General features: G+C 60.5%; 213 protein-coding genes, 2 tRNA genes and 2 riboswitches (2 of these 217 only partly in view). Of the genes, 104 read left to right on the top strand and 111 right to left on the bottom strand.

What is annotated here, in order from left to right:
- Positions 1-319 carry the 5' portion of a DUF6607 family protein gene (locus tag F550_RS16520; protein ID WP_018146731.1) on the bottom strand. The gene continues 734 nt to the left of window position 1, outside the view, so 319 of the gene's 1,053 nt are visible here — the first part of the coding sequence; the start codon lies at positions 317-319; the stop codon falls past the left edge of the window.
- Between the two features lie 140 nt (positions 320-459).
- On the opposite strand from F550_RS16520, the gene F550_RS0101375 reads away from it, so the two are divergent.
- The 3 genes from F550_RS0101375 (at position 460) to F550_RS0101360 (ending at position 7,883) form a co-directional block, all read left to right on the top strand.
- A complete protein-coding gene (locus F550_RS0101375) occupies positions 460-2,625 on the top strand; it encodes a TonB-dependent hemoglobin/transferrin/lactoferrin family receptor (RefSeq protein ID WP_018146730.1) in 2,166 nt (721 codons plus the stop codon).
- A 149-nt stretch (positions 2,626-2,774) separates the two neighbouring features.
- Positions 2,775-4,982, top strand: a complete 2,208-nt coding sequence (gene uvrB, locus F550_RS0101370) for an excinuclease ABC subunit UvrB (protein ID WP_018146729.1) — start codon at positions 2,775-2,777, stop codon at positions 4,980-4,982.
- An 837-nt stretch (positions 4,983-5,819) separates the two neighbouring features.
- Entirely contained in the window at positions 5,820-7,883 is a 2,064-nt protein-coding gene (locus F550_RS0101360) for an ATP-binding protein (RefSeq protein WP_018146727.1), read from the top strand.
- Between the two features lie 95 nt (positions 7,884-7,978).
- Here F550_RS0101360 and F550_RS18300 read toward each other — a convergent pair whose 3' ends face one another.
- Positions 7,979-8,446: a thermonuclease family protein gene (locus F550_RS18300; RefSeq protein ID WP_083910890.1), complete on the bottom strand. Its 468-nt coding sequence runs from the start codon at positions 8,444-8,446 to the stop codon at positions 7,979-7,981.
- Between the two features lie 246 nt (positions 8,447-8,692).
- Here F550_RS18300 and F550_RS0101350 point away from each other — a divergent pair, with 246 nt between their 5' ends.
- The 6 genes from F550_RS0101350 to F550_RS0101325 all read left to right on the top strand — a co-directional run bounded on the left by F550_RS0101350 (position 8,693) and on the right by F550_RS0101325 (position 16,053).
- Complete coding sequence (locus tag F550_RS0101350; RefSeq protein WP_018146725.1) at positions 8,693-9,100, top strand: GIY-YIG nuclease family protein; 408 nt, start codon at positions 8,693-8,695, stop codon at positions 9,098-9,100.
- A gap of 232 nt (positions 9,101-9,332) precedes the next feature.
- Entirely contained in the window at positions 9,333-9,965 is a 633-nt protein-coding gene (locus F550_RS0101345; protein WP_018146724.1) for a hypothetical protein, read from the top strand.
- Positions 9,966-10,232: 267 nt separating this feature from the next.
- Positions 10,233-10,535 (top strand): hypothetical protein, encoded by a 303-nt coding sequence (locus F550_RS0101340; RefSeq protein WP_018146723.1) that lies wholly within the window; start codon positions 10,233-10,235, stop codon positions 10,533-10,535.
- A gap of 131 nt (positions 10,536-10,666) precedes the next feature.
- The gene (locus tag F550_RS16510) at positions 10,667-11,311 is read left to right on the top strand and encodes a GNAT family N-acetyltransferase (RefSeq protein ID WP_018146722.1); all 645 of its coding nucleotides are present in this window, start codon (positions 10,667-10,669) and stop codon (positions 11,309-11,311) included.
- Between the two features lie 64 nt (positions 11,312-11,375).
- Positions 11,376-13,325: a coiled-coil domain-containing protein gene (locus F550_RS0101330; RefSeq protein ID WP_018146721.1), complete on the top strand. Its 1,950-nt coding sequence runs from the start codon at positions 11,376-11,378 to the stop codon at positions 13,323-13,325.
- Positions 13,326-13,497: 172 nt separating this feature from the next.
- A complete protein-coding gene (locus F550_RS0101325) occupies positions 13,498-16,053 on the top strand; it encodes a DUF3772 domain-containing protein (RefSeq protein ID WP_018146720.1) in 2,556 nt (851 codons plus the stop codon).
- Here the strand turns inward: F550_RS0101325 and F550_RS0101320 are convergent.
- A complete protein-coding gene (locus F550_RS0101320) occupies positions 16,050-17,651 on the bottom strand; it encodes a peptide chain release factor 3 (protein ID WP_018146719.1) in 1,602 nt (533 codons plus the stop codon). The two genes, F550_RS0101325 and F550_RS0101320, sit on opposite strands and share 4 nt — an antisense overlap.
- Before the next feature lie 150 nt (positions 17,652-17,801).
- On the opposite strand from F550_RS0101320, the gene F550_RS0101315 reads away from it, so the two are divergent.
- The gene (locus F550_RS0101315) at positions 17,802-19,403 is read left to right on the top strand and encodes an AbgT family transporter (RefSeq protein WP_026180485.1); all 1,602 of its coding nucleotides are present in this window, start codon (positions 17,802-17,804) and stop codon (positions 19,401-19,403) included.
- 84 nt (positions 19,404-19,487) lie between these two features.
- Here the strand turns inward: F550_RS0101315 and gcvA are convergent, their stop codons facing one another.
- Positions 19,488-20,423 carry a transcriptional regulator GcvA gene (gcvA, locus tag F550_RS0101310; protein WP_018146717.1) on the bottom strand — a complete coding sequence of 312 codons (936 nt, stop codon included), beginning with the start codon at positions 20,421-20,423 and terminating at the stop codon, positions 19,488-19,490.
- A 116-nt stretch (positions 20,424-20,539) separates the two neighbouring features.
- On the opposite strand from gcvA, the gene cysG reads away from it, so the two are divergent.
- The 7 genes from cysG (at position 20,540) to F550_RS16505 (ending at position 26,536) form a co-directional block, all read left to right on the top strand.
- Positions 20,540-21,943 carry a siroheme synthase CysG gene (gene cysG, locus F550_RS0101305; protein WP_018146716.1) on the top strand — a complete coding sequence of 468 codons (1,404 nt, stop codon included), beginning with the start codon at positions 20,540-20,542 and terminating at the stop codon, positions 21,941-21,943.
- A complete protein-coding gene (locus F550_RS0101300) occupies positions 21,940-22,254 on the top strand; it encodes a DUF2849 domain-containing protein (RefSeq protein ID WP_018146715.1) in 315 nt (104 codons plus the stop codon). Before cysG ends, F550_RS0101300 begins: the two co-directional genes overlap by 4 nt.
- Entirely contained in the window at positions 22,251-22,868 is a 618-nt protein-coding gene (locus tag F550_RS0101295; RefSeq protein ID WP_018146714.1) for a glutathione S-transferase family protein, read from the top strand. The genes F550_RS0101300 and F550_RS0101295 overlap by 4 nt, the downstream gene beginning before the upstream one ends.
- Positions 22,855-24,513, top strand: coding sequence for a nitrite/sulfite reductase (locus F550_RS0101290; protein WP_018146713.1), 1,659 nt, complete (start codon positions 22,855-22,857; stop codon positions 24,511-24,513). The genes F550_RS0101295 and F550_RS0101290 overlap by 14 nt, the downstream gene beginning before the upstream one ends.
- A 21-nt stretch (positions 24,514-24,534) precedes the next feature.
- The gene (locus F550_RS0101285; protein ID WP_018146712.1) at positions 24,535-25,026 is read left to right on the top strand and encodes a DUF934 domain-containing protein; all 492 of its coding nucleotides are present in this window, start codon (positions 24,535-24,537) and stop codon (positions 25,024-25,026) included.
- A gap of 10 nt (positions 25,027-25,036) precedes the next feature.
- Positions 25,037-25,780 carry a phosphoadenylyl-sulfate reductase gene (locus tag F550_RS0101280; RefSeq protein WP_018146711.1) on the top strand — a complete coding sequence of 248 codons (744 nt, stop codon included), beginning with the start codon at positions 25,037-25,039 and terminating at the stop codon, positions 25,778-25,780.
- 126 nt (positions 25,781-25,906) lie between these two features.
- Positions 25,907-26,536 carry a murein L,D-transpeptidase catalytic domain family protein gene (locus tag F550_RS16505; RefSeq protein WP_156807781.1) on the top strand — a complete coding sequence of 210 codons (630 nt, stop codon included), beginning with the start codon at positions 25,907-25,909 and terminating at the stop codon, positions 26,534-26,536.
- Here F550_RS16505 and panC read toward each other — a convergent pair.
- Complete coding sequence (gene panC / locus F550_RS0101270; protein WP_040500419.1) at positions 26,504-27,361, bottom strand: pantoate--beta-alanine ligase; 858 nt, start codon at positions 27,359-27,361, stop codon at positions 26,504-26,506. The genes F550_RS16505 and panC overlap by 33 nt on opposite strands.
- 88 nt (positions 27,362-27,449) lie before the next feature.
- On the opposite strand from panC, the gene F550_RS0101265 reads away from it, so the two are divergent.
- Together F550_RS0101265 and F550_RS0101260 are read left to right on the top strand one after the other, a co-directional pair.
- Complete coding sequence (locus F550_RS0101265; protein ID WP_018146708.1) at positions 27,450-27,866, top strand: hypothetical protein; 417 nt, start codon at positions 27,450-27,452, stop codon at positions 27,864-27,866.
- Between the two features lie 53 nt (positions 27,867-27,919).
- Entirely contained in the window at positions 27,920-28,816 is an 897-nt protein-coding gene (locus F550_RS0101260) for a division plane positioning ATPase MipZ (protein WP_018146707.1), read from the top strand.
- 76 nt (positions 28,817-28,892) lie between these two features.
- Here F550_RS0101260 and F550_RS0101255 read toward each other — a convergent pair whose 3' ends face one another.
- A complete protein-coding gene (locus tag F550_RS0101255) occupies positions 28,893-29,873 on the bottom strand; it encodes a D-alanyl-D-alanine carboxypeptidase family protein (protein WP_018146706.1) in 981 nt (326 codons plus the stop codon).
- A 214-nt stretch (positions 29,874-30,087) separates the two neighbouring features.
- Here F550_RS0101255 and F550_RS0101250 point away from each other — a divergent pair, with 214 nt between their 5' ends.
- From F550_RS0101250 to clpA, 4 genes are all read left to right on the top strand, one after another.
- The gene (locus F550_RS0101250) at positions 30,088-30,501 is read left to right on the top strand and encodes a phasin family protein (protein WP_018146705.1); all 414 of its coding nucleotides are present in this window, start codon (positions 30,088-30,090) and stop codon (positions 30,499-30,501) included.
- A 127-nt stretch (positions 30,502-30,628) separates the two neighbouring features.
- Positions 30,629-31,045: a DUF1499 domain-containing protein gene (locus F550_RS0101245; RefSeq protein ID WP_018146704.1), complete on the top strand. Its 417-nt coding sequence runs from the start codon at positions 30,629-30,631 to the stop codon at positions 31,043-31,045.
- Between the two features lie 52 nt (positions 31,046-31,097).
- On the top strand, positions 31,098-31,475 hold the full coding sequence (gene clpS / locus F550_RS0101240; RefSeq protein WP_018146703.1) for an ATP-dependent Clp protease adapter ClpS: 378 nt from the start codon (positions 31,098-31,100) through the stop codon (positions 31,473-31,475).
- 6 nt (positions 31,476-31,481) lie between these two features.
- On the top strand, positions 31,482-33,809 hold the full coding sequence (gene clpA / locus F550_RS0101235; protein ID WP_018146702.1) for an ATP-dependent Clp protease ATP-binding subunit ClpA: 2,328 nt from the start codon (positions 31,482-31,484) through the stop codon (positions 33,807-33,809).
- 295 nt (positions 33,810-34,104) lie between these two features.
- Here clpA and F550_RS0101230 read toward each other — a convergent pair whose 3' ends face one another.
- From F550_RS0101230 to F550_RS0101200, 7 genes are all read right to left on the bottom strand, one after another.
- Positions 34,105-34,521: a DUF1489 family protein gene (locus tag F550_RS0101230; protein WP_018146701.1), complete on the bottom strand. Its 417-nt coding sequence runs from the start codon at positions 34,519-34,521 to the stop codon at positions 34,105-34,107.
- Positions 34,522-34,590: 69 nt separating this feature from the next.
- On the bottom strand, positions 34,591-36,528 hold the full coding sequence (locus F550_RS0101225) for an acetyl/propionyl/methylcrotonyl-CoA carboxylase subunit alpha (protein WP_026180481.1): 1,938 nt from the start codon (positions 36,526-36,528) through the stop codon (positions 34,591-34,593).
- Positions 36,494-37,375 (bottom strand): DUF817 domain-containing protein, encoded by an 882-nt coding sequence (locus F550_RS16500; protein WP_018146699.1) that lies wholly within the window; start codon positions 37,373-37,375, stop codon positions 36,494-36,496. The genes F550_RS0101225 and F550_RS16500 overlap by 35 nt, the downstream gene beginning before the upstream one ends.
- Before the next feature lie 98 nt (positions 37,376-37,473).
- Entirely contained in the window at positions 37,474-38,265 is a 792-nt protein-coding gene (locus F550_RS0101215; protein WP_018146698.1) for an enoyl-CoA hydratase-related protein, read from the bottom strand.
- A gap of 60 nt (positions 38,266-38,325) precedes the next feature.
- Complete coding sequence (locus F550_RS0101210; protein ID WP_018146697.1) at positions 38,326-39,351, bottom strand: acyltransferase family protein; 1,026 nt, start codon at positions 39,349-39,351, stop codon at positions 38,326-38,328.
- Positions 39,352-39,491: 140 nt separating this feature from the next.
- Complete coding sequence (locus F550_RS16495) at positions 39,492-39,842, bottom strand: EF-hand domain-containing protein (protein WP_018146696.1); 351 nt, start codon at positions 39,840-39,842, stop codon at positions 39,492-39,494.
- 174 nt (positions 39,843-40,016) lie between these two features.
- Positions 40,017-41,624 (bottom strand): carboxyl transferase domain-containing protein, encoded by a 1,608-nt coding sequence (locus F550_RS0101200; protein WP_018146695.1) that lies wholly within the window; start codon positions 41,622-41,624, stop codon positions 40,017-40,019.
- A 150-nt stretch (positions 41,625-41,774) separates the two neighbouring features.
- On the opposite strand from F550_RS0101200, the gene F550_RS0101195 reads away from it, so the two are divergent.
- The gene (locus F550_RS0101195) at positions 41,775-43,601 is read left to right on the top strand and encodes a patatin-like phospholipase family protein (RefSeq protein WP_018146694.1); all 1,827 of its coding nucleotides are present in this window, start codon (positions 41,775-41,777) and stop codon (positions 43,599-43,601) included.
- 22 nt (positions 43,602-43,623) lie between these two features.
- On the opposite strand, the gene F550_RS0101190 is transcribed toward F550_RS0101195, so the two are convergent.
- The 5 genes from F550_RS0101190 to egtB all read right to left on the bottom strand — a co-directional run bounded on the left by F550_RS0101190 (position 43,624) and on the right by egtB (position 47,684).
- The gene (locus F550_RS0101190) at positions 43,624-44,457 is read right to left on the bottom strand and encodes an aldo/keto reductase (protein ID WP_018146693.1); all 834 of its coding nucleotides are present in this window, start codon (positions 44,455-44,457) and stop codon (positions 43,624-43,626) included.
- A gap of 80 nt (positions 44,458-44,537) precedes the next feature.
- On the bottom strand, positions 44,538-44,903 hold the full coding sequence (locus F550_RS0101185) for an MmcQ/YjbR family DNA-binding protein (RefSeq protein WP_018146692.1): 366 nt from the start codon (positions 44,901-44,903) through the stop codon (positions 44,538-44,540).
- Positions 44,900-45,457: an arsinothricin resistance N-acetyltransferase ArsN1 family B gene (locus F550_RS0101180; RefSeq protein ID WP_018146691.1), complete on the bottom strand. Its 558-nt coding sequence runs from the start codon at positions 45,455-45,457 to the stop codon at positions 44,900-44,902. The genes F550_RS0101185 and F550_RS0101180 overlap by 4 nt, the downstream gene beginning before the upstream one ends.
- A 20-nt stretch (positions 45,458-45,477) precedes the next feature.
- Positions 45,478-46,419 (bottom strand): L-histidine N(alpha)-methyltransferase, encoded by a 942-nt coding sequence (egtD, locus tag F550_RS0101175; protein ID WP_156807779.1) that lies wholly within the window; start codon positions 46,417-46,419, stop codon positions 45,478-45,480.
- Positions 46,416-47,684: an ergothioneine biosynthesis protein EgtB gene (gene egtB / locus F550_RS0101170; protein WP_018146689.1), complete on the bottom strand. Its 1,269-nt coding sequence runs from the start codon at positions 47,682-47,684 to the stop codon at positions 46,416-46,418. The genes egtD and egtB overlap by 4 nt, the downstream gene beginning before the upstream one ends.
- Positions 47,685-47,899: 215 nt before the next feature.
- Here egtB and F550_RS0101165 point away from each other — a divergent pair, with 215 nt between their 5' ends.
- Entirely contained in the window at positions 47,900-49,858 is a 1,959-nt protein-coding gene (locus F550_RS0101165; RefSeq protein WP_018146688.1) for a PAS domain-containing hybrid sensor histidine kinase/response regulator, read from the top strand.
- Between the two features lie 14 nt (positions 49,859-49,872).
- Here the strand turns inward: F550_RS0101165 and F550_RS0101160 are convergent, their stop codons facing one another.
- From F550_RS0101160 to F550_RS0101145, 4 genes are all read right to left on the bottom strand, one after another.
- On the bottom strand, positions 49,873-51,045 hold the full coding sequence (locus tag F550_RS0101160; RefSeq protein WP_018146687.1) for an isovaleryl-CoA dehydrogenase: 1,173 nt from the start codon (positions 51,043-51,045) through the stop codon (positions 49,873-49,875).
- A gap of 64 nt (positions 51,046-51,109) precedes the next feature.
- Positions 51,110-52,717, bottom strand: coding sequence for a lysozyme (locus tag F550_RS18295; RefSeq protein WP_018146686.1), 1,608 nt, complete (start codon positions 52,715-52,717; stop codon positions 51,110-51,112).
- A 76-nt stretch (positions 52,718-52,793) separates the two neighbouring features.
- Positions 52,794-54,185, bottom strand: coding sequence for a magnesium transporter (gene mgtE, locus F550_RS0101150; RefSeq protein WP_018146685.1), 1,392 nt, complete (start codon positions 54,183-54,185; stop codon positions 52,794-52,796).
- 56 nt (positions 54,186-54,241) lie between these two features.
- A tRNA-Leu gene (locus F550_RS0101145) sits at positions 54,242-54,326 on the bottom strand.
- An 82-nt stretch (positions 54,327-54,408) separates the two neighbouring features.
- On the opposite strand from F550_RS0101145, the gene lipB reads away from it, so the two are divergent.
- Entirely contained in the window at positions 54,409-55,107 is a 699-nt protein-coding gene (gene lipB, locus F550_RS0101140) for a lipoyl(octanoyl) transferase LipB (protein ID WP_026180480.1), read from the top strand.
- Here the strand turns inward: lipB and F550_RS0101135 are convergent.
- From F550_RS0101135 to F550_RS16485, 5 genes are all read right to left on the bottom strand, one after another.
- Complete coding sequence (locus F550_RS0101135) at positions 55,098-55,883, bottom strand: DUF805 domain-containing protein (protein WP_018146683.1); 786 nt, start codon at positions 55,881-55,883, stop codon at positions 55,098-55,100. The two genes, lipB and F550_RS0101135, sit on opposite strands and share 10 nt — an antisense overlap.
- Positions 55,884-55,961: 78 nt before the next feature.
- Entirely contained in the window at positions 55,962-56,498 is a 537-nt protein-coding gene (locus F550_RS0101130; protein WP_018146682.1) for a DUF805 domain-containing protein, read from the bottom strand.
- 40 nt (positions 56,499-56,538) lie between these two features.
- Entirely contained in the window at positions 56,539-58,536 is a 1,998-nt protein-coding gene (locus tag F550_RS0101125; protein WP_018146681.1) for an acetyl-CoA carboxylase biotin carboxylase subunit, read from the bottom strand.
- A gap of 137 nt (positions 58,537-58,673) precedes the next feature.
- The gene (locus tag F550_RS0101120) at positions 58,674-59,645 is read right to left on the bottom strand and encodes a hypothetical protein (protein ID WP_156807778.1); all 972 of its coding nucleotides are present in this window, start codon (positions 59,643-59,645) and stop codon (positions 58,674-58,676) included.
- An 89-nt stretch (positions 59,646-59,734) separates the two neighbouring features.
- The gene (locus F550_RS16485) at positions 59,735-60,145 is read right to left on the bottom strand and encodes a BLUF domain-containing protein (RefSeq protein WP_018146679.1); all 411 of its coding nucleotides are present in this window, start codon (positions 60,143-60,145) and stop codon (positions 59,735-59,737) included.
- 319 nt (positions 60,146-60,464) lie between these two features.
- Here F550_RS16485 and F550_RS0101110 point away from each other — a divergent pair, with 319 nt between their 5' ends.
- Complete coding sequence (locus F550_RS0101110; protein ID WP_018146678.1) at positions 60,465-61,115, top strand: carboxymuconolactone decarboxylase family protein; 651 nt, start codon at positions 60,465-60,467, stop codon at positions 61,113-61,115.
- A gap of 2 nt (positions 61,116-61,117) precedes the next feature.
- Positions 61,118-61,648: a VOC family protein gene (locus F550_RS0101105; RefSeq protein WP_018146677.1), complete on the top strand. Its 531-nt coding sequence runs from the start codon at positions 61,118-61,120 to the stop codon at positions 61,646-61,648.
- 19 nt (positions 61,649-61,667) lie between these two features.
- Here the strand turns inward: F550_RS0101105 and F550_RS0101100 are convergent, their stop codons facing one another.
- Positions 61,668-62,681, bottom strand: a complete 1,014-nt coding sequence (locus F550_RS0101100; RefSeq protein WP_018146676.1) for an SDR family NAD(P)-dependent oxidoreductase — start codon at positions 62,679-62,681, stop codon at positions 61,668-61,670.
- Positions 62,682-62,912: 231 nt separating this feature from the next.
- Between F550_RS0101100 and F550_RS16480 the strand changes: the two genes are divergently transcribed.
- The gene (locus F550_RS16480) at positions 62,913-63,515 is read left to right on the top strand and encodes an MlaC/ttg2D family ABC transporter substrate-binding protein (protein ID WP_018146675.1); all 603 of its coding nucleotides are present in this window, start codon (positions 62,913-62,915) and stop codon (positions 63,513-63,515) included.
- 118 nt (positions 63,516-63,633) lie between these two features.
- Here the strand turns inward: F550_RS16480 and F550_RS0101090 are convergent, their stop codons facing one another.
- Complete coding sequence (locus tag F550_RS0101090) at positions 63,634-65,832, bottom strand: M3 family metallopeptidase (protein ID WP_051076842.1); 2,199 nt, start codon at positions 65,830-65,832, stop codon at positions 63,634-63,636.
- A gap of 245 nt (positions 65,833-66,077) precedes the next feature.
- Here F550_RS0101090 and F550_RS0101085 point away from each other — a divergent pair, with 245 nt between their 5' ends.
- Entirely contained in the window at positions 66,078-66,407 is a 330-nt protein-coding gene (locus tag F550_RS0101085; RefSeq protein WP_026180479.1) for a DoxX family protein, read from the top strand.
- Here the strand turns inward: F550_RS0101085 and F550_RS0101080 are convergent.
- Positions 66,404-66,907, bottom strand: a complete 504-nt coding sequence (locus F550_RS0101080) for a DUF411 domain-containing protein (protein ID WP_233348971.1) — start codon at positions 66,905-66,907, stop codon at positions 66,404-66,406. The two genes, F550_RS0101085 and F550_RS0101080, sit on opposite strands and share 4 nt — an antisense overlap.
- Before the next feature lie 381 nt (positions 66,908-67,288).
- On the opposite strand from F550_RS0101080, the gene F550_RS0101075 reads away from it, so the two are divergent.
- Genes F550_RS0101075 through F550_RS0101065 form a run of 3 tightly spaced genes read left to right on the top strand, consistent with a single transcriptional unit; the run spans position 67,289 to position 69,874 of the window.
- Entirely contained in the window at positions 67,289-67,762 is a 474-nt protein-coding gene (locus F550_RS0101075; protein WP_040500413.1) for a hypothetical protein, read from the top strand.
- On the top strand, positions 67,759-69,144 hold the full coding sequence (locus tag F550_RS0101070) for a tetratricopeptide repeat protein (protein ID WP_018146671.1): 1,386 nt from the start codon (positions 67,759-67,761) through the stop codon (positions 69,142-69,144). The genes F550_RS0101075 and F550_RS0101070 overlap by 4 nt, the downstream gene beginning before the upstream one ends.
- Before the next feature lie 25 nt (positions 69,145-69,169).
- Positions 69,170-69,874, top strand: a complete 705-nt coding sequence (locus F550_RS0101065) for a YajG family lipoprotein (RefSeq protein ID WP_018146670.1) — start codon at positions 69,170-69,172, stop codon at positions 69,872-69,874.
- 75 nt (positions 69,875-69,949) lie between these two features.
- Here the strand turns inward: F550_RS0101065 and F550_RS0101060 are convergent, their stop codons facing one another.
- The 10 genes from F550_RS0101060 to F550_RS0101015 all read right to left on the bottom strand — a co-directional run bounded on the left by F550_RS0101060 (position 69,950) and on the right by F550_RS0101015 (position 79,154).
- Positions 69,950-70,324 carry a hypothetical protein gene (locus tag F550_RS0101060; RefSeq protein ID WP_018146669.1) on the bottom strand — a complete coding sequence of 125 codons (375 nt, stop codon included), beginning with the start codon at positions 70,322-70,324 and terminating at the stop codon, positions 69,950-69,952.
- An 855-nt stretch (positions 70,325-71,179) separates the two neighbouring features.
- Positions 71,180-72,670 carry a hypothetical protein gene (locus F550_RS0101055; RefSeq protein ID WP_018146668.1) on the bottom strand — a complete coding sequence of 497 codons (1,491 nt, stop codon included), beginning with the start codon at positions 72,668-72,670 and terminating at the stop codon, positions 71,180-71,182.
- Positions 72,671-72,680: 10 nt separating this feature from the next.
- A complete protein-coding gene (locus F550_RS0101050) occupies positions 72,681-74,213 on the bottom strand; it encodes an acyl-CoA carboxylase subunit beta (RefSeq protein ID WP_018146667.1) in 1,533 nt (510 codons plus the stop codon).
- A gap of 144 nt (positions 74,214-74,357) precedes the next feature.
- Positions 74,358-75,035 (bottom strand): hypothetical protein, encoded by a 678-nt coding sequence (locus F550_RS0101045; RefSeq protein ID WP_018146666.1) that lies wholly within the window; start codon positions 75,033-75,035, stop codon positions 74,358-74,360.
- Between the two features lie 256 nt (positions 75,036-75,291).
- Positions 75,292-76,020 (bottom strand): ATP12 family chaperone protein, encoded by a 729-nt coding sequence (locus F550_RS0101040; RefSeq protein WP_018146665.1) that lies wholly within the window; start codon positions 76,018-76,020, stop codon positions 75,292-75,294.
- Positions 76,021-76,070: 50 nt separating this feature from the next.
- On the bottom strand, positions 76,071-76,514 hold the full coding sequence (locus F550_RS0101035) for a hypothetical protein (RefSeq protein WP_018146664.1): 444 nt from the start codon (positions 76,512-76,514) through the stop codon (positions 76,071-76,073).
- A gap of 171 nt (positions 76,515-76,685) precedes the next feature.
- Positions 76,686-76,850 carry a hypothetical protein gene (locus F550_RS19265; RefSeq protein WP_018146663.1) on the bottom strand — a complete coding sequence of 55 codons (165 nt, stop codon included), beginning with the start codon at positions 76,848-76,850 and terminating at the stop codon, positions 76,686-76,688.
- A 60-nt stretch (positions 76,851-76,910) separates the two neighbouring features.
- Positions 76,911-77,588: an HAD-IA family hydrolase gene (locus F550_RS0101025; RefSeq protein ID WP_018146662.1), complete on the bottom strand. Its 678-nt coding sequence runs from the start codon at positions 77,586-77,588 to the stop codon at positions 76,911-76,913.
- A gap of 184 nt (positions 77,589-77,772) precedes the next feature.
- The gene (locus F550_RS0101020) at positions 77,773-78,768 is read right to left on the bottom strand and encodes an RluA family pseudouridine synthase (RefSeq protein WP_018146661.1); all 996 of its coding nucleotides are present in this window, start codon (positions 78,766-78,768) and stop codon (positions 77,773-77,775) included.
- On the bottom strand, positions 78,765-79,154 hold the full coding sequence (locus F550_RS0101015) for a fluoride efflux transporter FluC (protein ID WP_018146660.1): 390 nt from the start codon (positions 79,152-79,154) through the stop codon (positions 78,765-78,767). Before F550_RS0101015 ends, F550_RS0101020 begins: the two co-directional genes overlap by 4 nt.
- Positions 79,155-79,296: 142 nt before the next feature.
- On the opposite strand from F550_RS0101015, the gene F550_RS0101010 reads away from it, so the two are divergent.
- The 4 genes from F550_RS0101010 to F550_RS0100995 all read left to right on the top strand — a co-directional run bounded on the left by F550_RS0101010 (position 79,297) and on the right by F550_RS0100995 (position 83,246).
- Positions 79,297-80,526, top strand: a complete 1,230-nt coding sequence (locus F550_RS0101010) for an FAD-dependent oxidoreductase (RefSeq protein ID WP_040500627.1) — start codon at positions 79,297-79,299, stop codon at positions 80,524-80,526.
- 5 nt (positions 80,527-80,531) lie between these two features.
- A complete protein-coding gene (locus F550_RS0101005) occupies positions 80,532-80,897 on the top strand; it encodes a nuclear transport factor 2 family protein (protein ID WP_018146658.1) in 366 nt (121 codons plus the stop codon).
- A complete protein-coding gene (locus F550_RS16475; protein WP_018146657.1) occupies positions 80,890-81,960 on the top strand; it encodes a phosphotransferase in 1,071 nt (356 codons plus the stop codon). Before F550_RS0101005 ends, F550_RS16475 begins: the two co-directional genes overlap by 8 nt.
- Positions 81,961-82,037: 77 nt before the next feature.
- Positions 82,038-83,246: a PQQ-dependent sugar dehydrogenase gene (locus F550_RS0100995; RefSeq protein ID WP_018146656.1), complete on the top strand. Its 1,209-nt coding sequence runs from the start codon at positions 82,038-82,040 to the stop codon at positions 83,244-83,246.
- Positions 83,247-83,248: 2 nt separating this feature from the next.
- Here F550_RS0100995 and F550_RS0100990 read toward each other — a convergent pair whose 3' ends face one another.
- From F550_RS0100990 to F550_RS0100975, 4 genes are all read right to left on the bottom strand, one after another.
- Complete coding sequence (locus F550_RS0100990) at positions 83,249-83,986, bottom strand: RluA family pseudouridine synthase (protein WP_018146655.1); 738 nt, start codon at positions 83,984-83,986, stop codon at positions 83,249-83,251.
- A gap of 110 nt (positions 83,987-84,096) precedes the next feature.
- Positions 84,097-87,138: a TonB-dependent receptor domain-containing protein gene (locus tag F550_RS0100985; RefSeq protein WP_018146654.1), complete on the bottom strand. Its 3,042-nt coding sequence runs from the start codon at positions 87,136-87,138 to the stop codon at positions 84,097-84,099.
- Between the two features lie 200 nt (positions 87,139-87,338).
- A complete protein-coding gene (locus tag F550_RS0100980) occupies positions 87,339-88,391 on the bottom strand; it encodes a DUF3667 domain-containing protein (RefSeq protein WP_018146653.1) in 1,053 nt (350 codons plus the stop codon).
- Between the two features lie 22 nt (positions 88,392-88,413).
- The gene (locus F550_RS0100975; protein WP_018146652.1) at positions 88,414-90,093 is read right to left on the bottom strand and encodes a peptide ABC transporter substrate-binding protein; all 1,680 of its coding nucleotides are present in this window, start codon (positions 90,091-90,093) and stop codon (positions 88,414-88,416) included.
- A 137-nt stretch (positions 90,094-90,230) separates the two neighbouring features.
- On the opposite strand from F550_RS0100975, the gene F550_RS0100970 reads away from it, so the two are divergent.
- Complete coding sequence (locus tag F550_RS0100970) at positions 90,231-90,707, top strand: hypothetical protein (protein WP_156807776.1); 477 nt, start codon at positions 90,231-90,233, stop codon at positions 90,705-90,707.
- A 103-nt stretch (positions 90,708-90,810) separates the two neighbouring features.
- Here F550_RS0100970 and F550_RS0100965 read toward each other — a convergent pair whose 3' ends face one another.
- The 3 genes from F550_RS0100965 to F550_RS16470 all read right to left on the bottom strand — a co-directional run bounded on the left by F550_RS0100965 (position 90,811) and on the right by F550_RS16470 (position 94,636).
- Positions 90,811-91,461 (bottom strand): redoxin domain-containing protein, encoded by a 651-nt coding sequence (locus tag F550_RS0100965; protein WP_018146650.1) that lies wholly within the window; start codon positions 91,459-91,461, stop codon positions 90,811-90,813.
- Positions 91,462-91,493: 32 nt separating this feature from the next.
- A complete protein-coding gene (locus F550_RS0100960; RefSeq protein ID WP_018146649.1) occupies positions 91,494-93,635 on the bottom strand; it encodes a protein-disulfide reductase DsbD family protein in 2,142 nt (713 codons plus the stop codon).
- A 176-nt stretch (positions 93,636-93,811) separates the two neighbouring features.
- On the bottom strand, positions 93,812-94,636 hold the full coding sequence (locus F550_RS16470) for a SapC family protein (RefSeq protein WP_156807775.1): 825 nt from the start codon (positions 94,634-94,636) through the stop codon (positions 93,812-93,814).
- A 147-nt stretch (positions 94,637-94,783) separates the two neighbouring features.
- Between F550_RS16470 and F550_RS0100950 the strand changes: the two genes are divergently transcribed.
- The 7 genes from F550_RS0100950 (at position 94,784) to F550_RS0100920 (ending at position 102,276) form a co-directional block, all read left to right on the top strand.
- Positions 94,784-96,625: a DUF885 domain-containing protein gene (locus F550_RS0100950; protein ID WP_018146647.1), complete on the top strand. Its 1,842-nt coding sequence runs from the start codon at positions 94,784-94,786 to the stop codon at positions 96,623-96,625.
- Between the two features lie 224 nt (positions 96,626-96,849).
- Positions 96,850-97,998, top strand: a complete 1,149-nt coding sequence (gene nadA, locus F550_RS0100945) for a quinolinate synthase NadA (RefSeq protein ID WP_018146646.1) — start codon at positions 96,850-96,852, stop codon at positions 97,996-97,998.
- A 68-nt stretch (positions 97,999-98,066) separates the two neighbouring features.
- Positions 98,067-98,528 carry a hypothetical protein gene (locus F550_RS0100940; RefSeq protein ID WP_018146645.1) on the top strand — a complete coding sequence of 154 codons (462 nt, stop codon included), beginning with the start codon at positions 98,067-98,069 and terminating at the stop codon, positions 98,526-98,528.
- 35 nt (positions 98,529-98,563) lie between these two features.
- The gene (locus tag F550_RS0100935; protein WP_018146644.1) at positions 98,564-98,989 is read left to right on the top strand and encodes a hypothetical protein; all 426 of its coding nucleotides are present in this window, start codon (positions 98,564-98,566) and stop codon (positions 98,987-98,989) included.
- 20 nt (positions 98,990-99,009) lie between these two features.
- On the top strand, positions 99,010-100,554 hold the full coding sequence (locus F550_RS0100930; RefSeq protein WP_018146643.1) for an L-aspartate oxidase: 1,545 nt from the start codon (positions 99,010-99,012) through the stop codon (positions 100,552-100,554).
- Positions 100,554-101,405: a carboxylating nicotinate-nucleotide diphosphorylase gene (nadC, locus tag F550_RS0100925; RefSeq protein ID WP_018146642.1), complete on the top strand. Its 852-nt coding sequence runs from the start codon at positions 100,554-100,556 to the stop codon at positions 101,403-101,405. The genes F550_RS0100930 and nadC overlap by 1 nt, the downstream gene beginning before the upstream one ends.
- A gap of 61 nt (positions 101,406-101,466) precedes the next feature.
- Positions 101,467-102,276 (top strand): SDR family oxidoreductase, encoded by an 810-nt coding sequence (locus F550_RS0100920; RefSeq protein ID WP_018146641.1) that lies wholly within the window; start codon positions 101,467-101,469, stop codon positions 102,274-102,276.
- A gap of 9 nt (positions 102,277-102,285) precedes the next feature.
- Here the strand turns inward: F550_RS0100920 and F550_RS0100915 are convergent, their stop codons facing one another.
- From F550_RS0100915 to F550_RS0100865, 11 genes are all read right to left on the bottom strand, one after another.
- On the bottom strand, positions 102,286-102,945 hold the full coding sequence (locus F550_RS0100915; protein WP_018146640.1) for an O-methyltransferase: 660 nt from the start codon (positions 102,943-102,945) through the stop codon (positions 102,286-102,288).
- A gap of 9 nt (positions 102,946-102,954) precedes the next feature.
- Complete coding sequence (locus F550_RS0100910) at positions 102,955-103,947, bottom strand: cell wall hydrolase (protein WP_018146639.1); 993 nt, start codon at positions 103,945-103,947, stop codon at positions 102,955-102,957.
- A 354-nt stretch (positions 103,948-104,301) separates the two neighbouring features.
- Entirely contained in the window at positions 104,302-106,998 is a 2,697-nt protein-coding gene (gene ppdK / locus F550_RS0100905) for a pyruvate, phosphate dikinase (RefSeq protein WP_018146638.1), read from the bottom strand.
- Positions 106,991-107,398 (bottom strand): hypothetical protein, encoded by a 408-nt coding sequence (locus tag F550_RS0100900; RefSeq protein WP_018146637.1) that lies wholly within the window; start codon positions 107,396-107,398, stop codon positions 106,991-106,993. The genes ppdK and F550_RS0100900 overlap by 8 nt, the downstream gene beginning before the upstream one ends.
- Positions 107,399-107,424: 26 nt before the next feature.
- Entirely contained in the window at positions 107,425-109,758 is a 2,334-nt protein-coding gene (gene glyS / locus F550_RS0100895; protein ID WP_018146636.1) for a glycine--tRNA ligase subunit beta, read from the bottom strand.
- Between the two features lie 52 nt (positions 109,759-109,810).
- Positions 109,811-110,353 carry a hypothetical protein gene (locus F550_RS0100890; RefSeq protein WP_018146635.1) on the bottom strand — a complete coding sequence of 181 codons (543 nt, stop codon included), beginning with the start codon at positions 110,351-110,353 and terminating at the stop codon, positions 109,811-109,813.
- Positions 110,350-110,886, bottom strand: a complete 537-nt coding sequence (locus F550_RS0100885) for a hypothetical protein (protein ID WP_018146634.1) — start codon at positions 110,884-110,886, stop codon at positions 110,350-110,352. Before F550_RS0100885 ends, F550_RS0100890 begins: the two co-directional genes overlap by 4 nt.
- Complete coding sequence (locus F550_RS0100880) at positions 110,883-111,782, bottom strand: glycine--tRNA ligase subunit alpha (RefSeq protein WP_018146633.1); 900 nt, start codon at positions 111,780-111,782, stop codon at positions 110,883-110,885. The genes F550_RS0100885 and F550_RS0100880 overlap by 4 nt, the downstream gene beginning before the upstream one ends.
- A gap of 117 nt (positions 111,783-111,899) precedes the next feature.
- Positions 111,900-112,043 (bottom strand): hypothetical protein, encoded by a 144-nt coding sequence (locus tag F550_RS19050; RefSeq protein ID WP_018146632.1) that lies wholly within the window; start codon positions 112,041-112,043, stop codon positions 111,900-111,902.
- Between the two features lie 23 nt (positions 112,044-112,066).
- A complete protein-coding gene (locus F550_RS16465) occupies positions 112,067-112,822 on the bottom strand; it encodes a tRNA1(Val) (adenine(37)-N6)-methyltransferase (RefSeq protein ID WP_018146631.1) in 756 nt (251 codons plus the stop codon).
- Positions 112,815-113,024 carry a putative signal transducing protein gene (locus tag F550_RS0100865; RefSeq protein ID WP_018146630.1) on the bottom strand — a complete coding sequence of 70 codons (210 nt, stop codon included), beginning with the start codon at positions 113,022-113,024 and terminating at the stop codon, positions 112,815-112,817. The genes F550_RS16465 and F550_RS0100865 overlap by 8 nt, the downstream gene beginning before the upstream one ends.
- 101 nt (positions 113,025-113,125) lie before the next feature.
- Here F550_RS0100865 and F550_RS0100860 point away from each other — a divergent pair, with 101 nt between their 5' ends.
- From F550_RS0100860 to F550_RS0100840, 5 genes are all read left to right on the top strand, one after another.
- Entirely contained in the window at positions 113,126-114,139 is a 1,014-nt protein-coding gene (locus F550_RS0100860) for a polyprenyl synthetase family protein (protein WP_018146629.1), read from the top strand.
- Positions 114,140-114,268: 129 nt separating this feature from the next.
- On the top strand, positions 114,269-116,227 hold the full coding sequence (locus F550_RS0100855; RefSeq protein WP_018146628.1) for a tetratricopeptide repeat protein: 1,959 nt from the start codon (positions 114,269-114,271) through the stop codon (positions 116,225-116,227).
- Positions 116,228-116,331: 104 nt separating this feature from the next.
- Positions 116,332-118,098, top strand: a complete 1,767-nt coding sequence (locus F550_RS0100850) for a tetratricopeptide repeat protein (protein WP_083910884.1) — start codon at positions 116,332-116,334, stop codon at positions 118,096-118,098.
- A gap of 3 nt (positions 118,099-118,101) precedes the next feature.
- A complete protein-coding gene (locus F550_RS0100845) occupies positions 118,102-118,962 on the top strand; it encodes a 4-(cytidine 5'-diphospho)-2-C-methyl-D-erythritol kinase (RefSeq protein ID WP_018146626.1) in 861 nt (286 codons plus the stop codon).
- 9 nt (positions 118,963-118,971) lie between these two features.
- Entirely contained in the window at positions 118,972-120,021 is a 1,050-nt protein-coding gene (locus F550_RS0100840) for a glycosyltransferase family 4 protein (RefSeq protein WP_018146625.1), read from the top strand.
- On the opposite strand, the gene F550_RS0100835 is transcribed toward F550_RS0100840, so the two are convergent.
- Together F550_RS0100835 and F550_RS0100830 are read right to left on the bottom strand one after the other, a co-directional pair.
- A complete protein-coding gene (locus tag F550_RS0100835; RefSeq protein WP_018146624.1) occupies positions 119,926-120,531 on the bottom strand; it encodes a hypothetical protein in 606 nt (201 codons plus the stop codon). The two genes, F550_RS0100840 and F550_RS0100835, sit on opposite strands and share 96 nt — an antisense overlap.
- A 24-nt stretch (positions 120,532-120,555) precedes the next feature.
- Positions 120,556-122,238 carry an electron transfer flavoprotein-ubiquinone oxidoreductase gene (locus F550_RS0100830; protein ID WP_018146623.1) on the bottom strand — a complete coding sequence of 561 codons (1,683 nt, stop codon included), beginning with the start codon at positions 122,236-122,238 and terminating at the stop codon, positions 120,556-120,558.
- Between the two features lie 98 nt (positions 122,239-122,336).
- Here F550_RS0100830 and F550_RS0100825 point away from each other — a divergent pair, with 98 nt between their 5' ends.
- Positions 122,337-123,131 carry a uracil-DNA glycosylase gene (locus F550_RS0100825; RefSeq protein WP_018146622.1) on the top strand — a complete coding sequence of 265 codons (795 nt, stop codon included), beginning with the start codon at positions 122,337-122,339 and terminating at the stop codon, positions 123,129-123,131.
- Between the two features lie 185 nt (positions 123,132-123,316).
- Here the strand turns inward: F550_RS0100825 and F550_RS0100820 are convergent, their stop codons facing one another.
- A complete protein-coding gene (locus F550_RS0100820; protein WP_018146621.1) occupies positions 123,317-123,793 on the bottom strand; it encodes a hemerythrin domain-containing protein in 477 nt (158 codons plus the stop codon).
- Positions 123,794-123,907: 114 nt separating this feature from the next.
- On the opposite strand from F550_RS0100820, the gene F550_RS0100815 reads away from it, so the two are divergent.
- The 6 genes from F550_RS0100815 to F550_RS0100790 all read left to right on the top strand — a co-directional run bounded on the left by F550_RS0100815 (position 123,908) and on the right by F550_RS0100790 (position 130,048).
- On the top strand, positions 123,908-124,591 hold the full coding sequence (locus F550_RS0100815; protein WP_018146620.1) for a TIGR04283 family arsenosugar biosynthesis glycosyltransferase: 684 nt from the start codon (positions 123,908-123,910) through the stop codon (positions 124,589-124,591).
- A 21-nt stretch (positions 124,592-124,612) separates the two neighbouring features.
- On the top strand, positions 124,613-125,218 hold the full coding sequence (locus F550_RS0100810; protein ID WP_018146619.1) for a TIGR04282 family arsenosugar biosynthesis glycosyltransferase: 606 nt from the start codon (positions 124,613-124,615) through the stop codon (positions 125,216-125,218).
- Between the two features lie 82 nt (positions 125,219-125,300).
- Positions 125,301-125,714, top strand: coding sequence for a BLUF domain-containing protein (locus F550_RS18290; RefSeq protein WP_018146618.1), 414 nt, complete (start codon positions 125,301-125,303; stop codon positions 125,712-125,714).
- A gap of 89 nt (positions 125,715-125,803) precedes the next feature.
- The gene (locus F550_RS0100800; RefSeq protein ID WP_018146617.1) at positions 125,804-126,937 is read left to right on the top strand and encodes a PA0069 family radical SAM protein; all 1,134 of its coding nucleotides are present in this window, start codon (positions 125,804-125,806) and stop codon (positions 126,935-126,937) included.
- A gap of 199 nt (positions 126,938-127,136) precedes the next feature.
- Positions 127,137-128,222, top strand: a complete 1,086-nt coding sequence (locus tag F550_RS0100795) for a site-specific DNA-methyltransferase (RefSeq protein WP_018146616.1) — start codon at positions 127,137-127,139, stop codon at positions 128,220-128,222.
- A 77-nt stretch (positions 128,223-128,299) separates the two neighbouring features.
- Entirely contained in the window at positions 128,300-130,048 is a 1,749-nt protein-coding gene (locus F550_RS0100790; protein ID WP_018146615.1) for a cation:proton antiporter domain-containing protein, read from the top strand.
- Here the strand turns inward: F550_RS0100790 and F550_RS0100785 are convergent.
- Complete coding sequence (locus F550_RS0100785; RefSeq protein WP_018146614.1) at positions 130,043-131,104, bottom strand: A/G-specific adenine glycosylase; 1,062 nt, start codon at positions 131,102-131,104, stop codon at positions 130,043-130,045. The two genes, F550_RS0100790 and F550_RS0100785, sit on opposite strands and share 6 nt — an antisense overlap.
- On the opposite strand from F550_RS0100785, the gene F550_RS18285 reads away from it, so the two are divergent.
- The 8 genes from F550_RS18285 (at position 131,103) to F550_RS16440 (ending at position 138,890) form a co-directional block, all read left to right on the top strand.
- Complete coding sequence (locus F550_RS18285) at positions 131,103-131,690, top strand: DUF721 domain-containing protein (RefSeq protein ID WP_018146613.1); 588 nt, start codon at positions 131,103-131,105, stop codon at positions 131,688-131,690. The genes F550_RS0100785 and F550_RS18285 overlap by 2 nt on opposite strands.
- A 36-nt stretch (positions 131,691-131,726) precedes the next feature.
- The gene (locus F550_RS16450) at positions 131,727-132,506 is read left to right on the top strand and encodes a DsbA family protein (RefSeq protein ID WP_018146612.1); all 780 of its coding nucleotides are present in this window, start codon (positions 131,727-131,729) and stop codon (positions 132,504-132,506) included.
- 27 nt (positions 132,507-132,533) lie between these two features.
- Positions 132,534-135,995 carry a chromosome segregation protein SMC gene (gene smc / locus F550_RS0100770; RefSeq protein ID WP_018146611.1) on the top strand — a complete coding sequence of 1,154 codons (3,462 nt, stop codon included), beginning with the start codon at positions 132,534-132,536 and terminating at the stop codon, positions 135,993-135,995.
- 161 nt (positions 135,996-136,156) lie between these two features.
- The gene (locus F550_RS18280) at positions 136,157-136,516 is read left to right on the top strand and encodes an AtpZ/AtpI family protein (protein WP_018146610.1); all 360 of its coding nucleotides are present in this window, start codon (positions 136,157-136,159) and stop codon (positions 136,514-136,516) included.
- Entirely contained in the window at positions 136,516-137,295 is a 780-nt protein-coding gene (locus F550_RS0100760) for a F0F1 ATP synthase subunit A (protein ID WP_018146609.1), read from the top strand. The genes F550_RS18280 and F550_RS0100760 overlap by 1 nt, the downstream gene beginning before the upstream one ends.
- Before the next feature lie 112 nt (positions 137,296-137,407).
- Positions 137,408-137,644, top strand: a complete 237-nt coding sequence (locus tag F550_RS0100755) for a F0F1 ATP synthase subunit C (RefSeq protein WP_018146608.1) — start codon at positions 137,408-137,410, stop codon at positions 137,642-137,644.
- A gap of 88 nt (positions 137,645-137,732) precedes the next feature.
- Positions 137,733-138,281 carry a F0F1 ATP synthase subunit B family protein gene (locus tag F550_RS0100750; RefSeq protein WP_018146607.1) on the top strand — a complete coding sequence of 183 codons (549 nt, stop codon included), beginning with the start codon at positions 137,733-137,735 and terminating at the stop codon, positions 138,279-138,281.
- A gap of 6 nt (positions 138,282-138,287) precedes the next feature.
- A complete protein-coding gene (locus F550_RS16440) occupies positions 138,288-138,890 on the top strand; it encodes a F0F1 ATP synthase subunit B family protein (protein WP_083910882.1) in 603 nt (200 codons plus the stop codon).
- A gap of 86 nt (positions 138,891-138,976) precedes the next feature.
- Here F550_RS16440 and F550_RS0100740 read toward each other — a convergent pair whose 3' ends face one another.
- Positions 138,977-139,324 carry a hypothetical protein gene (locus F550_RS0100740; RefSeq protein ID WP_199285748.1) on the bottom strand — a complete coding sequence of 116 codons (348 nt, stop codon included), beginning with the start codon at positions 139,322-139,324 and terminating at the stop codon, positions 138,977-138,979.
- Between the two features lie 184 nt (positions 139,325-139,508).
- Here F550_RS0100740 and F550_RS16435 point away from each other — a divergent pair, with 184 nt between their 5' ends.
- Entirely contained in the window at positions 139,509-140,699 is a 1,191-nt protein-coding gene (locus F550_RS16435; RefSeq protein ID WP_156807773.1) for an acyltransferase family protein, read from the top strand.
- Positions 140,700-140,741: 42 nt separating this feature from the next.
- Here F550_RS16435 and gcvPB read toward each other — a convergent pair whose 3' ends face one another.
- From gcvPB to F550_RS0100700, 7 genes are all read right to left on the bottom strand, one after another.
- A complete protein-coding gene (gene gcvPB, locus F550_RS0100730) occupies positions 140,742-142,307 on the bottom strand; it encodes an aminomethyl-transferring glycine dehydrogenase subunit GcvPB (protein ID WP_018146603.1) in 1,566 nt (521 codons plus the stop codon).
- The gene (locus tag F550_RS0100725) at positions 142,304-142,615 is read right to left on the bottom strand and encodes a hypothetical protein (protein ID WP_018146602.1); all 312 of its coding nucleotides are present in this window, start codon (positions 142,613-142,615) and stop codon (positions 142,304-142,306) included. Before F550_RS0100725 ends, gcvPB begins: the two co-directional genes overlap by 4 nt.
- A complete protein-coding gene (gcvPA, locus tag F550_RS0100720; RefSeq protein WP_018146601.1) occupies positions 142,615-143,958 on the bottom strand; it encodes an aminomethyl-transferring glycine dehydrogenase subunit GcvPA in 1,344 nt (447 codons plus the stop codon). Before gcvPA ends, F550_RS0100725 begins: the two co-directional genes overlap by 1 nt.
- Before the next feature lie 2 nt (positions 143,959-143,960).
- Positions 143,961-144,350: a glycine cleavage system protein GcvH gene (gene gcvH, locus F550_RS0100715; protein WP_018146600.1), complete on the bottom strand. Its 390-nt coding sequence runs from the start codon at positions 144,348-144,350 to the stop codon at positions 143,961-143,963.
- 12 nt (positions 144,351-144,362) lie between these two features.
- The gene (gcvT, locus tag F550_RS0100710) at positions 144,363-145,517 is read right to left on the bottom strand and encodes a glycine cleavage system aminomethyltransferase GcvT (protein WP_026180473.1); all 1,155 of its coding nucleotides are present in this window, start codon (positions 145,515-145,517) and stop codon (positions 144,363-144,365) included.
- A 62-nt stretch (positions 145,518-145,579) separates the two neighbouring features.
- Positions 145,580-145,685, bottom strand: a riboswitch (glycine riboswitch).
- A gap of 3 nt (positions 145,686-145,688) precedes the next feature.
- A riboswitch (glycine riboswitch) is annotated at positions 145,689-145,781 on the bottom strand.
- Positions 145,782-145,868: 87 nt separating this feature from the next.
- On the bottom strand, positions 145,869-147,068 hold the full coding sequence (locus F550_RS0100705) for a vWA domain-containing protein (protein ID WP_018146598.1): 1,200 nt from the start codon (positions 147,066-147,068) through the stop codon (positions 145,869-145,871).
- A 95-nt stretch (positions 147,069-147,163) separates the two neighbouring features.
- Positions 147,164-148,474 carry an acyl-CoA dehydrogenase family protein gene (locus tag F550_RS0100700; RefSeq protein ID WP_018146597.1) on the bottom strand — a complete coding sequence of 437 codons (1,311 nt, stop codon included), beginning with the start codon at positions 148,472-148,474 and terminating at the stop codon, positions 147,164-147,166.
- Between the two features lie 253 nt (positions 148,475-148,727).
- Here F550_RS0100700 and F550_RS0100695 point away from each other — a divergent pair, with 253 nt between their 5' ends.
- Positions 148,728-149,030: a CC_3452 family protein gene (locus F550_RS0100695; protein ID WP_018146596.1), complete on the top strand. Its 303-nt coding sequence runs from the start codon at positions 148,728-148,730 to the stop codon at positions 149,028-149,030.
- Between the two features lie 93 nt (positions 149,031-149,123).
- Here the strand turns inward: F550_RS0100695 and F550_RS0100690 are convergent, their stop codons facing one another.
- From F550_RS0100690 to F550_RS0100680, 3 genes are all read right to left on the bottom strand, one after another.
- On the bottom strand, positions 149,124-149,519 hold the full coding sequence (locus tag F550_RS0100690) for a VOC family protein (RefSeq protein WP_018146595.1): 396 nt from the start codon (positions 149,517-149,519) through the stop codon (positions 149,124-149,126).
- A gap of 85 nt (positions 149,520-149,604) precedes the next feature.
- Positions 149,605-150,102 (bottom strand): DinB family protein, encoded by a 498-nt coding sequence (locus tag F550_RS0100685; RefSeq protein WP_018146594.1) that lies wholly within the window; start codon positions 150,100-150,102, stop codon positions 149,605-149,607.
- Between the two features lie 40 nt (positions 150,103-150,142).
- On the bottom strand, positions 150,143-150,514 hold the full coding sequence (locus tag F550_RS0100680) for a DUF4112 domain-containing protein (RefSeq protein WP_018146593.1): 372 nt from the start codon (positions 150,512-150,514) through the stop codon (positions 150,143-150,145).
- A gap of 169 nt (positions 150,515-150,683) precedes the next feature.
- On the opposite strand from F550_RS0100680, the gene F550_RS0100670 reads away from it, so the two are divergent.
- The 3 genes from F550_RS0100670 (at position 150,684) to F550_RS0100660 (ending at position 153,115) form a co-directional block, all read left to right on the top strand.
- Complete coding sequence (locus tag F550_RS0100670) at positions 150,684-151,892, top strand: acetyl-CoA C-acyltransferase (RefSeq protein ID WP_018146591.1); 1,209 nt, start codon at positions 150,684-150,686, stop codon at positions 151,890-151,892.
- 47 nt (positions 151,893-151,939) lie between these two features.
- Entirely contained in the window at positions 151,940-152,269 is a 330-nt protein-coding gene (locus tag F550_RS16430) for a hypothetical protein (RefSeq protein ID WP_018146590.1), read from the top strand.
- 111 nt (positions 152,270-152,380) lie between these two features.
- Positions 152,381-153,115, top strand: a complete 735-nt coding sequence (locus F550_RS0100660; protein ID WP_018146589.1) for a TlpA family protein disulfide reductase — start codon at positions 152,381-152,383, stop codon at positions 153,113-153,115.
- 29 nt (positions 153,116-153,144) lie between these two features.
- Here the strand turns inward: F550_RS0100660 and F550_RS0100655 are convergent, their stop codons facing one another.
- The gene (locus F550_RS0100655; protein ID WP_018146588.1) at positions 153,145-153,939 is read right to left on the bottom strand and encodes a sterol desaturase family protein; all 795 of its coding nucleotides are present in this window, start codon (positions 153,937-153,939) and stop codon (positions 153,145-153,147) included.
- Between the two features lie 191 nt (positions 153,940-154,130).
- Here F550_RS0100655 and F550_RS0100650 point away from each other — a divergent pair, with 191 nt between their 5' ends.
- Entirely contained in the window at positions 154,131-155,426 is a 1,296-nt protein-coding gene (locus tag F550_RS0100650; RefSeq protein WP_018146587.1) for a hypothetical protein, read from the top strand.
- A gap of 4 nt (positions 155,427-155,430) precedes the next feature.
- On the opposite strand, the gene pbpC is transcribed toward F550_RS0100650, so the two are convergent.
- Positions 155,431-157,494: a penicillin-binding protein 1C gene (pbpC, locus tag F550_RS0100645; RefSeq protein WP_018146586.1), complete on the bottom strand. Its 2,064-nt coding sequence runs from the start codon at positions 157,492-157,494 to the stop codon at positions 155,431-155,433.
- On the bottom strand, positions 157,491-162,452 hold the full coding sequence (locus F550_RS0100640) for an alpha-2-macroglobulin family protein (RefSeq protein ID WP_018146585.1): 4,962 nt from the start codon (positions 162,450-162,452) through the stop codon (positions 157,491-157,493). Before F550_RS0100640 ends, pbpC begins: the two co-directional genes overlap by 4 nt.
- Before the next feature lie 114 nt (positions 162,453-162,566).
- Here F550_RS0100640 and F550_RS0100635 point away from each other — a divergent pair, with 114 nt between their 5' ends.
- Positions 162,567-163,745, top strand: coding sequence for a BaiN/RdsA family NAD(P)/FAD-dependent oxidoreductase (locus tag F550_RS0100635; protein ID WP_051076810.1), 1,179 nt, complete (start codon positions 162,567-162,569; stop codon positions 163,743-163,745).
- 204 nt (positions 163,746-163,949) lie between these two features.
- Positions 163,950-164,309 carry a YbaN family protein gene (locus F550_RS0100630; RefSeq protein ID WP_018146583.1) on the top strand — a complete coding sequence of 120 codons (360 nt, stop codon included), beginning with the start codon at positions 163,950-163,952 and terminating at the stop codon, positions 164,307-164,309.
- On the opposite strand, the gene F550_RS18800 is transcribed toward F550_RS0100630, so the two are convergent.
- From F550_RS18800 to F550_RS0100605, 6 genes are all read right to left on the bottom strand, one after another.
- The gene (locus tag F550_RS18800) at positions 164,276-164,464 is read right to left on the bottom strand and encodes an HNH endonuclease (RefSeq protein ID WP_083911028.1); all 189 of its coding nucleotides are present in this window, start codon (positions 164,462-164,464) and stop codon (positions 164,276-164,278) included. The genes F550_RS0100630 and F550_RS18800 overlap by 34 nt on opposite strands.
- A gap of 90 nt (positions 164,465-164,554) precedes the next feature.
- Positions 164,555-164,728 carry a hypothetical protein gene (locus tag F550_RS19045; protein ID WP_018146582.1) on the bottom strand — a complete coding sequence of 58 codons (174 nt, stop codon included), beginning with the start codon at positions 164,726-164,728 and terminating at the stop codon, positions 164,555-164,557.
- Entirely contained in the window at positions 164,715-165,395 is a 681-nt protein-coding gene (locus F550_RS0100620; RefSeq protein ID WP_018146581.1) for a class I SAM-dependent methyltransferase, read from the bottom strand. The genes F550_RS19045 and F550_RS0100620 overlap by 14 nt, the downstream gene beginning before the upstream one ends.
- Positions 165,396-165,398: 3 nt before the next feature.
- Complete coding sequence (gene folD, locus F550_RS0100615; protein ID WP_018146580.1) at positions 165,399-166,283, bottom strand: bifunctional methylenetetrahydrofolate dehydrogenase/methenyltetrahydrofolate cyclohydrolase FolD; 885 nt, start codon at positions 166,281-166,283, stop codon at positions 165,399-165,401.
- Positions 166,276-166,563, bottom strand: coding sequence for a DUF167 family protein (locus F550_RS0100610; RefSeq protein ID WP_018146579.1), 288 nt, complete (start codon positions 166,561-166,563; stop codon positions 166,276-166,278). The genes folD and F550_RS0100610 overlap by 8 nt, the downstream gene beginning before the upstream one ends.
- Entirely contained in the window at positions 166,563-166,871 is a 309-nt protein-coding gene (locus F550_RS0100605) for a YggT family protein (protein ID WP_156807772.1), read from the bottom strand. The genes F550_RS0100610 and F550_RS0100605 overlap by 1 nt, the downstream gene beginning before the upstream one ends.
- A gap of 167 nt (positions 166,872-167,038) precedes the next feature.
- Here F550_RS0100605 and F550_RS0100600 point away from each other — a divergent pair, with 167 nt between their 5' ends.
- Positions 167,039-168,259 carry an MFS transporter gene (locus F550_RS0100600; RefSeq protein ID WP_156807771.1) on the top strand — a complete coding sequence of 407 codons (1,221 nt, stop codon included), beginning with the start codon at positions 167,039-167,041 and terminating at the stop codon, positions 168,257-168,259.
- Between the two features lie 89 nt (positions 168,260-168,348).
- Entirely contained in the window at positions 168,349-168,894 is a 546-nt protein-coding gene (locus F550_RS0100595; protein ID WP_018146576.1) for a hypothetical protein, read from the top strand.
- A 66-nt stretch (positions 168,895-168,960) separates the two neighbouring features.
- On the opposite strand, the gene F550_RS0100590 is transcribed toward F550_RS0100595, so the two are convergent.
- Together F550_RS0100590 and F550_RS0100585 are read right to left on the bottom strand one after the other, a co-directional pair.
- Positions 168,961-169,332, bottom strand: coding sequence for a VOC family protein (locus F550_RS0100590; RefSeq protein ID WP_018146575.1), 372 nt, complete (start codon positions 169,330-169,332; stop codon positions 168,961-168,963).
- A 90-nt stretch (positions 169,333-169,422) separates the two neighbouring features.
- Positions 169,423-170,196, bottom strand: coding sequence for an SDR family oxidoreductase (locus F550_RS0100585; protein WP_018146574.1), 774 nt, complete (start codon positions 170,194-170,196; stop codon positions 169,423-169,425).
- A 172-nt stretch (positions 170,197-170,368) separates the two neighbouring features.
- On the opposite strand from F550_RS0100585, the gene F550_RS16425 reads away from it, so the two are divergent.
- A complete protein-coding gene (locus F550_RS16425; protein WP_018146573.1) occupies positions 170,369-172,042 on the top strand; it encodes a response regulator in 1,674 nt (557 codons plus the stop codon).
- Between the two features lie 4 nt (positions 172,043-172,046).
- On the opposite strand, the gene F550_RS0100575 is transcribed toward F550_RS16425, so the two are convergent.
- The 3 genes from F550_RS0100575 to F550_RS0100565 are packed head-to-tail and all read right to left on the bottom strand — an operon-like array spanning position 172,047 to position 173,595.
- Positions 172,047-172,340, bottom strand: coding sequence for a 4a-hydroxytetrahydrobiopterin dehydratase (locus F550_RS0100575; protein ID WP_018146572.1), 294 nt, complete (start codon positions 172,338-172,340; stop codon positions 172,047-172,049).
- Positions 172,341-172,345: 5 nt separating this feature from the next.
- A complete protein-coding gene (locus F550_RS0100570; protein ID WP_018146571.1) occupies positions 172,346-172,960 on the bottom strand; it encodes a hypothetical protein in 615 nt (204 codons plus the stop codon).
- Entirely contained in the window at positions 172,942-173,595 is a 654-nt protein-coding gene (locus F550_RS0100565; RefSeq protein WP_018146570.1) for an HAD-IA family hydrolase, read from the bottom strand. Before F550_RS0100565 ends, F550_RS0100570 begins: the two co-directional genes overlap by 19 nt.
- A 162-nt stretch (positions 173,596-173,757) precedes the next feature.
- On the opposite strand from F550_RS0100565, the gene F550_RS0100560 reads away from it, so the two are divergent.
- The gene (locus F550_RS0100560) at positions 173,758-175,005 is read left to right on the top strand and encodes a sensor domain-containing phosphodiesterase (protein ID WP_018146569.1); all 1,248 of its coding nucleotides are present in this window, start codon (positions 173,758-173,760) and stop codon (positions 175,003-175,005) included.
- Between the two features lie 47 nt (positions 175,006-175,052).
- On the opposite strand, the gene F550_RS0100555 is transcribed toward F550_RS0100560, so the two are convergent.
- The 6 genes from F550_RS0100555 to ahcY form a co-directional block, all read right to left on the bottom strand.
- Complete coding sequence (locus F550_RS0100555; protein ID WP_018146568.1) at positions 175,053-177,497, bottom strand: PAS domain-containing sensor histidine kinase; 2,445 nt, start codon at positions 177,495-177,497, stop codon at positions 175,053-175,055.
- Between the two features lie 99 nt (positions 177,498-177,596).
- The gene (locus F550_RS18275) at positions 177,597-179,402 is read right to left on the bottom strand and encodes a DUF2785 domain-containing protein (protein WP_083910880.1); all 1,806 of its coding nucleotides are present in this window, start codon (positions 179,400-179,402) and stop codon (positions 177,597-177,599) included.
- Between the two features lie 77 nt (positions 179,403-179,479).
- Entirely contained in the window at positions 179,480-179,746 is a 267-nt protein-coding gene (locus F550_RS0100540) for a DksA/TraR family C4-type zinc finger protein (protein WP_018146566.1), read from the bottom strand.
- 102 nt (positions 179,747-179,848) lie between these two features.
- Positions 179,849-180,886, bottom strand: a complete 1,038-nt coding sequence (locus tag F550_RS0100535) for an SO2930 family diheme c-type cytochrome (RefSeq protein WP_018146565.1) — start codon at positions 180,884-180,886, stop codon at positions 179,849-179,851.
- Positions 180,883-182,145, bottom strand: coding sequence for a parallel beta-helix domain-containing protein (locus tag F550_RS0100530; RefSeq protein ID WP_018146564.1), 1,263 nt, complete (start codon positions 182,143-182,145; stop codon positions 180,883-180,885). Before F550_RS0100530 ends, F550_RS0100535 begins: the two co-directional genes overlap by 4 nt.
- Before the next feature lie 125 nt (positions 182,146-182,270).
- Positions 182,271-183,665 carry an adenosylhomocysteinase gene (gene ahcY, locus F550_RS0100525; RefSeq protein WP_018146563.1) on the bottom strand — a complete coding sequence of 465 codons (1,395 nt, stop codon included), beginning with the start codon at positions 183,663-183,665 and terminating at the stop codon, positions 182,271-182,273.
- 150 nt (positions 183,666-183,815) lie between these two features.
- Between ahcY and F550_RS16410 the strand changes: the two genes are divergently transcribed.
- A complete protein-coding gene (locus F550_RS16410; RefSeq protein WP_018146562.1) occupies positions 183,816-184,397 on the top strand; it encodes a hypothetical protein in 582 nt (193 codons plus the stop codon).
- Positions 184,398-184,448: 51 nt separating this feature from the next.
- Here F550_RS16410 and F550_RS0100515 read toward each other — a convergent pair whose 3' ends face one another.
- Positions 184,449-185,582 carry a histidine kinase dimerization/phosphoacceptor domain -containing protein gene (locus F550_RS0100515; protein ID WP_018146561.1) on the bottom strand — a complete coding sequence of 378 codons (1,134 nt, stop codon included), beginning with the start codon at positions 185,580-185,582 and terminating at the stop codon, positions 184,449-184,451.
- 172 nt (positions 185,583-185,754) lie between these two features.
- On the opposite strand from F550_RS0100515, the gene polA reads away from it, so the two are divergent.
- From polA to F550_RS16405, 3 genes are all read left to right on the top strand, one after another.
- A complete protein-coding gene (gene polA / locus F550_RS0100510; RefSeq protein WP_018146560.1) occupies positions 185,755-188,547 on the top strand; it encodes a DNA polymerase I in 2,793 nt (930 codons plus the stop codon).
- The gene (locus tag F550_RS0100505) at positions 188,548-188,937 is read left to right on the top strand and encodes a hypothetical protein (protein ID WP_156807769.1); all 390 of its coding nucleotides are present in this window, start codon (positions 188,548-188,550) and stop codon (positions 188,935-188,937) included.
- 1,118 nt (positions 188,938-190,055) lie between these two features.
- Positions 190,056-190,826, top strand: coding sequence for a GDSL-type esterase/lipase family protein (locus F550_RS16405; RefSeq protein ID WP_018146558.1), 771 nt, complete (start codon positions 190,056-190,058; stop codon positions 190,824-190,826).
- A gap of 27 nt (positions 190,827-190,853) precedes the next feature.
- Here F550_RS16405 and F550_RS0100490 read toward each other — a convergent pair whose 3' ends face one another.
- A complete protein-coding gene (locus F550_RS0100490; RefSeq protein ID WP_018146557.1) occupies positions 190,854-191,339 on the bottom strand; it encodes a c-type cytochrome in 486 nt (161 codons plus the stop codon).
- Between the two features lie 28 nt (positions 191,340-191,367).
- Here F550_RS0100490 and F550_RS0100485 point away from each other — a divergent pair, with 28 nt between their 5' ends.
- Together F550_RS0100485 and F550_RS19465 are read left to right on the top strand one after the other, a co-directional pair.
- A complete protein-coding gene (locus F550_RS0100485; protein WP_018146556.1) occupies positions 191,368-192,171 on the top strand; it encodes a DUF948 domain-containing protein in 804 nt (267 codons plus the stop codon).
- 278 nt (positions 192,172-192,449) lie between these two features.
- On the top strand, positions 192,450-192,575 hold the full coding sequence (locus tag F550_RS19465) for a hypothetical protein (RefSeq protein ID WP_018146555.1): 126 nt from the start codon (positions 192,450-192,452) through the stop codon (positions 192,573-192,575).
- 102 nt (positions 192,576-192,677) lie between these two features.
- Here the strand turns inward: F550_RS19465 and F550_RS16400 are convergent, their stop codons facing one another.
- On the bottom strand, positions 192,678-193,916 hold the full coding sequence (locus F550_RS16400) for a DUF917 domain-containing protein (RefSeq protein ID WP_018146554.1): 1,239 nt from the start codon (positions 193,914-193,916) through the stop codon (positions 192,678-192,680).
- A 140-nt stretch (positions 193,917-194,056) separates the two neighbouring features.
- Between F550_RS16400 and F550_RS0100470 the strand changes: the two genes are divergently transcribed.
- Genes F550_RS0100470 through F550_RS18265 form a run of 3 tightly spaced genes read left to right on the top strand, consistent with a single transcriptional unit; the run spans position 194,057 to position 195,952 of the window.
- On the top strand, positions 194,057-194,788 hold the full coding sequence (locus tag F550_RS0100470) for a hypothetical protein (protein WP_018146553.1): 732 nt from the start codon (positions 194,057-194,059) through the stop codon (positions 194,786-194,788).
- The gene (locus tag F550_RS18270) at positions 194,785-195,540 is read left to right on the top strand and encodes a VOC family protein (protein WP_018146552.1); all 756 of its coding nucleotides are present in this window, start codon (positions 194,785-194,787) and stop codon (positions 195,538-195,540) included. Before F550_RS0100470 ends, F550_RS18270 begins: the two co-directional genes overlap by 4 nt.
- A 40-nt stretch (positions 195,541-195,580) precedes the next feature.
- Positions 195,581-195,952, top strand: coding sequence for a hypothetical protein (locus F550_RS18265; RefSeq protein WP_018146551.1), 372 nt, complete (start codon positions 195,581-195,583; stop codon positions 195,950-195,952).
- Between the two features lie 12 nt (positions 195,953-195,964).
- On the opposite strand, the gene F550_RS16385 is transcribed toward F550_RS18265, so the two are convergent.
- Positions 195,965-196,732 (bottom strand): phosphatase PAP2 family protein, encoded by a 768-nt coding sequence (locus tag F550_RS16385; RefSeq protein ID WP_018146550.1) that lies wholly within the window; start codon positions 196,730-196,732, stop codon positions 195,965-195,967.
- A gap of 83 nt (positions 196,733-196,815) precedes the next feature.
- Entirely contained in the window at positions 196,816-198,483 is a 1,668-nt protein-coding gene (gene ettA, locus F550_RS0100450; RefSeq protein WP_026180467.1) for an energy-dependent translational throttle protein EttA, read from the bottom strand.
- Between the two features lie 380 nt (positions 198,484-198,863).
- Here ettA and F550_RS16380 point away from each other — a divergent pair, with 380 nt between their 5' ends.
- From F550_RS16380 to F550_RS0100410, 7 genes are all read left to right on the top strand, one after another.
- A complete protein-coding gene (locus F550_RS16380) occupies positions 198,864-201,032 on the top strand; it encodes a S9 family peptidase (protein ID WP_018146547.1) in 2,169 nt (722 codons plus the stop codon).
- A 113-nt stretch (positions 201,033-201,145) separates the two neighbouring features.
- Complete coding sequence (locus tag F550_RS0100435; protein WP_018146546.1) at positions 201,146-202,516, top strand: alpha,alpha-trehalose-phosphate synthase (UDP-forming); 1,371 nt, start codon at positions 201,146-201,148, stop codon at positions 202,514-202,516.
- On the top strand, positions 202,516-203,244 hold the full coding sequence (gene otsB, locus F550_RS16375) for a trehalose-phosphatase (protein ID WP_018146545.1): 729 nt from the start codon (positions 202,516-202,518) through the stop codon (positions 203,242-203,244). The genes F550_RS0100435 and otsB overlap by 1 nt, the downstream gene beginning before the upstream one ends.
- Positions 203,241-205,010, top strand: a complete 1,770-nt coding sequence (locus F550_RS0100425) for a glycoside hydrolase family 15 protein (protein ID WP_018146544.1) — start codon at positions 203,241-203,243, stop codon at positions 205,008-205,010. Before otsB ends, F550_RS0100425 begins: the two co-directional genes overlap by 4 nt.
- Positions 205,011-205,059: 49 nt before the next feature.
- Positions 205,060-205,473 carry a DUF1330 domain-containing protein gene (locus F550_RS16370; protein ID WP_018146543.1) on the top strand — a complete coding sequence of 138 codons (414 nt, stop codon included), beginning with the start codon at positions 205,060-205,062 and terminating at the stop codon, positions 205,471-205,473.
- Positions 205,474-205,522: 49 nt separating this feature from the next.
- The gene (locus F550_RS18260; RefSeq protein WP_018146542.1) at positions 205,523-206,251 is read left to right on the top strand and encodes an HAD family acid phosphatase; all 729 of its coding nucleotides are present in this window, start codon (positions 205,523-205,525) and stop codon (positions 206,249-206,251) included.
- Complete coding sequence (locus F550_RS0100410; protein WP_018146541.1) at positions 206,251-207,237, top strand: glutathione S-transferase family protein; 987 nt, start codon at positions 206,251-206,253, stop codon at positions 207,235-207,237. Before F550_RS18260 ends, F550_RS0100410 begins: the two co-directional genes overlap by 1 nt.
- 160 nt (positions 207,238-207,397) lie before the next feature.
- Here F550_RS0100410 and F550_RS0100405 read toward each other — a convergent pair whose 3' ends face one another.
- Complete coding sequence (locus F550_RS0100405; protein WP_018146540.1) at positions 207,398-207,865, bottom strand: GAF domain-containing protein; 468 nt, start codon at positions 207,863-207,865, stop codon at positions 207,398-207,400.
- A 147-nt stretch (positions 207,866-208,012) separates the two neighbouring features.
- Here F550_RS0100405 and F550_RS19350 point away from each other — a divergent pair, with 147 nt between their 5' ends.
- The 7 genes from F550_RS19350 to F550_RS0100370 all read left to right on the top strand — a co-directional run bounded on the left by F550_RS19350 (position 208,013) and on the right by F550_RS0100370 (position 215,093).
- A complete protein-coding gene (locus F550_RS19350) occupies positions 208,013-208,747 on the top strand; it encodes a DUF4129 domain-containing protein (protein WP_018146539.1) in 735 nt (244 codons plus the stop codon).
- Positions 208,744-209,952: a DUF4350 domain-containing protein gene (locus F550_RS0100395; RefSeq protein ID WP_018146538.1), complete on the top strand. Its 1,209-nt coding sequence runs from the start codon at positions 208,744-208,746 to the stop codon at positions 209,950-209,952. Before F550_RS19350 ends, F550_RS0100395 begins: the two co-directional genes overlap by 4 nt.
- Positions 209,942-210,898 carry an AAA family ATPase gene (locus F550_RS0100390; RefSeq protein WP_018146537.1) on the top strand — a complete coding sequence of 319 codons (957 nt, stop codon included), beginning with the start codon at positions 209,942-209,944 and terminating at the stop codon, positions 210,896-210,898. The genes F550_RS0100395 and F550_RS0100390 overlap by 11 nt, the downstream gene beginning before the upstream one ends.
- Before the next feature lie 58 nt (positions 210,899-210,956).
- Positions 210,957-212,270, top strand: a complete 1,314-nt coding sequence (locus F550_RS0100385) for a DUF58 domain-containing protein (RefSeq protein ID WP_018146536.1) — start codon at positions 210,957-210,959, stop codon at positions 212,268-212,270.
- Entirely contained in the window at positions 212,267-213,265 is a 999-nt protein-coding gene (locus F550_RS0100380; protein ID WP_018146535.1) for a stage II sporulation protein M, read from the top strand. The genes F550_RS0100385 and F550_RS0100380 overlap by 4 nt, the downstream gene beginning before the upstream one ends.
- Complete coding sequence (locus F550_RS0100375) at positions 213,265-214,215, top strand: RDD family protein (RefSeq protein ID WP_018146534.1); 951 nt, start codon at positions 213,265-213,267, stop codon at positions 214,213-214,215. The genes F550_RS0100380 and F550_RS0100375 overlap by 1 nt, the downstream gene beginning before the upstream one ends.
- A gap of 101 nt (positions 214,216-214,316) precedes the next feature.
- Positions 214,317-215,093: a Crp/Fnr family transcriptional regulator gene (locus tag F550_RS0100370; RefSeq protein ID WP_018146533.1), complete on the top strand. Its 777-nt coding sequence runs from the start codon at positions 214,317-214,319 to the stop codon at positions 215,091-215,093.
- Between the two features lie 2 nt (positions 215,094-215,095).
- Here the strand turns inward: F550_RS0100370 and F550_RS18250 are convergent, their stop codons facing one another.
- On the bottom strand, positions 215,096-215,425 hold the full coding sequence (locus F550_RS18250; RefSeq protein ID WP_018146532.1) for a hypothetical protein: 330 nt from the start codon (positions 215,423-215,425) through the stop codon (positions 215,096-215,098).
- Positions 215,426-215,491: 66 nt separating this feature from the next.
- Positions 215,492-215,568: transfer RNA gene (locus tag F550_RS0100360), tRNA-Ile, on the bottom strand.
- A gap of 116 nt (positions 215,569-215,684) precedes the next feature.
- Here F550_RS0100360 and F550_RS0100355 point away from each other — a divergent pair.
- Positions 215,685-216,467, top strand: coding sequence for an SIMPL domain-containing protein (locus F550_RS0100355; RefSeq protein ID WP_040500593.1), 783 nt, complete (start codon positions 215,685-215,687; stop codon positions 216,465-216,467).
- Between the two features lie 83 nt (positions 216,468-216,550).
- On the opposite strand, the gene panD is transcribed toward F550_RS0100355, so the two are convergent.
- A complete protein-coding gene (gene panD / locus F550_RS0100350; RefSeq protein WP_018146530.1) occupies positions 216,551-216,916 on the bottom strand; it encodes an aspartate 1-decarboxylase in 366 nt (121 codons plus the stop codon).
- A gap of 258 nt (positions 216,917-217,174) precedes the next feature.
- Here panD and F550_RS0100345 point away from each other — a divergent pair, with 258 nt between their 5' ends.
- Positions 217,175-218,941, top strand: coding sequence for an SLC13 family permease (locus tag F550_RS0100345; RefSeq protein ID WP_018146529.1), 1,767 nt, complete (start codon positions 217,175-217,177; stop codon positions 218,939-218,941).
- Between the two features lie 13 nt (positions 218,942-218,954).
- Here the strand turns inward: F550_RS0100345 and F550_RS0100340 are convergent, their stop codons facing one another.
- The 3 genes from F550_RS0100340 to F550_RS0100330 form a co-directional block, all read right to left on the bottom strand.
- Positions 218,955-219,962: a zinc-dependent alcohol dehydrogenase family protein gene (locus tag F550_RS0100340; protein WP_018146528.1), complete on the bottom strand. Its 1,008-nt coding sequence runs from the start codon at positions 219,960-219,962 to the stop codon at positions 218,955-218,957.
- A gap of 84 nt (positions 219,963-220,046) precedes the next feature.
- A complete protein-coding gene (locus F550_RS0100335) occupies positions 220,047-220,433 on the bottom strand; it encodes a VOC family protein (protein ID WP_018146527.1) in 387 nt (128 codons plus the stop codon).
- Between the two features lie 5 nt (positions 220,434-220,438).
- On the bottom strand, positions 220,439-220,861 hold the full coding sequence (locus tag F550_RS0100330; protein WP_018146526.1) for a secondary thiamine-phosphate synthase enzyme YjbQ: 423 nt from the start codon (positions 220,859-220,861) through the stop codon (positions 220,439-220,441).
- Between the two features lie 130 nt (positions 220,862-220,991).
- On the opposite strand from F550_RS0100330, the gene ypfJ reads away from it, so the two are divergent.
- On the top strand, positions 220,992-221,837 hold the full coding sequence (gene ypfJ / locus F550_RS0100325) for a KPN_02809 family neutral zinc metallopeptidase (RefSeq protein ID WP_018146525.1): 846 nt from the start codon (positions 220,992-220,994) through the stop codon (positions 221,835-221,837).
- A 24-nt stretch (positions 221,838-221,861) separates the two neighbouring features.
- Here the strand turns inward: ypfJ and F550_RS0100320 are convergent, their stop codons facing one another.
- Both F550_RS0100320 and F550_RS0100315 read right to left on the bottom strand, forming a co-directional pair.
- The gene (locus F550_RS0100320; protein ID WP_018146524.1) at positions 221,862-222,248 is read right to left on the bottom strand and encodes a hypothetical protein; all 387 of its coding nucleotides are present in this window, start codon (positions 222,246-222,248) and stop codon (positions 221,862-221,864) included.
- Positions 222,249-222,320: 72 nt separating this feature from the next.
- Complete coding sequence (locus F550_RS0100315; RefSeq protein ID WP_018146523.1) at positions 222,321-223,118, bottom strand: transglutaminase-like domain-containing protein; 798 nt, start codon at positions 223,116-223,118, stop codon at positions 222,321-222,323.
- Positions 223,119-223,425: 307 nt separating this feature from the next.
- Between F550_RS0100315 and F550_RS0100310 the strand changes: the two genes are divergently transcribed.
- A complete protein-coding gene (locus F550_RS0100310) occupies positions 223,426-224,712 on the top strand; it encodes an O-acetylhomoserine aminocarboxypropyltransferase/cysteine synthase family protein (RefSeq protein WP_018146522.1) in 1,287 nt (428 codons plus the stop codon).
- An 81-nt stretch (positions 224,713-224,793) separates the two neighbouring features.
- On the opposite strand, the gene F550_RS0100305 is transcribed toward F550_RS0100310, so the two are convergent.
- The 4 genes in view from F550_RS0100305 to dnaG are tightly spaced (at most 60 nt apart) and all read right to left on the bottom strand, a layout consistent with a single transcriptional unit that may run on beyond the window.
- Positions 224,794-225,543 (bottom strand): DUF72 domain-containing protein, encoded by a 750-nt coding sequence (locus F550_RS0100305; protein WP_018146521.1) that lies wholly within the window; start codon positions 225,541-225,543, stop codon positions 224,794-224,796.
- Between the two features lies 1 nt (position 225,544).
- Positions 225,545-226,000 carry a hypothetical protein gene (locus F550_RS0100300; RefSeq protein WP_018146520.1) on the bottom strand — a complete coding sequence of 152 codons (456 nt, stop codon included), beginning with the start codon at positions 225,998-226,000 and terminating at the stop codon, positions 225,545-225,547.
- A 10-nt stretch (positions 226,001-226,010) separates the two neighbouring features.
- The gene (gene rpoD, locus F550_RS0100295; protein ID WP_018146519.1) at positions 226,011-227,978 is read right to left on the bottom strand and encodes an RNA polymerase sigma factor RpoD; all 1,968 of its coding nucleotides are present in this window, start codon (positions 227,976-227,978) and stop codon (positions 226,011-226,013) included.
- Between the two features lie 60 nt (positions 227,979-228,038).
- Positions 228,039-229,400, bottom strand: partial view of a DNA primase gene (gene dnaG / locus F550_RS0100290; RefSeq protein ID WP_040500404.1) — the 3' portion only. The gene runs 456 nt beyond the window's last position; 1,362 of the gene's 1,818 nt are visible here — the last part of the coding sequence; its start codon lies off the right edge, out of view; it ends in the stop codon at positions 228,039-228,041.

Here is a 229,400-nt window from a genome sequence, read left to right as displayed (position 1 = left end):
CCACAAGAATGTGCTGCAGGCTGATGAAGTCGCCCGTGTCTTCGACCACCCGGACGATCTCATTGCCGCCTGACAGTTTGCGGTCCTTCAGCTCATAGCCCTCCACAAAGGGCACGGTCTCGATGAAATCGAATGTGACCTTGTAGTCCCCCGCCATCGCCAGAACCGATTGCCGGTCGCGCTCGAAACTGGCTGCCTCTTCTCCCGCAGACAACACCTCTGAAGAGCGGGTCTGGCCGGCAGCGGCACCGCTCGCTGCACAGGATGTCAGTAAGAAAGCTGCGCAGGCGAGCGCGCTGAATGAAGCCGAATTTCGCATAGTCTTATCCCTCTTGGCTGGCCCCACTGAAGAGCCTTAGCCCCCCTTTGATAATGATAGTGAGAATCATTTGCAATACTCGAAAGCCTATGCAATGAGAGCGACTGCAAATCATTCTCAAGTAATCATGAGGGGAAGTCATGAAGTTTACAAGCCACCATAGCCTGAGAGCCGGCCTGCTGATGGGCACAGCACTCGTCCTGTCGGCCCCTGCCTTGGCGCAGAGCCCGGACGTGTCCGACGACGAGGAACGCCGCGAGGAGACCGTGACCGTCTACGGCACCTCCAACCCCATCCCGGTCTTCGACTATCCCGGCCAGGTCAGCGTCATTACGCGCGATGACCTCGACACCTTCGCCCCCTCTACTGTCTCGGATGCCTTGCGCGATGTGCCGGGTTTGGACTTCGCAGGCGGCCCACGCCGGACGGGCGAGCTGCCCAGCATCCGCGGCCTCTCGGGTCAGAATGTCCTCATCCTCGTCGATGGTGCGCGCCAGAGCTTTACCTCGGCCCATGATGGCCGCTTCTTTCTCGACCCTGAACTGATCGGAAAGGCGGAAGTCGTCAAAGGCCCCGCCTCCGCGCTCTACGGGTCTGGCGCCGTCGGCGGCGTCCTCGCCTTCGAAAGTGTCGATGCAGCAGACTTCCTCGCAGAAGACCAGACCATGGGCGCCCGTATCCGGCTCGGCTATCAGAGCGTCAATGAAGAGACCCTCGCCACCCTCTCCGGCTTTACGCGCCAGGGCAAGTTCGACGGCGTCGCGAGCATTGGCCTGCGCCAGTCTGGCGATATCGAGCTTGGCTCGGGCGCGTCCCTGCCCTCCGATGACGATATCCAGTCCGCCCTCCTCAAGGGCAGCTACGCGCTGACCGACGCCCTCAACCTCGAAGCCTCATGGCAACGTTTCGACAATACAGCGATTGAACCGAACAACGGACAGGGCACCGCTGGCACCGGCGACACCGTACTCGACCGCGATGTCGAAAAGGACATCGTCACTGACACCTACCGCGCCGCCATCACCTTCAATCCCGCCAGCAATAACTGGATCGACACGACCCTGACGGCCTATCAGACTGACAGCAAGGTCGATGAGTTCGACCAGACTGTCCCGCGCACGATCTCGCGAGATATTGAAACGACGGGCTTCAGCGTCCGCAACGCGTCCCGCTTCACGCTTGGCCAGAGCGAGAACACCATCACCATCGGCGTAGACTGGTATGAAGACGAACAGGTCGGCACTGACGATCAAACCGTAACAGGCACGCGGAACGGCGTTCCGGACGGCATGAGCGAGTTTACTGGCGTCTTCGCACAGCTTGAATCCGTCATCGCCACACAGTTCGGTGAACTCCTCATCGTGCCCGGCGTGCGGTTCGATGAGTTCGAAAGCTCATCCTCTGTGTCGGTCGGCCAGACGAATTCTGACGATGCCGTTTCTCCGCGCTTCGCAGCCAGTTTCGAGCCGGCCGGCGCGACATGGTTTCGTGCGTTCGGCTCATATTCCGAAGGCTTCCGTGCACCGTCCGTGAACGAGCTTTATCTCGATGGTGTGCACTTCTCGGTGCCGCATCCCATCCTGTTCAACCCTGCTCGTGGTTCATTCGTCTTCGTGAACAACAATTTCATCCCGAACCCGGACCTCGTTCCGGAAAAGACCGAAACGGTAGAATTTGGCGCAGGGATCGATTTCCGCGATGTCTGGACCAGCCGCGACCGCCTTCAAGGCAAGCTCAGCTATTTCGAGACGGACGCGCAGGACCTCATCAACCTCTCGGTCGATTTCGCCTACGACCCGACCTGCTTTGCGCCGCCTGCCTTTCAGCCCTGCACAGCTGGCACGACCAATTCGGCCAATGTCGACTCTGCGCAGATCGAAGGCTGGGAAGGCGAACTTCGCTACGACTCAGAGCGCTTCTTCAGCCAGGCGACCCTCTCCATCATCGAAGGGACCGACAATTCTGACGGCTCCGACCTTGGCTCGCTGACGGCGGACAGGCTGGCGCTGAACTTTGGTGTGAAAATGCCGGAGTGGAACAGCCGCATCGGTTCCCGCATCCAGATCGCCGACGATTTCGAACGCCGCGAAGCCGATGGCGCGGGCGGCTTCACCATTGCCGAACAGCGAGACGGCTATGTCGTCGTCGACCTCTATGCCAGCTGGTCGCCCTCATTCGCCGAGAACGTCCGCCTGGACGTCGGTATCGATAACATCTTCGAGCACGACTATGACCGCGTCTTCGAGGGTGTGTCGGAGCCGGGCCGCAACTTCAAGGCCGCCCTTTCCTGGCAGTTCGGCGTATAAATTACGGCGCGGCGACACCCGCGCCCCTCTCATCTCGGACCAGGCGGACCAGCCCTCTCCAGCCATGGCGAGGGCCGGTTCATGCCGCCTGCACCCCACCGCACACATAGCCCTTTACGCGCCCCCCACCCTGCCCCATCTTCCCGTTCATGGCTCGTTCTCCTTCTTCCGGCGTCGCTGATGCAGGCGCAACCTTCAACTGGTCCGGTGCCGCGCGCGATGCGTCGGGGCAGCTCCCATCCGATAACTGGACCCCGCACCGTCCCGACAGGCGCTGGGAAAAGATCGAGGGCGGCAAGCGTTTCCGCGTCGCCTCCGACTATGAGCCCGCCGGCGACCAGCGCACCGCCATCCCCGAACTCGTCGAAGGCATCCAGCAGGGCGAGCGCGACCAGGTCCTTCTCGGCGCGACCGGCACGGGCAAGACCTTCACCATGGCCAAGGTCATCGAGGCGGTCCAGCGCCCCGCCCTCATCCTCGCGCCCAACAAGACGCTCGCGGCCCAGCTCTATGGCGAGATGAAATCCTTCTTCCCGGACAATGCGGTGGAGTATTTCGTCTCCTATTACGACTACTACCAGCCCGAAGCCTACGTCCCCCGCTCGGACCTCTATATCGAGAAGGAATCCTCCATCAACGAGGCGATCGACCGGATGCGCCACTCGGCCACCCGCGCCATCCTGGAGCGTGACGACGTCATCATCGTCGCCTCCGTCTCCTGCATCTACGGCATCGGCTCGGTCGAGACCTATTCCTCGATGACCTTCAAGCTCGAGGAGGGCCAGCAGATCGACCCGCGCGAGGTCGCCGAGAAACTCGTCGCCCTGCAATACACCCGCAACGACACCGCCTTCCAGCGCGGCAGTTTCCGCCTCAAGGGCGACGTGCTCGACATCTTCCCGGCCCACTATGACGATTGCGCCTGGAAGCTCTCCTTCTTCGGCGACGAGCTGGAAAGCATCGTCGAGTTCGACCCGCTGACCGGCAAGAAGACCGCCGACCTGCCCGCCATCAAGCTCTACGCCAACAGCCACTATGTGACGCCGCGCCCGACGCTCAACGGCGCCATCAGCGGCATCAAGAAAGAGCTGAAGGAAACGCTCGCCCATTTCGAGAAGCACAACAAGCTGCTCGAGGCCCAGCGCATCGAACAGCGCACCACCTATGACATGGAAATGATGGCCGCGACCGGCTCGTGCAACGGCATCGAGAACTATAGCCGCTACCTCACCGGCCGCCTGCCGGGCGAGCCGCCGCCAACCATGTTCGAATACCTGCCGGAAAACGCCCTCGTCTTCGTCGATGAGAGCCACCAGACCGTCCCGCAGATCGGCGCGATGTTCAAGGGCGACTTCAACCGCAAGTCGACCCTCGCCGAATATGGTTTCCGCCTGCCGTCCTGTATCGACAACCGCCCGCTCAAATTCCCCGAATGGGAGGCGATGCGCCCCCAGACCGTTCATGTCTCGGCCACCCCCGGCAAGTGGGAGATGGAGCAGACAGGCGGCATCTTCACCGAACAGATCATCCGCCCCACCGGCCTCATCGATCCGCCGGTCGAAGTCCGCCCCGTCACGGGCACAAAGGACAATGGCAATATCAACCAGGTCGACGACCTCCTCTCAGAGGTCAAGGACGTCGCCGCCAAGGGCTTCCGCTCCCTCGTCACCACTCTGACCAAGAAGATGGCCGAGGACCTCACCGAATACCTGCACGAACAGGGCGTGCGCGTGCGCTACATGCACTCCGACATCGACACGGTGGAGCGGATCGAGATCCTGCGTGACCTCCGCCTCGGAGAGTTCGACGTCCTCGTCGGCATCAACCTCCTGCGCGAGGGGCTCGATATCCCCGAATGCGCCTTTGTCGGCATTCTCGACGCCGACAAGGAAGGCTTCCTGCGCTCGGAAACATCCCTGGTCCAGACCATTGGCCGCGCCGCCCGGAACTCCGAAGCGCGCGTCGTCCTCTATGCCGACAGGATTACCGGCTCCATGGAACGCGCCATGGAAGAGACCCAGCGGCGCCGCGAGAAACAGATCGCCCATAATGAAGAACACGGCATCACGCCGACCACCATTGTCCGCGCCGTCGCCGACATCCTCGCCGACCTCGGCGAAAAGCCAGGCGGCAAGAGCCAGCAGCTTAAGGGCGGCAAATCCCGCCGCCTCCCAGCACGCGGCATGGCCGAAGACGCCGTCGCCAAACTCGAACCCGGCTCAGGCCACAACCTCAAATCCGTCATCGCCAGCATCGAGAAACAGATGCGCGAAGCAGCGGCCAATCTGGAGTTCGAAGAGGCGGCACGCTTGAGGGATGAGTTGAAAGCGCTGCGAGAGGAAGAGCTGGGGCTTTAGGCTGATCCTCATCCTTTGCCTGTCGAAAGATGGAGCATCGCGGCAAGTTCAGCGTCCTCGTTCATCGCGGAATGATCCCGACAAGCGCTTCAGACGCCAATCGTCGGCGAATGATCGACACCTCAACTACACATCGGAACAATCAGTACCAGACCCAAGAAAAATATCAGTACTACCGCACCTAACCAAGAACCGCTAATAGCCGACTTGGGCGTCGAGGGCGGCTTTTCAGCGGTTAGCGGGGTTTCGCGCTTTGCTTCCGCTTTGGCCAAAAAAACTTGGGTCAACTGAGGGTCCGCTACTATTTCACCCTCTTCATTTACTCGCGCATAAGGATGAACTGAAGCCCTAGCCGACTCATACAGACATCGCGCCGTGCATGCCAAACCATCATGTCCTCCATCGTGTAGGATTTTGTTGCACCATATGCATTTTGGCCAATCGTCGTCCAAGATCGCCCCTCCCCTCTGACACCGTCTTTTCAACCTCAATCAACTAAGTATCACCTTCTGCGCAACTAACCAATGCTCCCTATCGTTCAGGAAGAGCGCGGGACCCAGGCGAACTGGGTCCTGACTCTCCCTAAGATCGGCCGGGATGACGAAACTGAGACGTTGAACAAGCGGCCTACGTTGAAGGTAAAAAATCGATCAATAGGATCAATTTTAGGGACTGAGGCGCAGCTTTGGCACGTGCAATGTGCGATCAACCTAATGAACTGAGGTGACCGGGCGGCTCCGCCCCCGCTTCTTGAGGTTGAGCAAGGCTCCCAACTTAGGATTGTCTTTCAAAGACGTATTGGTTCATATTTGAAAATTAAGGGGAGAAAAAGTTCAAATGACCGAGTTAAAAAAGCCCGATATGGCAGCAGTTCTAGAGCGCACTAAAATCGGCTCTGAGCTCGATGACTTTCTAATCCCCATTTATGAGTGCATCTCGAACGCGTTGCACGCTATTGAAGATCGCGGTTTTAGCAATTCTGTGAAGGAGGGCAAAATCCGCATTAACGTCTCAACTGGTGACGACCCTTCAGATTTCGAGATATCAATAAGCGACAATGGAGTTGGCCTCGACGACGTCAATTACCAGCACTTTCTCACTCCCTACTCGGGCCACAAACTGACTCGCAAAGGCAAGGGGGTGGGTCGGTTTATGGCCTTTAAGTGCTTCCAAGACATTGGATACCAATCTCGCTTCCTTTCACCGGGAGTCGCTGGCTCTCGATCCTTCAAGTTCGATATTTATCGATCAGATGACGAAATTTACGACGAAGAAGACGTCACACCGGACATTGACGATATCGGCTGCCGCGTCGCTTATCGAGGCATCAAAGCCAAATTCGCTCACCTGCATAGCAAACTCGAAGGCGAGCTATTTTCGAGTCTTATCGTGTCCCAGTTCGTTTCCTACTTTTTGGAGAATAAAGCTCCCAGTATCGAAATCGATTTCGATGGAACCACTTATAGGGGACGTGACCTCTACACTAAGACATTTACGTTCTCCCAATCAGGTAAGATCAGTGTCGAACTAGGCGGAGAGAATGTAGAACTGGACTACAATATATCTCGTGTAACCAAAGGCCGACAGTTTAAGCATCATTCGCTATTCATGACGGCAGCCAATAGAATTGTAGGCTCTGCACGCAATATTACGGAAAAGGTAGGGGCTCCCCACTTCCAATCAGCAGACGGCTCGCCGTATGTGCTAATAGCTCAGGTTTCGGGGGAATATTTGGATGACCATGTCGATGATTCCCGGACAAAGCTAACTATTTCTCCAGAAGAAATTGGAAGTATTGTTAAAGCTATTGGCGAAGTCATTCTACAAAACGAACGGGACGAAGAAGCAAAGATAAGGGCTCGAAAAGCTCGGGCTGTAACGAGCATCATAAGCATCAACCCGATGCTTCGAATTGGTCTGCGCGGGCATTCAATTGCGGAGTATGTTTCCACCAAACCTAATGGGTGGGATGAAGTTAGATTCGTTGAAGATCTTTCTGTTTCTAAACACAGAGTGGAGAAAGGTTGGTACAAGAAAATAAATTCATTTATCGACAGCCATCAAATAGAAAACAAAGACTACGAGGCTATTTTTGATAACTTAGACGACATACGAAAAAATTCCTTAGCTCAGTATGTTCTACATCGGCAAAAAATCATTGAAGTGACTGATAAAATACGAGGTTTAGACGACGTCGGGAAATTTAAAAAGGAGGACGTAATGCATGAAATTATTATGCGACGTCACTCCGACACCACGGAATTGGGCGTATTAGATTTGAATCTCTGGCTGATAGATGACCGTCTGAGTTTTGTTTCTTATGTATCCAGCGACCGAGTAACTACTGGAAAAGGTCGGCCTAAAGGCAGCAAAATCGCAGATCTAGTGTTTTATGAAGACGGACTAGTGCTTGGCGAAAAATCAGGCTCTCACACACTAATTGTAGAGTTTAAGCGACCTGGTCGTGACGATTACGCGTTTGGGCGCAAAGGATTTGATCCCATACAGCAAGTCTTGGACACTGCTGAATTTATTCGCAACCAAGGTGAGATCGTAGACTTAGATGGAAAAAGCCACCAGCTTCGCGGAAATGCGCCGATCCATGCCTTTGTAATTGATGACCTAAAACCTTCCATGAAGGCTCTGCTCAAGAAGCACGATTTTAGTCATACATGGGATGAGACAGGCTTTTACAGGTATCAATCAGCCTATAACGTTTTCATCGAAGTAATTAGTTATGAGAAAATGATTTTTGACGCCAAGTTACGGAATGCCACTTTCTTTGAATTGTTGATGGGTGACCTTGTGTTACCTGAAACGCTGGGAAGCGAAGCTCACAGCGAAGCCGACAATGACGAAAGCAGCGGAGACTTAGCGGCCGGACGCCCGGTACGAGCTTGACAAAGCCAGTATTGCAAGATGAACTGGCCGAGTAAATTTTATTGTCTAAGTTTATGTTTCTATAGTAAAAATTCGACCACAGCTTTCGAGCATATCTAGAAACACCAGTCCACCTGCTGGCCCTCTTCCAACGGCCGGGCCAGTCCGTCGCGGGATAGCAGCCAGCCCACATGGTCGCCGTCGAGATAGACGTGGGCGCGTAGCCGCCCATAGCGGTCCTGGCCTTCCGGCAGGAACGTCACCTTGCTGCCCGCTTCGAACAGCTCGCGCGCCCGTGCCTCGGTCTTGCGGCCCAGCGCGTCTTCCTCTGGGCATCCGGCTGCATCCCCCGTCTCCGGACTGTCCCACCCGATGAGGCGGAGCCGCACCCGCTCTTCACGGCCGGAGCCCGAAAGCCGCCGCAGCTCGAACGTGTCGCCATCCACGGCGAGCAGGTCGCGCACCGACGCACTGACACACCGCGCCCCCTCGGTCTCGCAGAGATTGGCTGGCTTTTCATAATCCGCCGCGCCGCCGCACCCCGCCAGCAAGACGGCCCCCGCCCCCAGGACTAATCCTCTCATCACCCGGCCCTCTTTTTAAGCTCAGCACCGCAGGCGACACTGGCCGGCCCGGCGGAGCGGGGTCAAGCTTTCTGGTTTTCTGGGTCCCGGTCTTTCGCTTTGCGAAAACCGGGATGACGAAAGTGGAGAGCGACGGAAAAAGATTCCGTCATCCCGGAATTTGCGCCAGCAAATATCCGGGACCCAGATGAACTTTGTGCACTCTTTAAAAGCTGGGTCCCGGATAGCGCTTGAGGCGCTTCCGGGATGACGAAGATATTGGGGATATCGCTTGCGAAAGATACGCTGTTCCGCTTATGTTCCTATATGCGCAGCTCTTGGCTCTATATCGTGACGAACAAGCGGAACGGGACGCTCTATACGGGTGTGACCAGCGACCTCACGGCCCGGATCTGGCAGCATCGGAACGGCCACTATCCGGGCTTCAGCCGCAGATATGGATGCACGCGTCTGGTCTGGTTCGAAACGCATGATGACATCAGCGAGGCCATTGCCCGCGAGAAGCGCATCAAGCGCTGGCGACGAGACTGGAAGCTTGCCCTGATTGAGAAGGATAATCTTGACTGGGTCGATCTATTCGATGAACTGACGGGCTGGGTCCCGGATAGCCGCTTTGCGGCTTCCGGGATGACGAAGATCGGGAGCGACCGATAAAGTCGCCGTCATCCCAGTTATTTCAAGCCGTCATCCCGGAATTTGCGCCAGCAAATGTCCGGGACCCAGAGTGCCACTCGCCAACGTCGCAAACGTGGTCCCGGATAAGCCCTGTGGGCTTTCCGGGATGACGCGATAGGGGCGTCATAAAGCTGGACCCAGCGCACGCGAAACTGCCGGAAACATTCCATCCTTTCCCCTCCCGCCTCGTCCCGTCCCATACTGCGCGCCAATGATCGGACCGGGATTCATAGAGGCGGGGCTTGCCGCGCTGCGCGATGCGCTGGAGACGGCTGCCGAGACAGCGGGCCTGATCCTTCGCCGCTACAGGCTCACCCGCACCGCCGCCCGCGCCTTCCGCGCCAAAGTCCGCCAGCTCGAAACCGTGCTACGCCGCCTCGTCGTCCTGATGGCAGCGGACATCGAAATCGCCAACATCAACCCGCTCACCCCGGCGCAGGCCGGGGTCTCGTCCAGCCAAACCGCGCCCTCTCAGGACACGCGTGCTCATCCTGAGCCAAGTCGAAGGACGGGCCCCCGAGGCTTCATCCTCATCCCCAACAGCCAGTACGACCCCGAAAAATTCGAGGCCCTTCGCGCCCTGTCGCGCGGCGCGCCAGCGCTAGTCGACGAAACACCGCTGGTACACCGCTACGACACCCTCCGTGCACTCATCGAGAACCCGCACGCGCTCGCCCGCCGCATGGCCCGGCATCTTGCAAGGTGGAAAGCCGCCGGAGACTCCAGACCCCACTGCCCGGCCCAGCCAGGCCTCCACCGCCTCAGTGCAGAGCTCGGCGCCATCGCCAGCCTCCTGCCCCGCGCGGTGAATGACAGCCTGAAGGGCTGGTATGATAGCGGGTAGCGGCTTCACGGCTCGCCACACACGCCACCTCATCCTGAGCCTGTCGAAGGATGAAGCCAAGAAGCGCCGCGCTAGCATGCTTCGACAAGCTCAGCATGAGGGAGAGCCAAGCGAGAGGAGACGCTCATCCTGAGCGAAGTCGAAGGACGAGCGTCGTGAAACCTAGCCCACCCGCCCCTCAAAGGGCGGGACACACCCGCAGCTCTGGGGAACCGCGAGCCCCTCGCACGCATTGAATTTGTGTAATCACCACAAAGGATATGCCCCATGGCTGACGCCCCCGGAAAGAATGCCCCTCTCATCGCTGCCGCCGCCCTTGTCGGGACCGGCGTCCTCCTGCGCCAGTGGAAGCCGACCCTGCTCGATATGCCCGAGCCCAGGAAGAAGCGCCCGCACCTCGATAGCGGCATGAGCCGCAAGGTCCGCAAGGCGCGAGATGGCGTCGCGAAGTTCGCCCTGCCGTCCAATATGCTGAATTCGCTGGGCAATTCCCTGCTCGCCATTGGCGGCGGACTGGCGCTGCTTCGCCTCGTCGATGAGGTGGTCGATGACAAGGAACGGCTTTTCTAGGCTGGCGCCTCTACGCGGCAATCGTGCAACAGCTCCCGAATTAACACAGGTTATCCTTTTTCTTCCGCCCTAATCCCGGCTAGATACTTGCATGGCACGCGGGTGCCTGAAGTCGGAGGGCGAAGAAACCCATGTTCGAATTGGTTGTCCTGCATGAGTGCGACCCCAAAAGGGTGGCGCACTTCCTGACGATCAATCGGGAGCGTTTCAGACCCTATGCGCCGACCCGCAGCGACCATTATTACACCGCCTCGCACTGGCGCGCCGCGTGCAAGCGCTCCAAGCTGGAATGGCGTGAGGGGCGGGCCTACCGCTTTGTGATCATTCACAAAAACACCGAGGTCATCGGCAAGATCGACCTCGACCATATCCGCCGCGGGCCTTTCTCGACCGGCGATCTCGGCTACCTCCTCGACCGGCGCCATGAAGGCCAGTCGATCATGCGCCGGGCGATGGAAGAAGTGCTCTCCATGGCGTTTACCGACTTCAGGCTGCACCGGGTCCAGGCGGCGATCATGCCTGAAAACGCCCGGTCGGCTGGTCTGGTTCAGCGTCTAGGTTTCCGCAAGATCGGCCTCGCTGAGCGATATCTGAAGCTGAATGGCGACTGGCGCGATCATCTCCTGTTCGAAATGGTCTCGCGGAAGCCTGAAAAGGCCGAAAAGCCCAGGGAAGTCGCCGAGCCGGTAAAAACACCTCAGAAAACCGAGGCTGCCCCGCCGGCTGAAACCGCCGAAATATCGGTCCCGGAAAAGACAGATCAGGAAGCCTGCTGAAGCAGCTGATTCCACGTGCGAAATTGCACACGCTCCATTAACGCGGCATATAGTATCCGTAATCATGGCTGAGACACATTCCAATGACGGCGACGAGACGCATCTGCCGCGCCTGACCCAGATTTCACCGGCGGGCTCCCCCTCGGCTGAACTCGACGCACTGGACAATGCCAGCGGCGAGGGGAAAGTGTTTCTCTGGGGCGCGATCGCGGCGGCAGTTGCGTGGTGGCTCGCGGCCTATGTCGGCATGTTCGCGCTGCTCGGATCTGCCCGGCTGTCGACCCTGCCCGCCGCCACGATTTTTGCAGGCGTCGTTGCGCTTTTCATTCCAGGCCTGCTGATCCTCATGTCAGGATTTCTCGCCCGCGCCCATGCCAGGGCGTCGGCGGCGAATGCGGTGGTTCTGCAAGCGGCGGTACGGCTTCTTTCGCCTATCGAAACGAGCGGACGAGAAGCGCGCCTCTTCGCCGACCAGATGAAAGCGTCCGCCGGAGAGGTCGACCGGGCCATGGCACATGCGATCTCCTCTATGAAGGCGATGTCCGGCGAGATCTCTGAAGAACGCCAGCGGCTCGAAACCGTGTCGGGCGATGCCTCCAGACATGCCAAGGAGCTTTCCAGCCGCCTCGCAACCGAGCGTGAAGCGCTGCAATTGCTGGCCGATGAAATTCAGCGCCAGAGCGAGATGATGAGCGAGGCCATCCCGCGTCAGGCCGAAAAGATGCGCGATTCTGCGCGCCAGGCGGCAGCCGACATTGCGGAGGCCGATGAGGGGCTTGAAACCCGCCTTGGTGAGCTGCGCGAAGCCGGCACGACGCTCAGTGACCGCGTCGCTGCGCTGGATGAAATGTCCGTGGAGGCCACGAAACGAAGTGAATCGCTGGTCTTCGCGGTCTCGCGCATGGAAGAAAAACTAGACCAGTCACGAAAGATGGTCGACCAGGCTCTTCGCGCGAGCGAGATGGTTGCCGCGAGCGCCTCGACGACAGGCGACCGGATTACCGAGGCGGTATCTGCGGCAATGGAGAATGCCCGCAGCGCCTCGCGGGACATTCAGGCCGAAGCTCGCGAAGCGGCAGAGCGGGCCGCAGAATCTCTCGCAACGCTCAAGCGGGCTGGCGAAGAAGCTGCAGACGCCGTCCGCCGGGCCCGCACCGACGCGGATGCGCTTGCCAGTCTGCAATTTGGCCACACAGACCGTTCTCATTCCACCTCGCCCCAAGACACGGGCGGCCCTTCGAGATCGCATGGCCCATCAAGACCACGGCTCGAAGAGGACGATGTCTTCGAGGACGACCTGCCGCCGGTGGCGCCCATATCAAAGCCACAGACCCGCCCCGCCGCAGCAGACAGCGATCTTTTCGGGGCCGGCAGCGATAACAGGGGCGGCTATGAAGAAGACGACGACGGGCAGGATGAAGATACAGCCGGCGCGGACGAGACGCCTTTCGAGATGGAGCAGAACCCCGTCCGCCGTCGCTGGAAGGACAGGATCCCGCCCTATCTGAAACCGGTTGGCGGAAGTGAAGCCCTCGATCTTCGGAGTGAAGAGAACCCCGATGACGAGCCAAACCCCGAAGCCGAAGCAGAGCGCGAGCCCGCAGCGGAGAGCGGGCGCCGCGAGCGCTGGAGCAACATTCTTGCGGATGTGGAGCGCGAGGAGCGGCCGCACCTGCCGCGCGAGGAAAACGCCGAAGAGATGATCCATCGCCTGATGGATTCCGGTATCCGGCTGACCGATATTTTCAGGCCGCGCGACAAGAAGAAGATCGCTGCGGCTGCACGAAAAGGCGAAGGCCTCCGGCGCAAGGCCGTTGTGGACGCCGCCGCCCGGCAGGTCCAGCGGGTTCAGAAACGGCTCGACAGTGATGGCGACCTCATGATGATGGCGCGGGAGTTCCTGACGATCGAAGAAACGGACGCGCTGAGCGCCCTCGATAAAACGAGCAACTCGTCACGAAATGCGAGTGCCCGGCTCTCTGCCTTTCTTCTTATCGACGCGGCCCTCGGCTAATCTAACGCCGTCACGACCGAGGCACCCTGAAGACGGGGTCGGTTGACGATCAGAAATTTTAACGCGCGTGATAAGTCTCGGGCTAATGTCTTCCTGCAAACGTCTTTGACTTGGCGATGCAGACTTGTAGGACGACCGGCAGATCAGGATTGATAGGAGTTCGGTAGCGAAGATGAGGGCCAGCGCGCGCATTATTCTCGGCAGTGTTCTGTTCGCCCTTCTTCTTCTGTCGCCGCTTGCGCACGCACAGCAGTCCTCCAGCCAGAAAATCAGTGAAGATCTCGACGCGATCGAGGCAGACCTTCAGGCGATCAATTCCAGCATATCGCAGATATCGGGCGATTTTCAGGAGAGCGACGATCCCGGCGAGTTGAGCGATCACATCTCGCAGCTTTCCAGTCTGCGGAACCAGATTTCTTCGCTTCAGGATCGCGCCATCGCCATTCGCGCGGACTCAAAAGAAGCACTCGACGCTGTCGCCGACCTCATTCCGGCAGAAGACGAGGATGCTGGCGGGGCCAGCTCGGCCCAGTCTCCGGCGGCAGCAGCTGAAGATAGTGAGGAAACTGCCGCCGCCCGGCTGGAGGAAAGCGCACTTGCGGAGGTCACCGCGCCCTTCCGAAGCATCAACCGGCGCGCGAGTATCGCGGCGGCAAACGCCAGACTTGCCGACATCGACGCGCGAAGGCTGCTTGATGCGATATCGCGAAGCCGCGACAGCGTCTTTGTCTCTTCAGTCGCGGACCGCGGCATGTCGCCCTTACGCCCTGAGGTTTGGTCAGGGGCGGTGCAGAGTATCGACGATGTGTGGTCGGAACTCTCGCGGGAGATCACCACCTGGCGGGGCACGCAGATTGACCGTGGCACCCCATACCCGGTGGCCATTCTGCTCGGCATCTCGATTGTGTTGCTCGGGGGCCTGTTCTGGCTCTACAGGGTTTTTTACAAATGGGAGCTCAAGCGGAATACGGAGACCCGTCCAAGTCGCCAGACCGTCGCCTATCTGTCCATGGCGAGCTTCATAGGGCGATTTGCGGCAGCCTTCATTGTCGTGATGAGCATAATTGGCGTCGCCAAACTGCTTGGCATGGATTTGCTGGAAACCCAGGCCGGACGCCAGCTCGCCTTCATAACGGTCGCCGTGCTTTGCATGCGGGCGCTGGTTTCTTCGGTGATGGCACCCCGCACAACCGCGTTCAGGCTGATCGGTGTTGGCGATGAGGCAGCCAGTGCCATCAGCCTCTCCTTCGTGCTTCTGGTCCTCGCCTTTGCGATCGAGTCTGTCTTGACAGCCTCTGGCGCGCTCGCCTCTCCCGGCGAAGCGCTTATTGCGGTACGGACCTTCTCGCTTGCCGTTCTCACAGGCGGTTTGCTGATCTGGCTCGCCATCCGGACGAAAGCCAAGACAGAGCAAGGCAAGTCCACTTTGCGTGTTGTCATCCGCTGGCTGTTGGTTGCTGTGGCCGTCACGATCATCGCGACTTCGCTGTTCGGCTACCACTTTCTGTCGCGCTTTGTGGTGGAGCGGCTGATCCTGCTCGTAATCGTCTTCCTCATCGCGATCCTGGTGCGTGAGTTCATCCGCGCAATGTCTCTGAAATTTCTCTCGGGCGTCGTCGAGGAACGCAGATACGAATCCGCGCGCGACGATGATGATGGAGGCGAGCGCCCGGAGCTAAACTCGGAATTCTGGATCAGGATGAGCGTCGATACGCTCGTCTTTCTTTGCCTGCCACCATTCGTCCTGCTCGCGCTTGGCCTCCCGGCGACCGAGCTCTGGAATGAGATAAGATGGCTGCTCTCAGGCTTTGAGATCGGCGGCCAACGCATATCGCTCGGCAGTATTCTTTCCGCGATCCTGACTGTGATCGCCATCATGGTCGCAACCCGGCTCGTCCAGCGAACGCTTGAGCGGCAGATCCTGCCGAAGTCTCAGATCAGCAGAGGCGCAGCGAACTCGCTTGTGACCCTGCTTGGCTATGCCGGCGTCATTATCGCCTTCATCGCGGCGATTGGTGTGGTTGGCTTTGACCTTTCAAGCCTTGCGATCATCGCAGGTGCCCTGTCCGTCGGTATCGGTTTTGGCCTGCAGAGCATTGTCAGCAATTTCGTGGCAGGCCTCATCCTGTTGTTCGAGCGGCCATTCAAGATTGGCGACTGGATCGTGACACCATCTGGCGAAGGCACGGTGCAGAAAATCAATGTCCGAGCGACCGAGGTTCTGACCTTCGACAGGCGGTCGATCATCGTCCCGAACGCTGAACTGGTCAGCAATTCCTTCGGCAACTGGACCCACAAGAGCGATGTCATGCGCGTAGCGATTGATGTTGGGGTCAAATACGGAACGGATACCAGAAAGGTCGAAAAGGCGCTTCTGGATGTCGCGGAAAGCAATGAGTACTTCCGCAAGGACCCTCCGCCCTATGTGGTCTTCACCGAATTCGGCGACAGCTCGCTAAACTTCCAGCTGCGCGCCTATATCATTGCCGATCACATCGTCGTTGCGCCGTCAGAGGCCAAGCATGAGATCGCCGCCATGTTCGAAAGCGAAGATATCACCATTCCTTTCCCACAGCGCGATATTCATTTCGACTGGCCCGACGCGGCCAAATCGCTGCAGCCGAAAGACAAAGACGGCGGCGATGATGAAGATGACGGCAGCCAGAACGAAACGGGTTCAAAGAAAAATGAACAGCGCGCCGCCGATGAAAAGGAAGAGGCCGACTAGAGCATCCGTTCCTTGGTCGAGGTGAACTCAAGGTCGGGGTTCTTTTCCTTCACATAGCCGACATCCCAGCTATTCTTGCCAAGATAGACGGGCGCGCCGTCGAGATCCGTTCCGGTGCTGCCGCGGTTCTTTTCCATGAAGGCTTCGAGCTTGGCCGGATCCCTGGCCGAAACCCAGCGCGCGACATTGTACTGCGCTTCTTCGAAGACGACTTCGAGATTGTATTCAGCCGACATACGCTCTGCCATCACGTCAATCTGGAGCGAGCCGACCGCCCCAACGATCATGTCGGAGCCGAGTGCCGGTGTGAACAGCTGGGTCACCCCTTCCTCAGCCAGACTCTCAAGTGCCTTGCGCAAATGCTTGGATTTCATCGGGTCCTTGGGCCGGGCGCGGCGCAGGATTTCCGGGGCAAAGTTCGGAATGCCCTGGAACTTGACGTCACCGCTTTCCGACAGGCTGTCGCCAACGCGAAGCTGCCCGTGGTTCGGTACGCCGATGACGTCGCCCGCATAGGCAGTTTCTGCGATCTCGCGGTCCTGCGCCAAAAACATGAGCGGCGCGTGGATATTGATCTGCTTGTTCGATGTCGTCTTGAGGCGCATGCCGCGCTTGAACTCACCCGAACAGAGGCGGAGGAAAGCCACGCGGTCGCGGTGGTTGGGGTCCATGTTCGCCTGGATCTTGAAGACAAAACCGGTCACGGCCTTGTCGGACCGCTCGACGGTGATCGGCGCGTCTTTCTTCTCGGCTTTCTGGTCGCGTGGTCCGGGGGCAAACTCGGCCAGCGTGGAGAGAAGCTCGTTGACGCCGAAATGACGAAGGGCGGAGCCGAAGACGACTGGCGTCATATGACCTTCTTCGTAGGCGGTGCGGTTGAATTCCGGCAGGGCTTCGGAGGCCAGCTCGGCGCCCTCGTCCAGCTCATCCATCACCATCGTGTCGATCGTGCCGCGCGCTTCCTGCAGGCCGATCCGGTCGCTCGGGCCGACATCAGCCTGCTGGTCGGCGGTCTTCTTGCGGAAATTGATGAAGTCGCCCTTGCGAAGATCCTTCATGCCGGCAAAGCGCTGGCCGGATGCGGCGGGCCAGTAGAGCGGCGAAGTATCAAGCTGGAGCTTGTCCTGGATCTCGTCGAGCAGTTCCAGCGGGTCGAGCGCTTCGCGGTCCATCTTGTTGATGAAGGTGACGATGGGAATGTCGCGCATGCGGCAAACTTCGAACAGCTTCAGCGTCTGCGGCTCGATGCCCTTGGCGGCGTCCAGCACCATGACGGCAGAGTCAGCGGCTGTTAGCGTCCGATAGGTGTCTTCGGAGAAGTCCTCGTGGCCCGGCGTGTCGAGCAGGTTGAAGACGAGGTTGTCATGCTCGAACGTCATCACGGACGCCGACACGGAAATACCGCGGTCACGCTCGATCTTCATCCAGTCCGACTGTGTCCGGCGGCGCTCACCGCGTGCGGCGACCTGCCCTGCGAGACGGATCGCGCCACCCGCCAGAAGCAGGTTTTCGGTCAGCGTCGTCTTGCCGGCGTCCGGGTGGGAAATGATGGCAAATGTCCGCCTGCGGGCGGCTTCTTCAGCGGGGGTCATGCTCATGGCCCGCCGATTAGAAGGGAATGGCGAGTTTGTCGAGATGGCGGGGCCAGCCGATCGGCTTGTGGGGGCTGCATTCCGCCATTCCGCATTGCGTAATCAGACGGGTCGCGTCTAGGGTCGGTTCATCGGAATAAGGGAGAGGTCGAGGGCATGTCGGATCAAAGTGCGACGAGCGAAATGAAGGGGTTTCTCGGCTGGGTCGAGAAGACGGGCAACAGACTGCCTGACCCGGTCTTCATCTTCTTCTATCTGATTATCGCGCTGATGGTCGTCTCGCAGATCTGCGCCTGGGCCGGGGTTTCCGCTTTCCATCCAAGCCTCACCAATCCCGACGGCACACGCCAGCTGGAAGAGGCACGAAGCCTCTTTTCGCCTGAGAATATCCAGCAGCTCTGGGTCGATATGCCGGAGACATTCACGCACTTCCATCCGCTTGGCTATGTGCTCGTCGTTATGCTTGGCGCAGGCGTTGCTGAGCGCTCCGGCCTCTTTGGCAGCGCAATCCGCGGGGCCGTGCGTAATGCGCCGAAGGCTCTGCTGACGCCGCTCGTAGCGCTGATTGCGATGCTGTCGAACCATGCCGCCGATGCCGGATATGTCGTCATGATCCCGCTGGCGGCGATCATCTTTGCGTCTGCCGGGCGTCATCCGCTTGCCGGTATTGCGGCCGCCTTTGCCGGTGTGTCTGGCGGCTTCTCAGCCAATATCACACCCGGCCAGCTCGATGCGCTTCTCTTCGGGATTACCGAAAGCGCTTATGAGGCGAGCAATATCGATGGTGGCTGGACGGTGAACTTCGCTGGCAACTGGTACTTCATTTTCGTGCTTCTCTTCATCTACCTGCCTGTCATCTGGCTGGTGACCGACAAGATCATCGAGCCGCGTCTTGGCAAATGGACGCCGGAGACCGAGAGCGAAATGCAGAGCTATAGCGATGAGGACAAGCCCCTCAACGCTGGAGAGAAGAAAGGTCTTCGCCGGGCGGGTCTGGCGATCCTTGCGGTGGTCGCGCTCTGGGTCTTCATGACGATCGGGCCGGGCACACCTCTATTGGCAGATGGGCCGGGCAATGAAGATGCGGCCTGGTATGTACAGGCAGGCCCGCTCTTCCGGTCACTGGTTGCCGCCTTCCTCATCCTGTTCCTGGCGGCAGGCTGGGCCTACGGGTCGGCGGCAGGGACGATCAAGAACCACCGCGACCTCGTCAACATGATGGCGGGCGGCATGAAGGATATGGGCTATTACCTGGTTCTCGCCTTTGCCGCGGCGCATTTCGTGGCGATGTTCGGCTGGTCCAACCTTGGCCTGATCTCTGCGGTGCACGGGGCCGAAGCCATCAATAATAGCGGATTGCCGCTGCCCGCAGTGCTGGGCCTGATCGTGCTGTTTTCAGCCGCGCTGAACCTGTTCGTTGGCTCTGCCAGCGCGAAATGGGCGCTGCTGGCGCCGGTGCTCGTGCCGATGCTGATGCTTGTCGGGATCAGTCCGGACGGCGCGACGGCCGCCTATCGTGTCGGCGATGGCGCAACCAATATCATCACTCCGCTCATGGTCTACTTCCCGCTGATCCTCGTCTTCGCGCAGCGCTGGCAGAAGGGGTTTGGCCTTGGCAGCCTGACGGCGATGATGATCCCGTATTCGATCTGGATGCTGCTCAGCGGCGTCATCCTGATGATGATCTGGCTCTTCCTCGGCATCGATCTCGGTCCGGGCGCCCCGGCGCAGGTGCCGATCCCGGGCACGGCTGGGTAGGCCGATCTGGCGTCACCGAAAACAGAAGCGCCGCAGACCTTCCCGTCTGCGGCGCTTTTCGTTCGGGTGTTTGGGACTGCGCGCCTAGACGCCGTGGATTTCGCCAGCGGCCGCTTCGGCCTTGATCCACTTGATGAAGGCGCGGACGTCTTCTGACTGGTGGCGGCCCTTCGGCCAGACGATCCAGTAGCCAAAGTCGATACTGGTCGACCCGTCAGCGAATGGCGCGACAAGCCGGCCTGCCGCCATGTCGGAAGAGGCAATCGCGCGCTTGGCGAGCACGATGCCGCGGCCGGATGCAGCCGCTTCGATGGCAAGAGACGACTGGTTGAAACGCGGCCCGCGCTGGCCGTTGACCTTGTCGCCGACGCCGCGGGCTGCGAGCCAGCTGGTCCAGTCGGGACAGGACGGGTCCTGTTCGGTGCTCTCGTCATGGATGAGCGTGTGCTTGGCGAGGTCTTCGGGGCGTTTGACGGCGTCAGACCCTTCCAGAAGGCGCGGCGAGCAGACAGGCAGCACCGTCTCGTCCATAAGTTTTTCTGACTTCAGACCATCATAGCCGCCCTGTCCGTAGCGGATGGCAAAGTCTGCGTCCGCCGTGGTGAAATCGGTGATCGACATATCGGCCGAAATCCAGGCCTCGATGCCGGGATTGGAGATGTGAAACTTGTCGAGGCGCGGGGCGAGCCATTTGGCGGCAAAGCTTGGCGCGCAGGACACCATCACCCGGCCCTTTCGCGCTGGCTGCTGCATGATGCGGCCCGCTTCCGTAATTCGCGAGAAGGCTTCGCGCACAAGCGGAAGGCTTGCCTGCGCTGCGTCGGTGAGCAGCACGCTGCGGCCTGTGCGTCTGAAAAGCGGGGTCCCCGCATATTCCTCAAGCTGCCGGATATGTTGCGAAATCGCGCCGGGCGTGACATTCAACTCTTCTGCGGCCTTGCTGAATGACAGTCGACGGGCAGCCGCCTCAAATGCACGAAGCGCATTGAGCGGTGGCAGGCGGTCATTTGTATCGGCCATAGAGAGCCTCGCATAGTTTATCTAAACGATGGGATGAGGGGTCTACGCTTGCAGGAAGCGGGTCACAAGTCACATTTTCCGGTCAGCCTGTTTAACCTCCGACACTGCGAGTATCGATGAACCTCTTCCCAGCCTTCTTCCAGATGGATGGCGCCCACGTCGTGGTTTTTGGCGACGGGGTGAACGCCGAACGCAAGGTGCGCCTTGTGGCAAAGACGCCTGCCCGCATCTCGCTGGTCTGCGATAAGCGCCCAGACTGGGCCGGCGCATTCGACAGCCAATTGCACATCATTGCTGCCAGCGAGGCAGAAGACGCGCTTGCCAGCGCCCGCTTCACCATCATCGCTTATGAAGACGAGGCGCAGGCGCGCTGGGCCTATGATCTGGCGCGCGCTCAAGGCGTGCCGATCAATGCGGTCGACCGCAAGGAACTGTGCGATTTCACCGTGCCGAGCATGCTGGACCGGGGCGCGATCATTGCCGCGGTCGCAACTGGCGGCGCGGCCCCGGTACTGGCGAAGGACATCAGGGCAAAGCTCGAAACACTGATGCCTGCGCGCATCGGCGACCTCGCGGCGATGGCGGAGCGCTGGCGCCCGACGGTAAAGACTGCACTGAGCGACGAGACGAGCCGCCGGCATTTCTGGGAAAAGGCCCTGCGCGGCCCGGTCGCAGAAGCCATGTATGCTGGCGATGACGCGCGCGCCGAGGCCCTGATGAGCGACACGCTGGCGCGCTTTGCAGACGGCTTAGACAAGGACGAATTTGGTCCCGTCCACATTGTGGGCGCCGGTCCAGGTGATCCGGAACTCCTGACCCTCAAGGCTTTCCGGCTGATCCAGCAGGCGGACATCGTGTTCCACGACAAGCTGGTTTCGCCGGAAATCCTCGACATGGTGCGCCGCGACGCAGACCGTGTTCCGGTCGGCAAGTCCAAGGGTGAGCATCTTGTGCCACAGGACGGTATTCACGAACTGATGATCGCCGCATCGCGCGAAGGAAAACGCGTTGTGCGCCTGAAAGGCGGCGACCCGTTTATCTTTGGGCGCGGCGGCGAAGAGGTCGAGGCCCTGCGTTCTGAAGGGATCGAGGCGACTGTCGTGCCGGGCGTCTCCTCTGCGCTCGGCTGCGCGGCCAGTGCGAACGTCCCCCTAACCCACCGCGACCATGCCCAGACGCTGACCTTTGTAACCGGCCATGCGCAAAAAGGCGGCGTGCCCGATCTCGATTGGGAAGGCCTCGCCAAGCCGCATCAGACCGTTGTGGTGTTCATGGGTGTTGGCACTTCATCAATCATATCACAGAAGCTGCGAGAGGCGGGGCTTGCAGGCGAGACACCGGTCGCCGTCATCGAGAATGGCACGCGGGCGAATGAAACGCGCGGCTTCGGCACGCTTGAAGCGCTGCCCAAAATCATCGAGACACATGGCATCAGGGGCCCTGCCCTTCTTATCATTGGTGCGGTCGCCGGACTGCCGGCAGAAGCACGAGACACATTCATTGCGGAGGCGCTGGCATGACTTCGGTTCGCCCGAAACTGAAACCCGACCAGCTAAAGGCGGTCACCGCCTGGGAAACAGCGACCGGCAAGGTCGTCTGGATGGCAGATGATGGCAGCTGGTCTGATGACCCGGACAAGGTCGGCGTCTTTTCAGGCGATGAGGCCGAGGCTCGGCTAGAGGCTGCAGCCGCACAGGAAGGCGTCGTCACCGACCCCTATTTCATGCAGGTTACCGAAGACGGCAACGTCGATGGCCGTGAAACCCTGCGCGAAAACATCCGCGCGAACGGGCCGACCGTTCACCCACAGTTCCAGAGGACCGCGAAATGATCCGTATTTATGGCGACAGCATTTCGGGCAACTGCCTCAAGGTGAAATGGGTCGCAGAGCGTCTCGGCATCGAGCATGACTGGGTCGAGATCGACATTCTGAAGGGTGAAACGAACACCGACAGCTTCCTGGCGATCAATCCGTTCGGACAGGTCCCGGTCGTTGCGTTTGATATTGGACGCACGCTCGCCCAGTCGAACGCGATCATCACCTATCTGGCGGAGGGAAGCGACCTTATACCTGAAGAGGCTTTTGAGCGCGCAAAGGTTCTGGAATGGATGTTCTGGGAACAGTACTCTCACGAGACAGCGATTGCGGTGCGCCGCTTCCAGAAGCTCTATCTGAAGAAAAAAGACGACGAGATCGATCCGCACCTGATGGCCAAGGGCCGCCGGGCGCTTGGCCGGATGGAGCTTGCGCTTCTCGGCAATGACTGGATCGCAGGCGGTGAGGCCATGACGCTGGCCGACATTTCCCTTCTCGCCTACACCCGCCTTGCCCATGAGGGCGGGTTCGACGTGTCCGAGTTTCCAGCCGTCCATGGCTGGATTGCGCGCTGCGAGCGCGAGCTCGGCCTTCCCCATCTGCATGAGGTTACCGATGTACAGGTATGATGAATTCGACACCCGGCTTGTAAAGGAACGGGTCGAGCAGTTTCGTGGCCAGGTGGCCCGCCGCCTGTCGGGTGAACTGAAAGAGGATGAGTTCAAGCCACTGCGCCTGCAGAATGGCGTCTATCTCCAGCTGCACGCCTATATGCTGCGGATCGCCATTCCCTATGGCCAGCTCAACCCGCGCCAGATGCGTGCGCTGGCCGAGATCGCCCGCAAGTATGACCGCGGCTATGGCCACTTCACGACGCGCCAGAACATCCAGTTCAACTGGGTGGCACTGAAGGATATTCCCGACGTGCTGGCGGACCTGGCAGAGGTCGAGATGCATGCCATCCAGACCTCCGGCAACTGCATTCGGAACGTCACCAGCGACCATTATGCTGGCGCGGCAAAGGATGAAGTGATGGACCCGCGCCCCTGGTGCGAGATCATCCGGCAGTGGTCGACTTTCCACCCGGAATTCGCCTTCCTGCCGCGCAAGTTCAAGATCGCTGTTACGGCCGCCGAACATGACCGCGCGGCGATCAAGGTGCACGATATCGGGCTGAACATGCGCCGAAAGGACGGCGAGGTCGGCTTTGAGGTTCATGTCGGTGGGGGCCAGGGACGCACGCCGCACATCGCCGCAAAAGTCTCTGACTTTGTGCCCGAAGGTGAGCTGCTGGATTATCTGGAAGCGATCATGCGGGTCTATAACCGCTTTGGCCGCCGCGATAACAAGTACAAGGCGCGTATCAAGATCCTTGTCTCGGAGACGGGCGAAGACGAATTCCGCAAGCTGGTCGAGGCTGAGTTTGCCGCGCAGCGTGACGCCGAGAAGATCGCCCTGCCCCAGGAAGAGATCGACCGCATCCACGCCTATTTCGAGCCGCCGAAGCTGGCTGAAAAGCCCGCAACCTCGGACGCGTTTGAGAAGGCAAAGATCGCAGATGCAGGTTTTGCCCGCTGGACCCGCGCGAATATCCACGACCACAAGGTCGACGGCTACACCACCGTCACGGTCAGCCTGAAGCCGATGGGCGTCGCCGCCGGTGACGCCACCGATGACCAGATGGATGTGATGGCCGACCTCGCCGAGACCTATGGCCATGACGATCTCCGCGTCAGCCATGCGCAGAACGTGGTCCTGCCGCATGTTGCGCTCGATGATGTCTATTCGCTCTACGGTGAGCTGGATGCAGCAGGACTTGCCACCCCGAATGAGGGTCTCATCTCGGACATGATCGTCTGCCCGGGCCTTGATTACTGCAACCTCGCCAATGCGCGCTCCATTCCCGTCGGCATGGCGATCCAGGAAGCGTTCAGCGACCCGGACGACCAAGCCGATATCGGCAAGTTCCACATCAACATTTCCGGCTGCATCAATGCCTGCGGGCACCATCATGTCGGTCATGTCGGCATTCTGGGCGTCGACCGGAAGGGTGAGGAATACTACCAGATCACGCTGGGCGGGCGCGCCGACGAGAAAGCGGCGATCGGCCAGATGGCCGGGCCGGGTCTCAAGGCTGATGATGTCCCCGTGGCGCTCAAGCGGCTTGTCGACCGTTACCGCGAACTTCGCACCAGCAAGGACGAGACCTTCATCGAGACCTTCGAGCGCGAAGGTATGGAGCCTTTCAAGGACGCCATCTACGCCGACGCGTAGAAGATAGGGAATTTCCAGAATATGCCGCTTATCAAGGACCGCCGCGAAGTCGACGATATCTGGGCCTATGTGCCTGACGAAGCATCTCTTTCGCCCGGCGGATGCATCACGGTTTCGCTTGCCCGCTTTCGCAGTGAGACAGAGCTTCTGCTGGCGCGCAATACAGAGATCGGTGTGCGGCTGGAGCCGGCAGACGACCCGCACGAGCTTGAAGAGCACCTGGACCGGCTAGCCCTGATCGAGGTCGATTTTCCGAAATATACCGACGGGCGCGGCTACTCCCAGGCGCAGCTATTACGGCGGCGGATGGGTTATACCCGAGAGCTTCGCGCGGTCGGCCACGTGCTGCGAGATCAGATTCTCTATATGAACCGTTCAGGGTTCGACGCTTTTGAGACAGAGCGCGCCGACCTACCTTCCGTGATAGAGGCGCTGGAAGAGTTTTCCGCCGTCTATCAGCCAGCAGCAGATGGGCAGGTGCCCGTTTTCCGCCGCAGGCACGGAAAGGACTAAAGGCGCTTTCATGCCATATGCCGATTATCAGACACGTCTGAGACAGCCCGTCGAAGAACGGCTTGCGCGCCTTAACGGTGAGCTTCGCCATGCGTCCGCGACGACGATCCTGCGGGCGGCTCTGGTGCGAGAATGGCCTGGCAAACTGACCTATGTTTCGAGCTTTGGTGCCGAGAGCGCTGTGATGCTCGCGCTTATCGCCGATGTCGATCCGGATTTCCCGGTCGTTTTCCTCGAGACCGGCCTGCACTTCCCGCAGACGCTGGATTACAAGGACGAGCTTATCGAGACGCTGGGCCTGACCAATGTTCAGGACATCACGCCGAACGAGACAGAGCGCAAGATCATCGACCCGAAGGATCGCCTTTGGCAGTCCGATCCGGACGCGTGCTGCGCCCTTCGCAAGGTGCGCCCGCTTGAACCTGCGCTGAAGGGCTACGACGCCTGGATCACCGGCCGCAAACGCTTCCATGGCGGCGCTCGCATGAGCCTGCCAGTCTTCGAGCATGCCGGTAACCGCTTCAAGGTGAACCCGCTTGCCAGCTGGACGCAGGAAGACGTCGACCGGTTCTTTGTGCAACGTAACCTACCCAAACATCCGCTGGTCGCTCAAGGCTATCCATCGATCGGCTGCTGGCCCTGCACCAAGCCGGCAGCAGACCCGTCCGACATCCGGTCTGGCCGCTGGGCCGGTATGGAGAAGTCCGAGTGCGGTCTGCATGTCGACAAGGCCGAGCGTCCGCGCGTTTTCTAGGCCCGTCGCCCCCCCCTAACAGCCCCAACGATCTTCACGTGATCTGCAGCTAATATTGCAGATCACGTGGAACCTTTCCTGCAGATCTTCAAATTTCTGCCCAATTCGTCTGGCAGGTTGGGAACCATGAAAGCACTTATCCGTTTCTTCTCGTTATCGCTCGCGGCAATAGCCGTCGCTGGTACCACCGCTCTCGCCAAAACGCCGAATGACGCCATGGGGACCGAACTCTGGTCCGAGGCTATGGCGGCGCGCGCCGTTCATGCTGACCGCGTCACCAATGACCGCTATATGATCGTCATCGATTACCGGCGCCATTCCAGCGAGAAGCGCTTCTTCCTTGTCGATATGGAAACCATGACTGCGGACGGTTATCTCGTCTCACACGGACAAGGCTCTGATGCCGACCATGACGGCATCGCGGATACGTTTTCCAATATTTCAGGCTCCAAGATGTCGTCGCTCGGCACCTATGTGACGGCTGAGACCTATTACGGCAAACACGGGCTCTCATTGCGCCTGGATGGCCTCGACGACGCCAATTCGCTGGCACGTGACCGGGCCATCGTCATCCATGGCGCAGACTATGTGTTTCCGGGCGGCACAAAGATCGGCCGCAGCTGGGGCTGCCCCGCGCTTGAGCAGGCCGTTGCTGCCGACCTCATCCCGCGTATCGCAGAAGGCACGCTGATCTATACGCGCGGGCCTGAACTTGATGGCCAGCTATACGCCGAGATTGTCAATCAGGCGGGTTGATCCCATCCATGCGGCCGCGAGCAGCCGGCAATCGCGCCCCTGCTCCAGCGGCCCGTCCGGCAGGTCCTGTAGCGTCACCGGGTCGACTGCGCTGACATAATCAAGCTTCGAGAAGCCCGCAGCCAGAATGGCGCCGCGGGCTTCTTTCATGACATCCTCAACCGGCACGCCGATGCGGATCCGGCAGGACGCGCGGTGAAGCGCGGAGAAGACCGCATTGGCGCGCTGGCGTTCCTCTTCGCTGAGATACGCATTGCGGGAAGATTGGGCGAGACCGTCATTGTCGCGCCAGGTCTTGCCGCCAATGATCTCGATCCCGAAACCGAGATCCCGCACCATACGCTTGATGATCTGCAGCTGCTGGTAGTCTTTCTCACCAAAGACAGCGACGTCAGGTTTTACGTGAATGAAAAGCCGGGCAACGACCGTTGCGACACCATAAAAGAAATGCGGCCTGTAGATGCCGTCCAACAGGTCCGACATTTCCTCGACCCGGACATTGGTAATCGAGCCTTCGGGGTACATCTCCTCGACGCTCGGGCAGTAGACGAGATTGCATCCTGCCTCGCTCAGCCGGGCGACGTCGCCCGCCTCATTTCGTGGATAGCGGTCAAGATCTTCGCCCGGCGCAAACTGGGCCGGGTTCACGAAAATGCTAGCCACAATGAAGTCCGCGTTTTCCCCAGCTTTCCTGACCAGAGAGATGTGCCCGTCGTGCAAAGCACCCATAGTGGGGACAAAGCCAACTTGCTTTCCGTCGCTGCGCGCGGCTGCAATCTGGCTCTGGAGCGACTCGCGCGTTCGTACGATTACTGCTTGCTGCAAGCTCACTTGGAGATGCCTCCGAATTCTTATTTCCTCAACGAGGTATTAACCAATTCAGCCGATTTGTTCACTTATGAGAAAGTCCGACATGCCTCGTCTGCAAACATTTCTGGCCCGTGCGGCCCTTCCGTTCAAATCGAAAAAGCGGTCGCGCCGTCTTGTGCCACAGACAGAACCGACGTTCAGCACAGGACGCGGTCACGATGACTGGCTGTTTGAAGATGCCCGCCCGGTTGTCGGCAAGACCGATGTCCTGTCGCGGCTGACCGCCTCGCTCTGCCGGCTGCGCAACTGCCTTGTTGACGTGGCAAGCAATGCGCCGGTCCATGAAGAGCGGCCTGCCTGCTACCGGGTCGAGTTTGCTGACTATAGCTCTCTCGATGACGAAGGCCTGTTTGACGATGAATTGTTCGACCAGCCGGCCGTGCCGCGCCCCGTGCGTGCAGAGCCAGCCTGGCACGAACGCATATTGTTCGATCGATCGCCAAGTCTGATGCCTGCCTGAGCGCAGCGCCGCTGGCGACCGATACACATTGAGACAAACTGGAAGGGGCTGTCATGGCAGCAGATGGTTTCGGCACGATAGGGCCGGCGCACCAGGATGAGCACGACGCCGGAAACGGGTCAGGCCACACCTGCCGCATTATCACAATCGGCAATGAGAAAGGCGGCGCGGGGAAATCGACCGTTGCCATGCATCTCTGTATTGCTCTCCTAAGGCTCGGAAAGCGCGTCGGCACGATCGATCTCGACGTGCGCCAGCGCTCGTTCACCCGTTATCTGGAAAACCGCCAGCGCTGGACCGAATCGACGGGCTCCCGCCTGCCGATGCCGGAGATGATCCGGGTCGATGCCAGCGATCTGCGCAGTCTTGATGAAGCTGAAACACAGGAAACCGAGCGCTTCGAAGCGGCGCTGAACCGGCTGAAGCCTGAATGTGACGTCATAATTGTCGATGCGCCCGGCAGCGACACCTTTCTGTCACGCCTTGCTCATTCCAACGCCGACACGCTGATCACCCCGCTGAATGACAGCTTTGTCGATTTCGACCTTCTCGGCGACGTCAATCCGCAGACCCTTCAGGTCCTGCGCCCAAGCTTCTATTCCGAAATGGTCTGGAACTGCCGCAAGATGCGGGCCCAGCAGCGCAAGCACCCGATCGACTGGATTGTCATGCGCAACCGGATCTCACCACTTGAGGCGCGCAACAAGCAGAAAGTCGGCGAGGCGCTGGAAAACCTTTCGAAGCGGATCGGCTTCCGGCTTGCGCCAGGTCTCTCGGAGCGTGTGATCTACAGAGAGCTGTTCCCAGCTGGGCTCACCCTGCTCGACCTTACCGAAAAAGGCTCGAACTTCGCCTTCACGATGAGCCATGTGGCGGCCCGCCAGGAACTTCGCGAGCTTGTCCTTATGCTCAACCTGCCGGAGCTGGTCGAGGCGGAGCTGACGATCTAGAAGCAGCTTCATCGCCAAACAAAAAAAGGGCAGGCGCGCACCTGCCCTTTTGCATATGTTGATCCTAAAAAGCGAATTATCGGGACGTCGAGGCCGAGACTGGGCCGCTTTCGTCACCCTCGCCAATCACCGGCACGAAGACCTGCCCGTTCAGCATGGGCAAGGCGGCCCCATCCGGATTGCCCGGCACCTGCAGCGCAGACATCGCGTAATTCGCCAGCGTCATCTCCGGGAGCTTGGGCGTCTGGAAGCTGCTGAAGGCGGCCTCGATCAGGTCGGTGACATGGTCATTGCGCGAGCGTGACGTCGAGCCACCAAACATGATGGCGATCACCCGGCGGCCATCGCGGCGCGCAGACGTCATCAGGTTGAAGCCAGAGGCCCTCGTATAGCCGGTCTTGATCCCGTCGACGCCTTCGACAGACGCAAGGAGCGCGTTGTGGTTCGGAAACTTTCTGGAGCCCCACTGGAAGCTATCAGTGGAGAAGTAGTGATAGTAGCCCGCATGATCTTCCAGCAGGCGTTCTGCCAGAACGGCCATGTCGCGCGCGGTCGAGAGCTGGCGCTCATCAGGCAGGCCGGATGCGTTTCGGAAGGTCGTGCGGGTCATGCCGAGCGAGCGGGCCTTTGCCGTCATTAGCGTGGCAAAGCGCGATTCCGAGTTACCGAGACGCTCGGCGATCACAACGGCAACGTCATTTGCCGATTTCGTCACCAGCGCACGGATGGCATCGCGCACCGAAATGGTCGACCCGGCAGCAAGGCGAAGGTTTGAGGGCGGCTGGGCGGCCGCGTTGCGCGAAACCGGAAGCTGTTCGGAAAGAGTAATCTCCCCCGACTTCAGCGCGTCGAAGACCATATAGAGGGTCATCGCCTTGGTCAGGGAAGCAGGATAACGCGGCGCATCTGCGTGGCGGGCATGCAGCACTTCATGCGTGTCAGCGTCGACAACGATGGACGCATATTTTTCCGCATGAGCCACAGGGGACATCATCAGGATTATGGCAAACATGCCAAACAGGGCATTTGCTGTCCGGCGACCGAATCCCAGTTTCATTCAATACTCCCCGATTTACTAATCTGCTTTTCGTCCGACCACCGCCGAGACAGAACCTAGAGTGCTCTATATGAGTTAGCCAGTCGTTAACCGCGTGACGCGATTTGTTAACCTGCAATTCGCTTGCCAGGCGTAATTATTGTGCGGTGCACAAAAACATGTTGCAACCGCGAAGAGATTCGCCTATATTGAAGTCATAGAAGGAGATTGCTTCATGGCTAAAACTGAAACCAACATGTTCGGAACGTTCGATCCCCAGACTTTCGCAAAGGCATTCCCTTTCGGCGAAATGGGCAAGGACGCAATGTCCGCCAGCTCGGAGAGCGCTAAAGCTTCCGTCAAGAGCTTCCAGGACGCAAGTGCTGCTGTCATGCGCCAAGCGCAAGACCGTATGAGCATGACTGTCGAAACCGGCAAGACACTCGCTGGCGCCACCACGATGGAAGAGGCGATGGAAATCCAGTCGACCTTCATGCGCAACAGCGTCAAGGCCCACATGGACGGCCTTAGCGAGCTGGCTGGCATCTACACCACCGCAATGAATAACTACTTCCAGCCATTCGCTGGCTACGCCCAGATGGCGACTGCCGAGACGAAGGAAGCAGCTTCCAAGGCGAAAGCCGCCTAAATCGCTTGCCTCTTTCGCAGGCAGGACTGACTTCAGAAGGCCGGCTGTTTCGACAGTCGGCCTTTTTCGTTGTGCTCTCTGCAGCCAGCCCCGTGCATGCAGCAAAGCCGCGACCTATATTCCCTGTATGACCCAGATCGTTTCATTCGAAACCCTTGAACGGCCATCCACGCCGAACACCTATCTCGTCCTGCCATCGACGCTGTCATCCACTGCCGAAGCTGATGAGAAATCACCCGTCTTTGGCGAACCTGCCGCCGCACTTTTCAAACGCGTGCAGATGCTGGTTGCCGATCAGGATAATTGGGAGGTGGTCAAAACTGACGAAGAGAACATGCAGCTCGCGGTGGTCGCGAAAACCAAGCTGCTGAAATTCAAGGACGATATCGCCATCAGGGCGTTCGCGAGCGACGACGGTTCTCAAACCAGTGAGCTTGCGGTCCTTTCTCGATCGCGGGTCGGCAAATATGATTTCAAGGCGAACCAGAAACGCGTTCAATCGCTTCTGTCGCAGTTGAAACGAAATACGGCAGCTACAGCTTGATCAGCGAAGCAGAACGTATCAGGCTGAAAATGCCAGCAAGCAAACCTATCTCATGACCATGTCCGCAATAGATTTCAGACCCAGACTCGCTGACCCGGACGATCCGTCGGGCCCGGCCCGCACGGATGATCAGGACGGCACAGGCGTCGTCACGGAGACGCGGGTAAAGACCAAAAAACCGAGCATGTACCGGGTGCTGCTGCTGAATGATGACTATACGCCGATGGAATTCGTCGTCTTCATTCTGGAGCAATTCTTCAACAAGAGCCCGGAACAGGCGACTCGTATTATGCTCCACGTGCACCAGAAGGGCGTAGGAGTTTGCGGCGTGTACACTTTCGAGGTCGCCGAAACAAAAGTTGCCCAGGTCATGGACCTGGCGCGGCGCAACGAACATCCTCTGCAATGCACGATGGAAAAAGAGGATTAAAGCTAGATGCCCTCACTGACCGACAGTCTTGAAACTGCCCTGGAAAAAGCGCTGAACCTTGCTGGTGAACGCTCGCACGAATATTCGACGCTTGAGCACCTGCTACTGGCGCTGACCGAGGATACCGACGCAGTAGAAGTGATGACTGCCTGCAAGGTAGACATCGCACAGCTGCGCCAGTCGCTCGCCCAGTATATTGACGATGAACTTTCCAGCCTCATTACCGACAGTCCTGCCACATCCGTGCAGCCGACCGCCGCCTTCCAGCGAGTGGTCCAGCGCGCGATCCTGCACGTTGAAAGCTCTGGGCGCGATGAAGTGTCGGGCGCCAATGTGCTGATCTCGATCTTTTCCGAACGCGAAAGCCATGCCGCCTACTTCCTGCAGGAGCAGGACATGACGCGCTATGACGCGGTCAACTTCGTCTCCCACGGCCTTGCGAAATCGCCGGGCATGTCACGCTCGACGACCCCGCGCGGGTCCGAAGAGACCGAGCACCAGCAGCAGCAAAAGCCGGGGCCCGCCAAGGAAGCCCTCGAAGCTTATTGCGTGAACCTGAATGAGAAGGCCAAGCAGGGCAAGGTTGACCCGCTGATCGGCCGCGACGCTGAGGTCGAACGCTGCATCGAGGTGCTCTGCCGCCGGTCGAAGAACAATCCTGTGCTGGTCGGCGACCCCGGCGTTGGCAAGACCGCCATCGCTGAGGGTCTCGCCAAGAAGATTGTCGACGGCGAAGTTCCTGAAATTCTGGACGATGCCGTGATCTGGTCGCTCGACATGGGCGCCCTGCTGGCCGGTACGCGCTATCGCGGTGACTTCGAGGAGCGCCTGAAGGCGGTCATGAAGGAAATCGCCGAACAGGAAAAAGGCATTCTCTTCATTGATGAGATCCACACCGTTATCGGTGCCGGGGCCACGTCCGGCGGCGCGATGGACGCCTCGAACCTTCTCAAGCCTGCGCTGCAGAGCGGCGAGGTCCGCTGCATGGGCTCGACGACCTTCAAGGAGTACAAGCAGCACTTCGAAAAGGACCGCGCGCTTGCCCGCCGCTTCCGCAAGATTGATGTGGTCGAGCCAAGTGTGCCGGATGCGATCAAGATCCTGACGGGTCTGAAGCCGACGTTCGAAGACTTTCATGGCATCCGTTATACCAATGATGCGATCAAGACGGCGGTCGAGCTTTCTGACCGCTACATCACTGACCGGATGCTGCCGGACAAGGCCATCGACGTGATCGACGAAGCCGGCGCAACGCAGTGGCTTGTGCCTGAGAGCCGCCGCCGCAAGCAGATCGGCACCAAGGAAATCGAAGCGGTGATTGCGAAGATTGCCCGCATTCCCCCCAAACAGGTCACCAAGGACGACGCCGTCGCCCTCAAGAACCTGCAGTCCGATCTCAACCGCGTCGTCTATGGTCAGGACCAGGCGATCGAAGCGCTCTCGTCGGCGATCAAGCTGTCGCGTGCAGGTCTTCGTGAGCCGAACAAGCCAATCGGCTCGTACCTGTTCACTGGCCCGACCGGCGTCGGCAAAACCGAAGTTGCCCGCCAGCTATCGTCCATCATGGGCGTTGAGCTTTTACGCTTCGACATGTCCGAATACATGGAACGTCATACGGTGTCGCGCCTGATCGGTGCGCCTCCGGGCTACGTTGGTTTTGACCAAGGCGGCCTTCTGACTGACGGCGTGATGCAGCATCCCCACTGCGTTCTCCTCCTCGATGAGATCGAGAAGGCGCATATGGATCTGTTCAACATCCTGCTTCAGGTGATGGACAATGGCACGCTTACGGATGCCAACGGCCGCAAGGTCGACTTCCGCAATGTCATCCTCATCATGACCACCAATGCCGGTGCGTCCGATGCGGCGAAAAACTCCATCGGCTTTGGCCGTGGCAAGAAGGAAGACGAGCAGGAAGAGGCGCTCAAACGTCTCTTCACGCCGGAATTCCGCAACCGCCTCGATGCGACGATCACTTTTGGCGGTCTGACACCGGCGATTATCGAGCGTGTGGTTGAGAAGTTCGTGCTTCAGCTCGAAGTGCAGCTTGCAGACCGCAACGTGACGATCGAGCTTTCAGACGAGGCCCGCGACTGGCTCGCAGAGCGCGGCTTCGATGAAGAGTTTGGCGCGCGGCCTCTCTCACGCACCATTCAGGAGCACGTGAAGAAACCGATGGCTGAGGAGCTTCTCTTCGGCAAGCTCGCCAAGGGCGGCGCGGTGAAGATCACGGTCGATGCCGAGGATGAAGAAAAGCTCGCCTTCGAATACATCGAGGACAAGAGCAAGAAGTCGAAGAAGAAAAAGCCCGGCAAGCCCGAGCAGGTCGACTGATCCCTACTGAACTTGACCAGCGGGCGAGCCATTTATGCCTCGTCCGCTGGCATGCCCTAATATCAGCTCCCAAACGCTTATCGTTATTGCGGCTAGCGGCGCACTCTGTAGCCAATTTCTACGGGCGCGTCTTCTAGATCTTCCGATCTGACAGCCCCCCCTTCAGCTGAAGCTGCGGCCGCCGACACGGCGCTCCGACCCATGATTTCGTGTCACAGAAAACGCGGCCGCCGAGGCGCTGAGCGACTAAACTATTGCCCGGCGCGGTCACGCCAAGTTGAGCGTCGCGGCAGATCTACCAGACCATCGCCTCTTTGAGCTTGGCGTGGAGCGCGGGCGGGATATTGTCGGACTTGCCCTTAGATCCGATGTCTGAAGGGGATTCAGCCGGTTTGAGATAGCGCCAGCCCTGAAAGGGACGCTTGGGCGTGGGGTCGACGGTGATCAATTCGGGATCGAGCACAAACTCGCAAGCTTTGCGGCCATTGCGATCAGCGACCACACGAATGTCGGTGAACGGCTGGCGCACCTGTATCAGGCCTTTGATGACCCAGTAGATCGAGCCGCCATCCAGCAGCTCATCAATGCGCTTCGGCACCATGCGGGTGTGGTGCACGGGCTGCTTGTGCGTGCGCATCAGGCGCTTCTGCCACGTTTCCAGATCACCGATATCTTCGGCGCCGACGCAGAGTTTCAGGATGTTCAGGCTCACGTCCTGGAATTTAACGCTGGCGCGGCGCGGGGCCAGTCCCTTCCTGCCATTCCAACAGCAATTCGGTGGCTAGATTTCTTCCAGCTCGACCAGAACAATGCCTTCGGCGACCTGCTCGCCAATCTCAGCTCCGACGGATTTGACGACGCCGTCTCGCGGTGCCTTGAGGCTGTGTTCCATTTTCATGGCTTCCATCACCGCCAGCACCTGATCCTTGGTGACCTCGTCGCCCGCCTTCACGCGCATGTCGATGACCTTGCCCGGCATTGGCGCCGACACCTTGTCACCGCCGGCGAGGGCTTCGGCTTCGGCCTCATAGTCTGGAATATCGACCAGCACCGTGTCGCCGTCCACGGCCACAGCGAACCGTTGCTCGGTGATGGATATAACAGGCCATACCGCCGGAAGGTTTTCGGCGTCAGGCTCGAAATCGCCAATCTCACCATCGAGTTTCAGGCGCATCGAGCGACGCGGCGATGCATTCATCCGCCAGCCGTCGCGCTGATCAAACGGGCCGGTGTCGGCAGGGGTCATCAGCGCGTGCGCGACCAGCCTGCCAGCGGCCTCACGCACATCGCTTTTTGGCTGTGTCAGCGCGTCGATCTCGTCAGCGATCCAGTTCACATGGTGCTCGCCATCGCGGAAGACGCCATGATCAAGGCAACGTTTGAGAAATCCGATATTGCTCGGGATGCCGGCAATGATGCTTTCGCCGAGGCTTTCAGACAGCGCATCAATCGCGCTTTCCCTGTCCCAGCTTTTCACGATCGCCTTTGCGATCATGGAATCGTAGACGGCTGGCACCGTATCTCCAGCGCCGAAGCCCGTATCCAGACGATAAATGGTCGAGTCCTCGTCGAACATGTCCTCTGATGTATTGCCGCGCATTTCCGATAGCCGTTCGACGTCGCCGAGGCTGAACGCATAGAGCCGCCCTGCCCCGGGCCGGAAATTATCGGCGGGGTCTTCGGCGCAGATGCGGGCCTCGATCGCGTGTCCGTAAAGCGGGATATCGCCCTGTTCCAGCGGCAGTTTCTCGCCAGAGGCCACGCGCAATTGCCATTCGACAAGATCGGTGCCGGTGATCAGCTCCGTGACAGGATGCTCGACCTGAAGCCTTGTATTCATCTCGAGGAAAAAGAAGGTGTCGGTGGAAAGCGGTTTGGCGCCATGGACGATGAACTCGACCGTTCCAGCGCCTTCATACCCGACGGCCTTGGCGAGATCGACAGCCGCGCCCGTCATGGCTGCGCGCACATCCTCAGGCATGCCCGGGGCTGGCGCTTCCTCGACCACTTTCTGGCGGCGGCGCTGGAGCGAGCAATCGCGCTCATAGAGGTGGACGCCATTGCCATGGCTGTCGCCGAACACCTGAACCTCGATATGGCGGGGCTGCTCGACCAGTTTTTCGAGCATGACCCGGCCGTCGCCGAATGAGGATTTCGCCTCACGCACGGCGCTTTCAAGCTCTCCGGCAAGGTCGCTTTTCTTCGACACGAGACGAATGCCGCGACCACCGCCACCTGCGACCGCCTTGATCAGGATCGGATAGCCGATCCGCTCGGCTTCGGTTTCAAGCGTCGGGGCGTCCTGCGCCTCGCCGCGATAGCCGGGCAGGACCGGAACGCCGGCATCTTCTGCAATGCGCTTGGCTTCGTCCTTGAGGCCCATGGAGCGAATCGTCTCAGCCTTTGGCCCGACCCAGATCAGGCCTGCCCGGGCGACGCCCTCGGCGAAATCAGCATTTTCTGACAGGAAGCCATAGCCGGGATGTATTCCCTCGGCGCCCGTTTTCCGGGCGGCCTCGATGATGCGGTCGCCCTGAAGGTAGCTCTCTGCGGCCGGCGCAGCGCCGATATGGACAGCTTCGTCAGCCATGGCGACATGGCGCGCATAGACATCGGCATCGGAATAGACGGCAATCGTGCGCACGCCGAGACGTTTGCAGGTCTCGATGATCCGGCAGGCAATTTCACCCCGGTTCGCGATCAGCAGGCTTTTCAGCATCGTGTCCTTTCCGGTGCCGGTGGATCAGGGCCACCAGCACGAAACTTATGATCATCAGCAGGTACCAAGAGCCGAATTTTGCCGGAGAAACAAGTTTCCAGGCTGACTCCTGCCCCGGATAGGTCCAGGCCCGCGCAAGTGTTCCAATATTCTCGGCAAACCAGATAAAAAGTGCAACCAGACCAAATCCGATAACGAGCGGCATCGGCCTGTAAGTCTGATCCGCCCGAAACCAGACGACACACCGTCCATATATCAGGACGGTCGCGACAAACAGGCCAATGCGGATATCGATCATGAAATGGTGCGCGAAGAAATTCACATAGATCGCGGTTGCCAGCAGCGCCTGCAGCCAGAGCGGCGGGAACCGGTCGAACTTGAACTCGAAGATCCGCCAGACGCGCGCAATATAGCTGCCGACAGCGGCGTACATGAACCCTGAGAAAAGCGGTACCCCGGCGATGCGGAGCAGATTCTCTTCCGGATAAATCCAGCTGCCAGCGCCCGTCTTGAATATCTCCATCGCAGTGCCGACGATGTGGAAGGCGAGGATGACCCTCGCCTCTTCAAGGCTTTCGAGACCTGTCGCGATCAGGACGATCTGGATCAGAACCGCGGCAAGGACCAGAAAGTCATACCGGCTGAGAGACGCGCCATCCGGATAGTAGAGATGCGTCAGCAGGATCAGGCCCAGCAGGAGGCCGCCAAAGATACACGCCCAGCCCTGCTTGATGCCAAAGCTCAGAAATTCGAACAGCGCAGACGACCACGCCCCGTGCACCGTTCGGCACCTGAGCGCCTCCCGCTGATCTGTAAGCCAGTCCTGCCACCGCGCGCGTGTCCACATGGTGGGTTATCTCACGGGCAAACTCGGCGCTCACAAGGCAAGCGCGCGGCAATCATCAGGTTCCAGGCGGTCTTTTCGCGGCCGCATGGGCCGGGCGCCTATTCGGCCCAGCTGGCTTTGCGTTTTTCGAGGAAGGCCGAGAGACCCTCCTTTCCCTCATCGCTGGCCCGGCGTGCTGCAATCCGTTTGGCCGTCTCATGGCTGAGCGACTGATCAAACTCCACGGCGGCAAAGTCGAGCACGAGCTTCTTGCTGTCGGCGATTGCACCCGGCGCAGCCTTGCTCGCAAGATCGGCCAGATACTCTTCCATTTCCAGAAGACCCTGATCAGTCTCGACCACGTACTGAACAAGCCCGATACGTTCAGCAAAGGTCGCATCGAAGCTTTCAGCGGACACGAACAGCGCCTTGGCCCAACGCGGGCCGATGGCCGAGATGACGAAAGGGCTGATGGTTGCAGGGGTCAGACCAAGGCGAACCTCCGAGAAGCGGAACTTGGTTTCTTTCATCGCAACAGCGATATCGCAGGCCGCAACCAGACCTGCCCCGCCGCCCATCACCGCGCCATGGACCAGCGCCACCGTCATCTGAGGCAATTCGGCGAGCTTGCGCAGCATTTCAGCCAGCCTGTAGGCGTCTTCCTCATTCTCGTGGCGGGTATAGTCGGCAGCGGCCTTCATCCATTCCAGGTCTGCGCCGGAAGAAAAGCTTGGCCCGTTGCCGCGCAGGATAACCATGCGGACCGTGGTCTGTTCTTCCAGCGTTTCGAGCGCGTCAGTGAGTTCCTCGATCACGATCGCATTGAAGGCGTTGTGCTTGTCCGGGCGGTTCAGCGTGAGGATGGCGATCCCGCCGGGCGTCGCATCAAGTGAAATGGTCTGATAGGCCATGAAAGTCTCCTATGATCTGCAGGAGACGTTAGGCGCGGATCGCGGAATTTGAAATGGCCGTCAGCCGTCCTTTGCAGCCTGCCTGTAATGGCTGTCACGGCGAAGGGCTGGCTTCTCGACCGCCCACCATAGCGCAAAGCTCGCCGCCAGGGTGAGCCCCCCGGCGATAAGGAAGCCGATAGCGAGGCCTGTTGCAGCAAAGAGCCCCATCATGATGAGGGCCTGCAGAATGGGGAAATGTGTAATGTAGAGCCCGTAGCTAATATCGCCGTAGCGCGCGGCGTTGAGAACAGGGCCCGGCGCGAAGGCGACCCAGGCAATGAGGCCTGCAAGTCCGGCCGCACGCAGGGGCTCCAGCAGAGGATGGAGCCAGGAAAACACAAAGATGGCCAGACCCGCCAGCCCGAACATGCCGGGGCGGGTTTTGGCCCGGTCCCAGACTGACCAGAGCGCCATACCGCTCGCAAAGAAGGCCATCTGGCCCGGTAGTTGACGCGCGAGTTCTGGGGTGAGCGTAACGATTGTATCTGACGCACCCGACGACGCGATGATGGGTGGCAGCAAGAGCCGCCAGGCTTCGCCGCCCACATAGAGCAGCACCAAAACAGCCCACCACTCCTTGCCGGCCTTGCGCATAAAGAACGCGATGACCGGCAGGGCCAGATAGAACATCACCTCGATCTTGAGCGTCCAGAGCGCGCCATTGACGGCCTCAAACCGCTGACCCTCAAAAAGTCCAGGCAGGTCCGGGGCGAGGAAGTTCAGGAAAACGAGATTGGCGCCCAGATAGCGCAGGATTCCCGCAATAGCCTCCGGGCCAGCGATAATGAGGCTTGCGAGCGCCGGAAGCAGGATGATCACGACATAGGCCGGATAGAGCCGCCGCACCCGCTTCTCGGCATAATCGCCAAGACCACCAGAGCGCTGAAGAGAGCCGAAGACCAGCGCGCCCGAGACAATGAAAAAGCCTTGTATGGAGAGTTCGGCAAGGTCGCCGAGCGCGAGCTCCAGCGGCGAGCGCGGCGCGATCGCGGTCAGGGCGACGGCATGAAAGATGACGACACCAGACGCGAACAGAAGACGCAAAAGATCAAATCGGTTCGTAGTCAGGGCCTTCTACTCCACACGCGGCAACCGCGTGTCCGGGTGGCACGACTGCCGCAAGCTTGCAAGCAAAAGGGGCCTGCGGCTGCAGGCCCCTCGCTCGATTTCAAGATGGACCGGTACTAGTAGTCTGTGTCCAGCTCAGTATCGGTTTCAATGTCCGTGTCGGCTTCCATGTCGGTTTCGCCCGTCATGTCGCTCGCTTCTTTTTCTTCGGACCACTCGGCCTTGGCATCTTCATACTCGGCCTCACTGATCTCGCCATTATAGTCGGCGTCCACCATGGTGAATTTCTCGGTGGCTTCCTGCGCGGTCACATCACCATCGGCGGTTTTCCAGGTCACGAATTCTTCCTGTGAAATGGTGCCGCTCGTATCGGTATCGACGTCGCCGAAGGCGCTCATTTCACCAGCGGATGCGGCGAAAGTACCAGCTGCTGCGGCACCGGCGAGGATAATTGCAAAGCGTTTCATAACTCACTCCTTGTTTTGCGATCTCTCTCTGAGATGCAGGAAGGAGACGCGCAGCCCCGCTGGCCGGATGCGTGAAAAAGTCGTCATCAAGCTAGCCCAAGGGTCTATACCCAAAAATTCGTCATTTTTATCTGGCACTTGCGACGTTCATTAAGCTTTGGAAAGTCGCGAAAGTTACATTCTGAAGAGGCCAAAGCCGCGCTCGCCTAGCGGAGCGTTCAGCGCAGCAGAGAGCGACAGCGCCAGGACGCGGCGCGTGTCAGCCGGGTCAATGATGCCATCGTCCCAGAGACGCGCTGTGGAGTAGTAAGGGCTGCCTTCAGCCTCATAGGCGTCGCGCACCGGCGCCTTGAAGGCCTCTTCGTCCTCGGCGCTCCATTCCTCCCCGCGCCGCTCCATCCCATCGCGGCGGACTGTTGCCAGCACTGACGCGGCCTGCTCGCCGCCCATCACAGAGATACGGGCGTTCGGCCACATGAACATGAAGCGCGGGCTATAGGCGCGCCCGCACATGCCATAATTGCCAGCCCCGAAACTGCCGCCGGTGACCACCGTCAGCTTTGGCACAGATGCGGTCGCAACCGCCGTCACCATCTTGGCGCCGTCCTTGGCAATGCCGCCGGCTTCATATTTCGAGCCGACCATGAAGCCGGTGATGTTCTGCAGGAAGATAAGCGGTGTGCGGCGCTGGTCGGCCAGCTCAATGAAGTGTGCCGCCTTCTGCGCGCTCTCTGAGAAGAGAATGCCATTATTGGCGAGGATCGCGACCGGCATGCCATAAATATGCGCAAAGCCGCAGACCAGCGTTTCGCCGTAAAGCTGCTTGAACTCATGAAACTCCGACCCGTCAACGACACGGGCGATCACCTCACGCGCGTCATAGGGCTCACGGACATCGCGTGGCACAAGGCCATGAAGCTCGCGCGGATCATAAAGTGGGTCGCGCGGATCGGCATAGCCAACCGTGTCGGGCTTTGGCTGATGCAGCGTGCGGACGATTGAGCGCACGATTGCGAGGGCATGCTCATCGCTCGCCGCATAATGATCCGCCACACCGGACTTGCGGGCATGAACATCTGCCCCGCCAAGATCTTCGGCTGAAATCTCTTCACCCGTGGCAGCCTTCACCAGAGGCGGACCACCGAGGAAGATCGTGCCCTGCTTGCGCACGATGATCGTCTCGTCAGACATGGCCGGGACATAGGCCCCGCCCGCTGTGCACGAACCCATCACCGATGCGATCTGCGGGATGCCCTTCGCGCTCATCTGCGCCTGATTGTAGAAGATGCGGCCGAAGTGCTCACGGTCCGGAAAGACCTCTGCCTGGTGCGGCAGGTTGGCGCCGCCGCTATCGACCAGATAGATACAAGGCAACCGGTTCTGCTCGGCGATTTCCTGCGCGCGCAAATGCTTTTTCACCGTCATCGGAAAATAGGCGCCGCCTTTCACCGTCGCATCATTGCAGACGATCATGCATTCGCGGCCCTCGACCCGGCCAACACCCGTGATGATACCGGCGCCCGGGGCCTCATCATCATACATGCCATTTGCCGCCAGCGCGCCAATTTCCAGGAAGGGCGCGCCGGGGTCCAGAAGGCGTTCAACCCGTTCGCGCGGCAGTAATTTGCCACGCTCTGTATGACGCTGACGGGACCGTTCGGGACCGCCAAGCGCGGCGCCTGCGGTCTTTTCGCTCAGCTCCTCAAGCAGGGCTTCCATGGCCTGCCTGTTCGACGAGAATTTTTCGCCAGATGTATCGAGCGTGGTTTTCAATACGGGCATTGGCCCTCCTGGAGACTGTTTCTTGCAGACCTATCGCCCGTTGCGGGCAATGTCATCCCGCGGCGGTAACAGTGTAGACAATCTTTTCTGTCATAACTTCGCCGAACAAAGACCTTTTCAGAGCCCAAGCGAAGGCACACACTGGGAAAAATGAGTCTCGATATTGCCCCAACCCTGAAATCGATCCCCTTCCTGGGGGACGTGCCGAAACGCGCCCTCAAGGCGGCCGGGCGCGAGGCAAAATGGTTTGCGCTGCCGGCCGGATGGGATCTCTTCAAGGCAGGCGACATCTCGGAATCGATCTATTTCGTATTGTCCGGTTCGCTTGGCGCGTTTCGCACCATGCCAGATGGCCGGTCTGATTTTATCGGGCACATCCGTGCCGGTGAACCGGTCGGCGAAATGGCGCTCTTCGAAGGCGCCATTGACGCAGACGGCGACGGCATTGCTGACAATGCGCCCCATACCAGCTCTGTCTATGCGCTGCGCGATGCGGAGATTCTCGAAATTTCCCGCAAGGGGTTTGAGCGGATCATCAAGGCCGACCCCGACATCCTGACCTCAATGATCCAGATCATGCTGTCGCGCCTTCGTGAAGGCCGAAAGCCGAACAGGCGCAATGCGCCAAAGGTTTTCGCTCTGGTTGCGACCTCGCCGACGATCGACCTCCAGCTACGTGCGGAGGCGCTCCAGAAAGCCCTGAAACGCTTCAACATGTCATGCCGCATCATCGATGAGGCGGAAGGCCGGGACAAGTCGAGCGGCTTCTTCGACGAACTCGAAGCCAATAATGACATTGTCATGCTGGTCACCTCAGTGGGCGACTCCTCATGGTTTCGCCTCTCCACGCGGCAGGCAGACCGCGTGTGGGTCTTCGGTAGGGCCGACGCCCGGCCATCCAACCCGCTCATGCCGTCATACGACTCTCCAGCTCGTTCGCTCCAGCTGGTGGACATCGTGCTTCTTCACCACAGTACAGAGCGGGAAGCGTCGAGCCCGTCAGACTGGCTGGACGCTTCGGGTGCCGCGCGCCTCTTTCACTGGACGGGGGTGGACACAGAAGGCTGTGACCGCCTGGCGCGGGTCATGGCTGGACGATCCATCGGTCTCATACTGTCAGGCGGCGGCGCGCGGGCCTATGCTCATATCGGAGTGATCAAAGCTATTCGTGAAGCGGGTCTGCCGATCGATTTTGCCGGCGGCGCCTCCATGGGCGCGGTGGTTGCCGCTTGTGTCGCTATGGGCTGGCCGGACGAAGAGATCGAGCACCGCATCCGCAAGGCGTTCGTCGAGTCCAACCCCCTGGGGGACTATAACCTGCCGGTGATCGCCATGGTGAAGGGCAAGCGGGTGAACCGGCGGCTGGAAGAGCACTTTGGTGATGTAGATATCGGTGATCTCAGCATTCCGTTCTTTGCCGTCTCGACCAATCTGACAGATGGTACGTACCGCGTTCACCGGCGAGGCAATTTACGAACCGCACTTCGAGCGACAATTTCGCTCCCCGGTATTCTGCCACCGGTGGTGCACGATGGCGAAGTCCTGGTCGATGGCGCGGTGCTCAATAATTTTCCAACCGATGTCATGCGAGAGCTCCATCGCGGCGTCGTGATCGGCTCTGATGTCGCCCGCGCACCCGAGGGGCTGAATGCAGAGGATTTCGTCAGTCCGCCAAACTTTTTCCAATGGGTCTGGCGGCACGGTTTCTCGTCTGCGCCGCCGATCGCGGGCCTGCTGATGCGGTCAGCCACGCTGAGCGTAAACCCGACGGCTGGCAGGGATCTCGTCGACACGCTCATCCTGCCAGAGTTGCGCGACATCGAACTTCGCGACTGGACAGCCTATGAAGAAGCTGTGGAAGCTGGTTACAACGCCGCGCAAAAAGCCCTGGCTGGCGGGTCCCTTCACGAGTTCTGCTATGGATCGGGCGGGCCCGTCGGAGCCAGCCAGCGCGGCGTCAAACTCGCAAAAGTCTGACCGCACCAGCCAGCGACAAGACCTAGGCTGCGCTGTCCCATTCCGGGGCCCAGCTCGGATCGATCAGACGCTTATTGTTCGCCTTGAGCGCAGTAATGCGGCCCATTTCGTCAGCCGAAAGTTCGAAGTCGTGAACGTCATTATTCTGACGAAGGTGCTCGGGCGACGATGAACGCGGAATGGTGATGACGCCGGGCTGCTGGGTAAACCAGCGGATCGTCACCTGCGCAGGTGTCTTGCCATGCGCTTCGCCAATTTCCTTTAGAACATCGCTGTCAAAAACCTGCCCCTGCGCGAGCGGCGAATAGGAGGTGACTGACGTCCCGATGGCATGGGCTGCTTCCAGGACCGGGGTCTGGTCGATGAAGGGGTGGTACTCGACCTGATTTGTCAGGATCGGCGCTTTGGAAAGCTTCACCGCCTCACCCAGCTGATCCACGGTAAAGTTCGACACGCCAATATGCTTGGTAAGGCCCTTCTCGCGGACCTCGTTCAAGGCACCCAGTGTTTCGTCCAGAGGAACATCCTTGCTCGGCCAGTGAAGGAGGATGAGATCGGCATAGTCCGTGCCGAGCTTTGAGACACTCTTCTCGACGGATTTCTGAAGGTCGCCGTCCTTGAACTCGGACAGCCAGACCTTGGTCGTTACCCAGAGGTCCTCACGCGGTAGCTGCGCGTCCTTGATGCCGCGGCCAACATCCTTCTCATTCTCATAGGCCTGCGCGGTGTCGATCATGCGGTAGCCAGACTCGATGGCCTTCGCCACGCACTCCTGCGCCGTTTCTTTCTTCAGCTTCCAGGTGCCAAAACCAATGGCAGGGATTTCGACGCCGAAATGCTTTGTGGTGAGGGTCATGCTCTCGTCCTTCCGTCTCGTTCAAAAAATCTATGGAAAATGCAACGGGACGTCGGTGGCCAAGTTCCGTTATCGACTGGTCAGGACTGGTTCAATCCGAGCTCTCTTTGCAGCTTTTTCGTGAGCCCACGCGAGACGAGCCGGTAGCTTTCGCGCAGGTAGTCTCGCAAGGCATCGTCATCGACCGCCTCATCTGAAAACCGCTGGATCCACTTCATTCCGCGCGAGGCGAGATGTGGCGCACCCTGACAGCCAGGCTGTTCTTTCAGAATATCAAAGGCAAGCTCTGACACTTTGAAACTACAGCGAAAATCGCTGTCGCTATTTCCCCCTGCGATCGCGAAGACCTTGCCGCCAATCTTCCAGACATGGCTGCCGCCCCACTGAACGACGTGAGTCGTGTGAGGCAGGTAGGCGCAGAAATCATTGTACTCGGCGAGGGTCATGCTGGCCCGCCTCGCTCCAGCAGGTCGGCGAAGGCAAGGGGCGGGTCGGGATGTGACGTCGGAGCCGCCAGCGGCCGGCGCCACCATCCAACATCCCGCCAGCCGCCCAGCTTGTAACCGACCTCGCGATAGGTCCCCAGGTGTTCGAAGCCAAGCGCCTCATGAAATCCAATGCTCGGGTCGTTCGGCAGGGCAATCCCCGCAAAGGCGGAAACAAAGCCCTGTTGCTCCAGCAAAACGAGGAGCCTGGCATAGAGAGCCCGGGCGACGCCTGACCGGCGCACATGGTTGGCCGTGTAGATGGTGACGTCGCAGGACCATTGATAGGCGGCGCGCGAGCGGTGTGCCGACGCGTTCGCATAGGCGATGACCGCGCCCGCTTCTGCCGCAATCAGCCAGGGGTGTGTCTCCAGCGTCGACGAGATACGCTGGGCCATCTGATCGCCATCAGGAGGGTCGGTTTCGAAGGAGATGGTCGTATCCAGCACCAAGGGGCGATAGATATCCGCCACAGCAGGCCCGTCCTTCGCCGTCGCGATGCGGATATCGATCAATTCCCCTCCCCTTCGCGTCCTCAGCTGGCTTCCAGTAACAGGACCGCGAACAGTCCGTCCTCATCCTTCCAGGTCCGCTTCAGCGTCCATCCGCAGCCCGCCGCCATCGCCTCGAATCGATCGAGCGCGATCTTGCGGGAGTTCTCGGTGTGGATCGTCTCACCCTGTTCGAAATCGAACACCTCCCCGGCCACGCGCACGCGCTGACGCTTCAGGCTTCTCAGGTGCATCTCGATCCGGCTGTCCTCGGCGTTCCATCGTGCCTCGTGCTCGAACGCGCCCGGATCGAAATCACCTTTGAGTTCGCGGTTGATGCGGGTCAGGAGGTTCAGATTGAAGGCCGCTGTCACGCCTTGTGCATCGTCATAGGCCGGAATGAGAATGTCGGGTGACTTCGGCTGGTCGACGCCGATGATGAAACAGGATGTATCGCCGAGATCGCTGCGGACATTCGACAGGAAGCGCTTGATCTCCGCGTCTGACAGGTTGCCAACCGTCGAGCCTGGAAAGAAGCCGACATTGCGTCCGGGCGTCTCGGGCAGCGCCTCGCCGAGATTGTTGGCCATGAAGTCCGACGCAATCGGGTCGACGATCAGCTCCGGATAGTCTTCATTGAGCCCCTCCGCCGCCGCATGAAGATGGCTGGCAGAGATGTCGACCGGCACGAAGGCGCGAGGACGATCAAGCGCGTCGAGCAGGATGCGGACCTTCAGCAGCGAACCGGCGCCATACTCGATGATGACCGCGTGCGGGCCGATCGCCTCAGCCATCTCGCCTGCCTTGTTGCGCAGGATCTTCAGCTCGGTGCGGGTGGGGTAATACTCCGGAAGCTCGGTGATCTCGTCGAACAGGGCCGACCCCTTCTCGTCATACAGCCACCGGCTGGGGAGCGACTTTGGCTTCCGCGACAGGCCGGAAATCACGTCGTTTCGAAACGGGTCTGACCCTTCACCGTCCATCATGCATCTCTCGCCAGTCTGACGCCGCAGAACTGCCAGCGCTTATCGGGGTGGAAAAAGTTTCTATAGGTTGCTCGGACATGGTCAGGCGGGGTTACGCAGGAGCCACCCCGCAGCACCATCTGGCCGCTCATGAACTTGCCATTGTACTCACCGACCGCGCCGTCTGGTGCCTGAAAGCCCGGATAGGGAAGAAAAGCGCTTCGCGTCCATTCCCAGACATCGCCGAACATACCAGCAAGACCGGCATCGCTCTGGAGGCCGGGACTGAGACGGCCCGTTCCAGCGTCATTGCCATCCGTGCCGATGCCGCGCGCGGCAATTTCCCATTCGGCCTCGCTCGGCAGACGGGCGCCAACCCAGCTCGCATAGGCATCTGCTTCGTAATAGCTGACATGGCAGACAGGTGCTTCAGGGTCGACGGGCTGCGCCCCGCGAAGCGTCATCGTCCACCACGCGCCGTCGTGCTTGTACCAATAGAGCGGCGCTTGCCAGCCCTTGGACTGAACGCAGGCCCATCCGTCGGAGAGCCAGTGCCTTGGCGCGCTGTAGCCGCCGTCTTCGATAAAAGCGATCCACTCGCGATTGGTGACCGCCCGGCCTGCAAGTTCGAACGGCTCAAGATACTGTCTGTGCCGTGGCCCCTCGCAATCATAGTGAAAGCCATCGCCATCATGACCGATCTCGACCAGGCCGCCGTCAAAGCGATGCCAGTCGAGCGCCTTGGCTGTCCCGTTCAGTAGCCGCGGCTCTGACGGACGGTAGGCGGGCTTGAGCGGGTTCTGGCTGAAGAGGTGAAGGATGTCGGTGAGGAACAGCTCCTGATGCTGCTGCTCGTGATGGATGCCGAGGGTGACAAGCTCTGAAACCTCCGGCGACGGCGGGTCAGACAGGAGTTTTTCTACACCGGCATCGACATGTGCACGGTACGCCATCACATGCTCAAGCGATGGACGGGTCAGCATGCCGCGTCTCGGGCGCGGATGACGATCCCCGATCGCGTCATAATACGAGTTGAACACATACTCAAAGTCAGCGTCGAATTCTTCATAGCCGCCAAGATGCGGTTTCAGGATAAAGCACTCGACGAACCATGTGACGTGCGCCAGATGCCATTTTGCCGGGCTCGCATCTTCCATCGACTGCACGGTGGCATCGGCGTCGGACAGGGGAAACGCTAACGCCCGCGAATAGGCGCGCATGTCGAGATACTGGCTGAGAAGCTGTTGCCCGCTGTCTTGTGCACCGGGCTGGCTTTCTGAAAGCATGTGGCGTCCTTTGTTGCCGCTTCATGACCTCGTCATAGAACGAATAACTATGACGGAGGTTCGCGACGACAATATGTCAGGAGGTCCCTGTGCTCGAAAAGGCCCCTCCAATCAGCGGAAACTGCAATAGCTGCAACAGGTTGATCAATCCAATATTAAGCATAGAGCGTCAAAACTTACGCAGAAGTAATGCCCCATAATGGAGTGATGTGCTGATGCGTGCGAGCCTCTTTGACAAACTGCCGATACTGGTCTGCGAGACGGCTCCTGTCAGGGACGATGCCGGGAATATTGTCGATCTGGAGTGGATCGACGCCAATGAAATGATGAACGCATCGATCTTCCCAGACGGGGGAAGCGTCGTCGGCATGCGTATATTCGAGTTCGACCCTGCTTATCGCGGCTCCGAAATGGTCAAGGCGGTGCTCGAATGCATCGAGACGGGCAAGCCCGGCACACTGCTGACCAGCCAAGGGCGCGCGGCAAAAATGCTCAGCAAGGTCCTCAAGACCAGCCTCATCCCGACCGAACGCGGCGTGCTTTGTTGTTCTCACGAAATCACCGACATCGCCAAGGAGCGCGACGAAGCGATAACCCGCGCTGAATTGCTGCGGCTTGCCTGCGACAAGGCTCTGCACGGAATCGCGATTGCCGATCATGAAGGGCGCCTTCTTTACATGAACGAGGCGCTTGAGGCTTTGACGGAGCGCTCGTTCAGCGAATTTGAGGGCGAGCATATCGACCTGTTGATGGGGCCTGGCCAGGCGATCCGATGCGAAGAGCTTCAGCGCAAGATGGCAAGCGGCGGCGTCTTTAAGCACACCTCGGACAGCGAAATTCTGACCTCCACCGGAGAGCGGATAGGCGTCTCTATCGCACTGAACACAGCTTTCCTGCCGGGCGAGACGACACCGATCTTCATTACGCACATTCAGGATGTGCGCGAGGAACGCCGCACAGCACATGAGTTGCGCGATGCCCTTCAGAGGGCCGAACAGGCAACGCGCATGAAGTCAGAATTCCTCGCCAATATGAGCCACGAGATCCGGACCCCGCTGAACGGCGTGCTTGGCATGGCGCAGACGCTGGCCGTGGCAGACCTCACCCCCGTCCAGAGCGAGCAGGTCTCGATCATTCTGGATTCAGGCCGCGCCCTGATGGTGCTGCTCAACGATATTCTCGACCTCTCCAAGATCGAAGCGGGCAAACTGGAAATTGCGCCTGTTGCGAGCGACCTTCGCCACAAACTCAGTAGCCTGTTCAAGCTCCATGAAAGTCTCGCGAACGAAAAGGGCATCAAGCTCACCCTCTTTGTTCATCCGGACGTGCCGTCGAGCCTGATTTTCGACCCGGTCCGGCTGCGCCAGTGTATCGGCAATCTTCTCTCGAACGCGATCAAATTCACCGCTGAAGGCGAAGTGATGATTGTTGTTTCCAGTGCGCCCGGCACAGACCCTGAAACCAAACGCGTGACGATCCATGTGTCAGATACGGGGTGCGGCATTGCCCCCGACAAACAACAGAAAATCTTCGACAGTTTTTCTCAGGAAGATGGCTCCACCACGCGCCAGTTCGGCGGGACAGGTCTCGGCCTCTCCATAACGCGCAAGCTGGCGCAAATGATGGGCGGCGACGTTTCTGTGGTTAGCGAGCAGGGGCGCGGCTCAGTGTTCACGCTGGAATTCGTGGCCCAGGACATCTCTTCACCTCATGGGTCCGGCACCACCAAGGCCGTACAGATCAGAGAGCCGAAACCCCGCACCAGCCTTTCAGACTGCCGCGCGCTTGTTGTGGACGACAACGCCATCAACCGCCGTGTCGCCAATACTTTCCTCGATCAATACGATGTAGAAGTCACACTGGCTGCCGACGGCAATGAAGCGCTGGAGAAACTTTCCCAGCAGCCATTCGACATCGTGCTCATGGACATTCACATGCCCGGCCTCGACGGCGCAGAGGCCTTTCGTCGCCTCCGCATGTCGTCCAGTGCGAACCGGTTGATCCCGGTGCTGGCACTGACGGCGGACTGTATGGCCGGCGACCGCGAACGGTATCTGGACATGGGTTTTGACGGCTATGTGTCTAAACCCATCGACGAGCGCTCGCTCATCTCCGCCATGGGTCAGGTTCTGAGCATCCAGACGTCAGATGCTCGCTTGCGGGCCGTGATCTAGCTGCCAGGTCGCACTCAAGCCGTTTCGTTGAAAAGCTCTCGTCCGATCAGCCAGCGGCGGATTTCTGACGTGCCGGCGCCGATCTCGTAGAGCTTTGCATCGCGCAGGAGACGGCCGGTCGGGTACTCATTGATATAGCCATTGCCGCCAAGTAGCTGGATTGCATCGAGCGCGAGCTTCGTGGCCATCTCAGCAGCATAAAGGATCGCGCCAGCCGCATCCTTGCGGGCTGTCTCGCCGCGGTCGCAGGCTTTGGCGACGGTGTAGACATAGGCCTTGGCGGCATTCATCTGCACATACATGTCAGCCAACTTGCCCTGAACGAGCTGAAACTCGCCGATGGATTGGCCGAACTGCTTGCGATCGTGAACGTAGGGAAGAACGACATCCATACAGGCCTGCATGATGCCGGTCGGGCCGGCCGCCAGCACGGCGCGCTCATAGTCGAGACCGCTCATCAAGACTTCGACGCCGCCGTTCAGCGGGCCCATGATGTTTTCTTCGGGAACTTCGCAGTCCTGAAAGACGAGCTCGCCTGTCTCGGACCCTCGCATGCCCAGTTTGTCGAGCTTCTGGGCCACTGAAAAGCCCTTCATGCCGCGCTCAATGATGAAGGCGGTGATGCCCCGAGACTTCTTGTCAGGCTCTGTCTTGGCGTAGACGATCAGCGTGTCGGCATCGGGTGAATTGGTGATCCACATTTTCGAGCCGTTGAGAATATAGCGGTCGCCCTTTTTCTCGGCCTTGAGCTTCATCGAGACGACATCGGAGCCAGCGCCGCCCTCGGACATGGCAAGGCCGCCAAGATGTTCACCGGTGACCAGCTTCTCGAGATAGCGCTTTTTCTGTTCGTCCGTGCCCCAGCGGCGAAGCTGGTTTACGCAGAGGTTCGAATGCGCCCCGTAAGAAAGGCCCACAGAGGCAGATGCGCGCGAGATTTCTTCCATGGCGACGACGTGTTCGAGATAGCCGAGGCCGCTGCCGCCCCACTCTTCCTCAACCGTGATGCCGAGCAGGCCAAGCTCACCCATTTTGGGCAGCAGCTGGCGCGGAAAGACATCCGTGCGGTCAATTTCAGCAGCAATAGGGGCAACATGGTCGGCGGCAAAACTTTTCACCGTATCGCGGATCATGTCGGCGGTTTCGCCAAGATCGAAGTTCAGCGTGGGATATGTGTTCGGGATCATAGGCCTGATTTAGCCATGATTGCCCTGAATGCCAATGCGGCGAATGCCTTCGTGCGCGGTCGGCCTATTTTTTACCCGGGAACAGCGCTTTGAAGCAGTAATAGGCCATCACGACGAAGACGAGGCCGCCAAGCAGCATCAGGAAAGGTGGCAGATACGCCATCATGTCGGCTTGCGCAGGCCGCTCCATACCGAACCAGCCAAACTCGCTCGCGCCGCCATAAGTAAAGAGGCCGGCACCGACGAGCGCAAGGACGCCGAAGAGGAGGGTCTCGAGCGGACCTTCCTTTTTCTCTTCATCATCGTCGCGGCCTTCCGACAGCCAGACATCCGACGGGCGCAGGTCATCTATAAGAATGCGGCCGCGCTCATCCTTCGTTTCACCTTCTTCGATCTCGTCCAGGTCGTCGAGCGTCAGAGGATCATTTTCGACGTCGAAGTCGTCGCTCTTGAGCGAATGGGCGCTGGCAGCCTTGTCGCTCTCATCGCTTTCTGCTGCTGCGTCGGCAGCAACGGCTTCTTTTGCAACAGGCGTTTCTACGATTTCAGCGTCCTGCGCCAGATCGTCTTCTGAAGGCTCGTTTGTGTCGTCCTGAGCCGCGGCAGAAACGTCGCTTTCATCCTCGTCAGCATCAGTTGCGTCGTCTGTCTCAGTCTCTTCTGACGCCTCTGCTTGTGCGGCTGCCGGAACAAGCAGGTCGAACGGTGACGGACGCTCTTCATCTTTCTGAGCGACCGGCGCTTCTTCAGCGTCATTATCAGCGCTCATTGTGAAGACGGCATCATCCTTTGCAGATGTGTCGCTTTCCGTATCACTATCGATCTCGGTCTCGGGCTCAGCGACAGGGTCGGCCGCAGCTTCCGCCTCGGCATCTTCGGCCAGGTCTTCTTCCGGCGCGGTGTTCACAGCAAGCGCTGAAACGGCGGCGCGGATATCGTCGACGCTTTTTTCGCCATCTTCCGTCGCATCATCGAGATCTGTTGCGAGCTCGGCCGCATATGCCTCTTCGTCGCTTTGGTCTTCACCGAGAATGCGGGTCAGCCGGTCCTTGACGTGACGCGCGGCCGCTTCGGTGGAAATCTCTTCGTCGACCTGGTCATTCGCTGGATAGCCGGGCGACTGGAAAGCCGCCATCTGCGCCTGCTTGCGATAGCGGTCTGTCTCTTCGATATCGACCAGCGGACGGAAGCGGCTGCTGGAGGCATGCGGGACGGGGCCGTCGGTTTTCAGGAACAGCGCTTTTTCGTCTGCGCGGCGGCGCACGAGCGGATCTACCACCATGTCGCGCTGGCCAACGCGGGCCTTGCGCCAGCTTTCCATCGCCCAGGCGGCTTTCAGCTTATTGTTGGCGTTGATGCTGGCAAGGACGTCTGACGATTCAAATTGGGACAGACCAATATTGAAGGCAAAGGACACAAGCGCGTCGAATTCGTTCTGCGTTACCGGCACGAGCAAGAGCTCGTTCAGCGCCTCTTCGATGGGCGGCAGGTCAAATTCGGACAGGATCGCCTGTGCTTCGGCCTCTGTGATCGTCAGTCCCTCGCGGGCGGCCTTGGTATGTCCATAGCCAATGACCCAGCGACCATCAGCCAGCTTCCGGGAGTCGGATCTGAATCCCTCATATGCCTTGATGAGTTCCAGGCCAGCGTCTGATGTTCGAAGTTCTGACACAGTAAAATGCTCCAAACCGGTACAATTGAACGTGTCGCTGCAAATCACAGGCCGCTCATGCCAACCGCCCTGCGCCTCAGACGAGGAAGACTGTCGCCAGACCCAGGAAACTGAAGAACGCCATAATGTCCGTCAGTGTCAGTACGAAGACCGATGAGGCCACAGCCGGGTCCGCGCCGACCCGCTTCAGCGTCAGAGGCACAACGATACCTGAGAACCCTGCCCAGATGAAAGTGGCAAACATCGCAACGGCGATGATCAGGCTGAGCTGCGGGTCCTGAAACCAGGCAAACGCGATCACGGCTACGCCAAACGCAAAGATCACGCCATTGGCAAGGCCCGTCAGCGTTTCCCTGAGGATCGCGCGGCGTCCGGCATCCCCTTCCATTTCGCGCTCTGCGATGGCGCGCACGGCGACCGCGAGGCCCTGGCTGCCGGCATTGCCGCCAAGGGCTGCGACCACTGGCATCAGGATGGCCAACTGCACGATCTGGTCGAGTGTGCCTTCGAAGAGCGAAATGATGCCCGATGCGATGAAGGCGGTGAAAAGGTTCACTGCCAGCCACGGCGCGCGCGATTTCACCGAATCGAGCACCGTGTCAGAGCCATCGGCCGCGTTGACGCCCGAGAGGGCGAGAAGGTCTTCGGTGTTTTCTTCCTGGATAACGTCGACCACATCATCGACCGTCAGCATCCCCAGCAGGCGGCCGACATCATCTGTGACGGGCGCAGAGGCCAAGGAGTATTTCTGGAATTGATAGGCGGCGTCTTCCTGGTCCATGTCGACCGTGATGCCGGACTGAACCTCCTGCATGATATCGGAAAGGTTCACGTCGCGCGCCGAGCGCAGCAGGGTCGCCAGTGGAACTTCACCTTTCAGCCTGTGCGCGGGGTCGATGACGTAGACCTCGAAAAACTCGGCAGGCAGATCGTCGGCATTGTCGCGGGCATGGTCGATCGTATGGCCGACAGTCCAGAACTCAGGCGCGGCGAAGTACTCGCGCTGCATGAGCCGGCCAGCGGTCTCTTCCTCATAGGCAAAGCCCTGTTCCAGCGACGCGCGGTCTTCCGGCGCAAGCTCTTCCAGGATGCGTTCACGGCGCGCATCTTCAAGGTCTTCGAGGATCGTCGTGACATCATCGGAATCGAGCTCGCCCAGAACAGCGGCCACCGCCTCATCAGGCAGGACTTCGACGGCTTCTTCACGGTACTCGTCGCGAAGCTCAATGATGACATTCGTGGGCAGCTGACCACCGAGCAGGTCCACGCAGGCCGAGAAATCGTCGCTGGATAATTGCTCGAGAAGGTCTGCCGCGTCAGCGGGGTGCAGGCGCCCCAAAAGCCGTGACAGCCAGCGTGTATCGCGATCCCACACTGCTTCGCGCACATCCTGGACATAGTCCATATGCGCTTCGCGGGAATTGTCTTCGAACGATTCAGGCTGATTGGTCTGCGGCAGGTCGGACATGAGGCCCCTCCTTTGTTACGGACGGGAAAATCGCCCGACTGCCTGCTTCCCAGGGATGGTGCGGCCGAGAGGACTCGAACCTCCACGAATTGCTTCACAGCGACCTCAACGCTGCGCGTCTACCAGTTCCGCCACGGCCGCACGTATCCCTGCGGGAAGTCCGCGCGGTATAAGTGCGCAGGAAGGCTTTGTGAAGCCCTGCTTGCACCTCTATATGCGCGAAATGACAGATTTTTCTGCAGTTGAATGGGCCGTCAGCGATATGCCGGTCGACTATGAAGCCGCCCTCGCCTTCATGGAGCGCCGGGTGCGCGCCATCAGAGACGAAAATGCGCCCGAACTTGTCTGGCTGCTGGAGCATCCCCCGCTCTATACTGCCGGCACCAGCGCCAGGCCGGATGACCTCAAGGACCCGGCGCGATTCCCTGTTTTCGAGGCAAGCCGCGGCGGCCAGTACACCTATCACGGGCCCGGCCAGCGGGTCGCCTATGTGATGCTGGACGTCTCGATGCGCGGCAAGGATGTGCGCGACTTCGTAGCCAGGCTCGAAGCCTGGGTCATCGCCGCGCTCGACGCGTTCAATGTAAAGGGTGAGATACGCTGCGGACGGGTTGGCGTCTGGGTCGACCGCACGGCCCCGGGCGGCAAGCTGCGAGAAGACAAGATCGCCGCCATTGGCCTCCGCCTGAAACGCTGGGTGAGCTTCCATGGCATCAGCCTGAACGTCGAGCCGGATCTATCTCACTTCGACGGGATCACACCGTGCGGTATCAGCGATGAGGGGCTTGGTGTAACCAGCCTCGTCGATCTCGGCCTGCCGGTCGCGATGACCGATGCAGATGTGGCGCTGAAGAAAGCGTTCTCTGAAATTTTCCTGTCAGAGCTGGTCAATGTGCCCGCGCCGCTGCGCGATCAGGTCTGATAGACCCTGGACGGGCGTCCGGCAGCCTCTTCGCTACCGGGATAGGCGCCAAAGAAGGGTACCCGCGCGACCCACATCAGGCTCCAGATAGCGATCAGCGCGCTGAGCGGGATCACGACCATCTGGATGGTCGGGGCCGCAGCCTTGAGCACATAGCCAGTCTTCGGTGGCAGCGGCTCATCGAAATTAATACCGCCTTGACCCCCGGGAGGTCCGCCGCGCCCACGACCGCGCGCCTCGCCGTTGTCCTCGGCTTCGGCTTCGGCTTCGGCACGCTCTCGCTCTGCGCGCTGTTTTTCACGGAAGGCGTCCGGATCCGAGAGATAGTCCTGCCTCATCTCGAATCTCTTGTCATACTCGGCCGCCGTGGACATGGCGGTCGTCACGAACAGAGCCATGCCGATAAGCAGCGGGACCAAGGGGATGATTGCCCAGAGCGGCGACTTGTTGGCGTCGTTGAGGCGCCGCGAATGGATCACGTAGGACATCAGCGTCGTCACGATAAAGACCACCGGCGTCATGTACGTCCCGATCGTCGAGGCCGTGCTGCCGTCGCCGCCAGCAGTACTCAGAACGAGCGCGATCGTGAAGGGAATGACAATCACGACGACCTGCAGCGTAAAGAGTAGCGTCCAGGCGCGTGTGAAATGCAAACGCGGCGCCATGCCGGTCGGGTCAAACAGGGTCTCGGCCCAGTTCATCTTCTCGGGTAGTTCGCGCTCATCTGTCAGCCAGGGGCGTTTGGGATCGAGCGAAGGGACGGTCGTATCTGACATTCGGGAGGACTTTCACGTCTTATCGAAAAACGGTTATAGCCACAAAATCGAATTTATCAATAAACGATAAAATAAATATCAGTTGAACTCTTCCGGAAGACCGGTTGGTGGCCCGTGCTGGTTCTTGTTGGGGTCGCTCCGCAATGATCCGACGACCAGAGCTGCCAGGACCGCATTTGCGACATAGGAAAAAATGATCAGCGGGAAGAGCATGTCGACGAGACGGCGCGAAGCCTGCGTCAGCTGGGCCTCGTCCGCACTCGCCCAGCTTTCCATCATCGCCTCAAGGAGTGCGGTTCCCTGATCGCCAAGGAAGAGACCGCCAAAGAGGCCGAACAGAAGCACGAAAACGAAGAATTTGGCGATCCAGACCGCCATGATCCACCAGCCGGTGGTGCCCGCATCGTGAAACCGTTTCGCGAAGACGCAGATATTGGCATAAACAAGCGCCAGGGTAAGCGCCATCGAGAATATGCCGAGCACACCGGCCATCGCCGCCGCCAGCTTAATCTCGACCCCACGCTTGATCACGGCGACCACGGTCAGCACGACCACGCCCTGCCAGAAACGCCGTTTAGCGATCCGCCCTTTTGGATTGAAAAGAAGATCTTTCATCGTTTGCAGGCAGAACTCCGCTTGTTCGCTGAACCGGTGTCTATTCGAACTCGACCATGACTTCATCGGCGGCGACACTGTCACCTGCCCCGACATTGATGCTCGCCACCTTGCCGGTCGCTTCGGCGCGAATGATGTTCTGCATCTTCATCGCCTCGACGATGCAGACCGCTTCGCCCTCTTCGACCTGCTGGCCCACCTCGACATCGACCGAAACGACGAGGCCCGGCATCGGTGAGATGATCAGCTTGGACGTATCCGGCTTCGGCTTTTCTGGCAGGCGTTCCAGCATCTTCGCCGTGAGCGGCGTGCAGACCAGCGCGCGCACCGCAACGCCGCGATGGCGCAGGAGATAGCCTTCGGTCTTGTCGGCGAATTTCACCGCAAACGGCTCGCCGTCAATCGTGCCCTCCAGAAGGTGGGTGCCAGGTTTCCATTCGGTCTCGAGTGTATGGACCTTGCCATTGATCGTGATCTTCGCGCTGTTATCGCCAAGCTCAAGTTCAATGTCCTGGTGCTCCTTGTCGAGGATGACGACCCATTCCTCGCGCGGCGCATCCGGTTCGCTCATGCGTCCGGAGATCTGCTCCCCGCGGCGGGCAAAGACGCCGTGCACATAGGCAGCCGTGGCCGTCAGATAGAGACGCTGCTTATCGGTCGCTTCGACGCCATCGAAGCCATCAGGGAACTGGTCCTTGATATAGGCCGTCGTAATGTCGCCAGACCGGAAGCGTTTCTCGTCCATGACGGCCGCGACAAAAGGAATATTGTCCTGAATGCCTTCGATGTGAAAGCGGTCCAGCGCGGAGGCCTGGGTATCGAGCGCGGTGTCGCGATCCTTGCCGTGCGTGACCAGCTTGGCGATCATCGGATCGTAGAACATCGAGATCTCGTCGCCCTCGCGAACGCCGGAGTCCATGCGCACAGTGCCCTCGCCCAGCGGGCCTTCACCCGGCGGGTGGAAACGGCGCAGGCGGCCGATCGATGGCAGGAATTTGCGGTAAGGGTCTTCTGCGTAGACGCGGCTTTCCACGGCCCATCCAGTGATCTTGAGGCTGCTCTGCTCAATGTTGAGCTTCTCGCCACAGGCCGAGCGCAGCATCTGCTCGACGAGATCGACACCGGTAATCATCTCGGTCACCGGATGCTCCACCTGAAGGCGGGTATTCATTTCAAGGAAGTAGAAGCTCTTGTCGACGCCGGATGCGACGAACTCGACTGTGCCGGCGCTGTCATAATCGACGGCCTTTGCCAGCGCGACGGCTTGCTCACCCATTTTCTTGCGGGTCGCTTCGTCAAGCAGCGGGCTTGGCGCTTCCTCGATGACTTTCTGGTTGCGGCGCTGGATCGAGCATTCACGCTCGAAAAGATAGACGCAGTTGCCATGCTTGTCGCCCATCACCTGGATTTCGACATGGCGAGGGTTGAGAATGAATTTCTCTATAAAAATCCGGTCGTCGCCAAAGGAGGATTTGGCTTCGGACTTGACCGCCGGAAAGCCCTCCTGGACCTCCTTGTCATTGGCCGCGACACGGATACCCTTACCGCCGCCGCCCGCCGATGCCTTGATCATCACCGGATAGCCGATTTCATTGGAAATCTTGACGGCGTCCTCAGTGCTTTCGATCAAGCCCATATGGCCAGGCACGGTCGAAACACCGGCTTCCGCAGCCAGTTTCTTGGAACTGATCTTGTCACCCATCGCCTCGATGGCGTGCGGATTAGGCCCGATGAAGGTAATGCCTTCCTTCTCCAGCCGCTTGGCGAATTCGGGGTTCTCCGAAAGAAAGCCGAAGCCCGGGTGCACTGCCTCAGCGCCGGTCTGCTTCACCGCATCGACGATCTTGTCCATGACAAGATAGGATTCCGATGCTGCTGACGGGCCGATGTGAACGGTTTCATCCGCCATCTCGACAGCCATCGAATTTGCGTCGGCATCTGAATAGACGACCACCGTCTTGATACCGAGCCGCTTACACGTCTTGATCACGCGAACGGCAATCTCGCCGCGGTTGGCGATCAGGATTTTCTTGAACATGACTGGCCCCTGAATCAGCAGTGATTTATCTAGAAAGCCCTCACTTATAGCCCGGCGGCCAGCGTGTCCATGACGTGCCCTCGCGTCAGCTTGTGCATTGCGTCAAGCGCCAGCTCTGACAGGGTCGGCTGCCTCGCTCAGGCGGACTGGCGAAGCTCGTCATCCTTGAGCGCTTCGGAAAGTCCCTTCACGAATGCCGGGGCCTCACTATTCATCAGATTGACCAGCCTGCGCTCTGCCGGGGTGACCGATTTGTCCCAGCCAAGCCGTTTGAGGAACCATTGCTCCTCATCCTCTGTGATCTTCGCGCCAGCACGCCTTGCTTCGGAGGCTGCATAGTAGCGAGCGCGCGCCGCCGATTCCGGGCTGAAACTCACCCGCTCGAACCAGGTGCCGCCGGTGAAGGCATTCGCCATGCGTCCAATAAACTCTCCGACATTGACATCTGTATCGCGCAGCCACGCCTCACGGGTCAGCGCGCACTCGGTTGCAGGGTCGGGATGGGCGGCAGAGACAAGATGATTGAGGATCGCTTTGGCAAAGACATTCTCCCAGCTCTTGGCATTCACAGCCTGGCCGATCGCGTCATTCGTCTTGAACAGGACATTTGCTTCGTGCCGCGTGATCCAGATCGCGCCATCGCCAGCCGGGGCATGAAGGATACGGCGCATGCGCTCGCTCATCTCCTCATTGGCGCAGCCCGCGTCGATAATGCGGCGTGAAATGGCCTCCAGGCAAAAGCGCGACAGGCTTGTCGGCGCGGCATCGGCGTAACGTAGGATCGCCAGCATCAGATCGATTTCGCTGTCGGAGGCCGCTTGGCCCGTTCCCTCGATCTGCCCGATGAGCCAGCTTGCCTCTTCGTCGGTGACCAGCCCGGCCGGGGGCTCACCGTGTAGAAGGAAATCCTTGACTGCCTCGACGAAGCGATCAGTCCACATGACATCGGGCTGCTTCAGTGTTGCGTTCAAGCGGAAAAGCGCCTCGGCTTCAGTCCGTGACACGATGCCGTCGCGATAGATCTCTTCGACCGCGCGGCGCGCCTCTGTCTGGCTTAGTTCGCCAAGCTCAGCGATCTGCGCCATCCTGGTCCTGAGCTCGTCTGACATAGAAGTCTCCACGCGGCCGCTGCCCGGTGGAGAATACCTCGCAGAAATCCCTTTCAAGAGCGTTAGCACTCAGGAAGAGCGGGCGGCTCCTAGCGCATGCGCAGGAACTTGGAGAAGAGATAGAGAAGGTCGCGCGGCATTTCGGGGTTGAGCAGCGCATCGACGGCGTCGTCCTGGCGCAGGACCATCGTCGAAGAGCCGTCCTTGTCGTCCACGCGGTGGTAATTCATCGTCCAGTCTGGAAAGGCGCGTTTCTCTATCGGCTCGCCGATGATCTGGAGGACGCCGGAATGACGGTCATCCGATTTGATCCGGTCATATATATCGAGCACTTCCCGGCGCTCACCTTCCAGCGCCTGCATGAAAGCGCGGTTATTCTGCGCAAGAAAGCCTGTCAGGTAACGCTCATCATTATTGGACTGAGAGACGTGCAGAATGTTTTCTATGTCGTCTTCCCGCAGGGACTCGGCGGCCTTGCTGACATAGATCAGGCGGTACATGTTATCACCTACTCAGACACTCCTGCTCACTAGAGCAGATCTGCCGCTCCGCTTTCCCATCCGGCTCAAAGGTCTGCTTTGGCCCGCCCCTTCCGGTTTCTCGACAATTTATAACATCCTTCGCGGCACAGAGAAATATTGAACTGTTGTTGCGCACGCATTCGGCCACAGAGGGGATCGGAAAGCCACAATCCCGGTTCTGCCTTGATCTGGCCGGCCAGATTAGGCGCTTGACTGACCGCAGGGCATGGCGCCGACTGTGCGGCAAAAGCACCGGAACAGACACTCTGTTTCAGGGGCCAAAACCGGAGGAAACGCGTTGCCACGACTGAAGCAAGCAGGCCGAGAGGCAGAGAACCCTTTCGCCAACCGTATCTTCGATCTTCTCTTTGACGACCGCGACCCGATTGAAAGCCCGGGCACGGCGACCGGCACGCCCGGCAACTGGTGGACCGTCTTCAACATCGTGCCCGACGCGTTCAAGCACACGACAGAGGGCTTCCAGTTCTATCGCTCCAAAGAGCGCAAGCTGGACCCGAAACTGAGAGAGCTTGGCCAGACGCGCGCAGGGTTCACGGTGGGCTCGCAATTTGTCTTCTCACAGCATTGCAAGGCAAGCCGCGACGTCGGCCTGACCGAAGCACAGATCGAAGCGATCCCGCACTGGCAGGTCGCCGATTGCTACAGCGAAATCGAGCGCGCGGTCCTTGCCTATACGGACGCGCTTGTCCTGCAGCGCGGGCGCGTCAGCGACGGGGTCTTCCTTGCGCTCAAGGCATCGCTCTCGGACGAGGAAATCCTGGAGCTGACCTACACAACGTGCACCTATATGATGCACGCCGTGATGAGCCGCGCCCTGCGGCTCGAATATGATGACGTGGAAGACCGCATCGTCGAGGTGCCAGCGCCCGGCGGCGACAGCGCCGACGTTATGTCCATGGTCGACGACAATAAAAAAGGGGAGGAGTAACAATGGCTTATCATCATCTCGCGCTCGCTGCGAAAGACATGAAGGCGACCCACGCCTTCTATGAAGGCATCATGGGGTTCGAACTGGTCAAGGTAGAGGTCGCGCCCATCCCGTCAGGCGGCTGGGGCAAGCATTTCTTCTACCGGATGGACGGCGACGATTCCCGTTTTATCGCCTTCTGGGAGCTGCATGACACCGCCACCCAGGACGAGCACATCCACGACCTCAATGAGGCCGCGAACCTGCCGGCACTGACCAATCACTATTCCTTCGCCGTTTCCACCAAGGAAGAACTTGCCGCCTGGAAGGACAAGTGGCGCAAGGCCGGCCTCAAGGTCTTCGAGATCGACCATAACTGGTGCCATTCGATCTACACGACAGACCCCAATGGCAATGGCGTCGAATTCTGCCTGACGACAGGCAGCTTCGACAAGGCAGACCGCGACCGCGCGCTCGCGGCGCTGGACGAGACAGAGTTTAAGCCGTCCCCGCCGCCAGCCATGGTCAAGTTCTGGGAGCCGGAGCCGGCCTGAGCCAGCCTGAACCCCGGGCCTAGTTCTTGAGGACCGCGCGCAGCCACGGCCCGTAACCGGACCCGCCAAGCATGGCGAGCTGCTGCTCGGCTGAGACCTCATTGATCGGCACTTGCGGCGTCGCCACCGGGTGCACCGCTTTGCGAAGCGGGCGCTGACCTGCTGGCATCATGATAATCTCGGCAATCGCGCGCGGTATGTCCATCGGGTCGGTGTTGCCGCCGCCATTGCCCGCATCGCCCATGCCTGCGGTCAGCTGCGGATAGGCGGCGATCAGCGGATCGCGTGAGCGCTCTTTCAAGTCGGCGGAATTCACGGCCGCGTTCTGCCAGATTTCGGTGGGGTAACCGCCCGGCTGTATAATCGTGACTTCAATGCCCTTGTCGACCGTCTCATAGGCAAGCTGTTCGCTGAGGGCCTCAAGCGCAAATTTGGTCGGTGAATACTGGCCAAGACCCGGGATGATCAGCCGGCCGAGTTGAGAGGTCACGTTGAAGATCTGTCCCCGGCCTGCATCTCGCATGGCTGGCAGCGCGGCGCGGATCATGCGCTGGGCGCCGAAGACGTTCGTGTCGAACATCAGCTTTGTTGCCTCAAGATCCTGCACTTCGATCGGCCCGGACATGGCGATGCCCGCATTATTGATCAGGACATCCAGCGCGCCGCCCGCCGCCGCTTCGGCTTCGGCGACGCCTGTCTGCACCTGTTCGTCCGATGTGATGTCGATTTCGACAACGGTAATATCGAGACCTTCATCCTCCGCGAGGGCCCGCAACTCGTCGGCTTCGGGGCGCGGCAGGTTGCGCATCGTTGCAAACACCTTGGCACCAAGACGCGCATAATGTTCAGCGCCAAGTCGCCCGAACCCAGAGGACGTTCCTGTAATCAGCACCGACTTACCGGCAAGGCCCGCGCCGGAGCGTGCGCTGCCAGCTGACTGCGCTGCGGCACCGGATGTGGCGGAAGCGACAAGGGCGGCTGCACCTGCACCGAGAAGGAGCTGGCGGCGGCTCGGGGACAATGATCTGGTCATGGCATTTCCTCTATTTATGCGCGTTTGGCTCGAATGTAGCGGGTTTGTGCCCCGTGTCTAATGAGATGACCGCGCGCGTCCCCGGGCTCTTCATGCGCGCATGAAATAACTGTCATGGCAGCATCTGGTGAAACCGGTTCAGCGAAGGCGCGTTTCCACACTGCGTCATGAGCGAAACGCAAGGACGCGTTTATAGCAAGAATTGCCGTGCAAGTGCACAAGGAGATGACGATGACGCATACCCAAGGAAAGAATTTTCGCACCCGCCTGACTGCAGGCCTTCTGGTCGCAACGAGTGCTCTCGCAATTGGACCATTCGCATATGCTGCGAATGAAGACCACGACGCCGCACTGATTGTGACGGACACAGCCGACCAGGCCGTAACAGCGCTAAGTGATCAGGTCATTTCGGATTCCGAAGCCGACCTCGTCCTTTCAAACGTCGATATCGACGCTGTTGCCCGATTTACATTGGGCAATAAGTGGGCGGAACTCTCTGCCGATGAAAAGTCCCGGTACACCGACGCCTTCGGCATCTTTGCCCGCAACCAGATGAAGGAACACCTGTCTGGTCTCTCAGGAGCTGACGTCACCGTCACAGACGTGATCCCTCGCGGCGATAGCGACGCCATTGTTGTTACCCAGGTGAGAACCGCCGACAGCGACCGTCCGCAGGAAATGAGCTGGCGTGTCATGCAAAACGGCAGCTGGCACATCGTCGACATTCAGGCCCAGGACATCTGGTTCGCAATTGAGCAGCGCGCTCAGTTCGGCGCAATCCTCGACCGCAACAATGGCGACATCGATGCCCTGATCAATGAGATCTCCAGCTAGACTGGACCACGCATACACATTTCGAAAAGCCGGCAGCGCGCCGGCTTTTCTTTTAGCCCAAACAAAAAGAGGCCCCGAACATATCGGGGCCTCTTCATTATTCTGGCGCGATGCCCGCCTAGTCGAGCGGCGCGTTGGTGTCATCGCCAACACTGCCCGACGCTTCACCGGCAACGCCAAACCCACGGTCGCGCATCAGCGCATTGGTGTCTGGCTGGCGGCCGCGGAAATTCTCATAGGCTTCCGACGGTGAGATCGTATTGCCGACCGACAGGATCCACTTGCCGAAAGCATCCGCGGTTTCCCGGTCATAAGGGCCGCCTGCTTCCTCGAAAGCTTCCCATGCATCTGCGCTGAACGTGTCGGCCCAGAGATAGGCGTAGTAGCCCGCCGCATAGCCCTCGCCCGAGAAGACGTGCGCAAATTGCGGCATACGGTGGCGCATGGGCAGCTCTTCCGGCATGCCCATCTCTTCAAGCGTTTCGCGCTCGAAGGCGTCTGGATCGAAGCCTTCAAAGTCCGTCATCATATGAAGCTTCATATCGACAAGCGCGCTGGCGAGATACTCGGTCGTATCAAAGCCCTGCCGCGCATTTGCGGCCCGTTCGATCTTGTCGACCAGTTCCTGCGGGATCGGCTCACCGGTTTCGACGTGAAGCGCATAATTCTCCAGCACTTCGCGCGTTGGCAGCCAGTTCTCGTGCACCTGGCTCGGGAACTCCACATAGTCGCGCGGCACGGCGGTCCCGGCGAGCGACGGATAGGTCACATTTGAGTTGAGACCGTGCAGCGCATGACCGAACTCGTGGAATAGCGTCGTCGCGTCATCCCATGATATCAGGACCGGTTCGCCTTCGGCACCTTTCACGAAGTTCGAATTGTTCGAGACGATCGGCGTGGTGAACCCATCCAGATTGTCCTGCGTGCGATAGGCGTTCATCCAGGCGCCCGAACGCTTGCCCGTGCGCGCATACGGATCGAAGTACCAGAGACCGAGATGCTCACCGTCACGGGTGACTTCCCAGACGCGAACATCTTCATGGAAGACCGGCACGTCGGTGACCTGTTCGAACTCCATGCCGTAAAGCTCACCAGCCATCCAGAACATGCCTTCACGGAGGTTCTCAAGCTGGAGGTATTGCTTCACTTCCTCGGAATCGAAATCGTATTCGGCCTGGCGGACTTTCTCGGCATAGTAGCGATAGTCCCACGGCGCGATCTTGATCCAGGCTTCTTCCTCATCGGCAATCGCCTGCATTGCAGCCACTTCCTCGTCGACCTTGGCGGTCGCAGCGGGCCAGACTTTCAGCATCAGGTCCATGGCCGCCTGCGGATTGCCCGCAACGGCCTTCTCGATGGAGCGGTGCGCAAAGCTCTCATAACCAAGGATCTGCGAGCGTTCGGCACGCAGCGGCATGATCTTCGCGATGACATCATTATTGTCATACTCGTCGCCATTGTCGCCGCGCGCATAATAGGTGCGCCAGACTTCTTCGCGAAGGGCCCGGTTATCTGAATAGGTCAGAAACGGGTCCATGGAGGAACGGGTGTTGAGAATGGCGTACTCGCCGCCCTCATTGTTCCGGCTTTCGGCAGCCGATTTAGCCGCGTTTACGACCGAATCCGGGAGACCGGCGAGATCCTCCTCGCTCAGCCACGTAACATAAGCTTCCTCATCATGGAGGAGGTTGTTGGAGAAGCTGGTATATAGCGGGGCGAGTTCCTGATTGATCTCTGCGACCCGTGCCTTTTCCTCATCATTAAGGGCGGCGCCAGCACGCACGAAGTCGGTGTGATAGTCCCAGACGAGACGCTGCTGCTCGGGCGTCAGGTCTTCATACTCGTCACCGGTATAGATCGCATCGATGCGCTGGAAGAGGGCTGCATCCTGATAGAGCGCATCCTGAAAAGCTGCGAGCTTCGGGGCAACCACGCGCTGGACGGCCTGTACCTCAGGCCCGTTGAGACCGGATGCCCAGATGCCATAGACGGCAAGCGCACGGCTGAGCTCGCCTGCGCCCTTCTCCATGGGCAGGATCGTATTTTCAAAGGTTGGCGCGGCGTCCTGCGCGGTCAGCGCATCGATCTCCGCGCGCGCGCTTTCCATGGCCGCTTCCAGCGCTGGCTGGAACATGGACACCTCGACCTCATCGAAAGGCGGCACGCCGCCATAAGGTCCGGTCCATTCAGCCAGAAGGACTTGCGGATCAGCGGCTTCGGCAGTTTCGCCCGCATCCGTCATATCGGTTTCGGGGGCTTCAGCCTGCTCAGTTGCGGCGGTGTCTGCAGCGTCCTGCGCCATCGCAGCTGGCGTCATGGCACAGAGGGTCAGCGCGGACGCGCCAGCGAAAAGAAAAGTCTTGAGGTTCACTATTGTTGTCACTCCAGTTTGTTCTGGCCCACGCCTCGTCTGGCGGCGGGCCGAAAGTAATTTCAAACGCAATCAATACCTTTACCTAGCATCCGCTTGCACGCGGCGTCCAATCCATCGCAAGGATTAGGGCATGACAATTCGGTAAGGAAACCGCCCATGCACTGGTTCGCTATTCTTCTGATCGCCGCATGGATGCTGGCGGGCGGCGTCTTTCACATGATCACGCCAGAGACATTTTCCGGGCGATTCCGGACGGCCTGCCGAAGTTTGCCATCGTCTATCTGTCCGGCATTGCAGAGATCGTAGTCGGGGTCGCAGTCCTGGTGCCCCGCACCCGCGCGCTGGCGGGCTTTGCCTTTGCGATCATGTGCATTGTCTACCTGCCGATCCATCTCTGGGACTTCTTCCGCGCGGACCCGATCTTCTCGGTCCCGTGGGCCGCCAGCGCCCGCGTTTCGGTCCAGCTGGTCCTCATCGGGCTCGGCTTCTGGCTCTGGCAGCGGCGGGGGCTCGCTTAGTGATCGTGGCCGTCTTGATGGCTGGACCAGACCGAATTGCCCGCTTCGCCGAACAGGATGACGTCGTAAGGATCGATCCGGTCCCCCATTTCCATACCCGGTGAACCAGCTGGCATGCCCGGCACCGAAAGCCCGTGAGCCGAAGGCAGCTCTGCCAGCAGGCGGCGGATATCGGCGGCGGGGACATGGCCCTCGACCGCATAGCCGCTCACTTCGCCGGTATGACAGCTCTGCAGCTCTCCCGGCACGCCAAGCTCGCTGCGGATGGGCGTCAGGTCTTCATGCTCATGAATGACGACGTCGAAGCCGTTCTCTTCCAGGTGATCGGCCCATTTCGCGCAGCAGCCACACCACGGTGTCTTGTGCACATTCACCGTCTGGGCATGCGCCGGGACCGGCGCTGAAAAGAGCGTCCAGCCGGTAAAGACGGCGCCGGCGAGCGCGAGGCTGGCAATGGCGGAGGTAAAGAGTTTCGGCATGAGATGACCTTTCAGAGGCATATTCCTTCCCCCCAGCATAGCGGCCCCTACCCCGCCCGTCATCACCCTCTGCCACTGCCTGCGCCAGCGGTGCCAGACGGGCCTGTCGCTGGCGTACATTGAGGATCTGAATAGGCTTTAAAGTCTGCCTCAGGAGGGCGCGAGGGGGCCGGCCGATCCAAAAGCGGTCTTCTGAGGGTGCACCCACGGTGTTTGGACGGTGTTTTGCAGGCGCGTTCGCAAAGGTGGCAAACCCCCTCGCCGGGCGCAAGCGCTGCCATGGCGCACGCCGGACAAGTTCGGCCCCGCTCTCAGCGCGCTTTTATGGTTAACGGGTGGACTTAATCATACGTTAACCTTAACAACGGCTGGACGCCTGTGGTGGGGCGGGGACAGGCACACATGCATGAGCAGGCTCGATATTCCTCTGGGGTGGGCTGGATCTGGCCCCTTCTCGGCCTGATCGTCATCATCCTGTTGCTGTTTGGCGCCTGGTGGATCGCCATGTTCTCGGTCAAGCAGAGCAACGACCCGATCTACCAGGCCTGCACCGACACCTATGGGGGTTACAACTGCCAGTGCTTTGCTGGCATTCTGAGGGTCCAGCTCTCCCAGCGCGCCTATGACGCCTATGTCGACGATCTCGAACGGGACGAGTATCGCCACCGCTATTTTGACGGTCGTCTGGCAGAGAATAGCTTCATCGGACGCGATGCGGACGTGTGCGTGGAAGCGTCCGATATATGCAAAGTGCCCGTTTGTGAGCCGCGCTATCACTATCCCCAGGACGACCTTGGAATCGGCGGCGCCCTTCCGCCGCAAATCCAGGACCGGCCCTATGTCGGCGCGCCCGGAACATTGGACCAGGGATCATGAACCGGATCTACATCCTCATCACCCTGGCCCTGGGCCTGCTGGGCGTGGGCGGCGCTGCGGCGCTCCTGGCAGCCGACAGCAAGGCGCAGCCATCGGGGTTCGACGTCCAGGCCGACCTAGATCCAGCGGATGAACGCATCAGTGTCAGGTCGACAGATGTGTGGGAACCGCGCTCCCGGCCGGAATTGTCGCGACAGGAAGGCGGCTGGACGCCGCGCGGCAGCCATCCCAGCGATCCGCCCCCCACAACCTGGATCAATTCCGACCGGAGCTGGTCCGGGCGTCACCGCGATTCCTTCCCGGCCGAACCCTGGGGATTTCATCTGGAAACCGTCGCCCCGGGCACGGGCGGCACGAACGCCGCGCTGGTTTGCGTCTACGGGGCGGCGGAATGCGTGCCCCGGCCCATCGCCGCACGGGTCTATAGCGAAGCGGCGCGGTACTGGCTGCTGCGCGGGGATGCCGAGCTGACCACGCTGGAGCTTGATTGCGGCGAGGCCTATTCCTCGATTATCGATTTTGGCTGTGAGCGCGCGGGCGGACGCCCGCTGATGCCGGAATCGCGCGAAGCCGCGATGCGTTACTGGAACCGGTCGGTCGCCTGGGGCCGTCCGTTCGGTGCGCAATCATCGATCCTAGCCCAACGCCGCCTGCAGGCCCATCTGGTGGATTGTCCGGTCTCGCAGGAGAGTCTCGCCCGGATTGCGCGCGACCCAGGCAGTGTGATGGCCGATGTGATCGGGCTCAACCTGCGTCAGGCCGCGCTCACGGCGCTGGGATATTACAGCGGCACGATTGATGGCGCGTATGGGGCGGAGACGCGCCGGGCTGTGCGGGCCTTCCAGCGGGAGCTGGGCTATGACGAGACCGCCTCGCTGACCCCGCGCCAGACCTCCCAGCTCATGTGTCATGCCGCCCAGACCGCCCGCGATCCCGGCGTCCAGAACGTCCTGGGGATCATGCACGCGGTGGGCCTCGGCGTGGTGCAGAATACCGATCTGGCGCTGGAATGGCTGGAAATGGCCGCCGTGCGCGGCGATCCCGACGCCAATTTCAATCTGGCGGTGATCTATGGCACCGGTGCGGTTTTCGGCTCCTACCGGCTCTGCGCCATCGTCGAAAATCCCGAGCGCGCTGACGCTTATCTGCGCGACGCGGCTGATCTCGGTCATGACATAGCCCGCCGCCTCCGATCGACCCCTGAACTGGTCCATGCCCCGAACTCCCAGGTGCGCTGGGCGCGGATCCGCCAGGAAATCGAGGAAGAGGCCAGCGAAACGCCCGGGCGCGGCGCGCGGGCAATGGAAATCCTGCGCAACGCCATGCGCGCCCGCGTCCCCCCGGCTGCCGCCGGGTGTCTAGACGCCAATGCAAGCCGGTAGCGGCAAGATCAAAAGGACAGGACCGATGCGCAAATTGACCCTTCTAAGCGTGCTGATTGGCGCTACCGCGCTCGTCGGCTGCGCGGCTCATAAGCAGCCTTATGTGCCCCTCCCGGCGGGCCCCTACTATCCGCCGAATGTTGCCCCCGTTGTCGCCACCGCAGACGCGATCGCCATCGATACCGCCCTGCAAGTGTGCGAAGTGGACTCCCTGCGCGCCCAGCGTGATGAACGCATCGAGGCGGCGCGCGCACTTCTGATCACCGGCTTTGCTTCAGGCGGCGATGTAAACGAGCGCTCGCAATCGACCCAGGGCAATTTGCGCGTGGATCAGCCGCCAGCAGGGCCGCAGACCGAACGCACCGAGATAATGCGCGCTTTCGAGATCGATCTCGATGCGGCCTATCGCTTTGCCGAGGGCTCCTGCCGCGCCTATGCCGCCTGCATGCATCAGCGCGATTATCAGGAAGGCGCCTGCGTCGGCTCGCTCGCCTCCTGGGAGCGGTCGCAGGACCGGTTCACGGAAGTCTCGCTGTCGCTCGCCGAACTCCGCGCCTCAATTGCCGCGCCCGTCGTGCAACGCCGGGTCTATGGCCAAAGCTATCCGCGCAGCGACCGGCATGACCGCCGCCATCGCCCTCACCGCGATCGCCACCACCGCAAGGACCGCGATTGCGAAGGCGTCATCGCAGACCTGTTCACCACCAACGCCTGCGACCGCAAGCATTAGATGATCGGCCAGCACGTGCGGCCGCGGAGGCGGTGAGACTTGCGGCGTTAGAGGTCTGGTTTTCGGCGCACGGAGCTATGGCGGAGCGAGCGGTCTCGCTGGCTGGAGCGGGCGCGCAAGGTGCACCAGCGGTGCCGTGAGGGTGCATACAAGGTGCAAAAGCAATGGATGCGCCAGAGCGGCAAAGTCTGCGCCCGGCGCGAGGCGTTTCCACGAAGCGGAGGGCGCAATGCCGCGCCGCGAAGGCTCCGCCCTGTTCCCGCCTGCGACCTGTAATGTGATGACGATCCGCCCATTGGGCAGGACTGCGACCCCCATCATACCGATGGGGTTGGCCGCGCGATAGGCCCGGTAATAACGCTCCACCGCCCACACCTCGAACAGGAAAAGCGGCCAGGTCCAGACCGGCAGACGGGTAAGGGTTTCGAGGATCCACGCGCGGGTCAGCATGGTGGGATTATGGGGGTGGTTTTGAGGGGTGGGATGGATTTGGAGTTTCCCCCTGCTGACGCCTCACGGCGTCATCCCGGAATTTGCCCCAGCAAATATCCGGGACCCCGCGCTGCACGGTGTGCGCCTCGCCAACTCAAGTCCCGGCGCGCCCCCGGATCAAGTCCGGGCCCGGCCGGAATGACGCCACTTGGGCGGTGCGGTGTATGAGGAGGTGTCGAGACCGGTTTCGCCCCCTTCGACCCGCATACGCGGGCCACTTCCCCCGTTCACGGGGGAAGAAGAAACCCGAGACGGTGCGGCATTGCTTCCTCCCCCGCTTGCGGGGGAGGTGCCCGGCAGGGCGGAGGGGGGAGCAACCGAAGCGCCCCGTTTCCGCAGACCCTTGCGTCCTTCGGCAGGCTCTGGATGAGGAGCAGGTATCCATTGCGCAACGCTGAAACAAAGCACCATGGACCCCTGCTTGCGCAGGGGTCTGCGGAGAGGGAGGACCCAGGTTTAAGTGGATCAATCATACGGGCCTTGTTCCCCCGCGCGACTTCACCTTTCTGCGTCACGCCGGGCCGCGGCACGCGGTCCGGGCGTCCATCTCACGGCCTCAACGCAGCGTCTTGTGGCGATAGCAGGAGATGGACCCTCAGATGGCTGCGCCATCGAGGGCGACGCAGGACTTCGAGCGTTGCGTGTGCACGGCTGAGAACTATTGAAAGTCGGACGTCCCCAATCTTCCTGCCTAAGGATAGGCTAGGGGCCGATTACATAGTCTCTTGTTCGACATTCCTGTATCGATGTATAATCTTCGTATAGTCATATAATTCGAAAGAAAAAAGCAGTTCGGCTAAACAGGGCAAATATCTAATTTTGCGGCAACGAGATAGCACCAATTCGGTCAAAGAGCCTTGTTAATGGTGATACCCATCCAGTGTCCGCTCCAAAAGCCCCAAAGAAGGCTCGGAAAGAAGATGCGTTAGCAGACAGGAATGCCACAACAGCATCGAAATGAGCGGCTCCTCCAACGATCAGGGAACTCCCAGTTGCGGATTCAATTAGAATACCTGATAGTAGGGCTGTGCCTGCATGCCTCTTAAGGCCCGACAATATTCCAGCGACCAAATTGCCCACAGTTCTTACCGCAATCTGGTTACTCCTCTCGGGATGCGCACCTAAGCCTATGCTTTTGACAGCAAGCGAAATCTCAGACCTCACAGATTCTTCGAATAATTCGGGGAGATCCTCTACGGCTTGTTGAATATCTCTGATCGCTGTCGAAGCGGTCTCCCGTCCGCCCTCAGAGCGCTGATATTCAGCGGAGGCGCGAACCAAATTTGCTCCTACCGGGTCACTCATGATGTAGCTGCCATGCAATGACAGTACTGCATTAAGATAGGTGTCGGCCTCTATGGTTAGCGAAGGTAGCTCCTGACCTTGAATTGCCTGTGCTGCAACCTCGGCCCCAATTTCTAGACTTACTCCTCGAGAGTATAACTGGGAGACGGAAAAGGTTTCTTGCTCAAGTACAGAAAAGTACCTTTCGACCACAGACAACAGCGCGACGTGGGCATTAGTACCAAGAAGTGCCTGCCTCAATGATCGTGCGTTGGCGAGCAATTCGCTGAGAATCTCTTGATTACCTTCTGGCGGCAATTTGTCTGGCGCCTGAACCATCCTCACGATACCAGATTCATCTAGCTCGAACGCTGGATATGAGTTCTGAGGTGCTAGCCCAGCAATTATTTCATCAATCTCATTCGGAAACTGCGGATCATTTTGAGAATCGGCCCAAGGCTCAGGTTCATCAACATCGTAGTCCGAACCGCGGACGGGAGCCCAATCCACGGTTCCGTCAGACTCAATCTCAGCAACTGCGGCGTCGATTAATTCATCATCTTCGTTCGCAAAGTTACTCCAAAGCTCATCTGCCGCAGAGTAGGGACCTCCATGGATGTACAAGTAGCCACCTTCTCGGCCATTGTACGGTGTCTCGTGGGCGGGATCTTCAAATCGTTCAAAAAACCATTCCACCATCTGTTGTATTCGAGCACGCCGCCGTTCAGCTATCTGATTTTCGAATTCCCCTTCACTGAAGTCGAAAGTAAAGTCTTCAAGTAGTGTGTGTGGCTCAACTGAAGATTCGCGATAGTTCTCGACCCCAGAAGGATACTCCCAAACCATCCAGATAAGTTCGCCGAGATAAGGGTGATCAACCCGAGCCTCATAACCGCGTTCGAACCCCATTTGCCGTTCGTCTGCGCTAGTAGTTTCGAATTCCAGTTCAGAAGACAGAATTTCAAATATCTGGCCGGTCTCAGCATGCCGAATTTTAGCGGTGCCACCAACTAGAGCCAAGTCCTACCCCCTAAAGCGGAATATTATCGTGCTTTTTCCACGGGTTCTCGAGCTCTTTACCACGTAGCGTCCGAAGCGCCTTGCAGACCCGGCGCCGCGTGCTGTGCGGCATGATGATGTCGTCGATATAGCCTTTGCGGGCGGCGACGTAGGGGTTGGCGAAATTGTCTTCGTACATCTTGGTGTGCTCGGCGATCTTTTCGTCATTGCCGAGGTCCTTGCGGAAGATGATTTCCACTGCGCCCTTGGCGCCCATGACGGCGATTTCAGCCGTTGGCCAGGCATAGTTCATGTCGCCGCGAAGGTGTTTGGAGCTCATCACGTCATAGGCGCCGCCATAGGCCTTTCGGGTGATGACGGTGACTTTCGGGACGGTGGCTTCGGCGTAGGCAAAAAGGAGCTTTGCGCCATGCTTGATGAGGCCGCCATATTCCTGCTTGGTGCCCGGCATGAAGCCCGGCACGTCCACGAAAGTGACGATCGGGATGTTGAAACAGTCGCAGAAGCGCACGAAACGGGCCGCCTTCCGGGAGCTGTCAATGTCGAGGACGCCGGCGAGCGTCATTGGCTGGTTGGCAACGAAGCCGACCGTGGAGCCTTCCATACGGCCAAAACCGCAGAGGATGTTGGCGCCGAAATCCGGGCTGATTTCGAAGAAGTCGCCTTCATCGGCGGTCTTCTCGATCAGTTCACGCATATCGTAGGGCGTGTTCGGATTGTCCGGGATGAGCGTGTCGAGGCTGTGCTCCACGCGGTCCGGATGATCGAAGCTTGGGCGCTTTGGCGCTTCCTCGCGGTTCGACAGCGGCAGGAAGTCGATGAGGCGGCGCATCTGGATGAGCGCCTCGATATCATTGTCGAACGCGCCGTCGGCAACACCGGATTTCTTGGCGTGGATGGACGCGCCGCCCAGGGTTTCGTGGGTGACTTCCTCATTGGTGACGGTTTTGACCACGTCAGGGCCGGTCACATACATGTAGGAGGTGTCCTTCACCATGAAGATGAAGTCGGTCATGGCGGGGGAATAGACGTCGCCGCCAGCGCAAGGCCCCATGATGACGGAGATCTGCGGGATGACGCCGGAGGAGAGGACGTTTTCCATGAAGATGTCGGCATAGCCCGCGAGCGAATCGACGCCTTCCTGGATACGCGCGCCGCCCGCATCGAAGATACCGATGACCGGCGCGCCATTGCGGGCAGCGGCCTTCTGGATCTTCACGATCTTTTCCGACTGGGCCAGCGAGAGCGAGCCGCCGAAGACGGTGAAATCCTTGGAGAAGACGTAGGTCAGGCGGCCATTGACCGTGCCGAAGCCCGTAACGACACCGTCGCCCGGAATACGCTGTTCCTCCATGCCGAAGTCGTGGGAGCGGTGCTCCACGAACATGTCGGTTTCCTCGAAGCTGCCTTCATCGAGCAGGAGGGTGACGCGTTCGCGCGCGGTGAGCTTGCCCTTCTCATGCTGTTTGGCGATGCGGCCTTCGCCGCCGCCGAGGCGGGCTTCTTCGCGTTTGGCCTCAAGCGCTTCGATCACGTCTTTCATGGCGGCAGCCTCTCAATCCTTAAGTCCTGAATCTGGCTGCCTTTGTTACTGACTGGGGCGTGCGACGCAAGAAAAAGGGCAGGCTGCCCTATGGGCAACCTGCCGGCCTTTTTTCAGTTCAATGGGTTTGCGTTTCGTGTGGGCCTAGTTGCCCCTGCGTCCGTCGCGGCCACGATCGCCGCGGTAGCCGCGGTCGCGGTCATTGGTGTTGACGGTGCGGGTCGTGACCACTGTGCGGGTGACCGGCGGCGTGGTGTAGGTGGTCGAGGCATAGGGCCGGCCATTGTGGGAGCGCCCACGGTCGTAGCCATTATTGTTGTGGTGGCCCCGGTCATGGCCTTGCTGGCCACGGCGGCCTGGGGTCGGGAGACCGGTGACGTTCATCACACGGCCCTGACGGACGGTGCAGTTCACATCGCGGTAGAATTCGCGGCGGCGGCCTTCGAACTCAACGTCATCAAAGAGGACGCGGAAACCTTTCGGGCCGATCTGGTTGACGCGAAGGTCGTTGTCGATGTCGACATCGCGGAAACCTGCGCGGTAGCCCTGGCGCTGGATGGCTGCGGCGCACATGCGGACAGCTTCACGGCGCAGCTGGCGGGTCTGCCATGGGCGCTGACCGTAGCGGTCATTCTGGTAGTAGCGCCCGTCGCGGCCACGGTAGCGATCATTGCCGACCGAGACGTAGAAGCTGGCATCGGCGACACTGAGCGAGAAGCCGGAGACGGCGGTCTGAGCGCGGTGCGGGGCCTCGTCAGCGAGGGCCGGGAGCGCGGTGAGTGGGAGAGCCGCAAAAGCCAGCGCTGCCACTCGGGTCTTCATGATCGGTTTCATCATGCGTGAAGGAAAACACAGCCAGCCGGAACCGGGTGTGACCAGTCCGTTCGGATTTCGTTCACTTTACTTTTTGTCGAAAATACAAGGCTCTATATCTATAAGAGGCTGCGACTTCAGCCCGCCGGAGGGTGGGGGCTGAGTGTTCGTTCAGATTGGGGGCGCGCAGCCGCTGCCTTCGACATCATCGAGGGTGGGCAAAAGGCCGAACCGGGACGAGGCGAGGTCGCGGCTTCAGACCCGATCAGGGCGCGATCGCGGCAAAGAGTTTCCCGATGGCGTCCGCGTCGGCGCGGCGACGGGCGACCACTTCGGCGGCTTCCTCGTCTTCGCCCCATTGCGCGATCTGCCAGGTCTCATCGATGCGGGAGAGATCGAAGGCGTCGAGGGCGTCGAGCTGCCCCTGCTCGACCGCGAGGGCGAGGACGGCCGATCCGTAAAGCGCGAGCGCCCAGGAAAGCCCCGTCAGGCGCAGATCATCGAGGCTGGTCGCATGGGCGTGCGCGGCGGCGAGGGAGGCGTCCGGCTGGGGCGAGGCGATGATGCCTTCGACCGGGACCAGGACGATATCGAGCGCCTTGCCCGCCCATTCGCGCCATGGCCGCCAGCCTGCATCCTGCAGGGCGCGGAGCTCTTTCGGCCCTTCGGCGAGGTGGCAGACAAGGTCGGTCTCGGCGTATTTGGCAAGCTCATCGGCGAGCGCTTCGCGAGCGCCCGGCGTGTTATCGATGGAGATGTTGAGAAGCCGGGTCAGCGGCATGGTGGATGGGTCGATCAGGTCGCCCTGCGCGGCCCATTCCTCGGCGATCTGTTCTGCGAGGGACTGGTACTGGGTCGCGAGAAGGTTCTTCGACGGCGTGCGAACCGGCCGGTCATCGAGGACGATGCGCCAGAGGCCGTCCACACACGAAACCGCCGCCTCCTTGTAGAAGCGGCGGGGAAGGGTTTTGGGCTGTGGGCGTTGATCGGTCATTGGCCGACCTCATGCCATGTCAGGGCCGCGTGTCAAATATTGAGGGACACCTAGCCTTCAGCAGCAAGCTGGGTCTCGGCATGAAGCTGCGGTGACAGATCGATCTTGTCTACGACCATGCGCGTGTCACGGTCCATCAGAATGACGCTCTGGCCGATGCGGACGGTCTTCAGATTGTCAGCCTTCTGGTCGAGGGCAAGCTTTGCGCGCCACTCAAGAGCCAGCGGGTACATGGTTTCCGGGAACGCTTCGCCGACCTGGATACGGTCTTCAATGGGCGTGCGCTCAAAGCAGAGTTGCTGATCGGCAAAGCCAACGTCGCAGCTTCGATCAGAGATCTGGAAATTCCGGTCGAATACGGCTTCGTCGGCGGCCGTAAACTGTGTCTCAGCAGCGGCTGTCGAGACGCTGGAATGTGCAGAAAGAGCCAGCGCGCCACCACCAATTGCGGCAACTGCCAGTCCGGTGAGGATATGATCGATGTTGAGTTTCACAGCGGGCGGTCCTTTCGCATTCTGCGTTTCATGTCAGTTATGTCATCAACGGCGCAGCCTTAAGTTCGATCCATCCCTACTGCAGTTTTCCTGTTTTTTATCAGATCACTAAACGACAAAAGCCGACCTGTTTTCCAGGTCGGCTTTCACGTTCGACTTCAATCAAAAGCCTTAGTCGACTTCGTCGCCAACATCGTCAGCGGCTTCTTCCATTTCGTCGCCGGCTTCGTCGAGTTCTTCGCCAGCTTCTTCAGCCGGGCCATCATTGGTATCGCAGGCTGCGACACCGCCAACGGCGCCCATAGCAACGAGAAGTGCGACAATAGACTTTTTCATGAGATTCCCCTTGTTGTCTGAATACTCACAGCAGGAACGCCAGTCGTCCCTTCCTGTTCCCTACTGATTAGAAATTTTCTGCGCAAATTCAATCAGGCCTGAATTCAGGCTTTCAAACGTATCGTGCACTTCATGAGCACCGACCGCCTGAAGTTCGCTCTTTCGGCCAAATCCCCAGCTGACGCCCATCGTATGAATGCCGGCATTGAGGCCCATGGACATGTCGTGGACGGCATCGCCGATAATGAGCGACTGGTGCGGCTCACAGCCAAGCGTGCTCATGCATTGCTCGACCATGAAGGGGTGCGGTTTGCCGGGGCCGTCATCGGCGCACCAGATCGTATCGAAATACTGCTCCAGCGGGTGCATCTCAAAGATGGCGCGGATGCCGCGATGGGATTTGCCAGTCGCCATGGCGATCAGCCAGCCATCTTCGGCAAGGCGCTTCAGGGAAGCTTCGGCGCCGTCATAGAGCGGCTCGACGAAGTTTGCTTCGGTCCGCCTCGCGACGAAGGCTTCCTTGTAGGCGGTGCTGAGAGCCGGGACGTCGTGATAGTCTGGCGCAAGGATACGGCAGGCTTCTTCGAGGCCAAGCCCGACGACCTTGCGCGTGTCTTCATAGTCAGGCTCTGGCAGACCGCAGAGACCAAAGGCCCGGCACATGGCCGCCTGGATCACCTCACGGCTGTCGACGATGGTGCCGTCCATGTCCCATATGGCGAGTTTGAGCGTGGTCATAGGACTCTCAATTCATTGTCTTGTTCTGGCAGAGTGTGCCCAACTGTTTTGTCGTCATCCCGGAATTTGCGTTGGCAAATATCCGGGACCCAGCCTCATCAGCCGGGCTTTCTGGCTCCCGGTGTTTCGCTTTGCGAAAACCGGGATGACGAACACTGAGACGGAAGCATTTGGTGAGCTTTCTCTAAAGAAACAGCTCGAACGGGTCCTTGCCCGCTTCCTGCTCGAGGAAGCCGAGCGTCTTGAACGTCTCCACCATATGCCCAGAAAGCGGGGCCTGTAGCAGGAGCGGCTTCTTGTTCTTGCGCGGCACCTTGAGGGCCCTCGCATGAAGGTGGAGCCCGCCGGCAACGCCTTGGGGCACCTCACGGCGGGTGATGTATTTGTCATCGCCGAGGATGGACGTGCCAAGCTCATGCATATGGAAACGCAGCTGGTGCATGCGGCCTGTCTGAGGCCGAAGCGCGACCCATGCCGCCTTCTGGCCGGCTTGCGAGACGGTGATATAGTCGGTGATCGCGTGGCGCGCGCCTTCTGCATTCTGGGCGCACTGGACCATCTGCTCGCGGCCTTCTTCGCCCTGCCCTTTTGTCATCCAGCAGCGCACCTGACCGGCAGGCGGTTTTGGCGAGCCGACCGTGACGGCCCAATAGGCCTTTTCCATATCGCGTGACCGGAAAAGATCGCTGAGATGAGCGGCAGAGGCCGGGTGACGCGCAATCAGCAGCAGCCCTGAGGTTTCCTTGTCGAGCCGGTGGACAAGCTTGGGCCGGTATTCGCCGTCAGAAAGAATATCGAGCAGGCCATCGATATGGCGGTCGCCCTGTTTGGTACCGCCCTGCACGGCGATGCCTGCAGGCTTGTTCAGCGCGAACATGTCTTCGTCTTCGTAGACGACCATTTCGCGCATGAACTGCTCGTCCTTGGCAGAGGCGGTGCTGGCCTTGCGCGCCTTCTTTTCCTGTTCGGTTGGCTGGTGGACGGGCGGCAGGCGGACGACCATGCCCGCCGAAAGACGGTCCTTGGCCTTGGCGCGTGCGCCATCGATCCGGATCTGGCCGGACCGTAGAAGCTTTTCGATCTGGCCCTGCGTCACCGGCAGGCGGCGTTTCACCCAGCGGTCGAGGCGCGTGCCTTCTTCCTTCGGGCTGACGGTTTCATTGATCACTTGCTGTGTCATGCGAGCATCTTTTTCATTACAAACAGGCCTGCCAGAACGAAGGCGAGGCCGAGGAGAACCGAGAGACCGGCATAAGTCGCCGCCTTGCCCCAGGCGTCTTCCTGCACATAACGCGCAACCTCCAGCGAGAAAGCCGAAAATGTGGTGAAACCGCCAAGCAGGCCAGTGGCGAGGAACAGCCGCGTCCCCTGCCCGCCGCCAAGCGTTTCACCGCGAAAGGCGAGCCAGCCAATCAGCAGGCCCATAAGGAGGCTGCCCAGAAGGTTGACGAAGAAGGTGGCCCATGGCCAGCCGGTCAGCCCGAGGCGCAGGGCCGCGATCCCCGCCCCATGGCGAAGGCTGGCGCCAATGGCGCCGCCGAGAGCGACGTAGACAAATCCGTTCATAGCTGGGGCTTTTAGGATGATTGCGCCGCGAATGACAGTCTGACGGCCAGTCCTGACGCAGCGTCGTGCCTTGTCAAAGGAGGCTTGCCGGATACGCTTGGCACCAATGGACCGTCCGGCAAGAGACGGCCGGGAGGAAGAGATGACTTACGATCTGATAATCGTCGGCGGTGGTATCGGCGGCGCAGCGTTGGCCGCAACCATGGCACGGGCCGGAGACGCGGTCCTGTTACTGGAAAAATCGACCGAATATGAAGACCGTGTACGCGGCGAATGGATCGCGCCATGGGGCGTTGTCGAGGTTCGGCGCCTTGGCTTTTACGATCTTCTGCGCGGCGCTGGTGGCCACCATATCACCTCGCACGTGCACTATGATGAAAGCCGCCGGCCTGAAGCCGCAGAAACAACGGCGCTGCCATTAGGCATCTTTGCCGAGAAGGTTCCCGGACCTCTGGCCATTGGCCATCCCCATCACTGCCAGACCCTTTTCGACGAGGCCGTGCGAGCGGGCGCCGAAACGGTGCGCGGCGCCAATGTTACGGACATTGTTCTGGGTACCTCGCCATCTGTGACCTTCGAACAGGACGGCAAGGCCCGCACAGAGAAAGCCCGCCTGGTGGTTGGCGCCGAGGGGCGTATGTCACCGACGCGCAAGCAGGCTGATATCAAGCTGCACCAGGACAAGCCGCACCACTGGTTCGCTGGCCTTCTCGTTGAAGGGGTCGAGGGCTGGGACGAAACGCGACAGGCGATCGGCACCGAAGGGCGGTTTGGTTTCCTCGCCTTTCCGCAGGGCGGCGACAAAATCCGCGTCTATGGCGGCTATGCGCTTGAGGACAAGGGACGGTTCGCCGGCAAGGACGGGCCGCGCAAATTCCTTGAAAGCTTTCGCATGAACTGCGCCCCCGGCAATGAAGCGATTGCCGATGGCACGCCCGCCGGGCCCCTGCTCTCCTACTTCAACAATGATAGCTGGACCGATACGCCCTTTGCCGAGGGATGCGTCCTGATCGGCGATGCGGCGGGCTGGAACGATCCAATCAACGGGCTTGGCCTCTCCATCACCTATCGGGATGTGCGGATGGTGTCGGATATTCTGAGGGCTACGCCGGAAGGCGCCCAGCCCGACTTTACCTCCTATGGCCATGAACGTGCCGAACGGATGCGGCGGTTGCGGTTTGCCGGCCACCTGCAGGCCTCTCTCGACATGGAATTTGACGAGGCAGCACGCGAACGCCGGCGCCGTTATCTCGAGCGCGCAGCTGCCGATCCCAGCCTGGGCCTGCACGGTGCCGCCATCATGGGCGGACCGGAAAGCGTGCCCGACGAGATCTTCACCGACGCCCACAAGGAAAGGGTATTGAACGGATGAGCCCAATGGACATCGAACGCTTCAACGCTGACTGGCTGCAGGCCTGGACCGACAAGGACGTCGAGCGCCTCGTTGGCTTCTATTCCGCTGACACGGTCTACAAGGACCCGCAGGTGCCAAACGGTCTTGAGGGCCGCGAGGCGTTGAGTAGCTATCTCACGACGCTGTTCAGCTCTACCCCGCCAATGACTTATCTGCCCGAAGCGGTCTGGTCGATCGAGGGCGGCTTTTGCGGGCGCTGGTATTGTGATGTCGGCGAGGGCGGAAGCGAAGGCAAACTGCGCGGCTTCGATCTTGTCCTGCTCGAAAACAGCCTGATCAAGCATAATGAAGTCTATGTCCATCCGCTCGGTGAGGCCGCGAATGCCTGAGATACGTGAGTGGAAAGATATCGATGCTGACTGGCTGACGGCGGCGCTGAAGGAAGACGGGATCGACGCGAAAGTGGCCTCGTTTGAAGCCGGCAAGGTTGGCACCGGACAGATCGGTGACTGCGTCCGCTTCAAGCTGGACTATGAGCGCGCCGGGCCCGATGCGCCGAAAACGCTGGTCGGAAAGTTTCCATCAGAAGGCGAGGAAAGCCGGGCCACCGGGAGGCAGCTCTGGAATTACTATCGCGAGGTGAAGTTCTACCAGCTGCTGCAGCCCGATGCGCGCATCTCGACGCCGCATTGCTATTTCACGGATGTGAACGAAGAGACGCACGACTTCGTTCTGATGATGAGCGACATGGCCCCCGCCGAACAGGGCGACCAGCTCGCGGGCGTCACACTTGAAGAGGCAAAGCTTGTCCTCAACGAAGCGGCAAAGCTTCATTCTGCCTATTGGGAAGATGAAAAGCTGGACGAGTATGACTGGGTAATGGGCACGACGCACGCGCCGGACGTGATGGACCCGGACATGGTGGCCGGCCTCTGGGATGGTTTCAAGGCCCGCTATTGCGACCGGGTCACGCCTGAGGCCACCAGGGTTGGCGATGCCCTGTCGAGCAATATGGACAAGTATCATGCAAGCCGGGACGGCGCGAAATGCCTGATCCATTCGGACTTCCGGCCCGACAATATGCTGTTCGATCTCTCAAACACGAAGAAGCCTGTCACTGTCGTTGACTGGCAATCATTCGGCTATGGACCTGGTGGGACTGATGTCGGCTATTTTATCTCCGGCGCCCTCGACCCGAAGACCAGGCAGGCAAATGAGAATGCGCTGATCGATCTCTATCTGTCACAGCTGAGCGTACTTGGCGTTTCAGACTATGATCGCAGTGATTTCCTGCGCCATTATGTGGCCGGGGCGTACCAGCATTTCTTCACCGCCTATTTCGCCGCGATGCTGGTGACGCAAACGACGCGCGGCGACAATATGTTCTTCCGTATGCTGAACGGTGCGGTCGACCTTATTTCCGACCATGACGCGCTGGACCTTTATGGTTGAGGGGTGCGCGGCCTTGGAAGCTGGCTGATCTGTCCTAGTTCCGGGTGCAGTCACCAGCCAGCCAGAAAGGTCCCGCAATGGTCTCTTCGATTTCCCGCACCCTGCTGCTCGCCGCAGTGGCGGCCCCTGCCCTTACGCTTGGCGCCGCCGCGCAATCCGATACACAGACAATGAGTGTCACCGGTACAAACGGTACCGAGCTTACCGCCACGGCGCTCGAAACATTCGACGGCGCATGGGCGATGGCCTTCCTGCCGGACGGCCATGCGCTTGTCACAGAACAGGACGGCGACCTCTGGCTGCTTGGCGCAGATGGCAAGAAACTCGGTCAGCTCGCCAATGTCCCGGACGTCGAGATGCGCGGCCAGGGCGGCCTTGGCGATATCATCATTCACCCTGATTTTGCCTCTAACGGCACGGTCTTCATCTCCTATGTGGAGCGTGACGCGGCCGATAACAGCCTCAGCGGCGCGGTGGTCGAGCGCGCGACGCTGAGCCTGACAGAAGATGGCGGCGCCCTGTCGGACCGCACCCGCATCTGGGAACAGTCACAGAAAGTGCCGGGCAACGGCCATTACGGCCACCGCCTCGCCGTCGCGCCTGATGGCAATCTGATCATCACATCCAGTGACCGCCAGAAGTTCAGCCCGGCACAGAACATGGCGCTGAACATGGGCAAGGTGGTCCGCGTAACGACCGATGGTGAGCCGCTGGAAGACAACCCCTTCTATGGCAATGGCGCGGTGGCCGACACGGTCTGGTCGCTTGGCCATCGCAACATGCTGGGCGTCGCTTTCGACGCAGACGGCCAGCTCTGGGTGCATGAGATGGGCCCGGCAGGCGGCGATGAGCTGAACTTGATCGTGAAGGGCGAGAATTACGGCTATCCGATTGTTTCCAATGGCGAGCACTACAATGGCAAGCCCTTCTTCGGAAACCATGAGGATTATCCGATCTATGAGAACCCGGCCCTCTCCTGGACGCCGGTGATCAGCCCTGCCGGTCTGATCATCTATGACGGCGACATGTTCAGCGACTGGCAAGGCGATGCGTTTATTGGCGGTCTCTCCTCCAGGGCGGTGATCCGTGTCGAATTCCAGCAGACCCCGCTCGACAATCAAGGCTCCGGCGGTCAGTCGAGCACGATGGAGACGACGGCGACTGAAGCTGAGCGCTATGAGTGGGACAAGCGTATCCGAGAGGTCGAGCAAGGCCCGGACGGCGCGATCTATGTGCTGGAAGACGATCCAGGCGGCCGCCTGATCCGTCTGGAACCAGCTGGCTGATATCAGTTCGAAACCGGCAAATCGAGCGCCTCTGCCTGGGCTTTGAAGTCCTCAGGCAGGGGCGCTTCCAGTTTGAGCGCCTGTCCGTCTGGATGGGTGATCTCAAGGCAGGCTGCGTGCAGCATCAGGCGCTCTGCCGAGAGTTGTCCCGTCCCGTATATCCGGTCGCCAAGGATCGGGCAGCCGAGCGTCGCCATATGCGCGCGGATCTGGTGCATGCGGCCTGTGACGGGCCGCGCCTCAATAAAGGCGTGCGGGCCGCTTCGGGCGAGGATTGTCCATCCTGTCTCTGCGCTGAGCGCGCCGGTCTGTCCTTGCTGGGCGGCAATCATCTTTTCACGCCCGCCGCGGTCTGACGGCACTTTGAGAAGCGGTGTTTCAAGTCTGCCTTCATCGCCGGCAGGCACGTCGCCGCCAACCAGCAGACGGTAGGTCTTGCTGGCCCGGCGCTCAGAGAACTCAGCGGAGAGATGCGCGGCGGCAGGCTTGGTTCTGGCGACGATGAGGACGCCGGACGTGCCTGTATCGATACGGTGCACGAGGCGCGGACGCTTCCCGCTGGACTTTGCGAACGCCCAGAGCAGGAAATCCAGCGACCTGCCACGTCCTCCAGCGATCTGGACGGCAAGCCCCGGCGGCTTGTTGAACACCAGGATTTGACCATCCTCATGGATGAGCAGGCCGCACACGAAGTCGCGGTCTTCGTCGGAAATATGAGGAACAGGTTTATTGCGGGTCATGTGGCGCTCATAGCGCGCGCGGCCTCTTATCGCCAACCTTTCGCCCACAAGTGAAAAGGGCGGCCCATGAGGCCGCCCTTCCCAGTTTCGTATTCAGTGTCCGGTCAGATCTAGAAGTCGACCGTCGCACCGAAGAAGACGTAACGACCAAGAGCGTCGTACACTTGTGGGTAGGTGTTACCGTTACCCGGAGCCGTACCAACAACCGAAGCGATTGGCGGATCTTCGTCGGTGAGGTTGTTCACACCGACACGGACGCGCGTGTTCTCCAGGATGTTGTAAGCGGCTGAGAGGTCCAGATAGTTCTGGGCATTCAGCGACTCGTTGACCTTGGCTGGGTTGTCAGATGCCTGATCAACCTTGGCGTAATGGCGCCACGTGCTGGTCACGGAGAGATTACCACCGATCGGCGCCCAGGTGACGCTGGCCTTGTGGCGGTAATCTGGGTTTGCACCCGTACCGAAGTTGGTTTGGCAAGCACCGGCGTAAAGGCCGACACAGTCAACCGGCGGCGTAACATTCGCGTCTGGAAGCGCTTGGAACTCAAGGCTTTCCAGGTACGTGCCGACATAGTCGAAGGTGAAAGCGCCTGCAGCTTCGGTGTCGAGCGTGTAGCTCGCCTGAAGGTCGTAACCGCTTGTTGCGAGGCTACCCGTGTTGACGTTGGTCGCCGTGATGAAGCCGGTTTGACCAGCCCACAGCGTGCCACCGGCACCACGATTTACCAGACCACAGAAGAACGCATTGCCCGTCAGACCACACTGCTGGAGGGAAACTTCCTCTGGCACTGTGTTGATGTAGCCTTCCACTTCGATGTCGAAGTAGTCGAGCGACACGGTGAGACCGCTGAGGAAGCTCGGCGTTGCAACGAAACCGACGGTGAAGGTGTCGGATTCTTCTGGATCAAGCTCCGGGTTGCCGCCACCAAAGGTGTTGTACTGGCCAGCCGGGTTGATCAGGCTCTGCGACCCGTAGTTTGCAGGGTCGAGACCGGTGTTCACACACTGTGCTTGCGTGAATTCCGGGGTCTCGCCTGGAAGCGCACCGCATGGGTCACCATTGTCGAGGTCAAACAGACCGATCGACTGAGTTGAGAACAGTTCGAAGATGTTCGCCGCACGAACCGCACGCTGATACGAACCGCGGACACGGAAGTCCGGGGTCGGTGCGTAGGTCAGACCAGCTTTGTACGCATCGGAATCTACGTTGTCGTAGAACGACTTCCGGTAGGCGAGGTCGAGGTTCAGGTCATAGATGCCTGGACGCTCTTGCACCAGCGGAATGTCAAGCTCTGCGAAGATGTCGATGACGTTCTGCGAACCGGAGATAGCCGTTGTCGGGCCACCTTGACCAGCGCCGTCACCGGACTGGTAGGCTGCGTCTGGGTTGGAGTCGATCGTATCACGGCGGTACTCAGCACCAACAGCCCAGCCCGGAGCATCGGTCGCCATTGGCGAAGCGATGTTCAGGTCAGCAAAGGAGCCGAACAGCTTGCTCGAGATGACCGTCTGCGTCGTGTCACCATTACGGTTCAGCGGGCTGACGATATAGTCGAGCGCTGCCTGGGACGGCGCGTTGCCGGACCAGATATCGTATGGCGCACAGTTAGGATCGTCGTTCACTGGGTCAGCATCGACGTTGACCGCGCAAGTCACACCGCCATTGCCATCTGGAACGGCATAAAGCGCGTTGGACAGCTTACGGATCGACAGGTCGTTGTTGTAGACTTCCGAACGGACAACCTTGGCGTAGGACGCGTACACGTCATAGCCAACGGAGGTGCCTTCGAGGTCACCGCGGATACCGATAACATTGCGGAAGGTCTGGTGACGGATGTCCTGATTACGAGGGCCGCCTTCAACGTTCCGGCGAAGAGCGAGGAAGTCGCCAACGCCGAGAATTGCGTCAGCAGCGACACCAGGTGCGTTACAACCGATGTAATCCTTCTGCTGAGCAGAGAGGAACGGGTTGTCACAGTTCAGGCCGCCATTGCCGCCAGCAACACCGTAGCCGAAGACACCGGAAGGTGCGATCTGGGAATTCGTTTCGTTCTGGACGAACATGAACTCGCCATAGGCTTCGATATTGTCCGAGATGTCATAGTTCAGGAACGTGCCGAACGTGTACTTTTCGTTCGGACGCTGGAAGTGGTTGAACGGGTTGAAGTTGAACGTATCAGAAACGAAGTCACGTGGAATGAACGTGCCAGCATTCGGGTTCACGCGCGCCCACGAACCGTCCGGCAGCGTGCCGCCGAGCGAAAGCAGGTTGGTGAACTGGTTCGTTGCCGAACCCGAGCAGGTGAACGCGTTGCCGCTATTGCGTGTGCTGAGCGCACACTGGGAGTAGTCACGGTCGCCCTGGAGCACTTCATTGGCGTTCGAATAGCTTGCGAAAGCCGTTGCGTGGCCGCGATCATTGTCGAATGCGCCGCCAGCCATGATGGTGATGTCGACTGTTTCGCCATCAACCGTGCTACCACTTGGAACCTCGTACTGGCTTGGGTTGATCGCATTGAACTCTTCCAGAAGGCCTTGCAGCTCGCCATCATTGTTATGCTGGAAGAAGCTGTAATTGCCGTCGATGCGGAAGCCTTCGAAATCGTCATTCATGACGAAGTTCACGACACCGGAGATAGCGTCAGAACCGTAGGTCGCCGAGGCGCCACCGGTCAGGACGTCAACACGCTCGACGAGCTGGGTCGGGATCGAGTTGATGTCTGGTGCAGCAATGTTGAGCGAGCCGTAAGGCAGGCGGCGGCCGTTCATCAGAACCAGCGTACGTGAGGAACCAAGACCGCGAAGGTTGATCGACGCAGTACCGGTACCACCGTTTGCGAGGTTCGAGCCCTGGGCACCGAATGCTTGCGGAAGCGTGTTGATGAGGTCTTCAGCTTTCACAGTACCGCGGATGTCGAACTGCTCGGCACCAATCTCGGTCACTGGGCTGGTCGACGTCAGGTTGCTGGACGACGGGATGAGCGAGCCAGTAACAACAACTGTTTGCTGACGCGCTTCAGCTTCTACCGAAGCAGGGGCTTCGACGCGATCGACGTCATCCTGCGCAAATGCCGGTGCGGAAAACACCGTCATCGCTGCGCCGGCAAAGACCGCCGAAGTCAGAAGCTGCTTCTTGAGTGTATTTGCGTTCACTATGAACCTCCAGATTTACTCTCACGTGCCAAATTGGCAACCGCCCCCTCAAAGAGCGGCCTATCGTTCACTGGTACTCGTGCGCGTTTCGCGGCGTCAATTGAAAGTGACGAAACCGTGACGTTTTTCTGACGACTGTTGCATTGATGTCGACAAATTTGCGCCCCAAAGTCGAAATCTGGTTGCAAATTGATCGTCAGCTAGACGGAGAGCGCCGAAATTATGAAGACCGTCACAACGAGTGAGAGCAAGCAGACCAGCCAGAAGAAGCAGAGAAATGCTGTGCGCAGCATGGCGCTGAATATTCCCGTTCCATAAGCGCCGCGCAGACTGAACGTGGTGTAGATCGGCACCGACAGGATATAAAACGCTGCGACCCAACTACCGAGCAAAGCCGCGAGGCCGAGCGCCGCCGTGGACGCCAGATACATCCAGCTGTGCAGATGAAGCGCGTGGATTGCATGGTCGTAGACATAGATCTTGCGGCGCCATGAATAGATGAGCGCCAGCGCCAGAATCGTCAGGGGCACGAGCAGAAGACTGAGGCGTGGGGCCCAGTTCTCAATCGCGGCCAGGAACAGTTTTGGGTTATCGATAATTTCCTGGACGACAGCTCTCAGCTCTTCAGCCGACCGGTCGGCCTCCGGTTCAACTGGCTGATCAGGAGTTGAGGCGCCTGCCTCCTCCCCAGTGGGCTCATCATTGGCCTCCGGCACCACTTCCTGATCTGCCGCGCCATCGCGCAAGCCCTCAAGGAAGTTTTCCAGATCGCCGGGCTCGGCGTCCTCATTCTCCAAGACATAATCGATGACGGCCGAACGCTCATCGGCGCTCAACGGGTTGCCGCCATTTAGCTGCCAGTCGGATGTGTCGAGAAAACTCGCCGACCCGACAAAGGCGAAAACGACGAAATAGAAAAGAAGGCTCGAAAGCAGGAAGAGCCGGAAAGGCGGCACGTAACGTGACCGCTTGCCGTCACTGTAATCGCGGCTGAGCCGGCCCGGACGAAAAAGGAGCCTTGGAAGTGTCCGCGCGATACGGCCGTCCAGCGCAAGACTGTCGGAGATCGTTTCGGCAACGAGGGACAGCACGGGGCGGTGGAAGCTCGCCGCCAGCTGTCCGCACGCAGGACAATAGCGCCCGTCCACCTGCGTGCCGCAATTGCGGCACGGCTGGCCCTGCAGGTCAGCGGTGCCGCCAGCCGAAAGGGCACCGGCAGAGGCCAGCCCTGCCGTTTCCAGTTCGTCACTCATGTCCCCCTGCCCCCTTGTCGGCCTAGTCTTCTTCTGCCGCTACCGGCTCGTCTATTGTTGATGGCTCAAGACCAGGGCGGCAGAGCCAGCGCGAAAGGTGATCATCCTGCGCATTTTCAGCCCAGCCCGTCAGCTCTGGATCGACGAGGTTCTTGGTGACCTGAACCCACATCGGCGTAATCGGATAGTCCTCAAGCATCAGGGCCTCGGCTTCGGCAAAGATTTCCGCGCGGGCCTGGAGATCGCGTGTGCGGCTCGCCTCTGCCAGCAGGGCATCATATTCCGGGTTGGAATAGCGGCCATAGTTCTGCTGACCGGTTTCGCTATCCAGCAGATAGAGGAAGTTCACCGGATCATCGAAATCGGCAACCCAGGCGCCATCGGCCACTTCGAAATCTGACTGGCGAAGCCGTGCATAGAGGACCTTGGTGTCCTGGCGAAGGATCTGGGCATCGACCCATGGCGCGATCTCATTCCAGTTCGCCTGTGCCACCGGCGCGGCTTTCGGATTGTCATCGGTCGAGCGGTGGATGAACTCAAAGGTCAGCGAATTGTCCGGGCCGTAGCCTGCCTCTTCCAGCAGGGAGCGGGCTTCTGCCAGCCGCTCCTCACGGGACATGTCGACAAAGCTCACTTGCGGCCGCTCGGTCTCATAATTGCTCATCTTCGGCGGGACGAAGGAATAGGCTGGGACGTAACCAGGGGTCAGCACGCGGTCGACGATGAACTCGCGGTCGAGCGCCAGCGACAGGGCCTTGCGAACGCGGACATCATCGAAAGGCGCCTGGCTGGAATTGAACGTCCAGTAGGTGGTGATGAGACCGGGCGTGGTGCGCACCCATCCAGGGAATTTCGCCTCAAGCTCTTCGGTGCGCCCGCCATCGAAGCCATTATTGATGTCGAGGTCGCCAGCCTCAATGCGGCGCTCGACAGCTGCGGCGTCTTCGATCTCGAAATAGGCGACGCGGTCGAAACAGAGCTCGTCCGCCTCATAGTAGAGAGGGTTCTTTTCGGTCACCAGCTGGTCGCCTGTGCGCCAGTAAGCGAGCTTGTAAGGCCCGTTGACCTCAATGTTGTCTGCCTGGATCCAGGCCTCGCCATATTGCTCGACGATGTGTTCGGGCACCGGATAGGTCGTGTAATGGGTCAGAAGGCCCGGCAGGTAAGGGGCTGGCTCTTCCAGCGTGATCTCGAACGTGTAGTCATCGATGGCGCGCACGCCGAGCTCTTCGGGTGGCAGCTCGCCTGCATTCACCGCGGCCGCATTCTTCACGATGTAAAGAAGCGACGAGTATTGCGACGCGATTTCCGGGTTCTGGATGCGGCGGAAGGCGTAGACGAAATCGTCAGCGGTGAGCGGTTCGCCGTCGGACCACTGGGTCTCTTTCAGATTGAACGTCCATGTCAGGCCGTCCTCGCTCGTCTCCCAGCTCTGAGCAACGCCCGGGATGACTTCGCGATCAGGCGTAATGGTCATAAGCCCGACGAACATGTCGGAAATCACGATATTTTCCCATTTGGCCGAGGAACGATGAGGGTCCAGCGTGTCTACCTTGGCCGAGATGCCGCGCCGCAGGACCGCTGCTTCCTCGCCGCTTTCGCTGCCGTCGCCGCCATTCCCGCCACCGCCGCAGGCAGCCAGGGTGAAGACAAGACCGGCTGCGCCAGCCGAGAGGAGCGTGGATTTGAGAGATTTCATCATGAGTTCCCGTGATTTCCTGTTCGGTTTAGTGTTTCATGCAACTTCGTGCTTGGAAAGATAGCGCGCCCCACTTGAGTACTGGATGAACAGCCATGCGACATACAATACCTCTTAGCGTTCTATTCTTGGGCATCGTCTTGCCAGTTGCAGCGCAGGAGGCGCCATCGGCGTCGACAAGCGCCGTCTATGCGTGCGCCGAGATCTCGGAAAATGAGGCGCGCCTTGCCTGTTATGATGACGCCGTTGGCCGGCTGAAATCGGCTGAAGAGGCTGGTGAAGCCATCGTTGTGACACGCGATGAAGTCGAGGAAGTCAGGCGCGAATCGTTCGGCTTCTCCATCCCCAGCCTTCCGGGGCTCGCCTCGTCCGTTTTCAGGGATGAGGGCGAACTCAAGGAGGTCACCCATCCGGTTGCGGCTGTCGCGCAAACGCCGAGGGGCCAGATGTACGTCACACTGGAGAACGGACAGGTCTGGCAACAGACCGACCAGAAGCAGGTCTATTATTCGAAGCGACGCGGCGTGAAGACGGTGACCATCAAGTCTGCCGCCTTTGGCAGCTTCATGATGAAGTTTGATGACGGACTTCCATTCCGCGCCGAGCGCGTGAAATAGGGCTGGCTCCGGCCTCGTCCGACAAATCACAGCAATCAAATAAAAAGAGACCCTGCGAACTTTCCGCAGGGTCTCTTCGTTTTCGAGGGGTCGCTAGCCGCGACTAGTACTTGACCGAGCAGCCGTAAGGTTTCGCCCAGGTCGTCTGGACAGGCTCTCCGGCGGCCATCGAATCCAGAGCTGCTGTCACATAGTTCTCGGCCGCTTCGATGTCTTCGACCCGAGATGTTGGAATTGAGTCGATGGCGCCCGCATAGGCGATCTCGCTGCCAGGCTCGATGACGAACATGTGCGGGGTGGTCTTGGCCTCATAGAGGCGGCCGATGTCGCCAGAGGGATCGAGGATGACATGGGTCGGCATGGCATCGCGGCCGGCATTGATCGCTTCGGCACCCTCGGCATCGACATGGCCCTGCTTTCCGGGCGCAGACGAGATGATCTGGAGCCAGACTATGTCGTCCTCATCCGCGCGCGACTGCAGCCCCTGCATGTTCTTCGGCGGGGCGGCATAATGTTTCTGCACGAAGGGACAGCCATCATTGGTCCATTCGAGGATGACGGTCTGGCCTTCAAAGTCAGACAACGAAATCTCTTCGCCTGTTGTGGTTGTGCCGGTAAAGTCTGGCGCCATCGAACCGGGTTCGGCGGCAGGCGCTGCGGACGCGGAGAAGGCGATCATGGCGCCTGCGCTAAGCGCGACGGCTGCGGCCATGCCGGAGGCGAGGCCAAAATTCCTGCGGGTCAGTGCTTTCATCTCAAAGTCCTTTCAGGTGGGGCTAAGAAAAATCAAAACTCAGCAAGCTTGCGTTTCATCATGGCCGGATTGAGCAGTGTCGGCAGAACTTCCGGCTCCGCCTCACCCGGTGCATAAAGAAGATACATCGGAACGCCGGGACTTCCACGCCGCTTCAGCTCGTCTGAAATGTCATCATCGGGACGGGTGAAATCCGCGATGAGAAAGCTCACATTTGCGTCCGCCATGGCCTCAAGCACGTCCGGCTTGGTAAGCGTCGTGCGCTTGTTGACCTGACAGGTCGCACACCATGATGCGGTGAAGTCGACGAAGACGCCGCGGCCTTCCGAGACAAGCTCATCGACCCGCTCTGGCGACCATGGCTCGGTTTCGAGGCCCGCAAAGGAGGAGTCCGAAGCACTTGCCTCGGGGCCGTCCTCAAAGCCTGTCGCAACCGGCCAGATGATGCCGATAACGGCCAGAATAGCGCCGACAGCCAGTATGCCAGTCCGAAGGCGGCCACCCGCAACGCTGACCAGCCAGACGCCGAAAGCCAGAATGACCGCGCCAAACGCTGTCGCACCCGCCGCTGGATGATCGCCGAGAACGGTGATCAGCCATGCGGCCGTCAGGAACATCGGGAAGGCAAAGGCCTGCTTAAGCCGCTCCATCCAGAGGCCGGGCTTGGGCAATGATCGGTGCAGACCGGGCACGAAGCTCAACACCAGGAAAGGCAATGCCAGACCAAAGCCAAGCATCAGGAAGACCAGCATGACGATGGGCCATGGCTCATTGAGGACCGCGCCAAGGGCGCCGACCACAAACGGCCCGACACAGGGCGCGCCGACGACGGCAGCAAGCACACCAGTAAAGAAGGCCCCTGCACTGCCCTGGCGCGCCGCCAGCCCCGAGCCGACATTCTGCATCGACGTGCCGAGATTGAAGAGGCCGAGCAGCCAGAGTCCGATCAGCACCATGACGAGCGCGAGCGCGGCAACGACGGCCGGGTATTGAAGCTGGAAACCAAGGCTGACGAACTGGCCCGCCGCGCGCAGCATGATGAAGGCAAGGCCTGTCGCCGCAAAGCTCAGCATGACACCGAACGTGTACCAGAGGCCGTGTTTTCGTAGCTCACCGCGCTCGCCGCTGGCGGCCGCCTGGACCATGCCGATTGCCTTGATCGACAGGACCGGCAGGACGCATGGCATGAGGTTCAGGATAAGCCCGCCAAGCAGCGCTGAGCCGATAAGCAGAAAGAGATTGATGCCAAGGCCAGATCCAGCCGTACCTGCACCAGCGCTGTCGCCCGCGCCTGAGCCCGCTTCGCCGCCGGACGTGCCCTGTCCGCTAGTTGCCGCCAGGATTTCGCCGGGCTCTGCTGAAACGCGCACGGCAACTGGCTCATCGCCTCCGGTCGCAACGCGGATAACACCGGTCAGTGTTTCTGGCGGACCGTCTCGAATCGGCGTCAGTCGAAGTGTCAGCCCGTTAGACCCGAAGGTGGCTGGCTGGGCAGCCGCATGAACGATCGCATGGCTGTCGGGGAAAAAACGCGTGTCGCCCGAGACACCGGCAAGCTCGCCGCCCGCCGCAGAAAGGACCCACGCGTCGCCGTCAGCTGTGAGGCTGGTCTCGCCTTCAAAGAGCGCAGGCACATCGGCCAGCGCATCTGCAATCCTTGCGGCATTTGCACGGTCAGGCACTTGCTCGTTGCCGATCTCGATGCTGGCAGAGACCTCGACCGATTCCGGAATGCAGATGTCCTTGCAAATGAGGTAGTCGATCGTGCCGCCAAGGCGCACGGGGTCGTCAGACGCCTGCGGCATCTGAACCGGAAACGGCAGCACGACCGTGCCGCTATAGCCATAATCCATGATCTCGCCATCGACGACGGGGATCAGCTCGGGAAGCGGCCAGTCAATTTCGCCAATCTCGTCCTCAGAGATCGTGGTCTGTTCGTCCCAATAGGCGCGCGGCGGAATGCCGGCATCACCCGCATTCTTCCAGTAGATGTGCCAGTCCTCATCCATCTCGAAGCCGAGACCGAACCAGACGGTCTCACCGGGGATCGCGACGTCACGTTCAGAGATAAGCTCGACACGCGCATGACCGCCATCCACTGGCTGGGCAGATGCCGCCGGAAGCGACACCGCCGCCAGGCAGAGAGCAAGAATGGCTGGTAGGATTCTTGTCATGTGTTCGAACTCTATCTGTTTGCCCCGCCTAGTTAGGACACCGGGCAGGCAAAGTGGATGGGTCACCGCGTCATCTCGCGCAATCGTGATACCTCGCCTGCCCCATATCAAAACGGCCGGACCTTCTCAAAAGGCCCGACCGGATTTCGAATAGATTGAAGACAGGTGATCAGAGATCAGATCTGCAGGCTTGGGCCGGTTGAACCGCCCTGTGGCTCCTGCACGGCCTCATTCGACTGGGCGCGCAGGGCACGGTTGATGACACGCGACCAGTTCAGAAGAGACATGATCTGGGCGAAACACGCGCCGAGCATGCCGTTGCGCTGAAGCTCAACGAGCTTTGCATCTGGCAGGGCGTTCAGTTTCTCTTCGTCGATCGACCAGTATTTGGCGACAACTTGTGATTCGCCTGTGCTGTTGCCCTGATTGTCGCGCGGCTGGAAGCTCGCTGTGCGCTCTGAGAAGAGGCCGAGCTTGTCCATTTCCTTGACGAACTCTTCGGTGCGGCGGCGCTGGCCTTCGAAATCCCGGCAGAAGTTCATCGCATTGGTCGTGAACTCCGACGGCTGACCATCGGTGAAGAACGGAATTTCAGGCTTGTTCGTTACCATCGGCGCATCGCGGTCGACGCAAAGAACAAGGCGCTCCTGCGTCGTGTCATTGGCAAACACGAACGGATAGCGGCGGGCAAAAGCAGGAACGTAGAAATCGGAATCGATCTGGCCGTCCTTGACGTAAAGGTTTTCGTTCTCGCGCACGCCCATCGCGCCGATCGGCATCTTGTCGGCGCCGACAAAGATGACCGGATAAGACGTCGCAGCCAGACCGAATTCGTTCACAGTCAGCGGCACAGCATGAGCCTTGCCAAGGAACGAAAATGGCTTTTCGATCTGCTTGAGACCAAGGCCGCCATGCTTGTCGACGTTCAGGGGCTGCGGGTTCGAATAGAAAAGCACTTGCCCGCTAAGCTGAGAGGGCTGTGCCGACTGGGAATTTGCCACGGGAACACTCCATTGATTGACCGGCGCGGTGTACCGGATAAGCCAGACGCTCACAACCGCCGAGCAGCTATTCAGCTGCCCGCCTTACGCCCGTCTCACCCATGCGGATATTCGCACCTTATGAAACCTGTCAGATCGCTTGCAAGAATGCGCCCAGTTCTGGGCCTCGTGATGATGGGGCTGCTGTCGGCTTGCGCGCCTGCGGTCAATGAAGACGGTATCGCCCGGCGTATCGTGCGCGATATCAACAGCGTTTTCGACGACACGGCAAAGGCGGAACTCGCCCTGTCGCCAGAGACGGCGACCCGGCTTGGCCTTGATGAGGATGCGCTTCGCCAGTCCTTCAGTGATGTCCTCGATGATCGCTCGCAGGCCCGGTTCGAGCGCACCCGGCTGTTACGCATAGAGCTTCTCAACAGGCTGGCCTCGACGCCGAAGATTCCAGGCGACAGCCAGCTTGCGCGCCACGTGGAGATTATCCGGGAGCATTATGAAGCGCTCACCGAGCTCGAAGCTTACGGATTTGGCCGCTATGGCCTCGGGGTTGCGCGGCCCTACGCCGTCGATCAGCTGAGCGGGGCCTGGATCGAGGTGCCAGACCTGTTGATATCCGGACAGCCACTACGTTCGCACCAGGATGCGGCAGACTATCTTGCCCGGCTTGCGGCCCTGCCCGACGCCATTGCCGACGAAAAGCGCCGTCTCATTTCTGATGCCGATAGCGGCATCCTGCCCCCGCGTATCGTTCTGGAGGAGCTGGAGCGCCATCTTCGCGAGTTTGCGAGCCAGCCTGTCCAGACCCACCCCCTGATACAGACCTTCGGCAATGTCGTTGGCGGACTCGACGCCTCGACCGGCCGCCCTGCCAACCAGTACCGCGCGGCGGCCGCCCGCCTCATGCTTGATGAGGTCATCCCGGCCTATATCGATTTTGCAGATAAGGTGCGGCAGCTTCAGCTTGGCGCCCCTGTCACCGCCGGGCTTTCTGCGCTGCCTGATGGCGAGGCCTATTATGAGGACCTCCTTGCTTTCTATACGCGTGCGGGCGTCGATCCTGATTTCCTGCACGAGGAAGGCCTTCAGGCCGTCAGCCAGATCCGGGAGGAAATCGACGCCCAATTCGAAGCGCTCGGCCTGACAGGCGGCAGCGTCGAACAGCGGCTTTCCTATCTCGCGTCCACGCCGCAACAGACCCTGGACCTGACCGCCGAGACCCGGCCGCAAGTGCTGCGTGAACTTCGCAGTCTTGTGTCGAAGGCCGATAATGCGCTCCCCCGGATCGTTGATGGAGCGTCGCCGGCGAGTCTCGTCGTGACCCGGATGCCGGCCTTTGAGGAAGCAACTTTCAGCGGGGCCTCATACACGGCCGCCACCGCCAATGGCAGCAGCCCGGGGCTCTTCATGATAAATCTGAGCGATGGTGAAGACTGGCCCCCCTTCACCCTGCCCACACTGGTCTATCATGAGGGCGTGCCAGGCCATCATGTCGAGAGCACGATGACCGCGCTGCAGACGCGCAACCCCCTGCTTCGTCAGATGATCTGGGACACGGCCTATGGCGAAGGCTGGGCGACCTATGCCGAAGATCTTGCCGATAGCGCAGGACTTTATAGCGACGACCCGCTTGGTCGTATCGGCTATCTCCAATCCATTCTTTTCAGGGCGGCGCGACTTGTCGTGGACACCGGTCTTCATTCGCGCGGCTGGTCATATGAAAATTCGGTCTCCTATCTGGTCGACACGACGGGCCTTCCGCGGGCCGCGATGGAAAAGGAGGTCCTGCGCTACATGGTGTGGCCGGGGCAGGCCGCGTCCTATTTTACCGGGCGCCGGCGCATCATCGATATCCGCACCCGCGCCGAAGCGGTCCTTGGGTCCCGGTTTGAGCCTTCCCGGTTCAACGCCGTCATTCTGGATGGCGGCCCACGGCCCCTGCGGCTGGTCGAAGCGGATGTCGAAGCCTGGTATGCGCGGCTGCTCGACAACTAGCGCCAATGACCGTCATCGACGCAGGCGCATATCCGCCCTTTTGTCGCAAAATTGACATGACCCTTGCCAGACAAGATCCGGTAAACTAGATCGCTTTTGCTCACCCAGCCTATAAGGGGCGGGTTTTGGCGTGATTTCTTCCCTTCCATCGCGGAGAGACTTGAAATCTCACCTATCAATACCCAGTTAATGCTCATATTGAGCAAAAGCGTGGAGGACACGACATGGCCAGACTAATCGACTCCGGACCCGGGTGCCCGACACCGACCCCTGTTCGCGCAAAGAACGCTGCTGAAGAGCGCGGGCTTGCCTATACAGATGAGATCAAGGCGAAGACCGATGAGCTATATCCGCTCGTCTCGGACTTTATCACGCCAATGGAATGGCCAGCGATTGCGCCGCTCGTTGCCGAGATCAACCGGCTGAAAACGGAAAAGAACGCCGTCATTCTCGCGCACAATTACATGACGCCGGATATCTTCCGTCTGGTTGGCGATTTTCGCGGCGACAGCCTGCAGCTCGCCCGCGAGGCCGCCGATGTTGATGCCGACATCATCGTTCAGGCCGGCGTCCACTTCATGGCCGAAACCTCCAAGATCCTCGCTCCTGAGAAGACCGTCCTGATCCCGAGCCTTGAAGCGGGCTGTTCGCTGGCCGCCTCTATCACCGGGCCGGATGTGCGCCTGATCAAGGAACGCTATCCCAACTATCCGGTCGTCACCTATGTGAACACGACTGCCGACGTGAAGGCCGAGTGCCACATTACCTGCACCAGCTCCAACGCGGCGCAGGTGGTCGAAGCCATCGCCAGGGAATGGGACACCGACACCGTTATTCTGGTTCCCGACCAGTATCTTGCAATGAATGTCGCCGCGCAGACCGATATCCGTATCATCACATGGCCCGGCGCCTGCGAGGTGCATGAGCTTTTCAGCGCCGACGATGTGAGCCAGCTTCGCGAGGCCCACCCCGGCGTCATGATCCTTGCCCACCCTGAATGCCCGCCAGACGTGCTTCAGGCCGCCGACTTTGCAGGCTCGACCTCGGCGCTCGCCAATTATGTGAAGGATAACAGCCCCAACAAGGTCGTCCTTCTGACCGAGTGCTCGATGAGCGACAATGTCGCCGCAGAGAACCCCGGCGTGAACTTTGTGCGTCCGTGCAATCTCTGCCCGCACATGAAGCGGATCACGCTGGAGAACATTCTCGACTGCCTCAATGACATGAAGCATGTGGTCGAGATCGAGGAGGATGTGCGCATCCGGGCCAAGGCGGCGATTGATGCGATGCTCAACCTGCCGAAGACCGAAAAGCCGCTCGCCTTCGAGACGGGACTCGCCCCGATGGAGATTGAAGTTATTTCGGCATCGTGACGCCCTGAAAGTCCCCCGCTGACAGTCTTTGCTATTGTCAGCGGGGCCAAGAGACGAAGAGAGTTTGCATGCTGAAACGCCTGAGCCTTGCTTGCCTGACCCTTGCGCTTGCCAGCATGGTCCCAGCCACTGCGCAGGCCCGGCAAGATCGCGATCCCGGCGATGTGCTTGGCAATTGGAGTTTTCAGACCAAACCCTATCGCAATGGACAATGCATCATGTCCGGGACCGCGCGCCTGAAGCCGCACCCCGAAGAGGGGCTTTATAATTGCGAGCTGACGGCGGTTGAGGTCTGCTCGATGTGGGGGCGCTCGGTCGTGGTACAGAGCTGCAAGGCGCGGCGCTTCAACAATCAGGTGTCCATCCGATCGGATATCGAACAAGTCGTCGAGTCCAAGGCCGAGGGCCTCGTCTATGTGCCCGACAATTTTGCCCTGACGGTTCAGGACGCGCGCCGCATGTATGGCTCTCTGGTCTCTGCGGCGACAGCGCCGGTTGAGTTCATCCGCGCCGAAGAAGGCATTTCATGAGCTGCCGAAGATCCCGAATATTGGTGGCGTCGGCCTTGTGCCTCGCGCCCGCTGCGCTTGGGCCAGCTGCGCTTGGGCAAGATGGCGACACCCCGGCAACACTGGCTGGCAACTGGGTTTTCGAAGCGGACCTCCACCAGGCCTGCACATTTGATGGCCAGGCCCGGCTGACCCCCACAGACACCAAAAACGTGTTTGGGTGCGAATTGACCGCGCGACAGGATTGCCCCTCGATCGACGTCACCTATGTCGTCCAACAGACATGCACGGCCACGGTTAATGGAGACGCTATGACGATCAGGTCAGAGATCCAGACATTCCTTCAGGGCGAACCGTCCGCTTTCTATACGCCAGACAGTTTTCAGCTTCGGATTCAGTCCGCTTCGCGCATGAGCGGCGTGCTGGTTGGCGCAGATTTCTATCCGGCGGTCTGGCAACGCGCGGACGGTGCCATTTCTTGACCGGCCGGGGACGCTGAGACATGGCCAATACCCGCAGAGTGAAGGCCGAAGCTCCCGCTGGAGAGCGTGATATCCTGATTGTGGGCGCAGGCCTTGCCGGGCTGTTCCTGGCGCTCCGTCTTGCCCCGCGCAAGTGCACAGTGATCGCCCCTGCCCCGCTGGGCGAGGCTGCCTCCTCTGCCTGGGCGCAAGGCGGGCTTGCGGCCGCACTTGACCCGCTCGATACGGCCGATGCGCACGCTAAGGATACCGTCGCGGCTGGCGCAGGGCTCGTCGACCCCGTCATCGCCAAACTAATCGCAGAAGAAGGGCCCGCCCGCGTTCTGGACCTCATCGAGCTCGGCGTGCCGTTCGACCGCACCCCTGAAGGGGCATTGTCGCTGTCCCTGGAGGCTGCGCATTCGGTGCCGCGCGTTGCGCGCGTTGCTGGCGACCTTGCAGGCAAGGCAATCATGGGCGCGCTGACGACCGCCGTGCAGGCGGGCGAGCACATCGACCTCGTTGAGCCCTATCGCGCCGTCGGCCTGCTGCAGGATGATCATGGCCGCGTCGCCGGTGTCATCGCCCGCGACCGCAAGGGCCGGCTTCATCCAATGACGGCCCGCGAGACGATCTTCTGCACGGGCGGCTCTGGCGGACTTTTCCGCGTCACGACCAATCCGCCGCAATCGCGCGGCGATGCCCTCGCCATGGCATGGTCGGCAGGCGCACTGGTCGCCGATACCGAATTTGTCCAGTTTCACCCGACCGCCATGGATGTCGGGCTTGATCCGGCCCCGCTCGCCACCGAGGCGCTGCGCGGTGAGGGCGCGGTCCTGCGCGATGGCAAGGGCGAGCTTTTCATGGCCCGCTATCATGAGAAGGCAGAGCTTGCGCCCCGCGACGAAGTTGCTCGCGCCATCGATAGCGAAATCAAGGCGGGCCGCGGCGCGTTTCTCGATGCGACAGAGGCCGTTGGCGAAGACTTCCCCGCCCATTTCCCGACCGTCTTTGCCGCCTGCATGGCTGCAGGGATCGATCCGCGCGTCAAGCCGATCCCGGTCGCCCCGGCGGCGCATTATCATATGGGCGGTGTGGTGGCCGATTCGTGGGGCAGCTCCACCCTGGACGGGCTCTCGGTTTGCGGCGAATGCGCCTCGACCGGCGCGCACGGGGCCAACCGGCTTGCCTCGAACTCGCTTCTGGAAGCGGTGGTCTTCTCTGCCCGTATCGCAGAACGTCTCCACAAGAACGACCTCGGCACGCCCGGCCCATCCTGGGCGGATGTCCCTGACGACCTCCCCACCGACACGCTGCAGGATCTTCGCCGCGCCATGGCTGCACAATGCGGCGTCGTTCGCAAAGGTGAGGACTTGCGGGCGCTCGTCGATCTGATCGACACGCAGATCGAGACCTACGGCCCGGCCCACGCGCTTCTCGCATCACGGCTGATCGCCGTCGCTGCGCTTGACCGCGAGGAAAGCCGCGGCGGTCATTTCCGGTCCGACTTTCCGGGCAGCGCGCCAAATTCAGCGCGGACATTCCTCATCTCATCCGAGGTGGCCGTATCGAAAGAGACCATCTGATGCCCCTCCCACCGCCGCTGCCTGACCTTATCCTGGACCCGATCGTGCGGCTTGCCCTCACCGAAGACCTTGGCCGTGCAGGCGACCTGACCACCGATGCGACGATTGCGCCGGGCACAGAGATGCGCGCCACGATCAATGCCCGCAAGCCCGGCATCCTGGCGGGGATGGACGCCGCCGCCTATGCGCTGAAACTGGTCGATCCGTCGGTCTCGCTTGAGGTGGCTATCCATGACGCAGGCAAGCTGTCGCCCGGCGCGGCAATCGCCACCCTGTCCGGCCCGGCCCGCTCCATCCTGATCGCAGAGCGCACCATGCTGAACTTTCTTGGCCGCCTCTCCGGTATCGCCACGCTGACGGGCGCCTTCGTGGAGAAGGTCGCCGGGACCAACGCCACGATTGTCTGTACGCGCAAGACCACGCCGGGACACCGCGCGGTTGAGAAGCGCGCCGTGCGCTGCGGCGGTGGTACATCCCATCGTTATGGCCTGGACGATGCCATCCTGATCAAGGACAACCATATCGCCGCCTGCGGCTCGATCAGCGAAGCCCTGAAACGGGCCCACGCCTATGCAGGCCATCTGCGTATGATCGAGATTGAGGTCGATACGCTGGCGCAGCTCGAAGAGGCCCTGCCCTACAAGCCGCATGCGGTCCTCCTGGACAATATGGACAATGAAACCCTCCGCAAGGCCGTCGCCATGATTGACGGTGCCTGCAAGGCTGAAGCCTCCGGCGGGGTGAACCTCGATACGGTTGCCGGGATCGCAGAGACCGGGGTCGACTATATCTCCGTCGGCGCGCTCACTCACTCAGCGTCAAACCTTGACGTGGGCCTCGACGTCGCCTGAAGGTGCGCCCTGCTAAAACGGCCCATGACTGAAGTGGGCCGGAACCGGAGGAAGTTCACCGATGCCCAAAGCAGCAGGCCGCAAGAGTATCTTTATCACGGGCGCCGCATCCGGCATCGGCAAGGCCACCGCCAAGCTGTTCGCCGAGCGCAGCTGGTTTGTCGGCCTGTACGACATCGACCAGACTGGCCTCAAAGCCATTGCCGAGGAAATCGGTGAGGAAAATTGCGTCTGGCAAAAACTGGACGTGCGATCCCGCGAAGACTGGACCGCTGGTATGGAGCACTTTTCAGAGGCCACAGGCGGCAAGCTGGACGTGCTGTTCAACAATGCTGGTATTGCGCGTCATGGTTGGTTCGAGACCGTTCCCGGTGAAGACAATGACCTCATGGTCGATATCAACGTCAAAGGCGTGCTGAACGGCGTTGGCGCTGCCCTGCCCCTGCTTCGCAACACACCGGGCGCGCGCATCGTCAACACAGCGTCTGCGGCGGGCGTCGTCGGCGGGCCGCAAATGGCTGTCTATTCAGCGACCAAGTTTGCCGTTCGCGGTCTGACTGAAGCGCTGGATGTCGAGTTCTCGAATATCGGCATCCGGGTCACGAGCCTCATGCCATGGCTGATCGATACGCCGATCCTCGACATGTTCTCTGGCGACCGGACAAACACTAAAGTAAGCGATGAGCTGCGCGAGCAGGGCCAGGACGTCTATCCGGTCGAGCTTGCCGCTGAACGCGCCTGGGACGCGGCCCATGGCGAAGACGTTCATTATATGGCTGGCAAACGCGCCCAACAGGTTAGGTTCGCGCAGCGGTTCATCCCGGGGCGTCTGCGCCGTCAATTGATGAAAAATCTGCCGTCGCGCGACTAGGTTTGTCGCCTAGTCCTTCACGCGCGCAATGGCGAGGCCGTCATGACCCTTGATGCCGACCTGCTGGAGCACGATCGCTTCAAGGTCGGTATCGCTGGCAAGCGCCTGGTTGAACGCCGCCGCGCCGATGGCATTCGGATCGACCTTTGATGGCTCCAGCACCGCGCCTTCGCGCACGACATTGTCGGCCACGATCAGCCCGCCCTTCCTCAACAGGCGCTTGGCCTGCTTGAGATAGGCGGGGTAGCCATCCTTGTTTGCATCGAGGAAGACGAGGTCAAAGCTTGGCTCCAATGCGCGCATCTCATCAAGCCCACGCCCTTCGATCACCTCGCACCGGTCATTGAGGCCAGCATCCTTGATTGTCTCACGCGCGACAGCGGCATGGGCCGGATCAAGCTCGATCGAGACGAGCTGGCCATCTGCAGGCAGCGCGCGTCCAAGCCAGACCGTGGAGTAGCCCCCAAGCGTACCAACTTCGACGATGCGCTTGGCGCCGATCATCTTTGCGAGGAGATAGATCAGCTTGCCCTGGCCCGGAGAGACCTGGATTTCAGGCAGACCGGCGCGATGTGCGCGTTCGACAGCACGGTTAAGCACCGCATCGTCGGCGGCAAACAGGCTGTTGATGTAGGTGTCTACGGCTTCGAAAAGCTGTGTAGCGGACATGTAGCGCCTTTATGGAGCTGGGCTGAGAACGTTCAGGGATTTCGCGTTGAGATCCTGCGTGCTGTCGGACTCGACCGTCATGATCGTCGCCTCTGCACCGGTCTCGTCCGCTTTCGCCTCAGCAATGCGGGCCCGCTCGGCGGCTTTGGCGCTCGCCCATTCGGCACCGCGTGGGAAGCGGTAGAAAATATGGGTGCCGATGCGCGATGTCTGGATCAGGCCTGAGTTCCAGACCGGATTGACATAAGTGGCGTGATAATGCGTCGCCCCGCCCGTGCGTGGCTCATCGAGTGCGAGATAGACATGGGCTGCAATCGACTTGGCCGCTTCCCAGCGCGAGCCGCGCGGGGCGCGCGCCATGGCGCCGTCACAGGTGAATGTGAACTGGCAGCCCGTGGTCCGGGTTGCGCCCTGATAGACGACACCGCAGGCCGAGTTCGGATAGCGATGATCGCGCACGCGGTTCATGATGACTTCGGCGACAGCGATCTGTCCCTGTGTCGATTCAGAGCGCGCCTCGTAATAGACCGCTTCAGCGAGACACTGCATCTGGCCGCTCATTTCCTCGGCACGTTTAAGGTGCAGAGGCTCAAAGCTCTTCATGCCAGCGAGCACGGCTGCATCACGTTCCAGCCCGCCATAACGGGTCAGCGCGGATTTTGGGTCACGTTCGAGCGAATACTCCACATTGCGGAGCCATTCATGCTGCATCACGGCTGGCGCAGATGGGTCGGCGCGCACGGCGTCGCCGCCATCCTGTGCCGCTGCGAAACGCATGGTGTGCTCACGGAAATCGGCCTCGGCCTCCTTCTGCGTATTGGCAGAGGAAATCGCAGGCAGCGCGAGGCTGAGGCCTATCGCGCAGGCGGAAACCATCGCCGCGCGGGACACGGCGGAACGCTGTTCGGAATCGGTCTTCGCCAGCCACCAGCGGCGCACACGATTGCGAAGCGATGTGTCCGCAATGAATTGCGAACTCTGTCTTCTGGTTCTGAGTGACATTCCTGTCCCCCTCTTAAACCCGGCTCATTTCTCATGGCAGCGAAATTCAGGCCAAACCAGCCCGGCTGCCACTCTTATACAGGTGTCTTACCGGCACCGATATTGGTCGACCCGCGCCTATATCAACGATAAGCTGCGCCTCAAGACTTACATTTCCGTTAGAGACGGAACCGATTCAGGGCTGTGCAGTTTAGTACGGTTGCGAACACTTTCGGAAAACGGAGTGATTTCAGCCGCTTCCGCCGCCGAGTTCGACACGCGCGCAATTCATCAACGAAAAGCAGTGTTGCGGGGAAACTACAGTTCCCCGCACCCGTGTTTAAGTGCGGACCTACACGGTCTGCGCGCCTGATTCTATGAAGAGCCCTGCTTGCCAAGAGCCGCATGCGCCGCTGCGAGGCGGGCAATTGGCACCCGGTATGGTGAACAGGAGACGTAATCGAGGCCGATTGCGGCGCAGAACATCACCGATGCCGGATCGCCGCCATGCTCACCGCAAATGCCCAGCTTGATATCGGGCCGTGTCTTGCGGCCACGCTCTGCTGCCATCTGAACGAGCTCACCGACACCGACCTGATCGAGCGTGACGAACGGGTCTTTCTCGTAGATGCCCTGCTCTTCATAGGCCTTGAGAAAGCGGGCCGCGTCATCGCGCGAAATGCCCAGCGTCGTCTGCGTCAGGTCATTTGTCCCGAATGAGAAGAAGGCTGCAGATTCAGCGATCTTGCCGGCCTGCAGGCAGGCGCGTGGCAGTTCGATCATCGTGCCGACGAGATATTCGAGCTCTGTCCCGGTTTCCTTGAACACAGCCTTTGCCGTCGCATCGACGCGGGCCTTGAGGATTTCAAGTTCCTTATGGGTCGCGACCAGCGGGATCATGACTTCGGGGATCGGCTTGTAGCCGGTTTCCTTGGAGACCTCGACCGCTGCCTCGAAGATGGCGCGGGCCTGCATCTCATAGATCTCGGGATAGGTGATCCCGAGGCGGCAACCGCGATGGCCGAGCATCGGATTGCTTTCGTGCAGATCGTCGGCCTGGCGCTTCAGCATCTCGACGCTGACACCAGCCGATTTTGCGACCTCTGCCATCTCTTCTTCCGAATGCGGCAGGAACTCGTGCAGCGGTGGATCGAGAAGGCGGATCGTGCAGGGACGGTCTTCCATGATGCGGAAGATGTCGGCAAAATCGCCGCGCTGCATCGGAAGAAGCTTGGCAAGCGCAGCCTCACGGCCCTTCTTGTTTTCAGCCAGGATCATCGAGCGCACGACCGGGATCCGCTCTGCGTCGAAGAACATGTGCTCTGTGCGGCAGAGGCCGATGCCTTCTGCGCCGAACTTCTTGGCCGTTTCAACATCAGCCGGGGTCTCGGCATTGGTGCGAACTTTCAGGCCACGTGCCCGGTCCGCCCATTCCATGAGCTTGCCGAAATCGCCCGAAAGGTCTGGCTGGACCATGTCGATGGCGCCGACGAGCACTTCGCCTTCAGCGCCGTCAATCGTGACGACATCGCCCTTTTTGAACTCACGCCCACCCGCGCGGAAGATGCCTTTGGCGGTGTCGATCTGCAGCGTGCCTGCGCCGCAGACGCAAGGCCGCCCCATGCCGCGGGCCACAACGGCCGCGTGCGAGGTCATCCCGCCGCGGCAGGTGACGATGGCGCGGGCCGCATGCATGCCGTGAATGTCTTCAGGCGATGTCTCGACGCGCATCAGGATGACGTCCTCGCCCTTCTCGGCAAGCTCGGCAGCTTCATCGGAATCGAAGACCACCTTGCCGACCGCCGCGCCGGGGCTGGCTGGCAGGCCCTTCACGATCACGTCGCGCTTGGCATCCGGTGCAATGGTCGGGTGGAGCAGCTGGTCGAGCTGGCCCGGCATGAGGCGAAGCACAGCCTCTTCCTCATTGATGAGGCCTTCTTCAGCCATGTCGACGGCGATCTTGAGCGCTGCACCGGCTGTGCGTTTCCCGGTGCGGGTCTGCAGCATGTAGAGCTTGTTGTCCTCGACCGTGAACTCGATGTCCTGCATGTCGCGGTAGTGCGCTTCCAGCGTGTTCGCGACTTCGACCAGCTCGGTGTAGACCGCCGGCATGGCGCTCTCGAGCGGGAGTTCATCGGATGAGAGCGCCTCGGCGCGTGAGCGGGAGATTGGCGCCGGCGTGCGAATGCCGGCCACCACGTCTTCGCCCTGCGCATTCACGAGGAACTCACCGTAGAAGACCTTCTCGCCGGTCGACGGATCGCGGGTGAACGCAACACCGGTCGCGGACGTGTCGCCCATATTGCCGAACACCATGGACTGCACGTTTACGGCCGTGCCCCATTCGGCAGGAATGTCGTTAAGCTTGCGGTAAAGGATCGCCCGGTCATTCATCCATGAACCGAAGACCGCGCCGATCGCGCCCCAGAGCTGCTTGCGTGGATCGTCCGGAAATGGCTTGCCGAGCTGTTTCTTCACCGCCGCCTTGTACTGGACGATGATCTCTTTCCAGTCCTCGGCCAGAAGATCGGTGTCGAGATTGTAGTCGTGGCGTTCTTTGTAATCGTCCAGAATGTGCTCGAACGTGTCGTGCTTCAGGCCGAGAACGACATTGCAGTACATCTGGATGAAGCGGCGATAGCTGTCATAGGCAAAGCGCTCCCCCGCCTTCTTGGCGAGGCCCTCGACGGTCACTTCCGACAGGCCGAGGTTGAGCACCGTGTCCATCATGCCAGGCATGGAGGCGCGGGCGCCAGAGCGCACGGAGACCAGCAGCGGATTGTCGGCGTCGCCGAACGTCTTGCCCGTCTCCTGCTCGACAGCTTCCAGCGCGGCATCGACCTGCGCCTCCAGGCCATCCGGATAGGTTTCGCCGCGATCATAATAGGCGGTGCAGACCGCCGTCGTCAGCGTGAAGCCTGGTGGAACAGGAAGGCCCAGCGTCGCCATTTCAGCGAGATTCGCGCCCTTGCCCCCCAGCAGGTTCTTCATCTTGGTATTGCCGTCTGCGGACCCACCGCCGAAGGAATAGACCCATTTTTCCTTCGACGCTTGCTGAGCGGTGTCACCCATGATGCTTACTCTCCAAAGTCTGTTTCCTCTCCGCCTGGCTTATGGCCAGTCGCGCGGCGTCCTCTGTAAGGCGATATCGCCCCGGTTCAAAGGAAACCAGTAATTTTAACTGCGGCAATCTCACGCCGAGCGCCTGCGTATCGTCAAGCCTTGCGCGTGTCACGCCAAAGCGTTCGGCAATGTCCGCGCCCAGACGCTTGTTGCGGACCGCTTTCAACCTGAAGTCACTGGCACCGAATCGATCATGGAGATCAGCCACATAGGCCCGGTCGATGTCGAGAATGCCCTCAGGGCTTGGTCCCTGAGCATCGAAAATGGCGCGTGCCTGTTTTGAAGGCATGTTGATGAGGCCGTAGGTGACGAACACGATCACGCCGACAATGAAGACGATGATGATCATGGGTTATGCGTCTTTCTCCTGCCGGGTCAGCCCGAAATCTTCGTAAAATCGGCCACATTGTGAAGCGCGGCGCGAATCGATGTGAGGACCGCAAGCCGATTGGCCCTCAGCTTCGCGTCATCGGCATTGACCGTCACGCCGTCAAAGAACGCATCGACCGGCCCGCGAAGTTCCGCGAGCGCGGCCATGGCGGCCTCGAAGTCTTCCGCCTTCAGCGCGGCATCGGCGCGGGCGGCGGCCGTCTCGATCGCGATATGAAGCGCGCGCTCCTCGTCCTGCTCGAACAGGGATGGATCGACCTTGCCCTCGATGGGCGCGCCATCCTTCTTCTCTTCGGCTTTCAGGATGTTGGCGGCGCGCTTATAGCCGGCCAGCAGATTCGCGCCGTCCTCGGTCTCAAGGAAAGCGGCTAGCGCCTCAACCCGTTTCACGATCAGGACGAGGTCATCCTCGCCGAGGGCAAAGACCGCATCAATCAGGTCATGACGCGCGCCCTGATCGCGAAGGTATTGTTTCAGGCGATCAGCGAAGAACTCAAGCAACGGAGAAGAATGCGTCACGTTTCCGAATGCTAGATCTCCGATGCTCCCTGAACTCTCCTGACCATGTGGGCTTTTTTCGAAGACATCGACTAATTCGTTTGCACCTGACTTTGTTGCCAAATCCGCTGCTGCCAATCGATCAGCTTCCATAAATGCGCTCGCCTGTCGGCGGGCATGAATGTAGGCATGCTCCTTCAAAGTTGGCTTCATCGGAAGCCGGACCGCATTCTCTAGCACAATCCGCACAACACCCAGCGCTGCGCGGCGCAGTGCAAAGGGATCCTTCGACCCTGTCGGCTTTTCATCGATCGCCCAGAAACCGACCAGCGTGTCGAGCTTGTCGGCCAGTGCGACCGCGATGCTGACCGGCTCTGACGGCACGGCATCGGATGGCCCCTGCGGCTTGTAATGGTCGCCGATCGCATCTGCGATCTTGCGCACCTCCGCCTCAGACAGCCCTGCCAGCAAATTCGTGATCCCGGAAAGCTCGTCAGAGCTTGTCCGGGACCCAGTGACTTCGCTGCTCTGGGTCCCGGATCGCTGCGCGTCCGGGATGACACCACTGTTGAGGCCTTGTTCGAGAGCATAATACCGCCCCATCAGGCCCTGAAGCTCAGGGAATTCGCCGACCATGCCGGAGACGAGGTCTGCCTTGGCAAGGCGCGCGGCACGTTCGGCCAGATCAGAATCAGCGCCGACCTTTGGCGCGAGCTCTCGCGCCAGTGCGGCGACCCGTTCCACCTTGTCGGCAATCGTGCCCAGCTCTTTCTTGAAGTCGATGGTTGCGAGCTTCTTCGCCATCGTCTCAAGCGGGGTCTTCTTGTCCTGGTCCCAGAAGAAGCGCGCATCGTCGAGACGTGCCGACAGAACGCGGGCATTGCCGCCTGCGATCGACTTGCCGCCATCGCTGGCTTCGATATTGGCGACAACGACGAAGTTCGGCGCAAGTTCGCCCGTCTCCGGGTTGCGGACGGCGAAATATTTCTGGTGCGTGCGCATCGACAGCTGCACGACTTCAGGCGGCAGCGACAGGAAGGCCGGGTCCATCTCCCCCAGGATGACGACCGGCCATTCGGCGAGCCCTGTCACTTCTTCGAGCAGACCGCGATCCTCAACCAGCTCCAGCCCGGCTTGCGCGCAGACCATATGCGCCTGATCCTCGATCAGCAGGCGGCGATCATCGCGCGAGACGACAACGAAGCCCTCTGTCTGGAGAATTTGGCGATAGTCTTCGAGTGATGTGATCCTGAACGGCCCACGTCCCTGAACGCGGTGGCCTTCGGTCTGATTGCCGGATTTCAGGCCATCGATCTCGAAGTCGACGGTCTTGCCATTGAAGACGCAGAGGATGCGCTGCAGCGGGCGCACCCAGCGCAATTCGCCGCGGCCCCAGCGCATCGATTTCGGCCAGTGAAAGCCGCGCACGATATCTGGCACGAGGCCTGCAATGATCTCTTCCAGCGGACGGCCCGGGATTTCGCGTATGGCGACATAGAAATCGCCTTTCTTGGGGTCGCTCCGCACTTGCGCCTGATCGATCGAGGTGAGGCCTGCCCCGCGCAGGAATCCCTCGATCGCTTTTTCAGGCGCGTCGACCTTCGGGCCCTTTTTCTCTTCGCTCACATCGGCCGATTTGTCCGGCAGACCGGCAATCGCAACGGCCAGACGCCGCGGCCCCGACAGGGCGACGACATCGCCATACTCGACGCCGGCCTCGGTCAGGCCCTTGGTCAGCGCATCGCGCAGGTCGCCTTCGGCCTTCGCCTGCATGCGGGCCGGGATTTCTTCGGAAAAGAGTTCAAGGAGGAGTTCAGCCATAAGCGGGTGTCTTATCCAGCGAGGGTAAAGGGGGAAGCGAAGGCGCCGTCTATCAGACGCCGCAACTGCCCTTGATGCCCATTCTTTCGGTTTTCGTTGGTTCGATGATCGCCATCGTGCCTTCGTAATTGGTGTGTTCCGGCCCGGTCTCTGTCTCGCGCAGGCGCAGCTCAACGAGGATGCCGCGATTGGTGGAGCGATAGCGCCAGGTCTCGATCCCCTCATCATCGGTGGTGAGGTCGGCCTGATCGAAGGTCAGCACATCATCATTGATCTTGATTTTCGCTTGCGGCGGGGTGCCGCCCATGTCGCGCAGGAAGACAAAGCGCCAGGTTGCCGGATCGTCATAGGTGAAGGTGTGGGCGGCCTGCGTGAACGTGCAATAGGCATCGGTTTCAGGCGCGTGCATGGCGCCGATCTGCAGCGCGCGCGGGTTCTTGTCGGCAACGCTTTCTGCATCAGGGGCCGGTTCATCGACGCTCTGGCGGTATTCGTTTGCGGGCGTTTCGCTGCCCTCACTCGTCGACTCTCCTGATGAGCAGGCAGTCAGCGCGACCAATGAAACCAATACTATTGAAGCAATACGTTCGATCATGCGCACTCTTCCTCGATCAGCAACACCGCTTTTCCGTCGCATCTTCTCTCAAACAAGGCGAACCAGCTGAACAAGTCTTCTTTAGCAACCGATGCTCCATCAACAGGGAAGTCGTCACAGAACAAGTCATCCATGTAGAAAAAGGACGCCACCAACTGAGAGGTGTCCACGGTTTCCACGCTACTCAATTGGGGACGGGCTTCGTTGTTCAAATGTTTGTTGTGACCGAGCTCGCCGTCATAGCCATGCAGTTCAGGATCAAAGAACTCGACGACTTTGCGACATGAAGCGCATTCTAGCCGCACCGGAACTACGAAGAGGGATTCCCCTTTCCACTCTGTTTTCGCAGCCTCAATTTTAAGGCGGGCTGAGCCGCAAACGCAGCCTAGTTCAAATGACGTGCCGAGCGCTTCTCCATGCCCACCCTGACCAATGGCTGAATCCACAAGGAACTTTTCCAGACCACTTAGTATTCTTGGCGGATGTTGAGCAAAGTAGTTCTGCTGATCGTCGAGGGAAGGTCTATCGCTCACGCCGCCCGTTCCTCTTCCTGCTTCGCCCACAGCTCCGCCGCCCCGCGCGCCAGATCGCGCACACGGGCGATGAAGGCCTGCCGCTCGGTCGGCGAGATCGCGCCGCGCGCATCGATCAGGTTGAAGACGTGGCTGGCTTTCAGCGCATAGTCATAGGCGGGCAGCGGCTTTCCAGCATCGCGCAGCGTCTTTGACTGTTTCTCGCAACCTGAGAACCAGGTCTGCAGCATCTCGACATCGGCAAGCTCGAAGTTGAAGGCCGACTGCTCGATCTCATTCTGCAGGAACACATCGCCGTATGAAAGCGGCGTCTGCGAGGCCGGATCGTTGAAGGGCAGATTATAGACATTGTCGAGGCCGAACACATACATGGCGAGACGTTCGAGGCCGTAGGTCAGCTCGCCTGAAACCGGAAACACGTCGAGCCCGCCAACCTGCTGGAAATAGGTGTACTGGCTAACCTCCATGCCGTCGCACCAGACTTCCCAGCCAAGGCCCCAGGCGCCCACGGTCGGGTTTTCCCAGTCATCCTCGACAAAGCGGATATCGTGGACGGTCGGGTCGATGCCGATCTCGTAGAGCGAGTTGAGATAGAGGTCCTGCAGGTCAGCCGGGTTCGGCTTCAGGATGACCTGAAACTGGTAATAATGGCCAAGCCGGTTTGGGTTCTCGCCATAGCGCGCATCTGCCGGACGGCGCGATGGCTGGACATAGGCCGCGCGCCAGTCCTTGGGACCCAGCGCCCGCAGCACAGTCGCCGGGTGCAGCGTGCCTGCGCCAACTTCCATGTCATAAGGCTGCAGGATCGCGCAGCCCTGCGCAGCCCAATAGGCTTGCAGGCGCAGGATCAGGTCCTGAAAGGAAGCGGGTTTCTCGCGGGCAATGGGTGCAGTCATGCTTGATCAGCCTGATTGGATACCGGGAAGGTCTGGCCATCCGCCTAGCGCCAGATGGGCGATTTCGCAACTGGTGCGCCGCTTGTCGGGCGGTGTGCCAGTCAGCGTACAAGGGAGCTACCAGCAGCGGCTTTCGGGGTGGTCGGCTGACCCTGCTGGACCGCCAAAGACCGCTGCATGGAATTTCGGATGCGACAGCGCGCCAATGGCGAGGCCCGCCAGCGTGCCGGTGATCAGAAGGAAGATGAAGAGAACCTGCATGCTGAGGCTGAAGCTAGGCTGCTCTACTGGCGCGGCGAGTCCCAGTCGAGCAGGGCGTCAGAGCGTGAGATGGACTCCAGCAGTTCGGTCCGCTCGCCGCCCTTTGCCTTATAGATATTGATCCCGGCCAGCAGCCGCATCGGGCCGGACCGCAGGCCTTTTCTTGCCCGCACGATGACCCGCTTTGCGTCCGCGCCCGGCCATGAGCGCACCGGCAGCACCTCGATCTGACCGCTGCGCCGTTCAATCAGGGTCAGGATACGCGCAAGCTCCGAGGCGCGGTGGATCATCACGAACCGCCCCTTCGGCTTCAGCACATGCATCATCCGCCCGATCCAGTCCTTCAGGGGCACGGTCTCGAGATAGGCGTCCTGCTTGCCCTCACCAGGGGAGGTGATGGAGCCGCCGCGAAAGAAAGGCGGATTGGAAAAGCAGAGGTCGAAGCGGTTTTCCAGCGCGTCTGAAAGCTCTGCAACGTCCTGCAGCTCGATCGACATGCGGTCTTCAAAACCGTTCGCTTCGACCCCGCGGCGCGCAAGTCCTGCAAGCCGGATATCGCGCTCATATCCGGTGAACCGCATATGCTGCAGCCGGTGCGCGGCTGGCAGAAGCGCGCCCCCTGCCCCGCAGCCAAATTCTGCGGCATCGCCTGTCATTGTCGGGTCGAGCGCGGCAGCGAGCAGCATGCTGTCGGTGCCAGCACGAAAGCCCCGCCGCGGCTGGAAAACCGTGACAAGCCCGCCCAGGAAGGCATCCTGCGTGACCTCGTCTTCAGCCATCCTGGTCCAGTTCGCTCAGCGCCCGGCGTGCCTCTGTTGCATCATCCTCGTGCACGACGACCCGGATCGGCACCAGCGGCCCGCGTCCATCGATGTGCGCGGTGTGCTCATCGAGCACGAAAACCTCGATGTCTGCTTCGGAAAGCAGGTGACGTATATAGCTTAGCTTGACGAGGTCATTGGTGCGGAACACTTCTTCCATGACATGTCCCTTCCGGAGCTGCGGTCCTGTACCGCATCGCTGGACCGCGGACCTATTCGTATGCATATGACCTAGTCAATTGAGCTTAGCAGGAATTCTTTGTGACCACACCAGCGACAGCGAGAGAGTCCAAGAACGACAGAACCGTCGTCGAACGGCTGAGCAGCCTGCTCGAGCAGGATCTTGCCGCCGTCGAAGCCCTGCTGCTGGCCAAGGCAGCAAGCCCCGTCGACATCATTCCGGACATGTCGCAGCACATCGTGTCTGCGGGCGGCAAGCGGCTTCGCCCGATGATCACGCTGGCGGCGGCCCAGGCTGTCGGGTCGGCCAATCCGTCGACCCACTCGCTGGCGGCCGCGGTGGAGTTCATCCACACCGCAACCCTGCTGCATGACGATGTCATCGATGAAAGCGACCTTCGCCGCGGCAAACCGGCGGCGAAGTCGATCTGGGGCAATTCGGCTTCGATCCTGGTTGGCGATTTTCTCTTTGCCCGCGCCTTTACGCTGATGGTGGAAACCGGGTCACTGGAAATCCTCGAAATCCTGTCGAACGCCTCGTCCGTGATCGCAGAAGGCGAAGTTCGCCAGCTCGCCTCACAAGGCAAGCCGGACCTGCCAACCGAAGACTATCTCGCCATCATCGAAGCCAAAACGGCGGCCCTCTTCGAAGCGGCCGCGCGCGCAGGGGCCATCTCCGGCGGCGGTGATGCCCATGCCGACGCGCTGGCGGCCTATGGCAAAAATCTCGGCCTCGCCTTCCAGATCGTCGACGATGTGCTCGACTATGGCGGCAACACATCCGTCATCGGCAAGGTCGTCGGCGACGATTTTCGCGAGGGCAAGATTACCCTGCCGGTCATCATCGCCCGCCGGCGTGGCCGCGCAGAAGACCAGGTGTTCTGGGCCCGCGCTTTCGATCTTGGAAAACAGGAAGAAAGCGACCTTGCCCGCGCCATCCACCTCATCCGCACGACCGGGGCCGCCGAAGCGACAATTGCCGAAGCCGAAGCCTATGTCGGCATGGCAAAGTCAGCGCTGACCAGCCTGCCCGACACGCCCTGGCGCGCGATGCTGTCTGAATTGGCTGATTTCTGCACACGCCGCGTCAGCTGACCGGAAAAGGCCCGATTGGGGCACCGCCCGTACACCATTGCGACACCGCCGCGACACCGCGTTCGGACGCTGGACAGACAGGCAACAGACTATAGTTTCAACGGGGACACGCCCCGAAAGGACCGCCGTATGAAATCGCAACTGACCTCCGCTTTCGCCCTGTTCGCGACAGCGCTCGCAAGTTGCGCAACAGGGGCCGCAGAGACACCGCCGCCCCAGATGTCGGAAGAAGACCGCGCCGCCGTTGATGCGCGCAAACAGTCCATTCTGGGCGCGCTTTCAGCCTATGACGGGGTCTATGATGTCTCCGATTCGGCAATGGCCACAGCGGTTCTGGATGCGAACGGCGACCCTGTCGGTCTGCTGGCCTATGCCTCGCCTGTCGACGCCGTAAAAGCTGGCGACATGGCCGCTTTCATTGCCGCGATGAAGAATAATATGGAGCGCGACGGGGTCGATATCCCTTTCTCTGCGGCGATTGCATCGTTCGATGCCGCCGTCGACGAAGACTATGACCGCGCGCTGGAGCTCGTTGAAACCGCCGTCGACAGCGAAGATATGACCCTGCTCGGCGGGTTCCTGAAAGCCTGGTATCTCGCACTGGATAACCGGTTTGATGAAGCGGTCGACATTCATCGCACCGTCGGCGGGCGTCTGCCTGGCCTGACCGGTGACCTGTCGCTCGCCGCCCTGCTGGAGGCCGCCGGGCGCGAGGAAGAAGCGCTGGCGGTCTATTCTGCCATCACGCCATCGAAGATCGAGGCGCCCGATCACGAGTTTGACCCGCAGGCCATTCTCTACAGCCACATCCGCCTTGTCATATCGCGCCAGGCCTTGCTGCTGCGACAGTTGGGCCGGGTGGACGAAGCCAAGGCGCTCTATGCCCGGCTTGCCGCCGCTGAGCCAGAACAGGCCGCAAGTTTCGAAGCCGCGATAGAGCAGATCGAGACAGGCCGCGGACTGGACGACACATCACTGGAAACCAATTCCGCCTTTGCTCGCACGCTTGCGGATTATTCGCTGGCGCTTGCCTATCAGCGCATGATCCGGTCCGCCTTTGCAGGTCAGCAGGCAAGCGGCTTCGATGACACCAAAGCCGCGTTCGACCAGCTCGCCCTGCTGATCGATCCAGACAATGAAGACCTGCGCCTGTCGGTCATCGCCGACCTTTATGATGAGACATTCTTCGATGCCGCCCTCCACGTGGCAGAGGTTGCGCCCGAGCCGACGGCAGGTCTGCAGCTTGCCAAGGCACAGTCGCTGATCCGGCTGGGCGAAACTGACCGGTCACGCGAAGAACTTTCCAAGGCGATCGAGCTTGCCGAGGAAGACGAGCAGCTTGGCACCTATTCGAGCGCCATGCTGATTTTCGCCCTGCTGGATGACCGCGAGCGCGCCACAGAGCTTGCCGAGAGCACGCCGGAGCTTGCGAATTCGGATGCAGAAAAAGCCAATGCGCACGCGACCAGCGCAACCATTTATTCACAGTTCGGCGAGTTCGAAAACGCGCTCTTCCATGCCCGCGCCGCACGTGAACTGGACGACACGCACGACCGGCGCCTGGCGCTGGCCAATGCACTTGCAGACGCCGATGAAGTCGATGAGGCGCTGGAGCTGATCCGGGCAGAGGCCCTGCGGCGGCCAAACGACCCTTACATGCTGAATACGCTTGGTTATTTCCTGATCGAGAATACCGATCAGTACAGCGAAGCCTACCGTGTTCTGGCGCGGGCAAACGCGCTTGCGCCAAACGACCCCTATATCAGCGACAGCTATGGCTGGGCCCGTTACCGGCTTGGCGATCTTGAGGGGGCACGCCGCTATATCGAGCAGGCCCGCCGCAAGCTTGAGCCCAATACCCATTGGGAAATCGAAGACCATCTTGGCGATATCTACTGGCATCTTGGACGCAAAGAGGATGCACGCGAGGCATGGCAGGCTGCGCTGGACGACTATCCGCGCGAAGAGACGCGCCGCAACCTTGTCGACAAGCTGGAAAACGGTCTTCAAGGCCCGCCGCCTGAGGAACAGCCCCTTCCCGACGTTTCCCTTGGCGATGATAGCGAAGTGAACCGTCAGGACATCTGATCGCTGGACGCTCTGTTGTCTGACGATAGCGTGATCATCTTTACCTAGGAAAAATGCTGCGGTCCGGTTATGGTGTTTAACCATACCCCAAACACACTGAGGTCATGATCAAAGCGCGCCATCTCACTGCTACTCTCGCGGCCATGGCAGCCTTCCTGTCGGGCTGTACGTCTCTGCCAGACTACGGGTTTTCGCTTTCTGGCAGTGAGCGCCCCGCCGATGAGATCGCGGTGGCGCAGGCCGAGGCCGAAGCGACCTCGCAGTCCAGTGACTTCAGCGACTTTCTGATTGCCCGCTTTGCCTCCCTGACAAATGACCCCGAAGAAGCCGCTGAAAAGTATGCTCAAGTGGCGCGGGCCCGGCCCGGCGACGCCAGCATTACAGAGCGCGCGGTCTTCTCAGCCCTGCTTGCCAATAATTTCCCGCTGGCCCTGTCTGTGTCCGAGAGCGCCGGCGATAAACTCCTTGAGCAGTCGAGCCTTCCACGGCTTGCGATGGCGGCCGAAGCAATCGCCTCGAAGGATTATGAGCAAGTTTCGCGGCTTACAAAGCGCGACACGTCCGGCCCGTTCTATGCGCTCGTCCTTGGTTCGCTGGAAGCCTGGTCACTGTTTGGTCGGGGGGAGCTTGCCACGGCCGAACTGACGCTGATGGATGCGGCAGGCGATGATCCGTACCTGCGCGATATCATGCTGAACTCGCTCGCCTTGATGGAAGTGGCGGCCGAACAGGATGACGAAGCACTGGAGACGCTTGGCGTGCTGGAGGACAACGGCACGTTGACGGCAGCGGCGGCCGAAAGCTATGCGCGCCTGCTCGCCAGCCGGGGTGAAACCGCGCATGCTTTGAGCGCGCTATCGGTCTATCTGGAAGAGACCGGGCACAATCCGCTGATTTCAGATGCGCTTGAACGTCTGACGGCAGGCGAGCCGCTACCCGTTGTGCGGCTTAGCGCCAGCGAAGGCGCTGCGCTTTCGATCTATGTGCCCGCGGCGGCTCTGGCGGCGCAATCAGCCGATGATTTGCCGGGCGTCTATTACTCGATCGCCCTTCGCCTTGACCCGCAATTGCAGGCCGCACGTGCGCTTTTTGCTGACGCACTGGACCGCTCGGGGCGCAGCGAAGACGCGATCACCATGCTGCGGGCGATCCCGGAAAGCTCGCCTTATCATGTCACCGCCATTGGCCAGCTTGCCTGGGCGCTCCATCGCACAGGGCGCGACGAGGAAGCACTCGACATCGCGCGGCAGACCCTCACCGAAGGTCCGCAACGCGATCTGAAAATCCAGATTGCAGACCTTCTACGTGCCCTCGAAGCCGACGAGGACGCGCTGTCCGCGTTCAATGAGATCATTGCTGCCGATGAGGCCGAAAACCTCGGCGACTGGCGTCTTTACTATGCGCGCGGGGCCCTTCGCGAACGCCTCGGTCACTGGCCGGAAGCTGAAGAAGACCTGCTTCAGGCCAAGATGCTCAACCCGTCCTCGCCGGAGGTCCTCAACCATCTTGGCTATAGCTGGGTGGACCGCGGGCTTCACCTTGAGCGCGGCATGGACCTCATTCGCCAGGCCCTGTCGCTGCGGCCAAACAGTGGCGCGATCACCGACAGCCTCGGCTGGGGGTATTACAAACTCGGCGATTTCGATCAGGCCGTCTATTATCTGGAGCTTGCTGCAGAGATCGAGCCCGACCTTGCTGAAATTATCGATCATCTCGGCGATGCCTACTGGATGACGGGACGGCGCACCGAAGCGCGTTTTCAGTGGGAGCGCGCGATCACACTGCTGCAGGATGATAAGCAGCAGATCCGGAAGCTGCGCCGCAAAATGCTGACGGGTCCGGAAACGCAGGCCGCAAGCCGGGACAATTAATCCATGCTGGCCCCGGCCAAGATAAACCTTTTCCTGCATGTCGGGCCGGCCAAGGACAATGGCCGCCACGACCTTGATTCTCTCGTCATGTTCGCCGGGCCTGAAGCGTCCGACCGGGTCGAGGCACGGCGGGCAAGCGCGCTCAGCCTGACGCTGGATGGCCCGCTCGCGGCACCAGAGCTTGCGACGACAGATAACCTTGTCCTGCGCACCCTTTCGGCCTGCGCGTCTCGCGGGCTTCGCGTGCCGCCGATGGCAATTGTCCTTCATAAGTACATCCCGGTTGCCGCTGGTCTCGGCGGGGGCTCTGCGGATGCAGGCGCCATGCTCCGCCAGCTGGTTAAGCTGGGGACGCTGACCGACCAGATCGCCTGGACGCTGGCTGCGAGTCTCGGCGGCGATGTGCCAGCCGCCTATCTGGCACAGGCCTGCCGGATGCAGGGCGAGGGGCAGATTGTCAGGCGCACGCCAAAACTGCCCGACCTGCCCACCCTGCTCGTCAATCCGGGCCTGCCCTGTCCAACCGGACCTGTCTTTCAGGCCTTCGATGAGCAGGCAGGCGCATCGGACATCACGGCGCTGGATTTGCCAGCCTTTGATCACCCGCCGGAAATGATCGCCTGGCTGCGCGGCAATTCAAGAAACGACCTTGAAGCCCCTGCAATCGAATTGGTGCCAGAGATCCGAAACGTTCTCGACGCGCTCTCTGAGCTTTCCGGCTGCGCCCTGTCACGGATGTCAGGCTCTGGTGCAAGCTGCTTTGCCCTTTTTGAGACGCGCAGCGCGCTCGTATCTGCAACGGATGCGTTGAAATCACGCCATCCGAACTGGTGGATAGCTCCCACACTGCTGAAAGGCGGTTAAACTCCGCCGATGCGCGAACTGATTCTCCTATTGGCCATCCTTGTGCTGGCCGCACTCGTTTCCTACTGGACGTGCAGGCTGACCTGCCGCTGGGGCGTGCTCGATGTGCCCGATGGTCAGCGCAAGTTCCAGAGCGCTCCCGTGCCGAGACTGGGCGGTGTTGGCGTGCTGGCCGGGGTCTTCGCGATTGTGGCGGTTGCAGGCGTGCTTCACGCGGTCCAGCCGCTTTTGATCGGCGGTGACTTTTTCCCGGGCGGAGTACGGTCGGTCGCCGTGGCCCTAGCGGCGAGCCTTCTCTTCGCTGCAATCGGTGCGGCCGACGATATCAGCGACCTCAACGCCACTTTGAAACTCGGGCTGCTGCTTGCCGTCTGTATCGGCGCGCCGCTTCTGGGCGTTGCCGCGCCTGCCATCGACAGCCCGTTCGGCGACCTGGCGACACCGCTCATTCTTGTGGCCGGGTCCGCGCTCTGGCTACTGGTTTTCACCAATGCCACGAACTTCATGGATGGCAGTAATGGCCTCGCCATGGGCACGCTGGCAATCATGTTTGCCGGTCTTGGCGCAAGCCTGATGCTTGGCGAGAGCGGCCACTTCCCGCCCGGCCTGATCGCCCCGGTCGGTGCCATTGCCGGATTTCTGATCCTGAACATGCGCGGGAAACTCTATGCCGGAGATGTTGGCGCGTTCGGTGTGAGCGGCCTTTTTGCGGCTCTTGCCCTGATCTCCGGGCTGCCTGTGTGGACGATTGCAACGCTGGCGCTGCCGGTGCTTGTCGATACGCTTCTGACACTTGCCATGCGGGCGCGGCGTGGCGAGAGTCTGTTAACGGCGCACCGCGATCACGCGTACCAAGCGCTTATCAAGTCGGGCTGGTCGGCATTTGAAGTCGCGCTGGTCTGGTGGGGGCTTGCAGCCGCATGCGCGACGGGCGCTTCAATCGGCGCGGTCGGGGGCGGCGCCCTACCCTTCGCGATCTTCGTCTGCTTCACCATCCTGCTCAGCGGTGGCTGGATTACTGTTCAGCGAGCGTGCCGCCACATGGTCGCGCGCGTCTGACGGGATCATCTTTTTCGGGGCACTCCATGGCCTGAACGCCCAGGCTAGGACCGCCCCGAATATCGTGAAAGCGCCTCCGGCCCCGAGCGCGACGACGAACAGGTCCGGGCTGGCTTCACCGGAGAAGCCCATCAGGGCGAGCCCGAGCAGGGCTGCGATCACACCGATGAGGAAGAGCGACCAGCGGGCTGCGCCGCCGACGCCAATCGACACGCTCATTTCAGGCTTGATCTGCGAGAGCTCTTCCAGAATTGCGCGGCTGAGCGACAGGAACTGCTCTCTATCTGGATCGCCGGGCGGTGCAGTACAGTCGATACGATGGCCGGCCGTCCCCGTATTCAGGTCGAGCCAGGCATTGGTCGTCTGCTTGACGCTGAGATCACCAAACTGGGCATGCTGCACGTTGGCGAGGCTACAGAAAAGCTCGCCATTTCGCGTCAGCATGCCGCTGTCGATCGTCCAGTTATTGCGTTCCCTGAGGAGCGCAGGCTTGAACTCGAAGCTCTTCATCGGGCGCTTCTCCTCCAAGCAGGGCTACATGTTCGGATAGGCCGGACCGCCGCCGCCTTCAGGCGTGACCCAGTTGATGTTCTGGTTCGGATCCTTGATGTCGCACGTCTTGCAGTGAATGCAGTTCTGCGCATTGATCTGGAAGCGCGGCTCCTTGCCGTCTTCTTCGACCCACTCATACACACCAGCCGGGCAGTAACGCTGCGACGGGCCTGCATAGACATCGTGCTCTGACTTCTTCTGCAGCTCCATATCCTTCACGATCAGGTGGACCGGCTGGTCTTCTGCATGGTTCGTGTTGGTGAAGGAGACATTGGTCAGCTTGTCGAAGCTGATCTTGCCGTCAGGCCGCGGATAGTCGATCGGCTTGTACTTGGAGGCAGGCTCCAGCGAGTTTGCATCGGATTTGCCGTGGCTGAGCGTGCCGAAGAAGGAAAACCCGCCGAGGAGTTTCGTGGTCCACATCTCGACACCGCCGAGCAGTGTGCCGAGAACCGTTCCGGCCTTGGAGAGAAGCGGCTTCACATTGCGAACCGCGAACAGCTCCTTGCGAACTGACGAGACCTCATAAGCCTCCTGATAGGCCGTGAGCTCATCGCCCTGACGGCCTTCCTTGATCGCGGCGACAGCAGCTTCTGCGCCCATCATGCCAGTCAGGATGGCGTTATGGCTGCCCTTGATGCGTGGCACGTTGACGAAACCGGCCGAACAGCCGATCAGCGCGCCGCCCGGGAAGGTCAGCTTCGGCAGGGACTGATAGCCGCCTTCGGTGATTGCGCGGGCACCATAGCCTACGCGCTTGCCGCCCTGAATGAATTTCAGGATGTCCGGATGGTGCTTCCAGCGCTGCAGCTCCTGATACGGGGAGATGTACGGGTTCTTGTAATTGAGGTGCACGACAAAGCCGAGCGAGACGAACGGCTCACCGCCATCACGGAAGTGATAAAGGAAGCTGCCACCGCCGGTCTTGTTGTCGAGCGGCCAGCCGAGCGTGTGCTGAACGTAGCCTTCCTGGAAATTCTCTTCCGGTACGGACCAGAGCTCTTTCAGGCCGATGCCGTATTTCTGCGGATCGCGGTCCTTGGAGAGGTCGAATTTCTGAATGAGTTGCTTTGAAAGAGAGCCGCGTGCGCCTTCGGCGAAGAAGACATATTTGCCGAGCAGTTCCATGCCGGGCTCATAGTCGGCCTTGTGGCTGCCGTCGGCGGCAATGCCCATGACGCCAGCAATGACGCCCTTCACTTCACCGGCTTCGCCATAAACGATGTCGGAAGCCGCAAAACCCGGGAACACGTTCACGCCGAGATTCTCCGCTTCCTGGCCGAGCCAGCGGGTCACATTGGCGAGCGAGCCGGTATAGTTGCCATGGTTCTTCATATAGCCAGGCATTGGCAGCAGGGAAATATCCATCGATCCCTTGGGGCCGAGCCAGATGAACTTGTCGCCTGTCACTTCGGTCTTGAGCGGCGCATCATCGCGTGTTCGCCAGCCAGGGATCAGCGCATCGAGGCCGGATGGGTCGACAACCACACCAGAGAGGATATGCGCGCCGATCTCACCGCCTTTTTCCAGCACGACGACTTCAAGCTCTTCGCCTGCTTCGTTCGCCAGCTGTTTGGCCCGGATCGCGGCGGACAGACCTGCAGGTCCCCCGCCGACGATCACGAGATCGAATTCCATGGATTCGCGTTCGACCGCTTCGCTCATATCTTGTCTCTCCCGGCTAAGACCATCTGTGATAGTCCGCTTTGTACATACTCACAGTCCGGTTTACAGTCGATTTGCCAGAATTCCAAAGGGTCTCAATGTCTCAACCACAGCAGATTCAGGCACTCGAAGCCCTCCGTGACTGGTGGGCGGAAATGGGTGTGGAGGCTGATGAGGCTGAAATCCGTGCCCTGACAAAGGCTGCGCGAGCCAACGCAGCCCCGGAGGACGCTGCGTCACCTGCGCGGCGTCCACGCACAATTCCGAGAGAAAAGCGTCATGAAGACTGGGTCGAGGAGGCCCGAAACCTGTCCCGCGCCGCAGCTTCGTTCAGTGATCTTAAAAGTGCGATTGAAGGGTTTGATGGCTGCCTTCTGAAGGAAGCGGCCCGGCATGCGGCATGTTTTGATGGGGTCGAGGGCGCGCCTGTCATGGTTATCGGCGAAGGCCCGGGCGCTGAAGAGGACAAGCAGGGCCTGCCTTTTGTGGGGCGGGCCGGGCAATTGCTGGACCGTATGCTGGGCGCGATTGGCCTCTCTCGCGCGACGAATGTGTTCATCACGAATGTGAATTACTGGCGCCCGCCCGGAAACCGGAACCCGTCTGACGAGGAGCTCGCACTCTGCCGCCCCTTTGTCGACCGGATGATCGAGATCGGCCAGCCAAAACTGATCATCGCGGCTGGAGGCGTATCAGCGAAGTCGCTGCTTCAGGCCTCGATCGGCATCATGAAACTGCGCGGGACGGAACAGAAGCTCGAGACACCGGGCGGCTATTCAGCCCCCCTCTTCCCGATTTTCCATCCAGCCTTCCTGCTAAGGCGGCCAGAAGAGAAGAGCCGCGCCTGGCGTGACTTGTTGCAGATACAGGAGAGATTTGAGGCGCTCAGCTAAACGCGCCGGGCCCTGTAAGTTTCTTCCGCGCATTAAAAAACCCCGGAGCGCGTGGGAGGGGAGGAGTGCGCTCCGGGGCTTTTTTAGAGGGTAAAGCGTGAGGGGGAGGGAACGCTTCAACCTCTTTTCGATGGACGTCCACCGGATGTGCGGTCCAGCTTCCTTGGGTGTCCAGTCTGTCTAATCTACTCTTCGAGCTTCTCTTCGGCTTTTTCCTCGACAAGCTCGAATTCGTCTGCCTTACGCTTCTTGAACGCAGCTCCGATTTGTTCGTTCCCATCCTTACCGACTGTTTCTTTCGCCACTGGAAAAACGTCGTTTTCTTCTTCTTCCATGTGGTGCTCGTAGCGTTCTTTCAGCTGCTTGAATTTCACGAGCCAGCCCGGCGATGACATGTCGGTGTCGTTGAGCTCTTCCATGAGGTCGTCTAGCTCTTTGTGCTCAGCGACGGAGTGGCGGCCTTCTGGCTGGCCATCCTCTGTTGCCATCAGCTTGGAATAGAAGGTCTCTTCTTCAGCGGCCGCATGCGCGCTGACATCGTAGTAGAACTTGTCCCAGACGTCGCGGCGCATCTCATTGTCACCGCTTGTGGTCACAATCAGGTCGAGCATCTCGCGGTGCTTGTCGTGGTCTTTCTTCAGGGTTTCGTAAATCGTGGACATACCGGTCCTCTTTCTTCGTGATTAGAACACTGCTTAAACGCTGCCTGGCCCGGCCTGTTCCGCTGTAAGAGGCGCACACCCGCGCGACATTTTGAACCTTGCCGGGAAACCGATATGCCAGCGCCCATTTCCGTCGTGATCCCAACGCTGAATGCGGCGTCCGATCTGCCCAACTGCCTGGCCAGCCTGATGCCCGGCGCCGAAGCTGGCCTCATTCGAGATGTCTGGATCAGCGATGGCGGCTCCAGCGATGCCACAGCAGACATGGCTGACGCAGCAGGCGCGAACTTTCTCGAAGGTGGCCCGGGGCGCGGACGCCAGCTTGCGGCAGGCGCCGACGCATCAAAGGGTGACTGGCTGTTATTTCTTCACGCTGACACGGCGCTCACCCGCGACTGGGTAGAGCGTGTGCGGGATCATCTCGCCGACGCGCCGGGCAAGGCCGCCTATTTCACGCTGGCCTTCCGGTCAGACCATCCGATGGCCAAGCACATTGCCCGCCGGGCCAATTGGCGCGCGCGCATGCTCGGTCTGCCCTATGGCGACCAGGGGCTGCTCATTCCGCGAACACTGTATGAAGAGACCAGTGGCTATGAGGATATTCCACTGATGGAGGATGTCCGGCTGGTTCAGGCGATCGGCAAACGCAGGCTGGTCATGCTCTCGGCTGAGGCGCGAACGTCTGGCGAGAAATATGAGCGGGATGGCTGGCGCAAGAGAAGCTGGAAGAATGCCTGGCTGATTACACGTTATCTCATGGGTGCGAGCCCTGAAAAGCTCGCCGCCGCCTATCGCTAGCCACGAGTGAGCTGAGACCCGATGACCAGACCCACGCTCCTCATCTTCACCAAGGCGCCGCGCATCGGCGCCTCGAAGACACGGCTTGCGGCGGATGCAGGCCGAGGCACGGCGCGCCGCATGTCGCGCGCGCTGACGGCGCACACGATCCGTCAGTCGCAGCATCCTGCCTGGCGCACGCGCCTGCTTGTCGATCCACCGTCCGAGATCCGTTCGACCCTTGGCGGATTATGGCCTGCACACATTGAGCGGCGGGCACAGCGCGGACGCGGACTTGGCGCGCGGCTGACCAATGCCATGAAGGAGGCCCCGCATGGGGCGGTCATCTTCATCGGCACAGACGCACCCGGTCTCACCCGTGCGATGATCCTGCGCTGCATCCAGCATCTGAAGCATGATGGCGCGGTCTTTGGCCCGGCGCGTGACGGCGGGTTCTGGCTGTTTGGTCTCAGCCATAGTTTGCGCGACCCATCAGTATTCGAAGGGGTCCGTTGGTCCAGCCCGCACGCAATGGAAGACGTCTGCAGTAACCTGCCATCTCAGGCAAAGGTTTCACTCTTGCCTCAACTAATCGACATCGATACATGGGCCGACTGGCAACTGTATAAAAAGCAGTACAGTCGCTGAATCTGAACGTAAATGTTGATGCAAGTTATCGACGTGGCGGCACGGATGGCCCCATGTCGCGTCCCAATGAGAAGGGTCCGTCATGTTCAAACTCGCCTATGTCAGTGTCGCCACCAAGACGCTTTCTTCAGTCGATCTTCAGAACATCCTGGAGTCTGCCATTACGAATAACCGGGAGAGTGACGTCACCGGCATCCTGCTCTTCAATGGCACGAACTTCATGCAGGTGATCGAGGGCCCGCAGAAGGCCGTCGAGAAGGTATTCGACCAGATCTGCAAGGATGACCGTCACCGCAACGTCGTCGTGATCTATCGCGAACGCACGGCGGTGCGCGAGTTCGACGAGGCGCCGATGCTGCTTCAGATCGTGCCTGCCTCACATGGTGACGCCCCGGACGGCATGACGATCACCAAGGATATTGCGCTCTTCCTTCCCTCGAGCCTTGCAAAACACTTCCGGACGATCCTGGAAAGTTTCGACACCAGGCGCGGATAGGCCCCTCATAGGAAACAGCTTGTGGAAGCTGCTTCCGCTTATCCATATTGTTCTTGTTTTGTTCCATTTCTCATGGTTTCCTCCACGCCATGAGACTGAACCAGAAACTTCCCCCCAAGGGCCGCGTCACCAATCTCGACGTCTCGCACACGGCTGAGCGCCATGAACATCGTGGACGCGGCGCTATTTCGAATCAGACGGGGCGATTCGAGCGTGAAACACGCGACGCGTTTGATGATGGCTGGGGCACAGTTGAAGAGGCAGCCGGGCGTCTTCAGACGAGCCTGACCCGCGAGACCGCGCGCACCATCATTACCTATAATCGCTCACCGGACATTTCCTTCGACCGCACGATCAATCCCTATCGCGGCTGTGAGCATGGCTGCGTCTATTGTTTTGCGCGGCCGACACATGCCTATCATGGACTATCGGCCGGACTCGATTTCGAGAGCCGCATCTTCTTCAAGCCTGACGGCCCTGCCCTTCTTAAGAAGGAGCTGTCGCGCCCCTCCTATGTGCCGAGACCCATCGCGCTCGGCATGAACACCGATGCGTATCAACCAGTCGAACGCCAGCTGAAGCTGACGCGGACCTTTCTGGAAATCCTGTCAGAGCACAATCACCCGGTGACCCTGCTCACCAAGTCGGCCCTGATCCAGCGCGATATCGATCTCATCGCGCCGATGGCGGAGAAAGGTCTTGCGCGTGTTGGTGTGTCCCTGACATCGCTTGACCCACGCCTGTCGCGCCTGATGGAGCCGCGCGCCGCAGCGCCATACCGGCGGCTTCAGACCATCTCTGCGCTTGCCGAAGCCGGTATTCCCGTCATCACGATGACGGCGCCGATCATACCCGCGCTGAATGAGCCAGAGATGGAAGACATGCTGGAAGCCGCCGCTGAGCATGGCGCGACCAATGCAGGCTATGTGGTCCTGCGCCTGCCCTTCGAGCTGAAGGATATCTTTCATGAATGGCTGGCGGAGCATTACCCGGACAGGGCGGCCAAGGTCATCAACACGCTGCGCGATATGCGCGGAGGGCAGGACTATGATGCGAACTGGTTCGAACGTGGCCGGGGACGCGGCGTTCATGCCCGCCTGATTTCACAGCGCTTCAAGAAAGCGGCCCGAAGGCTCGGTCTCGATGAAGGCCGCCCGCGGCTTCGCACAGATCTCTTCCGGCCAGCAGAGCCGCCAAACGGGCAGATGCGGCTCGAACTCTGATCGCTACTGACCTCCGCCAGAGCCCGGCTAAAGAGAGATTTCCACAAACTTGTCCACAGGCCGAAAAGAGGCTTATTGCGGAGCCGGAACAATCATTCTCGTCTGCTGCTGCGCCGTGAGCGCCAGATGTAACGATTGAATAACCAAATTCCTGCGGGATGCGCGCCTGTAACCGAATCGCACAAAAGGGCATTCAAGTATGGATCTGGTCCGCAATACGATCATCGAAGGCGAGTGTATCGACGTCCTGTCCCGGCTTCCGGACAAATCTGTCGATCTCGTCTTCGCAGACCCGCCCTATAACCTTCAGCTTGGCGAAGGGCTGACACGGCCCGACCAGTCGCATGTTGACGGCGTCGACGATGCCTGGGACCAGTTCGACAGCTTCGATGCCTATGACCTTTTCACCCATCAGTGGCTGACCGAGTGTCGCCGGGTGCTGAAGGATGATGGCGCGATCTGGGTCATCGGCTCCTATCACAACATCTTCCGCGTCGGCACGGTGCTTCAGGATTCCGGGTTCTGGATCCAGAATGACGTGATCTGGCTGAAGTCCAATCCGATGCCGAACTTCAAGGGCACACGTTTCCAGAATGCGCATGAGACGCTGATCTGGGCTGGCAAGACCGAGAAGTCGCGCGTCACCTTCAATTACGATGCGCTGAAGGCCTTCAATGAAGACAAGCAGATGCGCTCTGACTGGACGATCCCGCTCTGTACCGGCGCCGAGCGCCTGAAAGACACGGTGACGGGCAAGAAAGCGCACCCAACGCAGAAGCCCGAAGCGCTGCTGAAGCGCGTTATCCTGGCCACGACAAACCCAGGTGATGTCATCCTCGACCCGTTCTCCGGCACAGGTACGACGGCCACGGCGGCGAAAATGCTCGGCCGCGATTATGTCGGCATTGAGCAGGACCCGGCCTATGTCCGCCTGTCCCGCGCCCGTGTCAAAGCAACCACCCCGCTCAATGGCGACGCGCTCGAGACGCAGAAGAGCGCCCGCGCCCTGCCCCGCGTCCCATTTGGCGCGCTTGTCGAAACAGGCTGGCTGAAACCCGGTGACCGCCTCTGGTCGCCAAAGAAGCGCCACCATGCCCGCATCCGGGTCGATGGCAGCCTCTCGTCTGGCGACGCGACCGGCTCGATCCACCGGCTTGGCGCCCATGTCATGAAGCAGCCGGCCTGTAATGGCTGGACGTTCTGGCATTACGAATCTCCGCGCGGCGATCTTGCGCCCATCGACCTTCTGCGCAGGCGCTACCGTCAGGAAAACAATCTGAACTAGGCCGGATACCCGTCTCAGCGCACTTGTTCGAAGGCTGCGCCTTGCCCTGACCGTTCTGATCGTGTCGATACAGGGGTATGGGACATGAGGGTCAGGACATCTTCCTGAAAGACATGCTCGTCTTTCTATTCGCCGCCGGTGTGATTGTGCCGGCGCTGCGACTGATACGTGTGCCCGCCGTGGCCGGTTTTCTGGTCGCTGGCGTCGTGCTCGGCCCCTATGGCCTCGGTACGTTCGAGGATATCTGGGCGCCTGTTCAATTCGTTACAGTTGGCGAGCCTGAAGCCGCAGAGCCCTTTGCAGAGCTTGGAATTCTCTTCCTGCTCTTCCTGATCGGGCTCGAGCTGTCCTTTACCAAGCTCTGGCGCATGAAGGAGGCTGTCTTCGGCGCAGGGGTCCTGCAAACGACAGCGAGCGCAACGGCGATTGGCGCCGCCCTTTGGCTGTTCGGCATGGATCCCCGCGCCGCAGCGATAATCGGCCTGGCGCTGGCCCTGTCTTCGACGGCCATCGTGATGCAGATGCTCACCAGTGAGCACCGGGCCACCGGGCCAACCGGGAAGACAGCCCTCGGTGTGCTTCTCTTTCAGGACATTCTTGTCGCGCCCATTCTGATCCTGATCAGCTTTCTGTCAGCCGAAAGCGGCGGCAGCATTCTGGGCGACGTTTTCCGGGCTCTCGGTGAAGGCCTTCTGGCGCTGGTCGTGATCATCGCAATCGGTCGGTTTGCGGTTCGGCCGGTCTTCAGACTGGCTGCCGAGGCGGGCGGTCGCGACTTCCTGATGGCGGTCACCCTTTTTACGGTGATCGGCGCGGCGGTCATCACAGCGTCGGCAGGTCTGTCCGTGGCCCTCGGCGCCTTTCTTGCGGGGCTCCTGTTGGGCGAAACCGAATTTCGTCATCAGGCTGAAGTCGACCTTGATCCATTCAAGGGGCTTCTTCTCGGCATCTTCTTCATGACCGTTGGAATGAGCGTTGACCTTGTTGTGCTCGTCGAACTGGCACCGCTCGTCCTTGGCGGGCTGGCCGCCCTGATCGCGCTGAAACTTGTGATTGCCTGGACCAGCACAAGACTTGCTGGCGCGAGCAGGCCAGCGGCCACGGAAGCGGCCTTCCTTCTGGCACCGGCAGGTGAATTCGCCTTCGTGGTCATGGCGGCCGCCACCTCGGCTGGCTTGCTGACCACGCAGCAAGCGACGCCCGTCACGGCAATCGCTGGTGTCTCCATGTTGTTGATCCCCGTCACCTCGCGCCTAGGCCAGATGCTGGCAAAACAGACCACATCCCGACCGAGCGAGCCCCCTGAGCCGGTGTCAGAGACTGACTACACCGATCGTGATGGCCATGTGATCGTCGCTGGCTTCGGACGCGTTGGCCGCACCATCGCCCGCGTTCTCGCCGAAGCAAACACTGACGTCGTTGTGATCGAACGCGACCCGACCCTTGTGCAGCAAGGACGCGATAGTGGATGGCAGATTTCGATCGGTGATGCGGGGCGACCTGAAATGCTGGATGCAGCCGGCCTCGCAGGGGCTTCCATGATTGTGATCACGGTGGATAATGCAACGATCGCAAAGCGTATGGTCGAGGCCGTGCGGCGCAAGCGCCCTGCCCTGCCGATCCTGGTCCGGGCGCGCGACCCCGAGCACGGCCGTCAGCTGGAGGCCGCAGGCGCCAATCACGTCATACCCGACGCAATAGAAGCGGCCTTGCAGCTGTCTGGACGCGTGCTCGAAGAGTTCGGATATGCCGGTGAAACCGTGCGCGACCTACTGGCGGCCGAGCGTGAGGAAGCCTATCGAACAGGCACGCGCGAGACGTCATGAGGCGAGCTTCAGTGCCTTGCGAAAGGCGCTTGGGAGGGCCGCGCCGACGGTCTCTTCATCCTTGAACCCATAGCCTTGCGGCAGAGCGGCGGTATCGCCTGCGGTCACGACAAGCAGGCGAAGTTCGAAATGCGTGAAGACGTGTTTTACCTCGCCGATTTCTGAGCCCCCTGTCATCCATGCCGCCCGCTCTGGTCTGTCGTCCTGCAGCCAGGCGGTGGTGGGCAGGCCGAGCATACCGCCCAGAAGCCCGTGCGGCGGGCGGGTCTCCACCGCCACACCGGACGGGCCGCGGACGACATAGACCTCACCATAGCGCACCGGCTTTGTCTTTTTTGCTGGCTTGATGGGATATTGATCCGGCGTCCCCTCGGCGTAAGCCGCGCACCAATCCCGCAAGGGGCAGATCAGGCAGTTGGGCCGTTTGGGGGTACATACCGTCGCGCCAAGGTCCATCAGAGCTTCGGCAAACTCCCCGGGCCTGTCGCCTGGTACGGTTGCCTTCACCGTCTCTGCGATACGGCGTTTCTCCTCCTTCCAGTCGCCTTTCGTTGCCATGAGGCGCGAGAAAACGCGGTCGACATTGCCATCAACGGCGGCGGCAGGTTCGCCGAATGCCAGCGCGGCAACGGCGCCTGCAGTATAGGGACCGATCCCCGGTAGATCGCGAAGGCCCGCCTCTGTTCGTGGCCAGCTACCTCTCGCGGTCACCTCACGTGCACATTTCAGGAGGTTGCGGGCGCGGGCATAATAGCCAAGCCCCGCCCAGGCCGCCATGACATCGCTATCTTCAGCGCCTGCCAGCGCCTCAACGGTGGGCCAGGTCCGGGTGAAAGTCTCGAAATACCCTGCCGCATGGGGCACCGTTGTCTGCTGCAGCATGATCTCTGCCAGCCAGACACGGTAAGGGTCCGGCACAACGCCTTCGGCGCGTTTTCCCGGCCCGATTCGCCATGGCAGGCTGCGCGCGTGACGCCCATACCAGTCCAGAAGCGCGGCTGGCAGACCCTCAAAGCGCGCCTCAGCCGCAGAATCGGCCTTTTCTCGTTTCGCCATGCAGGGCACAATCTCCATCATGGTGATGAGATCAAGCCTCGATCCGCTGGAAGAAGCCCGTGCCCGGATACGCCTTCGCCATGCGCGGGCAAAGCCTGTGGCGCCCTCGCCGAAGACGATTGGCACGCTCAGCCAGCGAATTACGCGCAGCCGCCTGCCCGACAAGGGCCCGGCCATCGGCAAGCTGAAGCTCCTCTGGGGTGAGATTGTCGGCGCGCAGATCGCCCGTGTCTGTGAGCCAGAAAAAATCGGTTCCGGTGGCAAGGGCAAGGGTCGGGTGCTGACGGTTCAGTGCATCCCGGCCGCATCCACCATGATCCAGCATCAGAGCGAGCTTATACGCCAGCGTGTCTCTGTCGCGCTTGGCGGGGATATCAGCGAAATCCGTATCAAGCAGGGACCACTTGCCCGCCAGCCGCTTCAGAAGCCTGTGCGCGCCAAACGGCCCCTGACTGCCGAAGAGAAAGCGGCGCTGCAGGCCTCTGTCGCCAGGATCGAAGACCGCGCCTTGCGCGAAGCGGTTTTGGCGCTGGGGGAAGCTGTGCTAGCCAGCGATGACAATCGAAATCAGCCCGACGAGACATGACGGGCGGTCCAACATCAATCTCACGAGAATGAGCCCATGAAGATGAATGCACTTACCCGCCGGTCCTCCATCCTGGCAGTTTCCTTCCTGATGATGGCGGCGTGCGGCGCCTCGGGCGACGAAACGGGCCAGGCCAATGGCAGCTCGGAAGCAGCCCTTCAGGAAATCTCGCTCGGTGCTGATGATGCGCCCGTGACCATCGTCGAATATGCATCGTGGACCTGCCCGGCCTGCCTTCAGTTTCACAATGAAGTCGTTGGCAATCTGAAGGAAGACTATGTCGATACCGGCAAGGTCCGTTATGTCTTCCGCGAGTTCCCGACCGCGCCAGCAGAGATCTCTGTCGCTGGCTTTGCGATTGCCCGGTGCGCCGGCGAAGACAGCTATTATGATGTTCTCGATGAGCTCTTCTCGCGTCAGACCGCCATACTGAGCCTTGCGCGCCAGGGTGGCCAGGTGAAGCAGGCCCTGCAACAGGTTGCCGCCAATCACGGCATCAGCGACCCGGCCGAGTTCGACGCCTGCCTTCAGAACTCCGACGTTCGCCGCGCAATCTCTGCCTCTGTCGCCGCCGGCGACCAGCAGGGCGTGAACGCTACGCCGACCGTCTTCCTGAATGGCGAGCAGCTTGAGGGCTATGCCTGGCGCCAGTGGCCAGCCATGCAGGAGATCCTGAACGAAGAGCTTGGCGAAGAGGCACCCGGCGACGCTGAAGAGCCCGTCATGACTGATGAGGGCGACATGTCGGGCGAATCTATGAACAGTGACGCAGAGTCCATGGACGAAACCGAAGGTGAAGCTGTCCCGCAGCAATAGACCTTCGACGAAATTGGGGAGCCTGCATTGCACATTTCAGAACTGCGCATTGCAGGCTTCAAATCCTTCGTTGAGCCCCAGGAAGTGCCGATCCATCCCGGCCTGACAGGCATTGTCGGGCCAAATGGATGCGGCAAATCCAACCTTCTCGAAGCCCTGCGCTGGGCAATGGGTGCCAATTCCGCCCGTGCCATGCGGGGCGGTGAGATGGACGACCTCATCTTCTCGGGCTCCCAGTCGCGGCCAGCGCGTGAGCTTGCTGAGGTGACGCTGGTTCTGGACAATTCAGACCGCACCGCGCCGCCCGAATTCAATGGCTCTGATACGCTGGAAGTCATGCGCCGCCTCAAACGGGGCGCGGGCTCGACCTACAAGCTCAATGGGCGCACGGTTCGTGGCAAGGACATCCAGCTTATCTTCGCTGACGCCTCAACCGGCGCGAACTCACCTTCGCTTGTCCGGCAGGGCCAGATCTCAGAGCTGATCGGTTCCAAACCGCAGAACAGACGCCGTATCCTTGAAGAGGCCGCCGGCATTTCCGGGCTGAACTCGCGCCGCCACGAAGCAGAGCTGAAGCTGCGGGCGGCCGAAACCAATCTCGAACGCCTGTCAGAAGTCTCAGCCGAGGTTGAGCGCCAGCTGGAAAGTCTGAAACGGCAGGCCCGCAAGGCGCGCAAATATAAAGAACTGTCGGAGAAAATTTCCGCACTTGAGGCCTTCCTCGCCCACCTTCGCTGGCAGACCGCGACTGAGGCAAAGACGCTTGCAGAGGGCGAGCTGGTGCGATGCCGCGATGCCGTCGAGGCCCTGACGCGCGCGTCTGCAGTGGCAGAGACACGCCGCATCGAAGCTGGCGAAGGCATTCAGCCGCTTCGCAATGCCGAGGCGGAAATTTCGGGCAAGCTGGGTCAGGCCAAGATCGATCTTGCGCGTCTTGAGACAGAACGAAAGTCTGCCGCAGAGCTGCTCGCCCGCCATGAGAGCGAAGCGCGCCGGATCATGTCTGATATCGAGCGTGAGCAGGCCCAGAAGGAAGAGGCAGAAGGCGCACTCGCCGAAGCCCGCGAAAGCCTCGCCGCCCTGCCGACCGAAGACCCTCAGGCAAATGAAGCGCTCGAAGCCGAAGCAAGCGCCAGGCTTGAGCAGGCCAGACGCGATCTTCAAACGGCGCAGGAACTCAGCGATACGCTTGGCGGAAAGCTTGCCGCAATGAAGGCCGAGCGCCAGGCAGCCGAAGCAAATGCCAACTCACAGAGACGCCGCAAGGACACGCTGGAGGCCGAGGCCACCCGCCTTCGCCAGCAGCTCTCTTCCATGCCGGACACGACTGCGCTCGCAGACCGGCTGGCCAGCGCCGAAAAGGCCGAAGAAGCCGCCGAGATCGCGCTTCATGATGCCGAACGCGCGGTCGATGCGGCAGATGAGGCACTGGTCGAGGCCCGCACAAGCGAGGCCGCTGCCCAGCAGCCGCGAAATCAGGCGGACACGGCTGTGCGCACGCTGGACTCTGAAATCGCGGGTTTGAAACGCCTCCTGCAGTCTTCTTCGGCGCCCAAAGCCCCGCCGGTCATCGATCGCATCCGCTCAGATGACGGCTATGAAAAAGCCGTGGCCGCGGCCCTCGGCGATGATCTGCAGGCGTCGACCCGCGCGGACTCGGCGCTCTATTGGGCAGGAAGCTCGATTGAGACTTCGGCCCTGCCTGAAGGGGCCGCGCCGCTGTCGACCTATGTCGAGGCCCCGGTCGAGCTTGCTGTTCGCCTGTCGCAGTGCGGTGTCGTCGCTCCGGAGTTGGGGCCGCGCATGGCCACGCAGCTGAAGCCCGGCCAGCGGCTGGTGTCTGTCGAAGGCCATCTCTGGCGCTGGGACGGGTTCACCCGCACGCCGGATGCGCCTGTGTCTGCCGCAGAGCGCCTTGCCCAGCAGGCGCGTCTCGACGCCGCCGAGGCAGAGATCGGTCCAGCCCGCGCACGGCTTGAAGCGGCCTCCGCCGAGCTCAAGGACGCCAAGGAAACGCGCGAGACGGCCGAAAGCGATCTCAAAGCCGCTCGCCAGCAGGTGTCACCAAAAGCGGCAGAGCTTAACCGGGCGCGGTCAGCAACTGCAGAGGCGCGGCAGGCGGCAGATCGCGCGGATGTAAAACGCGAATCGGCCGCAGAAGCACTCGCCCGCGTCGAATCAGACCTTCGCGGCGTTGAAGAGACGCTGGCTGACGTTTCGATTGGCGGCGATCCTGAAGATCTCGCGGCGTCAGAAAAAGAGCTCGCCGAGGCGCGCGAAGCCTTGGCAAAGGCCCGCACGGACGAAACCGAATATCGCGGCCAGCTGGCCGACATCACGCGCAACCGCGAGCAGGCCATCGCGCGCCGCGAGGGATTTGCGCGCGATGTCGAGCGCTGGGAGCGCCGGTTCGCCGCCAGCGAACAGCGGCTGGAAGATCTTCTGGCCCGTCGCCGTGAGGCAGCCGGTGAGGCCGAATCAGCCCGCGCCCGGCCCGAAGAAATGCAGGGCAATATCGACGCGCTGGCCGGGCGTGTTGAAACGCTCGAAAATGAACGCGCTGTGGCGGCAGATGCGCTGGCCGAGAAGGAAGCCAGTCTTCGTGAAAGCGAGACCGAAGCACGTGACGCGTCCAACGCGGCTGTCGAGGCCCGCGAAGCGCTCGCCGGCGCCAAGGTCCGGATCGAGAATGCCGAATCCCGCCTCAGCGATGCTGTGGAGGCGGCGCGCAACCAGTTCCAGCGTGCGCCAAATGGCCTGATCACGCTCGCCAAGGCTGGCCTCACTGAGGAAGAGCTGGAGACGCTGGACCCGTCCGAAGCTGAGCGTCAGCTCGACTTCCTGCGCCGGGATCGCGACCAGCTGGGCGGCGTCAACATGGAAGCAGAGGCCGAAGCCGAGGAACTGGCTGAACGTCTGGGCACGCAGGCCTCCGAGAAAGACGACCTGATCAAGGCCATCGCTCGCCTGCGCGAAGGCGTGACAGCCCTCAACGATGAGGGCCGCGCGCGGTTGCTGGCGGCGTTCGACCACGTCAACGAGCATTTCAAGGCCCTGTTCACGACGCTTTTCCGCGGCGGTGCGGCAGAGCTTCGCCTGGTGGATGACGATGATCCGCTGTCGGCCGGTCTCGAGATCATGGCGCAACCGCCTGGCAAGCGCCTTGGGACGCTTTCGCTCATGTCCGGCGGCGAACAGGCACTGACGGCAACGGCCCTCATCTTCGCAGTCTTCCTGTCGCGCCCTGCCCCAATCTGCGTCCTCGATGAGGTCGATGCCCCGCTCGATGACGCCAATGTGGACCGCTATTGCCGCCTGCTCGATGAGATGCGCCGTCGAACCGACACGCGGTTTATCGTGATCACCCACAATGCCGTCACGATGAGCCGCATGGACCGGCTTTTCGGCGTGACCATGCGCGAGAAAGGCGTGTCGAAACTGGTCTCTGTCGACCTTGATGCAGCCGAAGAGCTTGTTGCGGCGGAATAGGCGCATGCGTCAAAAGCGCATTTTGCTTTTTTCCTCATATAAACAATATGTTGCGCAGAAATTGGCTGGCTTGACTTGCCCCACCCCGTTCAATAGCTTCCGGCTCGAAAGACATGGGGTGTTTCCCGGGTCTGTTTCGAGCGGCATCTAGGCGATTCTCCATGGCCGGTCCTGAGCGTGATAATCTTTCAGAGCGGATTGCCAAAGCGCAGGCCGACAATGACGCGCGGGATGCCAGGAAACGCAAGCGCGAGGCAGACCAGGAGAATGTGAACTCAGGGGCTGGCATGGCCCTGCGCTACGGCGCGGAGATGGCCGGCTGCATCGTCATTGGACTTCTTATCGGATACTGGTTCGATAAGGTTTTCGAGACAGAGCCCTGGGGACTGCTTGTCTGGCTGGGATTCGGCCTTGCAGCCGGAATCCTTAGTGTTATACGCGCCTATCGCCAGCTAACGGCATATGCGGAACTTCAGGGAACGGACCAGACAAAGGGTTCGGAAAACGGGAACCAGGGCTGATGAACCTATCCTTCCACCAGATGGCTGACCCGATGAGCCAGTTCGAAGTGAAGAAACTCTTCGAGCTGCAGATTGGCGGCATCGATCTTTCTTTCACCAACGCAGCTTTCTACATGCTGCTTGCTGTGTCGCTGATCATCGTCTTCTTCGGCCTTGCAGCGTCGCGCGGCAAGCTCATCCCGTCGCGTTCCCAGTCCATCGCAGAAATCGGCTACGGCTTCGTGGCCAACATGGTGCGCAGCACTGCGGGCGAAGAAGGCCTGAAATTCTTCCCGTTTGTCTTCACGCTCTTCTTCTTCGTGTTCTTCGCGAACATGATCGGCATGGTGCCGTACGCCTTCACGACAACCAGCCACATCGTCGTTACCGGTGCCCTGGCCCTGCTCGTGATCTCCATCGTGATCATCTATGGTCTCTACAAGAACGGCCTGAAATTCTTCAAACTTTTCGCCCCGTCCGGCGCCCCGTTCTTCATCTACCTCATTCTCGTGCCGATCGAGGTCATCTCCTTCATCGCGCGGCCTGTGACACTGGCGCTTCGTCTCTTTGCGAACATGCTTGCCGGTCACATCATGCTGAAGCTGTTCGCCACCTTTGCTGCGCAGCTGTTTGCTGCGGCGCTGGCAGGCACGGCGCTCCTCGGTGTTGTCGGTGTGCTCGCCTTTGCAATGGGTATCGCCATCAACGCGCTAGAACTTCTCGTTGCAGGCCTCCAGGCTTACATCTTCGCGATCCTGACCTGCGTCTATCTCAACGACGCACTTCATCCATCGCACTAGTTTCTCGCCGGTGCGGCCAAAAGAGCCGCGCCTCAACTCTTGACGCGCCCCGCCGAACAGGCTTCACGGGCATCAAACCGAACCAACGCCAATCCCTCAAAGGAGACACGAAATGGAAGGCGATATCGCACTTGGCCTCAAATATGTTGGCGCAGGCCTCGCAACTCTCGGCATGATCGGTGCCGCGCTGGGTGTGGGCAACATCTTTGCCAGCTTCCTTGATGCTGCCATGCGCAACCCATCGGCTGCTCCTCAGCAGACCGGTAACCTCTTCATCGGTATGGCCCTTGCTGAAGCTCTCGGCATCCTGGCCTTCCTGGTGTCCGTCCTGATCCTCTTTGTCGTTTAGGCAAAGTAACCGGACGACTTATTATGGGCTGGCCCCGCGCTTCTTGCGTCGGGCCAGCCTCCACCATCCAGACTGACAAGGTCGCGCCATGAATTTCCTGTCGCTTGCTGCTCCGGCTGCTAACGGCGAAGCCGCCGGCGGCGCCTCGTTCCCACCGTTTGATCCGTGGCATTTTCCGTCACAGCTCTTCTGGCTGGCGATTCTGTTTGGTGCGCTCTACATCGCGCTGTCACGCTTCATCCTGCCCAAGCTCGGTGGCGTGATCGAAAACCGCGAAGATACGATTGCTGACTCGCTCGACGAAGCAGCCCGTCTGAACGAACAATCAAAAGAAGCCAAGCAGCAGCAGGACCTCGCGCTGGCTGAAGGCCGCGCCAAGGCCCGCGACACGGCCGATAAGGCCCGCGAGAAAGTCGAAGCAGAGATCGCGGCGGAAACCGCCAAAATTGATGCCGATGTTGCTGAACGCCTTGCAGAGGCAGAAGCCCGCATCCAGACGATGCGAACCGAAGCCATGTCGAACGTCGAGCAGATTGCCACATCGACGACCCAAGCCATGCTTGCCCGGCTAGGTATTTCCGCCAATGAAGCAGAAGCCCGCGAGGCCGTTGCCCGTAACACGCAGCAAGAAGGATAGACGATCATGAGAATTGAACGTTTTTCAATCATGCTGACCGCTGCGGCTCTTGCCGCACCAGCCGCTCTTGCCGCACCTGCTGAAGATGGCAGCTATGGCCCGACCACAGGCTTCAGCAACCTCGTCTATCCTTTCACGGATGTTGCCACGAACTTTGCTTTTGCCGCCTTTGTCGCCTTCCTCCTGATCGCCATCTCCTTGGGCGCCCTCAAGGCGATTACCTCCGCTCTCGATGGCCGCGCCGATGAGATCAAACGCCAGCTCGACGAGTCGCGCCAGCTTCGCGAAGAAGCTGCGGCTGCCCTCGCCGAGGCCGAACGTCGCCAGAAGGAAGCCGATCAGGCCGCCGAAGACATGATCAAGCAGGCCAAGGCCGACGCCAAGATGATGATCGAACAGGCCCGCAAGGATCTCTCAGAGAAGGTCGCCCGCCGCGAGGCGCAGGCCGAAGCGCGTATCGCGCGCGCCGAGGCCGAAGCCACTAATGATGTGCGCCGCGCTGCTGCCGACGCCGCCACCCGCGCGTCCAAGGATATCGTTTCCAGCTCGGGAAAACGCGGCGATCTCTTCTCCGAAGCGCTCGGCGAAATCGAAAAAGCGCTGAACTAGCTTTCTCGCCGGTCTCGAAGCTTAAATTTACAACGCCTCGCAATCTTTGCGGGGCGTTTTTTGTTCCCGGTCTTCAATGTGAGCGGCTAGTCTCGCGCGCGCTTTTCACGTCGGAAGACGGCGCGCATCAGCCAGTTCGGTGCGAAGCGTTCCAGCCGTGGGTGCCGCGCCATCATCCGCTCCATCCAGCGCCGTCCCCACACTGCGTTTCTGCCAAGCAGGACGACACCGAGGATGGCCATAGGCAATCCGACAGGCAGGATCGGCGTCAGAAACGCAATCGGGATCGCGATGATGATGAGCACCAGACCGAGCGCCGCCAGAGACTGGCGCAGGAGCGTCCGCGCACCAGTCGTCAGATGCCGGAACGGTATTCGGCTTGCTGGCGCCTCTTTCCTCGCATTCTGCTGATGATCTGGGGTGTTTGAGGACATCCAGACCAATATGGCTTTTCTCGCCGGAATGCCTAGGCTGACCTTCCATAAAGCCGCCATCCTCGCTGCAGAGAGCCCCAGATGCAGTCTTTGCAGATGAGCGTTGCCATGCCATGACACGGCTGACCAATATTCCGGGCAAGGACAGTCTGGTCCAGCCCTCGCCAGCAAGGGACGCGGCGCCTTGAAGCTTCACACAATCCAGGCTTTGCGAGCAATCGCCGCCCTTCTGGTTATGGTTTATCATACGCGTGCGATCGAGATGGAAGCGATCCTGCGCAACGGTCTGGATGAAGACCCGTTTCTAAGCGCCTTTGTCATGAACGGCTTTTCCGGCGTCGACTTCTTCTTCGTTATTTCCGGCTTCATCATGGTCTATGTGACGGGCAAGGTGCAGCCGCGCCTTGCGACAGCCGGGGCGTTCCTGTTTGCCCGCGCCGCACGTATCTATCCGCTCTGGTGGCTGTTTGCGGCAGTCATGACTGGCTATTTCTTTATTGCCTATGGTCTGCCCTATGATGCGGACAGGCTGGCGGGCGGCAGTGAGCTCATGCGTGACCATCCCTGGCTCCACCTGCTTTACTCATATGCCCTGCTGCCGCAGCAGGCTGTGCCCGTGCATGGCGTTGGCTGGACCCTCATTCATGAGATGCACTTCTACCTTGGCTTCGCCTTACTCATTCTGCTGCCGCGCCGGTTCCTGCCCCTCGGCCTCCTTGCCTGGGCAGGCATTATCGTTCTGGGCACAGTGGCGGGCGTCGCGAAGCCTGTCGCGGTCGACTACGTCTCGCTTGTCGTTCACCCGCTCTCTCTGGAATTTCTGGGCGGTTGCGCAGCCGCACTCCTGATCATATCCGGCCGGCGCTTCCTTGCCCTGCCGGTACTGGTCATCGGCCTCATCGCCTTTGTGGCCGCGCTCTACTTCCAGCCCTATCCCACAGACTTCACGCTGGGCTGGGGCCGCGTTCTCTTCTTCGGTATTCCCAGCATTCTCATCGTCTACGGCGCCGCTGCGATGGAAGCGGAGGACAGGCTCAGCGTTCCGAACTGGCTGGTCACCCTCGGCGACTGGTCCTACGCGCTCTATCTCGGACATGCGATCGTGCTGAGCGTCCTTCGCCGGATTTTCTCGGAGTTAGCAATCCGGCTAGAGGGCAGCCCGATACAGGAGGTCTTTCTGCTTGGCGCGCCCGGCATCGACGACAATGTCCTCTTCTACGTCCTAGGCGCCGTCGGAAGCATTGCCCTCGCCGGGCTGGTCTTCAGATTTTTCGAAAAGCCAGCCATGCAGATTACCGGGCGTTGGCGCCGGAGCCTTTTCGAGGAGACGAACGCCCAGCTCAAGCCCGCCCCGATAAAAGCCGCGATCTGGTAGGAAAACGGCCGGGACATGGCCCGGCCGGATCAGTTCTTTCGCTTATTCTGCTGCGACCTTGTCAGGCTCACTCCAGCGAAGCTCAGGTTTTCTTGCGGCCTGCGTCTCATCAAGACGGCGCATCGGCGCAAGATAAGGCGCACCTTTCAGGCTCTCGTCTCCCGCCTTTGCTTTCTCAGCGATCGACAGCATCGACTCGCAGAACCGGTCGAGTTCAGCTTTCGATTCGGTTTCCGTTGGTTCGATCAGCATGGCGCCGTGGACGACCAGCGGGAAATACATCGTCATCGGATGGTAACCCTCATCGATCATCGCCTTTGCGATATCGAGCGTCTCGATGCCCTCTGCGGTAAAGGCGTCGGAGAAGAGCGCCTCGTGCATGCAATAGCCGTCAAAGGCTGGCGTCATCACTGTCTTGAGGCGCGCCTGAATGTAGTTGGCATTCAGGACTGCATCCTCGGCGGCCTGCTTCAGGCCATCGGCGCCGTGGCTCAGCATATAGGTCAGCGCACGCGTAAACATGCCCATCTGGCCATGGAAGGCGCAGAGCCGGCCGAACGCTTCCTGACCGTCGCCTGTGCGCTGCTCGACGAGGTGATAAACTCCGTCTTCCTCCACGACGAAAGGCACGGGCGCGAAGTCCGCCAGCGCTTCGGACAGCACGGTCGGGCCAGACCCCGGCCCGCCGCCGCCATGCGGGGTCGAGAAGGTCTTGTGCAGATTGATGTGCATGGCATCGACGCCGAGGTCACCGGGGCGCACCCGTCCGACAATGGCGTTGAAGTTCGCGCCATCACAGTAGAAATAACCACCCGCCTCATGGATGAGGTCGGCGATTTCACGGATATCGGTCTCAAACAGGCCACACGTGTTGGGGTTGGTCAGCATGATGCCGGCAATGTCGTGGCTGTCTTCAAGCTTGGACTTGAAGTCGTCCATATCGACACGGCCACGTGCGTCAGCCTTGATCTCATCGACCTTAAAGCCGCACTGGACCGCAGTTGCCGGATTGGTCCCGTGCGCAGAGGCCGGGACGAGCACACGGGTGCGGGTCTCGATCTCACCGCGCGCCATCAGGGCGCCGCGGATCGCCATCATGCCGCAGAACTCGCCGTGCGCGCCCGCTTTCGGGCTCATCGCGACAGCCGGCATGCCGGTCAGCGTCTTCAGCCAGGTGGCCAGCTGATCGATCAGTTCCAGCGCGCCCTGCACGGTCGCCTGCGGCTGCATCGGGTGGATGTCGGAAAAACCTGGCATGCGCGCGGTTTTTTCGTTTAGCCGCGGATTGTGCTTCATCGTGCATGAGCCGAGCGGGAAGAGGCCCAGATCAATCGCGTAATTCTTCTGCGACAGGCGCACATAATGGCGCACGGCTTCCGGTTCTGAGAGGCCTGGCAGGCCGACGCTCTTTTTGCGCGTGACGCCGCCGAGACGGTTCATGCCACCTTTCGGGGCCGGAAGGTCGACGCCGGTTTTGGTCGTAGACCCTGTCTCGAAGATGAGGCCTTCACGCTGTTGCAGGCCACGCGACCCTGACACCGTCTTGATATCGGACTGCGGGGTCGCGTCTGATGGGGCAGTCGAGCGGCCTTGGGAATTCATGCTCATGGCTGAGCCTCCACGAAATGCTGTGTGTTCGGTCCGAAAGTCTCTTTCAGACGCTTATTGGCGGCGCTGACATGCAGGGCGCCAAGCGCGAGAATCTCGCGGCGCAAATCAGCGTAAAGCTTCTTGAAGTCTTCTGGCTCACGCCAGGTAGACGGGTCGTCATAGATCGCCTGGAACTGGGATCTGCGCCGGCTGACCGCCGTCTTGTCCGCGCCCATCCGCGCGAAGATCTCCTCGAGGAAATCCTCATACTCCCGTATCGCCCGCTTGTGCTCCCAGGCTTCCTGATGTTGAGGGACTTCTGTCATCACAGCACCTTCGCCAGTGCATCGGCATAGGCCTTGATGTCGGCTTCGCTGGTGCACTCGGTCGCTGCGGCAATGATGACATCGTCCAGACCTTTGCCTGGGTATATGCGGGATGCCCGAACGCCGCCGATAATGCCCTGCCCGTCCAGCTTCTCGAGCACGTCTTCAGCATTTCCGGGAATGCGGAATGCGAATTCATTGAAGAAGCGCGGCGTCAGGATCTCGACACCTTCGACGGCCTCCAGCGCCTCGGCCAGCATACAGGCCGCTTCATGGTTGAGCTGGGCCAGATGGTTGAGGCCACGTTCACCAAGCAGGGTCATGTGCGCGGTGAACGCGAGGGTACAAAGACCCGCATTGGTGCAGATGTTCGAGGTCGCCTTGTCGCGGCGGATGTGCTGCTCGCGCGTAGAGAGCGTCAGAACGAAGCCGCGCTGACCGTCGGCATCCACCGTCTCACCACAAAGCCGGCCCGGCATTTGCCGCATCAGCTTTTTCGAGCAGGTAAAGAGGCCCACATAAGGCCCGCCAAAATTGAGCGGATTGCCGATCGACTGGCCTTCGCCGACAGCGATATCCGCACCCATTTCACCGGGAGGCATCGTCATGCCGAGGGCAACCGCTTCGGTGAAGACGGACACCAGGAGCGCCTTTTTCTCATGCGCCGCGTCGGCGACAGGCGTCAGATCCGTTACCGTACCGAAGACGTTTGGGCTCTGGCCAATGACGCAGGCCGTCTCATCATCGACAGCATCGCCAAGCGCGAGTTCGTCATCGACGCCGGACGCAAGCTGGACGATCTCGATACCCTGCGCTTCGCAGACGGTGCGCGTTGCCGCCGCATAATGCGGATGCAGGCCGCCGGACAGCACCACTTTCTCTCGCTTGGTGACGCGGCACGCCATCAGCGCCGCCTCCGCGCAGGCCGTTGACCCGTCGTACATGGAGGCGTTTGCCACCTCCATTGATGTCAGCGACGCGACCTGGCTCTGGAACTCGTAAAGGCTCTGAAGCGTGCCTTGGGCGATTTCCGGCTGGTACGGCGTGTAGGTTGTCAGGAATTCAGAGCGCTGGATGATATGGTCCACGGTGGCTGGAACATGATGCTTGTAAGCGCCGCAACCGACAAAGAACGGACCTTCGGACGCGGTGCGGTTCTTGGCAGCCAGCGCCGCCATATGCCGTTCAACCGCCAACTCCCCTTGGTGATCGGGCAGGCCCTCAATCTTGGCGCCAAGCCGGGCCGCTTCGGGCACGTCTGCGTAAAACGCATCAACGGACGCGGCGCCAATCGTGGCGAGCATGTCCTTGCGGTCTTCTGGTGTCAGGGGGAGGTAACGCATGATTATTGTCCTTTGCAGAACTCGAAATAGGCTTCCTTGTCCATGAGATTGCGGGTCTCGGCGCCATCAGAAAACTTGATGACGCAGAACCAGCCTTCACTCTCTGGATGCTCGTTCACTTTTTCAGGGGCGTCGGCCAGCGCGCCATTGGCATCGATGACTTCGCCAGACAGCGGCGCATAGACGTCAGACGCGGCTTTCACGCTCTCGACGACAGCCATTTCGTCGCCCTTGCTGAAGGTCTTGCCGACCTCGGGGGTCTCGACAAAAACGACATCGCCGAGTTGTTCGGCCGCAAACTTCGTGATGCCGACCGTGGCGAGATCACCATGTACCGTGACCCATTCATGATCCTCGGTATAAAAGGTCGTCTGCTGGGTGAATTGTGTCATCTGGCTAAGTCCTCAACGTTTGTAATTTGATTTGACGAATGGCAGGGCGGCGACCTCTCCGGCGCGGGCCTTGCCCCGCACCATAAGGTCAATTTTCGTACCGGGTTCTGCGAGATCTGCGCGGACATAGCCCATGGCGATGGGCGCATCGACGCTAGGGCCGAAACCGCCTGACGTGACCACGCCGACTTTCAGCCCGTCCGCATGTATTCCCGTACCCTCACGGGCCGGCGCGCGCTCAAGCGGCCGGATACCGACACGCTTTTGAGCTGGACCATTGGTCATCTGGTCGAGGATTTTCGCCGCGCCGGGAAAATCCATGCGTGCCCGCCGTGATTTCTGGATGACCCATTGCAGGTCTGCTTCGACCGGTGTCCGGCTGGCGTCCATGTCATGACCGTAGAGGCAAAGTCCGGCTTCCAGCCGCAGGCTATCGCGCGCCCCGAGACCAATCGGCTTGACCCGATCATCGGCCAGCAGCTTGCGGACATAGCCAAGCCCGGTTTCGCTATTCGGCAGAAGGAGCTCAAACCCGTCCTCGCCGGTATAGCCGCATCGCGATACCATGTAGCGCTCGCCATCCTTCACGACATGCGCGCACCGCATGAAGCTGAGGTCGGCAGCTTCGGGAAAATGCGGGGTGAGCACCGCCTCGGCTTCGGGGCCCTGCAGCGCCACCAGAATGCGATCATCCGCGGTCTGCAGCTGCGCCTCATCGCCGAGCGTCTCGCGGATCAGCGCCCAGTCTTCCTGCTTCACCGCGCCGTTGACCACGATGTAGAGCATGCCCTGCAGGTTCTCGTCCGGCATCCGTGTGATGATTAGATCGTCCAGGATGCCGCCTTCATCATTGAGCAGCACCGTCAGACGCCCCTGCCCCGGCTTCAGCGTCGAGATCGCGCTTGGCACCAGCCGCTCGATCAGCGCGGAGATCTTCTCATGCGCGCCAGGCTCGCCGAGCCCCTCTTTCAGAAAGAGGAAGCATGGGCCCATATGAGAGACATCAAACAGACCAGCATGTTCGCGGGTCCAGAGATGTTCAGGCTTCACGCCTTCGAACTGGACTGGCATTTCATAGCCAGCGAACGGGACCAGCTTGCCGCCAGCCTCTTCGTGAAGGCTGTGCAGTGGGGTCTTGCGAAGCGAGTTGTTTGCTTGATCAGCCATGGCGCCCTTTGACATTTGAAACGGCCTCTCCACCCGGACGATCCAGGTCGAGTTGCCGCCCCCGCTGTCTTGGCGCCTGAGAGATTCCGCCAAAGCCCTGGGATGGGCCGGCTTGCTCCTTCGGCGAGGCTTCTGACCGAACCAGTGTCGGTCTACCTCTTTCCAGCGTTTAGATCTCTCCCGGTCCTTTTGCCTGAGCGTTTCCGGGGCGGTTGCGCCTTCGGCGGCAGGTCTACAAGGCCTGCTCTCTCCCGGGAGGGAGTTAACTTCCCCCACACCTATTTCGGATCAGCAGCTTCGGCAAGCGCCCACAGCGGTCTGATTTTTAGAATCCTGCGCTATGGCTAGCTTCTACTCAGTTAGTGACAGATTGCTGAGCTGGCTTGCGATCGCCCGGTAGGCTGCGCGCAGCTCCTCGCCGTTTCCGGCCTCAAAATAGCGATCGGAGGAGCCTGCGCAGTCTTCGAGGGTTCGCTTGGCCGACCACGGTGCATCAAACGCGACCGCATAGACAATCACACCCTCATCGCGCATTCGGCGGCAAAGCTTCTTTGCCTGCTGGGCGCTATTACCCTGGCCGCGGGCATAGGCTGTATTGAACTCGCCATCCGTCATCAGGATGACAGCTTTCTTGGAATTTGGCGCATCATAGGCGAGCGGCGCAGACGCAGCCGGCCAGATAGACGACCACTCCGGTGAAATCAGATACCAGGCCCAGGCCACACCGATATGACCTGCGGTGAGGCCGTCAGCGACCAAGCCGTCGATCGCGGCCTTTAGACGGGCTGGCTCGCTTGTGAGCGGTTCGACAGACGACGCAGGACAGCGGGTTGCTTCTTGCCCGAGCCACCGGCGGTTGCCCGGTGCTTCGTCGCGCCAGGCCCAGACGCCAGCACGTTCCGAGACACAACTTCCAGAGCGGCGGCGATCGTCGGGATCGGTCACCGCGTTCAGATAGCTGCCTGCATTGACCGACGTCGAATAGGAATTGAAGGCGACGCGCACCCGGTCACCTGTCCGCTCATTCACCAGAATATCGATGGCTTCGCCCGCCGCATCCTTCAGCGCATTAATCTTGTCGCCTGACATCGAACCAGACACATCCAGCATCATGGCGACATCCAGCCTTGTGATCGCCGCGCGCGCCGTCGACGCTTCATTTATGGATAGCTCATTGACCTGAACGAGGTTGGCCACCGTTGTCGGGACGCTGCAGCCCGTATCGGCGCGGACACGGCCCGACAGCCGGTCGATGTCGACGCGTAGCTCATCGCAGACAAGGTCTGCTGACGCCCCTGCCATATTCGCGGCAAAAGCAGCCTCGGCCAGTGCCGTCACTTCAGCATCAGTCAAAGAAGAATCTTCCAGCGCCTTCGCCCCGGCGAGGGCTGCGCTATCGAGAGAGGCCTGAAGCCTGTTGTCGGCGTTGGAGCCGCGCTGGAGGTCCAGCGTCAGCCCGGCAACCGCCACAAGGGCGACAGCGACCAGCGAAAAAATGACGGCCGAGGCACCAGATGTGTCGCTGCCAAAATTCCTGATTGCTGTCTTCATCGCCCTGCTCCCTCATCAGCGAAAAAAGCCTCACGGCCTCTTCGCTAATGAAGTGCAATGCATGTGCCAGTTTCCCTTAACTGGCGAGTAACCCTCTACCGAACCGCAAAGTCGAATGGCTCATTACGGTTCTTGCCCTTGTTCGGGCCCATGAAGCCAAACAGATGTCCGGCAACCTTGCGCATCTGGATCTCTTCGGAGCCTTCCGTGATCCGGTAGCGACGGTGGTGGCGATAGATGTGCTCGAACGGCTTGTGACGCGAATAGCCCATGCCGCCATGTACCTGCATCGCCCGGTCAGCTGCGTCGCAGCAGAGCCTGTTGGCGTAATAGTTACACATCGACACCTTGTCGGAGAGATAGATGGCAACATCCGGCTTCGACATATGGTCCATCTCCCAGGCCGTCTTGAAGATCAGGAGGCGCAGCATCTCGGCTTGCGTCGACAGCTCGACCAGCGGGAACTGGATCGCCTGATTGTGCGACAATGCCTTGCCGAAGGGACGACGCTCATTGGCGTAGTTGATCGCTTCGGTAATGCAGTACATCGCCGCGCCGCAGGAACTGGCCGCCTGGCGGATCCGGTTCTCGTGAACAAAGTGCTGGGCGAGCGCAAGGCCACCCTCAGGCGGGCCGAAGAGCGCACTTTCCGGCACCCACACATTATTGATCGTCAGACGCGGATGGTCCGTGGGCATATTGAATGTCCACATATACTCTTCGATCGTGATGCCCGGATCATCTGCCGGGACCAGAAGGCAAGAAATGCCGCGCGCGTCACCATCCTCGCCGGATGTCCGGCAGAAGCACATCATGTGGCTGGCATGGTGCATGCCGGTGATCCACATCTTCTCGCCATTGATCAGCCAGCCATCGACGCCGTCGCGTGTCTCTTTGACGGCGCGCGTTTCCATATGCGTGGCATCAGAGCCGTGATGCGGCTCTGTGAGGCCGAAGGTGGCGCGGAACTTCCCGTCGAGCGCATCCTGGATCAGGTGCTTCTGCTCAGGGCGCGCAAAGTCACGCAGCATCAGAATCTGCGGCATGTTCCCGACGATGGAGTGTTCATTCTGAAGGTCGTTGTGAAGGCCAAGACCCTTGCGGGCGAGGTGCTCACGGATGATCGCCATGCCGAGATTGGTGCCGTCCTGCCCGCCGAACTCCTTGGGCAGTGCATAGCGAAGATGGCCCGCCTCATCGGCGATCTGGCGCGCCTGTCGCAGCAGGTCTTCCCATTCCTTGCGCGGCAGTCCGTCATTGTCGAAATCTGTCCGTGCCCATTCGCGCCGGTGGTCGAAGAAACGGATATTGTCGTCCTTCTGCTCGAGCGGCTTGATCTTGTCCTCAATGAACTTGTCGAGCACGACGAGGTAGTCTGCGATCTCTTCTGGAATATTGAAGTCCATATTGGCTCTCCCTGGCGCTTATCTGCTTTTGTCTTGTTTGCAGGAGAGGATACCGGCGCCGACAGCCGCATCAATGCGGGCCGTTGCGTCAAGCGATCAGAGATTTTGACGCGGTGCACATCGGGCAGAAGATACGGGACAACGAAATTCACGAAAATGTCACTGCTGAATGATTGACATTTTGTTCAGCGGTCATTAATAAGTCTCATCACACAATAAAAGACAGCCCCTGACCCCGAAAGGTTTCCTCCCAATGATCCGCTCTATCGCTGTTACTGCTGGTTTTGCCGCCATCGCCATGCCAGCCATCGCCGGCACCGCCTTCACCGCAAAGCTCGTCACGCCTGCCGACGCCCAGGACAGCGTCGTCGCTGCCAAGGCCATTTGGAGCTGCGATGCCGACACTTGTGTCGCTGAACTCAACCGTCGCACCGCCACGGTGCGCACGTGCAAGCAAGTCGCCTCTGAAGTGGGCGTCCTCGCATCGTTTGAATCGACCAATGGTGCCCTCTCCGAGGAAGACCTGGCCGAATGCAATACGGCTGCGAAAGACTAGTTAAGCTTCATCTCACTTCTCTGAATAAACTTGCCGTCCTTCAGTCGAAGGACGGCTTTTTTTGTCGATAATGAGCGAACGTCGATTTCGTGATCAGGTGCTGGCTGCCGGCTCCTTGGGCTGCCACAGCTCGACCTTCCGTCCATCGGGATCCATCAGCCACGCAAACCGGCCATAATCATGATCCTCCAGCGGCTGGACCTGCTCGGCACCTGCCGCTTCTGCGATCTTCAGGATGCCATCGAGATCATCGACCATCAGGTTGAACATGACGTCGTGTTCGGATGGCTTGAAATAATCGCTGCCAGCCTTGAACGGCGCGAAAATCGTCATCGCCCCTTTTGGAAAAACCTTCGCCGCCTCACCGTGACTGAACGAGATGCCATACTCCGACGCCTCGATCCCCAGGACGCGCGTATACCAGTCCTTGGTCGCGTCGACATTCTCGCAAAGAAAGAATATCCCGCCGACCCCGATCACTTTCGCCATGTTCGCCCCCTCGATAACCAGCGGCCATTCTGCCGGAAAAAGCCACCCTGCGCCAGTCAGCGCGGAAGGCCCCCTCCGGGAGCGCCTAGCCCATCAAGAAGAGATCGGTGTCGTCCGGCCTCGCGCCCGCTGCCGTCAGCATGGCATGGACCTGTCCGCGATGATGGGTCTGATGATTGAAGATATGGGTGACGAGCAGCCAGACCGGCTTTGACATGTCGCGGCCGGCCGCGCCGGAGTACCAGCTGAGATCGCTTGCGAGCGCAGCGGCATCGAAACCAGTGGCCCACTCTTCAATGACGTTATCCATCTCCAGCCGGTCGGCCTTGAGCCCGGCCCATTCGGGCCAGAGGGTCAGCGTCTCATCGCCTTTGCAGCCCGGCTTTTCACAAGCGTCGAAGCGCGAAAGCCATATACGGTCGGCCCAGAGGATATGCGAGAGCGTCTCATGAATGGAGCCGAAGAACGCGCCCCGGTCTGCAAGCCGCGCCGCATCATCCAGCGTGTCCGCCGCCGCATAAAGGCTTTCATTCTGCCAGCGATTGTACCGCGCCATAAGGGCCGCATGGTCTGGTGAAATCATGTCTGTGCCTCCGCAGGTTGCCCACCGCGAAGTCTATCGCCTAAGCACGCCCACGGCCAACAGGCTTTAGGGTGGCCTCATGCTTGTCGAGATGCTGCTGCAACATTCTGGCATTCTTGGCATTTGCCTTGTGGGCGAAGTCAAAGAGGTCGCCCACAAGCGGGATCGCGCCCAGTATCGTGTCGACCAGAAGATTCCAGATCATCTTGAAGATCATACCGCCGGAGGCACCTTCCTGGCGCGCGCGGTGTACGATGTAGAGGCCAAGCCCACCCGAAATCGTGTCGCCAACCCCGGGGATAAGCCCGATAATGCCATCAAGCCCGAACCGGAAGTTCGTTCCCGGCAGTTTGAACTGGGTATCCAGCAGGCGGGCAAGTCTGTCGATGTCGGCGCGATTTCCTGTCGGCATAGATGAATATTCCTTTCATTTGAGCAACGGACGCTTCCCCGTTCTGTTCCCGGCCGAGAAGGCAGGCGCGGCCTCTTCCAGCAAATCGCTAATTTGTGCTGGCTTCATGGCAGAGGCCCCGTTAGGTTGCAGCGCAACAAACGAGAACCTGTCTGGAGGAGACATTATCATGAGAGAAGCAGTCATCGTTTCAACCGCTCGCACGCCGCTTACCAAAGCTGGCCGCGGCGCGCTTAACGACACACACGGCATTACAATGGCCGGCCACGCGATCAAGGGCGCCATCGAGCGCGCTGGTATCGACGCTGCCGAGGTCGAGGATGTATTCCTCGGCGCGGCCCAGCCTGAAGGTGCCACCGGTCACAATGTTGCGCGCAACGCCGCCCTCTGGGCCGGTTGCCCATCGTCCACATCGGGCGCGACCATCAACCGTTTCTGCTCGTCGGGCCTGCAGGCCATTGCGAACGCAGCCCACACCGTCACCAATGAAGGTGCACCGGTGGCGATCGGCGGCGGTGTTGAGTCCCTCTCGCTGGTCTCGCGTTCCGGTCACATGAACACGCATCGCTACACCGAAGAGCAGCTGATGAAAAAGTGGCCTGCGATCTGGATGACGATGATCGAGACGGCCGAAATCGTTGCCGACCGCTACGATGTCAGCCGCGAGGCCCAGGACATGTATGCCGCGGAAAGCCAGAAGCGGACCGCCAATTTCCAGCAACAAGGCTGGATGGCTGAAGAAATCGTGCCGCTCAACACGCGCATGAAACTGGTCAACCGCGAAACCGGTGAAGAAACCTATCAGGACGTCGTCGCCGACCGCGACGACTGTAACCGCCCCGGCACCACGTTTGAGTCGCTTCAAGGCCTGAAGCCGGTCTTCTCCGGCGGCCAGGTCGTCAAGGAAGGCAAATACGTCACCGCTGGCAACGCCTCGCAGCTTTCAGATGGCGCCGCAGCTGTTGTCGTCATGGAAGCGGCTGAAGCCAAGAAGCGCAACATTGAGCCGCTCGGCCGTTTCGTTGGTTTCAACGTCGCTGGCTGTGATCCGGACGAGATGGGCATTGGCCCGGTCTTCGCTGTGCCACGTCTGCTTGAGCGTCACGGCCTGAAAGTCGACGATATCGACCTCTGGGAGCTTAACGAAGCTTTCGCCTCGCAGTGTCTCTACAGCCGCGACCGTCTCGGCATCGACCCTGAGAAGTACAACGTCAATGGCGGCTCGATCTCCATCGGCCACCCATTCGGCATGACCGGTGCGCGTTGCACAGGCTCAATCCTGCTCGAAGGCAAGCGTCGTGGTGCAAAATGGGGCGTTGTCACAATGTGCGTCGGTGGCGGCATGGGCGCGGCTGGCCTTTTTGAAATCTACAGCTAGAGTACAAACAGGGTCGAGTATTAAATTTTGAAACCTCGGAGTACTGAATGAAGACATTTGCAATGTTCGCTGGCCTGCTGACGCTTGCCGCTATTCCCGCCGCTTGCACCACAGCCGCTAATAGCGACTATGCTGGTTCAGCTGCCTCAGGGCAGACCGTAGCAATCACACCTGCAATCAAGGCAGAAATTCGTCGCCAGGGTCACGACCCTGACGAGGAAATCTGTCGCCGTGAAGAGCAAATGGGCTCCACGATCCCAAAGAATGTCTGCGCAACGCGGGCAGCCTGGGCCGCTAAAACGCAAGCGAGCCAGGATGGAGCGCGCAGCATTCAGCAGCGTGGCCTTCAGACGCGGGATCCACTTGCCGGTGGTTGATCGCTCGTTTGGTCTTTAAGATATCTGATAAAGCCCCGGTCCAAGCGCCGGGGCTTTTCTTATTGGGCTTCTCTCCCTAGCTTCGGTTCATTTCAGCCACCGGAGTCCTTCATGGTCCGCACCCTTCTATCTGTTTCGATCATCGCCTTGCTCACCGCCTGCGGAGAGCCGTCCAGCACAGACCGCAATGATATGGCTGCACCTGCGCCCCCCACCGATGAGACCGTGGCAGGTGAGACGGACGCCCACGATCAGACAGCTGGCGCCGACAGCGCCACAGGTTTCATAACGCCGGGTGCCTCCGTTCCCGAAAGTGCCGAGCGCGGCGATGATGGGGTTCCGCGCGATGATTATGGCCGCCCCTATGACTATCGATTCCTTGGCCGCGAATTGCCGGCCTTCAGCGGCACGATGATTTCCGGGCCACTATTTTCCACGCAGGAACTTGAGAACCAGTGGACCCTGATCGATGTGTGGGGCCTCTGGTGCGGCGACTGTATGGCTGATGCGCCCTATGTCGAAGAACTCTGGAATGAAGTGTCTGGAAGCGATGAGCTTGCTTTTCTTACCATCCATACCCCACCGAACGCACAACGCGCTGACGAAGCCTTCGGCCGCTTCGGCTCAGTCGAGGCTTATTTTGAGGAGAAGGGGTACTCCTATCCGACACTCGTCGATGAGGATGCGTCTATCCGCGACACGCTGGGGATCGCATGGACGCCGACCTACATTCTGGTTGCGCCAGACCTCACCGTGCAAGGCTTCCGATCTGAGCTTGCAGCCGCCGGTTCAGACGATCCGGTCGCCGATCTGCTGGCCGATATAGAAGAGGTAAAGGCATCCTAGAAGCCAGGCGCGCCACGCCCGGTCGAGGATTAAGACGGCGGTGTCTTGAGCGGCTGGACCAGAAGCTCTGCCGGCGTCTGGTCGCCGCTCGAGCGCCAGTCGTGCTGACCGATAAGCATGTCCCGATGTCCGGCATCGGGCTGGTCTTTATAGACGCGGAACATTCTGTCCCAGACCGACAGGCAAAAGCCGAAATTCCGGTTGGCCTCGCGCCGCTCGACCGAATGGTGCACGCGGTGCATGTCAGGTGTCACAACAAGCCATCTCAGGACGCGGTCGACCGCTGGCGAAATATGCCAGTTCGCATGATTAAACTGGGCAAACGCGTTCAAAGCGACCTCGAAGAAAAAGGCAGCCCAGGCCGGAATACCGAACAGGAAGACCACCGCGCCTTTCCACACCAGAGAGACGAGGATTTCTGCCGGATGAAACCGGAGCGCTGTCATGACGTCGATATGCGGGTCTGAGTGATGCACCCGGTGCATGCGCCAGAGAATGGGCACGCGGTGCATGAGCACATGCTGGCCCCAGACCGACAGGTCCAGCAACACGAAAGCAGCAAGACCGACCAGCCAGACTGGCGCAGAGATCAAATTGAAAAGCCCAAAGCCAATCTGGTCCGCAAACAGCGCGATACCGGCAAGACCTGCAGGCAGAACCAGCCGCCCAAGAGCGGCTCCCGCGACAAAGATCGCCGTCGCGCCGGGCCAGCGTTCAACGCGCGGCAAGGCAGCGTCCCGGCGCGGCGCCAGGACTTCAAGCGCTGCCAGTGCGGCGAACACGCCTGCAAACACGCCGATCCGGATAAAAACGTCATGGTTCAATTGCTGGAACGACCTTTCCTGTTCTGGCTCTCATGTGGGTTCTTGCGGCAAATATTGAAGCGGCAATGGCCTCCCCCGCGTGCCGCGCCGCACTATTTCACAGCGTCCACCCCTCCTATGCCTTTGAAGCCTGTCCTATCGGGGCTAGTGTAGAAGGCTACACGGCCACTGCCTGACGGATCGGTTTCCCCATGCTTCACCCTTCGACACAGAAACTCATCGACAGGCTGGCCGAGATGACCGCCCTGAAACAGATCGACTGGGCCGAGGCCGACGATGGCGGTGTTGTCTATTCGACCGAAGGCTATTCGGTTCGCCTGTTCGACAGTCCGCCGCACGTCACACTCGCCACCGAGAAGGGCAAAACCCTCGAAGAGGCGACCGCGGACATCCTGAAAGAAACGCCCCATGATAGCCGCGGCAGTTATAGCGATCTCATCATTGCCGTCGTGAAAGAAGCTGCGCGGATCGCCAAAGGTACCGAGGCGGCCATCGATGCCCTGCTGGCAGGCCTTAGCGGTCAGGCGCCGAACACGACGCGAAACAAGCCTGCGGCTGATAGCGACCCAGAAGAGGCGGACGCCGACAAGGCGACCGAGGAAGATGCGGGTGAGGATGTCACCAGCCCCCCTCCGGTAGACGCAAGCGTTCCCGAGACCGCCCTGATCGATGAGGACCTCTCAGATGAGACCGATCTTGATGAGGACGATGTTGGCGGCGCGGTGGCGCGGCTGGCTGAAGAGGTGAACGGAAAGGGGAGCGGCAGCGAGACTGGCAGGTTTTCGAGAGCAAAACCTGAAGCGCCTGCCGCTGAGGAGGCCTCTGTTTCACACGAGGGCGGAAAAGCCGACACTGTTGACCATTTGGACGTCAACGAGGGCGTAGAAAGTCCGGACGTATGGGACAAAGCCGGGCCAGACACTAAAGCGCCGCTCGCCGGTGACACATCGAGCGGTAAGACGGCGGCCTATATCCCGTTCGGGCTCGGCGGAGCGCAGGTCGCAGGCAGCGAGGCCTCCGAGGACAGTATTGCCGATGACGATATCGATTCAGAGCTTGGCGCCGCCTCAACCGGTATGCGCCTGCCACCCACCAAACGCGCTGACACGTCCTATGACTATGATGAAGAGAATGAACCGGGCGGCGCGCCGATCAGCTATCCGTTGAACCTCAGCGGGTTTCGCGCGCGCATCGAGGAAGAATTGAGCGTTCGGCAGACAGAGACCGCCGCTTCTGAAGACGATTTAGCGGCCGACGATGGCGAAACGGGCGAGGATGAAGGCGAACGGCCAGATCCGGTTTCGCCTGCCGATCTCGACGCGGTCTCCCCGCCCGCTGAAGACGAAAAATCGCCTATCAGCCCGGACACCGAACTCTTCGATGACGGTGAGGCGCCAGAGCCTCAGCCGAAGCCGTCCAGACGCGACAAGGATAAAAAGCCGGCAAAATCGGTTCGCCGCAAGTCACGCTTCAATCCGTGGAGCTAGGGCGTCAGCTCTCGCCGATCCCGATTACACGCACGCGAACACTGCTGGACCGGCCGGACCAGTCGACGGCGCTAACCTCATAAAAGCCCGCGCGCTGCGGCTGCCAGATCGGCAGGCCCGCATCATCGCTGGCGCATGGCGCCCCATCGATGAACCAGCTGAGCTCGCCCTCCCCGCGACCTGCCAGAACGAAAGGCCGGGACGGAGCGCCGTTGATCTCACCTGACCAGAGCTCAGCATCCTTGGGCGGGAAGAGGATATGCGGGGCCTCGGCGCGGTTATGGTCGAAGGCCTGAAGCGCGCCGTCGGCTTCGTTCTGGCGATCTGACATCAGCCGCGCCTTCGCATTGCCGTCCCCGCCGAGGTGATAAGCGGCCCGGTCGGCGACCTCGAACAGGATGGGAAGCGCCGCGCTCCGCCCCGTCTCTCCCGGTCTTGGCGCGCCATCGGCCCTGCCGACCCAGACGATGATGGCGTGATCGCCGGACACGCCCGCGGCCCAGGCATCGCGAAAGCCGTATGAGGTGCCCGTCTTGAAGGCGACCTGCGGCGCATCTGCGGTCAGTCTGCCTGGCATGCGCCCTTCAGGTGTTGGTGTCTGGCGCAGGATGGAGAGAATTTCGCCAGCGCTCTCAGCCCCCATCAGGCCGAAGCCGCTTGCTTCTCGGCTGCCCGTTTCTTCGGCTGCCGTCCACACGAGCGGCTTTGCCCGCCCGCCATCGCCAAGCGCCGCATAGAGCACGGCCAGTTCCCGCGCCGTCATCCCTGCCCCGCCAAGCGCGAGCGCAAGCCCGGCCTGATGATCTGCCCCGCCCCGAATGCGCGGCGGCGCGCCCGCAAGTGTCAGCGTGGCAGCAAACCGCTCTGGGCCAACACGGTCGAGCGCAAGAACGGCGGGTACGTTGAGCGAATGCTGCAGCGCATCGGAAACGCGGACATCGCCGCGAAACATCCGGTCGAAATTGTCGGGCTGATAGGACGCGAACCGTTTCGGCAGGTCGGAAATACGCGTCGACCCGCTCGCCTCCCCATCATCAAACGCCATGGCATAGATGAAGGGTTTCAAGGTCGACCCGGGCGAGCGCGCCTGCGCCGTCAGGTCGAGCCAGCCCCCGGCAATATCGCGCGACGCAGACCCGACCGCCGCCCGCACACCGCGCGTCGGAATATCGACCACCAGGATCGCAAGCTGTGTCTCCCTGCCAAACTCTTTTGCATGCGACAGCGCGAGGGCTTCCATCTCGGCCTGAAGACGGGCGTCCAGCGTGGAGCGGACATCGCCGCGGACATCCTTTGCCGCCCGCGCCGTTGCATGCCACGCCTCGGACGGGAAAGCATACGCCCCGGTCGGCAGATCGCTTGTGCGCGCATCTTCGGCCCGCGCCGCGTCAAGATAGCCTAGACGCTCAAGCTTCGTCACGATGGCGCGTCTGCCCAAATCTGCCCCTTCCGGGCGAAGGTCAGGGCGGCGAACCTCCGGGCTTTGCGGCAAGGCGATGAGAAGCGCGATCTGGTCATCGGAGAGCCGATCAGGCGCGCGTCCGAAATACCGCCAGCTTGCCGCGCGTATGCCCTCGATATTGCCGCCATAGGGCGTCAGCGTCAGATAGAGCTCGAGGATCTCTTTCTTGCTAAGGCGCGCTTCGATCTGATGGGCGCGAAACATTTCGATGAGCTTGGATGGGATTGTGCGTGGCCGCGGCTCCAACAGCCGGGCGGTCTGCATGGTTATCGTCGATCCGCCGGACACCACGCGCCCCGCCAGTGCAGACGTCCAGGCAGCCCGCACCATACCGGCCCAGTCGACCCCGCCATGGCGCCAGAAACGCTGGTCCTCAACCTCCAGAAGCGCCTCGACGAAGATCGGATCGATCTCATCCAAATCTGCCTGAAAGCGCCAGTAATTGTCGGGCGTCGGTATCGCGCGAAGCGGGCGGCCATGCCGATCGCTGATCAGCTTGGAGACCACCTCGCCGCGTTCGAGTGGCGGCGGAAACACCCTGTCCAGCAGGAACAGGACGGCCAGCCCTGCCAGTAAGGCAATCGCTGACCGTTTCAGCCAGATCATCTCTGTCCGCCTGTTGTCGCGTTGGCCGTACCGATGGTGATGCGGCCCGGCGCAGACCGTGCGAACACGTCAGGCCGGTACATGTCCTCGGCATTGGCGCCCGGCATGACAAACTCACCCGGCGTGACCGCACGCACCACATAGGCAAGGCGGACCGGCTGGTTGCGCACATCAATGGCTGCGATGAACCTGTCATCACGCGCCTCTGCTGTCTTCGCCGCATCAATGCTACCGGCCCAAGCAAAGGCCCCATCTGTCTCATCACTTCGGTCGCCATCGGCTGGCTTCAGGATCGTCTCGATCTCGAAACCTGCTGGCAGAAGGTCGGCGACGATCACCGGGTTGGTGCGCTTCTGGTCAGGTGTGATCTGGACGGTGACGACAAGCTGGTCGCCCTGGTCGATGTCGCCAAGGTCAACAGCGCCGCCCTGCAGGGTCCGCACCTGCTTGGACACCCGAAGGTTCGACGATGTGGCGGCTGGCGGCGATGCCGGTGTGCCGCGAACCATGACGGTCCGGAACATGGATGAGCTCCTGGCACCGAGCGAGAAGCTGACACCCTCATCGCGGGCCTGCGCCTCGGTCAGCTGATAGCGCCGGTCGTTATTATTGCCGTTGCCTAGCCCTTCAACCACCATCCGGTAGTCGTCGCCGCCATCATTCATGGCGTTGATCGCCAGCAGCGCAAACGCCTTCTCCTGCGTGGTCAGCTCGCTTGGATCAGGGGCGTCATCGCCGAGGCGCTCTGTCTGGCGGACAACCACCTCGTCGAAACCGGCTTCTGCCGCCAGCGCGACAAGACCTGCAAGATCGCGCAGCGGCGTCTGGTAATAGTCGCCCGTATTCGTATAGCCGAGCGCGTCTTCTGCCGCCTCGAAGGCGGACAATGCACGCGACCGGTCGCCCATGAAGGCAAGCGCAGCCGCAAGGTGCGCGCGGGCAAGCGGGCTCTCCATGTTGTCCAGCGCACGGTCATGCAGATAGCGGAGGCGACTGATATCGGCGCGGCCAGCCTTTGCCAGCACATAGAGCGCATAGGCAGACGCCCGGCGCATCAGCTTGGCTTCGGTGTCATTGTGCCACTCGCTCTCCCAGACATCGGTGTCATAGCCATAGGCCCGCCAGGCATCGCCCTGCGCAACGGCGCGCATCGACTGGAAGGCCCGCTCAAGCGCGGCGTCCGGCACTTCATAGCCCGCCTCGCTCGCGCGGTAGATGAAGTCCGTCGTATAGGCGCCAAGCCATGGTGACGCGTTGCGGTCACCCTCGCGCCAGAGGCCAAACGCCCCTTCGGAGGACTGGCGGTTCAGCACATTCATCACCGCTTCCTGTACCTGCGCCCGCGCAGGCTCACGGCCCGCTTCATCAGCGCCCATCGCAACCAGCTGTTCTGAATAGAGGAGCGGCATGGCCCGGCTGACCGTCTGTTCGGTACAGCCATAAGGATAGCGCGCCAGCGAACTGTAGAGCGCGTTGGCGTCCAGCGGCAGCGTCGAGAAGGTGACGGAGACTTCCGTCGTTCCCGGAACATAGCCTTCCATCAGATCGCCTGGCACCGACCAGCTCGCCCCCGGCTCCATCAGGGCTGTCGAGATCGTGGTTGCAGGCAGCCACGGGGACCGCGACTGGATCTGATAGTTGCGCGTGACGTCATAGCCGCCGGGGCCGCTCACATCGAGGCGAAGGTCGGCAATACCTGTCTCGCCCGCTTCGATACGAAGGCCTTCATCGACGCGCTGTCCGGACGGAATGGTCCGCGAAAGCTCGGTCGCCGCAACGCTGACCGGATCGGTCGCATTGAGCGAGGCTGTGAACGTGCCGCTCTCCAGCTCGATATTGTCGATCGAAACGGTCGCGATGGCATCATCGCCTGGCGCGAGGAAGCGCGGCAGGATGAGATCGGCAGGCGCCGGGTCGCGCACTGTCAGCGGACGGCTGGCAGAACCAAGACCTGTCTCAGACCAGACCACCGCCATCAGGCGAAGCTCACCATTGAAGTCCGGCACATCGAATGTGACCTCGGCGCGGCCCGACCGGCCGACATTCAGCTTGCCTGAGAAGAGCGCCACCGTTTTCGTCGGCACCACGGAGAGACCTTCGCCGCCAAGCTGGTCGCCGCCGGTCCGCACTTCAGCGGGAAGCCCCATATTCGGATCAAGCAGGCGGCCATAATCATCATAGACATCGACGCCGAGCGCCTTCTTGCCGAAATAATAGGCGACAGGGTCCGGGCTCTGGAACTTGGTGAGCTGCAGGATCCCCTCATCGACGGCCGCTAGCGTCATGTAGACGCCTTCGCGCGGGCGATCTCCGATATCGACCTCGATCGTCTGCTCACGGCGCGGGCGGACAACATCCGGCGCATCGATCTCGACCTCGAAGGTGCGCTCGTCCATGTCGAGCGGCACATAGCCGACACCGACCGCGCGGCGCGGCTTGGCCTGCAGGACAGGGTCGCGCGGTGTGTAGACATTGACGAGCACATAGGCGCCCTCGCCCCACTCTTCCGTCACTGGCAGGGTGAACTGCGTGCCTTCAGCCGACACGTCCCGCGTCTCTATGCGAAGGATCTTGTCGGTCGCGACGATGATCTGCGCTTCCCCATCATAGGGCGGCACAATGGTGATCGCAGCCGGGCGGCCCGGAACGATGACCTGTTCTTCGATGATGACTTCGACGCGGTCAGGTGCCTCGACGCCGTCATCGGAGACAGACCCGCCCCAGCCGACATAGAAGCCGGTGCTGGCCTCAGCGCCGCTATTGGCATCGCTCACGATCAGCTCGTGGCGGCCCCAGTCGAGCCCGTCGACGCTGATCGTCTGCGTCGTGCCATCCGTCGTGGAAACGCCCTCATTCACCGTTCGAACGGTGCGCGAACGGCGCCAGCGCCACTCACTGCCATCGCGGTACCAGTCATAATGATAGTCGATCGCGATCACGCGCCAGTCGAGCCGCGTATCAATAATGTCGCCATTTGCGCTTACGGCGGCGAGCTCAAAGGTTGCCGGGCCATCGCGCTCGGCGCGGCCCTCGAAATCCTTGCGGATGCCGACATAGCTGTCGCGCGGGCGATAAGGGATGCGCACGCTGTTGGTGACGGCACGGCCGCCCGGTTCAAGCACGCTGACATTGGCGTTAAGGCGAAGCGGCTGCGAGGAGTCCTCGCCCATATCCTGAGGGTTGAGGCGAACAACGGCGCGGCCTGCGCCATCGGTGGTCTGCGGCTCCAGCTCCAGAATACGTTCGCGGAACTGCTCGTCGGAGCGGCCAAACGTAAAGCCATCAAGCGTTTCGAACGGGCTTGGATCAGGCTCAAGACGTGCCTGTCCCTGCACGGTCAGGCCGGCGCCCGGGGCGCCATAAAGAAAGCGTGCATTGACCTCGATCTCACGTGTGTCGCCAGCGGCCATGAAGGCGTCCTCGTCGCCCTCAAGCTCGACGGCGATACGCTGGGGTACGAAATCCTCGACCGAGAAGCGCAGCGAGCCGGCTTCCCCTGCCCCATCGATCTCCATAACGGCGCGCCACATGCCGCGCGATGCGCTGCTTGCAAGGCCATAGTCCCAGACAAGCGCGCCGCCAGCTGCTTCGGTGAAGCGCTTGCGGTCAGCCTCGACGCCGTTCGGGCGGTAGATGATGATCTGGCCAGCCCGGTTGGAGATGGCAACGCCGCTGCGGTCACGCATCATCGCGGTCAGGTGCACGGTCTCGCCCGGACGGAAGATGCCGCGATCTGCATAGAGATAGCCATCGACAGGCCCCGGCGTTGTGCGCCCGCCCGTATTCATTTCAGAGAGATCGATTGGTGCGCGGGTCAGGTCCAGAACCGCAAGGTCGCCCTTGGCGCCATACGCCATCACCATGCGCGGCGCAGAATTGCCTGTGCCCGCAAGCAGCGGTGCATCAAAGCGCACACGGCCATCCTCGCCGGTCTCAGACTCGCCCAGCACCTCATTGTTGAACGCAATCAGCTGGACGCGCGTATTCGACAGGATCTCGCCGTCCTGCAACGAGCGCAGCGTCACATCGAGACCGTTCTCGCCGCGATAACCGGTCAGCGCCAGATTGGTCAGCATGATCCAGCGGCGCGCAGAGGCGGCCGGGCCATCATAATCGCTGACTTCCTTGGCATCGGTCAGCTCAACGAAATAGGAACCTGGACGCAGCTCTCCGATCACATCCTGCAGCGGAAAGACCGTCGTGACAGGCGCATTGGTGACATTCTCGATGTCCATGCTGCCGGACCAGACTTCGCTGGAAACGTCGCGCGGGTCTTCCTCACCATAGAGGTAGGAATAGCGCCCTTGCGCAGCCTCATCGCCCTGGCTGATCGACTTGAAGGCCAGCGCGCGGTCATTGACGCGGTAGACGGTGACATCAACGGCATCGACATTGACCGTCTCGATCGGCAGGCCATCGGCATTGTCGCGCGGCAGGATGACGCCCGCGCCTTCAAAGCCGACATAGGCCGGGCGGTCCTCAAAGCTGATCTGGACCTCTTCACTGCGCTCGATCTCGCGGCCATCGGCGCTCGGCAGGCCTTCAAGGATCGTCGCGGTGTAGGATTGGGCAAAGTCGAGACCCTCAAGGCAAAGCTCACGGCCTTCGATTGCATAGGCCGGACGCACCGCTGGCTGCATCCGAATATAAGTGGCGTAATCGGTTTCAGGGTCGAGCGGCTGGGAGAAGACAAGGCAGGCGCGCGGCTGGTCACCGCTCATGTCGGGGGCATAGCGGAAATAGACGAAGCGGTTCTCTTCGGCGTCGGCGAGGGCCTGTCGGTCGCGCTCGCGGCGCTCTGCGGCGGCTTGGGCCGCGCGGGAGCGTTCGACGATTTCGCCATCAACCGTTTCAGGATCGAGCGGGGCTGGCGGCTCGTCTCCGCCTCCGCATGCAGCCAGTACGGCCACAAACCCAGCGAAACAAAGTGCCCGAGCTTTATTGGTCCAGCCTGACATCCCCACGTCCTCCTCCTGATGCGTTCATGCTCTTTACAGGATGTTGCTATGCCGCGAACAGGGCCAGATTGAGACTTTTTAAGGAATAACGGTCTGGCCGATCCGATCGACACGCTGGTTCTTGGGGGCGGTGCCGCAGGGCTCTACTGCGGCGCCCGTCTGGCAGAGCATGGATTGAGTGTCCTCGTCCTCGATCATGCGAGGCGCCCGGCCGAGAAAGTGCGCATCTCTGGCGGTGGCCGGTGCAACTTCACCAACATCCACACAAGCGCGGCGAACTTCGTTTCGCAGAACCCGCATTTCGCCAAGTCCGCGCTGGCCCGGTACAGCCCGTGGGACTTCTGCGACCGCGTCGCCAAGCGGGGCCTCACCTGGCATGAGAAGACGCTGGGCCAGCTCTTCTGCGACCAGAAGTCCGGCGCAATTATCGACATGCTGGTCGAAGACTTCACCAAACCCGGCGGCGAGCTTCGCCTCGAAACCAGCATTGGCGAGATCGACCACCGCGATGGCCGCTTCCATGTCGGCACAAGCAATGGACCGGTCACCGCAGACCGCCTCGTCGTTGCGACAGGCGGGCTATCGATCCCGAAAATGGGCGCCAGCGGTCTTGCCTATGACATCGCCCGCAAGTTCGGCCACGACATCGAGCCGACACGCCCTGCGCTCGTGCCCTTCATGTTTTCCGGGGACCTGAAAGACGCGTTCTCGGACCTTTCCGGCGTCTCCTGCATGGTCGACGCTAAGGCCGGAACAGGACCCGACTTTCACGAAGCCATGCTGTTCACCCATCGCGGCCTCTCAGGACCAGCCATGCTGCAGGCCTCGACCTATTGGCGCGAAAGCCAGCCGGTTGAGATCGATCTCGCGCCCGGCGCCCCGCTTCTGGATAACCTCAACGAGGCGCGAAAAGCCAAGCCGCGCATGACGCTGACCAGCTGGCTCGGCACGCGGTTTCCAGCGAGGCTGGCACAATTTGTGGCAAGCTGGCCGGGTCTGCCGGGCGACAAACAGATCGGCCAGCTCTCCAACGCTGAGATGGACGCGCTGACCACTGCCCTCAAGAACTGGAAGGTCACGCCCGTCGGCACCGAAGGTTGGCGCACCGCTGAGGTGACGGCTGGCGGCATCGACACCGGCGGCCTCTCATCCCAGACGATGGAGAGCAAACACCTGCCCGGCCTCTATTTCATCGGCGAATGCGTCGACGTGACCGGCTGGCTTGGCGGGTATAATTTCCAGTGGGCCTGGGCGAGCGCTGTGGCCTGCGCGGCCGCCATCACCAATCGATAGACTGACACGTCAGGCTCGACGGTCATTGTTCACGCAACGCATGCGCGTGGGCGGCGTTTATCGCAAGAGATCCAGCGCAAGGCGCTCGGAAATAGTCAGGCCCTCTGATCCAGCTTGTAGGCGGGCAGCGTATCTGGCACTTGCCGGAGACGTGGCCCGTCTCTTTTCGCAGAGGCCGCTGATGAGGAGCGCGAAGACACCGTCATGCTGATCGCCCGCGTCCTCGGATTTCTCCTGCTTGGCCTTGGCGGCATCGGCATCTTCCTGCCTGTCTGGCCGACAACGATTTTCTGGATCGGTGCGGCCATCTGCTTTGCGAGATCCAGTCCCGTCATGCGCGACTGGATCTATGGACGCCCAGGCTTTGGCCCACCAATCCGCAACTTTATCGAAGAGGGAACGCTGTCGCGAAAATCCAAATCAGGCGCGCTTGTCGGCATGGGACTGGCATCCGGCATATCGACCGCGGTCCTCTGGGAACGATGGACATGGCTCGCGGTCGCACTCGCCCTCATCATCTGCGGCATGGCCTATGTAATGACCCGCCCATCCGACCCGGCCTGACTCCTCCCCTTGCGCTTGTTACAAATGGCGTGGGCGAGCTGGAGGTTTTCAGGCCGGTCAGGTCCGCCCGCAGCGCGCGGCAAGATATGATCGAAGGTGGGGCGTTGCCGTTTCCAGATCGAGGCATGCGGCAGCTCAAACCGTGAGCGTGGCATCGCCTTTCCGCACAGCGCGCAGATACCGTCCTGCACAGCCCACAGATCGTCGAAAAGCTTGCTGGAAGGCGGCGTGACCGGCTGGCTCACCTAGTCCGACTTTCGCGTGGCCAGCAGCAGGACAAGCGAGATAACCGCCCCGACAATCGCGACACCGACGACGACAACGAAGGCGATACTGGCGGCCACCATGATAATAACGGCAACCACCGTCAGCAGGAAAACAAGGCCCGCCCATCCAAGGAATGTCTTAGGCTTTTCCATCTCGTGTCTCCTCGCATGGTTTGTCCGGCCCTGCGGGCCTGCTAGCTTCTATAACGCCCTTTTCGAACACGTAGTTCATCCAGGTCACACCTGCCCGCCGGTTCGCTTCGCCAGCCGACTCGCGTTTGACCGACTTCAGGCAATCGAGACCGCTCGTAGCCGCTAGGGCCAGCATCTCGTCAACGGGCACATCGAACATGCACCGTCCCTCGGGCACCGGCCCATGCCGCACCAGCAGCACAAGCCGCCCACCGGGTTTCAGGAGACACGCGAGCACCGGAAATGCGACCTGCCGCTCATCAGCGTCCAGATGCATGAAGACAGCCGACAGCTGGACAAGGTCGAAAGTTTCCACGCGGTCTTTGAGATGGTTGAGGTCTGGCAGACTATCGTCCAGCCATTCGATCGATGGCGACGGATGCAACCTCATCGCCCGCTCCCGCAATGCGTCACACGGCTCTACCGCCGTGACACAGTACCCTGCCTTGTCGAACCAGTCGGCATCGCGCCCCGTCCCTGCACCAGTATCGAGTACGCGCGCAGGCGGGGACGGATAAAACGGCATGACGGCCTCATGCACGGTCTCGAACGCGAAACTCTCATAGCGCTCGAAGAGGTCATCCGCCTCGCTGGCATAGCTTTGCGTGCCGCGAACGCCGCCTGCCATGGTCTATAGCCCGTCCGGCAGGTCCCAGCCGCGCCGGTAGCAAGCGGCGATGACCGTATTGCGCAGAAGGCAGGCAATCGTCATGGGGCCGACACCGCCCGGCACAGGCGTGATGTGTCCCGCGACTTCTGCGCAGGCGGCAAAGTCGGCATCGCCGACCAGCCGCGTCTTGCCTTCGCCTTTTTCCGGCGCATCGATCCGGTTGATCCCGACATCGATGACAACAGCGCCGGGTTTCACCCAGTCGCCCTTGATCATTTTCGGGCGGCCAACAGCCGGGACCAGAATGTCTGCTGTCCGGCAAAGCGCCGCGAGGTCCCTGGTCCGCGAATGCGCGACCGTGACCGTGCAGTTCTCTGCCAGAAAGAGAAGCGCTGCCGGTTTGCCAACAAGGATAGAGCGCCCGACCACGACGACATTCTTGCCCGAGAGGTCATCGCCGAGCACTGATTTTGCCAGGATCACACAGCCGGTGGGCGTACAGGGGCGCAGGCCATCCTTGCCGAGCACCAAGCGCCCAGCGCTGGCTTCGGTCAGTCCATCGACGTCCTTGGCGGGTGCGATGCACTCAATGGCCCTTTGCTCGTCTAAACCTTTAGGCAGTGGCAACTGAAGCAGGATGCCATCGACCTCATCATCATCGTTCAAGCTGGAGATCAGCGTTTCGACATCGTCCTGGCTCGCTTCGGCCGGCAGATGGTGGTGAAGCGAGCGCATGCCGGCCTCTTCGGTCTGCCGAACCTTGTTACGCACATAGACCTGGCTGGCGGCGTCTTCGCCGACCAGCACCACGGCGAGGGTTGGCTGTCCCGGTAATTTCGCGACGGCCGCGCCGACCTTTGCGCGCACCTCCGCTGCGACTTGTTTTCCGTCGATGCGTTCACCCATCGCCCATCCACTCCTCGATCTGGCGCGCCGCAGCGCTGCCGGGTTCTGTGTCGATGTCCACGCCCTTAATCCGGCTCGTCTCGCGGGTCACCACCCTGACGGCAGATTTTGGAAGGCCGAGTTCCTTTGCCAGAACCACTTCGACCGCCTTGTTGGCTTTTCCCTTTTCCGGCACGGCGCGCACACGGACCTTCAGATAGAGCCGTCCGGCATCGTCCGTGGCAGGGCCTTCGACCCGGTCCGCCGACGCGTTTGGCGTCATCCGGACGGAAAGGCGCATCAGCCAGGCATCGCGAAGATGAGTTGAGGCAACAGCCAGTCGCGCGTGAACAGGATCAGCAGCGCCAGGATGAAGACCGAGAGGTCAAGCTGTCCAAGCGGGGGGATCGTGTTCCGGATCGGCCGAAGCAGAGGCTCCAGAATCGATTCAAGCATTGAATAGATCTGGCGCGCCCGCGGCCCGTAGGGCGACAGAACGTTGAACATGAAGAGCCAGCTCATGATCACATAGCCGAACAACACAAACAAAAGCAGCGTCAGGATCGGATTCAAGAAATACTGATACAGCGCCAACATGAAGTCTTGCACGTGTGTGTCTCCTTCGACTTGCGAGGCCTGACTAATCCGAATGCGCCGCGCTCTGCAACATCCAAGGTGCGCGGCCTTTCGCTGCGGCAACTAACGAAATTGAGAGTGCGCGCTTGCCGGTGACGGGAAACGCCGCCATCTTCAACCCTGGCACGAGGTGGGGACGCATGCTGCATCAAGCTGAGATCGAACAACCACTTCTGCCTTTGAGCGGGTGGCAGAAAGGCGTGATCGCCTTTGCCAATGTCGCCATGGGCGCAGGCATGACGATCAACTTCGTCGTTGTCGCACCGCTGGCGCGCGAAGCTGGCCTGACGGAGGTTCAGGTAGCAGGCATCCTCACCCTTTCGGCCGCCATCTATGCGCTGATGATCCCGCAATGGGGCCGCTGGGCGGACCGGTTTGGCCGCAAACGCGTCATGGTGTTTTCGCTGATGGCAATGGCTGGCACGAACATGCTGTTTGTGTTTGCGCTACAAGCTGCGCTGGCCGGCCTCGTCGCCGGAATGTCCACCTTCTTCCTGCTGGTCTTCACCCGGCTCTGGTTCGGCCTGCTCGCGCCCGGCCTTCAGCCCGCCGCCATGGCGGCCATGACCGACGCGACCACCGCCACAACACGCGCAGGCGGCCTTGGCATGCTCAGCGCTGGCATGGCGCTCGGCTCGATCCTCGGTCCGGCGGGCTCTAGCGTGCTGGCACAGTTTGGCGCCCTGGCCCCGATCTGGGGCTCGATCGTCTTCTGCGCGATCGCTGGCATCGTCATCGCATTCGCCCTGCCCAAGTCACGCGGAGACCGCAATCGCAGCCGCCCGGAGCCATTGCGGATCCGCGACCCCCGCGTCTTTCCGCATCTCACCTTTCTGCTGTGTTATTTCATCGCCGTGGGCGCGATCCAGCAGACGCTTGCCTGGCTCCTGGAAGACAGGTTCGCGATCGCTCAGGCAGAGACGGTTCAAGCCGTCGGGATCGTCTTCTCCTGCATGGCGGTAATGCTCATTCTCGTTCAGTTCGGCTATGTGCAGCGAGTAAACCCCTCGCCGCGGCGTATATTGCCGGTCGGTCTCGCTTTCATCGCCATCGGCTATATCGGCGCAGCCGTGATGACCAGCTTCCCGGCAATGTGCGCGGCATTCGCGCTTGTCGGGGCAGGCTCGGCCCTCTCTGTGCCCGCGGCCAACGCGCTTGGCAGCTTGTCGGTGGAGCGCCACGAGCAGGGCAGCGCCGCCGCCCTTCTCTCGGCCGCCCCGCCATCAGGCTTTATCTTTGGGCCGCTGCTTGGCGCCGCGCTCTATACGCTCGACACGCGCCTGCCGCTTTTCTTCAGCGCGGCGATGATGATCGTCCTGCTGAGCTACAGGCTCTACCGCGAAGCGCGGCGTGCCGTTTGAACCTGCCTCTGGCGGGCACCGCTATAGGAATCCGGTTTGCCACGGCCCTGTTTCCGGCTACATTTCATCATGAACAAAGGAGATTTTAGATGAAACTCACCCCTATCGCTGTTGCCACCTGTTCTGCCGTTCTCCTGCTCGCCGCCTGCGGTGAAACTGAGACCGTTGAAGAAACTCCTCCGGCTGATGGGCCAATCGAAAGCGAAGGCTCGCTCACCGAAGACCCGGAGATTGGTCTTAATGAAGAGCCCGGCGGTGAGATGAGCGCCGAGACCGACATGTCCGGCGACATGGCGGAGGAGGAGAACAGCACGCTCGCATCGCTAGAAGGCGACTGGGTGTCAGGCGACGACGACAAATCCGAAATGTCGATCATCGATGGCACCGTCACCATGATGTATGATGGCGAAGTCCTCAGCACCGATACGCTGGAAGTCGTCGACTCCTGTCCCGATGTGGCCGGCGAAGTCTCCGATATGCAGCTGATCACCATGACGTCCAACGATACTGATGAAAGCCTCTGCTATGGCATCATCACCCTGAATGACGAGCGTCTTGAGCTCAGCTCCTATCCGCGCGGCAACACGCTGACCTATGAGCGCATGCCTGTCGGCAGCGCGATAGACACAGAATAGGCTCAACCTTTCCAGGTAAGACATGGAAGGGCCGGACGCGAAAACCGCGTCCGGCCCTTTTCAGTTTCAACCCATTGTAAAGGCGTTGAGCTTATTGCCGTCCGGATCGCGGAAATAGGCGGCATAGAAGCCCTCATCGCCGCGCGGGCCCGGCGCCCCCTCATCGCTTCCGCCATTAGCGAGCGCGATTTCATAGAGCTTGTTGACCTGCGCCTGGTCCTTCGCCTGCAGGGCCACCATGGTGCCGTTCCCGACACTTGCGGTCTTGCCATCAAACGGCTTTGTCGCCGCAATGCCAGCCGGCCCGTCCCATGTGCCCCAGGCGATGAAAGTCTCTGTGTCCATCATCCGCCCATTGCCCATCTCGGCGGCTATCGCGTCATAGAATTTTGCCGCCCGCTCAATGTCATTCGTCCCGAACGTTACGTATCCGATCATTTGTCCCCTCCGTTTTAAGGCCCCGGAACATACCATGAACGACACGAGGGGAACAAGCTGAATTTGATCCAAGGCTTCGGGGCGAGCGGACTACATCGCCGAGATACCACCATCCACCTTGAGCTCGATCCCGGTGACCAGCTTGCTTTCATCGGATGCGAGATAAAGCACGGCATAGGCGATATCATCCGGCTCGCCGACCTTGCCGAGCGGGATCTGGCGGGCAAGCTTCTTCAGGCCTTCTTCCTCACCAAACATTTCCTTTGTCCTGTCGAGGATCGGCGTGTTGATGAAGACCGGATGGACCGAATTACAACGGATCTGGCCGCCTGTCTTGGCGCAATGAAGCGCGATCGACTTCGACATGTGGCGCACGGCCGCCTTGGCCGTATTGTAGGCAATATAGTTGCCGCTCGCGATGATCCCGGCGATCGATGAGATGTTGACGATGGAGCCGAGGCCATGGTCGCGCATCAGCGGAATGGCGTATTTGCAGCCATGGAAGATCGAATCGACGTCGACCTCCTGAACCTTGCGGAACATTTCATAGTTCTCGTCCTCGACAGAACCAAGCGAGCCGATACCCGCATTGTTCACAAGGATGTTGAGCCCGCCCATCGCGTCATGGGCGTCTTTCAGGATCGACTGCCAGGCCTCTGCGTCCGTCACATCGTGCTGCCAGGCGAAGGCTGTGCCCGCACCAAGCTCGTCATTTATGGCAGCCGCGACTTTCTTTGCGCCCTCGCCATTAATGTCGGTCACCGTGACCTTTGCGCCTTCACGCGCCAGCATCCAGGCCGTTGCCTCACCCAGTCCCTGCGCCCCGCCTGTGACGAATGCCTTCTTTCCTGAAACCCGGCCCATATCGCGATCCTCCCGCCTTTGATTTTCTGGTTTGTTTCAGGAGCTGAACTCACAGCTTCGCCTGGCCACGTCAAGGCAGGAGGGCTCGGTGGTGCCCCCGGCCTGCCGCCTCGTGAATTGTTTATAAAGAAGTTTCGTGTCTCTTACGGGCAAAAATATAGGGGGAGTTCGCGTGTCACATCACAAGAAAATCAGTCTGACGCTGGATCAGATACTCGACGCCGTCGCAAGTATAGAAAATGGTTTCGCCATTCACGGTCCGGACCTCAGCCTGCTTTATGTCAACGACACTGCAAGATCACACTTTCCGGTCTTTTATAGCGAACTCGAGGCCGGCACATCGGCTGAAGACGCTATGTTGAAAAGCGCGCGGTCTGTCATGGCAGACGGGCCACATTTCAATTCGGCCAGCTACTCGCGCGAGCTGGTTGAGAAAATCCGCAGCTTCGGCACGATCGATGTTCAGACCGCCGAAGGCAAGTCAGTCAAGGCCAGCTTCTCTGCCATGCCCGACGGTACCATCCTCTGCCTCAGCCACGACATCACCGATGTGCGCGAGCATGAACGCGAGCTGCGGCATGCAAAGCGTGAGGCCCTCGCAGCAAGTGAAGCAAAGTCGGAATTTCTGGCGTCAATGAGCCACGAAATTCGCACGCCCCTCAATGGCATCCTCGGCATGGCACAGGCGCTTTCCTCGCGTGAGATTGGTGCCGATGAGCGTGAAATGGTCGGTGCCATCCTGGATTGCTCGAAGTCCTTGATGACGCTGCTGAACGATATCCTGGATCTTTCCAAAATCGAGGCCGGCAAGCTCGACATTGCGCCGATTGCCGACGATTTTCGCCACAAACTGAAACGCACGGAGCGCTTCTACCGCCCGAAGGCCGAAGAAAAGGGCCTTTTCCTCCGCGTCATCGTCGACAAGTCGATCCCGTCCGTTCTGGAGTTCGACCCCGTTCGATTTCGCCAGTGTGTCGACAATCTCGTTTCCAATGCGCTCAAGTTTACCACGACCGGCGGCGTCGTCGTGGCGGCGACATGCGGGCACAGCGATACGCCTGGCCGCATGCAGCTCAAGATCCACGTGTCAGACACAGGCATCGGCATGACTGAAGAACAGGTGCTGAAGCTTTTCGAGAACTTCCATCAGGCCGATCGGTCGACCACGCGCATCTATGGCGGCACGGGCCTTGGTCTCGCAATCACGCGCAAGCTCGCCCGCATGATGGGCGGGGATGTGTCGGTCGTCAGCAAGCCAGGCAAGGGATCGATCTTCACGCTAAGCTTCGAAGCCGGCCTGACAGAACAGATCCACGGCGCGCCAAGCAGAGAGAGCTTCAACGGCCCCTCGCTTGTTACCGCCCGCGACGAGCGTGTGGTTGATTTTCGCGGCAAGACGGCACTCGTTGTCGATGACAATCGCATCAATCGCCGGGTTGCACGCCTCTTCATTGAGCCGACAGGGCTACGCGTCCTCGAGGCCGGGGGCGGCAGAGAGGCGCTGGACGTACTCAAGACAGAGCGTGTCGATATCGTGCTTCTGGATATCCATATGCCGGAAATGGACGGGCCTGAAACGCTGACACATATCCGCGGCCTCGGCGGCACTTGCGAAAACGTTCCGGTCATTGCCCTGACTGCCGATGCGATGGCGGGCGACCGTGAGCGCTACATGAAGATGGGCATGTCTGACTATGTTTCAAAACCCATCGACGAGCGGCAGCTCATCACCGTGATGAGCCACTGCATGTCGGTAGCTGGCCCTGAGGTCGCCGCTCGCAGAAGCGCCGAAGACAGCAAAGCCCTCGGCGCCATAGATACACTCATTCAGCGCATGAGCGCCTGAAGTCTCAGGCTAGCTTGGCAGCAAACCCGTCCATTTTCTTCGCCAGATCAACGTCTTTCTGTGTCACGCCGTCTGCGTCATGCGTCGTCAGCGTGACTTCGACAGTGTTGTAGACATTGAACCATTCAGGGTGATGGTCTGCCTTCTCGGCTTGCGTCGCCGATGCGCTCATGAAGGCGAAGGCTGTCGCGAAGTCCTCGAACTCGAACGTCTTCGTGATCGCATCGGTGTCACCCTCTGCGCTCTCCCAGCCTTTCAGCTTTGCCAGAACGTCTTCGATTTTCATCTTGTCGGCCATGATTGTTATTCCTCGCCTGCAATTTCGTGAACATAATAGAGCCAGCGCCCATCCTCCGAGATCGCCGTCCGGATCCCCGGATAGCCGCGACCCTCTCTTATCTGTGCAATCCCTGCCTCGCCGACCAGTTCCTCAAGCCGGGCCCGCTGGCTGAAATTCAGCCGTTCCGGTGTCAGCGCTTCAGGCTCCAGGGCGGCAAGCTCCGGCCAGACATACCAGGTCTCCCCGGCAACCGCCTTCACTCCATACGGGCCGTCGAGAAGGTCATCCAGGCGTAGCAGCGGGTCGAAACCGGTGCGGCGCAGAAGGTCCCAGTGATCATCATGCGAGGCGCCCGCGAAATTGGACACGAAACCGGACTGCGCTTCCGCAAACTGCACCAGCCTGCGCAGTGAATTGCGCTCGATGATACTGTCTAGCTGGGCGATGGTTTCCATCGCAGGACCACTGAGCACAATCGGGCCGGTCGCGGCCCGCTCAGCCGGCAACATATAGTCAGGCGCCTGCTCGACCTGCAGCCGGACGTTTTCGCGCGCCCGGTCCTCGCCGCATGCGGCAAGGCACGCCGCAAGCGCCCCGACCAGCAGCAGACGCATCACGGTCAGCCTGTGAGCTTCCATCCGGTCGCCGCTTCAAGGTCCGCCAGAAGCTGGTCCTCGTTCAGCACCTTGATCGTCGTCATCCCCATGGCCCGCGCCGGTTTGAGATTAATACCAAGATCGTCGAGATAGACGCAGTGATTGGGATCAACGTCGAGCGCCTCGCACATCAGCGCGTAGATGCGTGGGTCGGGCTTTCTGATGCCGAGCTTCGAGCTCTCGATCATCTCATCGAAGAGGCCAAACACATTCTCGATTTCGCTGGCGCGGCCTTCGTCATTCTGCATACCAGCGCCCTTGCCGACAGGCGCGTTATTCGTGATGCAGCCGACCTTCACCTTGGCCTTGCAGCGCTTCAGCGCCTCAACGACACGCGGGCGCAGATTGCCTGACAGCAAGCCGAGTATGTCCTTGCCGGGCACCGAATGCCCCAGCGCTTCGGCCTCGACGCGGAAGAGCTCGTCGAACTCCTCAGCGTTCACTTTGGACTGCTCCAGCTTGGCCCAGGCGTTCGTATCGCCGTTCACGGCATTGACGCCCCGGATGAAGTCCCTGGGCAGGCCTCTTTCGGCTTCATAGCGATTGAAGGCTTCGAAGGGAGAGGACGTGATCACGCCCCCGAAATCCCAGATTACGGCTTGTATGTCTTGTGTCATGCCAGAAGCTCTAGCCGCTTCGCCGGAACGTGTCGACCTGCCGGATTTAACCGCGCCCGGTCTGATCTTCTTCCCTCAGACAACCAAAAAAATTCGCGGATCGAACAGGAGCATTCATTAAGCTTTCCAGCCTAGGTTTAGGAAAATAAACGCATCAGAAGGATGACCGAAGACCAGATGGCCGAGACAGATAATCTCGTTAAGATACTGACTGATAACGACCAATCAGCCGAGCACGCTATTGACCGCGCGCTTGATGCGATCCGCAAGCATCTCGGCATGCCGATCGCCTATCTGTCAGAGTTCGTCGGCAATGAGTCCGTGTTTCGCCATGTTGCGGCACCGGGCCTTGAAGACCTTATCAAAGTTGGCGACGCGCGCTCTCTCGATGATGTCTATTGCCGCCATATCGTCGAAGGCCGGCTGCCGAACCTCATTCCTGATACGTCAGATGTGCCCCTCGCCGCTGACATGCCGGTCACGCAGGCTGTGCCGATCGGATCGCACGCCAGCATCCCGATCCTTCTGGATGACGGGTCGGTCTACGGCATGTTCTGCTGCCTGAGCCCGGAGCCGAATGACAGCCTGAATGCGCGCGACCTCGAAACGATGAAACTCTTCGCCGGTCTGGCCACCGAACAGGTGCGGCGCAGCTCCCGCCAGAAAACCCAAAGAATCGAGACCCAGCAGCGCGTCAGGCAGGTGCTTGACGATAGCGCGTTCAGGATCGCCTTTCAGCCCATCGTCGATACGTTCCGCTCACAAACACTAGGCTATGAAGCCCTCTGCCGCTTTCAGGCAGAGCCGATTCGCACGCCGGATATCTGGTTTGCCGAGGCCGAACGCGTTGGCCTTGGCGAAGAGCTTGAAGTCGCCGCGATCGCCCGCGCGCTCGAATCCATACCGTTGCTCGAAGACGGCCAGTACATCTCCGTGAACGCCTCACCCAAAACAATCCAGAGCGCCGCTTTCAAGGGCGTGATGAAGACGGTGCCCCCCTCTTCAGTTCTGCTGGAGATCACTGAGCATGCCGTTATCGAAGACTATGACGCCTTCCTGCGCGACATTGCTCCGATGCGTGCGGCAGGCCTGAAGCTTGCCATTGATGACGCTGGCGCTGGCCATTCCTCGCTGCGCCACATCCTCCAGCTCGGTCCCGATTTCCTGAAGCTCGACATGAGCCTCGTTCGCGATGTCGATCAGGATATTTCCCGCCGCGCCCTTATCAGCGCCCTGCTCTATTATGCCCGTGAAACGGGCGCGCAGATCATTGCCGAGGGGATCGAGACGCAGGCTGAGCTAGACGTTCTGAAACGCCTCGGCGTGACGCGTGGCCAGGGCTATTTCCTCGGCCGTCCAGGCTATGACCTGCCTGACAGGTCGCTGGAAATGAAGAACACCGGCAGCTAGACCGGGGGCACATCGGCGAATTGCCCTCGAGCAAGGCCAACCGTGCTTCAGGCAGAAGCGCGGGCTGGCGCGACGTCCCAGTCAGACTGACGGCTCAGAACCGCCGTGACAGGCAGCCAGCAAACGACTTCCGTTCCACCGCCCGGCACCGACTTGATGCCGACATTGCCGCCGTGCAGGTCGACGAAGTTCTTCACCAGCGCAAGCCCAAGGCCCGCGCCGCGCTGGTCCGATGAGGTAAAGCTGTCAAAGCTCGATGCCTGACGCTCCGCCTCGATGCCCTTGCCATTATCGCGCACAGACAGAATGGCCATATTGTCCACCCGGCTCGCCGAAACCGTGATTTCGCCGCCCGGCTCTGTAAAGCGCATAGAGTTGGAAAGCAGGTTGAACAAAACCTGCCTGATGCGGCGCTTGTCGGCATGAATCGTGCCGAGGCCCTCTTCAATCTCGGCATGGACGTGAACTTCGGTGTCGGACGCCTTGCCGATAATGAGATCGACGGTTTCCTGGACGATGTCTGCCAGTTTGAAATCTTCAAGATCAAGATCCATACGCCCGGCCTCGATCAGCGCGAGGTCGAGGATATTCTCAATCAGCTTGTTGAGATGGTCGGAGGCGGTCAGGATCGAATTCACATTGTCCATCTGACGCGAATTTAGTTCACCATTGGTTTCCGACTGCAAAAATTCTGCATAGCCAAGGATCGTCGTCAGCGGGGACCGCAGCTGATAGCTGACATTGCGCACAAATTCAGTCTTCAGCCTGTCGGCCGCCTCAAACGCTTCTGCACGGCCCCGCAAGGCGCCTTCTACCGCGCGCTGTGCAGTCTCATCGGCGAAGGCGATGAGCGTGTTCCCGTCCGGCAGCGGCTGGGTGATATAATGAAGCGTCGTGCCGTCGGACCGGTTCATTTCGCCTTCAGTGGTCCGGCGCGCATTTGCGGACGGGTCGGTGATATGGCCCTTGATCTCACCCCAGAGTGCCCGGTCGTTAAACAGCGGCAGGCACGCTTCGATCACATCGTCATAGTCTGGCGTGTTCTTCACGTCATTCGGGTCAAGCGTCCAGAGCGACTCAAACGACTTGTTGGACAGTTTGAGCCGACCGTCAGAGCCAAACACAGCAACAGCCTGGCGCAGGCTATCAAGCGTCGAGGTCTGCGTCTTGATCAGCGCATTGAACCGCGTCTGGAGGTCAAGCTCGCCGGTAATATCCTTGAACAGGAGCAAGAGCCCGCCCATCGGATGACGCTGGCGGGTGACCTGAAGGGTGCGCCCGTCAGGCAAAGACCATTTGTCTTCCTTGATGCCCGAAATCTCAAGATAATAGGAAAGCTCGTCGGCCCGCCATTTGGCGTATTCGGCCTGTGCCGGCAGCTTGCGGTCCTGGCGCAGCCTGTCGAGCAGTGCCCCATGGGCGGGGCTGTCGAGAAGGTAGCCTTCATCAAGGTCCCACATGTCGGAGAAAGCGCGATTGTAAAAAGTCAGCCGCCGGTCTGGACCGAATATGGCAACGCCATCTGCCACATGGTTCAGCGTCTCGTCATGTGCGCGCACATGACGGTTCAGCTCTTCGCGCGCCGTTTCCTGTTCGGACACATCGAACGCCATTGCGCCGGCCCCACCAGACAGTGGAAAGCTCAATATCCGCATGGACCGGCGCTCGCCATCGACCACCAGATTGCGGATCATGTCCACGTCCCGGCCTTCTGAGATCGTCTTGCGCAGCTGTTCATCGGCCTTGTCATCAAGCTTCAGCTGCTTGTCGAGCACACTGTCGAGAGACTTGCCGTCCACCGCCTCGATATAGGCACCGTTCGCCCATTGCAGCCTGCCAACACCGGACACCCGCCAGGCCGGGAAAGGTGACTTTCCAAGCATGTCGAGAAACGCTGTCGGGTCGCGTGCGATGATCTGGCGGGCTTCTTCGAGCTTTCCCCGCGCAGAGCTCTCTTCAAGTCCCTTGATGGTAGAGTCGGTAATCCAGACCACGGCCCGCGCTCCGGCGGTGCGGCCATCAGCTTCGAGAAAGCGTCCCGATGGCCCGATGAGCGTCAGCGAGAAAGGCTGGCCGTTTTCGCGTAACTCGCGCAGGCGCACGCGCAATGTCGTGTCCTTGCCGGCGCCGTCGCGCGCCTCAAGGTCGGCGATGCCCTCGATGATCCGGATGGAGGGGTCGTCCGAGACGGCGTCGTCGGTGAACTTCAGAAGCCCTGCGAGCGCCACGGGAGAGCCATGGATGTCCGGCGGCGCGATGTCGTCATCTTCGTCCTCCAGCTCATCGCCCTGCCAGACGAGGATCACACCTGGATGCGCGCCCAGCACCGATTTCAGCTCAGCCAGACCTGTCTCTGCATCAGCGGCCTTGTCGCGGTATTTGCGCGCTGCCCCGCGCGCCCCGTCAGAGGTGCGAAGCGCCCACAGGATGAAGGCCAGCCCGAGCGCTAGCGCGCCGGCAGAAATAATCAGAGAGACGTTCTCGCCAGTCATCCTCGTCCTTCAATCGAATCGCAGGGCCAACAAGGCCTATTTCAATAGTTAACCGAATGCCCCTTGCGCGTTAAGTCCGGGTTAACGCCAAGGTAACCCTCAAGGCACGGTCCTGAGAAGGTGCATTGTGCCAGGCTGCAGCGCATCGAGCGCGCCAGACTGCGCCGCGTTTGCTGACAGTAAGAGCGCCGCCCCGAAGGCCCGCAGATTGTGGCGCCTTGCAAGTCCTTCTCCTGACGTAAAAACTTCGTCCCAGCTTGTCAGTGGTGCCGGGTCGGCCAGCGCCTCCATCCACCCTGTCAGCTGGCGCTCATTCAATAGCTCGCGCTGGGTCAGAAAAAGAAGCGGCCGGGCAAGCCGTCGTGGCTCATCAAAGATAAAGGCCGGTGCCTCATGCGTGCCGATCGCGTCATAGACAGCTCGCGCAATCACCTGCGCCTCGCCTTTGCCAATCTTCTCATTGAGGCTGAGCTGCATCAGAAGATCAGCGCCATGTGCCACGCCGTGCCTCCAGCCTTCACCGTCAACAAAACCACGGTAGTCGCGCACGCCGCTGACATAGGACGCGCCCGCAGAGAGGAGCGTGCGCCGTTCGCCATTGCTCATCCACGGCGACATCCTGTCCGTGCGGGCGACCTCTGAAAGCGCCAGTGCGGCGAACGGTCTGGAGAACCCGAGCGGATCACCTGCCTCATCGGCGAGCCGCTCCAGAAGCAGCTCTTTCAGGGCGCGAAGCTCTGCCTTGCCCGCGCCGTCGCTGCGCAGGATGTGACTGATCCCGCCATAGGCGACTCCGTCGCGGAGCACAGGGTCCGGGTCGCCAAGACAGCCCTCCAGCATGGTCAGATAGCCAGCCACTTCTTTCTCATTCTCGATGGGAAACTCGCTCTCCTTCCAGCGGATCAGCGCGTCACGCGTCCAGCCTTCGGGAATACAGGCGCCCGCCTTACGCATGTCATCGCTGCGCCGCGCGGTGTCTGAACTGGCCGCATCCATAGCCGCCAGCAGCAGCGGCGCCGGCAATGGCCTGCCATCGCCAACATCGGACGCCTTCCACAGACAGTCCGGATTGATGCCCAGCACATAATCGGTCAGCCAGTGGATCTTGGACACGGCGACATCGCCTTCAAAGCCTTGGGGCGCTGCTTCGCGCGCCTCGACATAAGCGGCCAGATAGCGCGATGCTGTCGGGATATACGACCAATGCCAGCGCTCTGGCTCATAGCCAGCTTCCCTGCGGCCATCACGGGCTGAATAGACCTCGCAGAACCCGTATTCAGCCGCATGCGCTTTCATCCAGTCATAGACGCGCTTGCCCTCGACCGTGTCGAACCAGGCATTGTTGAGCGCATTGAGGTCGATGTCGGTGCCCCAGTGATGCCGGGACGTTCCCGGCATGGCGCTGTAGCGCATGATATCGATGGCAAGCTCGCGCGGCTCTGACCAGCGGGCGTCCTTGCGGTGCTCTCGCCATTTGCCTTCCCAGATCGCCCGCTGATGATCAAAGGAGCGAAAGGCCGATATGATGACAAGCTCCACCCCGTCACGCAGTGCAGCCTCGCGCATCCGGCCATAGGCCTCCAGCGTGTTGTACTCGGCATACATGCCAGCGCGTGTCGCCCAGTGTTCCGGAACCTCCCAAAAGACGTCATAAGGGTCGATGTCCCCGCGCAGGACACGGGTTTTGTCTGGATAGTCTTCGGGGAGCTTCAGTTTCGGCCGGCCAAGCCAGGCCGTTATGGATGACAGAACCGGCCCGGTCTCATCTGTCGACGCCTTGCCATCATCAGCTCCTGCGTATACGTCTTCAGCGGACGTGTTGTCCTGCGACTTGGAAGGCAAGGCGAGCAACAGGAAAAGACCGGCCACAGCCAGCATTTTACAGCGCAGAGATGTCGTGCGCATCGATCTGCACTCCCCGGTCCCTTTCGCCCATCATGCTTACGAACAGGGGCGCGGGCAAGCCGGTCGGCTCACACGGATTATTTTAGCTGGCTGTCCTTGGATCCGCGCCTGTTTATGCCACCGCGGCGCGCCTGCTCGGCGTCCATTTCCTGCTGGCAGTCGACGCAGAAACGCACGCCCGCAACCAGCTTGCGCCGTTTTTCGGGGATCGGCTCTCCGCATTCGAGACAATGGATCAGGCTCTCGCCCGCAGGACGATTGGCCTGTATCCGCGCCAGCTCGTCGCGGATCGAATCGTCGATCTGATCCTGTACTGCGCCATCGCGCGACCATCCGCCTGCCATGGAAATCTCCTGTCATACCGTCTCTTTACAACAGACAGGCAGGGCGGGCGTTCCCGTTGCAATGCGCTAGGCAGGCACTCGGGGCCATTCCGGCTGGGCCTCTTAGTCCATACCTGCAATCCATTCGCGAACCAGCTCGACGCCGTCGCCGTCGATCAGTGCGCGTCCGAGTTCAGGCATCGCAATGCCGGCTTCGTCGGAATTCATCCGATAGGTCAGGATCGAGGCCTCCGGCGCCCCGGGCGCAACGACATAGATCGCATCGCCGGACCCACGCCCTGCCGCCGTCGGATGCTTGCCAATGCCAATCTTCACCGGATCGGACACCTCCCAGCCAAGCCATAACCCGGAATTCGACGCCGAGCCTTCTGCGCGGTGGCAGTGGGCGCAATTGATATCGAGATAGGCCCGCGCCCTTTCAGGCACGCTGAGCGACGCATCGGTAATGTCGGGCACGGCAGGCACATCGCCGGGCACGCCAGTCAGCATGCCTCGCGCACTCCAGTCTTCGATCTGGTTCACGCCAGCCGGCCCCTGATGATTGAGGTTGCGCGCCTTCGGTCCGATCGGCTCGATCGCGTCGCCCATCTGATGGCAGGTCTTGCACTGGTTCTGGTTCGGCACGCGGTAGTCGATCTCGACCGCCTCCCCCGCAGGATCGATGAAGGCGAGCTCCAGCCATGCCCCGGCAGGCGAATAGCGCGCCTCGGTCTCTTCCTCATTCCAGACATAGGGGTAGGCGGCCCAGCCATCGGCCTTGCGTATGAGTAGCCGCGTCTCGCGGTAGCGTTCGCCGACGTCCGGCGCGCGCATGTCGGGGGCAAAGGCAAACGTCTTCACCAGCACGGTGCCGACGGGAAACTCCATCACTTCATCCGCGCGGTAGTCTGCCGCCTTGCCGTCGGGCACATAGACCAGCCGGTGCTTGCTCGCATGATCGGAAAAAAGCGGATTGATCAGGTCATAAGGCACGACGCCCTGGGCCGGCTGGCGCGCCGACGCATCTGTGAACAAGCCGTATTCAGCCAGCGTCCGCGCAGGCGCTTCGGCCAGCACCACATCCATATCCGGCCCCGCCGCCTGATGCTGCCCGCAAGCAGACAGCATCATGACAAGAACGGCGAGAAACGCAGCCCTCATTCGGTGCGGGAGAGGACGATGCCCGGCATCGCGCCAATGGACTCGCCACCCGGGCGGTCCATGCTTGGCGCTGCGGCAGAGACATCGATCGGGTAGCTTCCAAGACCCAAATTCACGTACCCGACACTCTCTGGCTCATCGATGAAGATGTTGATCTCACTGTTCTCTTCATCGCCCCAACGGGTCACCCCATCCCAGACGATCGGTGGCAGCTTCCCGCCCATGATCGACGCAAACTGCGCAAGGTCGCCCTGAGGGTTTTCACCGCTTCCGTCATATGTGTTGCCGGTGATCTCAACATTCCGCGGCAGCGGGTTGTAGTCCTCATCGCTGAATTCCTGCGAATAGGCCGTAATCAGGATGTCCGCGGTCTGGTTGTTTTCAAACCGGTTATCCTTCACCAGAACTTTGTCGTTCGCCATGATGATTACCCCGGTGCCGGACGGCACGCCCGCGACGATATTTCCGGGCGGCGCAAAATTGCGGGTATTGTTGTTCTGGATCGCATTATTGCGGACGATCGTCGAGTTGCCGCCCATCACCGGCAGGTCGGGAAGATCAAAAACGAGAATACCGCCGGTATTGTTGCTGACGACATTGCCGTTCACCAGCGCATTGGTTGAGTTTTCGATCTCGATCCCGGCCACATTGTACTCGGCGATATTGTCCCGGACGACGATATTGTCCGACTGGCCGACATAGATCCCCGCATCCGAGGCGCCTCTTACATAGCTCGCCTCGACCAGCACCTCAGAGCTTTCGACAGGATAGATGCCATAGGCGCCGCTCGCCTCGTCTGGATCACCAAGCCATTCGACCTTGATATTACGGTAAATAATGCGATCGGCGCCCTTCGACTTGATGCCGTCGCCCTTGGTTTCCTGGATCGTGAAATCGGACAGGGTCACATCGTCGGACGTCACCAGCAGGCCTTCGCCCGACCCGCGCTGCTGGGAAAAGTTCAAGATTGTCTGCGCTTGTGAGGCCCCGCGAAGGGTGACGCCGTGGACGTCCAGCGTCAGGCCATCCGTCATTTCGAACGTCCCGGCCGGCATGACGATCGTGCTGCCTTCTTCGGCAAGGATCAGCGCAGTTTGCAGACGCTCCTGAAAATCTGCGCCAGCTTCGAGCGTCGGCGCCGGTGCGTCGGCCTCGGCGACACTGCTTCCCGGTTCGGCCCCATCGGCGACCGTCTCGTCGGCGCCGCCGCAGGCTGCCAGGACGCTGATGCTCGCCGCTGCGATCAAAAGATTGCGCATAAATGTTTCCTCACAAATGATTTGGCCTTCATTCTCAGGGCTTCTGCACGTTTCGGCAACCCGGCATGAAAAAAGGGCGCCGGAATTCTCCGGCGCCCTCTCATTCAATTCGATGTGCGACAGGCCTAGTAGCGGTAATGCTCAGGCTTGTACGGGCCTTCCTGCGTCACGCCGATATAGTCAGCCTGCTCTTCTGAAAGCTCGGTGAGGCCGACATTCAGCTTCTGCAGGTGAAGACGCGCGACCTTCTCATCGAGATGCTTCGGCAGCGTGTAGACCGAGTTCTTGTACTCGCCGTCATTCTTGTGAAGCGCGATCTGGGCCAGCGTCTGGTTGGTGAACGAGGCTGACATCACAAAGCTCGGGTGTCCCGTGGCATTGCCGAGGTTCACGAGGCGGCCTTCCGACAGCAGGATGATCCGCTTGCCATCCGGGAAGGTGATCATGTCGACCTGTGGCTTGATGTTTGTCCACTGGAAGTTTTTCAGGCCTTCGACCTGAATTTCATTGTCGAAGTGGCCGATATTACAGACGATCGACATGTCCTTCATGGCGCGCATGTGATCGACGGTCAGGATGTCCTTGTTGCCGGTCGCGGTGACGAAGATGTCGGCTTTAGACGCCATGTCGTCGAGCGTCTGGACGTCAAACCCGTCCATTGCCGCCTGAAGGGCACAGATCGGATCGATTTCAGAGACTGTGACGCGCGCGCCAGCACCTGCCAGCGACGCTGCCGAGCCCTTGCCGACGTCGCCATAACCCGCAACGAAAGCAGTCTTGCCCGCCATCATGACGTCGGTGCCGCGGCGGATCGCGTCGACCAGCGATTCCTTACAGCCATACTTGTTGTCGAACTTCGACTTGGTGACACTGTCGTTGACGTTGATCGCCGGGAAAGGCAGCTCGCCCTTCTTTTCCAGCTGATAAAGCCGGTTCACGCCGGTCGTCGTCTCTTCGGAGACGCCCTTGATGCCAGCCTTGATGCGGGCGAACCAGCCCGGGGTTTCCTTGATGCGCTTCTTGATCTGCTTGAAGAGGGCAATCTCTTCGTCCGACTTTGGATTATCCAGAATGGACGGGTCTTTCTCGGCTTTCTCGCCGATGATCAGATACATGGTCGCATCGCCGCCATCATCGAGGATGAGGTTGACGGTCTTGCCATCCGGCCATTCGAAGATCTTGTCGCAGAAGTCCCAATACTCTTCCAGCGTCTCACCCTTGTGGGCGAAGACCGGCGTGCCGGCATCGGCGATTGCGGCGGCAGCATGGTCCTGCGTCGAATAGATGTTGCACGATGCCCAGCGCACTTCTGCGCCCAGCGCTTCGAGCGTCTGGATCAGCACGGCGGTCTGAATGGTCATGTGCAGCGACCCGGCAATGCGTGCGCCTTTCAGCGGCTGCTCGTCGCCATACTCTTCGCGTGCAGCCATCAGGCCCGGCATTTCGGTTTCCGCAATGGTGATTTCGATCCGGCCATAATCAGCCTGGGAGATGTCTGCGACGGCGTAGTCATTAGCCATATCAATGTTCCTTTATACGTTTATATGAGCCTCCTAACCCACCCCTACGTAAGGATCAAGCATATCAGTCCCACTTCTGACGCATTCCTGTTGTGGTAATTCTGCAACGCTTGCACTAACTTCATCCATGTCCGGTGAATTGGAGACTTTATGCCCCGCATCTTGACCCTCGGCCTGATCACAGCAGCCTTCGCCCTACCGGCCATCGCGCAGGACATCGAGCCAGAGCACATCCAGGAAGCCAGCGCGGAAGAAGACGAGATTGTCCGCCTGCCAGCATCTGGCGAAGTGCGCAGCGAACGTGACCGTAAAAGGCTTCAGGCCGACCGGCTGAAAGCGGGCGGCGGCCTGCTCGCCTCCTTTGACAGCGATAAAAACGGCCGCATCAGCCGCATCGAACTGACCAACGGCATTGAAGCAGCCTTCGAAGCGGCCGATGCGAACGCCGACGGAGAGCTGACCGCACTTGAACAACAGGCCTGGGCGCAGAACCTGCCGACCCGCGACAACTCCCTGGCGAACCCCGTCCGCTTCGACCCGAATCTCGATCGCCGGGTCAGCCTGGCCGAGTTCAGCGCCGTCATCACCAATCTCTGGTCTGATTATCGCGGCGAGGACAGCAAGGAGCTTCGCATCGCATCGCTTCGCGCACCGGAGGAAGAGAAGAAGAACCGCTTCCCCGACTTCCTCGATGGTGAGCTTGGATCGCGCGTCGGCTCCACCGACTTCTAGTCAAATGCCAGGTCGTTCAACTTGGCCAGGGTCTGGATGCTAGCGGCCGGCTTAATGCGTTCTCGCATGCGCCGGGATTGCCAGTTCAAGTGTATAGCCCTCGGAAGACGAGCTTCGCACAATCGTCGCCCCGATCCGCGAAGCCGCTGACTCCACGATTCTCGTCCCAAGCCCGGTGTTCCGAGGCTTTCGGCCAGCGACCTCTTTCTGGCTGGACTGATCAGCATTCTCGCCAATGCCATTGTCTGCGCATCGGATCACCAGATCGTCCCCGGAGCCCTGCGCCTCGATGGTAACGTGGCCTTCCCGGTGGCCCGGAAAACCGTGCTTGACCGAATTGGCAACAAACTCGCTTACGATAATGCCGACGGCGCCAGCCACTTCCGATTTAACTTCGGCTTTGGCTGTCCGCAGTTCGATCGAGACCCGCTCAGGCAGACTATCGCGGAGATATTCGACCAGGTCCTCGAGGTAGCCATCCAGGGGCACGACCTGCCCATCAGCTGATTTGTGCAGGGCGCCATGCAGGGCGGAAACCGCCTCAATCTTGCTGGCGACGGAATTCAGAACCGTAGCCGCGTCCATCTCGCCTTTCTTGAACTGGTTCGTATACACGCGAACGTATGAGGCGACCGTCTGCAACGAGTTCTTCACCCGGTGGTCCATCTCATTGCGCAGAATCTCGTGCTCGCGCAGCGCTAGCTTGAGGTCGAGCTCCCGCATCACCCGGCGGGCAAGTATCCCCAGAGCTTCTTTCTGGAATTCAGTCAGCCTTCGCGGTTTGTGATCAAGAACACAAAGCGTCCCGAGCGGCAGGCCGTTCTTGGGTTTCAGCAGGTAACCCGCATAAAACCGTAGCCCCCCTTCCGGCGCCAGACAAAGCTCATTGTCCGCCGTGCGTGGGTCCTGGAGTGTGTCGGGAATTTCGACATAGTCGGACTCGAGGATCACATGCGAGCAGATTGAGGTTGGCAGCGGGGTTTCTCGCGTACCCAGGCCAACTTCCGCCTTGAACCATTGTCGATGCTCGTCAATCATGTTGATGACCGAAATCGGCGTCTCACAGATTTTCGACGCAAGTTCGACGATCTCGTCAAAGTCTTGCTCACGCGGCGTGTCGAGGATTTCGTAGCGTTGCAGCGTTGCTATACGCTGGCGCTGTAGAGGATGAGGCTGCGCGGACATATTTTTCTACGTTCTGACTTCGCTGAATTCCATAATTTTCGCGCGTCTACCACGCATTGATGCCGTAGCACCATATACGTGGCGTCAGCCCTGCTGCATTGCGGTGCCCGGTTGCCCCTACCACAACACGGTCTGGATCGCTAAACAATCGAGCTCAACAAGGATTCTGCCCATGCCAACCGCACCGATCAATGAAGACAGCCACCTCTACCTGATCGATGCGAGCGCATACATCTTCCGCGCTTTCCACGCCCTGCCCCCGCTCAGCCGCGCCAGTGATGGCCTGCCGGTCGGCGCGGTCGCAGGCTTTTCCAACATGCTCTGGAAACTGCTGGAAGAGCTGAAGGGCGATGAGCGCCCGACCCATTTCGCCTGCATCTTCGACAAGGGTAGCTACACCTTCCGCAATGACCTCTACCCCGACTACAAGGCCAACCGGGATGAGCCGCCAGAAGACCTCCGCCCGCAATTCCCGCTGGTACGCGAAGCGTCCATCGCCTTTGCCTGTCATGCGCTGGAAATCGAAGGCTATGAGGCCGACGACCTGATCGCCACCTATGCCCGCCAGGCCGCCGCAAAAGGCGCGCGCGTCACAATCGTCTCGTCCGATAAGGACCTCATGCAGCTGGTGACCGACAAGATCACCATGCTTGACACGATGAAGAACAAGACGCTCGGCATTGATGAGGTCTATGAGAAATTCGGCGTCGGGCCGGAGCTTGTCGTCGACGTCCAGTCGCTCGCAGGCGACAGCACCGATAATGTCCCCGGCGCCCCCGGCATTGGCGTGAAGACCGCCGCCCAGCTGCTCGGTGAATATGGCAGCGTGGAAACGCTTCTGGAACGCGCCGAAGAGATCAAACAGCCCAAGCGCCGCCAGACCCTGATCGATTTCGCCGATCAGGTCCGCATCTCCAAAAAACTCGTCCAGCTTGACGAAAACGTGCCCGTCACCGTCCCCGTCGAAGACCTCGCCGTCTGTGACCCGGACCCGAAGACCCTCATCGACTTTCTCGAGAAGATGGAGTTCCGCACCATCACAAGGCGCGTCCGCGAAACGTTCGAGGCTGACGGCGTCATCGAGGAAACCACCGCTGGCGATATCGGTTTTGACCGCGAGGCCTATACCTGCATCCGCGACTTCAAGACCCTCGAGGACTGGATCGCCCGCGCCCAGGAGGCGGGCGTGATCGGTGTCGACTGCGAGACCAACAGCCTCGACTGCCAGACCTGTGACCTGGTCGGCGTCTCCATCGCCATCGCCCCGAACGAGGCCGCCTACATCCCGCTTGCCCATATCGACCCGGACCATTCAGGCGGCGATGACATGTTCGACGCCGCCCCGCCGCGTCAGGTCCGCAAGGAAGACGCGCTCGCCGCGCTCAAACCCCTCCTCGAAGACCCTGCCGTCCTGAAAGTCGGCCAGAACTTCAAATATGACCTCACCGTCTTCCGCCGCAATGGCATCGAGGTCGCCCCGGTCGATGACACGATGCTTATCTCTTTCGCCCTGCATGCCGGCATGCATGGCCACGGCATGGATGAGCTCTCGGAACGCTATTTCAGCCACTCGCCCATCCCCTTCAAGGAAGTGTGCGGCTCGGGCCAGAAACAGATCACCTTTGACCGCGTCCCCCTCGACAAGGCGACCGAATACGCGGCCGAGGATGCCGACGTCACCCTCCGCCTCTGGACCTATCTCAAGCCCTATCTCCACAAGGAGAAGGTCACCACCGTCTATGAAACGCTGGATCGCCCACTCATCCCGGTGCTGGCCGACATGGAGCGCCACGGCATCAAGGTGGACCGCGACTTTCTCTCGCGCCTCTCGGCAGATTTCCAGCAGCGCATGGCAGGCTATGAAGACGCCGCCTACAAGTCCGCAGGCACAGAGTTCAATATGGGCTCGCCCAAACAGCTGGGTGAAATCCTGTTCGGAGCGATGGGTCTGCCCGGCGGCAAGAAGACGAAATCCGGCGCATGGTCGACCGATGCCAGCCAGCTTGAAACCCTCGCCGCCGAAGGCCACGAACTGCCCCAGATCATCCTCGACTGGCGCACCCTCTCAAAGCTCCGCTCGACCTATACCGAGGCGCTTCAGGACGCGATCAACCCGAACACCAAACGCGTCCACACCTCCTACTCCATGGCAGGCGCGCAGACGGGGCGTCTCTCATCGACAGACCCGAACCTGCAGAACATCCCGATCCGCACCGAGGAGGGCCGCAAGATCCGCGAAGCCTTCATCGCCGACGAAGGCAACGTCATTATCAGCGCCGACTATAGCCAGATTGAGCTTCGCCTCCTCGCCCATATCGCAAACATCGACGCGCTGAAGACCGCCTTCAATGAAGGCCTCGACATCCACGCCATGACGGCCAGCGAGATGTTCGACACGCCCATCGAAGGCATGGACCCGATGGTCCGCCGCCGGGCAAAAGCGATCAATTTCGGCATCATCTACGGCATCTCTGCCTTCGGCCTCGCCAACCAGCTCGGCATCGATCGCGGCGAGGCGTCCGACTATATCAAGGCCTACTTCCAGAAATTCCCCGGCATCCGCAAATACATGGATGAGACCAAGGAATTCGCGAAGGATAACCTCTACGTCCAGACCGCCTTTGGCCGAAAGCTGCATCTGAAAGACATGAACTCAAAGAACGGCGCCATGCGCGCCTTCTCGGAACGCCAGGCCATCAATGCCCCCATCCAGGGCTCTGCCGCCGACATCATCAAACGCGCCATGATCGAAATGCCGGGCGCGCTGGCGGCCAAGAAGCTCGACGCAAAGATGCTACTGCAGGTCCACGACGAACTCGTCTTCGAATGCCCAGAGGATCAAGCCGAAGACACCATCGCCGTCATCCGCCGCGTCATGCAAAAAGCGCCGCTTCCGGCGTTGGACCTCTCCGTCCCGCTGGACGTCGATGCGAACGCCGCGAAGACATGGGCGGAGGCGCATTAGGTGAGCTGGAAAAGCCTTCTCATTGCGATGGCACTAGGGGGGCTTTTGAGCGAGCAATTGGCAATTGCGCAATCTCAATCGCAACGGCATCCACAGCCGCAGTTGATAACTGAGATGGACGGACTGCTGCAGTCCAAGTCTTCGATGATGCGCCGCATCAAAGCGTGGTTTCCCGATGCCTATGCAGACTTTGTCGAGCAACTTGCATCTAGCGGTGAAGTACCTTCTGAGACCGCAATCATGGAAATGGCAAACCAACTTGTCTCAAGAATTCGGCGCGATAAGGCCGACTTTATCAGACAGGCTTCAGACGGTCAGCTGAAGAGCCTGGTGCGAGCAGACCAGCTTATGCATGAAACCGTATTGGAAAAATATGGGCCGGTCACCTGAGCAGAATTTGCCCTCAGCGGTGTAAATTCGCTGACTAGGGAGCAAGCCGTGGGCATCCGGTACGTCCTTCGGATGCGCGGAAATTTGATGCTGGACGCAATTCGCGGAGGCCTGCAATCAAATAAATCTCTGGCTGAACCCTCGCCCCAGGATTGGCGATCTTCTGATCGACTATTGGTACTCCATAGGGGGAAGCGAGGCGAAGCTTGAGGCACTAACCGACAGGCAAAACGTATCGCCCGATCTGTGCGAGCTATCCATAAGCTTTTCCGATGCGATACACGAACTACCCGGTGAACCGGGGCAACGCATCAGGGCTGAGATCGCTGTTGAAGCCGCTCGGGACTGACGTCTAATCGACAGATCGCAGACCTTGCCATTCAGCCATGTCTGGGCATTCCGAACAAACTCCACCCTCCCGAAGACCCCTGTGTAGGCAGGGGTCCATGGTGGTAAATTTCGAATTTTTGCTGAGCTGTGAAGGAGCGCTATGGATACCTGCCTGCGCAGGTATCTCCGGAACGGTGTGGATAGAGCGCTAACACTCGCATCCCGCGTCACCCTCGATGGCGAAGCCATCTGAGGGTCCAGCTCCGGCGCACTCAATTTCGCGCGAACACCAATGGCCGAAGACGGACGCTCAGACCGCGGGCGCGGTCAAGCGTGACGCAAGATTGAGAACGCCCACTAAACCTTCCCCTCTCCCGCGGGAGAGGGGCCAGGGGTGAGGGGGACTGCCCTTGCGATATGGGCCTTGGCCAGCAGCGATGTCCCGGCCCTCGCCTGCTCTGAGAATGAGGCATCACTGCCGCCCCCGGCCAATTCTGCAGATGCCGCTCCCCCTCATCCCCGGCCCTTCTCCCAAGGGAGAAGGGAGAACGATAGCTCACCCCTCTTCCGGCACCTGCATCGTCTCAAGATTCGCCAGCAGCGCGTCGATCTGCTGCGGCTCGAACTGCCAGTACACCGTGCGCGGGGATGAGCGACCCTCTCGGAAAGCGCTCATCCTGAGCGAAGTCGAAGGACGAGCGCCGGTACGAACCCCCTCCGTTCCACTTGACCTCCCGGCCGGGGCCGCGAACAGTCGCGTAAAACAGACACAAGAGGGAACGCGAACCATGAAACACAACGCAAAGATCTGGCTAACCGTTTGCCTTGGAAGCGCAGCCTTGCTGGCCGGGTGTCAGTCCACTGGCGAGACGCCCGCTGAAGAAACGACCACCACGACCACCTCCGCCGCCCTCCCAATCGCCTCACCAATCGCGCTCACCCGCAGCTCGCCATTCGTATCGGAGATGTACAATTTCCTCGTCCAGGACGAAGTGATGCCGCCCACCGCTTGCAGCACGGTGTTTACGGGCAGCTCCAGCATCCGGTTCTGGTTTACGCTCGAAGAGGATTTCCCTGAGCTCGATGCCGTCAATCGCGGTTTTGGCGGTTCAGGCATCGCGCATGCGACCGCGTATTTCGACCTTCTGCTTACCCCGCATCAGCCGCGCGAGATCGTCTTCTATTCTGGCGAAAATGACGTGAGCGCGGGCGCGAGCCCCAATGATATCCTGGCATCCTTCCAGACCTTTCTCGACAAGAAAACGGCAGCGCTCGGCGACACACCCGTCTATTTCGTCTCGATCAAACCCTCGATCGCGCGGCTCGGCCAGCTTGAGACCCAGACCGCCGCGAACCGTCTCATCGCGGACTATGCCGCGACCCGCGATGACCTGACATATATCGACATCACCGAACCGATGATGGACGGCGACACGCCGAAGGACCTCTTCATCAGCGACCGCTTGCATATGAATGCGGCAGGCTATGACATCTGGACGAAGATCATCTCCGATGCGCTAGCCGACCCGGGCCGCCCATCGGCCAAGGATTGCACATAGAACACCCGCCTCGGCGCGGCCTGTTCCTCACCCTTCTTCGGGCACCTGCACCGTCTCGAGATAGGCCAGCAGCGCGTCGATCTGCTGCGGCTCGAACTGCCATTGCGGCATTTCCGGGTGGGCAACCATGATGCCTTCCGCCAGCGGCTCAGCGAGAACCTCGACCGGATAGTGCCAGGAGATCTGCCGGAACGGCATGGCTTCGTGGTGGGCGCTCTCGCCCGTCAGGCCGATGGCGTGGCATCCGGCGCAGAGGCTCTCGGCAATCGCCTCGCCCTGCCCGACAAGCTCACTCTCCGGTGCGCTCACCGATGCCGTGTCGACACGCGCAGCGTCCACCCGCTCGGGGGCGGCCAGTGTTGGAGAGGTCATTTCCTCTCCGGTCCCGCAGGCAGCCACCGGCCAGAAGCCAACCGCCAGAAACACCATCGTCCGCCAACCTGTCATCATGCGCTCATCCCTTCGCTTCTGCCATTGTTCGCCATCCTGATCCGCCTCGGCCCGGCTGTCCATCAGGGATAACCCTGACCTTGGCACTGGCATGGACATGAGCCGCGCGGCCAAGCCGGTCCGCCGCGAACCAGACCCCCCGCACACCCGGAATGCCTTACTGCCAACGGGCAGCGGGGCTATTCCGGAGCCCGGCACGGCCCCCGCCCCACTTGACGCGAACGTCCTTAACGCGAAGAAACACTGCGGTGAAAATGTCCGGGGGGACGAGATGGAGCTACTGCAACACTATTGGGTCAATCTGACAGAGGCGCAGGCCTCTCTCGTTTCAACGGCCGTGCTGATCGTGGCGGGCGGGCTTGGCGTCCTGTTTGGCGCGGCGCTCTTTGGCGGCCGAGTCAAAAACCTCAAATCTGCGCTCGAAGCCTCCAATGAGGTCATCCAGAAACACCAGCAAGAGGCCAAGGCACAGCTGGAAGCGATGGAAGAGCAGATGAGCGCCACGCTCGGCGCTGTCAGCCAGTTGCGCTCCAGCGTGTTCGACCTTCGCTCCGATGTTGAGGAAAAGGTCACGGACGCTGCCGGCCAGAGACGCCAGACCTTCAAGAACCACTGGTATGCCATCCGTGATGAGCTACAGCGCCGCGCCTCCGATCCCCGTATCCACGGCAAGACGCGCACCCGTTATGCTGGCTATTCCAACAGCCAGATCAGTGCCCTCCTCCAGGCGATGGAAACCGACGGCAACCTCTATAGCCGCGAGGCCAAAGCCTATCGAGACGCGCAGGATCTCTGGACCTGGCACCGCAATGGCAGGCCGAACATGAATGAAGGCGACGTGCAGAAAATGCGCGAACTTGCCATCGAACTGGTCCCCGATTACCGGCCCGACTGAAGAGGCTTGAGGCGCTCGCAACGCTCCACCTGCGAAACGTCATCGTCATCCCGGAATTTACGCCAGAAAATCTCTGGGGCCCAGCTCGCCCCGCGCATATTCCCATTGCATTCGCGCTCAACCGTCGCGATATCTAGTGAACGCCGTTTGCGGCACACGTCACACCAGAATCCGCAAAGCCTATCCGGCGCTGTCCCTGCCTGATCGACCATTCCGGTCGCCGGCCCACAGGGGCAAACCGCAGCGCTGACAGGCCTGCAACCGAAGTGACCCACTCCATGTCCAAACAACAGAAATCGAACCGCGAAGTCCGCAAGCCTAAAAAGGAAAAGGTGAAGACAAACGCATCCAATCCGTCGCTCAAAACCGGCGTCATGAATGCCTTCGACCAGCGCAAGAAATAGGTCGACGGCTTTTCAGGTGACCCGACGCGAGACCGGGCAGCCACGAGGCGGTCACCCGCCGCACCGTAGCGCCCGCCTCGCTGATGCGGCGGCTAGCCAGGTCTAGTCCGGCCTTGCTTCACCGTCCTGCAGCGTCTCGATCGGCACATAGTCGAAATCAAAGCCAAAGTGGCGCGGCCCGATAAGCTCGATGCCCCGCTCACTGCGCCATGGCGCAGGCGCCGGTACGCCGACAAAAGCCACGCGTTCACCAACGACATAACCGCCATAACCGACGCCCAGTGTCGACTGGCCCGTCTCCGGGTCCAGATTGTAAATATAGTCCGGTGAAATCGCATCGAGCACGCCATTGCGCCAGCTGACGATGTTCTCATTCTTCACATAGACGCGGTAGGTCTCACCTTCATAATCGCCGGTCCCGTCAAGCATGGCCTCGACCCAGTTGAAGCCTCTCTCACCGCGCTCTTCCGACACCGTCACCACCCCTTCGAACAGGCGGTAGCCGCCCGAAACCTCGACAAGCGCGGCAATCGGGTCGCGGCCAGCGTCGCGCGCCTCGCGCACCGTCCGGCCATAGGTCTCTGCTTCGGTGATATTGCCGGGCAGAATGCCCCGCTCCAGATCAGCGCCCGACATCGGCGTCATCGTGATCAGCGCGTCGCCTGCACTGGCGACAGCGATGGCGCGCGTAATATCCTCAACCCGGTACTCATCAACCGCATGCCTGATGATGATCTGGTCGCCCCACGGCGTCACGATCGCAGTCGGCACGGAGGCAATGCCGTTAATCCACGGGATGGACTGTTGAACTTCTGGCACGGCGCGGCCCGTTATGCCGCCGTCCAGTGTCGGGATGCCCATCTCCGCGCCCAGCAAAAGCGCGGTCGCCGTGGCTCCTGCCGCCTCTGACCGGACCAGCGCAGCCACCTTCTTGCCGGTATAATCGGCAAAGAGATCGACCACGGCCCGTTCCATATTCTCGATTTTCGGCAGGCCCTGTTCCTCGGTGCGGTCGATGACATGCTGCCAAGGGCCGCCGCCGCCAATCCCCTGAACAGCAACGACCATACCGTCATCTGGCACCGCCTCTGGCGCGATCAGACGGAAAGTCAGTCCCTCACTGAACGCCGCGCGCACTGCCTCGATTGATCCGCTCGGATCGCAATTGCGCGTCGACTGGATGCACGACCCGACAAGTATATCGACCAGTTCCTGTTCGCTAAGGATCCGGGGATCAGCGCTCGGTTCCTGCGCCTCGGCCCCTTGCGACTGCGGCGTGCAGCCAGCCAGACCGGGACCCAGCAGCGCGCCCAGAAGGCTGGCACACATCATCGATTTCATGAAAGATCCCTCATCCGTAAGGACATGAGCGTACCGCCACGGGCGGCATCGACAAGCATCCCGGCCACAAACGCCGCGCCAATGGGGGAAATGCACGGCCCATCCCCACCCGTGCACCGCCAGTGTACTGTCCCTGCACCATGGAATGTACCGCCGCTAACCTCACACCACTGATCGCGCGCGTCTGGCCGAGACTTGTCGCCTTCGTCGCCGCCATTGCCTGCATGGTCGCGGGCCGTGGCGGCCAGATCGACGGGCACACACGGGCGAAGGCCCTAAGACTGCTTCGCCCGGCTGAAGCCATGGTGCGCCGGGTCATCGCTCTCATGGCGATCGAGATGAATCTGGAAACACAGGCGCCCTGCAACAACGCCGCAGACAAGCGAAAACCGGCTTGCCGCCAAACCCGGAGCCCCGGCGGGTTTACCCTATTTGAGCCTGTTCCCACTTTCGCCGCCTGCTTCGGCACCGGCAGCGGTAAGAGTCGCTTTACCGCCGGTCCGCGCATCATCGATCTTGCTGCGCCTCTCATCCCTGCCCCGCAAACGCCTGCGCATCAGACCGCTCCGCCGACACAGACAGACATGCTGCTCGCCCGGATCGACGCGCTTCAAGCCGCGATGAGGGCCCCCGAAAAACATGCCCGCCGACTGGCGCGCCGGACGGCGCGCACGCTTGCTGACCCTCAATCAAAGCAGCGGATCACCCCCTTGCGTCCGGGCTGGCCGCCGGGGCTGCGGGGACGTGAGACGCCAGACTGGCTTGCCGCCGTCCTGCTGGACCTCAATTCCGCGATCCGATGCCGCCCGCCGCCGCGCCCTCCTGAAAGGATTGGCACTGACCCCGGAAGCTATGATAGGCTTCGAACATGACCCGGATACGCCTGCGACAGCTCGTCATCGCTGCCGAAAGCCTGAAGACCGCCGATCGCTTGCGAACGGTGCTCGGGCTCGGCCAACCTTTTGCTGATCCTGGCGTAAAGGAGTTCGGGCTTGAGAATGCCGTGTTCGCCATTGGCGACCAGTTCCTCGAAGTCGTCGCGCCCACCACCAAAGATGCGCCTGCCCGCCGGTTTCTCGACCGGTACGGCGAAGGCGGCTACATGGCGATCCTGCAGACAGACGATATCGCCAGCGCCCGCAGCCTGATCGATATTGCCGGCATCCGCCGCGTCTGGGATATCGACCTTGATGATATTAGCGCCAGCCACGTGCACCCCGCCGATGTCGGCGCGGCGATCCTGTCGGTCGACGAGGCACGGCCCTGGAATAGCTGGCGTTGGGGCGGACCGGACTGGAAGAAACGATCCGTCGAGGGCCGTCTCGGCGGCGCAATTTTCGAAGCGCCTGATCCACCGGCGCTCGCAACACGCTGGGGCGCGGCCATCGGCCAGCCTGTAACGACCAGCAAGGGCCAGACCGTCATAGACCTTGAGGGCGAAGGCCGGCTCATCTTCGAAGAGGGCAAGCGCGAAGCGCTCGCCACCTTCTGCATCAATATCAAGAATGCCATGAAGGCGCTGGAACGCGCCGACCGGCTGGACCTTGATACTGATGGTGACGGCGTCATCATCGGCGGGGTCCGCTTTGAGCTCAATAATCTGGAGACGGCAGACGCCGGTTAGCGGTCTCCGCCAGATCTGACACCCTGGGGGGAGACACCACATGAACTGGTTCAACGAGCTTTTCGATCTTGCAGCGGTCGCCTCTGGCGCAGGCCTTGGCGGCGGCGTCATCAGCGCGCTGGTTGTCTCGGCCTTTTCCGGTGCCTTCCTCAAATTTATAATCCGCATCGTCGTGACCGCGGTTATAACGGGTGTTGGCTTCTACTTCCTGCTCGGCTGGCTCGGTTTTGAAATTGTCCCGCGCGACGAGATCGCCGCCAGCCCTGCCCCGTCTGCGTCGGTGTATGCGCGCAGTGAAGGCTTCCTGTCGGAGGTCGGGAATGATGAGCTGGCAGGCGCCTCGCCTGCCCCTGCTGAACGCGAAGACACCAGGCAGATTGTGGTAACATCACCCTTCCGGCGCGGCGACTAGACCGGCTGGGCCCTACTCGGCCGGCTCAACCTCGATGGTCCCCTCAGGGGTCACATCCAGAGCATACATATCGAGGGCGACCTCAAGCGTGATAAAGCCATAGACGCCCCAGACCGCCAGCATGACGACCATGACAAGCGTAAATGGCCTCGCAAACCGGCCCTCGCCCGGCAGCTGGTCAAACCCCCAGGCCACGAGGAACAGCATCACACTCGCCAGCAGGACAGCACCGATCACGTCGGTCGGCCAGTGGGCCCCAAGATAGACGCGGGAGAAACCGATCAGCGCGATCAGCAGGATGAAGCCCGCGACAGTCGCCTTCTGCCAGATTCCGGTCAGCGCATGCGCCGCGAAGATGGCCAGCGCCCCATAGATGACGGTCGAGTTCGTCATATGGCCGGACGGAAAGCTGAAGCTCTCCACACCGGCATAAAGGTCGGCCGTTGGCCGGTCGCGCGCGATGAAGCTCTTGATGAGTTTGACGATAATGGGGGTGGTGATGAACGCGAATGCACTGAAGGCCGCCGCCCACCAGGCCCGCCGCAGCAAGAGGGCAATAACGACGCTAATCGCGATAAACGTAAGAGAGGTCGCGTCCCCCAGAAGCGTCACGAAAACGACGATCCAGTCAGTCGCCGGGCTACGCAGGGCCTGGACACCATCACTGATCGCAGCATCCACGCCCACCAGCATGGCCTCATTCGCCACGGCGACGGCCAGCACGGCAAAGACAAGCGCGGCAATCGCCGCAGGCAGAATATGAGAGGTTACATTACGCATACGGACTAACTGGCAGGCCAGCCACCAATTTTCAATAAACCACGTCGGCGCCGCCCGGAGGCGACGCCTTCATAAATAGAGGTCTAGTCCCGCGAGAACTTCTTGAACTTGAGCTTCTTCGGCTCGACTGCATCGGCGCCGAGGCGGCGTTTCTTGTCTTCGAGATAGGAAGAGAAGTCGCCTTCGAACCATTCAACATGGCTGTCGCCCTCGAAGGCGAGGATGTGGGTCGCCATGCGGTCGAGGAACCAGCGATCGTGCGAGATCACCACGACAGAACCGGGGAAGCCATCAAGGCCTTCTTCGAGGGCCTGCAGGGTTTCAACGTCGAGATCGTTGGTCGGCTCATCGAGGAGGAGGCAGTTAGAACCCTGCCGCAGCATCTTGGCGAGGTGGACGCGGTTACGCTCACCGCCTGAGAGCTGGCCAACCTTCTTCTGCTGGTCTGAACCCTTGAAGTTGAACGCGCCGGTATAGGCACGCGAGCTGACTTCGACGCCGCCGAGATTGATCACGTCGAGGCCGTCGGAAATCTCTTCCCAGACGTTCTTCTTGTCATCGAGCTTGTCACGGCTCTGGTCGACATAGCCGAGCTTGACCGTGTCGCCGACGCGGATCGAACCAGTGTCCGGCTCTTCCAGACCAAGGATCATCTTGAACAGGGTGGACTTACCCGCGCCGTTCGGACCGATCACACCGACGATGCCGCCGGGGGGCAGTTTGAAGGAAAGGTCATCAATCAGGAGATTGTTGCCAAACGCCTTGCGGAGGTCTTCGGCCTCGATGACGATATTGCCGAGACGCGGGCCGGGCGGAATACGGATCTGGGCATGCGAGACGGTCTCGCGCTCTGCCTCTGCGGCGCGCTCTTCATAGGACTGGATACGCGCCTTGGATTTGGTCTGGCGGGCTTTGGCGCCGGCGCGAACCCATTCGAGTTCTTTCGCCAGGGTGCGCTTCTTGCCAGCGTCCTCACGGGCTTCCTGCTCCATCCGCTTGGCCTTCTGTTCGACCCAGTCGGAATAGTTGCCCTTGTAAGGATTGCCGCGGCCACGGTCGATTTCGAGGATCCAGTCGGTGATCTTGTCGAGGAAATACCGGTCGTGGGTGACGAGGATCACGCAGCCGGGGAAGTTGATCAGATAGTTCTGCAGCCATGCCACAGTCTCGGCGTCGAGATGGTTGGTCGGCTCATCCATCAGGATCATGTCAGGCTTTGAGAGAAGCAGCTGGCAGATCGCGACGCGGCGGATTTCACCGCCGGAGAGCTTGTCGACTGCGGCGTCGCCCTCAGGACAGCCAAGCGCGACCATGGCCATCTCGATCTTGGAATCGATGTCCCAGGCGTCAGCGCTGTCCACCTGCTCCTGCATGGCGGTCATCTCTTCCATCAGCTCGTCGGTGTACTCCTCGCCGAGCTTCATCGAGATCTCGTTGAACTTGTCGACGAGCTGTTTTTCAGGGCACTGGCTGGCGATATTTTCAAACACCGTCATGCTCTCATCGAGCTTCGGCTCCTGCGGGAGGTAGCCAACCTTGGCGCCCGGCGCGGCATTGGCCTCGCCATTAAATTCCGTATCCTCGCCCGCCATGATGCGCAGCAGGGTCGACTTACCAGAGCCGTTGACGCCGACCACGCCGATCTTCGCATCCGGCAGGAAGGACAGGTGGATGTTCTCGAACACCTTCTTGCCGCCCGGATAGGTCTTGGACAGGCCCTGCATATTAAAGACGTATTGTTGACCGGCCATGGGGTGGGAACGCTCGCTGGATTAGGAAATGTGTAGAAGCCGCCGATGTAGGCGTTGCCCCCCCTCAAGATCAAGGTGGAAGGTGAGCGCATCGCCCTGCTGCAGTCGTTTTCTTTCGCCAAAAATACGCTGCCGGTGACCAGCAGCGTCTGCTTGGGTTCGAGCCTTTACGATTTAGCCAGCTGCTATCGCCTCAAGACCTGAGATAAGCGTGGAGACGAGAAAGCCTTCCGTATCACGCCAACTTTCGGGGGAGCGCCGACCGGCTTGATTGCTAGAATGCGCGCGTCTACGGGATTGGCATGAAGCTTCGTGTTCTGAAACTTATAGCGCTCCTGGTAGCGTGCCCTGGAAACCTTGTCGCGCAGGAGCCACCCGATTTGCCCTCAAAAGAGCTGACCATCGAGCGCCTCTACGCGTCCCCCTCGCTGAACGGCCCATCGCCGACGGGCGTGAAATATTCGCCTGACGGAACGCGGGTGACTTTCCTGAAGGCGCGCGAAGCAGACTCCAGCCGCTATGATCTCTGGCAGTTCGACGTGGAGACGGGCGAGCAGAGCATGCTTGTCGACTCGACCCTATTGGAGCCTGAAGAGGTCGAGCTTTCTGAAGAGGAAAAGGCGCTGCGTGAGCGCAAGCGTATTGCAGGACGCAAGGGCATTGTCAGCTATGACTGGGGCACGGCAGATACGATCCTGGTGCCGCTCGGCGGGAACCTTCATCTTGTCTCGCTGACGGAAACGGGCGCCGAACCGCGCCAGCTCACCGAGACAGATGCCTTCGAATATGACGCCCGCGTCTCGCCGGGCGGCAACTTCGTCAGTTTCGTGCGAGACGGCGCCGTCTTCGTGATCGAGCTTGCAACAGGTGAGGAACGCCAGATCACGCCCGACGCCGAGCCGGGCAATGCCATCTCCTATGGCGTCGCCGAGTTCGTCGCGCAGGAAGAAATGAGCCGGTACACTGGGTATTGGTGGAGCCCAGATGAGCGCCACATCGCCTTCACCAAAGTCGATGAAAGCACGGTCGACATCATCGAGCGCTTCGACATCAAGGCTGAGGAAACCACGGTCATCGACCAGCGCTATCCGCGTGCGGGGACCAAGAATGCGCTGGTCGAGCTGTTCGTGCACAATCTGGATAATGGTGAGGATACGAGCCTCACAAGCGTCGGGCCCGACACCTATCTGGCTCGCGTCAACTGGACTGGCGACAGCCTCTGGTTCCAGACGGTGAACCGCGACCAGACAGAGATCCGCTATAACCGCGCCGAAGGTGCGCCCTGGCAGGTGTCGTCACCGCTGACGGAAAACCAGGACAAGTGGATCAATCTTTCCAATGATTTTGTCGAGATGGATGAAGGCGTCCTGCTGACCACCGAAGAGACCGGCTATCGTCATCTCGCCATCGCGCCGAAGGGCAGCAATGCAAGCGAGCTGCGTTTCCTGACAAGCGGTGACTGGGCTGTCGAAAGCCTGAAGACCGTGGATCAAGAGAATGGACTTGCCTATTTCGCCGGCTATGCCGACACGCCGCTGGAGCAGCATCTTTATTCTGTCCCGCTCGGCGGCGGCGAGCCGACGCGCATCACGGAAGCCGGCAAGTCGTGGTCGGTGAGTATGGCACCAGACGGGCAGTCTTTTGTCGCTACTTCTTCAGCCCCGAACCAGCCGCCGCAGACGGGCCTCTATACGGCTGGCGGCGACCTGATCGCCTGGGTCGAAGAGAACGCGTTGAATGAGAGCCACCCCTATTTCCAGTATCTCGGTGCCCACGCCGAGCCTGAGTTCGGCACGCTGGAGGCCGAGGATGGCCAGACGCTTTACTATTCCATCCTGAAGCCTGCCGATTTCGACGCCTCGAGGACCTATCCGGCCATTGTCGAGGTCTATGGCGGCCCGCATGTCCAGACCGTGGACCGCGACTGGGAGAGCCTGTCGGACCAGTATCTGGTACGTCAGGGCTATGTGGTGTTCCGGCTGGACAATCGCGGCATGGCAAACCGGGGCAAGGCGTTTGAAGACGTCATCTATCGCCAGACCGGCGGGCCGGAAGTGCGCGACCAGCTGGTCGGCGTGGACTGGCTGAAATCACAGCCCTTTGTCGACCCTGACCGCGTCGCCATCCAGGGCTGGTCCTATGGTGGCTACATGACGCTGATGACGATCCTGCAGGCACCGGAAGGCACCTTCGTCGCCGCCGTCGCTGGCGCGCCGGTCACCGACTGGTCGCTCTATGATACCTTCTATACCGAGCGCTATATGGACACGCCCGAAGACAATCCGGACGGCTATGACAAGTCATCCGTTTTCTATCACCTCGACCGGCTCGAGACCGCGCTGCCAGACCTCCTTCTGGTGCATGGCATGGCGGACGATAATGTCACCTTCGACAATACGACCCGTCTGATGGCCGAGATGCAGCAAAAGGGCATCGTGTTCGACCTGATGACCTATCCGGGGCAACGCCACGGCATTCGCGGAGAGGCGCTGCAGACCCATCTGATGAAGACGCGGATGGCTTTCCTGAACCGGCAGCTCAAAGAGTAAGCGAAGTGGGCAAGCGGGGGGCGGCTGCGCTAAAAGTGACGTGAAATCGAACCATTGGGGTTGATGCGCTTTCTTCCTGCGGCATCTTCATTTTCAAGTAGGAAGGGTTTCGCATGGGCCGACTGATCGCCATTTCCAACCGGACTGCCGCAGACCCAAGCGCCCGCGCGGGCGGCCTTGCTGTTGCGGTCTGGGAATCGCTGACTGCCACCGGGGGCATGTGGTTCGGCTGGTCCGGGAACGTCGTGAAGGGTGAGCCCGGCCCGCCAGAGCACATCACCGATGAGGGCGTCGATTTCGTCGTCACCGATTTTACCGAAGCCGAACACGACGGCTTCTATCTGCAATATGCCAACCGCGTCATCTGGCCGGTCTTCCACTACCGGGTGGACCTCGCCCATTTCGGCGATACCGATTTCGAGGCCTATGAAAGGGTCAACAAACGGATTGCCGACATGGTCGTCCCGCACCTTGAAGACGGCGACAGCGTCTGGGTGCATGATTATCACTTCCTGCTGATGGGGGACTTCCTGCGCAAGGGCGGATGGAAAGGCCCGATCGGCTTTTTCCTGCATATCCCGTTTCCTTCACCGGAAGTGTTCCGCGCCCTGCCAGAGCATGAGCAGATTGCGCGCGCCATGTGCGAGTTCGATGTGCTGGGCTTTCAGTCAGAGAATGACCGGTCGAACTTCGTCCAGTTCCTGGTGCGCTATTGCGACGCGAGCGATGAGGGCGATGGCTGGATCGCCGTCGATGGCCGCCGGATCAGGGCAAACGCCTATCCGATCGGCATCGAGGCCGAGAATTTCGCCAAGATGGCGGTCAGCCAGCGGGCCCAGACAGCGGCAACGCGGATTGGCAAATTTCTTGGCGGACGCAAGCTCGTGCTCGGCGTCGACCGGATGGACTATTCCAAGGGGCTGCCGGAACGGTTTGAGGCGGTCGGCAAGATGTTCGACCACTTCCCGTCGACACGCGGGCGTGTCTCGGTCACGCAGATCGCGCCGCCATCCCGGTCAAAGGTCGAGGAATATCAGGATCTGCGCGTCCAGCTCGATGAACTCGCCGGGCGCATCAATGGCGATTATGGCGATCTCGACTGGATCCCGCTTCGCTATCTTGCCCGCTCCTATGACCGGCGTGAGCTTGCAGGCCTCTACCGGATCGCAGCGGTCTGTCTGGTGACGCCGCTGCGCGATGGCATGAACCTTGTCGCCAAGGAATTTGTCATGGCGCAGGACCCGGACAATCCCGGCGTCCTGATCCTGTCGCAGTTTGCAGGCGCCGCCGAGCAGCTCTCCGATACGCTGATCGTCAATCCGCATGATGGCTATCATGTCGCCGAAACCATCTACAGGGCGCTTGAAATGCCGCTTGAAGAGCGACAGGAACGCTGGGAGAAACTGCGCAAGACCGTCGTTGAACAGGATATTACCTGGTGGCGACAGAAATTCCTCGACGATCTGGATGTTAAACTGCCCTGATGACGGCAACTGCCAACCTGCCCCAGCTGACAGACAGGCATGTCCTGTTTCTCGACTTCGACGGAACGCTCGCCCCGATCCAGGACGACGCCGCCACCGTGCGCCTGCCTGATGGGGTCGGCGGCGCGCTGGCTGATGTGCACGGCTTTCTGGCCGGCGCGGTCATCATCATCAGCGGACGCGACATACGTGACCTGTCCTCGCGGGTGCCGGACATCTTCTGGCGCGCGGGTACGCACGGGCTGGAAATCTGCGCGCCGGGCACCGCCCCGGAAGCGACGCGACGTGACGCGCCCGTTGAACTGACGGCCGCCGTGAACGCGGCTCTTGATGGCCTCGACGGCGTCCATGCCGAAGCCAAGGGCGAGGTGATCGCCTTTCACTATCGCCAGAACCCTGATATCGGCCCGCTGCTCGGCGCGCGGCTTGAAGAGAGCCTGGCTGGCATCGAGGGCTACAAATTGCAGGCCGGGAAGATGATCTTCGAGGCAAAGCCGGATCGCGCGAACAAAGGCAAGGCGGTCGAGACGCTGCTGAAGCTTGCCGGACTGGAAGACCGTATCCCCGTCATGGTCGGCGATGATACAACGGATGAGGATGCCTTTGATGTCGTCAACCGGCTTGGCGGGGTGTCGATCAAGGTGGGCAGCGGCGAGACGCACGCCACATACCGGCTGGACGACCCGGAAGCCGTCGCAGAATGGATCAAGCGTCAGGGGCGCAAATGACTAATCTCGAACTTGGTATTATCGGCAATGGCACGGTTGCCGGCCTGATCGACGAGCATGGCGAATGCGTCTGGATGTGCCTGCCGCGCTTTGACGGTGAGCCTGTCTTCAACAGCCTGCTGGGCGGGCGCGGCAAGTTTGCAATCACGCTGCAGGGCCATTGCAAGAGTACGCAACGCTATCAGCGCAACACCGCCGTCATCGAGACCGAGCTGGAAGCCGAAGACGGCTCAGCCATCCGGATTACCGATTACTGTCCCCGCTTTGTGGACAAGGGCCGCATGTTCCGCCCGGCTTCGATGGTGCGCCGGATCACGCCGCTACGGGGCATGCCGCGCATCCGTGTCGACCTGTTCGCCCAGAGCCAGCGCGGCGAGTATAACATGGTCACCCGGCGCGGCGTGAACCACATCAAATTCCTGGATGAGAATGCGGGCTTCCGGATCACCACGGACGCGCCGGTCTCTTACGTGATGGATGGCCGCGACTTTGTTCTGAACGAGGAAGTCAGCTTCCTGATGGGGCCGGACGAAAGCCTGTCGGACCGGGTCGGCGTTGTTGCGCTGGAGTGGCTGGAGCGGACGGCAGACCAGTGGATGAACTGGTCACGCAGGCTTGCGACGCCGCCAGACTGGCAGGACGCGGTGATCCGCGCCGCCATCACGCTGAAGCTCTGCGTCTATGAGGAAACGGGCGGCATCGTTGCGGCGCTGACGACGTCTATCCCTGAACATACAGGCTCCGAGCGCAACTGGGACTACCGGTTCTGCTGGCTGCGGGACGCCTATTTCACGGTGACGGCGCTCAACCGGCTTTCGGCGGTCGGCACGCTCGAGCATTATCTCGCCTTTCTCAGGAATACCGTCGCCCACACACGGGGCGGGCATATCCAGCCGGTCTATGGCATCGCGCTGGAGCATGATCTGACCGAGAGCTTTGCGGGCGCCCTGCCCGGCTATCGTGGCAACGGACCGGTACGCTTTGGCAATCAGGCGGCTGAACATATCCAGCATGACGTCTATGGCCACGTCGTCCTCGGCGCGAGTCAGGCTTTCTTCGATGACCGGCTGCACACCAAAGCGGGCGAGATCGAGTTCGAACATTTCGAAGGCGTCGGCGAGCGGGCCTATGCGGTCTGGAACACGCCAGATGCCGGCATCTGGGAGTTTCGCGGCAAGGCGCATGTCCACACCTCGTCAGCCATCATGTGCTGGGCAGCGTGTGACCGGCTTGCGCGGATTGCGACCTTCCTCGCCATGCCGGACCGGGCCAATTACTGGAACGCGAAGGCTGATGAAATGCGGACCGGCATTCTCGACCTTGCCTGGAATGAAAAGCGCCAGGCCTTTACCGGCGCGTTCGGCGAAGATGCGCTCGACGCGTCCGTGCTGCTCATGGCCGAGATCGGCTTTATCGACGCGGGCGATGAGCGCTTCATCAAGACGGTCGAGCGCGTGGATGAAGAGCTTCGCGACGGGTATCATGTCTACCGCTACAAGGTGGAAGACGATTTCGGCATGCCGCAGACAGCCTTCACGGCCTGCACCTTCTGGCACATCGATGCCCTGGCGCGCATCGGCCGGATCGAGGAAGCCCGCGCCATGTTCGAGGACGTTCTGGCCCACCGCACCCGGCTTGGCCTCCTGTCTGAAGACATCGACACCAAGAATGGCGAGCTGTGGGGCAATTTCCCGCAGACCTATTCCATGGTCGGCATCATCAATGCGGCCAACAGGCTAAGCCGGGACTGGGATGAGGTTGTCTGAAGCGCGCTGATCGGCGACAGTCTTTCCCAAAAGGGAGAGAGACACGATCATGCCAGCTTTGCAGCCCGATACCGAACAGATGACCCGCTTTGCCAAGGACGAGCATGACGGCCCGATCGTCATGATCAACCTTCTGAAATTCAAGGACAAAGCCGAATATGGCCCAGACGACCCGGAAGTCAGTGAGGGCCTCACAGGTGAGGAGGCGTATAACCGTTATGGCGAAGGTCTCGTAGCGCTCGGCAATGACCCGCAGATCGGTTTGAAGCAGATCTATGGTGGTACGGGCGCAGGCTATCTTATCGGCGGCGGGGAAGAGTGGGACCGCGTCCTGGTCGTCCACTATCCGTCGCGTCAGCACATGCTGCGCATGATGCGCGACCCGCGCTATCAGAAAGCCCATCGCCACCGCGAGGCGGGGCTGAAGTATCAGGAACTGATCGAAACCCACCCTATGGGCTAAACGCCGCCAATGGCCTGAAACCGGGCCCGGACCCATTATGGAGCCTTGCATGACACGCTGGACATTCGCCAAAGCCGCCTTCATCGCGCTTGCGCTTGGCGCCTGTGCGACGCCTGCCGCCCAATCCCCTCAAGATGAGGTCGCCCTTAGCCCGGGTGTGGAGTGGGTCGCCAATAATCCTGAATGGGGCGAGAAGGCAGAGGAGGTCTTCGCCCTGGCGACCGACTATGTCGAAGAGGTCGCCGCCGAACGCGAGGCCAAGAGCTGGGCGGTCGTGCTCGATGTCGATGAGACGGTGCTGAACAATGTCGAATACCAGATCCGACGCGAACGGATTGGCGAGAGCTTCACGCCTGAGAGCTGGCATGACTGGACATCGGAGAAGTCAGCAACGCTGGTGCCGGGCGCAAAACCCTTTATCGAACGGGTGAACGCGCTTGGCGGGCATGTCGCGCTCGTCACCAACCGCGCAGATACAGAACAGCTCTGGACCGAGGAAAACCTCGCCGAGGCCGGGCTGGAGCGGAGCGAGGATTTTCGGGTCCTGCTGACGCAGGCGACACCTGAAGGCGCTTCGGAAAAGAATGCCCGCTACGAATTAGTGCCCGCTATGCTGGCCGCGCAAGGTTATCCGGGCGTTGAGATCGTCGCCTATCTCGGTGACAGCCGCTATGACCGGCCTCAGCCGACCAATCCGGACGACAAATTCTTCTGCATCGATCAGGGCGGCATGTATGGCACGCCCTGCGCCCTGCCTCCACAACCGGTGATGAACTGATGAGCAATCCTTATAAGGTCCACGGCGCGCTTGGCTCGCCCTATTCCATGAAGGTGCGCGCCGCGATGCGGGCAAAGCGGCTGCCCCATGTCTGGGTGCCGATGACAGCCGATATTCGCGGCGACGTGTTGGGCCAGGTCAAGGCGCCGGTCATCCCGGTAATCCAGACGCCGGACGGCCACTGGACGAATGATTCAACGCCGTTCCTTCTGGCACTTGAAGATGAGGGCCGCGCCCTGCTGCCGCCTGATCCGGTCCAGCGTTTTGCCTGTCTCCTGCTGGAGGACATGGCGGACGAATGGACGATGAAGGCGATGTTCCACTATCGCTGGCATTATGCAGAAGACGCCGAATGGTGCGCCAACTGGCTGATGTATGACAGCCTGCCGCTGGCGGGTCGTGACCAGGTCGAGCAGGCGGCCGCCGGTATTCGCGAGCGACAGATCTCTCGCATGGCACTGGTCGGCTGCACGCGGGAGACGAAGCCCGTGATTGAAGGCTCTTTCGCCCGCGTCACCAAGCATCTGGAAGAGGTCGCACTTGGCGACACGCTGTTCCTCTTCGGCAACCGTCCCTCGCTCGCCGATCTTGCATTCTATGGCCAGATAAAAGTGATGAGCGTCGACCCGACCCCGATGGCCTTCCTGCGCAAGGACCGGCCCTATTTCTATCGCTGGCTGGACATGGCGGATGATGCGTCAGGTATTGATGGCGAGTGGACCGAAGCGCCCGGAGGGCCAGTCCAGGCCCTGCTCGGCGTGGCCGGTGATACCTATCTGCCTTTCCTGAGCGCCAATGAAGAAGCGCTGAAGGCGGGTCATGAGACATTCAGCCTTGAGCTTGACGGCAAGCCCTACACGCAAGGTGTTTTCAAATACCAGCTGCGCTGCCTGATGGCGCTTCGTGAAGTCTGGAAGGACCTGCCGGATGAGGCAAGGTCCACGCTGGCTGGCATGATCGGAACGAACGCAGCGATGCTCGGCTGACCTGTCGATAAACTCACACATACCTATCTTCGTCATCCCGGTTTTCGCCTAGCGAAACACCGGGACCCAGGCGGGCAAACTGCAAACGCTTTTGAACCTGGGTCCCGGCTCTCCCTTCGGTCGGCCGGGATGACGACAAGATGATAGCGCCCAAGGAGACCTAAGCCGTCAGCAGGATCTTGCAGATCGCCTCCAGGCCGGCCTGATCGACTTCATCGAAGGCGTCGTGGTCAGTCGAGTCCACATCGAGCACGGCGGCAAGCTTTCCGTCTGCGCCGAAGACCGGAACGACGATCTCTGAATTGGAGCGCGAGTCACAGGCGATATGGCCCGGAAAGGCATGAACGTCCGGCACGAGCTGCGTCTGGCCTTCCGCCGCGCAGGCGCCGCAGACGCCCTTGCCGAACGGGATGCGCAGGCAGCCGAGCGTGCCCTGATAGGGGCCGACGACAAGCTCTTCGGGCTTTAGCGGATCGACCACATAGAAGCCGGTCCAGAAAAAACGCGGGCGGAAGGCTTCGGCCAGGAGACAGGCCGCAGACGCATAGCGCGCGGGGACATAGGTCTCTCCGGCGACGAGGCTTTCGATTTCCAGTTTGAGTTCTGCATAGCGTTCGGCGCGGTCCATTGACGGTCTCCTTCAGGCAAGTCCCCGCATATCGGGGATAAGCGGCGCAATCTCAATGCCCCATGGACGCCGCGCTGCGGCTCTGAAATAGTCAAAAACATCAGGAGGGAATGGGCGCATGTATCTGACGCGATGGGAGGCGATTGATTGAAGTCCGTTCTGCTCTGTGCTGCCCTTGCAATTCTACTGCTGTTCGGCCCGCTTCCCGGCGGTGATGCCTATGCGCAGGAGAATGGCGATACCGACGCGGCGAGCGTCGAAACGCTGGTCGAGCGACATGCCGCGAATGACCGCATCCAGACCGAGAGGCCAAGCTTTCAGCCAGAACCCCGCGAAGAGCGAAGGCGCTCTGAGAACGGTCTCCTTGAAGCCATCGGCAAGTTCTTCGCCTGGCTCATCCAGAATTTCGGATGGCTGTTCCGTATCCTGATCATCGCCGCCATCGTCGCCGTCATCGGCTATGCGCTCTGGTACATGCTGGGCGGACTGACGCTGCCCGCGAGGCGGAAAAAGCAGGACAAGGCCGCCGCCGACGTCTCCTATATTGATGGCGGCCAGCCAGAACGCCGACAGGCCACCGCGCTCCTGGAGGAGGCCGACGCACTGGCGGCGCAAGGCCGGTTTGCCGAGGCGGTGCACCTTCTGCTTTTCCGCTCGATTGCTGACCTCAACGCAAGGCGTGTTGGCGGCGTCCCACAATCGCTGACGGCGCGCGAGATCGCCGCGCTGAACGATCTGCCCGAGAAGGCCCGTAGCGCGCTCTCTCCGATTATTCGGCTGGTGGAAAAGTCCTTCTTTGGCGAGCGGCCCGTCGACCAGTCCGGCTGGAAGGAGGCCCGCGCCTCCTATGAAGCCTTTGCGTTCAGGGGCAGCCCTGCATGAGCGAACACCTCCCCCAGCAAAGCGCGCCTTTCACGGGTCGCATGGCCACCGTGCTCATCATCGTGGCGCTTCTGTCGCTCGGAGCTGTGCTGGCCCTGATGGCGTGGTCGCCGGATCTTGTCTCCCGCGACAAGGCAGGCTCGACCCCCTATTCGCGCTCATCGACGGGCTATGCTGGCCTTGTCGACATGCTGGAGGCACGCGGGGATGACGTGAGCATCTCGCGCCTCTCCCAATCATTGGAGATCGGCGGGCGGCGCCTGTTGATAGCCACACTGTCCATCAATGGCCGCGACATTGAGCCGGACGAGATTTCAGGCCCTGCGCTCATCATCCTGCCGAAATGGACTTACCGGGAAAACCCGGCCAAGCGCAGCTGGGAAATCGATGCGGACCTCGCCTCGGCCGAAAGGGCGATGATCCACCTTCGCGAATTCGACGAGGATGGCGAGATCGTCCGCAGGAAGACCCCCGGCGCGCTGGAGACCCCGTTCGGCCGGTTCAGGCCCGACTTCGAAGACGAGATGCAGCTGATCGAGACAGATCTGCTGGAACCGGTGATCTCTGCGCGGGGCGGCGCGCTGCTCGCCAAGGTGCCCGGCCGGGAGATCTATATTCTCTCCGACCCTGACCTGCTCAATAATTTCGGGCTGGCCCGGCTGGAGAATGCAAAGACCGGGCTTGGCCTGATTGATGAGGTCGGCGGCGGGGGCACGCGGCCCATCGTGTTTGATGCGACGGTTCACGGGTTTGAGCGATCGACGAACCTTCTGAAAATCCTGCTCGATATCCCCTATCTCGGGGCGACGCTGATTGCGCTGGCGACCATGTTCCTCATCGGCTGGGCGGCCGCCATTCGGTTTGGGGCCCCCGAGCGAGAGACGCGCGCTATCCTCGCGGGCAAACGCGCGCTGGCGGATAACTCGGCCGGGCTGATTGCGATGGCAAAGCGCGAACGCCGAATGGCGCCGGGCTATCTCTCGCTCAGCCGCCGCGCTCTCAGCCGGGAGCTTGGTCTGCCGCGGACCCTTTCAGAGGACGAATACATCGCGCTGCTTGACCGGATGGCAAAGCAGAACGGGATGGAGACCTCATTCACGGAGCTTCAGTCGGGGCTCTCGTCGTCGGCAAGCTCACGCGACGATCTAACGAACAAGGCCCGCGCCCTCTGGCGCTGGCGCAAGGAGATGACACATGAGCAATGAGACGGTTCAGAGCCTCGCGGGCAGGATCAGGTCCGAAGTGTCGAAGGCCGTCATCGGACAGTCCGACACGGTCGATCTGATGCTGACGGCGCTCTTCTCAGCGGGTCATATCCTGCTGGAAGGCCCGCCGGGCACCGCAAAGACATTGCTGACCCAGTGTTTTGCGACCGCCATCGATCTTGATTTTGGCCGGATCCAGTTCACGCCAGACCTGATGCCGGGCGATGTGCTGGGCACCAATCTCTTCAACTTCCAGACCAACGAATTCTCGCTCACCAAGGGGCCGATTTTCACCGATATCCTGCTGGCCGATGAGATCAACCGCACCCCGCCAAAGACACAGGCCGCCCTGCTCGAAGCGATGCAGGAGCGCAAGGTGACCATCGACGGCAAGTCGCATTCGCTGAATGACCGTTTCATGGTAATCGCGACGCAGAACCCGATCGAGCAGCAGGGCACCTACCCCCTGCCCGAAGCCCAGCTCGACCGCTTTCTCTTCAAGCATGTGCTCGACTATCCAAACCGCGAGGAAGAGCTTGCCATCGTGACCGGGCATGGCAACCGGACCGGTATGCGCACCGCATCGACCTTCGGCGTAACGTCTATCGTAACCGCGCAAGAGCTTAACGAGGCGGTTGCCAGCGTCGCGAACGTCAAGGTGAAGGAAGATATTGCGGGCTATATCGTCGACATCGTCCGGGCGACGCGCGAGACCCCCGCGCTGGAGACAGGCGCAAGCCCACGCGCCGCCGCAGCCCTCGCCGCAGCCTCTCGCGCACATGCCGCCCTTGATGGGCGCGATTTCGTCATTCCCGATGATGTGAAGGCGCTGGCCCGCCCGGCACTGCGCCACCGGGTCATCCTGTCACCGGCTGCAGAAATCGAAGGGCGCGGGACCGACGAGACGCTTGCAACAATCATCGATCAGACACCGGCCCCGCGATGAGGGCCGGAGTAGCCCCTCTCTACTGGTCTTATTCGTCAGGACCTGCGGGGGCTGACGCATGATCTCACCGACGCTGCGCGCTGTTTTCCTGATGCTGGCCGGGCTTCCAGTCCTCGTGGTGATTGCGGTCATCGCGCCGGGACTCTGGACCCTGTCGGCTGGCTGGATTGCAGGCGTTCTGGCGCTGATGCTGGCTGACACTGCGCTGGTCGCACGCGCTGCCGATCTCGATATCCAGGTGGACGCGCCGCCGCTGCTCTATATCTCGGGCACCGATCCGGTCGATGTCACGTTCAGGTTCAGGCGCGGGCCGCTGCCGGGTCTCGTAGAGACTGAACTGGAGACCAATGAGCTGATCGAGCCGCCGGTGCGCAAATGGCTGAAGGGCTTTGCCGACAAGACACATATCGCGGCCTATACACTGACGCCCATCCGGCGCGGGACCGGGCGGCTGGAGAAGATATGGGCGCGCTGGAAAGGCCCGCTTGGGCTTGTTTCCATCCGCAAGACGCAAGCCCTCGGCACCGAAATCGCGATCACGCCAAACACGCGCTGGGTCAAGGATGAGGCGGTCCGCCTCTATCAGCGCGACGCCGATTTCGGGATCAAGATGCAGATCGACCGCGGCGATGGGTCCGAGTTCGATGCCCTTCGAGAATTCACCGCCGGCATGGACCGGCGCGCCATCGACTGGAAGCACTCGGCCCGCCACAACATGCTGCTCGCCAAGGAGTTTCGTACCGAGCGCAACCACAATATCGTCTTCGCCTTCGACACGGGCCGCCTGATGAGCGAGCCGCTGCGCGGGGTGCCGAAGATCGACAGGGCGATCAATTCAGCGCTGCTGCTGGCCTATGTCTCGCTTCGCTCTGGTGACCGCACGGCCATTTTCGGCTTCGATGCGCGCCCCGGCGTTTCGTCCAATCTGCTGACAGGGACCGGCGCGTTTCCGCACGTCCAGAAACTTGCCTCAGAGCTCGACTATTCAGCCGAAGACGCGAACTACACGCTCGCACTGACGTCTCTCGCGGCCCGGCTTGAGCGGCGGTCACTGGTCATCCTGTTTACTGATTTCGTCGACACGATCTCTGCCGAACTGATGCTGGAAAATGTCCGGCGCCTCACCGACAAGCATATCGTGGTCTTTGCGACATTTGAGGATGAAGCCCTGTCGGCAATGATCGATGCCGAGCCGGGCGACGCCGAAGACGTCAGTCGCGCCGTCGTTGCCGACACGCTGCTGCAGGAGCGCGAGATCGTGTTCCGCAAGCTGCAGCGCATGGGCGTGCAGATCGTGGAGACAACGCCCGAGAAATTCGGCTCAGAGCTTGTCTCGCGCTATCTCGACATCAAGCGGAGAGAGTTGATTTGAACGAGCGCGTGATGAAGTCCTATCGCTTCCGCGAGGAGCGCGAAGCTGACTGGCAGGCGCTGGACCGCATTGTCACGCGCGCCGAACGCCGGGGCGTCAAACGCCTGTCGGACGAGGACATGCTGGCCCTGCCCCGTCTCTATCGGCAGGCGGTCTCATCGCTCTCGATGGCAAGGTCGATCTCGCTCGACCAGAACGTGCTCGCCTATCTGGAGACGCTGTGCGCGCGTGCCTATTTCTTCGTCTATGGTACGCGGGCCAGCATGGCGACACGGATTGCGCAGTATTTCCGCCGCGACTGGCCCGACGCGGTATCGAGCGCGGTCTGGCCGACGCTTCTGTCTGCGCTCTGCCTGATTGGTGGGGCGCTCCTGGCTTTCATCCTGACGCTCCAGGACCCCGAATGGTTCTGGACGTTCAATTCCAACTGGGACAGTCGCAACCCGGATGCGAGCTATGACTATCTGCGCTCGACGCTCTACACCGAAGACACCAATATCGCAGACATGCTGGGCGCGTTCGCTGCGCAGCTTTTCTCCCATAACAGCACGATCGCAGTGATGGCTTTCGCGCTCGGTTTTTGCCTTGGCATCCCGACGGCGGTCCTGCTTGTCTATAATGGTGTCGGTATTGGCAGCTTCATGGCCGTCTTCTGGTCAAAGGGGCTGGGCGCAGAGCTGAGCGGCTGGCTTTTCATCCATGGCATGACAGAGCTGTTCGCGATCATCCTGGCAGGCGCTGCTGGCTTCATGATCGGCGGGGCGGTTGCCTTTCCCGGCAAGAAAACACGCATGCAGTCGCTGCGCGAAACCGGCAATCAAGCGGCCCTCGTTATCATGGGCGCTGTGCTGATGCTTTTTCTGGCGGCGCTGCTTGAGGGGTTCGGCAGGCAGCTCATCAATAGCGATCTTATCCGATATCTGATTGCTGGCGCCACGCTCCTCTTCTGGCTGGTCTATTTCTACTGGCCGCGCATGCGCGCTGAGGCAGCGTGATGGCGCGCAAGCTCAAACTGTCCGAGACCAATGCTGCGCGGGCCCGCCGCGAAGCGCTGCGCCGCCGCGATATGCGCTTGAAAGAACAGGCGCGCCAGTCACGACGCATCCGACCATTGGTGACGCCGGAAGGTGCCGCCCTCAATCTGCGGATCGCCACAGCCTCCGAGCGCGCAGGCGCCTTCCTGCTCGACTTCTCGCTGCAGATCATGGCGATCATCGCCTTCAGCTGGGTCATCGCTGTCATCTTTTCGGAGATGGGCTTTCAGGGCTGGCAGATCGCAGGCTCGATCTCGGCCGTGATCGTTTTCCTTCTGCGGGTCTTCTATTTCGTCTTCTTCGAGATCGGCCGGAAGGCGGCGACACCCGGCAAGCGGGCGCTCGGCCTTCGCGTGGCGTCGCGTGGTGGCGGACGGCTGACCGCGAACGCCGTCCTAGCGCGCAATTTCATGCGCGAGCTTGAAGTCTTCCTGCCGCTGACCCTGCTCGTCATGGGATCGGACAGTGCCGTCAGCGCCTGGATCCGGCTTCTGGCGCTTGTCTGGGCAGGCGTCTTCGTACTGTTTCCGCTTTTCAATTCAGACAAGCTTCGGGTCGGCGACCTTATCGCAGGCACGATGGTCATCCATGCCCCGCGGGTGAAGCTCAAAAAGGACATCACATCAGCAGAGCCCCTGCCGAAAGCCAGTCAGCTCAGCTTCACGACGGCAGAGCTCGACGCCTATGGCATTCATGAGCTCCACGTCCTCGAAGATGTGCTTCGCCAGTCCACCCCTGAAATAAAGACCAAGGTCGCTGACCGGATCCGCGCCAAGATAGGCCGGGACCCGAGCGCGGATGAGGACGACCTCGCCTTTCTTGAAACCTATTACGCCGCCCTGCGGGCACGCCTTGAGCAACGCATGCTGTTTGGCGAGCGTAAGGCCGACAAGTTCGACACCGGCACCTAGATGCGCCCCGGAACGCCGCCGCAAGGCCCGCGTTCTGACGGTACTCGAAATCGATCGGTTAAGGAGCTGCTGCTTTCGCAAGCGCTGAGAGGTACATACTAATGACGACCGAGGGGGTCTCCCAAAATGAAAATATCTGCGACGTCGAAGATTCCTGCCTGGCGGCAAAGCTGAAGCATCTTGCCCCGCTAAGCGACGCCGAAGTCCAGCTTCTGGCCACGCTTGAAGATGATCAGGAAGATGTCGATGCGGGCACCGTTCTTGTTGAAAGGCAGGAGAAGATCGAGGAACTCTTCATTCTCAAGAAGGGGTGGGCGCTGGCGTCCCGCGATGAGCCTGACGGGCGCGAATGTGTGCCGACGATCTATTATCCGGGCGACATAATTGGCCTCAGCGATGTGCCGTTCGATTATTCACCCCACCGGGTCTATGCCGCGACCCCTGCAAAGCTTTGCCGGTTTCCGCGGAAAAGGCTGAGCGACGTGTTGCGCCAGTCGCCGCGCCTCAGCGGAATGATCCTGGCGCTCGGCATGATAGAACAATCAATGCTGAACGACCGCATCATGGTCAGCCGCCGGACAGATGGACACTTGCGGCTTGTGCTCTTCCTTCTGCAGACCATGTCGCGCCTTCGGCTCATGGAGCCTGTCCTGCACGATCAGTTTCATTGCCCGCTGACACAGGAGCAGATCGGCGCGGCGACCGGGCTCTCGGCCGTACATGTCAGCCGGTCGATCAAGAAACTTGTCGAACTGAACCTGGTGGAACGCCACAAGCGTTTCTTCCGGCTGTTCGATGAGCCGGGTCTGTGTGATCTCGTTGATTACGAAAACCGCTATGACAAGCTGAACCTCGACTGGTTGCCCTCGTCCGATTAGCCCTATTCTCCGGGCTGGACCTCCTGCTTGCCCCGGAGCGGCGCCCAGAGATAGCGATAGACGCCGAACAGATTGATCCCCAGCAGGACGATGTTCTGAATGGCAAGCGGCGATTCGCCCTCGATCGTCGCAGCGGCGACCCATGCGGCTGAGGACACTGAGAAAACCACGAAGCCGAAGCCGGACACCTTGCGGCCAGCATTTATCGAAACAAGAAGGGCTGCCGCAATACAGGTCAGCGAGGCAAACCAGTTCAGAAGATCAGTCATAAGGATGTAAAGCTCTGCTTTGAAGCGGCGGGCCGGAGCGCCCGGAAAAAAGCAACCTGCCATATGCCGCTCCGGTTCCGCTCGCGACAGGGCGAGACAACTGGAACACGTCCAAAGTTAAACGGGTAGTGGTGGGCCCGGAGGGACTTGAACCCCCGACCAGACCGTTATGAGCGGTCCGCTCTAACCAACTGAGCTACAGGCCCTTTGCGCGGCGATTGCACGGTTTCCAACATGCCGTCGTCACGTTGGTGCCGCAATGGCCTAATTGAATGGTGACTGCAAGTTCGAACCCCCTCGAGCAGACAGGAGACCCATGAACATGAAACTCCCAGCATTTCGTACCCTCGCCTCGGGCGCCGCGATGATTACACTCGTGGCGGGCGGCGCTGCGCTCGCGCAGCAGTCGGCGTCCCCGGCACAGATGCCCGGCGAACAGCCGATGCCATCCAATCATGCCAACTCAATCCAGCCGGAGACGACCCTTTCGGTCTCAGCCAGCGGTGAGATTTCCCGCGCGCCCGATATCGCCACGATCACGGCCGGCGTCCAGACCCAAGCCGGCACGGCGTCCGCCGCCATGAGCCAGAACGCCGCCGCCATGGACGGGGTTTATGATGCGCTGGAAGCAGCCGGTGTCGCCGCACGCGACATGCAGACCTCAAACCTGTCGCTGCAGCCGCGCTATGATTATTCCGGTCAGGATGGCAGCCCGCCACGCGTGACCGGCTATACGGCTAGCAACCAGCTCAGCGTGACCGTGCGCGATCTCGACAATCTCGGCACCACGATGGACGCGATTGTTCAGGAGGGCGGCAATACGATTTCCGGCCTGCAGTTCAGCCTCGATGACCCGACTGAGGCCCGTAATGAAGCGCGCCGTCAGGCCATTCAGACAGCAGTCAAGCGCGCCAACCTCTATGCGCAGGAAACCGGCTACCGCGTCGCGCGGATCGTCACGATAAATGAACAGTCGAGCGGCGGCTACCAGCCCCAGCCGATGATGGCGATGCGCGCTGAGTCTGCTGATGCATCGACCCGCGTGTCACGCGGGGAAGTAAATTATTCGGTGACGGTGGATGTGACCTTCGAGCTGCGCAAATAGGCAGCTTTACCCCTCGAAACGAGAAAGGGCGGGTCCGATGCCGGATCCGCCCTTTTGTTTCGTCAGAATTTACTGCCAGCAGCCTAGTAGGCGGCGCTCGGCGTTTTCTGCTCATTTGCATCGTCGAGCAGGACAACGGTCGGCGCGTGCTGGCGCGCCTTGTCAGCTTCAATCGAGGCAAAGGCGGCAATGATAACCTTGTCGCCAACCGAGAAATGACGGGCGGCAGCGCCGTTGACACCGATCGTGCGCGAGCCGCGCGGCGCTTCAATGGCATAGGTCTGAATGCGTGCGCCATTGGTCACGTTCCAGATGTCGACACGCTCATTCGGCAGAATACCGGATGCGTCGAGCAGTCCCTGGTCGATGGAGACAGAGCCTTCATAATGAAGGTCACACTGCGTCACCGTACCGGAATGCAGTTTTGCTTTCAGCATGTTGAGAAGCATGTATGGTCTCCAATCGCTCTCTACACTTTGCCCTGTACGCATATGGGAATTCTTTCCCTGTCGTAAAAGGCAGTTGATGCGCCGCAATAACCAGCGCCTTAAAGCATAATGGCTGAGTGAGGTGAAGGGTTTCAAACCTTTCCGCCATGAAAATCTGCATGAAGCCCCCTGCAAGACGCACGCATTCAGCGTAGATACATTGCAACCTCGATCCATGACGCGCATGGCCAACCGGGCGCAGACAGGACAGCTGGACCCATGATATTTGCAGAGTATTCGGAATGGATCGCACTCGCGATCGTCGCGGTCATGCTGGTGAGTTTTTTGCTTGAGCGCATGCCGCCGGCCGCGACAGCTATTTCAGGAGCGGCAGCCTTCCTGGCGCTTGGTTTTGTCGGCGAAGAGCCTGCGCTCGGTGCATTTGCCAATTCGGCCCCTATCACGATCGGCGCCATGTTCATTCTGGCCTCCGCCCTTCAGCGGACCGGGGTCCTTGACCATCTTGCATCCCGCATCCTGACTGTCGCTGACACCTCCGGTATTGGCGCCATCGTGCTGGTCGCGATCGTGACCATTCTCGCCTCGGCTTTCGTCAACAATACCGCCGTCGTGGTGATCCTCGTGCCTGTCGTCATCGCGCTAGCGCAGAAGCTTTCGATATCGAAGAAACGCCTGCTGATCCCACTCTCCTACATCTCGATCCTTGGTGGCACGCTGACGCTGATCGGCACCTCGACGAACCTGATCGTGGCGGGTGTTGCCTATTCTCGCGGGCTCGAACGGTTCAGCATTTTCGAGATTACCGGCGTCGGTCTTGTGACGATGGTGGTGAGCCTGCTTCTGCTCCTGCTGACGGGGCGCTGGCTGCTGCCATCAGGTGAGGCAGACGATGATGAGAACACTCAGCCGCAAACCTTTCTCACTGATATCTTTCCAAATGAGGACACCAAAGCAATTGGCGTTACGCCGGACGACCTCTCCGCGTTCAAGGCAAAGGGCGTCAAACTGGTGTCGCAAAGACGCGGCAACCGTCTGGTCAGTCCCAAGGATGAGGACCGCGCGCTGGCTGCGGGCGACCGCCTCACCATCCGCACGACCCTCGAAGAACTGCTGACCTTTGCTGGCAGCGAGGCGTTCAAGACGGGCCTTCGCCTTCGACGCCATCAGGCGGATGAGCCAAAACAGGTTCAGGCGACGATCACGCCAACGGATTCCAATATCGGCCGCGCGCTCTCACAGCTTTCCTATCTGTCCGATTATCAGATCACCGTGCGCGGCCTGGCCCGCCCCGGCAACCAGCCAGGCCCAACGCTTGCGAGCTGCCGCCTGCGCGCAGGAGACAGGCTGCTGCTGGAAGGAAGCGAGGCAACCCTGCGGTCGCTGGCGACCTCCACCCCGCTTGTGATCGAGCAGGAAATCAATGCTGTCCCGTTCAGGCGGGGGCATGCGCCGATTGCTATCGGCACGCTGGCAGGTGTGATCCTCGCAAGCGCGCTTTTCAGCTTCCCGATTGTGCTCTCTGCGCTGATCGGCGTCGGCATCGTTCTGGCGACGGGCTGCATCTCAGCCAATGATGCCTGGCGCTCGCTTCAGGCCAATGTGCTCGCGCTGATCGTCGCCATGCTGATCGTGGGTCAGGGCCTTGAGCAGGCAGGTGCTGTGGACCTCATCGTGTCGAGCGTGTCGCCGCTCATGCTGGGCCTGTCACCCTTTCTTGTGCTGCTCCTGATCTATGCGCTGACATCGGTGCTGACCGAGCTTGTCACCAACGCTGCCGTCGCCGTGATCATGACGCCGCTTGTCATCGGCCTTGCCGGCGGACTTGAGATGGACCCGCGGGCGCTGGTGCTGGCCGTCATGTTCGGGGCCAGCGCCAGCTTTGCCTCGCCCATCGGCTATCAGACGAATACCATCGTTTATACTGCCGGGGGCTACAGGTTTGCGGACTTCTTCAAGGTCGGCCTGCCAATGAACGTCATTGCAGGCCTCGCCTCATCTACGGCGATCTGGATGTTCTTCCTTTAGGCAGCCGGGGCGATTACCATTCGGCGACGATCTTGCCGAAATGAGCGCCGTTCTGCTGGTGGCGGAAGGCGTCGCCAAGCTCATCGAGGCCAAAGCTGCTGTCGATCACAGGCTCCAGACCGCCGTGCTCTATGGCGCGGACGAAGTCTTGCTGATCGGCGCGTGAGCCGACAATCAGGCCCGCGACGCGCGCCTGTTTCTGCATCAGGAGCGCGGTCGGGACATCGCCGCTCACACCGGTCAGAACGCCGATCAGCGCGATGTGGCCGCCCACTTTCACAGCGCGAATTGACTGGCCAAGCGTGCCTGCTCCGCCAACTTCGACGACCTGGTCGGCGCCGCGTCCGCCGGTGAGCTTCATGACGGTGGAGCCCCATTTTTCGTCGCTCTTGTAATTGATCACATGATCAGCGCCGAGCGCTTTCACCCGCTCCAGCTTTTTATCCGAAGAGGAGGTCGCGACAACTTCAGCGCCCATCATCTTGGCGATCTGGATGGCAAAGATCGAGACGCCGCCCGTGCCGAGTGTCAGGACGGTGTCGCCAGCTTTCAGGCCGCCATCGACAACCAGCGCGCGCCAGGCCGTCAGACCTGCGGTGGTAATGGTCGCTGCCTGTGCGTGGCTCCACCCAGCGGGAGCCTTGGTGAAGCTCGTCGCCTTGGCGGTGACCGCTTCGCGGGCATAGCCATCAATGCCATCGCCCGGCGTGCCGGAAAAGTCAGAGACACGGGCCGGTCCAGCCAGCCATTGCGGGAAGAAGGTCGAGACGACGTGGTCGCCTTTGGCAAACTCGGTTACGCCCTCACCCACAGCTTCGACGACGCCTGCACCATCCGACATCGGGATACGGCCATCTTCAGGCTTGCTCTGACCCGAGCAGACGATGAGGTCGTGGAAGTTGAGCGACGTGGCATGGAGCTTCACGCGGATTTCGCCGGGGCCCGGCTCACCTGCATCCTGAATGTCCACTAGGTTCAGTTTGTCGAAACCGCCCGGGGCGGCAATCTTCACAGCTTTCATCGCTCTGGCTCCTATCTGTCTTGGCTACACAAGGTCATGTCGTGTGGCGGCAAGCTGAGACAAGGCGGCGGGCTTTAATTCCCGCTAAATGCGCCAGGGCGGGAAGCGGCGATTGGCGCCTGCCTGATAGATGCAGATGCGGGTACCAGCCGGATCACGCAGATAGGCCTCGCGCCACTTCCAGCTCTGATCCACAGGCTCACTCATAAACACGAGACCTTCGCGTTTCAGGCGCGTGCATTCGGCATCGAGATTATCGACCTCGAAATAGACGAGCGGGTCATCGCACCCCTCCCATCCATCGACGCTGTGCAGGGAGAACGTCGCTGGCTCGCCGCCGTCGCCTGCCGGACACTCAAACCTTGCATAGCGCGGCGGGCTGTCGACGATCTGGATGAGGCCCAGCTTTTTGTAGAAGGCGACGCTGGCGTCATAGTCGGTGCAGGGCACGGTCACCTGGTTGAGGCGCATGTTGGTCAGTCTCCGCGAAAGTGAAAGACGATCTCACGCCGGTGTGGGCGGTCGCGGTGTTCAAACAGGTAAAGTCCCTGCCACGTCCCCAGCATCATGGCACCATTCTGTACCGGAATACCAAGCGAGGTTTGCGTTAGCGCCGCTTTGATATGGGCGGGCATATCATCAGGGCCTTCCGTGTTGTGGCGGATCCAGCCCATCGACGGGTCGTCTGTATGCGGGACGAGCCGCCGGAAGAAAGCCTGCAGGTCCACCAAAACATTTGGGTCGGCGTTTTCCTGTATCAGGAGCGAGCACGACGTATGGCGCACGAACACGGTGAGCAGCCCATCCCCGTCTTCCGCGCCGGACACAAAGCGCCGAGCCTCGCCCGTAAAATCGTAGAGCCCGGGGCCGGCCGTCTCAATGCGGATGGTTTCAATCATGCCCCAAACGATAATAGCTCAGACAGGAGCTGTCAGCCCGTACGCGCCATGCTAAAGGTGAGGTGAAAGCATCCTGCACGCGGCTCGCGCGGTAGGACGTCGCATATCGTCAATACAAAGGAAGTTCGCGATGCGTTGGAAAGGTGGCCGCCGCGGCGGACGGGTAGAAGACAGACGGGGCATGAAGACGGCTGCGGCCGGCGGGGGCCTCGGCGTTATCGTGCTCAGCCTTGTTGGCTATTTCGTCTTCGGTATCGATCCGCAGACAACGCAGCAGGTCGCGAGCCAGTTTGGCGGCGCAGGCACGCAGCAAAGCGGCGAGGTTGGCACGCCGGAAGACGAGGCGGGCATGTTCGTCGACGTGGTTGGGTCGAACATCAATGATGTCTGGTCGCAGCTGATGGACGGCTATACCCCGCCCTCGACCGTTCTCTACACGCAAGGCACCAATACGGGCTGCGGCTATGGCCAGGCGGCGATGGGCCCCTTCTACTGCCCCGCCGACCAGACGATCTATCTCGACCTCTCCTTCTGGCGGCAGATGGAAACCGAGCTTGGCGCATCAGGCGCAGATTTCGCCAAGGCCTATGTTATCGGCCACGAGTTCGGCCACCACGTCCAGACGCTGACCGGCACGTCGCAAAAGGTCCGCAGCGCTCAGCAGCAGGCGCGCAACAAGGCCGATGCCAATGAGTATGCGGTCGCGCTGGAGCTGCAGGCCGATTGTTATGCCGGGGTCTGGGCAGCCAATGCTTCAGCGGTCTCGAACGGCAGAGTGGCGCTGGAAGAAGGCGATATCGGCGAGGGCCTGAAGACCGCGAGCGCCATCGGCGATGATGCCCTGCAGCGCCGTGCAGGTCAGAATGTGAACCCCGAAAGCTTCACGCATGGCTCGTCAGAGCAGCGCATGGAATGGCTGCAGCGGGGCTACCGGTCCGGTAACCCGCAAAGCTGCGATACGTTCGCCGACTTGTAGCAGGCCTCGATGGCACAGGGGCTGTCAGCCGTTTGGCGTGAACAGTCCCTGTATGCCGACGATGATGGCGATGACGCCAAAGACCGCAACGAAGGTCCTGAACCCGCTGGCGCCAGAGCCGACCGGGTCGGACGTATCGCGCCCTGCATTCACGCGTTCCATCAGCAGCAGGATACCGGTGATGAGGCCAACGACCTCATAGTGGAAAACACGCGGGCCGCTGGTCAGGTGCACGATCAGGAAATACCCTGCCGTCACAAGCGCAACCACGCCAATCAGCCAGGCGAGCGGGGCAATCTTGGCCGCGCCCTTGGCGATGTCGTCGCCAGCGTTCGGAATTTTCACGAGCAAGCCAATCGCGAGCAGGAAGCCGCCGATAATGTTTGCAAGGTCGAGCAGGAGAGAGATCATGAAGGCGCCCTTTCAGCAGAAGCCTTCATGAAACAGCTCGAATGCCGCAGGCGTTCCCTGCGGCCCGCCGGATCAGGCCGCGAACGTGTTTTCTGTGGCATCCACAGCCGACACGGACTGGAAGAGAAGCTCCGCCTCACCGAAAATTGTCATGAAGCTGATATCGGCTGCATCGCGCCCGCATATGATGCGCACCAGCTTCTCCGTCGGCGCCATGCCGGTCGGGTCAACGAGATGCCACTGGCCGTCCAGCCAGACATCGACGATGGCATGGAAATCAGGCGGATTAAGCCCCGGCGCGTAGGCCGAAACCATACGGGCCGGAATCCCGACCGCGCGGCAGAAGCTGATCAGAACGTGCGCATAGTCGCGGCAGACGCCTTGACGGGAAGCAAACGTGTCCGCTGCCGTCGTATCGGCGTTGCTGGCGCCCGGCACATATTCGAAATTGTTGAGAATCCAGTCTGCCATTTTCAGCACCTGGTCACCGCCCTGCACGTCGGACAGCTCATTGCGCGCAAACGCCTCGACGTCAGCGCCGCAACAGTAATGGCTGGGCATCAGATAGGTGATGACGTCTGCAGGCAGCTGCGCGCGCGGTGGCACGTATTTGCCAGCAAGCTGGACGGGTCCGCGGCTTACATCGACGGTCGCCGTGTAGTGAATGCTGACAGGTCCGGCGGCCGCCATCCAGCAGCGCGTATCGGCCTCATCGGCATCGACAAGAAAGCCAAGGTCGGCATCGCCCTGAATGTCCAGCGAATCCGACACGATGGTCTGGTCGGCCAATGGGCGCGCCTTGAGCGCCAGCAGAACGTCTGCCGGTTGTAGGAAATTGTAGTCGAGCCTGGCGTCAATCTGGATGCGCATCGCGGTGACCTGATCTGATGGTTACGCTGCCCTAGTCATGGGCCTCGCTGATATCAACACAACGTCAACATCGGATATAGGTTGCCTGTAGATTGCGGCCAATCTGCGCAAGGCGTGGTGCCGGATTGCCAGCCCAGCCGAACGTTTGTTTCGCACTCCGAAGGCGCGCGATACCGGCCCCGCCCGCGCGCCCGCGTCATCATGTCTCCAGACACCGCCTGATCTCTTTAGACAAACTGAATTTGGGGCGATACGAAGCTTTTTGAGACGCACACAAACACAAGAATATACAACCAGGAGGAACGCCATGTCAGACGCACCAAAGGACTTCGGAACGCTCGCAGTGCATGCGGGAACAGAGTCCGATCCAGCGACCGGCGCGCGCCAGGTCCCGATCTATCAAACAACGGCCTATGAGTTTCGCGATGCGGACCACGCCGCAGCGCTCTTCGGGTTGCAGGAAGTCGGCTATATCTATTCGCGTCTGACCAATCCGACGATCGCGGCCCTGCAGAACCGGATTGCCGAACTGGAAGGCGGGGCGGGCGCCGTCTGTACCTCATCAGGCCACGCCGCGCAGATCATGGCGCTCTTCCCGCTGATGGCACCGGGCCGCAACATCGTCGCTTCAACGCGCCTCTATGGCGGCACGATCACCCAGTTCAGCCAGACCTTCAAACGCTTTGGCTGGTCCGCGAAATTCGTCGATTTTGACGACCTGGACGCGGTCAAGGCCGCCATTGATGACGATACGCGTGCTGTTTTCTGCGAGTCCATCGCCAATCCCGGCGGCTATATCACCGACCTCGATGCCATCGCGCCCATCGCCGATGCCGCCGGTGTCCCGCTTATCGTCGACAATACGACGGCCACCCCGTATCTCTGCCGCCCCATCGAGCATGGCGCGACGCTGGTGGTCCACTCGCTCACCAAGTATATGACCGGCAATGGCACGGTGACCGGCGGCGTTGTCGTCGATTCCGGCAAGTTCGACTGGTCGGCCAGTGACAAGTTCCCGTCCCTCTCCCAGCCTGAACCGGCCTATCACGGCCTTGTCTTCCAGGAGACGTTCGGCCCGGCGGCCTTCACCTTCCACGGCATCGCCATCGGCCTTCGCGACCTCGGCATGACGATGAACCCGCAAGGCGCGCATTATACGCTGATGGGTATCGAAACCCTGCCGCTACGCATGGAGAAGCATGTCGCCAATGCGGAAAAGATCGCCGCCTGGCTGGAAGGTCACGAGGCCGTCGAGGGCGTCACCTATGCAGGTCTCGACAGCTCGCCCTACAAGTCCCGCGTCGCTAAGATATGCCCCAAGGGGGCAAGCGGGCTGTTCACGGTTCAGCTGAAAGGCGGCTATGACGCCTGCGTGAAATTCGTCAGCGCGCTGAACCTCTTCAGCCATGTCGCCAATCTCGGCGATACGCGCTCACTGGTCATCCACCCGGCGTCGACCACGCACCGCCAGCTGACCGAAGAGCAACAGACCGCCGCCGGCGCCGCACCGAACACAGTACGCCTCTCCATCGGCATAGAAGGCGCCGACGACCTGATTGCGGATCTTGATCAGGCGCTAAAGGCGGCGAGCTAAAACGCCCCTGCAGAGGCGAGATAGCGTCAAGGCACTGGTCTCGCCTCCCGCCCGCCGCGGCAAGAGCTCACGCTGCGCAGACTAAGCTGGCCGTCCCACCCGCTTGATCAGCTCCTGCGCGGCCAAAGGGTCGCGCGCCTTGGCGCCAGAAATGAAGAAAGCATAGACCTCGCGGGTTTTGGCCCACTCTCCCAGTCTGCCTGCCCAGTCATCCAGTGCCGAAGGGGCATACCCGGCCTTATAGGTCTCACGGCTTTCCTGAAGCCGGGCATAGGCAAAACCTGCTGTCTCGACGTCCGGCATCGGCCAGTCCTCGGCGTCGGAATAGACAAGCGCGCAGCCATGCCCCCGCAGCATGTCGGTGAATTCTTCTGTCTTGAAGCTGTCATTGCGAACCTCGATGGCATGGCGGATGGCCAGCCCCTCATGCTCGCTCGGCAGGGCGCCCAGAAAGGCAGAGAAATAGTAGGCATCGAACTTGCGGCTCTCGGGAAACTGCCAGTTGATCGCACCCAGCCGGTCACCAAGCTTCGTCACCCCGCCGCCAATGAACCAGTCGATGGCTTCCTTCATCTCATCCGGTGTCTTGCGTGATGTCGTGAACCGCTGCGCCTTCACCGTGAACCTGAAACCCTCGGGGGTCTGCTCCGCCCAGTTCTCAAAAACGTGCGGCTTCTGGTTTCGGTAGAAAGTGGAGTTGATCTCAATCGCCGTCAGCTGGCGCGAGGCATATTCAAGCTGGCGCTTCCTGGCGAGGTCGGCCGGGTAGAAGGTCTCTTCCCACGGCTCATAATTCCAGCCGCCAATACCGATACGGATAGGGTGGGTCATGCTAACGCGGTGCCTGCTGCGCCATCACGTCGAAGGCGTAGGCTACAGCATCTGAGATCGAGATCCTGAAAACGCCGCCATTCGCTGAATTCCACTCGCGATAGCCTTCTTCAAGCTGCACTTCGGCGCTCCACTTTGCATCCGAAACTGCAAGGTCCGAATTTCGAAACGCTTCGATGTCGACAGGCATATGTCCAAACGAGGGGACATAAAAATCTGCTGCTTCGTAAGGAAGAAACGGGCCTTCGACCGAAAGGTGAACGACCTCGCGCGGCCCGAGGCGCTCGACCTTACCGACCCAGACGCGGTGACCTTCAAAGTCACCCGACTGGATGACATAGGTCTCGCCAATCACAGGCTCTTCAGCGCTCGCACTCAGAGTAAGACCGAATGCAAAAAAGAAAGGCGCCAGACACCGTTTCAAGCGGAAAAGTCTGACGCCTAACTCGTAGATCATTTGGCAGCCCTTAAGTATCCAAGAAGCTCCGCAGCTTGCGGCTCCGGCTTGGGTGTTTGAGCTTGCGCAGCGCCTTCGCCTCGATCTGGCGGATACGTTCGCGGGTCACGCTGAACTGCTGGCCGACTTCTTCGAGCGTGTGGTCGGTGTTCATGCCGATGCCGAAGCGCATGCGCAGAACGCGTTCCTCACGCGGGGTGAGCGATGCAAGCACGCGGGTCGTGGTTTCGCGCAAGTTCGACTGGATCGCGCTGTCGACGGGCAGAAGCGCCATCTTGTCTTCGATGAAGTCGCCAAGATTGGAGTCCTCGTCGTCGCCAATTGGCGTTTCGAGCGAGATCGGCTCTTTGGCGATCTTCAGGACCTTGCGAATCTTCTCCAGCGGCAGGCCGAGCTTTTCAGCGAGCTCTTCCGGGGTTGGCTCACGGCCGATTTCATGCAGCATCTGGCGCTGGCTACGGACGATCTTGTTGATCGTCTCGATCATATGCACCGGAATACGGATCGTGCGGGCCTGATCGGCGATCGACCTTGTGATGGCCTGGCGGATCCACCAAGTCGCATAGGTCGAGAACTTATAGCCGCGGCGATATTCGAACTTATCGACGGCCTTCATCAGGCCGATATTGCCCTCCTGGATGAGATCCAGGAATTGCAGGCCGCGATTGGTATATTTCTTGGCGATGGAAATCACGAGGCGCAGGTTTGCCTCGACCATTTCCTTCTTGGCGACGCGAGCTTCGCGTTCGCCCTTCTGGACGCGCTGGACGATCTGGCGGAAATCATCGATCGGGATGCCGATTTCCTGGGAAACCGCCGTGATCTCGTCGCGGATTTCCTCGATCTGCTCGGCCTGGCTTTCGAAGAAGTTTTCCCACTTCTTCTTGGACTTGGCGATATCAAGCGCCGCTTCCTTCCAGTTCGGATTGAGCTCATTGCCGAAATAGCTCTCGAGGAATTCCTTGCGCGGCACGCCCTTGGCGTCGGCCAGCCGCATCAGCTTGCCTTCGAGGCCCATCAGTTTCTTGTTGATGGCATAGAGCTGCTCAACAAGCGCTTCGATCCGCGCATTGTTGATGTGCATCGTCTTCAGATTGTCGACGATGGCCTGCGCCAGCGAGTCGTAATCGTCACGCGCATCGGTCGCCAGCGCCTTGCCGGCCATCCGGCGCTCAACGAGCCGTTCCTGAAGCTTGCGGTACTGGCCAAAGGCGAGCGCAATCTCGTCGAGCTTGCCAAGAACGCCGTCGCGAAGCTCGGCCTCCATGGCCGACATCGACATGGCCTGGCCTTCTTCCTCATCTTCGCGTTCTTCGCGGGCGAGGCGTTCTTCGGTTGTCTCGTTCTCGCGCTCGCGGGCCTCGGCTTCTTTTTCTTCCTCGGTCTTCTCGCGCGGTTCTGGCGTTGGGTTTTCTGCGCCATAGGTTGTTTCAAGGTCGATCAGGTCGCGCAGAAGGATGCGCTCATTCATGAGCTCATCGCGCCAGACCATCATCGCTTCGAAGGTCAGCGGGCTCTCGCAAAGGCCGCGGATCATCGCATCGCGGCCAGCCTCGATACGCTTGGCAATCGCAATCTCGCCTTCACGGGAGAGAAGCTCAACGGCCCCCATCTCACGCAGGTACATGCGGACAGGGTCGTCGGTGCGGTCAGAGCCGCGGGCATTGCCCTTCTTCACGACAGCGCCGCTGGTGCCTGTCTTCGTGACGGCCGTGCTCTTGTTGCCTGCTTCGGCTTCTTCTTCGTTCTCGACGACCTGGATGCCCATTTCCGACAGCGCAGACATCGTGTCCTCGATCTGGTCCGAAGAAAGCTCTTCAGACGGCAGGATGTTATTCAACTCCTCATGCGTGACATAGCCTTTCGACTTTGCCTGCTTGATGAATTTCTTGATCTTGGAATCATTCAGATCGAGAACAGGACGGTCTTCGGTCTCGACCTCACCGCCCTTATTGTCACGCTTCTGGGCTTTCGCCATCTAACTCTCCCGCCTGTCGCCGTTTCACAGCAACGACATTCAATCTGTTTCTACGACCGATCAGTCCTGATCGATCTGCTCCGCCGCCTCGTTGAGACGCGCCACCCGTGCCTCACGTTCTGCAACCTCATGCCGACGGCGCCGCCAGTTCTCAGGTGACGCTGTCACCTCGTCCCTGGCGCCCTCAGCATGAGCGCTGTTATCGTCGCGGGCTACGTATTGCTCCAGGGCGATAAGCCATTCCCGTTCCTCTGCTCCATCCGGAGCAATTACAGCAGTTGCGGGGTAAGAGTTGAGCAAGTCAGCAGCGCGCATATTTCCTAGCTCATGTAAATGGGTCGCGATAGCGCTGCGGTCAACACCTGTGCCTGCGTCAGGCCAGGAAATGATCACGTCACGGAGTGTTGCGACATCCTCATCGAGGAAAACCGCCATCGACAGGGTCTCAAACCCGACATCGATCAGATGGGGTGAATCAACCGCACGCACAAGGAGGCCAAGGCCGCGCGTCTTGGCCGGCGTACTGGTCTGATGGGCGCCTTTGACCGGTTCTTTGGACTGGCCCGATGGCCCGCGCGAGCGTTTGCGCATCTGCCAGAGATAATCATTGCGGCGCGATTTCAGCTCTCGCTCATAGGCGGTGCGCACCCCGGCATGCTGTATCGAGGCGGCGGCCTGCATCAGGCGCGCCTCGAGACCTGCCTGGCGTTCAGGCGTATCGAGCGCTTCAGCATCGCGCTCGCGCTGCCACAACACCTCGATCAGCGGCACGGCATTCTCGAGCGCCTGCTTCATCGCCTGAGGGCCGGATTGCCGGATAAGATCGTCGGGGTCCATGCCGCCGGATAGAAGACAGAAGAAAAGCGACCGCTCTGGCTGAAGGTGCGGCAGCGCGCGCTCAATCGAGCGATAGGCTGCCCGGATCCCCGCGGCGTCGCCATCAAAGCAGAGCACAGGCTCTGGCCCGGCGCGCCAGAGGAGGCTGAGCTGGTCTTCAGTCAGCGCCGTTCCCAGCGGAGCGACCGCATGGCCGATCCCGGCCTCAGCCAGCGCGATGGCATCCATATAGCCTTCGGTGACGATCAGCCCGCCTTCATCCGTGCTGCCGAACGCCTCACGGGCATCCTTGTAGCGATAGAGGACGCGGCCCTTGTGGAAGAGCTCTGTATCATTGGAATTGAGGTATTTCGGTTTGGCGTCCGGCTGCAGCCCCCTGCCCCCAAAGGCGATGACCTGCCCGCGCACATCGGTGATCGGAAAGATCACACGCCCGCGAAACCGGTCATATGGGTCACCGCCGCCCTCTTTGACGACGGCAAGGCCTGCATCAATGATTTCCTGCATGCCGAAGCTTTCGGCTTTCAGGTGATCGATGGTCCGGCGCCAGTCATCAGGGGCAAAGCCGAGCCGATGGCGCGCCCA

This window comes from Henriciella marina DSM 19595 (genome assembly GCF_000376805.1).
Classification (GTDB): domain Bacteria; phylum Pseudomonadota; class Alphaproteobacteria; order Caulobacterales; family Hyphomonadaceae; genus Henriciella; species Henriciella marina.
This window is presented reverse-complemented; position numbering and strand designations above follow the sequence as displayed.

Coding starts and splice junctions, on each gene's coding strand:
- F550_RS0101120 (WP_156807778.1), bottom strand. CDS start 59,645: ATGTCAGACGAGCTCAGGACCAGGATGGCGCAGATCGCTGAGCTTGGC.
- gcvH (WP_018146600.1), bottom strand. CDS start 144,350: ATGACACAATTCACCCAGCAGACGACCTTTTATACCGAGGATCATGAA.
- F550_RS0101100 (WP_018146676.1), bottom strand. CDS start 62,681: ATGACCAGATCATTGTCCCCGAGCCGCCGCCAGCTCCTTCTCGGTGCA.
- F550_RS0100620 (WP_018146581.1), bottom strand. CDS start 165,395: ATGGCAGGCGGCGTTCGCGGCACGCAAAGCTATGCCAGCGAGGCGGAT.
- F550_RS0101190 (WP_018146693.1), bottom strand. CDS start 44,457: ATGACCCTCACCACAAAGCATTTCGGCGTCGAAATCCCTGCCATTGGT.
- F550_RS0100570 (WP_018146571.1), bottom strand. CDS start 172,960: ATGGAAGCTCACAGGCTGACCGTGATGCGTCTGCTGCTGGTCGGGGCG.
- F550_RS0100685 (WP_018146594.1), bottom strand. CDS start 150,102: ATGATTTCACCAGACCATGCGGCCCTTATGGCGCGGTACAATCGCTGG.
- F550_RS0100670 (WP_018146591.1), top strand. CDS start 150,684: ATGAGAGAAGCAGTCATCGTTTCAACCGCTCGCACGCCGCTTACCAAA.
- F550_RS0101065 (WP_018146670.1), top strand. CDS start 69,170: ATGCGCAAATTGACCCTTCTAAGCGTGCTGATTGGCGCTACCGCGCTC.
- F550_RS0100880 (WP_018146633.1), bottom strand. CDS start 111,782: ATGACTGCACCCATTGCCCGCGAGAAACCCGCTTCCTTTCAGGACCTG.
- F550_RS0100375 (WP_018146534.1), top strand. CDS start 213,265: ATGGCGCGCAAGCTCAAACTGTCCGAGACCAATGCTGCGCGGGCCCGC.
- F550_RS18265 (WP_018146551.1), top strand. CDS start 195,581: ATGAACTGGTTCAACGAGCTTTTCGATCTTGCAGCGGTCGCCTCTGGC.
- F550_RS0101360 (WP_018146727.1), top strand. CDS start 5,820: ATGACCGAGTTAAAAAAGCCCGATATGGCAGCAGTTCTAGAGCGCACT.
- F550_RS0101135 (WP_018146683.1), bottom strand. CDS start 55,883: ATGTCAGATACGACCGTCCCTTCGCTCGATCCCAAACGCCCCTGGCTG.
- panD (WP_018146530.1), bottom strand. CDS start 216,916: ATGCTTCTCAACATGCTGAAAGCAAAACTGCATTCCGGTACGGTGACG.
- F550_RS0100680 (WP_018146593.1), bottom strand. CDS start 150,514: ATGCCGACAGGAAATCGCGCCGACATCGACAGACTTGCCCGCCTGCTG.
- F550_RS0100405 (WP_018146540.1), bottom strand. CDS start 207,865: ATGGACCGCGCCGAACGCTATGCAGAACTCAAACTGGAAATCGAAAGC.
- glyS (WP_018146636.1), bottom strand. CDS start 109,758: ATGGCTGAACTCCTCCTTGAACTCTTTTCCGAAGAAATCCCGGCCCGC.
- F550_RS18250 (WP_018146532.1), bottom strand. CDS start 215,425: ATGGCAGGTTGCTTTTTTCCGGGCGCTCCGGCCCGCCGCTTCAAAGCA.
- F550_RS16450 (WP_018146612.1), top strand. CDS start 131,727: ATGAAGATGAATGCACTTACCCGCCGGTCCTCCATCCTGGCAGTTTCC.
- F550_RS0100800 (WP_018146617.1), top strand. CDS start 125,804: ATGAGACTGAACCAGAAACTTCCCCCCAAGGGCCGCGTCACCAATCTC.
- F550_RS0101260 (WP_018146707.1), top strand. CDS start 27,920: ATGGCAGCAGATGGTTTCGGCACGATAGGGCCGGCGCACCAGGATGAG.
- F550_RS0101295 (WP_018146714.1), top strand. CDS start 22,251: ATGATCCGTATTTATGGCGACAGCATTTCGGGCAACTGCCTCAAGGTG.
- F550_RS0100610 (WP_018146579.1), bottom strand. CDS start 166,563: ATGCGCCTTTCCGTCCGGATGACGCCAAACGCGTCGGCGGACCGGGTC.
- F550_RS0100310 (WP_018146522.1), top strand. CDS start 223,426: ATGTCAGACGCACCAAAGGACTTCGGAACGCTCGCAGTGCATGCGGGA.
- ahcY (WP_018146563.1), bottom strand. CDS start 183,665: ATGGCTAATGACTACGCCGTCGCAGACATCTCCCAGGCTGATTATGGC.
- F550_RS0100850 (WP_083910884.1), top strand. CDS start 116,332: ATGATCAAAGCGCGCCATCTCACTGCTACTCTCGCGGCCATGGCAGCC.
- F550_RS0100690 (WP_018146595.1), bottom strand. CDS start 149,519: ATGGCGAAAGTGATCGGGGTCGGCGGGATATTCTTTCTTTGCGAGAAT.
- F550_RS0100555 (WP_018146568.1), bottom strand. CDS start 177,497: ATGACTGGCGAGAACGTCTCTCTGATTATTTCTGCCGGCGCGCTAGCG.
- F550_RS16480 (WP_018146675.1), top strand. CDS start 62,913: ATGACGCATACCCAAGGAAAGAATTTTCGCACCCGCCTGACTGCAGGC.
- F550_RS0100410 (WP_018146541.1), top strand. CDS start 206,251: ATGAGCAATCCTTATAAGGTCCACGGCGCGCTTGGCTCGCCCTATTCC.
- F550_RS0101045 (WP_018146666.1), bottom strand. CDS start 75,035: ATGAAGACCCGAGTGGCAGCGCTGGCTTTTGCGGCTCTCCCACTCACC.
- F550_RS0101375 (WP_018146730.1), top strand. CDS start 460: ATGAAGTTTACAAGCCACCATAGCCTGAGAGCCGGCCTGCTGATGGGC.
- F550_RS18280 (WP_018146610.1), top strand. CDS start 136,157: ATGGCCGGTCCTGAGCGTGATAATCTTTCAGAGCGGATTGCCAAAGCG.
- F550_RS0100425 (WP_018146544.1), top strand. CDS start 203,241: ATGACTAATCTCGAACTTGGTATTATCGGCAATGGCACGGTTGCCGGC.
- F550_RS0100920 (WP_018146641.1), top strand. CDS start 101,467: ATGCCCAAAGCAGCAGGCCGCAAGAGTATCTTTATCACGGGCGCCGCA.
- F550_RS0101265 (WP_018146708.1), top strand. CDS start 27,450: ATGCCTCGTCTGCAAACATTTCTGGCCCGTGCGGCCCTTCCGTTCAAA.
- F550_RS18275 (WP_083910880.1), bottom strand. CDS start 179,402: ATGCGCACGACATCTCTGCGCTGTAAAATGCTGGCTGTGGCCGGTCTT.
- F550_RS0101245 (WP_018146704.1), top strand. CDS start 30,629: ATGACCCAGATCGTTTCATTCGAAACCCTTGAACGGCCATCCACGCCG.
- F550_RS0101105 (WP_018146677.1), top strand. CDS start 61,118: ATGGCTTATCATCATCTCGCGCTCGCTGCGAAAGACATGAAGGCGACC.
- F550_RS0100695 (WP_018146596.1), top strand. CDS start 148,728: ATGATCCGCTCTATCGCTGTTACTGCTGGTTTTGCCGCCATCGCCATG.
- F550_RS0100335 (WP_018146527.1), bottom strand. CDS start 220,433: ATGCGCCTCAACCAGGTGACCGTGCCCTGCACCGACTATGACGCCAGC.
- otsB (WP_018146545.1), top strand. CDS start 202,516: ATGACGGCAACTGCCAACCTGCCCCAGCTGACAGACAGGCATGTCCTG.
- F550_RS0100725 (WP_018146602.1), bottom strand. CDS start 142,615: ATGACAGAAGTCCCTCAACATCAGGAAGCCTGGGAGCACAAGCGGGCG.
- uvrB (WP_018146729.1), top strand. CDS start 2,775: ATGGCTCGTTCTCCTTCTTCCGGCGTCGCTGATGCAGGCGCAACCTTC.
- F550_RS0101340 (WP_018146723.1), top strand. CDS start 10,233: ATGGCTGACGCCCCCGGAAAGAATGCCCCTCTCATCGCTGCCGCCGCC.
- F550_RS0101085 (WP_026180479.1), top strand. CDS start 66,078: ATGGATGCTGGCGGGCGGCGTCTTTCACATGATCACGCCAGAGACATT.
- F550_RS0100910 (WP_018146639.1), bottom strand. CDS start 103,947: ATGTCACTCAGAACCAGAAGACAGAGTTCGCAATTCATTGCGGACACA.
- F550_RS0101050 (WP_018146667.1), bottom strand. CDS start 74,213: ATGAAAGACGTGATCGAAGCGCTTGAGGCCAAACGCGAAGAAGCCCGC.
- nadC (WP_018146642.1), top strand. CDS start 100,554: ATGCCCCTCCCACCGCCGCTGCCTGACCTTATCCTGGACCCGATCGTG.
- F550_RS0101125 (WP_018146681.1), bottom strand. CDS start 58,536: ATGTTCAAGAAAATCCTGATCGCCAACCGCGGCGAGATTGCCGTTCGC.
- F550_RS0100535 (WP_018146565.1), bottom strand. CDS start 180,886: ATGAGGGCTGCGTTTCTCGCCGTTCTTGTCATGATGCTGTCTGCTTGC.
- F550_RS0101015 (WP_018146660.1), bottom strand. CDS start 79,154: ATGAACGGATTTGTCTACGTCGCTCTCGGCGGCGCCATTGGCGCCAGC.
- F550_RS0101010 (WP_040500627.1), top strand. CDS start 79,297: ATGACTTACGATCTGATAATCGTCGGCGGTGGTATCGGCGGCGCAGCG.
- F550_RS0101090 (WP_051076842.1), bottom strand. CDS start 65,832: ATGACGCCAGCTGCGATGGCGCAGGACGCTGCAGACACCGCCGCAACT.
- F550_RS0100940 (WP_018146645.1), top strand. CDS start 98,067: ATGCTGAAACGCCTGAGCCTTGCTTGCCTGACCCTTGCGCTTGCCAGC.
- F550_RS0100390 (WP_018146537.1), top strand. CDS start 209,942: ATGAGCAATGAGACGGTTCAGAGCCTCGCGGGCAGGATCAGGTCCGAA.
- egtD (WP_156807779.1), bottom strand. CDS start 46,419: ATGATGGACGGTGAAGGGTCAGACCCGTTTCGAAACGACGTGATTTCC.
- F550_RS16495 (WP_018146696.1), bottom strand. CDS start 39,842: ATGAAACGCTTTGCAATTATCCTCGCCGGTGCCGCAGCAGCTGGTACT.
- F550_RS19045 (WP_018146582.1), bottom strand. CDS start 164,728: ATGGAAAAGCCTAAGACATTCCTTGGATGGGCGGGCCTTGTTTTCCTG.
- F550_RS16410 (WP_018146562.1), top strand. CDS start 183,816: ATGCCCCGCATCTTGACCCTCGGCCTGATCACAGCAGCCTTCGCCCTA.
- F550_RS0101225 (WP_026180481.1), bottom strand. CDS start 36,528: ATGCTGAAAAGCCTGCTGATCGCGAACCGGGGTGAAATTGCCTGCCGG.
- F550_RS0101070 (WP_018146671.1), top strand. CDS start 67,759: ATGAACCGGATCTACATCCTCATCACCCTGGCCCTGGGCCTGCTGGGC.
- F550_RS0100590 (WP_018146575.1), bottom strand. CDS start 169,332: ATGATCGGATACGTAACGTTCGGGACGAATGACATTGAGCGGGCGGCA.
- F550_RS0100790 (WP_018146615.1), top strand. CDS start 128,300: ATGGGACATGAGGGTCAGGACATCTTCCTGAAAGACATGCTCGTCTTT.
- F550_RS0101080 (WP_233348971.1), bottom strand. CDS start 66,907: ATGCCTCTGAAAGGTCATCTCATGCCGAAACTCTTTACCTCCGCCATT.
- F550_RS0101350 (WP_018146725.1), top strand. CDS start 8,693: ATGACGAAGATATTGGGGATATCGCTTGCGAAAGATACGCTGTTCCGC.
- F550_RS0100660 (WP_018146589.1), top strand. CDS start 152,381: ATGGTCCGCACCCTTCTATCTGTTTCGATCATCGCCTTGCTCACCGCC.
- F550_RS0100815 (WP_018146620.1), top strand. CDS start 123,908: ATGCCAGCGCCCATTTCCGTCGTGATCCCAACGCTGAATGCGGCGTCC.
- F550_RS0100795 (WP_018146616.1), top strand. CDS start 127,137: ATGGATCTGGTCCGCAATACGATCATCGAAGGCGAGTGTATCGACGTC.
- F550_RS16400 (WP_018146554.1), bottom strand. CDS start 193,916: ATGAAATCGATGATGTGTGCCAGCCTTCTGGGCGCGCTGCTGGGTCCC.
- F550_RS0100640 (WP_018146585.1), bottom strand. CDS start 162,452: ATGTCAGGCTGGACCAATAAAGCTCGGGCACTTTGTTTCGCTGGGTTT.
- F550_RS0100515 (WP_018146561.1), bottom strand. CDS start 185,582: ATGTCCGCGCAGCCTCATCCTCTACAGCGCCAGCGTATAGCAACGCTG.
- F550_RS0101320 (WP_018146719.1), bottom strand. CDS start 17,651: ATGAGCATGACCCCCGCTGAAGAAGCCGCCCGCAGGCGGACATTTGCC.
- F550_RS0100565 (WP_018146570.1), bottom strand. CDS start 173,595: ATGACACAAGACATACAAGCCGTAATCTGGGATTTCGGGGGCGTGATC.
- F550_RS0101040 (WP_018146665.1), bottom strand. CDS start 76,020: ATGACCGATCAACGCCCACAGCCCAAAACCCTTCCCCGCCGCTTCTAC.
- F550_RS0100930 (WP_018146643.1), top strand. CDS start 99,010: ATGGCCAATACCCGCAGAGTGAAGGCCGAAGCTCCCGCTGGAGAGCGT.
- F550_RS0100990 (WP_018146655.1), bottom strand. CDS start 83,986: ATGACCCGCAATAAACCTGTTCCTCATATTTCCGACGAAGACCGCGAC.
- F550_RS0100320 (WP_018146524.1), bottom strand. CDS start 222,248: ATGATCTCTCTCCTGCTCGACCTTGCAAACATTATCGGCGGCTTCCTG.
- clpA (WP_018146702.1), top strand. CDS start 31,482: ATGCCCTCACTGACCGACAGTCTTGAAACTGCCCTGGAAAAAGCGCTG.
- F550_RS0100600 (WP_156807771.1), top strand. CDS start 167,039: ATGCTGCATCAAGCTGAGATCGAACAACCACTTCTGCCTTTGAGCGGG.
- F550_RS0101195 (WP_018146694.1), top strand. CDS start 41,775: ATGAGTCTCGATATTGCCCCAACCCTGAAATCGATCCCCTTCCTGGGG.
- F550_RS18285 (WP_018146613.1), top strand. CDS start 131,103: ATGCAGGGCACAATCTCCATCATGGTGATGAGATCAAGCCTCGATCCG.
- F550_RS0101025 (WP_018146662.1), bottom strand. CDS start 77,588: ATGACCACGCTCAAACTCGCCATATGGGACATGGACGGCACCATCGTC.
- F550_RS0100315 (WP_018146523.1), bottom strand. CDS start 223,118: ATGCGCATCCAGATTGACGCCAGGCTCGACTACAATTTCCTACAACCG.
- F550_RS0100865 (WP_018146630.1), bottom strand. CDS start 113,024: ATGGAAGAAGTGTTCCGCACCAATGACCTCGTCAAGCTAAGCTATATA.
- egtB (WP_018146689.1), bottom strand. CDS start 47,684: ATGCTTTCAGAAAGCCAGCCCGGTGCACAAGACAGCGGGCAACAGCTT.
- F550_RS0101330 (WP_018146721.1), top strand. CDS start 11,376: ATGGCTGAGACACATTCCAATGACGGCGACGAGACGCATCTGCCGCGC.
- F550_RS0101165 (WP_018146688.1), top strand. CDS start 47,900: ATGCGTGCGAGCCTCTTTGACAAACTGCCGATACTGGTCTGCGAGACG.
- F550_RS0100650 (WP_018146587.1), top strand. CDS start 154,131: ATGCTTCACCCTTCGACACAGAAACTCATCGACAGGCTGGCCGAGATG.
- F550_RS0101005 (WP_018146658.1), top strand. CDS start 80,532: ATGGACATCGAACGCTTCAACGCTGACTGGCTGCAGGCCTGGACCGAC.
- F550_RS0100785 (WP_018146614.1), bottom strand. CDS start 131,104: ATGGCGAAACGAGAAAAGGCCGATTCTGCGGCTGAGGCGCGCTTTGAG.
- F550_RS0100560 (WP_018146569.1), top strand. CDS start 173,758: ATGACCGAAGACCAGATGGCCGAGACAGATAATCTCGTTAAGATACTG.
- F550_RS0101215 (WP_018146698.1), bottom strand. CDS start 38,265: ATGGCCTATCAGACCATTTCACTTGATGCGACGCCCGGCGGGATCGCC.
- pbpC (WP_018146586.1), bottom strand. CDS start 157,494: ATGATCTGGCTGAAACGGTCAGCGATTGCCTTACTGGCAGGGCTGGCC.
- F550_RS0100595 (WP_018146576.1), top strand. CDS start 168,349: ATGAAACTCACCCCTATCGCTGTTGCCACCTGTTCTGCCGTTCTCCTG.
- F550_RS0100345 (WP_018146529.1), top strand. CDS start 217,175: ATGATATTTGCAGAGTATTCGGAATGGATCGCACTCGCGATCGTCGCG.
- ppdK (WP_018146638.1), bottom strand. CDS start 106,998: ATGGGTGACACCGCTCAGCAAGCGTCGAAGGAAAAATGGGTCTATTCC.
- F550_RS0100630 (WP_018146583.1), top strand. CDS start 163,950: ATGCTGATCGCCCGCGTCCTCGGATTTCTCCTGCTTGGCCTTGGCGGC.
- F550_RS0100470 (WP_018146553.1), top strand. CDS start 194,057: ATGGAATGTACCGCCGCTAACCTCACACCACTGATCGCGCGCGTCTGG.
- F550_RS0101325 (WP_018146720.1), top strand. CDS start 13,498: ATGAGGGCCAGCGCGCGCATTATTCTCGGCAGTGTTCTGTTCGCCCTT.
- F550_RS0101075 (WP_040500413.1), top strand. CDS start 67,289: ATGCATGAGCAGGCTCGATATTCCTCTGGGGTGGGCTGGATCTGGCCC.
- F550_RS0100840 (WP_018146625.1), top strand. CDS start 118,972: ATGCGCGAACTGATTCTCCTATTGGCCATCCTTGTGCTGGCCGCACTC.
- folD (WP_018146580.1), bottom strand. CDS start 166,283: ATGGGTGAACGCATCGACGGAAAACAAGTCGCAGCGGAGGTGCGCGCA.
- F550_RS0100490 (WP_018146557.1), bottom strand. CDS start 191,339: ATGGACAGCCGGGCCGAGGCGGATCAGGATGGCGAACAATGGCAGAAG.
- F550_RS0100370 (WP_018146533.1), top strand. CDS start 214,317: ATGACGACCGAGGGGGTCTCCCAAAATGAAAATATCTGCGACGTCGAA.
- gcvPA (WP_018146601.1), bottom strand. CDS start 143,958: ATGCGTTACCTCCCCCTGACACCAGAAGACCGCAAGGACATGCTCGCC.
- gcvA (WP_018146717.1), bottom strand. CDS start 20,423: ATGGCCGATACAAATGACCGCCTGCCACCGCTCAATGCGCTTCGTGCA.
- F550_RS18300 (WP_083910890.1), bottom strand. CDS start 8,446: ATGAGAGGATTAGTCCTGGGGGCGGGGGCCGTCTTGCTGGCGGGGTGC.
- F550_RS16385 (WP_018146550.1), bottom strand. CDS start 196,732: ATGCGTAATGTAACCTCTCATATTCTGCCTGCGGCGATTGCCGCGCTT.
- gcvPB (WP_018146603.1), bottom strand. CDS start 142,307: ATGAGCATGAATTCCCAAGGCCGCTCGACTGCCCCATCAGACGCGACC.
- F550_RS16485 (WP_018146679.1), bottom strand. CDS start 60,145: ATGTACCGCCTGATCTATGTCAGCAAGGCCGCCGAGTCCCTGCGGGAA.
- F550_RS16465 (WP_018146631.1), bottom strand. CDS start 112,822: ATGGCTGAAGACGAGGTCACGCAGGATGCCTTCCTGGGCGGGCTTGTC.
- F550_RS19050 (WP_018146632.1), bottom strand. CDS start 112,043: ATGCAGGTTCTCTTCATCTTCCTTCTGATCACCGGCACGCTGGCGGGC.
- F550_RS0100810 (WP_018146619.1), top strand. CDS start 124,613: ATGACCAGACCCACGCTCCTCATCTTCACCAAGGCGCCGCGCATCGGC.
- F550_RS0100300 (WP_018146520.1), bottom strand. CDS start 226,000: ATGATCTACGAGTTAGGCGTCAGACTTTTCCGCTTGAAACGGTGTCTG.
- F550_RS0100330 (WP_018146526.1), bottom strand. CDS start 220,861: ATGATTGAAACCATCCGCATTGAGACGGCCGGCCCCGGGCTCTACGAT.
- gcvT (WP_026180473.1), bottom strand. CDS start 145,517: ATGGCTGATCAAGCAAACAACTCGCTTCGCAAGACCCCACTGCACAGC.
- F550_RS0100485 (WP_018146556.1), top strand. CDS start 191,368: ATGGACATGAGCCGCGCGGCCAAGCCGGTCCGCCGCGAACCAGACCCC.
- F550_RS16370 (WP_018146543.1), top strand. CDS start 205,060: ATGCCAGCTTTGCAGCCCGATACCGAACAGATGACCCGCTTTGCCAAG.
- F550_RS0100965 (WP_018146650.1), bottom strand. CDS start 91,461: ATGAAAGCACTGACCCGCAGGAATTTTGGCCTCGCCTCCGGCATGGCC.
- F550_RS0100755 (WP_018146608.1), top strand. CDS start 137,408: ATGGAAGGCGATATCGCACTTGGCCTCAAATATGTTGGCGCAGGCCTC.
- F550_RS0100825 (WP_018146622.1), top strand. CDS start 122,337: ATGTCTCAACCACAGCAGATTCAGGCACTCGAAGCCCTCCGTGACTGG.
- F550_RS0101185 (WP_018146692.1), bottom strand. CDS start 44,903: ATGACCCTCGCCGAGTACAATGATTTCTGCGCCTACCTGCCTCACACG.
- F550_RS0100340 (WP_018146528.1), bottom strand. CDS start 219,962: ATGAAAGCTGTGAAGATTGCCGCCCCGGGCGGTTTCGACAAACTGAAC.
- F550_RS0100820 (WP_018146621.1), bottom strand. CDS start 123,793: ATGTCCACGATTTACGAAACCCTGAAGAAAGACCACGACAAGCACCGC.
- F550_RS19465 (WP_018146555.1), top strand. CDS start 192,450: ATGTCCAAACAACAGAAATCGAACCGCGAAGTCCGCAAGCCTAAAAAG.
- F550_RS18290 (WP_018146618.1), top strand. CDS start 125,301: ATGTTCAAACTCGCCTATGTCAGTGTCGCCACCAAGACGCTTTCTTCA.
- cysG (WP_018146716.1), top strand. CDS start 20,540: ATGAACCTCTTCCCAGCCTTCTTCCAGATGGATGGCGCCCACGTCGTG.
- nadA (WP_018146646.1), top strand. CDS start 96,850: ATGGCCAGACTAATCGACTCCGGACCCGGGTGCCCGACACCGACCCCT.
- F550_RS16405 (WP_018146558.1), top strand. CDS start 190,056: ATGAAACACAACGCAAAGATCTGGCTAACCGTTTGCCTTGGAAGCGCA.
- F550_RS0101345 (WP_018146724.1), top strand. CDS start 9,333: ATGATCGGACCGGGATTCATAGAGGCGGGGCTTGCCGCGCTGCGCGAT.
- F550_RS0100750 (WP_018146607.1), top strand. CDS start 137,733: ATGAATTTCCTGTCGCTTGCTGCTCCGGCTGCTAACGGCGAAGCCGCC.
- F550_RS0101280 (WP_018146711.1), top strand. CDS start 25,037: ATGCCATATGCCGATTATCAGACACGTCTGAGACAGCCCGTCGAAGAA.
- F550_RS0100740 (WP_199285748.1), bottom strand. CDS start 139,324: ATGTCCTCAAACACCCCAGATCATCAGCAGAATGCGAGGAAAGAGGCG.
- F550_RS0100960 (WP_018146649.1), bottom strand. CDS start 93,635: ATGACAAGAATCCTACCAGCCATTCTTGCTCTCTGCCTGGCGGCGGTG.
- ettA (WP_026180467.1), bottom strand. CDS start 198,483: ATGGCCGGTCAACAATACGTCTTTAATATGCAGGGCCTGTCCAAGACC.
- F550_RS0100855 (WP_018146628.1), top strand. CDS start 114,269: ATGAAATCGCAACTGACCTCCGCTTTCGCCCTGTTCGCGACAGCGCTC.
- F550_RS0101020 (WP_018146661.1), bottom strand. CDS start 78,768: ATGACACAGCAAGTGATCAATGAAACCGTCAGCCCGAAGGAAGAAGGC.
- F550_RS0100900 (WP_018146637.1), bottom strand. CDS start 107,398: ATGATCATCATCGTCTTCATTGTCGGCGTGATCGTGTTCGTCACCTAC.
- F550_RS0101200 (WP_018146695.1), bottom strand. CDS start 41,624: ATGCCCGTATTGAAAACCACGCTCGATACATCTGGCGAAAAATTCTCG.
- F550_RS0101160 (WP_018146687.1), bottom strand. CDS start 51,045: ATGATCCCGAACACATATCCCACGCTGAACTTCGATCTTGGCGAAACC.
- F550_RS0100980 (WP_018146653.1), bottom strand. CDS start 88,391: ATGAGTGACGAACTGGAAACGGCAGGGCTGGCCTCTGCCGGTGCCCTT.
- F550_RS0100575 (WP_018146572.1), bottom strand. CDS start 172,340: ATGGCCGACAAGATGAAAATCGAAGACGTTCTGGCAAAGCTGAAAGGC.
- F550_RS0101285 (WP_018146712.1), top strand. CDS start 24,535: ATGCCGCTTATCAAGGACCGCCGCGAAGTCGACGATATCTGGGCCTAT.
- F550_RS0101130 (WP_018146682.1), bottom strand. CDS start 56,498: ATGAAAGATCTTCTTTTCAATCCAAAAGGGCGGATCGCTAAACGGCGT.
- F550_RS16510 (WP_018146722.1), top strand. CDS start 10,667: ATGTTCGAATTGGTTGTCCTGCATGAGTGCGACCCCAAAAGGGTGGCG.
- F550_RS0100395 (WP_018146538.1), top strand. CDS start 208,744: ATGAGCGAACACCTCCCCCAGCAAAGCGCGCCTTTCACGGGTCGCATG.
- F550_RS0100950 (WP_018146647.1), top strand. CDS start 94,784: ATGCGCCCAGTTCTGGGCCTCGTGATGATGGGGCTGCTGTCGGCTTGC.
- F550_RS0100385 (WP_018146536.1), top strand. CDS start 210,957: ATGATCTCACCGACGCTGCGCGCTGTTTTCCTGATGCTGGCCGGGCTT.
- F550_RS0101060 (WP_018146669.1), bottom strand. CDS start 70,324: ATGCTGACCCGCGCGTGGATCCTCGAAACCCTTACCCGTCTGCCGGTC.
- F550_RS0100975 (WP_018146652.1), bottom strand. CDS start 90,093: ATGATGAAATCTCTCAAATCCACGCTCCTCTCGGCTGGCGCAGCCGGT.
- F550_RS0101255 (WP_018146706.1), bottom strand. CDS start 29,873: ATGAAACTGGGATTCGGTCGCCGGACAGCAAATGCCCTGTTTGGCATG.
- F550_RS0100700 (WP_018146597.1), bottom strand. CDS start 148,474: ATGGACTTCAATATTCCAGAAGAGATCGCAGACTACCTCGTCGTGCTC.
- F550_RS16440 (WP_083910882.1), top strand. CDS start 138,288: ATGAGAATTGAACGTTTTTCAATCATGCTGACCGCTGCGGCTCTTGCC.
- F550_RS0100760 (WP_018146609.1), top strand. CDS start 136,516: ATGAACCTATCCTTCCACCAGATGGCTGACCCGATGAGCCAGTTCGAA.
- F550_RS0100845 (WP_018146626.1), top strand. CDS start 118,102: ATGCTGGCCCCGGCCAAGATAAACCTTTTCCTGCATGTCGGGCCGGCC.
- ypfJ (WP_018146525.1), top strand. CDS start 220,992: ATGCGTTGGAAAGGTGGCCGCCGCGGCGGACGGGTAGAAGACAGACGG.
- F550_RS18260 (WP_018146542.1), top strand. CDS start 205,523: ATGACACGCTGGACATTCGCCAAAGCCGCCTTCATCGCGCTTGCGCTT.
- F550_RS19265 (WP_018146663.1), bottom strand. CDS start 76,850: ATGAAAAAGTCTATTGTCGCACTTCTCGTTGCTATGGGCGCCGTTGGC.
- F550_RS18800 (WP_083911028.1), bottom strand. CDS start 164,464: ATGCCACGCTCACGGTTTGAGCTGCCGCATGCCTCGATCTGGAAACGG.
- F550_RS0100305 (WP_018146521.1), bottom strand. CDS start 225,543: ATGACCCACCCTATCCGTATCGGTATTGGCGGCTGGAATTATGAGCCG.
- F550_RS0100540 (WP_018146566.1), bottom strand. CDS start 179,746: ATGGCAGGCGGATGGTCGCGCGATGGCGCAGTACAGGATCAGATCGAC.
- F550_RS0100995 (WP_018146656.1), top strand. CDS start 82,038: ATGGTCTCTTCGATTTCCCGCACCCTGCTGCTCGCCGCAGTGGCGGCC.
- F550_RS0100435 (WP_018146546.1), top strand. CDS start 201,146: ATGGGCCGACTGATCGCCATTTCCAACCGGACTGCCGCAGACCCAAGC.
- rpoD (WP_018146519.1), bottom strand. CDS start 227,978: ATGGCGAAAGCCCAGAAGCGTGACAATAAGGGCGGTGAGGTCGAGACC.
- F550_RS0101250 (WP_018146705.1), top strand. CDS start 30,088: ATGGCTAAAACTGAAACCAACATGTTCGGAACGTTCGATCCCCAGACT.
- F550_RS0101290 (WP_018146713.1), top strand. CDS start 22,855: ATGTACAGGTATGATGAATTCGACACCCGGCTTGTAAAGGAACGGGTC.
- F550_RS0100585 (WP_018146574.1), bottom strand. CDS start 170,196: ATGGGCCGGGTTTCAGGAAAGAAGGCATTCGTCACAGGCGGGGCGCAG.
- clpS (WP_018146703.1), top strand. CDS start 31,098: ATGACCATGTCCGCAATAGATTTCAGACCCAGACTCGCTGACCCGGAC.
- F550_RS0100835 (WP_018146624.1), bottom strand. CDS start 120,531: ATGAAGAGCTTCGAGTTCAAGCCTGCGCTCCTCAGGGAACGCAATAAC.
- F550_RS0101300 (WP_018146715.1), top strand. CDS start 21,940: ATGACTTCGGTTCGCCCGAAACTGAAACCCGACCAGCTAAAGGCGGTC.
- F550_RS0100705 (WP_018146598.1), bottom strand. CDS start 147,068: ATGAAGACAGCAATCAGGAATTTTGGCAGCGACACATCTGGTGCCTCG.
- polA (WP_018146560.1), top strand. CDS start 185,755: ATGCCAACCGCACCGATCAATGAAGACAGCCACCTCTACCTGATCGAT.
- F550_RS16500 (WP_018146699.1), bottom strand. CDS start 37,375: ATGTGGACACGCGCGCGGTGGCAGGACTGGCTTACAGATCAGCGGGAG.
- F550_RS0100830 (WP_018146623.1), bottom strand. CDS start 122,238: ATGAGCGAAGCGGTCGAACGCGAATCCATGGAATTCGATCTCGTGATC.
- F550_RS0100890 (WP_018146635.1), bottom strand. CDS start 110,353: ATGATCGAACGTATTGCTTCAATAGTATTGGTTTCATTGGTCGCGCTG.
- F550_RS18270 (WP_018146552.1), top strand. CDS start 194,785: ATGACCCGGATACGCCTGCGACAGCTCGTCATCGCTGCCGAAAGCCTG.
- F550_RS0100915 (WP_018146640.1), bottom strand. CDS start 102,945: ATGTCCGCTACACAGCTTTTCGAAGCCGTAGACACCTACATCAACAGC.
- lipB (WP_026180480.1), top strand. CDS start 54,409: ATGACAGATTTTTCTGCAGTTGAATGGGCCGTCAGCGATATGCCGGTC.
- mgtE (WP_018146685.1), bottom strand. CDS start 54,185: ATGTCCGACCTGCCGCAGACCAATCAGCCTGAATCGTTCGAAGACAAT.
- F550_RS16505 (WP_156807781.1), top strand. CDS start 25,907: ATGAAAGCACTTATCCGTTTCTTCTCGTTATCGCTCGCGGCAATAGCC.
- F550_RS16475 (WP_018146657.1), top strand. CDS start 80,890: ATGCCTGAGATACGTGAGTGGAAAGATATCGATGCTGACTGGCTGACG.
- F550_RS0100355 (WP_040500593.1), top strand. CDS start 215,685: ATGAAACTCCCAGCATTTCGTACCCTCGCCTCGGGCGCCGCGATGATT.
- F550_RS0100530 (WP_018146564.1), bottom strand. CDS start 182,145: ATGCGCAATCTTTTGATCGCAGCGGCGAGCATCAGCGTCCTGGCAGCC.
- F550_RS16430 (WP_018146590.1), top strand. CDS start 151,940: ATGAAGACATTTGCAATGTTCGCTGGCCTGCTGACGCTTGCCGCTATT.
- F550_RS0101315 (WP_026180485.1), top strand. CDS start 17,802: ATGTCGGATCAAAGTGCGACGAGCGAAATGAAGGGGTTTCTCGGCTGG.